The organism is Vibrio coralliilyticus ATCC BAA-450, from assembly GCF_000176135.1.
GTDB lineage: Bacteria > Pseudomonadota > Gammaproteobacteria > Enterobacterales > Vibrionaceae > Vibrio > Vibrio coralliilyticus.
The window spans coordinates 634387-863238 of the sequence record NZ_ACZN01000015.1 but is presented as its reverse complement, the minus strand read 5'-3'; the positions used below and the strand labels follow the sequence as shown (position 1 = coordinate 863238).

Annotated in this window: 181 protein-coding genes, 6 tRNA genes, 5 rRNA genes, 1 other RNA gene and 3 pseudogenes (1 of these 196 only partly in view); 130 read left to right on the top strand and 66 right to left on the bottom strand. The window is 45.6% G+C overall.

Annotation, left to right across the window (positions count from 1 at the left end):
• From VIC_RS11200 to VIC_RS11155, 10 genes are all read left to right on the top strand, one after another.
• Positions 1-755 (top strand): 23S ribosomal RNA (locus VIC_RS11200); the annotation flags it as partial.
• 163 nt (positions 756-918) lie between these two features.
• Positions 919-1034, top strand: a 5S ribosomal RNA gene (rrf, locus tag VIC_RS11195).
• A gap of 317 nt (positions 1035-1351) precedes the next feature.
• A 16S ribosomal RNA gene (locus VIC_RS11190) occupies positions 1352-2904 on the top strand.
• Positions 2905-2993: 89 nt separating this feature from the next.
• Positions 2994-3069: transfer RNA gene (locus tag VIC_RS11185), tRNA-Glu, on the top strand.
• A 2-nt stretch (positions 3070-3071) separates the two neighbouring features.
• Positions 3072-3147: transfer RNA gene (locus VIC_RS11180), tRNA-Lys, on the top strand.
• Between the two features lie 30 nt (positions 3148-3177).
• A tRNA-Val gene (locus VIC_RS11175) sits at positions 3178-3253 on the top strand.
• 350 nt (positions 3254-3603) lie between these two features.
• A 23S ribosomal RNA gene (locus tag VIC_RS11170) occupies positions 3604-6492 on the top strand.
• 94 nt (positions 6493-6586) lie between these two features.
• Positions 6587-6702, top strand: a 5S ribosomal RNA gene (rrf, locus tag VIC_RS11165).
• A 31-nt stretch (positions 6703-6733) separates the two neighbouring features.
• A tRNA-Asp gene (locus VIC_RS11160) sits at positions 6734-6810 on the top strand.
• 35 nt (positions 6811-6845) lie between these two features.
• Positions 6846-6922, top strand: a tRNA-Trp gene (locus VIC_RS11155).
• A 561-nt stretch (positions 6923-7483) separates the two neighbouring features.
• Here VIC_RS11155 and suhB read toward each other — a convergent pair.
• Positions 7484-8287, bottom strand: coding sequence for an inositol-1-monophosphatase (gene suhB / locus VIC_RS11150; RefSeq protein ID WP_006959833.1), 804 nt, complete (start codon positions 8285-8287; stop codon positions 7484-7486).
• A gap of 178 nt (positions 8288-8465) precedes the next feature.
• Here suhB and trmJ point away from each other — a divergent pair, with 178 nt between their 5' ends.
• The 12 genes from trmJ (at position 8466) to fusA (ending at position 19162) form a co-directional block, all read left to right on the top strand.
• Positions 8466-9191: a tRNA (cytosine(32)/uridine(32)-2'-O)-methyltransferase TrmJ gene (gene trmJ / locus VIC_RS11145; protein WP_006959832.1), complete on the top strand. Its 726-nt coding sequence runs from the start codon at positions 8466-8468 to the stop codon at positions 9189-9191.
• Between the two features lie 118 nt (positions 9192-9309).
• Positions 9310-9816, top strand: coding sequence for a Fe-S cluster assembly transcriptional regulator IscR (iscR, locus tag VIC_RS11140; RefSeq protein WP_038513385.1), 507 nt, complete (start codon positions 9310-9312; stop codon positions 9814-9816).
• A gap of 29 nt (positions 9817-9845) precedes the next feature.
• The gene (locus VIC_RS11135) at positions 9846-11060 is read left to right on the top strand and encodes an IscS subfamily cysteine desulfurase (RefSeq protein WP_006959830.1); all 1215 of its coding nucleotides are present in this window, start codon (positions 9846-9848) and stop codon (positions 11058-11060) included.
• A gap of 50 nt (positions 11061-11110) precedes the next feature.
• Positions 11111-11494 carry a Fe-S cluster assembly scaffold IscU gene (iscU, locus tag VIC_RS11130; protein ID WP_004412993.1) on the top strand — a complete coding sequence of 128 codons (384 nt, stop codon included), beginning with the start codon at positions 11111-11113 and terminating at the stop codon, positions 11492-11494.
• A 67-nt stretch (positions 11495-11561) separates the two neighbouring features.
• Positions 11562-11885 (top strand): iron-sulfur cluster assembly protein IscA, encoded by a 324-nt coding sequence (gene iscA / locus VIC_RS11125; RefSeq protein ID WP_006959829.1) that lies wholly within the window; start codon positions 11562-11564, stop codon positions 11883-11885.
• A gap of 55 nt (positions 11886-11940) precedes the next feature.
• Complete coding sequence (gene hscB, locus VIC_RS11120; RefSeq protein WP_006959828.1) at positions 11941-12456, top strand: co-chaperone HscB; 516 nt, start codon at positions 11941-11943, stop codon at positions 12454-12456.
• Between the two features lie 19 nt (positions 12457-12475).
• Complete coding sequence (hscA, locus tag VIC_RS11115) at positions 12476-14329, top strand: Fe-S protein assembly chaperone HscA (RefSeq protein ID WP_006959827.1); 1854 nt, start codon at positions 12476-12478, stop codon at positions 14327-14329.
• A gap of 13 nt (positions 14330-14342) precedes the next feature.
• Entirely contained in the window at positions 14343-14681 is a 339-nt protein-coding gene (gene fdx, locus VIC_RS11110) for an ISC system 2Fe-2S type ferredoxin (protein WP_006959826.1), read from the top strand.
• 23 nt (positions 14682-14704) lie between these two features.
• The gene (gene iscX, locus VIC_RS11105; RefSeq protein ID WP_006959825.1) at positions 14705-14899 is read left to right on the top strand and encodes a Fe-S cluster assembly protein IscX; all 195 of its coding nucleotides are present in this window, start codon (positions 14705-14707) and stop codon (positions 14897-14899) included.
• Positions 14900-15061: 162 nt separating this feature from the next.
• Positions 15062-16360 (top strand): aminopeptidase PepB, encoded by a 1299-nt coding sequence (gene pepB, locus VIC_RS11100; RefSeq protein WP_006959824.1) that lies wholly within the window; start codon positions 15062-15064, stop codon positions 16358-16360.
• A gap of 58 nt (positions 16361-16418) precedes the next feature.
• A complete protein-coding gene (gene ndk, locus VIC_RS11095; protein ID WP_006959823.1) occupies positions 16419-16847 on the top strand; it encodes a nucleoside-diphosphate kinase in 429 nt (142 codons plus the stop codon).
• A 227-nt stretch (positions 16848-17074) separates the two neighbouring features.
• A complete protein-coding gene (fusA, locus tag VIC_RS11090; RefSeq protein ID WP_006959822.1) occupies positions 17075-19162 on the top strand; it encodes an elongation factor G in 2088 nt (695 codons plus the stop codon).
• Positions 19163-19247: 85 nt separating this feature from the next.
• On the opposite strand, the pseudogene VIC_RS11085 reads toward fusA, so the two are convergent.
• Positions 19248-20179 (bottom strand): annotated as a pseudogene (locus VIC_RS11085) (LysR substrate-binding domain-containing protein).
• 98 nt (positions 20180-20277) lie between these two features.
• Between VIC_RS11085 and VIC_RS11080 the strand changes: the two are divergent.
• On the top strand, positions 20278-20484 hold the full coding sequence (locus tag VIC_RS11080) for a DUF1127 domain-containing protein (protein WP_019274081.1): 207 nt from the start codon (positions 20278-20280) through the stop codon (positions 20482-20484).
• Here the strand turns inward: VIC_RS11080 and VIC_RS11075 are convergent.
• From VIC_RS11075 to VIC_RS11065, 3 genes and pseudogenes are all read right to left on the bottom strand, one after another.
• Positions 20481-21389 carry a LysR substrate-binding domain-containing protein gene (locus VIC_RS11075; protein WP_006959821.1) on the bottom strand — a complete coding sequence of 303 codons (909 nt, stop codon included), beginning with the start codon at positions 21387-21389 and terminating at the stop codon, positions 20481-20483. The two genes, VIC_RS11080 and VIC_RS11075, sit on opposite strands and share 4 nt — an antisense overlap.
• 101 nt (positions 21390-21490) lie before the next feature.
• Positions 21491-23175 (bottom strand): annotated as a pseudogene (locus tag VIC_RS11070) (AMP-binding protein).
• Between the two features lie 136 nt (positions 23176-23311).
• Positions 23312-24049 carry a helix-turn-helix domain-containing protein gene (locus tag VIC_RS11065; protein WP_006959820.1) on the bottom strand — a complete coding sequence of 246 codons (738 nt, stop codon included), beginning with the start codon at positions 24047-24049 and terminating at the stop codon, positions 23312-23314.
• A 484-nt stretch (positions 24050-24533) separates the two neighbouring features.
• Between VIC_RS11065 and VIC_RS11060 the strand changes: the two genes are divergently transcribed.
• The 13 genes from VIC_RS11060 to tnpA (VIC_RS11000) all read left to right on the top strand — a co-directional run bounded on the left by VIC_RS11060 (position 24534) and on the right by tnpA (VIC_RS11000) (position 35838).
• On the top strand, positions 24534-24698 hold the full coding sequence (locus VIC_RS11060; RefSeq protein WP_006959819.1) for a Flp family type IVb pilin: 165 nt from the start codon (positions 24534-24536) through the stop codon (positions 24696-24698).
• A 99-nt stretch (positions 24699-24797) separates the two neighbouring features.
• Positions 24798-24947, top strand: a complete 150-nt coding sequence (locus tag VIC_RS26860) for a Flp family type IVb pilin (protein WP_006959818.1) — start codon at positions 24798-24800, stop codon at positions 24945-24947.
• A 24-nt stretch (positions 24948-24971) separates the two neighbouring features.
• Complete coding sequence (locus VIC_RS11050; protein ID WP_039951756.1) at positions 24972-25493, top strand: prepilin peptidase; 522 nt, start codon at positions 24972-24974, stop codon at positions 25491-25493.
• Positions 25494-25508: 15 nt separating this feature from the next.
• Positions 25509-26855, top strand: a complete 1347-nt coding sequence (locus VIC_RS11045) for a P-loop NTPase family protein (protein WP_006959816.1) — start codon at positions 25509-25511, stop codon at positions 26853-26855.
• A complete protein-coding gene (cpaB, locus tag VIC_RS11040; RefSeq protein ID WP_006959815.1) occupies positions 26852-27595 on the top strand; it encodes a Flp pilus assembly protein CpaB in 744 nt (247 codons plus the stop codon). Before VIC_RS11045 ends, cpaB begins: the two co-directional genes overlap by 4 nt.
• 8 nt (positions 27596-27603) lie before the next feature.
• A complete protein-coding gene (locus tag VIC_RS11035) occupies positions 27604-29067 on the top strand; it encodes a type II and III secretion system protein family protein (RefSeq protein ID WP_038513361.1) in 1464 nt (487 codons plus the stop codon).
• An 8-nt stretch (positions 29068-29075) separates the two neighbouring features.
• Positions 29076-29357: a hypothetical protein gene (locus VIC_RS11030; protein WP_006959813.1), complete on the top strand. Its 282-nt coding sequence runs from the start codon at positions 29076-29078 to the stop codon at positions 29355-29357.
• Positions 29358-29543: 186 nt separating this feature from the next.
• A complete protein-coding gene (locus VIC_RS11025) occupies positions 29544-30767 on the top strand; it encodes an AAA family ATPase (RefSeq protein ID WP_006959812.1) in 1224 nt (407 codons plus the stop codon).
• Between the two features lie 26 nt (positions 30768-30793).
• The gene (locus VIC_RS11020; protein ID WP_006959811.1) at positions 30794-32284 is read left to right on the top strand and encodes an ATPase, T2SS/T4P/T4SS family; all 1491 of its coding nucleotides are present in this window, start codon (positions 30794-30796) and stop codon (positions 32282-32284) included.
• An 11-nt stretch (positions 32285-32295) separates the two neighbouring features.
• Complete coding sequence (locus tag VIC_RS11015; RefSeq protein WP_006959810.1) at positions 32296-33264, top strand: type II secretion system F family protein; 969 nt, start codon at positions 32296-32298, stop codon at positions 33262-33264.
• A 2-nt stretch (positions 33265-33266) separates the two neighbouring features.
• Positions 33267-34211, top strand: coding sequence for a type II secretion system F family protein (locus VIC_RS11010; RefSeq protein ID WP_006959808.1), 945 nt, complete (start codon positions 33267-33269; stop codon positions 34209-34211).
• A gap of 13 nt (positions 34212-34224) precedes the next feature.
• Positions 34225-35241, top strand: a complete 1017-nt coding sequence (locus tag VIC_RS11005) for a tetratricopeptide repeat protein (RefSeq protein ID WP_006959805.1) — start codon at positions 34225-34227, stop codon at positions 35239-35241.
• A gap of 150 nt (positions 35242-35391) precedes the next feature.
• Complete coding sequence (tnpA, locus tag VIC_RS11000) at positions 35392-35838, top strand: IS200/IS605 family transposase (protein WP_039951144.1); 447 nt, start codon at positions 35392-35394, stop codon at positions 35836-35838.
• 71 nt (positions 35839-35909) lie between these two features.
• On the opposite strand, the gene chrA is transcribed toward tnpA (VIC_RS11000), so the two are convergent.
• Positions 35910-37055 carry a chromate efflux transporter gene (gene chrA, locus VIC_RS10995; RefSeq protein WP_006959803.1) on the bottom strand — a complete coding sequence of 382 codons (1146 nt, stop codon included), beginning with the start codon at positions 37053-37055 and terminating at the stop codon, positions 35910-35912.
• Positions 37056-37159: 104 nt separating this feature from the next.
• Here chrA and VIC_RS10990 point away from each other — a divergent pair, with 104 nt between their 5' ends.
• Positions 37160-38068 (top strand): LysR family transcriptional regulator, encoded by a 909-nt coding sequence (locus VIC_RS10990; protein WP_006959801.1) that lies wholly within the window; start codon positions 37160-37162, stop codon positions 38066-38068.
• Here the strand turns inward: VIC_RS10990 and VIC_RS10985 are convergent.
• Complete coding sequence (locus VIC_RS10985) at positions 38065-39147, bottom strand: phosphatase PAP2 family protein (RefSeq protein WP_006959799.1); 1083 nt, start codon at positions 39145-39147, stop codon at positions 38065-38067. The two genes, VIC_RS10990 and VIC_RS10985, sit on opposite strands and share 4 nt — an antisense overlap.
• Positions 39148-39225: 78 nt before the next feature.
• On the bottom strand, positions 39226-40227 hold the full coding sequence (gene melR, locus VIC_RS10980; RefSeq protein WP_006959797.1) for a transcriptional regulator MelR: 1002 nt from the start codon (positions 40225-40227) through the stop codon (positions 39226-39228).
• A 332-nt stretch (positions 40228-40559) separates the two neighbouring features.
• Here melR and melA point away from each other — a divergent pair, with 332 nt between their 5' ends.
• The 3 genes from melA to VIC_RS10965 all read left to right on the top strand — a co-directional run bounded on the left by melA (position 40560) and on the right by VIC_RS10965 (position 45732).
• The gene (melA, locus tag VIC_RS10975) at positions 40560-41912 is read left to right on the top strand and encodes an alpha-glucosidase/alpha-galactosidase (protein WP_006959795.1); all 1353 of its coding nucleotides are present in this window, start codon (positions 40560-40562) and stop codon (positions 41910-41912) included.
• 70 nt (positions 41913-41982) lie between these two features.
• A complete protein-coding gene (melB, locus tag VIC_RS10970; protein ID WP_006959793.1) occupies positions 41983-43413 on the top strand; it encodes a melibiose:sodium transporter MelB in 1431 nt (476 codons plus the stop codon).
• A 75-nt stretch (positions 43414-43488) separates the two neighbouring features.
• Positions 43489-45732 carry a glucosidase family protein gene (locus VIC_RS10965; protein ID WP_006959791.1) on the top strand — a complete coding sequence of 748 codons (2244 nt, stop codon included), beginning with the start codon at positions 43489-43491 and terminating at the stop codon, positions 45730-45732.
• Positions 45733-45783: 51 nt separating this feature from the next.
• Here the strand turns inward: VIC_RS10965 and ygjK are convergent, their stop codons facing one another.
• The 3 genes from ygjK to VIC_RS10950 all read right to left on the bottom strand — a co-directional run bounded on the left by ygjK (position 45784) and on the right by VIC_RS10950 (position 49862).
• A complete protein-coding gene (gene ygjK / locus VIC_RS10960) occupies positions 45784-48159 on the bottom strand; it encodes an alpha-glucosidase (protein ID WP_006959789.1) in 2376 nt (791 codons plus the stop codon).
• Between the two features lie 335 nt (positions 48160-48494).
• Positions 48495-48833, bottom strand: a complete 339-nt coding sequence (locus tag VIC_RS10955) for a DUF5329 family protein (protein WP_039951752.1) — start codon at positions 48831-48833, stop codon at positions 48495-48497.
• 12 nt (positions 48834-48845) lie between these two features.
• On the bottom strand, positions 48846-49862 hold the full coding sequence (locus VIC_RS10950) for an MBL fold metallo-hydrolase (RefSeq protein WP_006959787.1): 1017 nt from the start codon (positions 49860-49862) through the stop codon (positions 48846-48848).
• A gap of 149 nt (positions 49863-50011) precedes the next feature.
• Between VIC_RS10950 and VIC_RS10945 the strand changes: the two genes are divergently transcribed.
• Complete coding sequence (locus tag VIC_RS10945) at positions 50012-50623, top strand: TetR/AcrR family transcriptional regulator (protein ID WP_006959786.1); 612 nt, start codon at positions 50012-50014, stop codon at positions 50621-50623.
• Positions 50624-50691: 68 nt separating this feature from the next.
• Here VIC_RS10945 and VIC_RS10940 read toward each other — a convergent pair whose 3' ends face one another.
• The 4 genes from VIC_RS10940 to ebgR form a co-directional block, all read right to left on the bottom strand.
• The gene (locus VIC_RS10940) at positions 50692-52119 is read right to left on the bottom strand and encodes an amino acid permease (RefSeq protein ID WP_006959785.1); all 1428 of its coding nucleotides are present in this window, start codon (positions 52117-52119) and stop codon (positions 50692-50694) included.
• A 101-nt stretch (positions 52120-52220) separates the two neighbouring features.
• Positions 52221-52673 carry a beta-galactosidase subunit beta gene (locus VIC_RS10935; RefSeq protein ID WP_006959784.1) on the bottom strand — a complete coding sequence of 151 codons (453 nt, stop codon included), beginning with the start codon at positions 52671-52673 and terminating at the stop codon, positions 52221-52223.
• 2 nt (positions 52674-52675) lie between these two features.
• Entirely contained in the window at positions 52676-55765 is a 3090-nt protein-coding gene (gene ebgA / locus VIC_RS10930; RefSeq protein ID WP_006959783.1) for a beta-galactosidase subunit alpha, read from the bottom strand.
• 362 nt (positions 55766-56127) lie between these two features.
• Complete coding sequence (gene ebgR / locus VIC_RS10925) at positions 56128-57114, bottom strand: transcriptional regulator EbgR (protein WP_006959782.1); 987 nt, start codon at positions 57112-57114, stop codon at positions 56128-56130.
• A 340-nt stretch (positions 57115-57454) separates the two neighbouring features.
• Between ebgR and galE the strand changes: the two genes are divergently transcribed.
• The 4 genes from galE to galM all read left to right on the top strand — a co-directional run bounded on the left by galE (position 57455) and on the right by galM (position 61928).
• Positions 57455-58474 carry a UDP-glucose 4-epimerase GalE gene (gene galE / locus VIC_RS10920; RefSeq protein ID WP_039951750.1) on the top strand — a complete coding sequence of 340 codons (1020 nt, stop codon included), beginning with the start codon at positions 57455-57457 and terminating at the stop codon, positions 58472-58474.
• A gap of 61 nt (positions 58475-58535) precedes the next feature.
• The gene (locus VIC_RS10915; protein ID WP_006959780.1) at positions 58536-59588 is read left to right on the top strand and encodes a UDP-glucose--hexose-1-phosphate uridylyltransferase; all 1053 of its coding nucleotides are present in this window, start codon (positions 58536-58538) and stop codon (positions 59586-59588) included.
• Positions 59589-59699: 111 nt separating this feature from the next.
• A complete protein-coding gene (galK, locus tag VIC_RS10910; RefSeq protein ID WP_006959779.1) occupies positions 59700-60860 on the top strand; it encodes a galactokinase in 1161 nt (386 codons plus the stop codon).
• A 9-nt stretch (positions 60861-60869) separates the two neighbouring features.
• Positions 60870-61928, top strand: coding sequence for a galactose-1-epimerase (galM, locus tag VIC_RS10905; RefSeq protein WP_006959778.1), 1059 nt, complete (start codon positions 60870-60872; stop codon positions 61926-61928).
• A gap of 55 nt (positions 61929-61983) precedes the next feature.
• Here the strand turns inward: galM and VIC_RS10900 are convergent, their stop codons facing one another.
• Positions 61984-62982: a substrate-binding domain-containing protein gene (locus tag VIC_RS10900; RefSeq protein WP_006959777.1), complete on the bottom strand. Its 999-nt coding sequence runs from the start codon at positions 62980-62982 to the stop codon at positions 61984-61986.
• A gap of 164 nt (positions 62983-63146) precedes the next feature.
• Between VIC_RS10900 and VIC_RS10895 the strand changes: the two genes are divergently transcribed.
• Positions 63147-63479 carry a tRNA-binding protein gene (locus tag VIC_RS10895; RefSeq protein WP_006959776.1) on the top strand — a complete coding sequence of 111 codons (333 nt, stop codon included), beginning with the start codon at positions 63147-63149 and terminating at the stop codon, positions 63477-63479.
• Positions 63480-63644: 165 nt separating this feature from the next.
• Positions 63645-64223 carry a porin family protein gene (locus VIC_RS10890; RefSeq protein WP_006959775.1) on the top strand — a complete coding sequence of 193 codons (579 nt, stop codon included), beginning with the start codon at positions 63645-63647 and terminating at the stop codon, positions 64221-64223.
• A 70-nt stretch (positions 64224-64293) separates the two neighbouring features.
• Here the strand turns inward: VIC_RS10890 and VIC_RS10885 are convergent, their stop codons facing one another.
• Both VIC_RS10885 and VIC_RS10880 read right to left on the bottom strand, forming a co-directional pair.
• Positions 64294-64848 carry a gamma-glutamylcyclotransferase family protein gene (locus VIC_RS10885; protein ID WP_006959774.1) on the bottom strand — a complete coding sequence of 185 codons (555 nt, stop codon included), beginning with the start codon at positions 64846-64848 and terminating at the stop codon, positions 64294-64296.
• Positions 64849-64970: 122 nt separating this feature from the next.
• Complete coding sequence (locus VIC_RS10880; RefSeq protein ID WP_006959773.1) at positions 64971-66866, bottom strand: PTS fructose transporter subunit IIABC; 1896 nt, start codon at positions 66864-66866, stop codon at positions 64971-64973.
• 342 nt (positions 66867-67208) lie between these two features.
• On the opposite strand from VIC_RS10880, the gene VIC_RS10875 reads away from it, so the two are divergent.
• The gene (locus VIC_RS10875; RefSeq protein WP_019274123.1) at positions 67209-68051 is read left to right on the top strand and encodes a helix-turn-helix transcriptional regulator; all 843 of its coding nucleotides are present in this window, start codon (positions 67209-67211) and stop codon (positions 68049-68051) included.
• Here VIC_RS10875 and VIC_RS10870 read toward each other — a convergent pair.
• Together VIC_RS10870 and VIC_RS10865 are read right to left on the bottom strand one after the other, a co-directional pair.
• Positions 68048-68824 (bottom strand): PTS sugar transporter subunit IIA, encoded by a 777-nt coding sequence (locus VIC_RS10870; RefSeq protein ID WP_006959771.1) that lies wholly within the window; start codon positions 68822-68824, stop codon positions 68048-68050. The genes VIC_RS10875 and VIC_RS10870 overlap by 4 nt on opposite strands.
• Positions 68821-69123 (bottom strand): PTS fructose transporter subunit IIB, encoded by a 303-nt coding sequence (locus VIC_RS10865; RefSeq protein ID WP_006959770.1) that lies wholly within the window; start codon positions 69121-69123, stop codon positions 68821-68823. The genes VIC_RS10870 and VIC_RS10865 overlap by 4 nt, the downstream gene beginning before the upstream one ends.
• A gap of 227 nt (positions 69124-69350) precedes the next feature.
• On the opposite strand from VIC_RS10865, the gene VIC_RS10860 reads away from it, so the two are divergent.
• On the top strand, positions 69351-70535 hold the full coding sequence (locus VIC_RS10860; protein ID WP_006959769.1) for an NnrS family protein: 1185 nt from the start codon (positions 69351-69353) through the stop codon (positions 70533-70535).
• A gap of 100 nt (positions 70536-70635) precedes the next feature.
• On the opposite strand, the gene dapD is transcribed toward VIC_RS10860, so the two are convergent.
• Together dapD and VIC_RS10850 are read right to left on the bottom strand one after the other, a co-directional pair.
• Entirely contained in the window at positions 70636-71667 is a 1032-nt protein-coding gene (gene dapD, locus VIC_RS10855) for a 2,3,4,5-tetrahydropyridine-2,6-dicarboxylate N-succinyltransferase (protein ID WP_006959768.1), read from the bottom strand.
• A 347-nt stretch (positions 71668-72014) separates the two neighbouring features.
• Positions 72015-72623: a peroxiredoxin gene (locus VIC_RS10850; protein ID WP_006959767.1), complete on the bottom strand. Its 609-nt coding sequence runs from the start codon at positions 72621-72623 to the stop codon at positions 72015-72017.
• A 198-nt stretch (positions 72624-72821) separates the two neighbouring features.
• On the opposite strand from VIC_RS10850, the gene VIC_RS10845 reads away from it, so the two are divergent.
• From VIC_RS10845 to VIC_RS10820, 6 genes are all read left to right on the top strand, one after another.
• Positions 72822-73727, top strand: a complete 906-nt coding sequence (locus tag VIC_RS10845) for a hydrogen peroxide-inducible genes activator (RefSeq protein ID WP_029235947.1) — start codon at positions 72822-72824, stop codon at positions 73725-73727.
• 641 nt (positions 73728-74368) lie between these two features.
• Entirely contained in the window at positions 74369-76015 is a 1647-nt protein-coding gene (aceB, locus tag VIC_RS10840; RefSeq protein ID WP_006959765.1) for a malate synthase A, read from the top strand.
• Between the two features lie 127 nt (positions 76016-76142).
• Positions 76143-77456: an isocitrate lyase gene (gene aceA, locus VIC_RS10835; protein ID WP_006959764.1), complete on the top strand. Its 1314-nt coding sequence runs from the start codon at positions 76143-76145 to the stop codon at positions 77454-77456.
• A 259-nt stretch (positions 77457-77715) separates the two neighbouring features.
• Entirely contained in the window at positions 77716-83646 is a 5931-nt protein-coding gene (locus VIC_RS10830) for a SpvB/TcaC N-terminal domain-containing protein (RefSeq protein ID WP_006959763.1), read from the top strand.
• A gap of 2 nt (positions 83647-83648) precedes the next feature.
• Entirely contained in the window at positions 83649-84173 is a 525-nt protein-coding gene (locus VIC_RS10825) for a hypothetical protein (RefSeq protein WP_039951746.1), read from the top strand.
• 38 nt (positions 84174-84211) lie between these two features.
• Positions 84212-87745, top strand: a complete 3534-nt coding sequence (locus tag VIC_RS10820; protein WP_006959762.1) for a hypothetical protein — start codon at positions 84212-84214, stop codon at positions 87743-87745.
• 50 nt (positions 87746-87795) lie between these two features.
• On the opposite strand, the gene VIC_RS10815 is transcribed toward VIC_RS10820, so the two are convergent.
• Entirely contained in the window at positions 87796-88236 is a 441-nt protein-coding gene (locus tag VIC_RS10815) for a CBS domain-containing protein (protein WP_006959761.1), read from the bottom strand.
• A gap of 326 nt (positions 88237-88562) precedes the next feature.
• Between VIC_RS10815 and queA the strand changes: the two genes are divergently transcribed.
• The 5 genes from queA (at position 88563) to secF (ending at position 94267) form a co-directional block, all read left to right on the top strand.
• Positions 88563-89615 carry a tRNA preQ1(34) S-adenosylmethionine ribosyltransferase-isomerase QueA gene (gene queA / locus VIC_RS10810; protein WP_006959760.1) on the top strand — a complete coding sequence of 351 codons (1053 nt, stop codon included), beginning with the start codon at positions 88563-88565 and terminating at the stop codon, positions 89613-89615.
• A gap of 172 nt (positions 89616-89787) precedes the next feature.
• Positions 89788-90924 (top strand): tRNA guanosine(34) transglycosylase Tgt, encoded by a 1137-nt coding sequence (gene tgt, locus VIC_RS10805; protein ID WP_006959759.1) that lies wholly within the window; start codon positions 89788-89790, stop codon positions 90922-90924.
• Between the two features lie 176 nt (positions 90925-91100).
• Positions 91101-91427: a preprotein translocase subunit YajC gene (gene yajC / locus VIC_RS10800; RefSeq protein ID WP_006959758.1), complete on the top strand. Its 327-nt coding sequence runs from the start codon at positions 91101-91103 to the stop codon at positions 91425-91427.
• A 21-nt stretch (positions 91428-91448) separates the two neighbouring features.
• Complete coding sequence (gene secD / locus VIC_RS10795; RefSeq protein ID WP_080555930.1) at positions 91449-93305, top strand: protein translocase subunit SecD; 1857 nt, start codon at positions 91449-91451, stop codon at positions 93303-93305.
• Between the two features lie 14 nt (positions 93306-93319).
• A complete protein-coding gene (secF, locus tag VIC_RS10790) occupies positions 93320-94267 on the top strand; it encodes a protein translocase subunit SecF (protein ID WP_006959756.1) in 948 nt (315 codons plus the stop codon).
• Between the two features lie 81 nt (positions 94268-94348).
• Here secF and VIC_RS10785 read toward each other — a convergent pair whose 3' ends face one another.
• Positions 94349-95278: an ABC transporter substrate-binding protein gene (locus tag VIC_RS10785; RefSeq protein ID WP_039951744.1), complete on the bottom strand. Its 930-nt coding sequence runs from the start codon at positions 95276-95278 to the stop codon at positions 94349-94351.
• 160 nt (positions 95279-95438) lie between these two features.
• On the opposite strand from VIC_RS10785, the gene VIC_RS10780 reads away from it, so the two are divergent.
• Positions 95439-95771, top strand: coding sequence for a DUF1904 domain-containing protein (locus VIC_RS10780; protein WP_006959754.1), 333 nt, complete (start codon positions 95439-95441; stop codon positions 95769-95771).
• Positions 95772-95794: 23 nt separating this feature from the next.
• Complete coding sequence (mepA, locus tag VIC_RS10775; RefSeq protein ID WP_006959753.1) at positions 95795-96649, top strand: penicillin-insensitive murein endopeptidase; 855 nt, start codon at positions 95795-95797, stop codon at positions 96647-96649.
• Between the two features lie 53 nt (positions 96650-96702).
• On the opposite strand, the gene VIC_RS10770 is transcribed toward mepA, so the two are convergent.
• From VIC_RS10770 to rdgC, 3 genes are all read right to left on the bottom strand, one after another.
• Entirely contained in the window at positions 96703-96957 is a 255-nt protein-coding gene (locus tag VIC_RS10770) for a YfhL family 4Fe-4S dicluster ferredoxin (RefSeq protein ID WP_006959752.1), read from the bottom strand.
• 2 nt (positions 96958-96959) lie between these two features.
• Positions 96960-98360 (bottom strand): prephenate-dependent tRNA uridine(34) hydroxylase TrhP, encoded by a 1401-nt coding sequence (trhP, locus tag VIC_RS10765; protein ID WP_006959751.1) that lies wholly within the window; start codon positions 98358-98360, stop codon positions 96960-96962.
• A 163-nt stretch (positions 98361-98523) separates the two neighbouring features.
• A complete protein-coding gene (gene rdgC / locus VIC_RS10760) occupies positions 98524-99438 on the bottom strand; it encodes a recombination-associated protein RdgC (protein ID WP_006959750.1) in 915 nt (304 codons plus the stop codon).
• 207 nt (positions 99439-99645) lie between these two features.
• On the opposite strand from rdgC, the gene phoB reads away from it, so the two are divergent.
• The 3 genes from phoB to VIC_RS10745 are packed head-to-tail and all read left to right on the top strand — an operon-like array spanning position 99646 to position 102619.
• Complete coding sequence (gene phoB / locus VIC_RS10755) at positions 99646-100335, top strand: phosphate regulon transcriptional regulator PhoB (RefSeq protein ID WP_006959748.1); 690 nt, start codon at positions 99646-99648, stop codon at positions 100333-100335.
• A 26-nt stretch (positions 100336-100361) separates the two neighbouring features.
• Complete coding sequence (gene phoR, locus VIC_RS10750; protein ID WP_006959747.1) at positions 100362-101660, top strand: phosphate regulon sensor histidine kinase PhoR; 1299 nt, start codon at positions 100362-100364, stop codon at positions 101658-101660.
• On the top strand, positions 101660-102619 hold the full coding sequence (locus VIC_RS10745) for a PstS family phosphate ABC transporter substrate-binding protein (RefSeq protein ID WP_006959745.1): 960 nt from the start codon (positions 101660-101662) through the stop codon (positions 102617-102619). Before phoR ends, VIC_RS10745 begins: the two co-directional genes overlap by 1 nt.
• A gap of 100 nt (positions 102620-102719) precedes the next feature.
• On the opposite strand, the gene ppx is transcribed toward VIC_RS10745, so the two are convergent.
• The gene (ppx, locus tag VIC_RS10740; RefSeq protein WP_006959743.1) at positions 102720-104219 is read right to left on the bottom strand and encodes an exopolyphosphatase; all 1500 of its coding nucleotides are present in this window, start codon (positions 104217-104219) and stop codon (positions 102720-102722) included.
• Positions 104194-106305 carry a polyphosphate kinase 1 gene (gene ppk1 / locus VIC_RS10735; RefSeq protein ID WP_006959741.1) on the bottom strand — a complete coding sequence of 704 codons (2112 nt, stop codon included), beginning with the start codon at positions 106303-106305 and terminating at the stop codon, positions 104194-104196. The genes ppx and ppk1 overlap by 26 nt, the downstream gene beginning before the upstream one ends.
• Positions 106306-106500: 195 nt before the next feature.
• Here ppk1 and VIC_RS10730 point away from each other — a divergent pair.
• The 4 genes and pseudogenes from VIC_RS10730 (at position 106501) to phoU (ending at position 111904) form a co-directional block, all read left to right on the top strand.
• Positions 106501-108689 (top strand): annotated as a pseudogene (locus VIC_RS10730) (ABC transporter permease subunit).
• 26 nt (positions 108690-108715) lie between these two features.
• Positions 108716-110362, top strand: a complete 1647-nt coding sequence (pstA, locus tag VIC_RS10725) for a phosphate ABC transporter permease PstA (RefSeq protein ID WP_006959737.1) — start codon at positions 108716-108718, stop codon at positions 110360-110362.
• A gap of 3 nt (positions 110363-110365) precedes the next feature.
• Entirely contained in the window at positions 110366-111184 is an 819-nt protein-coding gene (gene pstB, locus VIC_RS10720; protein ID WP_006959735.1) for a phosphate ABC transporter ATP-binding protein PstB, read from the top strand.
• Between the two features lie 21 nt (positions 111185-111205).
• On the top strand, positions 111206-111904 hold the full coding sequence (gene phoU / locus VIC_RS10715; protein ID WP_019274141.1) for a phosphate signaling complex protein PhoU: 699 nt from the start codon (positions 111206-111208) through the stop codon (positions 111902-111904).
• A 42-nt stretch (positions 111905-111946) separates the two neighbouring features.
• Here phoU and ppk2 read toward each other — a convergent pair whose 3' ends face one another.
• The 4 genes from ppk2 to VIC_RS10695 all read right to left on the bottom strand — a co-directional run bounded on the left by ppk2 (position 111947) and on the right by VIC_RS10695 (position 114811).
• Complete coding sequence (gene ppk2 / locus VIC_RS10710; protein WP_006959733.1) at positions 111947-112729, bottom strand: polyphosphate kinase 2; 783 nt, start codon at positions 112727-112729, stop codon at positions 111947-111949.
• A gap of 58 nt (positions 112730-112787) precedes the next feature.
• The gene (locus tag VIC_RS10705) at positions 112788-113537 is read right to left on the bottom strand and encodes a copper homeostasis protein CutC (protein WP_006959732.1); all 750 of its coding nucleotides are present in this window, start codon (positions 113535-113537) and stop codon (positions 112788-112790) included.
• A gap of 144 nt (positions 113538-113681) precedes the next feature.
• Positions 113682-113987 (bottom strand): YebG family protein, encoded by a 306-nt coding sequence (locus VIC_RS10700; RefSeq protein ID WP_006959731.1) that lies wholly within the window; start codon positions 113985-113987, stop codon positions 113682-113684.
• A 194-nt stretch (positions 113988-114181) separates the two neighbouring features.
• A complete protein-coding gene (locus VIC_RS10695; protein WP_236612173.1) occupies positions 114182-114811 on the bottom strand; it encodes a TetR/AcrR family transcriptional regulator in 630 nt (209 codons plus the stop codon).
• A gap of 147 nt (positions 114812-114958) precedes the next feature.
• On the opposite strand from VIC_RS10695, the gene VIC_RS10690 reads away from it, so the two are divergent.
• Both VIC_RS10690 and VIC_RS10685 read left to right on the top strand, forming a co-directional pair.
• On the top strand, positions 114959-116182 hold the full coding sequence (locus VIC_RS10690; RefSeq protein WP_006959729.1) for an efflux RND transporter periplasmic adaptor subunit: 1224 nt from the start codon (positions 114959-114961) through the stop codon (positions 116180-116182).
• A 15-nt stretch (positions 116183-116197) separates the two neighbouring features.
• Positions 116198-119380 carry an efflux RND transporter permease subunit gene (locus VIC_RS10685; protein WP_006959728.1) on the top strand — a complete coding sequence of 1061 codons (3183 nt, stop codon included), beginning with the start codon at positions 116198-116200 and terminating at the stop codon, positions 119378-119380.
• A gap of 55 nt (positions 119381-119435) precedes the next feature.
• Here the strand turns inward: VIC_RS10685 and VIC_RS10680 are convergent, their stop codons facing one another.
• The gene (locus VIC_RS10680) at positions 119436-120323 is read right to left on the bottom strand and encodes a LysR substrate-binding domain-containing protein (protein WP_006959727.1); all 888 of its coding nucleotides are present in this window, start codon (positions 120321-120323) and stop codon (positions 119436-119438) included.
• 107 nt (positions 120324-120430) lie between these two features.
• Between VIC_RS10680 and VIC_RS10675 the strand changes: the two genes are divergently transcribed.
• From VIC_RS10675 to recD, 4 genes are all read left to right on the top strand, one after another.
• Positions 120431-121399: a TDT family transporter gene (locus VIC_RS10675; RefSeq protein WP_039951792.1), complete on the top strand. Its 969-nt coding sequence runs from the start codon at positions 120431-120433 to the stop codon at positions 121397-121399.
• A gap of 94 nt (positions 121400-121493) precedes the next feature.
• Positions 121494-124955, top strand: a complete 3462-nt coding sequence (gene recC / locus VIC_RS10670; protein WP_006959725.1) for an exodeoxyribonuclease V subunit gamma — start codon at positions 121494-121496, stop codon at positions 124953-124955.
• Between the two features lie 255 nt (positions 124956-125210).
• Positions 125211-128831: an exodeoxyribonuclease V subunit beta gene (gene recB, locus VIC_RS10665; RefSeq protein WP_006959724.1), complete on the top strand. Its 3621-nt coding sequence runs from the start codon at positions 125211-125213 to the stop codon at positions 128829-128831.
• A gap of 2 nt (positions 128832-128833) precedes the next feature.
• Positions 128834-130933: an exodeoxyribonuclease V subunit alpha gene (recD, locus tag VIC_RS10660; RefSeq protein WP_006959722.1), complete on the top strand. Its 2100-nt coding sequence runs from the start codon at positions 128834-128836 to the stop codon at positions 130931-130933.
• 29 nt (positions 130934-130962) lie between these two features.
• Here the strand turns inward: recD and VIC_RS10655 are convergent, their stop codons facing one another.
• Together VIC_RS10655 and argA are read right to left on the bottom strand one after the other, a co-directional pair.
• Entirely contained in the window at positions 130963-131142 is a 180-nt protein-coding gene (locus tag VIC_RS10655; RefSeq protein WP_006959721.1) for a hypothetical protein, read from the bottom strand.
• A gap of 254 nt (positions 131143-131396) precedes the next feature.
• The gene (gene argA / locus VIC_RS10650; RefSeq protein ID WP_006959719.1) at positions 131397-132734 is read right to left on the bottom strand and encodes an amino-acid N-acetyltransferase; all 1338 of its coding nucleotides are present in this window, start codon (positions 132732-132734) and stop codon (positions 131397-131399) included.
• A gap of 245 nt (positions 132735-132979) precedes the next feature.
• Here argA and VIC_RS10645 point away from each other — a divergent pair, with 245 nt between their 5' ends.
• The 14 genes from VIC_RS10645 (at position 132980) to VIC_RS10580 (ending at position 146926) form a co-directional block, all read left to right on the top strand.
• Positions 132980-133369, top strand: a complete 390-nt coding sequence (locus tag VIC_RS10645; RefSeq protein ID WP_006959717.1) for a DUF2850 domain-containing protein — start codon at positions 132980-132982, stop codon at positions 133367-133369.
• Between the two features lie 68 nt (positions 133370-133437).
• Complete coding sequence (mltA, locus tag VIC_RS10640) at positions 133438-134541, top strand: murein transglycosylase A (RefSeq protein ID WP_006959715.1); 1104 nt, start codon at positions 133438-133440, stop codon at positions 134539-134541.
• An 86-nt stretch (positions 134542-134627) separates the two neighbouring features.
• Positions 134628-135437: a tRNA cyclic N6-threonylcarbamoyladenosine(37) synthase TcdA gene (tcdA, locus tag VIC_RS10635; RefSeq protein ID WP_006959714.1), complete on the top strand. Its 810-nt coding sequence runs from the start codon at positions 134628-134630 to the stop codon at positions 135435-135437.
• Positions 135438-135454: 17 nt separating this feature from the next.
• Positions 135455-135883, top strand: coding sequence for a cysteine desulfurase sulfur acceptor subunit CsdE (gene csdE, locus VIC_RS10630; RefSeq protein WP_006959712.1), 429 nt, complete (start codon positions 135455-135457; stop codon positions 135881-135883).
• Positions 135884-136045: 162 nt separating this feature from the next.
• A complete protein-coding gene (gene rlmN / locus VIC_RS10625; protein ID WP_006959710.1) occupies positions 136046-137170 on the top strand; it encodes a dual-specificity RNA methyltransferase RlmN in 1125 nt (374 codons plus the stop codon).
• A 323-nt stretch (positions 137171-137493) separates the two neighbouring features.
• Positions 137494-138486 carry a cytoskeleton protein RodZ gene (gene rodZ / locus VIC_RS10620; RefSeq protein WP_006959708.1) on the top strand — a complete coding sequence of 331 codons (993 nt, stop codon included), beginning with the start codon at positions 137494-137496 and terminating at the stop codon, positions 138484-138486.
• A gap of 8 nt (positions 138487-138494) precedes the next feature.
• Complete coding sequence (ispG, locus tag VIC_RS10615) at positions 138495-139613, top strand: flavodoxin-dependent (E)-4-hydroxy-3-methylbut-2-enyl-diphosphate synthase (RefSeq protein ID WP_006959706.1); 1119 nt, start codon at positions 138495-138497, stop codon at positions 139611-139613.
• Positions 139614-139644: 31 nt separating this feature from the next.
• Positions 139645-140913: a histidine--tRNA ligase gene (hisS, locus tag VIC_RS10610; RefSeq protein ID WP_006959704.1), complete on the top strand. Its 1269-nt coding sequence runs from the start codon at positions 139645-139647 to the stop codon at positions 140911-140913.
• 61 nt (positions 140914-140974) lie between these two features.
• Entirely contained in the window at positions 140975-141589 is a 615-nt protein-coding gene (locus VIC_RS10605; protein ID WP_006959702.1) for a YfgM family protein, read from the top strand.
• An 11-nt stretch (positions 141590-141600) separates the two neighbouring features.
• Positions 141601-142761: an outer membrane protein assembly factor BamB gene (gene bamB, locus VIC_RS10600; RefSeq protein WP_006959700.1), complete on the top strand. Its 1161-nt coding sequence runs from the start codon at positions 141601-141603 to the stop codon at positions 142759-142761.
• 155 nt (positions 142762-142916) lie between these two features.
• A complete protein-coding gene (der, locus tag VIC_RS10595; protein ID WP_006959698.1) occupies positions 142917-144404 on the top strand; it encodes a ribosome biogenesis GTPase Der in 1488 nt (495 codons plus the stop codon).
• A gap of 58 nt (positions 144405-144462) precedes the next feature.
• Positions 144463-145329: a hypothetical protein gene (locus tag VIC_RS10590; RefSeq protein WP_006959696.1), complete on the top strand. Its 867-nt coding sequence runs from the start codon at positions 144463-144465 to the stop codon at positions 145327-145329.
• A 311-nt stretch (positions 145330-145640) separates the two neighbouring features.
• Positions 145641-146630 (top strand): GGDEF domain-containing protein, encoded by a 990-nt coding sequence (locus tag VIC_RS10585; protein WP_006959694.1) that lies wholly within the window; start codon positions 145641-145643, stop codon positions 146628-146630.
• A gap of 77 nt (positions 146631-146707) precedes the next feature.
• Positions 146708-146926 (top strand): zinc ribbon domain-containing protein, encoded by a 219-nt coding sequence (locus VIC_RS10580; protein ID WP_006959692.1) that lies wholly within the window; start codon positions 146708-146710, stop codon positions 146924-146926.
• On the opposite strand, the gene xseA is transcribed toward VIC_RS10580, so the two are convergent.
• Positions 146923-148254 (bottom strand): exodeoxyribonuclease VII large subunit, encoded by a 1332-nt coding sequence (gene xseA, locus VIC_RS10575; RefSeq protein WP_006959690.1) that lies wholly within the window; start codon positions 148252-148254, stop codon positions 146923-146925. The genes VIC_RS10580 and xseA overlap by 4 nt on opposite strands.
• Before the next feature lie 231 nt (positions 148255-148485).
• On the opposite strand from xseA, the gene guaB reads away from it, so the two are divergent.
• The 4 genes from guaB to VIC_RS10555 all read left to right on the top strand — a co-directional run bounded on the left by guaB (position 148486) and on the right by VIC_RS10555 (position 154438).
• Entirely contained in the window at positions 148486-149949 is a 1464-nt protein-coding gene (guaB, locus tag VIC_RS10570; RefSeq protein ID WP_006959688.1) for an IMP dehydrogenase, read from the top strand.
• 126 nt (positions 149950-150075) lie between these two features.
• On the top strand, positions 150076-151629 hold the full coding sequence (gene guaA / locus VIC_RS10565; RefSeq protein WP_006959686.1) for a glutamine-hydrolyzing GMP synthase: 1554 nt from the start codon (positions 150076-150078) through the stop codon (positions 151627-151629).
• 312 nt (positions 151630-151941) lie between these two features.
• Entirely contained in the window at positions 151942-153597 is a 1656-nt protein-coding gene (locus VIC_RS10560; RefSeq protein ID WP_006959683.1) for a chitinase, read from the top strand.
• A 250-nt stretch (positions 153598-153847) separates the two neighbouring features.
• Positions 153848-154438, top strand: coding sequence for an acetate uptake transporter (locus tag VIC_RS10555; RefSeq protein WP_006959681.1), 591 nt, complete (start codon positions 153848-153850; stop codon positions 154436-154438).
• 120 nt (positions 154439-154558) lie between these two features.
• Here the strand turns inward: VIC_RS10555 and VIC_RS10550 are convergent, their stop codons facing one another.
• Complete coding sequence (locus VIC_RS10550; RefSeq protein WP_006959678.1) at positions 154559-156097, bottom strand: alanine/glycine:cation symporter family protein; 1539 nt, start codon at positions 156095-156097, stop codon at positions 154559-154561.
• Between the two features lie 282 nt (positions 156098-156379).
• The gene (locus VIC_RS10545) at positions 156380-157633 is read right to left on the bottom strand and encodes a D-amino acid dehydrogenase (RefSeq protein WP_006959677.1); all 1254 of its coding nucleotides are present in this window, start codon (positions 157631-157633) and stop codon (positions 156380-156382) included.
• Between the two features lie 103 nt (positions 157634-157736).
• Here VIC_RS10545 and VIC_RS10540 point away from each other — a divergent pair, with 103 nt between their 5' ends.
• Positions 157737-158633: a LysR substrate-binding domain-containing protein gene (locus VIC_RS10540; RefSeq protein WP_006959675.1), complete on the top strand. Its 897-nt coding sequence runs from the start codon at positions 157737-157739 to the stop codon at positions 158631-158633.
• Between the two features lie 93 nt (positions 158634-158726).
• Entirely contained in the window at positions 158727-159704 is a 978-nt protein-coding gene (locus tag VIC_RS10535; protein ID WP_006959673.1) for an ion channel, read from the top strand.
• Here VIC_RS10535 and VIC_RS10530 read toward each other — a convergent pair.
• Complete coding sequence (locus VIC_RS10530; RefSeq protein WP_039951736.1) at positions 159701-160252, bottom strand: hypothetical protein; 552 nt, start codon at positions 160250-160252, stop codon at positions 159701-159703. The genes VIC_RS10535 and VIC_RS10530 overlap by 4 nt on opposite strands.
• A gap of 116 nt (positions 160253-160368) precedes the next feature.
• Between VIC_RS10530 and VIC_RS10525 the strand changes: the two genes are divergently transcribed.
• Both VIC_RS10525 and VIC_RS10520 read left to right on the top strand, forming a co-directional pair.
• Entirely contained in the window at positions 160369-161637 is a 1269-nt protein-coding gene (locus tag VIC_RS10525) for an O-acetylhomoserine aminocarboxypropyltransferase/cysteine synthase family protein (RefSeq protein ID WP_006959669.1), read from the top strand.
• A 460-nt stretch (positions 161638-162097) separates the two neighbouring features.
• Complete coding sequence (locus VIC_RS10520; RefSeq protein ID WP_006959667.1) at positions 162098-163069, top strand: chemotaxis protein; 972 nt, start codon at positions 162098-162100, stop codon at positions 163067-163069.
• Here the strand turns inward: VIC_RS10520 and VIC_RS10515 are convergent.
• Complete coding sequence (locus VIC_RS10515; protein ID WP_006959665.1) at positions 163066-163830, bottom strand: 1-acylglycerol-3-phosphate O-acyltransferase; 765 nt, start codon at positions 163828-163830, stop codon at positions 163066-163068. The two genes, VIC_RS10520 and VIC_RS10515, sit on opposite strands and share 4 nt — an antisense overlap.
• A gap of 684 nt (positions 163831-164514) precedes the next feature.
• Here VIC_RS10515 and VIC_RS10510 point away from each other — a divergent pair.
• A complete protein-coding gene (locus tag VIC_RS10510) occupies positions 164515-166881 on the top strand; it encodes a S8 family serine peptidase (protein WP_006959663.1) in 2367 nt (788 codons plus the stop codon).
• A gap of 9 nt (positions 166882-166890) precedes the next feature.
• Positions 166891-167238 carry an ATPase AAA gene (locus VIC_RS10505; protein WP_006959662.1) on the top strand — a complete coding sequence of 116 codons (348 nt, stop codon included), beginning with the start codon at positions 166891-166893 and terminating at the stop codon, positions 167236-167238.
• Positions 167239-167265: 27 nt separating this feature from the next.
• Here the strand turns inward: VIC_RS10505 and VIC_RS10500 are convergent, their stop codons facing one another.
• Entirely contained in the window at positions 167266-167898 is a 633-nt protein-coding gene (locus tag VIC_RS10500; RefSeq protein WP_006959660.1) for a lysozyme family protein, read from the bottom strand.
• Between the two features lie 353 nt (positions 167899-168251).
• Between VIC_RS10500 and VIC_RS10495 the strand changes: the two genes are divergently transcribed.
• The gene (locus tag VIC_RS10495; protein WP_006959658.1) at positions 168252-169724 is read left to right on the top strand and encodes a BCCT family transporter; all 1473 of its coding nucleotides are present in this window, start codon (positions 168252-168254) and stop codon (positions 169722-169724) included.
• Positions 169725-169787: 63 nt separating this feature from the next.
• Here the strand turns inward: VIC_RS10495 and VIC_RS10490 are convergent, their stop codons facing one another.
• Positions 169788-171428 carry a mechanosensitive ion channel family protein gene (locus VIC_RS10490; RefSeq protein ID WP_039951734.1) on the bottom strand — a complete coding sequence of 547 codons (1641 nt, stop codon included), beginning with the start codon at positions 171426-171428 and terminating at the stop codon, positions 169788-169790.
• 222 nt (positions 171429-171650) lie between these two features.
• Here VIC_RS10490 and VIC_RS27205 point away from each other — a divergent pair, with 222 nt between their 5' ends.
• Together VIC_RS27205 and VIC_RS10480 are read left to right on the top strand one after the other, a co-directional pair.
• Positions 171651-172961 (top strand): methyl-accepting chemotaxis protein, encoded by a 1311-nt coding sequence (locus VIC_RS27205; protein ID WP_006959654.1) that lies wholly within the window; start codon positions 171651-171653, stop codon positions 172959-172961.
• 228 nt (positions 172962-173189) lie between these two features.
• Positions 173190-173999, top strand: coding sequence for a M15 family metallopeptidase (locus VIC_RS10480; RefSeq protein ID WP_006959652.1), 810 nt, complete (start codon positions 173190-173192; stop codon positions 173997-173999).
• A gap of 280 nt (positions 174000-174279) precedes the next feature.
• Here VIC_RS10480 and VIC_RS10475 read toward each other — a convergent pair whose 3' ends face one another.
• The gene (locus tag VIC_RS10475) at positions 174280-174537 is read right to left on the bottom strand and encodes a HigA family addiction module antitoxin (protein ID WP_006959650.1); all 258 of its coding nucleotides are present in this window, start codon (positions 174535-174537) and stop codon (positions 174280-174282) included.
• 421 nt (positions 174538-174958) lie between these two features.
• Here VIC_RS10475 and VIC_RS10470 point away from each other — a divergent pair, with 421 nt between their 5' ends.
• The 10 genes from VIC_RS10470 to VIC_RS10430 all read left to right on the top strand — a co-directional run bounded on the left by VIC_RS10470 (position 174959) and on the right by VIC_RS10430 (position 186123).
• Positions 174959-176167, top strand: a complete 1209-nt coding sequence (locus VIC_RS10470) for a hypothetical protein (protein ID WP_006959648.1) — start codon at positions 174959-174961, stop codon at positions 176165-176167.
• Positions 176168-176364: 197 nt separating this feature from the next.
• On the top strand, positions 176365-177177 hold the full coding sequence (locus tag VIC_RS10465; protein WP_006959646.1) for a hypothetical protein: 813 nt from the start codon (positions 176365-176367) through the stop codon (positions 177175-177177).
• Between the two features lie 127 nt (positions 177178-177304).
• Complete coding sequence (locus tag VIC_RS10460; RefSeq protein ID WP_006959644.1) at positions 177305-177511, top strand: helix-turn-helix transcriptional regulator; 207 nt, start codon at positions 177305-177307, stop codon at positions 177509-177511.
• Positions 177512-177600: 89 nt separating this feature from the next.
• Entirely contained in the window at positions 177601-178044 is a 444-nt protein-coding gene (locus VIC_RS26295; protein ID WP_080555929.1) for a helix-turn-helix domain-containing protein, read from the top strand.
• A 40-nt stretch (positions 178045-178084) separates the two neighbouring features.
• Positions 178085-179185 carry a tyrosine-type recombinase/integrase gene (locus tag VIC_RS10455; protein WP_006959642.1) on the top strand — a complete coding sequence of 367 codons (1101 nt, stop codon included), beginning with the start codon at positions 178085-178087 and terminating at the stop codon, positions 179183-179185.
• Between the two features lie 165 nt (positions 179186-179350).
• Positions 179351-179944 carry a recombinase family protein gene (locus VIC_RS10450; protein WP_006959640.1) on the top strand — a complete coding sequence of 198 codons (594 nt, stop codon included), beginning with the start codon at positions 179351-179353 and terminating at the stop codon, positions 179942-179944.
• Between the two features lie 339 nt (positions 179945-180283).
• Positions 180284-181816 (top strand): class I SAM-dependent DNA methyltransferase, encoded by a 1533-nt coding sequence (locus VIC_RS10445; protein WP_006959638.1) that lies wholly within the window; start codon positions 180284-180286, stop codon positions 181814-181816.
• Positions 181813-183504 carry a restriction endonuclease subunit S gene (locus VIC_RS10440; RefSeq protein ID WP_006959636.1) on the top strand — a complete coding sequence of 564 codons (1692 nt, stop codon included), beginning with the start codon at positions 181813-181815 and terminating at the stop codon, positions 183502-183504. Before VIC_RS10445 ends, VIC_RS10440 begins: the two co-directional genes overlap by 4 nt.
• A complete protein-coding gene (locus VIC_RS10435) occupies positions 183501-185012 on the top strand; it encodes an AAA family ATPase (RefSeq protein ID WP_006959635.1) in 1512 nt (503 codons plus the stop codon). Before VIC_RS10440 ends, VIC_RS10435 begins: the two co-directional genes overlap by 4 nt.
• Positions 184987-186123 carry an HNH endonuclease family protein gene (locus VIC_RS10430; RefSeq protein ID WP_006959634.1) on the top strand — a complete coding sequence of 379 codons (1137 nt, stop codon included), beginning with the start codon at positions 184987-184989 and terminating at the stop codon, positions 186121-186123. The genes VIC_RS10435 and VIC_RS10430 overlap by 26 nt, the downstream gene beginning before the upstream one ends.
• A 64-nt stretch (positions 186124-186187) precedes the next feature.
• Here VIC_RS10430 and VIC_RS10425 read toward each other — a convergent pair whose 3' ends face one another.
• The 3 genes from VIC_RS10425 to smpB form a co-directional block, all read right to left on the bottom strand.
• The gene (locus VIC_RS10425) at positions 186188-187435 is read right to left on the bottom strand and encodes an integrase domain-containing protein (protein WP_006959633.1); all 1248 of its coding nucleotides are present in this window, start codon (positions 187433-187435) and stop codon (positions 186188-186190) included.
• Positions 187436-187600: 165 nt separating this feature from the next.
• Positions 187601-187967: a transfer-messenger RNA gene (ssrA, locus tag VIC_RS26290) on the bottom strand.
• Positions 187968-188034: 67 nt separating this feature from the next.
• Complete coding sequence (smpB, locus tag VIC_RS10420; protein ID WP_006959632.1) at positions 188035-188520, bottom strand: SsrA-binding protein SmpB; 486 nt, start codon at positions 188518-188520, stop codon at positions 188035-188037.
• A gap of 118 nt (positions 188521-188638) precedes the next feature.
• Between smpB and VIC_RS10415 the strand changes: the two genes are divergently transcribed.
• A complete protein-coding gene (locus tag VIC_RS10415) occupies positions 188639-189082 on the top strand; it encodes an SRPBCC family protein (RefSeq protein WP_006959631.1) in 444 nt (147 codons plus the stop codon).
• Positions 189072-189425 (top strand): RnfH family protein, encoded by a 354-nt coding sequence (locus VIC_RS10410; RefSeq protein WP_006959630.1) that lies wholly within the window; start codon positions 189072-189074, stop codon positions 189423-189425. The genes VIC_RS10415 and VIC_RS10410 overlap by 11 nt, the downstream gene beginning before the upstream one ends.
• 203 nt (positions 189426-189628) lie before the next feature.
• Here the strand turns inward: VIC_RS10410 and bamE are convergent, their stop codons facing one another.
• The 3 genes from bamE to nadK form a co-directional block, all read right to left on the bottom strand.
• Entirely contained in the window at positions 189629-189988 is a 360-nt protein-coding gene (bamE, locus tag VIC_RS10405; RefSeq protein WP_006959629.1) for an outer membrane protein assembly factor BamE, read from the bottom strand.
• 189 nt (positions 189989-190177) lie between these two features.
• Positions 190178-191842 (bottom strand): DNA repair protein RecN, encoded by a 1665-nt coding sequence (recN, locus tag VIC_RS10400; protein WP_006959628.1) that lies wholly within the window; start codon positions 191840-191842, stop codon positions 190178-190180.
• 207 nt (positions 191843-192049) lie between these two features.
• On the bottom strand, positions 192050-192934 hold the full coding sequence (nadK, locus tag VIC_RS10395) for an NAD(+) kinase (RefSeq protein WP_006959627.1): 885 nt from the start codon (positions 192932-192934) through the stop codon (positions 192050-192052).
• A 144-nt stretch (positions 192935-193078) separates the two neighbouring features.
• On the opposite strand from nadK, the gene grpE reads away from it, so the two are divergent.
• The 5 genes from grpE to tnpA (VIC_RS10370) all read left to right on the top strand — a co-directional run bounded on the left by grpE (position 193079) and on the right by tnpA (VIC_RS10370) (position 199465).
• Positions 193079-193693: a nucleotide exchange factor GrpE gene (gene grpE / locus VIC_RS10390; protein ID WP_006959626.1), complete on the top strand. Its 615-nt coding sequence runs from the start codon at positions 193079-193081 to the stop codon at positions 193691-193693.
• A 287-nt stretch (positions 193694-193980) separates the two neighbouring features.
• On the top strand, positions 193981-195258 hold the full coding sequence (locus VIC_RS10385) for a dicarboxylate/amino acid:cation symporter (RefSeq protein ID WP_039951732.1): 1278 nt from the start codon (positions 193981-193983) through the stop codon (positions 195256-195258).
• A 357-nt stretch (positions 195259-195615) separates the two neighbouring features.
• Positions 195616-197529, top strand: a complete 1914-nt coding sequence (gene dnaK, locus VIC_RS10380) for a molecular chaperone DnaK (RefSeq protein WP_006959624.1) — start codon at positions 195616-195618, stop codon at positions 197527-197529.
• Between the two features lie 179 nt (positions 197530-197708).
• Positions 197709-198854, top strand: a complete 1146-nt coding sequence (gene dnaJ / locus VIC_RS10375) for a molecular chaperone DnaJ (protein ID WP_006959623.1) — start codon at positions 197709-197711, stop codon at positions 198852-198854.
• Positions 198855-199018: 164 nt separating this feature from the next.
• Complete coding sequence (gene tnpA / locus VIC_RS10370; protein ID WP_039951144.1) at positions 199019-199465, top strand: IS200/IS605 family transposase; 447 nt, start codon at positions 199019-199021, stop codon at positions 199463-199465.
• A gap of 55 nt (positions 199466-199520) precedes the next feature.
• Here tnpA (VIC_RS10370) and VIC_RS10365 read toward each other — a convergent pair whose 3' ends face one another.
• On the bottom strand, positions 199521-199958 hold the full coding sequence (locus tag VIC_RS10365) for a type IV pilin protein (RefSeq protein WP_006959622.1): 438 nt from the start codon (positions 199956-199958) through the stop codon (positions 199521-199523).
• A gap of 103 nt (positions 199959-200061) precedes the next feature.
• Here VIC_RS10365 and VIC_RS10360 point away from each other — a divergent pair, with 103 nt between their 5' ends.
• From VIC_RS10360 to tadA, 6 genes are all read left to right on the top strand, one after another.
• A complete protein-coding gene (locus VIC_RS10360) occupies positions 200062-200553 on the top strand; it encodes a GspH/FimT family pseudopilin (protein WP_039951730.1) in 492 nt (163 codons plus the stop codon).
• A complete protein-coding gene (locus tag VIC_RS10355; RefSeq protein ID WP_006959621.1) occupies positions 200547-201182 on the top strand; it encodes a PilW family protein in 636 nt (211 codons plus the stop codon). The genes VIC_RS10360 and VIC_RS10355 overlap by 7 nt, the downstream gene beginning before the upstream one ends.
• A 1-nt stretch (position 201183) precedes the next feature.
• Entirely contained in the window at positions 201184-202476 is a 1293-nt protein-coding gene (locus VIC_RS10350; protein ID WP_006959620.1) for a hypothetical protein, read from the top strand.
• Positions 202466-202897 (top strand): type IV pilus modification PilV family protein, encoded by a 432-nt coding sequence (locus tag VIC_RS10345; protein ID WP_039951788.1) that lies wholly within the window; start codon positions 202466-202468, stop codon positions 202895-202897. The genes VIC_RS10350 and VIC_RS10345 overlap by 11 nt, the downstream gene beginning before the upstream one ends.
• Before the next feature lie 276 nt (positions 202898-203173).
• A complete protein-coding gene (locus VIC_RS10340) occupies positions 203174-204733 on the top strand; it encodes an AbgT family transporter (RefSeq protein WP_006959618.1) in 1560 nt (519 codons plus the stop codon).
• Between the two features lie 215 nt (positions 204734-204948).
• On the top strand, positions 204949-205458 hold the full coding sequence (gene tadA, locus VIC_RS10335; RefSeq protein ID WP_006959617.1) for a tRNA adenosine(34) deaminase TadA: 510 nt from the start codon (positions 204949-204951) through the stop codon (positions 205456-205458).
• 42 nt (positions 205459-205500) lie between these two features.
• On the opposite strand, the gene VIC_RS27135 is transcribed toward tadA, so the two are convergent.
• Both VIC_RS27135 and mltF read right to left on the bottom strand, forming a co-directional pair.
• Positions 205501-205635, bottom strand: a complete 135-nt coding sequence (locus tag VIC_RS27135) for a hypothetical protein (RefSeq protein ID WP_006959616.1) — start codon at positions 205633-205635, stop codon at positions 205501-205503.
• Between the two features lie 212 nt (positions 205636-205847).
• On the bottom strand, positions 205848-207374 hold the full coding sequence (mltF, locus tag VIC_RS10330) for a membrane-bound lytic murein transglycosylase MltF (RefSeq protein ID WP_039951728.1): 1527 nt from the start codon (positions 207372-207374) through the stop codon (positions 205848-205850).
• Between the two features lie 314 nt (positions 207375-207688).
• On the opposite strand from mltF, the gene purL reads away from it, so the two are divergent.
• Both purL and VIC_RS10320 read left to right on the top strand, forming a co-directional pair.
• Positions 207689-211585, top strand: a complete 3897-nt coding sequence (gene purL, locus VIC_RS10325; protein ID WP_006959613.1) for a phosphoribosylformylglycinamidine synthase — start codon at positions 207689-207691, stop codon at positions 211583-211585.
• A gap of 167 nt (positions 211586-211752) precedes the next feature.
• The gene (locus VIC_RS10320; RefSeq protein WP_006959612.1) at positions 211753-212103 is read left to right on the top strand and encodes a DUF3622 domain-containing protein; all 351 of its coding nucleotides are present in this window, start codon (positions 211753-211755) and stop codon (positions 212101-212103) included.
• Between the two features lie 58 nt (positions 212104-212161).
• Here VIC_RS10320 and VIC_RS10315 read toward each other — a convergent pair whose 3' ends face one another.
• The 5 genes from VIC_RS10315 to purM form a co-directional block, all read right to left on the bottom strand.
• A complete protein-coding gene (locus tag VIC_RS10315; RefSeq protein WP_006959611.1) occupies positions 212162-212353 on the bottom strand; it encodes a DUF4250 domain-containing protein in 192 nt (63 codons plus the stop codon).
• On the bottom strand, positions 212353-212559 hold the full coding sequence (locus VIC_RS10310) for a YaeP family protein (RefSeq protein WP_006959610.1): 207 nt from the start codon (positions 212557-212559) through the stop codon (positions 212353-212355). The genes VIC_RS10315 and VIC_RS10310 overlap by 1 nt, the downstream gene beginning before the upstream one ends.
• A 126-nt stretch (positions 212560-212685) precedes the next feature.
• A complete protein-coding gene (locus VIC_RS10305) occupies positions 212686-213336 on the bottom strand; it encodes a tellurite resistance TerB family protein (RefSeq protein WP_006959609.1) in 651 nt (216 codons plus the stop codon).
• Between the two features lie 116 nt (positions 213337-213452).
• Positions 213453-214094 carry a phosphoribosylglycinamide formyltransferase gene (gene purN, locus VIC_RS10300; RefSeq protein WP_006959608.1) on the bottom strand — a complete coding sequence of 214 codons (642 nt, stop codon included), beginning with the start codon at positions 214092-214094 and terminating at the stop codon, positions 213453-213455.
• A 3-nt stretch (positions 214095-214097) separates the two neighbouring features.
• Positions 214098-215138: a phosphoribosylformylglycinamidine cyclo-ligase gene (gene purM, locus VIC_RS10295; RefSeq protein ID WP_006959607.1), complete on the bottom strand. Its 1041-nt coding sequence runs from the start codon at positions 215136-215138 to the stop codon at positions 214098-214100.
• Positions 215139-215316: 178 nt separating this feature from the next.
• Between purM and upp the strand changes: the two genes are divergently transcribed.
• A complete protein-coding gene (upp, locus tag VIC_RS10290) occupies positions 215317-215943 on the top strand; it encodes a uracil phosphoribosyltransferase (protein WP_019275559.1) in 627 nt (208 codons plus the stop codon).
• Positions 215944-216013: 70 nt separating this feature from the next.
• On the opposite strand, the gene rluF is transcribed toward upp, so the two are convergent.
• The 3 genes from rluF to VIC_RS26280 form a co-directional block, all read right to left on the bottom strand.
• Positions 216014-217048: a 23S rRNA pseudouridine(2604) synthase RluF gene (gene rluF, locus VIC_RS10285; protein ID WP_006959605.1), complete on the bottom strand. Its 1035-nt coding sequence runs from the start codon at positions 217046-217048 to the stop codon at positions 216014-216016.
• Between the two features lie 128 nt (positions 217049-217176).
• The gene (gene smrA, locus VIC_RS10280; RefSeq protein WP_006959604.1) at positions 217177-217758 is read right to left on the bottom strand and encodes a DNA endonuclease SmrA; all 582 of its coding nucleotides are present in this window, start codon (positions 217756-217758) and stop codon (positions 217177-217179) included.
• Positions 217759-217914: 156 nt separating this feature from the next.
• The gene (locus VIC_RS26280) at positions 217915-218055 is read right to left on the bottom strand and encodes a DUF3149 domain-containing protein (RefSeq protein WP_006959603.1); all 141 of its coding nucleotides are present in this window, start codon (positions 218053-218055) and stop codon (positions 217915-217917) included.
• A gap of 262 nt (positions 218056-218317) precedes the next feature.
• Here VIC_RS26280 and VIC_RS10270 point away from each other — a divergent pair.
• Positions 218318-218394: transfer RNA gene (locus tag VIC_RS10270), tRNA-Pro, on the top strand.
• A gap of 178 nt (positions 218395-218572) precedes the next feature.
• On the opposite strand, the gene VIC_RS10265 is transcribed toward VIC_RS10270, so the two are convergent.
• Positions 218573-219442 carry a TraB/GumN family protein gene (locus VIC_RS10265; protein WP_039951726.1) on the bottom strand — a complete coding sequence of 290 codons (870 nt, stop codon included), beginning with the start codon at positions 219440-219442 and terminating at the stop codon, positions 218573-218575.
• Between the two features lie 402 nt (positions 219443-219844).
• Between VIC_RS10265 and VIC_RS10260 the strand changes: the two genes are divergently transcribed.
• Positions 219845-222496: a beta-N-acetylhexosaminidase gene (locus tag VIC_RS10260; protein ID WP_006959600.1), complete on the top strand. Its 2652-nt coding sequence runs from the start codon at positions 219845-219847 to the stop codon at positions 222494-222496.
• 73 nt (positions 222497-222569) lie between these two features.
• Here the strand turns inward: VIC_RS10260 and VIC_RS10255 are convergent, their stop codons facing one another.
• The 4 genes from VIC_RS10255 to nagC form a co-directional block, all read right to left on the bottom strand.
• Positions 222570-223961, bottom strand: a complete 1392-nt coding sequence (locus VIC_RS10255) for a peptide MFS transporter (protein ID WP_006959599.1) — start codon at positions 223959-223961, stop codon at positions 222570-222572.
• 354 nt (positions 223962-224315) lie between these two features.
• The gene (gene asnB, locus VIC_RS10250; protein WP_006959598.1) at positions 224316-225980 is read right to left on the bottom strand and encodes an asparagine synthase B; all 1665 of its coding nucleotides are present in this window, start codon (positions 225978-225980) and stop codon (positions 224316-224318) included.
• A 228-nt stretch (positions 225981-226208) separates the two neighbouring features.
• Positions 226209-227795 carry a cation:proton antiporter family protein gene (locus VIC_RS10245; protein WP_006959597.1) on the bottom strand — a complete coding sequence of 529 codons (1587 nt, stop codon included), beginning with the start codon at positions 227793-227795 and terminating at the stop codon, positions 226209-226211.
• An 80-nt stretch (positions 227796-227875) separates the two neighbouring features.
• A protein-coding gene (gene nagC / locus VIC_RS10240) for a DNA-binding transcriptional regulator NagC (protein ID WP_006959596.1) crosses the window boundary here: on the bottom strand, positions 227876-228852 show its 3' portion. 238 nt of this gene lie beyond the right edge of the window; the window shows 977 of its 1215 coding nt (coding positions 239-1215); its start codon lies off the right edge, out of view; the stop codon is at positions 227876-227878.

The window sequence follows — 228852 nt, the reverse complement described above, 5'->3', positions numbered from 1 at the left end:
ATCGGTGGAGCCGTCCTTGAAATACCACCCTTGTAGTGTTGATGTTCTAACTTAGACCCGTTATCCGGGTTGAGGACAGTGCCTGGTGGGTAGTTTGACTGGGGCGGTCTCCTCCCAAAGAGTAACGGAGGAGCACGAAGGTGGGCTAATCACGGTTGGACATCGTGAGGTTAGTGCAATGGCATAAGCCCGCTTGACTGCGAGAATGACAATTCGAGCAGGTGCGAAAGCAGGTCATAGTGATCCGGTGGTTCTGTATGGAAGGGCCATCGCTCAACGGATAAAAGGTACTCCGGGGATAACAGGCTGATACCGCCCAAGAGTTCATATCGACGGCGGTGTTTGGCACCTCGATGTCGGCTCATCACATCCTGGGGCTGAAGTCGGTCCCAAGGGTATGGCTGTTCGCCATTTAAAGTGGTACGCGAGCTGGGTTTAGAACGTCGTGAGACAGTTCGGTCCCTATCTGCCGTGGGCGTTGGAAGATTGAAGGGGGCTGCTCCTAGTACGAGAGGACCGGAGTGGACGAACCTCTGGTGTTCGGGTTGTCATGCCAATGGCATTGCCCGGTAGCTAAGTTCGGAATCGATAACCGCTGAAAGCATCTAAGCGGGAAGCGAGCCCTGAGATGAGTCTTCCCTGACCCCTTGAGGGTCCTAAAGGGTTGTTCGAGACTAGAACGTTGATAGGCAGGGTGTGTAAGCGTTGTGAGGCGTTGAGCTAACCTGTACTAATTGCCCGTGAGGCTTAACCATACAACACCCAAAGGGTTTTGATGGACTCAAAGCAAGAACTTTGAATGTGTAAATACAGAACTTAAAAACAGCTTTCCGAATTATTCGATTTGCAAGCAAATCTCACCCTAAAGGGCCGCACTAAAGTGCGTTTGAATTTGCGAGCAAATTGATAAAGAATTTGCTTGGCGACCATAGCGTTGTGGACCCACCTGATTCCATGCCGAACTCAGAAGTGAAACGCAATAGCGCCGATGGTAGTGTGGGGCTTCCCCATGTGAGAGTAGGACATCGCCAGGCTTTAATTTCGACTTTGTCTATATGTTAGACAAGTCACCATAAGATTCTAAAAAAGTTTAGAGTTTTATGTTGACTTCAACAGTCAGTCGCGTAACATACGCGTCCTGCTTAGGTGCTAAGGCACTGAAAGCACAGCTCTTTAACAATATAAACCTATCAATCTGTGTGGGCACTCGTTGATGATAATCCAAATAGATACTTCGGTATCAAATTAGGTTTCAATGAAACGAAGTGACCATTGAATCTTCGGATTCAGCACAGTCAATTCAAACATTACTTATGTAATGTTCAGTATTCATTGAGCCGAACAAAATCTTAAATTGAAGAGTTTGATCATGGCTCAGATTGAACGCTGGCGGCAGGCCTAACACATGCAAGTCGAGCGGAAACGAGTTATCTGAACCTTCGGGGAACGATAACGGCGTCGAGCGGCGGACGGGTGAGTAATGCCTGGGAAATTGCCCTGATGTGGGGGATAACCATTGGAAACGATGGCTAATACCGCATAATAGCTTCGGCTCAAAGAGGGGGACCTTCGGGCCTCTCGCGTCAGGATATGCCCAGGTGGGATTAGCTAGTTGGTGAGGTAATGGCTCACCAAGGCGACGATCCCTAGCTGGTCTGAGAGGATGATCAGCCACACTGGAACTGAGACACGGTCCAGACTCCTACGGGAGGCAGCAGTGGGGAATATTGCACAATGGGCGCAAGCCTGATGCAGCCATGCCGCGTGTATGAAGAAGGCCTTCGGGTTGTAAAGTACTTTCAGCAGTGAGGAAGGTGGATGTGTTAATAGCGCATTCATTTGACGTTAGCTGCAGAAGAAGCACCGGCTAACTCCGTGCCAGCAGCCGCGGTAATACGGAGGGTGCGAGCGTTAATCGGAATTACTGGGCGTAAAGCGCATGCAGGTGGTTTGTTAAGTCAGATGTGAAAGCCCGGGGCTCAACCTCGGAATTGCATTTGAAACTGGCAGACTAGAGTACTGTAGAGGGGGGTAGAATTTCAGGTGTAGCGGTGAAATGCGTAGAGATCTGAAGGAATACCGGTGGCGAAGGCGGCCCCCTGGACAGATACTGACACTCAGATGCGAAAGCGTGGGGAGCAAACAGGATTAGATACCCTGGTAGTCCACGCCGTAAACGATGTCTACTTGGAGGTTGTGGCCTTGAGCCGTGGCTTTCGGAGCTAACGCGTTAAGTAGACCGCCTGGGGAGTACGGTCGCAAGATTAAAACTCAAATGAATTGACGGGGGCCCGCACAAGCGGTGGAGCATGTGGTTTAATTCGATGCAACGCGAAGAACCTTACCTACTCTTGACATCCTCAGAAGAGACTGGAGACAGTCTTGTGCCTTCGGGAACTGAGAGACAGGTGCTGCATGGCTGTCGTCAGCTCGTGTTGTGAAATGTTGGGTTAAGTCCCGCAACGAGCGCAACCCTTATCCTTGTTTGCCAGCGAGTCATGTCGGGAACTCCAGGGAGACTGCCGGTGATAAACCGGAGGAAGGTGGGGACGACGTCAAGTCATCATGGCCCTTACGAGTAGGGCTACACACGTGCTACAATGGCGCATACAGAGGGCGGCCAACTTGCGAAAGTGAGCGAATCCCAAAAAGTGCGTCGTAGTCCGGATTGGAGTCTGCAACTCGACTCCATGAAGTCGGAATCGCTAGTAATCGTAGATCAGAATGCTACGGTGAATACGTTCCCGGGCCTTGTACACACCGCCCGTCACACCATGGGAGTGGGCTGCAAAAGAAGTGGGTAGTTTAACCTTCGGGGGGACGCTCACCACTTTGTGGTTCATGACTGGGGTGAAGTCGTAACAAGGTAGCGCTAGGGGAACCTGGCGCTGGATCACCTCCTTATACGATGATTACTCACGATGAGTGTCCACACAGATTGATGGTTTATGTAGTTTAAGAGAATGAACATCCCCCAAGATGTTCAACTTAGTGTCCCGTTCGTCTAGAGGCCTAGGACACCGCCCTTTCACGGCGGTAACAGGGGTTCGACTCCCCTACGGGATACCATTGGGTCGTTAGCTCAGTTGGTAGAGCAGTTGACTTTTAATCAATTGGTCGCAGGTTCGAATCCTGCACGACCCACCATTCTTCTCCACGAAGAATTAAAACTTATGTGGGCGATTAGCTCAGTTGGGAGAGCACCTGCCTTACAAGCAGGGGGTCACTGGTTCGAGCCCGGTATCGCCCACCATTCTCTAAGTATTTTTGGATTCAAATTTCCAAACCACTTCAGTAATACGTACGTGGTTGGATTTTTGCCGCTGAAAGTCTTTAGAAAATGTAACTTCCTTGTGAAGAAACATGCTCTTTAACAATTTGGAAAGCTGACGAATAACAACAATCCCCATCTCTATGAGATGCGTTGTTATTCATTTAAAGTTCTCAAATCCTAATTCTTAGCTATTTGTTACTAAGAACTAGGTACCAACACACATTCAAGTGTTCTTGGAAATTTGAGTCCGGCAAAATCGAGTCTGCATCATGTTTAAATAATGGCAGACAACTTTGGTTGTTTGATTGTAAGACCCTTTGGGGTTGTATGGTTAAGTGACTAAGCGTACACGGTGGATGCCTTGGCAGTCAGAGGCGATGAAGGACGTATTAACTTGCGATAAGCCCAGATTAGGCAGTAAAAGCCATTTGAGTCTGGGATTTCCGAATGGGGAAACCCACCTGCATAAGCAGGTATCATTATCTGAATACATAGGGTAATGAGGCGAACCGGGGGAACTGAAACATCTAAGTACCCCGAGGAAAAGAAATCAACCGAGATTCCGAAAGTAGCGGCGAGCGAAATTGGACTAGCCCTTAAGCCTTTAATGCGTCAGGTGAAAGTTCTGGAAAGTTCTGCGATACAGGGTGATAGCCCCGTAACCGACAGCGCATTTTAGGTGAAATCGAGTAGGGCGGGACACGTGATATCCTGTCTGAATATGGGGGGACCATCCTCCAAGGCTAAATACTACTGACTGACCGATAGTGAACCAGTACCGTGAGGGAAAGGCGAAAAGAACCCCTGTGAGGGGAGTGAAATAGAACCTGAAACCGTGTACGTACAAGCAGTAGGAGCACCTTCGTGGTGTGACTGCGTACCTTTTGTATAATGGGTCAGCGACTTATATTCAGTAGCAAGGTTAACCATCTAGGGGAGCCGTAGAGAAATCGAGTCTTAACTGGGCGTCGAGTTGCTGGATATAGACCCGAAACCAGGTGATCTAGCCATGGGCAGGTTGAAGGTTGAGTAACATCAACTGGAGGACCGAACCGACTAATGTTGAAAAATTAGCGGATGACTTGTGGCTAGGGGTGAAAGGCCAATCAAACCTGGAGATAGCTGGTTCTCCCCGAAATCTATTTAGGTAGAGCCTCGGACGAATACTACTGGGGGTAGAGCACTGTTAAGGCTAGGGGGTCATCCCGACTTACCAACCCTTTGCAAACTCCGAATACCAGTAAGTACTATCCGGGAGACACACGGCGGGTGCTAACGTCCGTCGTGGAGAGGGAAACAACCCAGACCGCCAGCTAAGGTCCCAAATTACAGCTAAGTGGGAAACGATGTGGGAAGGCTTAGACAGCTAGGATGTTGGCTTAGAAGCAGCCATCATTTAAAGAAAGCGTAATAGCTCACTAGTCGAGTCGGCCTGCGCGGAAGATGTAACGGGGCTAAGCTGTAAACCGAAGCTGCGGCAATGCATTTTATGTATTGGGTAGGGGAGCGTTCTGTAAGCCGTTGAAGGTGAGTTGTAAAGCTTGCTGGAGGTATCAGAAGTGCGAATGCTGACATGAGTAACGATAAAGGGGGTGAAAAACCTCCTCGCCGGAAGACCAAGGGTTCCTGTCCAACGTTAATCGGGGCAGGGTAAGTCGACCCCTAAGGCGAGGCCGAAAGGCGTAGTCGATGGGAAACGGGTTAATATTCCCGTACTTCTTACAATTGCGATGGGGGGACGGAGAAGGCTAGGTGGGCCTGGCGACGGTTGTCCAGGTTCAAGTGCGTAGGCTTGAGAGTTAGGTAAATCCGGCTCTCTCTAAGGCTGAGACACGACGTCGAGCACCTACGGGTGTGAAGTCATTGATGCCATGCTTCCAGGAAAAGCCTCTAAGCTTCAGATTGTAAGGAATCGTACCCCAAACCGACACAGGTGGTCGGGTAGAGAATACCAAGGCGCTTGAGAGAACTCGGGTGAAGGAACTAGGCAAAATGGTACCGTAACTTCGGGAGAAGGTACGCTCCTGTCGGTGAAGTCCCTTGCGGATGGAGCTAACGGGAGTCGCAGATACCAGGTGGCTGCAACTGTTTATTAAAAACACAGCACTGTGCAAAATCGTAAGATGACGTATACGGTGTGACGCCTGCCCGGTGCCGGAAGGTTAATTGATGGGGTTAGACGTAAGTCGAAGCTCTTGATCGAAGCCCCGGTAAACGGCGGCCGTAACTATAACGGTCCTAAGGTAGCGAAATTCCTTGTCGGGTAAGTTCCGACCTGCACGAATGGCGTAATGATGGCCACGCTGTCTCCACCCGAGACTCAGTGAAATTGAAATCGCTGTGAAGATGCAGTGTACCCGCGGCTAGACGGAAAGACCCCGTGAACCTTTACTACAGCTTGGCACTGAACATTGACCCTACATGTGTAGGATAGGTGGGAGGCTTTGAAACCGGTACGCCAGTATCGGTGGAGCCGTCCTTGAAATACCACCCTTGTAGTGTTGATGTTCTAACTTAGACCCGTTATCTGGGTTGAGGACAGTGCCTGGTGGGTAGTTTGACTGGGGCGGTCTCCTCCCAAAGAGTAACGGAGGAGCACGAAGGTGGGCTAATCACGGTTGGACATCGTGAGGTTAGTGCAATGGCATAAGCCCGCTTGACTGCGAGAATGACAATTCGAGCAGGTGCGAAAGCAGGTCATAGTGATCCGGTGGTTCTGAATGGAAGGGCCATCGCTCAACGGATAAAAGGTACTCCGGGGATAACAGGCTGATACCGCCCAAGAGTTCATATCGACGGCGGTGTTTGGCACCTCGATGTCGGCTCATCACATCCTGGGGCTGAAGTCGGTCCCAAGGGTATGGCTGTTCGCCATTTAAAGTGGTACGCGAGCTGGGTTTAGAACGTCGTGAGACAGTTCGGTCCCTATCTGCCGTGGGCGTTGGAAGATTGAAGGGGGCTGCTCCTAGTACGAGAGGACCGGAGTGGACGAACCTCTGGTGTTCGGGTTGTCATGCCAATGGCATTGCCCGGTAGCTAAGTTCGGAATCGATAACCGCTGAAAGCATCTAAGCGGGAAGCGAGCCCTGAGATGAGTCTTCCCTGACCCCTTGAGGGTCCTAAAGGGTTGTTCGAGACTAGAACGTTGATAGGCAGGGTGTGTAAGCGTTGTGAGGCGTTGAGCTAACCTGTACTAATTGCCCGTGAGGCTTAACCATACAACACCCAAAGGGTTTTGATGGACTCAAAGCAAGAACAGATTGAATGTGTAAATACAGAACTTAAAAACAGCTTTCCAGATTAAAGAATTTGCTTGGCGACCATAGCGTTGTGGACCCACCTGATTCCATGCCGAACTCAGAAGTGAAACGCAATAGCGCCGATGGTAGTGTGGGGCTTCCCCATGTGAGAGTAGGACATCGCCAGGCTTTAAATTTAGACTTAGTGTCTAACCAGTGCGGAGCGGTAGTTCAGTTGGTTAGAATACCGGCCTGTCACGCCGGGGGTCGCGGGTTCGAGTCCCGTCCGCTCCGCCACTTATTCGAGAGTCGTCTCTTTAAACACGAATTTTAGGGGTGTAGCTCCAATTGGCAGAGCAGCGGATTCCAAATCCGCGTGTTGGGAGTTCGAATCTCTCCACCCCTGCCATTTTCAAGGCTCTAGTCGAAAGACTGGAGCCTTTTTCATTTCTCAGAGCATCATTACTTCAACTGGTAGATTGCGAAGTTCCCATAATTATCAATAGCGTGGGCCAGTTGTAAGAATTTTTGCAGCGTAAGTTCAACCATCTTCAAAGCTCAAACTAGGTTCCTCCGACGAAAAGACCACATTGGTGGGAGTAGCAGTCTTCCAAGTTCAAGAGAATTGAGCTCTCCTCGCTTATGGGGTGCTCTTAGTACAGCTCTTTAGTCCAACATGCTTATTAAGACTGACTTCATAGTCGGGACTAAGCCATTACTGATATGCCAGCATTCATTTCAGTTAAGGTAGGCTTCTTGATTCGAAAATCACACCGTTAATCTGACCTCAAGCTCCTTGTTTTCTAAGTCTTGCTTAAAACAAGCGATGTCTAAAAAGATGCTATATCACGATATCGAAGACGGGGTAATGCACTGAAAACTGTTCATATTGATTATTCTCATAACGAAGAAATAAAAAAGCCCGCTCAACAGAGCGGGCTTGATGATTCAGCTGTGACGGAGCTTAATATTATTTTAGCAATGCTTCATTGCCATTTTCGCGAATGTGCTTAAGGATACCTTTTACACCACGAGCGCTTGAAGCTACAACATTACCTGATTTTACGTAGTCAGTGCCGCCAGCAAAATCAGTAACAATAGCCCCGGCTTCACGAGCAATAAGCTCACCAGCGGCAATATCCCACGGTTTAAGGCCAAGCTCAAAGAAACCATCTACACGGCTTGCTGCAAGGTAACATAGGTCTAGAGCAGCAGAGCCAGTGCGACGGAAATCAGAACAGTCAACGAATAGTGCTGACATAATCTTAAAGTAGGACTCTGAATGCTGTTTCTGTTTGAAGGGGAAGCCCGTTGCTAAAACAGTTCCTTGTAGGTCTTTTACTTGCTTGACGCGGATACGAGCATTATTAAGTTGCGCGCCAGAACCTCGTTGAGCGGTGAAAAGCTCATTCAGCATTGGGTCGTAAACACAAGCAACTTCTGTTTTGCCTTTGATGCGTACAGCGATAGAAACAGAGAAGTGAGGTAAACCTTTTACAAAGTTTGTAGTGCCATCCAGTGGGTCGATGATCCATTGTACTTCATCATCTTTACCTTGAAGAAGGCCTGACTCTTCACCAATTACAGTGTGATCAGGGTAAGAGGCTTTGATCGTATCGATGATGATAGCTTCTGCTTCTTTGTCTACGTTAGTAACGAAGTCATTGACGCCTTTTTGAGTCGATTCAATCTTCTCAGCATTTTCTAAAGATTTAGCAATATGGTTGCCTGCTTTTCGTGCAGCACGAATAGCAATATTAAGCATTGGATGCATACTAATTTCCCAACGGATGTTAAAGAACAGAAAAACGGGCGGCAGTATATCAGATAAACACCGAAATGGAAGTGGTTATTTTTTGAACTTTTGGTTTTATTACCGCAAAGGGTCTGACCATTTTACTCATGTGTATGGTAATATCGCGCAGTTCGAAATTACGTCTTGGAAAACACCAATGCTAAACAATGTCAAAGTTGTACTTGTCGGAACCTCTCACTCTGGAAACATTGGCTCGGCCGCACGAGCAATGAAAGTTATGGGGCTGACTAACTTAGTACTTGTTGACCCACAGTGTGAGATAGATGAACAGGCAATAGCACTTGCTGCTGGCGCAGCAGATATCGTCCAAGCGGCACTGATCGTCAATACATTAAATGACGCTGTGGCTGATTGTAGCCTTGTTGTAGGTTCAAGTGCGCGTTCACGTACTTTAGAGTGGCCAATGTTAGAGCCCCGTGAATGCGGTAAGAAATTTGTTGAGCAAGGAGCAATGTCTCAGGTTGCATTAGTGTTTGGCCGTGAGCGTACCGGATTAACAAACGAAGAGCTTCAGACGTGTCACTATCATGTTTGTATTCCTGCTAATCCAGAGTACAGCTCTCTCAATCTGGCGATGGCTGTTCAGACACTCAGCTACGAAGTTCGCATGGCTTATTTAGAAAAGCAGCAGAGTCAGTATCAGCCTAATGAAGTGGCGGAATACCCAAGACATAAAGAGTTGGAAATGTTCTTTTCGCACCTTGAAAAAGTGGCCACCAAGACCCAATTTATTAGCGATGAGCAACCGGGGAAAGTAATGAACAAGCTGCGTCGGCTATTTAATAGAGCTCGACCTGAAGCGCAAGAACTGAATATTCTGCGTGGTGTACTGACCTCAATTGAGAAAAAAATCAATCAGTAAATTGGCCATAATATCTGTATGGTTAAATACCTGACTAAAATAGTCAATTATATACTTGACCATTTTAGTCAGGTATGTAAAAATCGCCATCACATAAACAGTGTGGATATGGTGTTATATGAGACTTACATCTAAAGGAAGATACGCAGTTACAGCCATGTTAGATGTGGCTCTGCATTCGCAACAAAACCCAGTGCCTTTGGCTGACATTTCAGAGCGACAAGGGATCTCGTTGTCTTACTTAGAGCAGCTATTTTCAAAGCTACGCAAAGCGGGCCTTGTGGCTAGTGTTCGTGGCCCAGGCGGTGGTTACCGTTTAGGTGAAGACGCTCACTCTATTGCTATTGGTACAGTGATTGCTGCAGTAGACGAGTCGGTTGATGCGACCAAATGCAACGGTAGAGCAGACTGTCAAGGTGGAACTCGTTGCCTTACTCACACTCTTTGGCGTGATTTAAGTTCACGCATCAGTGACTTCTTAAACAACATCACTCTCGGTGAGTTGATGACGGATAACGAAGTCCTAGAAATTTCAGACCGACAAGATCTTGGTCTTGCGGTAAATCATGGGTTTTCTAACAAGAATTCTAACACCGCGCCCATCGGTGTAAATGTCCGCTCTTAAGCGGTTTGCCTGTTACATTGGAGTAGAGAATGAAACTGCCTATTTATCTAGATTACTCAGCGACTTGTCCTGTTGACCCTCGTGTGGCTGAAAAAATGGTTCAGTACATGACAATGGACGGTACGTTTGGCAACCCAGCATCGCGTTCACATCGATATGGCTGGCAGGCAGAAGAAGCAGTAGACACTGCTCGTGAACAAATTGCTGATCTACTGAACGCAGACCCTCGCGAAATCGTCTTCACCTCTGGCGCGACAGAATCAGATAACCTAGCTATTAAAGGCGCAGCTCATTTCTATTCTAAGAAAGGTAAACACGTAATTACGTGTAAAACTGAGCACAAAGCGGTTCTTGATCCATGTCGCCAACTAGAGCGTGAAGGTTTTGAGGTAACTTACCTTGAGCCTGAGTCTAACGGTTTGATTGATCTTAAGAAGCTTGAAGCCGCAATGCGTGAAGACACTGTATTGGTTTCGATCATGCACGTGAACAACGAAATTGGTGTGATTCAGGATATCTCTTCTATTGGTGAACTTTGTCGCGAACGTAAAGTCGTTTTCCATGTTGATGCTGCGCAGTCAGCGGGTAAGTTACCAATCGATGTGAAGGAAATGAAAGTAGACCTTATCTCACTGTCTGCTCATAAAGCGTATGGCCCTAAAGGTATCGGTGCACTATACGTTCGTCGTAAGCCACGTATTCGCCTAGAAGCACAAATGCACGGTGGTGGTCACGAGCGTGGTTTCCGTTCAGGCACACTAGCTACTCACCAAATTGTTGGTATGGGTGAAGCGTTCCGTATTGCTAAAGAAGATATGCAAAAAGATTTCGACCATGCTCTTGCACTTCGCAACCGACTATTTGACGGTGTTAAAGATTTAGAAGCTGTAACAGTTAACGGTGACTTTGAGCAACGTGTTCCTCACAACTTGAATGTTAGCTTTGCCTTTGTGGAAGGTGAATCTCTACTGATGTCGCTTAAAGATTTAGCGGTTTCTTCAGGTAGTGCATGTACATCGGCAAGTTTAGAACCTTCATACGTACTGCGTGCTCTTGGTCTAAACGATGAATTAGCACATAGCTCTGTTCGTTTCTCTTTCGGTCGCTTTACGACTGAAGAAGAAATTGATTACGCAATTGAACAAATTCGTACCGCAGTAACTAAACTGCGTGACATGTCTCCTCTATGGGATATGTACAAGGAAGGAATTGACCTAGATACAGTTGAGTGGGCTCACCACTAATTTCATCAGGTTATTCCAAGTCAGTTAATAGAGGATTCGAGGTAAATATCATGGCATATAGCGAAAAAGTAATTGATCACTACGAGAACCCACGTAACGTTGGTTCATTTGATAAAGAAGACCCAGCGGTAGGTAGCGGCATGGTTGGCGCACCAGCTTGTGGTGACGTAATGAAGCTTCAAATTAAAGTAACACCTGAAGGTATTATTGAAGATGCGAAGTTCAAAACATACGGTTGTGGTAGTGCAATCGCATCTAGCTCACTGGTTACTGAGTGGGTAAAAGGCAAGAGCATTGATGAAGCAGCGGCAATCAAGAATGCTGAGATTGCTGAAGAGCTTGAGCTGCCTCCAGTTAAAGTACACTGCTCAATTCTTGCTGAAGATGCAATCAAAGCAGCGGTTGCTGACTACAAGAAAAAACACCAAGAATAAGTAATCTGTATATAATGGGAGCCTAAAGCTCCCATTCCGTTCGCCAATCAATAAACTAAGGTGCAGTATGGCCATCACAATGACAGAAACCGCGGCAAGTCGCGTTAGAACATTCCTAGAAAACCGAGGTAAAGGGATCGGTTTGCGTTTGGGTGTGAAAACGACAGGCTGTTCTGGAATGGCTTATGTTCTTGAGTTTGTTGACGAGCTTAACGAAGAAGATTCAGTATTCGAGCATTCTGGCGTTAAGGTCATTATTGACCAAAAGAGCCTAGCGTATTTAGATGGTACTGAGCTTGACTACGTTAAAGAAGGGTTGAATGAAGGCTTCGAATTCAACAACCCGAATGCTAAAAGTGAATGTGGTTGCGGTGAAAGCTTCAACGTATAATTGATAGCGCCTGCAGGTATTGCTTGCAGGTAGATTACCAAGGACCGAATTCTCCATGAATTACTTTGAATTATTTGGGCTACCAAGTCAGTTTCAGCTGGATGGTAGCCTTCTTTCTTCACAATTCCGTGAACTTCAAAAACGCTTCCATCCAGATAACTTTGCCAGTGCTTCAGAGCGAGACCGTCTTATGGCGGTTCAGAAAGCATCGGAAATCAACGATGCCTATCAAGTATTAAAGAGCCCTCTGTCTCGTGCAGAGTATCTTCTGGCAGAAAACGGTGTTGATATTCGTGGTGAGCAACAAACCATGAGTGATCCTATGTTCCTAATGGAACAGATGGAATTACGTGAAGAGCTTGAGGATATTCCATCTAGTTCAGAACCAGAAGACGCACTATTCGATTTTGACAACAAGGTGAGCAAAATGTACAAGCAGCACCTGAAATCGGTAGAGCAGGAACTGAATGATGGCCTTTGGCAACAAGCCGCTGAGCGTGTACGTAAACTCAAATTTATCGCCAAATTAAAAAATGAAATCGAGCTAGTGGAAGAGAAACTCCTCGGCTAGTTAAAGATAAGGACCAACCATGGCACTACTTCAAATTGCAGAACCGGGTCAAAGCTCGGCACCCCATGAGCATAAACTGGCAGCTGGTATCGATCTCGGTACGACGAACTCATTGGTAGCTTCTGTTCGCAGCGGAGATGCAGCGACATTGAAAGACGATCAAGGACGCAGTATCTTGCCATCGATAGTCAATTATGCCGGTGAACAACCTGAAGTAGGTTATGAAGCTAAAGCACTGGCGGAAACTGATCCGCAAAACACCATTATTTCAGTGAAACGACTAATTGGCCGTTCATTGAGTGACATTCAGACTCGTTACCCAAATCTACCTTATCAATTTAAAGCGAGCGATAATGGTTTGCCGGTACTTCAAACAGCAGCTGGTGACAAAAACCCGATTGAAGTATCAGCAGAGATTCTCAAATCATTAGGTAAGCGTGCTGAACAAACGCTTGGCGGAGAGTTAGCTGGTGTTGTGATTACCGTGCCTGCTTACTTTGATGATGCTCAGCGAGCTGGTACAAAAGATGCGGCTAAACTGGCAGGTCTTCATGTTCTGCGCTTATTAAATGAGCCAACTGCAGCAGCGATTGCTTACGGCCTAGACTCAGGCCAAGAAGGCACTATCGCGGTTTACGATCTGGGTGGTGGTACATTCGACATCTCTATTCTGCGATTATCCAAAGGTGTCTTCGAAGTTCTGGCGACTGGTGGTGATTCCGCATTAGGCGGAGATGACTTTGACCACCTTCTTGCTGAGTTCTTGATTGAAAAAGCAGGGCTCCAAACGGAGCTAACTGCGGAGCAGAACCGCATTGTTTTAAATGTTGCTACAGAGACCAAAATTGCATTTTCACAGCAAGAGAATGTAGATGTTGAGGTGCTTGGTTGGACTGGTTCTGTATCCCGTGATGAATTTGAATCTTTGATTCGTCCACTAGTGAAAAAGACGCTGATGTCTTGTCGCCGCGCACTAAAAGATGCTGAAGTAGACACAGATGATGTACTAGAAGTAGTGATGGTTGGAGGCTCGACTCGTACACTGCTGGTACGTGAAATGGTCGGTGAATTTTTTGGTCGTACGCCACTAACAAGCATTAACCCTGATGAGGTTGTTGCGATCGGTGCGGGCATTCAGGCTGATATTCTCGCTGGTAACAAGCCAGACTCTGAAATGTTGCTTCTTGATGTGATTCCACTGTCTCTAGGTATTGAAACCATGGGTGGACTGGTCGAGAAAATTGTTCCACGCAATACCACGATTCCGGTTGCCCGAGCGCAAGAATTTACGACATTTAAAGATGGTCAGACTGCAATGAGTGTTCACGTTGTTCAAGGCGAGCGTGAAATGGTCGATGACTGCCGTTCGTTGGCGCGTTTCTCATTGAAAGGCATTCCTCCAATGGCCGCTGGTGCTGCTCATATTCGAGTGACTTACCAAGTTGACGCTGATGGCCTTCTTTCGGTCACCGCAATGGAAAAGAGCACAGGGGTTCAGTCCGAAATACAAGTTAAACCGTCTTATGGTTTGAGTGACGACGAAGTGGCAAATATGCTGCGTGACTCAATGACGTATGCGAAAGACGACATGATGGCTCGTGCACTGGCTGAGCAGCGAGTGGAAGCTGATCGTGTCATTGAAGGGTTACTTGCTGCAATGCAAGCAGACGGTGATGACTTACTGTCTGAAGCGGAAAGAGAAGCCCTGATTAAATCGATTGAATCATTGATTGAACTGCGCAATGGCGACAGTGCGGATGCCATTGAACAGGGAATCAAAGACACTGATAAAGCGAGCCAGGATTTTGCTTCGCGCCGTATGGATAAATCGATTCGAGCTGCACTGTCAGGTCAATCGGTAGATGATATTTAAGAGATAAGAAGTTATGCCTAAGATTATAGTATTACCACACGAAGATTTATGCCCAGAAGGTGCGGTACTAGAAGCAGATACTGGTGAAACTGTACTGGACGTGGCGCTGAAAAATGGTATCGGTATCGAGCATGCGTGTGAAAAATCATGTGCGTGTACTACCTGTCACATTGTGGTTCGTGAAGGCTTTGACTCTTTGGAAGAGAGTGACGAGTTGGAAGACGACATGCTGGATAAAGCATGGGGCTTAGAGCCTGAATCACGATTGGGTTGTCAGGCTAAAGTTACCGACGAAGACTTGGTGGTTGAGATTCCTAAGTATACATTGAATCACGCATCAGAAGATCACTAATCTCTCATATAGGAAGTGTAATCATGAAATGGACAGACTCACGAGACATTGCGATTGAGCTTTGTGACAAATTCCCAGAAGTGGATCCAAAGACAGTACGTTTCACCGATCTTCATCAATGGATTCTAGAGCTGGAAGATTTTGAAGATGAACCTAACCGTTCGAATGAAAAAATTCTTGAGGCCGTGATTCTGTGCTGGATGGATGAAATGGATTAGAACTGACCGGAAAAGTCTTTCTAGTTAACAAATTTTACTAAAAATAACGGGCCTTAGTGCCCGTTTTTTTATCAAATTGACATTTTAACCCTACAAAATGCTAACATCCGAACGTTAAGCTAAATGGCGTAGACAGCGCTAATTAAAAGACAAGGAGAAACCATGTCTACACAGATGTCAGTATTTTTGAGCCAAGAAGCCGCCGCTCCGCATTGGGGTGAAAAAGCCATTCTTTCATTTTCTGAAAGCAGCGCAACGATCCACCTTGGAGAAGGTCATGATCTTGGCGCCGTTCAGCGTGCGGCTCGTAAGCTGGATTCTCAAGGTGTCGCGTCTGTTTCTCTTGAAGGTGCAGGCTGGGATTTAGAAAGTGTTTGGGCATTCCACCAAGGTTACCGTGGACCTAAAAAGAAAAACACTTTAGCGTTACCAGAATTAGTTGAAGCTGCTCAGGCTGAGCTAGAAGCACGCATTAAAGCGACTGAATTTACCCGCGATATTATTAATAAACCTGCCGAAGAAGTAGCGCCTCGACAACTGGCGACAATGGCCGCTGAGTTTATCAAGTCGGTTGCTCCAGAAGGCACAGTAAAAGCACGCATTGTGAAAGATAAAGACCTGCTAGCCGAAGGCTGGGAAGGCATTTTTGCGGTAGGACGTGGTTCTGAGCGCACTTCAGCGATGCTGCAACTTGATTACAACCCAACAGGTGATGAGAACGCACCGGTTTGGGCGTGTCTTGTAGGTAAGGGTATCACATTTGATTCTGGTGGTTATAGCATCAAACCTTCAGGTTTTATGGCAGCAATGAAAGCCGATATGGGCGGTTCAGGTACGATCACTGGTGGTTTAGGTCTGGCAATTATGCGTGGCTTGAACAAACGTGTGAAACTGATTCTTTGCTGTGCTGAAAACATGATTTCAGGCCGAGCGCTGAAGCTGGGGGATGTTATTACCTATAAGAACGGTAAAACGGTCGAGATCTTGAATACTGACGCAGAAGGTCGCCTAGTTCTAGCTGATGGTTTACTTTATGCCAGTGAGCAAAACCCTGAGTTGATCATTGATTGTGCAACACTGACTGGCGCTGCGAAAAACGCACTGGGCAATGACTACCACGCATTGATGAGTTTTGACGAAGAGCTTTCTCAGCAGGCGCTATCCGTAGCAAAAGAAGAGAAAGAAGGCCTATGGCCTCTGCCGTTGGCAGACTTCCACCGTGGTATGTTGCCATCGAATTTTGCTGACCTATCTAACATCAGCAGTGGTGACTATTCTCCAGGTGCCAGCACGGCAGCTGCTTTCTTGTCTTACTTTGTTGAAGACTACAAAAAAGGTTGGTTGCATTTCGACTGTGCTGCCACGTACCGTAAATCAGCAACGGATAAATGGGCTGCAGGCGCAACTGGCGTTGGTGTGCGTACCCTAGCTGGTTTATTGATTCAGCAAGCAAACAAATAATTCTAAGAGGTCTTGAATGACCTCTCGAAACAAAACAAAGAAAATAAAAGGATACCTTATGGCTCTAGAAAGAACTTTTTCTATCATCAAGCCCGATGCAGTAGAACGTAATCTGATTGGTGAAATCTATCACCGTATTGAAAAAGCGGGCCTTCAGATTATCGCTGCGAAAATGGTGCAGTTAACTGAAGAGCAGGCGAGTGGTTTCTACGCAGAGCATGAAGGCAAGCCTTTCTTCCCAGCTCTGAAAGAATTCATGACTTCCGGACCTATCATGGTTCAGGTACTTGAAGGTGAGGATGCTATCTCGCGTTACCGTGAGTTAATGGGTAAAACCAACCCTGAAGAAGCGGCATGTGGTACGATTCGCGCAGATTACGCATTGAGCATGCGCCACAACTCAGTACATGGTTCAGACAGTCCTGAATCAGCGGCTCGTGAGATTGAGTTCTTTTTCCCACAGGCAGAGATTTGCCCACGTACCTAATTGAAATCTAGCCCTAACCTGAGGTGCTGCGTAAGGTTATATACGCAGCACTTTTTGTTCTAAAGAAGGCTAGGTACGCGGGTTGAATTGACCAAGAAAGCTCACCATTTACTGCTAGTATTGGTGAGAAAAGTTTTTTTTATTCACATATGCACGCAAAGCTATCAGTCTTGACAGATTGTGATATACTCTGCGCGCAATTTATACCTTATAAACAGAGTAAGACAATGGCAGATTTATCAAAGTACAGAAACATTGGTATTTTCGCGCACGTTGATGCGGGTAAAACTACCACCACTGAGCGTATTCTAAAGCTTACTGGTAAAATCCACAAAACTGGTGAAGTACACGACGGTGAGTCTACAACTGACTTCATGGATCAGGAAGCTGAGCGCGGTATTACTATCCAGTCAGCAGCTGTAACTTGTGAGTGGAATGGCCACCGCCTAAACGTTATCGATACTCCGGGACACGTTGACTTTACAGTAGAAGTATACCGTTCACTTAAAGTTCTTGACGGTGGTATCGGTGTATTCTGTGGTTCTGGTGGTGTTGAGCCTCAGTCAGAAACAAACTGGCGTTACGCGAACGATTCAGAAGTATCTCGTCTGATTTTCGTTAACAAACTAGACCGTATGGGTGCAGACTTCTTCAATGTTGTTGACCAAGTAAAGAACGTTCTAGGTGCCAACCCACTAGTAATGACTCTGCCTATCGGTCGTGAAGACGATTTCGTTGGTGTTGTAGACGTACTAACTCGTAAAGCGTACGTATGGGATGACTCTGGTCTTCCAGAAAACTACGAAGTTCAAGACGTTCCAGCTGATATGGTTGATGATGTAGAACAGTACCGCGAAGAGCTAGTTGAAACTGCTGTAGAGCAAGACGACGACCTAATGGAAGCTTACATGGAAGGTGAAGAGCCTTCTATCGAAGACATTAAGCGTTGTATCCGTAAAGGTACTCGTGACCTAGCATTCTTCCCAACATTCTGTGGTTCTGCGTTCAAGAACAAGGGTGTTCAGCTAGTACTAGACGCTGTTGTAGATTACCTACCAGCGCCAACTGAAGTTGATCCTCAGCCTCTAACAGATCCAGAAACTGGTGAGCCTACTGGTGAAGTTGCAACTGTTGATGCAGACGAGCCACTAAAAGCACTAGCATTTAAGATCATGGACGACCGTTTCGGTGCACTAACGTTCATTCGTATCTACTCTGGTCGCATGAAGAAGGGTGATACTATCCTTAACTCTGCAACTGGTAAGACTGAGCGTATCGGTCGTATGTGTGAGATGCAGGCAGACGAGCGTAACGAACTTACTGAAGCACAAGCTGGTGATATCATCGCTGTAGTAGGTATGAAGAACGTTCAAACTGGTCACACTCTATGTGATCCTAAGCACGAATGTACTCTAGAAGCGATGATCTTCCCAGAACCAGTAATCTCTATCGCTGTTTCTCCGAAGGACAAAGGTTCAACTGAGAAGATGGGTATCGCGATCGGTAAGATGGTTGCAGAAGATCCATCATTCCAAGTTGAGACTGACGAAGACTCAGGCGAAACTATCCTGAAAGGTATGGGTGAACTTCACCTAGACATCAAGGTAGATATCCTTAAGCGTACTTACGGCGTTGAGCTAGAAGTAGGTGCTCCACAGGTAGCTTACCGTGAAACTATCACTCAACCAGTTGAAGATAGCTACACGCACAAGAAGCAGTCTGGTGGTTCTGGTCAGTTCGCGAAAATCGACTACCGCATCAAACCAGGTGAGCCAAACTCTGGCTTCACGTTCTCTTCAACAGTTGTTGGTGGTAACGTACCTAAAGAATTCTGGCCTGCAGTAGAGAAAGGCTTTGAAGGCATGATGGAAACTGGTGTTCTAGCTGGCTTCCCAACTCTAGACGTAGAAGTTGAACTATTCGACGGTGGTTTCCACGCAGTTGACTCTTCAGCTATTGCTTACGAAATCGCTGCTAAAGGTGCATTCCGTCAGTCTATGCCAAAAGCTGGTGCACAGCTTCTAGAGCCAATCATGAACGTTGACGTATTCACTCCAGAAGACAACGTTGGTGACGTAATCGGTGACCTTAACCGTCGTCGTGGTATGATCAAAGACCAACAAGCTGGTACTACAGGCGTTCGTATTAAAGCTGACGTTCCTCTATCAGAAATGTTTGGCTACATCGGTCACCTACGTACTATCACTTCTGGTCGTGGTCAGTTCTCTATGGAGTTCGCACACTACGCAGCTTGTCCGGCAAACGTTGCTGAGCAAGTAATCGCAGAAGTTAAAGAGCGTAACGAGAAGAAGTAATTCTTTACGTTAGCTAGATAGCTTAAAAGCCCCTGAAGTGAAAGCTTCAGGGGCTTTCTTTATTGGGGCTCCTTTTTCTGTTTTCTCACCTAGGGCTGCGAGAATCAATGATCTCCAAGTCACTAGGGTGCTCTTTCTGACATTCTTCGACTTGGCTGAAAATCCAGTCACAGAACTGACGGATTTTCTCACGCTTAAAATAGGCGCTAGGGGCACAAAGGAAATAGTTGTAGTCCGTTCTCTGAGCGAGGTTCCCTATGCGGACTAATTTGCCTTCTTCAATGTATCTCTGAGCCAGGGTATGCTTGGCTAAAGCCACTCCTTGTACGGCCAGTGCTCCTTCCAGAACAAAATGCGAACCGTTGTATTTTAACGTCGGTTTCGAGGTCTTATGACCAACGTTTTGTAGCCATATTCCCCAATCGAGATCTCGCCAATAATCTTCGATCAGATCCGCGCCCGTTAAGTCACTAAGATCATAAATACCATGCCTTTCTTGGTAGATTGGGTGGCATACAGGATAGAGCAGCTCTTCAAGCATGAGCTTGGATGTTAGATTCGGGTAGTTTCCCGGCCCATAACGAATGCATAGATCAAGGTTAGATCGTTGAAAGTCCACTAGTTCGCTGGTGGGTTCATCATGAGTTCTTGTTCTGGGTGTAGAGCTCTGAAATGACCGATTCTCGGTACAAGCCAGTGTTGAGCAAAAGAAGGCAGTGTCGAAATAGACAATAAGTTTGGGTTAGGATCCGAATTGATTTGACGAACTCCATCCTGAATGTGCTCAAAGCCTTTTCGAGCTTGCTGATAAAGAATTTCGCCTTCCGCAGTAAGCTGAACTTTTCGGTGCTGGCGCACAAAGAGTTCTACGCCCAGAAACTCTTCTAGCTGACGTATTTGTTGGCTGATTGCAGCGGCAGTGACAAACAAATGTTCAGCGGCTTTCTTAAAGCTACCTAATTGTGCTGCTGTGTAAAAGTAATACAGTCCTTGTAAAGGAGGGAGGCGATCTTTCACTTAAGTTTTCCTTAACTAAAGGTCAAATTCCATCGTTTGAGAGTGATGCGATATTGTCCGATTATTAAGTCGAATCTTAATAAAGGCAAGGTGAAGTTATGGAAACTACTGCTAAATCTCCAACGTGCTCAATTGATGAACGTCTTTCCTTAAGACAGAAATTCTTAACTAAAATCAAAAGATGGCGACGAAATTACCGTACTCGACGCCAGCTCAATCACTTGTCTGGGCACATGCTACGTGACATTGGTGTTGAGCATGAAGAGGCGGCACGTGAATCTCGCCGGCCATTTTGGGATGACTAGCTCTGTTGATCACTGATTTCACCCTGGAGCCAGTTAACAAACGCTTGGATACGTTTTTTACGCGGAGAATCTTCACTATAGAAAAGGTTGAACTGGATACCCGGTGTCATGCCTATATCAAAAGGTTTGACTAACAGGCCTCGTTCAACGTAATCACTGGCGAGAGAGTCAGAAGCAAGACAGGCTCCATGGCCAGACATCACGGCTTTCATCGCATGGTCAAAGGTACTAACTTCCATCCAACGAACGGAGTTTTTGCTCATGCTGACACCTGCTTGAGCGAACCATGACTCCCATGGATAGCCTCCTGATTCATAGTGAATTAGCCAGCATGCTTGTAGTTGAGATGGCTTTTTTAAATTAATAGACTTAGCAAGGTGAGGAGAGCAAAACGGATAAATCGTTTCTTCGAATAAAAACTCTTTGTGGAAGGATTTGTTGCTTTCTATGTCGAGTTGTTCGCCTTGCCAGATAGCGAGATCCGCATCACCTTGCTTTAAATTTGGTGCATCACAGCTAGTAAGGATGCGAATCGGAATGTTCGGGTGCTGAGTGGAAAACTTCCACAGCCTAGGTAGTAACCATCGGGAAGCAAACGAAGGCGTTGAATTAACGCACAGTAGGCCTTCTATGGGTTCACTTTGGATCTGATTTAACCCTGTGATGATATGTTCGAAACCATGAGATACGTGCTTGAAGAGTATTTTGCCCTGTTCAGTCAAGCGCATTTCTCGTCCGTCACGGACAAAGAGTTTGCAGCCTAGTCCATCTTCCAATTGACGTATTTTTTGGCTAACCGCAGCTTGACTGATGAACAGCTCTTCTGCTGCGCGGCTATAGCTATTAAGTCTAGCGGCCACTTCGAAATAACGTAGACCTGGTAGATGATGCAACCTTGCATCCATAATAATTCCTTGCGTTGAGCTCCCTTATGGCTAAGCATCATAATCTCAATTGATAAAAAAGCAAAAAGGAGAGCTCTCGCTCTCCTTTTACCTATAGATTTTTAGTCTTCCCAGACGACGAGTTGACCCTTCGGCCAGTTATGACCCACGTCGTGGTATTTTTGCTCAAGGACATGACGTTTGATTTTCAAAGTTGGAGTGAGGATGCCATTTTCAATACTCCAAGGGTCTTTGATCATCAGAACCCCTTTAATCTGTTCATGAGACTCTAACTCTGCATTCATTCTTTCCACTACCTTCTTTGTGGTTCTTTCATATCGCGCACGATCGAAGTTAGGGAAATCGTGAGGGACTACCAATAGGATAGGAGCCGGGAGACCTAGTCCGATCAAACACATCATCTCCACACGGCTGTATTCAAATAGTTTTTTCTCAATTGGTACAGGTGCAACGAATTTACCTTTGGCTGTTTTGAAGGTGTCCTTTTTACGGCCCTGAATGGTTAAGTAGCCATCTGCGTCGATAAAGCCGATATCCCCAGTGTGTAACCAGCCCTCGGAATCAAATGACTCTTGAGTAGCAATATCGTTTTTGTAGTATCCAGAAAACAGACCTTTGCCACGAACCATGATCTCTTCATCTTCTGCGATCTTAAGCTCGATCCCTGGGCCTGCATTACCGACTGAGCCAATTTTATCTGCTCTGAATGGGTAGTTGAGGGTACTGTATGCGAATGACTCGGTCATTCCCCAAGCTTCGGTGATGTTGAGGCCAACGCTATGGTACCAGTTAAGCAAGGCTGGAGAGACGGGAGCAGAACCACAGCCCAAAACACGAGCCTGATCCAGTCCAAGACCGTCAGCGAGTTTCTTCTTAATCAAGGAGTTAACAAAAGGAATCTTGAGCAGGATATTGAGTTTCTTCTGCGGTAGTTTGTCTTGAATGCGTTGCTGGAATAAGGTCCAAAGGCGCGGCACCGAGATAAATAGTGTAGGGCGGTGCATTTTGACGTCTTCGATGAAAGTATCAAGGGATTCAGGGAATGCAGTCGGGACTCCACCCATGATGGAAGAACCAAAGATGTACACGCGCTCAGTGATATGCGCCAGCGGCAAATAAGAGAACAAACGGTCATTTTCCTGAATGCCGATATGATCGATCAGTTGCTGTACTGACCAGCTAAATGCGCCATAGGTGAGCATCGCGCCTTTTGGTAAGCCGGATGTACCTGATGTGTACACCAGCGACATTAACTTATCATCGTAGTGTTCAGGACGAGCATTGCTTGGCTGAGATTTAGCAATTAAGTCGTTAAAGCTGTGCTGACATTTCGGTGCTGTATCGTATGGAAGCGAAATGCTGATTAGATTTGGCATTGCATCCAGTACTTGCTGAGTTGCAGCAGCATCGTCAAGCTTACCGCCAATTAGCGCTTTACTTTCACTATGAGTGACGCAGTACTCAATGGTGTCGGCCCCCGCTGTTGGGAAGATGGGGACGCTGACAAAATCGCCCAGCATCATTGCCAAGTCGCAAATGAACCATTCAGCACAGTTTTTCGAGACCAGAGCCACTTTATCGCGAGGCTGTATACCTAACTCTTCTAAGGCAGACACCAGCTTTAGTGCTTTGTCAGCAACTTCTGCATAGGTGACTCGACGAATTGACGGTTAATAATTTGTTTTAGATACACTTCATTTGGGCGTTCCTCTGCCCAGCGAAGGATCATTTCATTTGGTGGTGGGAGAGCACAAGTCGTTTTGCTTAACTCGTTAGGCTGAATCATTTTCTAACTCCATGTTATTGGCAAAGTTATGGTATTTTTTATATTGTTAACAGCTTGTTAACTTTAGCACGCGGGGTGAAAAAGAGGGAAGTATTAGAGGGTAGTTCAACAGGAACTTGTGACCGTGATGTGAAAACTAATGTAGCTGGCGGTAGATGGCCGGACTGAAGCCCGTTTTTTTCTTAAAGATGCGTGAGAAGTAAGACACATCGTTGTAGCCACATTGAAAAGCTATAAATGAAATCTTCTCTTTTCTCTTGTCACTAAGTAATTGTTTAGCAAGACTAATTCTTTTAAGGGTGAGGTAGTCTCTGAAACTGACTCCAATCGATTTATGGAAGAATTTTGAGAAGTATGTAACAGAGTAATGGCAATACTCTGCAATATCTTCCTCTCTGATGGTTCTAGATAAATTTTTATCTATGTATCTTAGGATTTCGACCAGATCTTTGCTGATGTGTTTTTGTTCAACAATCGCTGATACTTTGTGTATCTCAAGAATTTCCTGATGTTGATTGAATTGGTGATACACTTGGTTGCTGAGTTTTTCAGCCCAAGACTTCATCTCGCCTTGATTGAGGTTGAATGTGGAGAAAACGACATCGAGCTCTTCCACATCATGATTGAGTTGGTCTTTATAGATGACAACTAAGTGTTTGTTGAGGTTTTGACATAGCTTAGCTGCGGTAAGAAATAGCGAATGGAAATTTTCTTCATAAAAGAAGAAGCAGAAGTGGATATCATTTTCGCTTAGGACCGAAACATCATAGCCGTAATCGAGAAGGAGGAAACGTCTTTCTAAATCTCGAACGACGTCCTTGGTGACGTAACTTATTGATTGGCCTAGCCAGTATCCTTTATGTAAAACATCCACTATGCGCTGTTTCCTGTCTTACTATCCTCACTATCACTAGTAATGGTAGGTGAGTGGTAGTCGAACTCAACCAGAACGATACAATTCACTAGTGTTAGTAATGCTCATATTGATTTAATTATAATTATGGCTACTCATAAATATGATGAAGGTCTTACTTTTGTGCTCTGGCGGTTTTGTCAAGTTTCAGAAGTGAGACTGGGTTAAACAAAGGCACCATCTAATAAACCATTAGATATTCAATATAAAATAAGTAAATAAAAACAATATATTGTGCTGAATATGGTTAATTAAAATATCATGAGTATTTATTCTAAATTAAAACATCATCGATGTTTTTCTTTTAATAATTCGCTGAGTGATGAATTAAATATGGCAAAAAAGTGCAAAAGATAGTTAAAAAAATCCTAACTCTTATTTCCTGTAAAACCTAAATTAACTTTAAGCGTGACAGCTTGGTGTACTTTTAGAAAGGAGACAGGTCATGAATAAAGTACTAGTTAATATCAAAGCATTTCTTAAGGATGAAGAAGGGTTGACTGTTGTTGAGTATGTTGTTGGTGCAGGGCTAATAGTTGCAGGTCTTACTGGGATATTTACAACCTTTAGTAGTACGTTAGAAACTCAGCTAACAGGCGTATTTGGCTAAATCACAGTCGTGTATGACTTAACCACGACTGAGGAACAAATGTACAGGCCCATGATGTATATTATGGGTCCTTTGTACGTTTGTGAGGAGGGTGTGGTGATGAGTGTTGTTGAATTTTGTCGTGATGAAGAGGGGCTTACAGTCGTAGAGTATGTAGTGGGAGCTGGCTTGATTGTCGCTGGGTTTGCAGGATTGTTTATTGCCATCAGAGGTATTTTATCTGCGGAGTTTGCGACTATATTTAGCTAAAACTTATACGCAAGGGACGGTTAAATGAACTTATTTATTTGGATAGTCTTGTTTGCTGTAGCCGTCTCAGACGCAAAAGAGCATCGAATTCCTAATACCTTATTATTAATAATTTTGTTTTTAGATTTAATAAATAAACTTTTTATTATTCAAGATTATCCACTTTTATTATGGTCGGTTGGTACTGGTATTACTTGCTTTATTTGTGCACTGATTCTTTACTTTTTGAAGGTGATGGCACCAGGTGATGTAAAACTTTTGGGTGTTGTCGGGTTTTGGCTAGGTCCAGAACATATAACACAAGCGGTGTTTTGGATTGCAATTTCCAGTGTTGTTGTTGGTATATTTTTCGCACTATTGCGTTTAGCTGAATCCCCTGAGAAAGCCAAAGTACTTTTTTCAAAATATTCGCTATTTGCTTTGTATGGTGCTTCGGGAACCAAAATGCTTGGGCCACCTAAACAGAAAATGAGTGACCACTATCAAATGCCATTTGCCCCCGTAGTTGTAATTGGAATTGCGATTTATTTTTATTTTCTGAATTGATGACAAGGAGTCATTATGGTTCAGGCGACGACTCAAGTTCGACACAGGACCGAGCTCACTCCACAAGCTAAAGAGCCTCCTGTTCCAACCACCTTTGACGATCTGGGTGTGCCCCAAGCTGTGGTGGAAAATCTAGTCGTAAAACACTTGGCTGCCTACCCTAAATCAGACATCTTACAACTCACCAAATTACTGTGTATCAACAGCCATTTAATCGAAGACATTATTGCCGGACTCAGAGCTAAGTCGTTAGTCGAAGTTTTTCAGGCGACGCCAGCGAGCTTCACAGCTCAATCGAGCGGTCATGTTCGTTATGGTTTATCAGAATCTGGGATTCAAGAAGCAGACATTGCATTTGTAAAAGATGCCTACTTAGGGCCTGTACCTGTCTCACTCCGTCAATACAGCCAAATGGTCGAAGCGCAAGACGTTCGAGCACAAATGGTAAATCGGGCCGACGTAGAATACGCATTGTCAGATGTTCTTGGTGCTCAACGCATGGTGGGTGTGCTTGGGCCTGCTATCAACTCAGGCAGGGCATTACTTTTGTATGGCAGCGCAGGTTCAGGGAAGACGTTTGTTGCAACCAAGATCCTTAACTCACTTAATACATCGATTTACGTGCCATATTCTGTTTTCGCGGCGGGCAACATCATCAAAGTTTTTTCACCCCAGCATCATAAGCGAGTGCGGAGTGAAGAAATACATTCCATTTCGTTTAAAGAGCACTTCGATCGCAGGTGGGCGCTGTGTGAACGTCCTAGTATTCAGGTTGGTGGTGAGCTCACCATGGACATGCTTGAAGTCAATCACAGTGAACACAACAAAGTGTGGTTAGCTCCGCTGCAAATGATGGCCAATAACGGTATTTTCATCATTGACGATTTGGGCCGACAACCCATGCCCGTCGATACTCTACTCAATCGTTGGATTGTGCCGATGGAGTATTTTTACGATTACCTCAATTTACCTAATGGTCAGCAAATTTCCATTCCATTTATTCTGACGCTCGCCTTTTCTACGAATCTCGATCCAGAAAAGATCAGTGATCCTGCGTTTTTGCGTCGGTTAGGCTACAAAATTCAATTTGGACCACTTCTAGAGCATGAATACCGAGAGCTCTGGGACATCATTTCCAGTTCGAAAGATTTGTCTCTCGCAGAGGGATGTTTTGACACTTTGTTTGAATTACACCGTCAGCACGACGTGGGCTTTTATCCCTGTCTACCCAAAGACATCGTAGGGATCAGCCGAGATATCATTGTATTTGAAGAAATTGACCCCGTTATCTCCCCTGAAATCATAAATCGCGCCTGGGAAGTCTATTTTACTGCTGATGGTAAAGGAGGAGGCGCTCGATGAGTCGAAATCAAGTTATTTTGCTTTTTTTGCTGTCTATCGCATTTGGCTTAGGGGCAGTATTTTTTGCTAAGCAGTGGATGGACAGACAACTTCAGCCACAAACCGAAGTAGAAGTGGTAGAGAGAGAACCGGTTGTCGTCGCTGCTCAGGAAATCCCAGCAGGGAGTGTTATTGGTGAGCAGCATCTGACGAGCAAGCTGTTGGAGAAAGATTGGCGTGACGAGTTTCAGTTCACCAGCTCAGAAGAGTTAATTGGTCAAGTCGTTGCAACCAGTATTTTTCCCGGCGAAATCATTAACCAAAATCGTCTTACCGTGCCTGGTGAAGGCTCTACTCTGGCTGCATTAATTCCTGAAAATAAACGAGCTGTGACGATCAGGGTGAATGACGTCATTGGTGTGGCAGGGTTTCTTCTTCCGGGAAATAAGGTCGATATTTTAAGTACTGTAAAATACAGCGAAACATCAGCGTCAACGTCGACCGTTTTGAAAGACATTAAGGTACTTGCGGTAGATCAAACTGCTCGAACCAAAGACAACAAACCCATCATCGTGCGAGCTGTGACGCTGGAAGTTACACCAAGACAAGCGGAAAAATTACTCACGGCACGCAGTAAAGGGGAAATTCAGCTGACGCTGAGAAATCCTCATGAAGAAGAAAAAGCGGTCAAACGCTATGTAGCGCCAAGTGTCACCATCATTAAAGGCACACAGTCTAGCAATATCCGAGTCAAGGATTGAGGTGAGCTATGAAAAACATAATTACTCTAATGATTATATTAGTGCTGAGTTCGTTCCAATCACACGCTGCAACTCAGTCGAGCAAAGTGGTTAAAGTCCCTCATCATAAATCGACCCATGTCACTTTAGTTGGAAAAGCAAAACGGGTATCACTTGGTGATCCAGAAGTGTTGGATATTGTGATGCTTAAATCCAATGAAGTCTTCTTGATCGGTAAAAAATTGGGTTCGACTAACCTGATGGCTTGGGATAGTCGAGGCCGATTAATTGAGTCCATCAATATCGAAGTGACGCATGACCTCAACAGTTTAAAAGCCAAGCTATTCGAATTCCTTCCCGATGAAGAAATTGGTGTGCACAGCGCGCAAAATAGACTGATACTCAGTGGCCTAGTCAGCTCTCAATCGGCGATGAACATTGCTTTAAGAGTGGCAGAAACTTATGCCGCTGGCCAAGAAGTCGACAAAGAAACGGAATCTCTGAGTGAGCAAGTTTCAAAAACAGGGGTCATCAATCTGCTTACTATTGGCGGAGCACAACAGGTGATGTTGGAAGTTACGGTTGCGGAAGTGCAGCGTACGTTAGTCAGAAAATTTGACTCTAATTTTCATTTCTTTCAGTCGAGTGGTGACTTCAATTGGGGGGGCACATCGGCAGGGGGATCCATTGACGATGTGAACAATGTTGTCGCGCCGATTTTTAATGCACCGACTATTGAAAATACGGGGTTGCTAGGAACACTGATAGACAGCAATACCTTCTTTACATTCGCCTTGGATATTGCCAAGCAGAACGGTACGGCCAAAGTCCTTGCTGAACCTAATCTTACAGCGCTGAGTGGTGCGAAAGCTGAATTTTTAGCTGGTGGGGAATTTCCTATCCCTGTACCTGATGAGGACGGTATTACAATCGAATACAAAGAGTACGGAGTAGGTTTAAAATTCATTCCTACGATACTCACAGATCAGAAAATCAACCTTAATCTTGCGGTGGACGTGAGTGAAATCGCCAATTCTGCCACATTAACCCTTGCCCCTGGTGGTACGAACGCCACCTATGTCATCCCCCCGATTACACGTCGTAGCGCATCGTCGACACTGGAGTTAGCGGATGGGCAGACTATTGGGATAGCTGGTTTGTTGAGTGAGAATGTAAGGGACTCTGTTGCTGAAATGCCGGGTTTCAGCGATATCCCAATTCTTGGACAGATGTTTAATAGTCAGGAATATATCTCAGGTGAGACTGAGTTGGTGATTCTGGTGACTCCACGCTTGGCTAAACCTATTGATCGCAACCGGGTGACGTTGCCGACAGACTCGTTCGTTGAGCCAAATGATTTTGAATACTATTTGCTTGGTCGAGGTGCCTATCTTGAACCTGCTGATGCATCGAAACCAAAAGCAGAGCGTAGTGCGCCCATGGTGGATTATTCCAAAGGTGGCACTGAAGGTACCTTCGGACACAGTTTATAGGAGGCAATATGATTTATCGATATTTACAGATTTGTATTTTATGCCTGCCTTTCACGCTACTAGGTTGCGTTAACAATGCAGACCGCCTCGGCGAGCATGTTGCAAAAATAGCATCTGAGCAGACTTATAACCCGAATGCGAGCAGAGATAATCTTGAGGTGATCCCGACAGGTAGTGGTGAGCGGATGGAAGGGGCTTATCAAATTTATACTGGTAAGCAGGACTCTGAGTTGTCAGGCACAGATAGCCAAGTTATTGAGAATTTTGGCCAAGGCTCAGGGAAAAAATAGTGTCCTAGAGAAATAGCTTCGATAACTTATGGTCGAAACTATGACATAAGTCACGCTGTTTTCTACAATTAGACTAATAAAAGAGAATGCAGTCAAAGTTAATCCAGTAGATATGAAGGGTTATAGAGACTGGAATGCTTTGAAGTATGTTAATACTTCATCTAGCGGGCTGCTAGGAGAAAGGGTATGGGAGAAGCGGTTAAGCTTACACCAAATGGAGATTGTCCTATCAGATTGAAAACCAATTTAACAATTTGGGTATTTTACTCGTCTGATGCTTTTCACCTGCACATTAGCCATGAATTGTCTAAATGCCAGAGCGTGAGTTTTGAAATGATCTCATTCCATGGCTTAGTTGTGAGTAATCTATCTCACTTCTCTCCTCCTGATTTGATTTTCGTTGAAACTGGGCCGAATTGGGCACAGAAAATTGTCGAACTGCAGCAATATGAAGCCCCTGATTCTGCCGAAAGTGGTCATGAAGCTTCCTTAATTGTCTTTGGTAATGAAAATGATAACGGTGCATTGAAAATAGCGCTGAGAATTGGAGCGGCTGATTTCATTTCCGATAAAGCGATGCTCGACGAACTGGTACCTCTGCTGAAAAATGTTGCTGAAGATAAAGTTGCTAACCGTCATCTTGGCGAGCTGATGGTGTTTATGAACACTAAAGGTGGCGCAGGTGCCTCTATGATTGCTTTGAACACTGCAATAACCATTGCCAAACAGAACCCTGAGCATGTCTTATTGCTCGATCTGGACATGCAATTTGGCGTCATCGAAGACTATCTAAATATCCACAGTACCTATGGTTTGGCTGATGCAATCGCCAATGTAGCCGACCTTGATGACGTCTCACTGGGCAGCTTGGTTACTAAACATGAATCGGGCCTGCATGTTATCGGTTTTAAACGTGAAAGTAGCCATGAAAATTTTGAAAAAGCGAACCAACTGAATAAGCTGATTCCGGTGTTAAGAGAACAGTACCCGTATGTGATTGTTGATTTATCACGTGGGCTCGACCGAACATTTACTTCCGTGATTTCACCTGCCACCAAGGTGTTCATGATCACACAGCAAAACTTAGTAGCGATTAAAAATACAACTCAACTTCTCAAGTTACTCACCTTTGAACTAGGCGTATCCAAAGAGCAAATGGAAGTGGTCGTGAATCGCTTCGAAAAGCGTCAATCGATCAAGTTAAAGGATATCCAGGACACGGTAGGTAATATCCCTATTCATACCATACCCAATGAATTCAAAGTCGCGATTGAAAGTGCCAACTTAGGGCGCCCTTATATTCAAGCTAGAAAGGGGAGTGCGATTGCTAAGTCTGTTAGGAAGTTAGCGGCTACCTTGATGCCAGATAATGAAGTGAAAAAAGGTTGGTTCAAAAAGTTGTTTTCTTAGCGAGCATATTTTAAGAGGGAACTTTTATGTTCTTTAAAAGAAAAAACATCAATCCAGAATTGCAGCAGAGGGTCGCTGAAGCAGAGGCCGAAGAAAATCAACAGCAAGCTATGGTCGATGACAAGCCAAAAGAAAGCGTCTCGCTAGAGCTGCATCAGTCTCATGAACCTGTCGATTCTTATCGAGAAAGAAAAAAGCTCGAAGCGGAAGCAAAAGAGCACGCTGTTGAGGAAGCGCGTAAGCAGTTAGAGCAAGAGTTAGCGGTTAAGCATTATTACCACCAGCGACTGTTAGAAACATTGGACTTAGGACTTTTGGCGAGTCTGGAAAATGACAGAGCGCGAAAAGAACTGCACGACGCGATTGTTCAACTGATGGCGGACGATCAGACCCATGCATTAAGTGCGGAAGGTCGTAAGCGTGTGATTCAACAAATTGAAGATGAAGTCTTCGGCTTAGGGCCCCTAGAGCCTTTGCTTAACGATGCAACTGTCTCTGATATTCTGGTCAATGGCCCGAAAAAAGTGTTTGTTGAACGTCGTGGTAAGTTAGAACTGACTCCTTATACGTTTCTCGACGAGCGTCACTTACGTAACATTATCGATCGAATTGTGAGTCAAGTTGGGCGTCGTATTGATGAAGCTTCGCCTATGGTGGATGCACGATTGGTGGATGGTTCACGTGTTAACGCCATCATTCCCCCTTTAGCCCTCGATGGTGCCTCGGTGTCAATCCGTCGTTTCGCAGTCGAAAAACTTAATATGGAAAACCTATTAAGCTTCAATTCTTTGTCACCAGAAATGGCCAAGTTTGTTGAAGCCGCGGTTAATGGTGCTCTCAATGTACTGATTTCGGGTGGTACAGGTTCGGGTAAAACCACCACATTAAACATTTTCTCTGGCTTCATTCCCTCTGATGATCGAATTGTGACCATCGAAGACTCCGCTGAACTGCAGTTGCAGCAACCTCATGTTGTTCGCCTTGAGACTCGCCCTGCCAATCTTGAAGGCAAAGGGGAAATCACTCAGCGTGACTTGGTTAAAAACTCCCTTCGGATGCGACCTGATCGCATTGTGCTGGGGGAGGTCCGTGGCGCTGAAGCTGTTGATATGCTAGCGGCCATGAATACCGGGCATGACGGTTCTTTAGCTACGATTCACGCCAATACGCCGCGCGATGCTTTGTCTCGTGTCGAGAATATGTTTGCGATGGCAGGTTGGAACATGTCGGCTAAAAACTTACGGGCTCAGATCGCTTCTGCAATTCATTTGGTTGTGCAGATGGAGCGTCAGGAGGACGGTAAGCGTCGTATGGTCAGCATTTGTGAAATCAACGGTATGGAAGGTGAGATTATTACCATGTCGGAGATTTTTAAATTTCACCGTAAAGGCTTAGATGAAGATGGCAATGTGCTAGGGTACTTCACGGCGACTGGTGTGGTACCTCAGTGCCATGATCAGTTGTCGAAAAAAGGGCTCCATCTGTCTTTCGATATCTTCAATGAGTCATACTCATAAGGAGAAGAATTATGCATCAGGACGCAACATTCTTTTTCATACTCTTGTTTTTTGCTGTGGTGTTTATTTCACAAGCGTTGATTTTGCCTGCAGCGGGGAGCAAAGCTAAGCACAAAGAGTTGTCCGAACGTCTTAAAGAATCCCAATCGAAGCTCGATGAAGAAGCCTTGTCTTTGCTCCAAGAGCACTATCTTAAAAGTTTAACGCCGTTAGACAGAAAGCTGGTTCGGTTTGAGGTGTTCTCTTCACTCAAAAAAATGATTGAGCTTTCCGGTTATGATTGGAGTTTGACACAGACTTTGACAGTGACATCGATTCTATCAGTGTGTGGCTTCTTTATTGTTCTATTGATAAGCCAACCTGTCTATGTGGCTCTAGCAGTAGTAGTTGCCATCTGGGCATTTCTTTATTTCTGGCTCAGCAAGAAAATATCGGACCGCCTTTCCGCGTTTGAAGGACAGCTACCGGAGGCATTAGATATTATGCGCCGTATGCTGCAAGCGGGACAGCCCGTTACTCAAGCCTTCAGTGAGGTTGGGGAAGAGATGCCAGCTCCAATTGGTGTTGAGTTCAAAAATACCTTTAATCTTTTGAATTATGGCTATGACATGCGTATGGCGATCATGCAGATGGCAGAACGAACGCCGACCGTTTCCATGCTGGCGTTTTCCAGTGCAGTGCTGCTGCAAAAGGAGACCGGGGGTAATTTATCTGAGAATCTGGAAAAAGTGTCTAGGGTATTGAGAGCTCGTTTTAAGTTGCAGCGAAAAATTAAGACATTATCAGCAGAAAGCCGTTTATCTGCATGGATTTTGGTGTTGTCACCATTTGTGCTGTTTCTTTTCCTCAGTTTTGTTAACCCTGGTTATGTTGAACCCCTGTATACCGACCCCAGAGGCATGAAGCTGATCAGTGGTGGTGTCGTTAGCTTATTTATCGGTTCTCTGTGGATACGGAAAATCATTAATTTCGAGGTGTAGACATGGAAACGATTCTGGAACAGTTTGCAGTTTACAACTTAGACGAGCAGACAGTCTTTTTGAGCCTAATCCTCTTGGCGACGGTGTTGGTGGTGTTCACCCTGTCGCTGTTGCTGGTCGGGCCTAAATCGCCTCTAAAATTAAAGCTTGAACAACTCAGGCAGTCTACTCGTTCAGACAAACTGAAAAAAAGTCGCAGGCTGGATCATACCTTAGAGTCACTGGCTCCTGTGATGAAGCCTTCTAACTCAAAAGAGAGCGAGAGTATACGGCAAAAACTCATGCATGCTGGCTATCATGATGCGAATGCATTGACGGTTTTCTATGCGTTTAAAGGCATGACAGTCGCGGTCGGTTTAGGGTTAGCGGCAGGCTTTTACTTTCTTACCCCAGACATGGCGATGCTGAATTTAGTCATGGTAGCGAGTGTTGGGGGCGGGCTTTATGTGCCCAATATACTTCTCGGACATTTGGTCAAAAAGCGTCAATCAAGAATTCGTGGTGGTATCCCGGATGCATTAGATTTAATGGTGGTGTGTACGGAGTCGGGTTTGGGATTTAATTCAGCACTTCGCCGCGTCGCTGACGAGGTTGCAATCTCTCATCCAGATTTTGCTGATGAGCTGGATACCGTATGTGTCAAAATTAATGCAGGTGTGGAAATGTCAGATGCATTTAATGATTTGATTGAGCGTACTGGGCTTATTGAGATTGCGGGTCTGGTCACCATGCTGGCACATGCCTCGCGCATTGGTGGTAGTTTGGCACAAACATTACGTGAATATACCGATGATTATCGGGACAAGAGAAATCAAGAAGTCGAAGAAATAGCAGCGAAGATACCGACTAAAATGATATTTCCTCTGCTGCTCTTTATCTGGCCGTGCTTTTTCATTGTAGCGATCGGCCCTTCTATGCTGCTATTCACATCGACCCTAGGAAACTAAAAGGAGTGGAGCAATGAAAGGATTTCATCTGATAGTGCTCACCCTATCTGGAGCGCTGCTAACGGCTTGCGCATCGAATGAGCCGAGTATTGATACGTCGCTTTATGAAGGTAAACCCATTGACTCTTTGACTTCAGACGAGCCACCGAAAACAGAAAAAGAAGCCATTACTCGGGGCGATGATGCTCTGAATGCTGGCAATGTTGATTTGGCTTTGTATGAATACATTCGCTCGTTGGCATTTGAAAATGGCCAATTTCACGACCGTTCGCTGTACAACATTGGTCGAATTCACCAATCTCGCAACAATATACCGATGGCGCAAAAAGCGTATCAGCTGGCGCTGAAAGAAAATCCGAATAATGTGAAGGTGCTTGAACAGCTCGGTACCATTTACAGCCGCTCGGGCGATGTGGAATCTGGTGGTAGTTATTTCCTCAAAGCGATTAATGCCGACCAAATTCGATTGGGGAGCAAAAAAACACTCAGCGAGGAAGATTTAGCGACTTCGAAAGAGATAGCTATGTTGAAAACAGATAACTATTCTCCAGAGTTTGCCTACATGGGGCTAGGAGTCATTGCCGATATTGATACTGATCATAAGCGAGCTCAGGCGTTCTATAAAAAAGCGCTAAGTATCAAACCAAATTCGGTAAAAACCTTAACCAACGTAGGTTACTCATTTTATATGGAAGGAGATTACCGCAAAGCACAGAGGTTTACTTTAGAGGCTCTGGATAAAGATCCGACCAATGATAAAGCATTGAATAACCTTGCTCTGATTTACTTAGGCAAAGGCGAAATTACCCGAGCGATCAACGTTTTTTCACAGCATATGGGTAAGCCGGAAGCGTTGAACAATGTCGGGTATTTTTTAATCCTACAAGGCAAGCCAGACAAGGCGATCCCATACTTGCAGCAAGCTATCGACACAAAAACGTCTTACTATAAAGTCGCCAACGAAAATCTTGAACGCGCGTTAGCTATGGTGCGGGAAGAAAAAAACAAAACTGCTGCGGTAGCGGAATAGAAAAGGGAGAGCCAATGCTCTCCCTTTTTGTTTTCTGGCCCTAAACCACCTTCTTTAGAAGGTGGTGATCGTTCTTTTGGGCTTTGCCCGAAGAACGCTCATGTTCAAGATGTCCTCGTTTGCAACCAACAAATGAAGGAAATAACGAACATGAGCAGATATGAATCCGCTTCACACGTTTATCATCGGTGCCAATATCATATTGTTTGGACACCTAAATATCGACTAAAGATTCTGAAAGGAAATTTAGGCAAAGAGCTGTATCGAAGTATCTACGTTTACAGCAATATGAAGAAATGCAAGGTTGTCGAGCTTAACGTCCAAATTGATCATGTCCATTTAGTCGTGAGGCTTCCGCCGAGCATGAGTATCTCAAATTACATGGGGTTTGTTAAAGGTCGTACAGCGATTAGGTTGTTTAACAAATTTCCGTATTTGAGAAAGAAAAAGCTCTGGGGTAATAAGTTCTGGCAACGAGGTTACTTTGTTGATTCGGTAGGGATGAACGAGGAAATTATACGTAGATACGTCAGGCACCAAGATCGTGTGGGGAAAGAAGAAGAGGAGCGACAAATGCTTCTAGGGTTAGATAAATAGCAGTGAGCCCCCTTATAGGGGGCCAACCAAAGCCACCTGCTATGCAGGTGGATTTTTACCTCTCAGTGATTTCAGTTGAGATAGCCACCTGCGATACCTGCGGCCATAAAGAATATCACCATCCAGACAATAGGCAGTTTGAGCTGTTTAAGCAGATAGAAGCCCACCAAAACAAAAGAGATATCAATTGGGCTCATGACCGCGCTGGCAAATACGGGCTGATAAAGTGCAGCTACCAAGAGGCCAACAACGGCTGCATTCACGCCGTTTACGGCGCCAGACACTTTGGGCATTTTAGCCAGCGACTGCCAATTTTTCAGTACCCCTAAAAGTAGTAAGAACCCCGGCAAAAAGACACCCATAGTAGCAATCAGTGCGCCGGCGATTGGTGCTTGAGGTAGTAACTCATAACCAATGTAAGTGGCAAAGGTAAACATCGGCCCAGGCACGGCCTGAGCGGCGGCATATCCTGTTAGGAAAGCGTCTTGGCTAAGTTGGTCACCGACAATATTTTGCAGTAATGGCAGCACCACATGGCCGCCACCGAATACTAGGCTACCTGCTTGGAAAAAGTCATTGAATAGTCCCAGAGCGGGCACATTGGAAGCGACAAAAGGCAAGCCCACAATAAGAACAACGAAGAGAGTCAAGGGGAGAATTGAAGGCTCAAAGCGTGTCTGGACAGACTCTTCCTGATTACCCAAATACTTCATGCCGATAAGTGCTGCGATCACTAAAACCAGCATTTGGGTCGCGATACCGGGAAGAACTAACAGTGAAATTGCGGTTAATAAACAAAGCGATACTGAAAGTTTTTCCTTGCAGAAGTTTTTGTACATTCCCCAAGTGGCGTCTGCAACCACAACAACGGCCAACAGTTTCAAACCATGCACAATATTCTGAAACAGAGAAGTTTCTGTCAGTTGGCTACTAAGTACCGCCAGCGCCAGCATGATAAGAACGGAAGGCAGGGTAAAGCCCAAAAATGCCATACAGGCACCCGGTAAACCGCCACGTTTGTAACCGAGAGCAAAACCTACCTGACTTGAACCAGGGCCCGGAAGGAATTGACTGAGTGCGACGATTTGCGCGTACTCTTTATCGTCTAACCAGTTTAGTTTTTCGACAAAATTGTTACGAAAATAGCCGATATGGGCAGCTGGGCCGCCGAAGCTTATCCAACCAAGCCAAAAAAAGGTTTTAAAAATAGACAACATGGTCTGGTAACTCTTAGAACAAATACTGCGCATACTTTAAGAAATGTACTAAAATGATTCCAATTAATAGTTTTAATACAATGTATGAATAATATGGGATTGCTGTGAAAGAGTTCAACTGGAAAGGGATCGACCTCAATTTACTTGTGGCGTTTCAGGCTTTGTACAATACCCAAAGCGTTAGCCTTGCAGCGCAGCAGTGTTATGTGAGTCAGTCTGCTATGAGTCATACCTTGCAGCGTCTTCGAGCATTGTTTGATGACCCTTTGTTTGAACGTATTGGCACACGCATGGAACCGACACAGCGCTCTCATGATATGGCTCCGGTAGTTCATAATTTGTTGGCAAGCATTAAAAATGATCTGCTGACAAAGCAGCATTTTGTTCCACAAGAGTACAGTGGTGCGTGGAAAATTGGTCTGACGGATTATGCCGAACAGTTGTTTGCTGCACCGCTTTATGATGCGATTAAACGTCATTCCCCTCTCTCTCAAATTAGTTTTTACAACGTTAATCGCAGTAATTACCAAGACATCGCTGACAGTGAACATCTCGATATGGTTATTGGCAGTATTACCAATCATGGCAGTCGGTATTTGTCACAACGCCTATATACGGAGCAGCACCTCTGTTTATACGATCCTCAATGTTTCGAAGTAGAGCTGCCGATGACGCTGGAGCAATTTGTGTCAGTCGAGCATGCCTTAGTCAGTCCCGATGGCAACTTGCAAACCCAAGTTGATGAGCGATTGGCAAAGCTAGGACTTCAGCGCCGTGTTGGGGTCGCCTCTCGCAACTTCTTAACCATCAGGCGGTTGCTGATTGGTCGGAAGCTGATATGTATTGTCCCGAAGCGTTTTGCTGAGATGGAGATGTATAGTCACAGTCTACAAGCGGTCGAACCTCCCATTGAAGTGCCGGATTTTGAAATTAAAATGTTGTTTCTAAAAGCGCTCAATAGTGACGAAAAGAATACCTGGGTTCGACATGTTGTTGCCGAAACCATTTGTTAGGAAAGGTGGGAGGATTTGAGTGTGTGGAGTGAGCCGACTGATTTCCAAATCACTAGTGTAAGAATAGCACTCAGATAACCGTCAATGGCATAGTGCCAAGCGAGATGGACCGAACCAATCTGTATGACCAAAACATAACCCCACATCAAATAACCTAACTTCTTGTGCAATTTTTGGAATGCGAGTGCCATTGTTACTGCGACTGAAACATGCATGCTCGGCATGGCTGATATACCACCGCCAATACCAGAATTCTGGTTTGAATACATTTGCCATAGCATTTCCTGAACATCCAAGGCCCAAAGAGGAAACCAGTGGTTGTCGACCAATAATTGGCTCTGTGTTTCCAGCCGCTCGATTAAAGGTAAATAGTATTGATGCTCTGGGTTGAGTAAGTGCATGTAACATGGGCCCGCGGAGGACATCAGTACTGCTGCAACACCGCCTATTAACAACCAACTAGTAAGAAACGTAATAAGAAACTGGTCTCTCAATTTTTCGAGGTCACGGCGAATGATGAAAAACAGCACGCTCCCCCACATTAGAAGAAACCATAAGTGGTATAAAAAATTAATCACGCTACTCGCTAACGCATTGCCAAACACTTGATGCGTGATTTGCCACGGTGAAATGCCGAAATGTAGCCATTTGTCCAGTTGGTAAAAAAGCTCATCAAACTGAAATGGATTGAGTTCAGGGATCAAGGGTTTTAGAAACGTGTAGCTGGAAAAGGTCAGGTTCAGTGCCAATACAAGTAACGCAAAGCTAATGGCTTTCGACAAAGGTTGAAAAAATGAACGCATCGCTCTGAAAAAGTAGAGTGTTGGGTGAGGTTTTCGATGGTAAAGCAAATACACATAGTAGACGCAGCTCCACACTAGAAAGGTGACATAACAGACTTGGACTAGCGTCGCCAAGTAGATGATAGGATCAAATTCAAATCTTGGGTCATCCAGATAAAGTAGTGATAAAACATACAAACAAAGAGTGGTCGCAAACACATACCCATAAAGCACCCGATCCCGGTACAGGTCTGATTGTATCTGTTGCCACTGAGTGATTACCTGTGCTTTGTCCACTGCTGCCTATATCTATGATACGAATGAGCCTGACTTTAAGTGTAGAGCAACTTGTGGGGCTTCGAGGCGGTAGCGCAGCTACTTATGACTCACCACCAGTGGCCGTTTACCATCACAGGCGCCCTTCTCTAATTGATTAAGTGGGTTGGCGTCTTTCCAGCCCCAGCGATGATCTTCTCGACTTAGCTTACGATACTGGGTAGGTGTGACTTCCATACAACGACGGAAGGTGTCGTAAAAGCGGCTGATGGAGTTAAATCCTACCGTAAGGGAAATGTCGAGTATGGTTCGTTCCGTATCACTCAGCAGCGCACGGGCGTGATTAATTCGCATCGCAGTGATGTATTGCTTGATGGTCATTTGCATGGTGCGCTGAAAAATAGTCATGGCGTAATTGACGTGCAACCCTGCATAGTCAGCGACCTTTTGTGCTGTGAGCGGAGTGTTGTGGTGGGTCGCAATGTACTCCAGCATCTGGCTGACATAAAACTGCGAGTGCTTTGAAGTATTGCTTTTCGCGGCCTTATCTGTGCGACCTGTTGAAAGCTGCTGCCAACCATCGAGACAGACGCGTTTGAGCATCAATCCAATTTCATCGGTGACTAACTGCTGGCGACTTTCCGACGGGTGTTGACTCTCTTTTGTCCAGCGAGCAATTTCAAATTCGCTGATTAAATTACAGGACTTAGATTGCAGCACAGCGCCATGGGTAAGTTGGCTCACCAGATCGCGGTTAAGCGGCCAAGACATAAAATGATGAATTGGAATATTGATGATGCCCATGTTGTGGCTTGCGCCAGGGTCAGTGAGACGGTGCGGCACCGAAGCCCAAAAGAGTCCAATACTGCCATTTTTGAGGTGAATTGGGCTGCCATTCATCATGTACTCTACGTCGTCACCAAACGGAATATTAACTTCGATTTGCCCATGCCAGTGATAACCGGGCATCGCGTGTGGCGCACGCATCTCCACATCAATTTTTTCGTAAGAGGAATAGAGTGACAATGGACTGACCGAGACACATTCTGAGGAGTACTGCTCTTGAGCAGTCACAGAGAGTAGATCGTTAGGCGAGGGCATGTCGGCTCCTTACGAAATGGTAGTTACAGGGTTGTAACAGACCTTTGTTTGGTAAAAAGAGAGATAGTTCAAAAGCTGAATAAGTCGCCCATTTTGTGGCTGAGAACGTAGCACGGCTAACATTTTGCCGTTATTGACGGTGGTTTTTCGATTTAAATGCTCAATCAATCCCGAATATCTCTTAAAGACTCCTAAAAACACTTTTTCTGTTACATGAGGCATTAAATCTTAGTAAATGAGAGAGTGATGAGTTGAACCGAGACGACTTAATCATAATCAAGTCAGTAATGTGGATGCATGACCTAGACCTATCAATAAAGGATCACATGAGCATGAACAGTCCAAAAATTACGTTTATCGGTGCCGGCTCGACCATCTTTGTTAAAAACATTCTTGGTGATGTATTTCATAAGCCAGCGTTAAAAAGTGCGCATGTAGCGCTAATGGATATCGACGAGATTCGTCTTGAAGAGTCGCATCTTGTCGTCAGTAAGTTGATGAATTCTGCAGGCGCCACAGGCACCATTTCTTGCCACCTTGATCAGAAAGAAGCGTTGCAGGACGCGGACTTTGTTGTCATCGCATTTCAGATTGGGGGCTATGAGCCTTGCACCGTGACCGACTTCGAAGTGTGTAAGCGCCACGGGTTAGAGCAAACCATTGCTGATACCTTAGGCCCGGGCGGTATTATGCGTTCGTTACGCACCATTCCGCACCTGTGGAGTGTGTGTGAAGACATGAAACAAGTCTGCCCGGATGCCACCATGCTGAACTACGTGAACCCAATGGCGATGAATACCTGGGCCATGTACGAAAAGTATCCAGAGATTAAACAGGTTGGCTTGTGTCACTCCGTGCAGGGGACGGCAGAAGAGTTAGCACGCGATCTGGATTTGGATTACGCCGACTTGCGTTATACCTGTGCGGGCATCAACCACATGGCTTACTACCTGACGTTTGAGAAGAAGGACGAGCAGGGCAATTACGTTGATATCTATCCAGATTTGCTCGATGCGTTTGAGCGTGGCGAGGCTCCTAAACCAGGTTTGCATCACGATGGCCGTTGTACCAATTTAGTTCGCTACGAGATGTTCAAGAAGCTGGGCTACTTTGTCACGGAATCTTCCGAGCATTTTGCTGAATACACGCCTTACTTTATCAAGCCAAATCGACCGGATCTGATTGAGCGCTATAAAGTGCCAATTGATGAGTATCCAAAACGTTGTGTTGAACAGATTGCTGCATGGAAACAAGATTTAGAAGACTACAAGCAAGCTGACCAAATCACAGTGAAAGAGTCTCAGGAGTACGCCAGTACGATCATGAACTCGATCTGGACAGGTACGCCAAGTGTTATCTACGGCAACGTCAAGAATGAGGGTTTAATCGACAACTTACCGCAAGGCTGCTGCGTTGAAGTCGCTTGTCTGGTTGACGCCAATGGCATTCAGCCGACCAAAGCAGGACGCTTGCCGAGCCATTTAGCGGCATTGATGCAGACTAACGTTAATGTTCAAACGCTGCTAACCGAGGCCATCTTGACAGAAAACCGTGAGCGTATTTATCACGCTGCGATGTTGGATCCACATACCGCGGCTGTTCTCGGTATCGATGAAATCTATGCGTTGGTGGATGACTTAATCGAAGCACATCAGGGATGGCTTCCTGAATGGGTTTATCAATAAAAATAATAATATCCCTTTCAATAACGTGAATCATATACGCTTCCAGTGATGGGAGCGTTAAGGAGCAAACATGAGTATTTCGATGAGCACCAAACTCAGCTATGGGTTTGGTGCCTACGGCAAGGATTTCGCCATCACAATCGTCTACATGTATCTGATGTTTTACTATACGGATGTAGTCGGTATTTCAGCGGGCATTGTTGGCACCATCTTTTTGGTGGCGAGAATCTGGGATGCAGTCAATGACCCACTCATGGGCTGGGTGGTAAACAATACCCGAACCCGTTGGGGGAAATTCAAACCCTGGATTCTGATTGGTACCCTAACGAATTCTGTCGTCTTGTACATGGTGTTCAGTGCCCACCTGATTGAAGGCCCATGGCTTATCGCCTACGCAGCCATTACCTACATTCTATGGGGTATGACTTACACCCTGATGGACATCCCTTTCTGGTCTTTGGTACCAACGCTGACGATTGATAAGCGAGAGCGTGAAGAGCTGGTCCCTTTCCCGAGGTTCTTTGCTAGCTTAGCGTGGACGGTAACCGCTGCGATTGCGATGCCATTCATTAACTATGTTGGTGGTGAAGACAACAAAGGCTTTGGTTTTCAGATGTTCACCCTGTTACTGATCGTTTGCTTCCTGATCTCCACTTTTGTCACTCTACGCAACGTAAAAGAGCGTTACTCAACCACCAAACTCAATAAAGCTCAGCCTGAAGAGAAGGTATCTCTGAAGAAAATGCTGTCGTTGATCTACAAGAACGATCAGCTTAGCAGCCTGCTGTGTATGGCTCTATCTTACAACCTAGCGACCAACATTATTACCGCCTTTGCCGTGTACTACTTCACCTATGTTGTAGGGGACGAGAGCCTGTTCCCTTACTACATGGCGTACGCTAGCATCGCTAACCTCATTACGCTGGTCCTATTCCCTAAACTGGCTCAGTGGTTCTCTCGCCGAGTTCTTTGGGCCTGTGCGTCTGGCTTCCCGATTATCGGTAGTGCAGTGTTGATCTACATTGGCATGAACGATACCCAAAGTGTGCTGCTTATCTCTACTGCAGGTGTGTTCCTGCAAATAGGTACCGCACTGTTCTGGGTGCTTAACGTAATTATGGTTGCCGATACGGTTGATTACGGTGAAGTGAAGCTTGGTGTGCGTTGTGAAAGCATTGCCTACTCAGTACAGACTCTGGTAGTAAAAGCGGGCTCAGCGTTTGCGGCTTTCTTTATAGGTATTGCCTTAACCGCTGTGCACTACGTGCCTAATGTAGAGCAAACGCCGGAAACCATCTTTGGCATGCAGTGTATCATGATTGGCTTACCAAGTTTGTTCTTTGCTATCGCGCTGTTTATGTACTTCCGTTACTACAAATTGAATGGCGCGTATCATCAACAGATCCAGCAACAGTTGATGGAAAAATATGAGCTAGTCGACAACGATGAGCATAATGAAGACATCGTTTCTTCCGACAAACCTCAGCCTGCTCAGGCGTAATCTGTTCAGCCCTTTTATCCAAAGGGCTGCTTTTCTAATTTCTGAACATCCCCATGGAATAGGGAGCTAAACAAGATGAAACACTCATTGATTGCCAGCATGATCCTAGGAGCTCTGCTGAGTGGAGCGGTGTCTGCTAACACTTTACCTGAGACAGTACTTGCAGCTGGAGAAAACCACAGCGTTCTGGCTAACCCAGGGTTTGAAGACAGTGGCCTAGGTTGGCATTACTGGTTTGCCAATATCAAAGACGATAAAGCGTTTGAAGGCCAATATCGCGGCAGAATTGCCATTGGTGCGGGACACAGCATCAGCCAGGTAGTCACTATACCTGAAACGGGCTTTTATCAGCTGTCGGTTCAGGCGATCAGTCCAGGCAAAGATGCCCGCGTTGAATTGACTAACCTTGGCGATGAGGCTTTCCTGAGTAAAAAACTCAAAAAGAGTCACGACTACAAGCACAATAAAATTAAACAGATTCCGTTGGAGAGGGGGGAGCAGATAAAGCTACGTTTCACAGGGTCAGATGTGGGCAGTGTCAGTATCGATCAGGTTGAATTGGTAAAAAGCACTAAATCCAAGTCGCCACGTTTTAATCAAATCATAGGGTTTAAGGCTAAAGGGCAATCCGGCGAGAGCATCATCGATAAAGAACGCAGAACCATCGAGTTTGAACTGCCGTATGCGAGCGACGTCTCTGAAGTAGCGATTGCTAAACTGCTTGTGTCTAAAGGCTCTCGAGCGTCTGTCGAGCAGGGGGAAGTCCTCGATTTCAGTCAGCCAGTTCACATCAAACTTAAGGATGAAAAAGGGCGGGTTGAGAAGTGGGAAGTGCGTGCTCGGATTAAAGCGAAGCAAGTCACCGTTTCGTCTTCCAATGATAAATTGCAGGACTCGTTTGACTGGGCGAAAGAGAAGACACGTCAGTTTGTGATGACGGGGCAGCACGACTTGATCAACCGTGATGAAAACAACAATGATGGTACGGGCAGCGCGGATTACTTACCTTCCTATTGGGCGGGTTACTTTGATCGTACGGCTTTCTACTCTCGGGACTTTCTTCACCAGTCGGCTGGCGCTAAGTTAGCGGGCTTAGATCGTGAAAACTTCTCTATGTTCAAAACCTTCGCTAAGCATTCTACTGAGTCGAGAAAGTGGTACACCCTATGGGCGATCAACTTTGATGGCAGCCCGCACCTGATCGACTACGAAGACGATGACTGGTTTGTGCGTGAGGTCCCGGCGCAGTTTGAATTTCTTGAGAAGGCTTGGGAGCAATACCAATGGACGGGCGATAAGCGCTACATTGAAGACAAAGACCTATGGCGTTTTTACACCAAAGTGATGACCGATTATATCGCACTGCATGACGATCAGGATCCAAACGGCATCGCTGAAGGTTATGGTGGTATTTTTGAAGGCTCGGCGACCTATAACGAACGGGGTGAATTCCCGATTGAAGCGGGTGACGGGATTGGCTCTCAGTATCAAGCAACGGTGGCTTATGCGGCCATGCTTAACGCCAGAGATGAGTACAGTGAATCTCGACAATGGCAACAAAAAGCCCAGCAACTGAAAGACTACTTTAATCAGGAGTGGAGTATCGCTGACCCAGAAAAGCCTTTGGATAACTACGTCAACATAGTGCAGAAGGATGGCTTGAGGTTGAACGACTTTGGTAAAGAAAACAGCTGGTTTATGCCGATGAAGTTGATCACTGAGCCGGGTGAGCGCAATGACCGATACCTAGACTTTATCTCGCAAAGTCTCGGTGATGGCATTGGCTCGACGCCGGATGCTCCGAACAATATTGAGGCGTACAGCTACATCCCAGAGACCTATTTTCCATACAACCGCAATGAGGAAGCTTGGAAGTGGATGCAGTACATCATGGATATGAAAGACTTACCTCATGAGCGTCCGACACAAGGCACCAATGGCGATTATCCAGAGATCTCGTTTACCTTTATCGCCAATACCATTGAAGGGCTGATGGGGGTGAAACCAAACGCGGCAGACAGTCATCTGATTACGGCATCGCATCTGACGGCGGATATTGACTGGCTCGCGGTTGATTACTTACCAATGGGCGAGCATGAAGTCGCGCTGCGCCATGAGGGTACTGAAAAGTCGACACTAACCAATAACAACAATAAGCCGCTCACGTGGGAAGCTTGGTTCTATGGGGATTATCCAACGTTGGTGGTCAATGGAAAGACCGTTGAAGCGAAACACAAAGTGGTTAATGGTCAGAAGGTGAGCTACGTACTGGTTAATGTGCTAGGGAAAGAGTCACATACGGTGTCGAAAAGCCGCTAACTTACTTAAACTCTAATTGAAAGGGCGCGATTAAGCGCCCTTTGTTGTTTGTTACTTTTCCGAGGTAAAGAAATCGTTGTAAAGCATATACAGGTGAGCCGCACTCCAAGAAAAGTTGGGTGCACCTTGTTGAGCGCCGGTAAGCGGGTTGTAGTTTTCTCTGATTGGGCCGTCTTGAATCAAGCCGTCGGCATTGTCGAAGAAAGCCGTGGCCATCTCGACTGCATCATCACGGTAACCGTATTTCTCCATACCTTTAAGGCCAAAGTAGAATTGGTCGACCCACACGCGCCCACGCCAGTAGATATCAGCCCCAAAGGCAGGGTTAGACAGCGCTGCGGTACCCAGAGGCACGTAAGTGTTGAACTCTTCGGTATCTTTCATCACTTTCACCACCGCATCGGCGTGTGCTTGAGTTGCTGCGCCATTAAACAGTGGTGACCAGCCCTCTGGCCCTTTGCCACGTTCAACAATCGGTTTGCCTGCACAACCATTGGCAAGTGGCTTGTCTTCGATGCGAATGTCGTAGAAATAGCCACTTTCTTCATCGAACATGCAGGTATTGATGTAATCAGCCAAGTGTTCGGCTTTTTCTCGGAAAACTTTTCCTTCTTCTTGCTTGCCTATGATGTCCGCCATTTCAGCAAGGAACTGATTATCGCTGTACATATAGCTGGCTTGGTCGACCGACTCTTGCCGTAATGAGTAACCTAGTAGGGTGCCATCTTGTGCTCGGTTCTGAGCGAATTGCACATCCCAATCACTACGTTTTCCACCCTTCTCGACATACTTGTCCAGTTGCTCTTTGTCGATAAAGCCAAATACTGCCGCATCATCGCGGCCAGACTCCCATGACGCCGCGGTTTGGGCCGGGATTTCAATATGGTCGTATTGGCCATTGGCAATGATTGCTTGATATTGATCTAGCCCGCTAAAGGTTTGTTCTTTGTCGCCACGAGTGACGGTAAACAGCATCTGACCGTCAGGGGTGTTATGGGCCTTGTCACGAGCCGCGCCATACTCAGGTACACCATTACCATTGTTGTCGCGATTACGTAACCACCAGTTGTGGTAAGCGACCAATTTAGGGTACATCTCTTCTAACCACGCTTTATCACCGGTTGTTTTGTACACTTCCATGACTGCCCATGCGGCTAAGCTCGGCTTAGTGTTACGCTCATTCCAGTTACCACCATCACCGCCACGCTCAGGGCTTAAATTGTAAGCCAGTAAGTCAGGTACATAACCTTCATCCCACGGGCGAACAGGATCATCGGCCTGAATCTGGTAGGCGAACATGGCGCGAATATTGTCTTTCGCTACTTCTGGGTTGAAATGTGCCATTGCGTAGGCTTGCTTCCATGTATCCCACGGCCAAGTCTGATTACCAGAGAACCAACGTGCGGTCACCGATGGAGTGACAGAATCAAATTTCATCGCACCAGCTACGCCACGCCAGTTACCATTCAGCGTCTCCATCGCTTTCACTGCCACTCGCTCTTGTTCTGGAGTAGCATTCGGGTTGGTCAGCCCTTTCTCAAGGTAGTGTTCCCAGCGTTGAACGGAGGCTTTTTGATATTTGTCTGGGTGGGTGAGTATGTCTTGTATTTTGCTCTGCTCTGCTCGGTTTTCTTTTGCTGTCAGAACATGCGTGTATGTGGTGTAGAGGGTTGTAGAACCAGAAACATGCGCTTTAGAAACAAACTGATGACCCTCGATTTCGGTCTTCATCGGGATGGATTTGTGGATCTGATATTCAGATTCACCTGAAGTCAGCAATGTCCATGTTTCACGAACTTTACCAAACGTCACTTTGAGGCCGTCATCGGTAGCGACAATCTGGCGGTCATAATCTGGATAAGCCTGATCGATGGTTTTATCGGATTGAGGCTTGCCTTCTTTAGCGTGGTATTTTTCCAGCAGTTCACCATCCCACACCAGATCAAGTGGCTGCTCTGAAGTGATCTTAGTTTCAAGCAGCGAAGTGCGGTTGCTAGCAAAGCGCAGCGTCATCTCGATTTGTACATCGTCAGAATGCTGCTTTTGAACCAAGGCGCCGGGCAGGCTGTACGCTTCCATCTCAAAATTCACTTTCTGGCCATTTTTGTACACGGTTAAGCGGTCAAAGTCGTTGGCCATAAAGTTGATGTATTCTTCAGTCAGTAATGCGGTCCCCGGAAATCCCCCCATACCGTCTTTAGTGTCTGGTAACAGGTGACCATGCCACGCGCCCAAATCGAAGAAAGGGTTAAAACGCTGGTGGTCATCAAAATCATAATCACGCATATATTCTGGAGAACCAGTGCGATCAATGACGTTCTTGAACTCCAGTGCCTGTGGCGTTGGCTCACTGGTGACTGAAGCGCAGCCAGAAATGGCCACAGCGGAACTTACAGCAAGGGCGATAAAAGTTTTACTAAGGGTCATGTCATTTTCCTTGGTCAAAGGTCTGAACGTTGTTTGACAAGATTTTATCTGCCACAAATACAAGGGTTAACCGACCTTTAGTTAATGTGTGATCTTAATTTAGTAAAATTTTACTTGATGAGTGATTACATCGAACCTGTTAATGATGGGCAGAGAGAGCATTATCGAGCTGGGTGCAATTGATTGATTCATCTGCAAGATGAAGTGCGGGCAAGTATGTGCGAGTGCTTATACAGGGGGCGGGAAAGGTAGTGGGTCGTTATTGTGAAACCTAGCGCTATAAGCACCAATGAATCCAAAACAAAAAAGCACCTCGCGGTGCTTTTTAGAGATTGTTAGGGCTGCTCGGCTTGCTGCCATAATTGATTGAGCCAGGCTTCGCTGGTGATCTGCGTGTCTCTGCATTTGACCATATATGGCTTGCCGCTAAACCAACTTTTAGACGCCACTTCGCTAATAAACACCTGAATATCCGTAACATCATCTTTAGCATAGTGCCATTTTTTACGAATATGTTCCGCAGCCTGCTGCTGATCGTATGATTCGCCGTTACGGATAAAGGTGCAAGATGATTGCGCAATTTGCCCTATCAAAATGTCGACATCCTGCTCGACATTCGCCTTTACGGGAAGAGTCCATACGCTCACGAGTAAGAGAAGGTATTTAAGCTTCATTGCAGCCTCTTTTTACAAATTCCACCAAGGTTTGATTGGCAATGGCTGGGAAAGCTCGACCCGTTGACCAAACTCAGGGCTCACCATGGTTACACCGCGTTGTTCACTGATCTCCATCGCTTGCTGCATTGGCTCATTCCAATCGTGCATGGCGAGATCAAAGGTGCCGTTGTGAATTGGCATCATGACCTTACCCTTTAGGTCGATGTGTGCCTGAACGCTTTGTTCTGGGAACATATGGATGTCTGCCCACAGAGTGTTGTATGCCCCTGTCTCTATCATGGTGAAATCAAACGGACCATATTTATCGCCAATCTCTTTAAAGCCAGAGAAGTAGCCAGAATCACCACTAAAGAACACTTTATGTTGCTGTCCATTGATGACCCAACTGCCCCACAGGGTGCCGTCGCGATCGGTTAAGCCGCGGCCAGAGAAGTGTTGTGTTGGTGTCAGTACATATTCGACGCCATTGTGAACATGTGATTCCCACCAGTTAAGCTCAATGATCTTTTCTTCTGGGACATTCCACTCTCTCAGTGTTTGACCAATTTTAAGCGGGACAAGAAATACGTCGACTTTATCTGTCAGTGTTTTGATCGACGCTTTATCCAAGTGATCGTAATGGTCATGGCTGATCAGAACGGCATCAATGTTTGGTAGCTCTTGCAATGAAATCGGCGGTTGATGGAAACGCTTTGGTCCTGCCCACTGCACGGGGGATGCGCGCTCACTAAATACAGGATCGGTCAGGATTAACTGTTGGTCGATCTTCATTGCAATACTCGAATGACCCAAACGATATAGCACGTCTTGCTGTTCATTGGTTAACTGATCAGTGCTGATCGCGTGGACTGGCAGCTCAAACGTTGGCGTTGGGTTAAGGCGTTCAGTGGTGAAATAAGCTTTCGTGATCTTAAGAATGTCACCAAATCCGCTTTTGTACTCTAGCTCCGTATTAGCAAATTTCTCAGGATATTGCTTACCAGAAGCCTTGTCAGAACTGGTACAAGAAATGATTGAGGTAGTCATAATTATCGCTCCTACAGTGGCTAACAATGCGCGTTTCATATGGTTTATCCTAAAGTAAACTATACGGTGTAGTTTACATGCTTTGCTTTTAAAGTAAACTGCTTGGTGTAAAATAGATCGCAGCGGAATGAAGTAGGATCGTTAACTCTATGAAAGTGAGAAAAAAAGGTCGTAGCGAAATTAAACGTGAAGCGATATTAGTTGCGGCAAAACAGGCTTTTCAGGAATTTGGTGTGCAAAATACCAGCATGGATAAGCTGTCTGCTATGGCAGAGGTCTCTAAGAGAACGGTTTACAATCATTTTGAATCGAAAGAAGCGATTGTCATGGAATTGCTGTCAGAGCTGTGGCGAACTTCGATGGCAGATCATGAAGTTGCAGGTCTTGTTGAATTGGATTTAGAGCAGCAGCTTGTTGCTCTGCTTGAAAGTGAAATCAACGTGGTGACTGACCCTCACTATGTTGATTTGGCGAAAGTCGCTCTGGGGTATTTTTTCTATAAGCCTGATGAGCTTAAAGAACAAGAAGAGAAGATGTCGAAGCAAGAGACAGCGTTGTTTCGTTGGCTGAATGAGCAAGCAGAGAAGCAAACCCTTGCGATGGACGATATCGTTGTCGCGAGTACCCAATTGCATAGTTTGGTCAAAGGCAGTGCGTTTTGGCCTCAGGTTCTCGGTATGAAAGCGTCTCTGAGTAAGCAAGAGTCGAGGGTGCTGGCTGAGCAAACCGCAAGATTGTTTATGAGTCAGTATCGCGTTTAAACAAAATTAGAAAAGCCCTTACCATTTTAGGTAAGGGCTTTTTTATGAGTCACGTTTAAGCCTAAGTATTAAGGCTGTTTAGCGGCTTCTAACTTGACCTCTTTACTCGCTTGCTTTTTTTCAAAGCGAGAAATCCACCACCAAGCAATACCTGAGAATACCGCTGTCATAAATACGTTGATGAAGAAAGCGCGAACCAAGTCAACGCCAGTTGGGAAGGCGGAAGCCGTCATACTGATTACAAAGATGGCAATCAGAATGGAAACCACACCCATACCAAACTTGCGGGAACCCATGCGGAAATCACGCGGCGTATCGTCGTGTTTCCAGCGGAAGATGAAGTAAGCCACCATGATAAAGATAGGCGGTAACATGGCGGTGCCCGCTGTCAGGTTGATGGCTTGATTCATCATGTCCTGCACGGACTCAGAGCCAAAGCCGTTCACCACTAGCATTACGACAACGAAAGCAAACTGCCACCAAGCGGCACGAACAGGAACCCCATGTTCATTCAGCTCGGTTGTTTTCTCACCGTATACGCCCTGCGGAATTTCAGAGAAGTGAATTTTTACTGGTGCCGCTGTCCACATCATCATTGAACCAAACATGGCAATGAACAGTACGATACCCACGAAGCGGCCAACCATGGTTTCGGAGACGTTGAAGTAGTTCGCCATACCGGTAAAGATTTCGACCATACCGCCCGCATACGTGAGGTCTTCACGAGGAACAAACACGTTAACCAATAGAGAGCCAACAGCGTACATGGCACCAATCAGTACACCGGCGATAATGATGACTCTGATAAAGGCTTTTTGACCGCCTTTGACATCTTTCAGGTACGCTGCTGCTGTTTCTGCACCGCCCGCCGCTTGGAAGATCCAACACATGATACCTATGGTTGCCCAGTTGATGGTCGGGGTCATGGCTTCCAGCGTTATTGGCTCTGCAGGTGTGTAATCGCCGCCGCCAAGCGCCATTAATGCACCCAGCACGTAAATACCAAACAAGGCAAATACCCCGTAAGCGACGATTTCTGAAATCTTGCCCAGCCAGCTCGCGCCTTTGGTTGAGATATGTGTCGCCGCTGCAAACAGGACGATAGAAATCAGTGATGTCACCATAGGTGAGAAGGTGTATTCATAGCCGAGCATCGCATACGATGCGTAGGCAATCACGTTGGGCAGTAATGAGACGAACCAGAACAGGTTTACGAACCAGTAGAGGAACGAACCCAAATAGGCATTTTTGGTGCCCAAAGGTTGCTTGAGCCAGTCGTACATCCCCGATTCAGAGTTTTTGTTCGCCGAGACAAATTCCGCGATGATGAACACGAAAGGGATAAAGTAAATGATGGTCGCCAGCAAGAATACGGGGGCAGAACTTAACCCCAGTTCAATGTTGTTGTTTACGATGTTACGGACGTTAAATACCGCCGCAAAGGTCATCGACAGCAAGGCAAATTTTCCAATTGTGCCGCGTAGAGATTCAGACATAATGTCCTCCAATGAATCACGTCAATTATACGCCCAATTGCTCGTGAGCGTGATAGTTGCTGTGGGCCAGATTCAGTGTCTGGCCCGATTATTATTCAGGGTTATTTGTTGAGGAAGTAGCCGTCTTCAACGGTGACTTTAAGTACCACTTTCCTTACGGCGTGATCGCCGTGAAAGCGGTAAGCGTTGTGGTTATCGAAGATGGCGACTTGGCCTTCCAGCAGCTCGCGAGTATCACCTTGGCCGGAAAAGTATTCTCGGTCTGTCTCGTCGCGATAGTTGTCGACAAGCTCAAGCTGAGATTTTTCAGCAAACTCAACCGTCTCTTTACCTTCTAGGTAGTAATGAATGTCGAAGTAGCGACGGTTACCTTCAAAGGTATCAGTGTGACGAGCCACTCCATCTTCAATCATGTAAACCAGAGAGTCGCCAATTGAATGCATCACGCCATCTTTGATGTTGGCGATGTTTTCAATCGCTTCAATGCAGCGGTTCCATTTACGACCATCGCGGTAAACGACTTTGAATTGCGCTAAGTTTTCTAACACGATCATGGTTATGCCTCGTTTCGCTGAGTGGGAGTAAAGAAGTCGTGACCAAAGTTATGGGCGGCTAGGTCTTGCGCACTGCAATCTCCGGCCTGCAATGGCATCAGGGTGAGGCCATAGCGGAAGGTATCCATATACACTCGGTATGAATCGAGGACTTCGCTGCCCCAAGAGTTAGAACCAAGTCCCATCAATTTATGGTCGAGGTTGAGGGTGATGTAACCGCTTTTTTCTAGCTCCGTCGTGTGTTGCGCCTGATGCAAGTTTTGGTTGGTGTAGAACCAAGCGCTGAAGTTGATCTCTTGTTGCGGTTTTACCAGTAATCCCATGCCGTCACGGTTGGTTAGTGCTGCCCAGCGAACATGTTGGCGGTTGCCATTGTTTTGTGGGTACGGGTAGTTTTCGAACATGTCAGTGACTGTGCTTTGGTAAACATCGATCAGGTTGGCTTGTTTGCTGTCTTGGTAGTTCTCTTCAGGGCCGCGACCGTAGTATTTCACTTGGTCGAAGTGACCGTTGATGCCAAGGTCCAAGCCAATGACAGGTATCACATGCGGGTAATCACCGTAACGTTCGCCGCTTAGTTCAAGATTCAGCTGACCTTCGGCATTGATTTGGTAGCGGTACTCGCAGCGCATACCAAAATCAAACACGGGCGGCGCAATAATGCTGGTGGTCGTGATTTCTATTTTGCCGTTCACTTGCTCAACATTTAATGTGCGGAAGTGCTCTTGCATGATTTGCAGGTGTGCTGGCTCCCATAGACCGTCATGCTCTTGTTTATGGTTATCGATCATTGGTTTAAAGAAGTTGAGCTTAGGCTCTGACTTGACCAGCTCTTCACCATTAACCAACCAAGAGATCAGTTTACCGTTCACTTTCGAGAAGTTGAGAGCGAAGTTGTGGCCTAAAATCAAATAGTTAAGTCGACTCTCTTCTACGTGAAGTGGTGTCGCGTTGTGATTGGTAAAGATCTCTTCGACATTAGTGCTTTGCTTGAGCTGGTATTGGTAAACAGCAACCTCATGATTGGCTTCGCTGTAAAGTGTGCGAGAGTCTTTGCGTACTGTGAAGTTGATGAAGGCTTCACGCTCATCCAACTGTGGAATGGCAATGTCGATTTCACGCTCAGAATTAGCGGCAAGATCGTCTACCTTGAACTGAACGCTGCGCAGCGTTTCACCTTCAGCACGGATATCTGCGGTGATGGTGTAGTCATTGAGATCGCTAAACCACAATTTGTTTTCAACCTTGAACTTGCCAGCTCGTTCATCAACCGCACGGATTTTCACTGGTGCAATGACTTGCTTGTACTCTTTCAGGCCCGGACCAGGTGTTTGGTCTGGGTAGACAAGGCCGTCCATACAGAAGTTGTAGTTGTTCGGGTAATCACCGTAGTCTCCACCATACTTGTAGAATTCCGTCCCGGCTTCATCACGAGCGAGAATGCCGTGGTCACACCATTCCCAAACATAGTGACCTTGAATGTGGTCATGTTGGTAGAACACATTCTGGTATTCGGTTAAACCGCCCGGACCATTGCCCATTGCATGTGCGTATTCACAGATGATGCGCGGTTTCTCGTGTGGGAATTCACCAAAGTAATTCATCAGCTGCGCTCGGGAGTACATGGTGGAAATGACATCGACCACTTCCGCATCGCGGTCTTCTTCGTAATGGACTAGGCGAGTGTCATCAATGGCTTTGGTCGCCTCGTACATCGCACGAATATTGCAGCCGTAGCCTGATTCATTACCCAGCGACCACATGATGATAGAAGGATGGTTTTTCTGAGCGTGGACGTGGCGTTCTGCGCGGTCTACGAATACCGCTTCCCACGCAGCATCGTTAGTGATGCGGCTTAAATCCCCGACGTTGGCAAAACCATGAGTCTCAACATCGGTTTCGGCCATCACAAACAGACCATAAATGTCACATAGCTCGTAGAAGCGAGGGTCGTTCGGGTAGTGCGCGGTGCGGACGGAGTTGATGTTGTGCTGCTTCATCAACACCAAATCTTTCTCTACGCGATCCATTCCGACAGCACGACCTTTTAGGTGATCGTTGTCGTGGCGGTTAACACCATGCAGCATCACATATTGGTTGTTGATGTAGAACAGCCCATCGCGTACTTTGATGTCGCGGAAACCAACACGTTGAGGGATGACTTCAAGGGTTTTACCTAGCTGATCTTTTAAGGTTAAAACCAGTTGGTAAAGGTATGGGTTTTCTACTGTCCAATGGATGGGAGCGTCGATCTCAAGCGTAAAACTCGCCTGCGTTTTGTTGTCGATGGTCAGGTTGCTGCATGAATCTTGCGCAACGAGCTGGCCTTTATCCATCAGTGCATAGTCAAGGGCGTAGCCTGAGGCTTGCAGGGCTGATAGGTTTTCTATTTCGACTTGGCAAGAAAGTGTCGCCGCGACGTAATCGTCGTCGAAATCAGTGCGAACCGTTATGTCTTGGACGTGAACTTGCTCTTTTCCGAGCAAATAGACGTCGCGAAAGATACCTGCTGTCCACCACATGTCTTGGTCTTCAATATAGGTGGAGTCAGCCCACTGCATCACTCGTACTGAAAGCAGGTTTTCACCTTGTTGAACATAGTTAGAAATATCGAATTCAGCGGTTAAGCGGCTGCCTTTACTAAAGCCTACGTATTCGCCGTTTACATACACTTCAAAGTAAGTTTCAACCCCATCAAATTTGATGATGGTTTGCTTGTTTTTCCAGTTCTCACCGAGTGTGAATGTGCGTTGGTAAGCGCCAGTTGGGTTGTCACTTGGAACAAAAGGCACATCAATTGGGAATGGGAAACCTTCGTCTGTGTACTGAAGGTCGCCGTGGCCTTCCATTTGCCACATATTAGGAACCGTAATCTGGCCCCACTGTTCCATCTTTTGTGAGTAGAACTCTTCGGGTACCAACAGTGGGTTAGTAAAGAAGTTAAAGTTCCATTGACCACTTAGCAGCATAAAGTGGCGGCTTAGTTCACGCTGGAATGTTTGAGCGGTTTTTACTGAGTCGTACGAGAAGAAGTAAGCACGTGGTGCCATACGGTTCTCATGCAAATGTAGGAAGTTTTCCCAGTTGTTCACGTTCGTTCTCCCTCGGCTAAGGCAGCTTGTTTACGCTTTGAAAAAGTCTGGTGGTGAATACACTCACACTGATTCAAAGTGAATTGGCTATGCCGACGTAATAGTGAGTAAAAGTCTTTTTTTGACTATCTGGAAAATATGTTAGTAAAAATTTTACTAAAAAAATGTGTGAAAACGTTTTACTTTAACTTGATCACTAATTATTGAGCGATCTATCTGAAAGCTGTGATCTGGGTAAAGGAGTGATTACCGAGAGGGTAAAAATCAGTAAAACAGTGACGTAGTGTGGATGGCTATTTGTTGCTGATAATAAAAAAGCGCTGAAAATCAGCGCTTTATATAACGGAAAAGGGGAGTGGCGATCAAGATTTGGTCGTGTCGCGAAGCTTGAGTTTACTTGGAACATAGACCTGAAGTGGTAATGCTCGACCATCGCGAACTTTTTCTACCAGCAGGTTAACGCCCTGAATCCCCATCATCTCAGAATGAATCCGCACGGTAGACAAAGACGGGAAGGTAAACTTAGCCGTCGGAATGTCATTCACACTGATTAGAGCTATGTCCTGAGGAATGCTTAGGCCTTGCTCATGAATAGCACGCAATACGCCGATGGCAATCGAGTCAGAGGCAATAAATAGAGCGCTCGGGTGGTCATTCTTTGCCAGTATTTGTTTCGCTAAATCGTAACCAGAAGAGCTGGTGAAATCACCACGATAGATATCGTCTAGAGAGACTACACCCTTCAGCTGACCGTATTCGGCAAAGGCTACCTCACGAATGTCTGGTGTGTCAGTGGTATCTTGACCGCCGATAAAGCCGATACGCTGATAGCCTTGGTCGATAAAGAAATCGGTAATCTCTTTGCTGATGCGCACTAGGTCAATATCGACGGAATCGAAGGGTGACTCGCTATCACTGAAATCCACATAGCAAATATTGTCGGTGAGTTTTTCAACGTCCTTTAGCACTTCGGCGCTACTACGGCCGACTAGGAGAACACCTGTGATCTTATTGCTCTCTACTGATACTTCGCTGTCGTAACAATTGGTCAATTCGATGCCCAGTTTGTCACATTGGGTTTCTATACCATGGCGAATCGAGAGGTAGTAAGGGTCGTTAACTTCCGCTTCCTGCTTGTAATTGTATACCGCCAGAAAGTGGTGCTGCTGTTTTCTGGCCAGAATCGACTTTTTTGAGCTGCTGGTTTTGTATTCCAGCTTTTCGGCAATTTCCAGAATCCGGTGTTTGGTTTCTTCTTTGACGCTCAATGTCGGATCGTCATTGAGAACTCTGGAGACGGTCGCTAATGAAACGCCCGCTTCTGTTGCAATATCTTTTAATGTAGCCATGTGTTTTTTCCGTTGGCGAGCCCAACTCCTTTGGGCAAGTCACTGTTTCCGCCATTGTAAACAATCCTCATACGCTTGTAATAATTTTTAGTAAAAATTTCTGACCAGGAATGTGTAAGGCAACAGAGTGTCACTGTGAGCAAGTATTCCACTAATTAAACTTAACAATATTGCATTTACCTATTCGCTTTTACTTGATTGGCTATACTTGAGTCTAAATGATAATTTGTGGAAACGTTTACACAATGAGAGTTTGATCACGGAAAGTGATCCTTGTTGATTGCTAGACTTTTCAGCGAACCGAAGATCACACACTAGGCGTTTAGACAGAGAGGCAAGAGTGAAAGTACTAGTCACAGGTGGAATGGGTTACATCGGCAGTCATACCTGCGTGCAGATGATTGATGCGGGCATGGAACCGATCATCATTGATAACTTATGTAATGCGAAACAGGCGGTGTTAGATCGAATCGAAGCGCTTACAGGCCAGCGACCGTGCTTTCATCAGGGCGACATTCGTGACGAAGCTTTTCTGGATAGCGTTTTTGAGCAGCATCAGATTGGCGCGGTCATTCACTTCGCTGGTCTGAAAGCGGTGGGGGAGTCAGTCCAAAAACCACTTGAGTACTACGACAACAATGTGAATGGCTCTTTGGTGCTGGCGCGTGCGATGCGCAAAGCTGGTGTAAAGAGCATAGTCTTCAGTTCTTCCGCGACCGTTTATGGCGACCCTGAGGTAGTTCCGATTACGGAAGACTCGCCAACCGGCGCCACGACCAACCCTTATGGCCGTAGCAAATACATGGTGGAGCAATGCTTAAGTGATCTTTTCGCAGCCGATGATAGCTGGAGTATTACCTTATTGCGTTACTTCAACCCGGTCGGGGCTCATCCGTCCGGCACTATGGGCGAAGACCCGCAAGGCATCCCAAACAATTTGATGCCATTCATTGCTCAAGTGGCCGTTGGGCGCCGAGAAAAGTTATCGGTGTTTGGTGATGATTATCCAACCCCAGATGGCACTGGAGTACGTGATTATATTCATGTTATGGATTTAGCCGATGGTCATATTGCGGCCTTAAAGTCAGTCGGTGAACAAGCTGGGCTACACATCTATAACCTAGGTACGGGCCGAGGTTCCAGCGTACTTGAGATGGTGGATGCGTTTGGCGCTGCTTGTGGAAAGCCAGTGCCTTACGAGTTGTGTCCGCGTCGACCGGGTGACATTGCGGAGTGTTGGGCAAGTACTGAAAAGGCCGAGCAGGAACTGGGCTGGAAAGCGACGCGCAGTGTGGCGGAGATGAGCGCGGATACTTGGCGCTGGCAATCGGACAACCCGTCCGGGTATCCCGATGTTTAGGTGCGACTGATCCTGATTGAAATGCAGCACAAGATTGAATTTTTTAAGTTGAGTAATTGAGATGTCGAAGATTGAGTTTAACCCTGTGGATCACCCACATCGCCGCTACAACCCACTGACAGGTCAGTGGATATTGGTCTCACCACACAGAGCGAAACGCCCTTGGAGTGGTGCTGATGAAAGTCCAGCGGTTGATGAGCTTCCGCGCTATGACGAGAAATGTTTTCTGTGTCCGACAAACGAGAGAATCTCTGGTGATGTAAACCCGGATTATCAGGGGACGTATGTGTTTACCAATGATTTTGCCGCTTTGATGACGGATTCGCCTGAGGCACCGCAATCTAACAGCCCATTGTTTAAAACTCAGGGTGCTCGCGGATTAAGTCGAGTGATCTGTTTTTCTCCAGACCACAGCAAAACATTGCCAGAGCTGCCAGTGGAAAAGATCCGCGGTGTTATTGATACCTGGAATGAGCAAATTGAAGAGCTGGGTCAAGAGTACGTGTGGGTACAAGCGTTTGAGAACAAGGGCGAAACCATGGGTTGTTCACAGCCTCACCCGCACGGACAAATCTGGGCCAATAGCTTTTTACCCAACGAAATTGAACGTAAAGAGCATCACTTAAAAGCGTATCACGACGAACATGGCTCCAATCTTTTGGTCGATTACGTAGACGCTGAGCTAAAAGATGGTTCACGTATTGTGGTCGAAACCGAGCATTGGGTGGCATTGGTGCCGTACTGGGCGGCTTGGCCGTTTGAGACCATGTTATTACCGAAAACTCATATCCGCCGCATGAATGAGCTGAGCGAAGCGCAGCGTGATGATCTTGCCGTAGCAATCAAAAAGCTCACGAGCCGTTATGACAACCTGTTCCAGTGCTCTTTTCCATATTCCATGGGCTGGCATTACGCGCCTTTCTTTGAACAAGGAACGGATATTGAACATTGGCAATTGCATGCGTTGTTCTACCCGCCACTACTGCGCAGTGCCTCAGTGCGTAAGTTTATGGTCGGGTACGAGATGCTCGCGGAGAGTCAACGTGACTTGACTGCTGAACAAGCGGCGCAGCGCCTGCGTGACGTCAGTGATGTGCACTACAAAGAAGGATAATTCCGCTCTATTTTGAGCGGTAACCTTTACCCAATAGAGATGTGACGAATCAAATTTTCGGTGGTGACTATTGATCACTGAAAACTAACAACTTAAGGCTAGGAATCTAATATGTCAGAACTCACTCAAGCAGTAAAAGCATCGTTTACACAGGTGCTGAATTACCAACCCAGCCACATTATTCAGGCGCCAGGGCGAGTCAACCTGATTGGAGAGCACACCGATTACAATGATGGTTTTGTCCTACCATGTGCCATTAACTATCAGACGGTAGTGGCGGCTGCAAAACGAGATGACAGTCGAGTCCGTGTCATTGCGGTTGATTATGATGATCAGGTGGATGAGTTTGACATCACTGAAGAAATCACTTTCCAACAAGACAAGATGTGGGCGAATTACATCCGGGGTGTGGTGAAGTTTTTACTGCAGCGCGGTTATGACATCCAAGGTGCTGATCTTGCCGTTAGTGGTAATGTCCCTCAGGGGGCTGGGCTGAGTTCCTCGGCTGCACTTGAAGTCGTGATTGGTCAGACGTTTAAGGTACTCTACAACCTTGAAATGACTCAGGCAGAAGTTGCACTTAATGGCCAACAGGCAGAAAACGAATTCGTCGGCTGCAACTGCGGGATTATGGATCAGATGATTTCGGCTGAGGCAATGGAAAACCACGCTATGCTGCTGGATTGCCGTTCTCTGGAAACACAGCCCGTTTCTATGCCAGAAGACGTGGCCGTGATGATCATTAACAGTAATAAACAGCGCGGTTTAGTGGGGAGTGAATACAACACCCGACGTGAGCAGTGTGAGACTGCTGCACAGCGTTTCGGTGTTAAAGCGTTACGTGATGTCACCATTGAGCAATTTAATGCACAGTCTGACATACTTGATGACGTTGTTGCCAAACGCGCTCGCCATGTCATTACTGAAAATGACCGTACGCTTGAAGCCGCTGATGCATTAAGAGCCAATGACCTTACACGTATGGGAGAGTTGATGGCTCAGTCTCATGCTTCGATGCGCGATGATTTTGAGATTACTGTGTTTGAGGTCGACACTTTAGTTGAGATTGTTAAGTCCGTGATTGGTGAGCAAGGCGGTGTACGTATGACAGGTGGTGGCTTCGGCGGTTGTATTGTGGCTTTAGTACCGCCCGCACTAGTAGATAAAGTGACGGAAGCGGTTGAGAGCCAGTACCACGCGGCGACAGGGCTAAAAGAATCTATCTATGTTTGTCAGGCTAAAAGTGGTGCTGGCTTAGTCGAAGTCTTATAAGGACCAACCATGAAATCATCCTTATTTGTGACAATGACTGAGCAGCCAGCTTTTGACGGTCAGCCTGCTCAGCTTGTGGAATTGACCAATGCTGCAGGGGGTAGCATTGTGTTGATGGACATCGGAGCCACCTGGCTCAGTTGTCAGCTACCTTTGGCGTGCGGCGAGCAACGCGAAGTCTTACTTGGTGTTGGGGCCATGTCTGACTTTCAAGCTCAACAAAGTTACTTGGGGGTAACAGTAGGGCGCTACGCAAACCGCATTGCCAAAGGTTGTTTTGAGTTGGAAGGGGAGACCTATCAAGTCACAACCAATCAGGCTGGTAACTGCTTACATGGTGGTACAGTCGGAATGGATAAAGTGCGCTGGAAAATTGTCGAGCAAAGTCAAAGTAAGGTGGTGTTCAGCTATCAGTCTAAGGATGGCGAGCAGGGCTTTCCTGGCAACTTAGATGCGTCCGTTTGCTATTCGCTGAGCGAAGACAATCAGGTCGAAATTCGTTATCTGGCAACGACAGATAAAGCAACGCCGGTCAACTTAACCAATCATGCCTACTTTAACCTTCATGGTGCTGAATCCGGTATTGACGGACGTGAGCATCTTCTGCAAGTCGACGCCGACTATTACTTGCCGACATCTGAAGTTGGCATTCCACATGGTTCATTGTCTTTAGTCGATGGTACTGGGTTTGACTTTAGATGGCAGAAAGTCATTCGTCAGGACTTTTTACTTGATGGGCAGCAGCAAATCTCTAAGGGGTATGATCACAGCTTCTACTTCGATCCTAAACGCAATAAACGTCAGCCTATCGCCCGTTTATCGAGTCAGGATGGCAAAGTGAAGATGAGTGTAATCACCGATAAACCCGCGCTTCAACTGTATACGGGAAACTGGTTAGAAGGTACACCTAGCCGCAGTGGTAGCACGTATTCAGACTACGCTGGGGTGGCGCTAGAAACTCAATTTTTGCCTGACTCACCGAACCACCCAGAGTGGCCTCAACCGAGCTGTATTCTCAAACCGAATCAAGAGTACTGTTACTCGACGGTTTACGCGTTTGAGTGTTAAAAATAGAAGGCTAAATATCAAGAAGGCGCTGAGACAGCGCCTTCTTTGTTAATTGCTATAGTCGCTCAACGGAATTTCGTCGTACCACCGTTGGCGAGAAGATAATGGTGTCATTATCGGCAGGCTCTTGACGAGCATACGACAACGCAAGGCGTGCGGCCTTATCTGCCATCATTTGAATTGGGTAGCGCACGGTACTCAGACGAGGGTGGACGTAGCGAGCGATCAGTCCATCATCAAAACCCATCATCGATACCTGCTGCGGTACCTGAATCCCATTTTCATCCAGAACGGACAAAGCGCCAGCGGCCATGTAGTCGTTGTATGCGACAACGCCAGTGATCTCTAACGATTTGGTTAGCAGATTGGTCATTGCAATTTCACCACCATCGTTATTCGGTTCACCGTATTCGATATAGCTACTCGGCAACTCAATATTATGATCTCGCAGTGCGGCAAGATAGCCTTCAACCCGTTGTTGTGAATCTTCAATTCCGTGGTTAGAAGCGACACAGGCAATCTTGGTATGACCGTGACGAATCAAGTACTCCGTTGCTAGGTAAGCCCCTTTATGGTTATCGAGCGAGATACAACGTTCCGCCAATTGAGGAATATGACGATTGATGATGACCATACCTTTGACTTCTTTGGCGTAGCCAATCAGTTCTTCATCGGAAAGACCTTTAGCGTGGATGACGAGGGCATCACAGCGATTGTTGATCAGAAGTTCGATCGCTTTTCGCTCTTGTTCAGCATCGTGATAACCATTGCCAATCAAAATATGTTTACCGTGCTCATGAGCAACAGTGTCGACAGCTTTGACTAAAGTGCCGAAAAACGGATCGGAAACATCACTAACCAGCACACCCATGGTATTGGTACTTTGACTGACCAGTGAACGCGCCGCAGCGTTGGGGCGATAGCCAAGCTTATCCATTGCTTTGGTGACTGAGTCAACGGACGACTGGCTGGCTTTAGGGGATTTATTAATAACGCGTGAAACCGTTGCGATAGAGACTCCCGCTTCTTTTGCCACATCCTTTATCGTTGCCATGTTTTACCTCATAAGTTGAACCTGAACATTAAACACTGTTTGTGAAAATGAAGCAATTTGAGACACTTTTTACTGCGATAAATGCGATCTTTACCACTTGTTATGTAAGAGTTAAGTGTTAATGTAAACGTTATCTTTTAGTAAAATTTACTTGGAGTTTTATCATGGATACGATCGCTTACACTGACTTTTCAAAACTGGAGATGCGAACAGGCAAGATCATTGAAGTTGCCCGTCATCAAAACGCCGACAAACTGTACATTGTTCAAATTGATGTTGGGGAAAGGCGACTGCAGACCGTCACAAGTTTAGTGCCTTATTACACGGAACAAGAGTTGATGGGCAAAGAAGTGGTGGTGCTATGTAACCTTGCTAAAGCCAAGATGCGTGGCGAAACTTCTGAGTGTATGTTGCTGTGCGCTGAAACCGATGATGAGTCAGAAAGTGTTTTGCTGACCCCAGAACGATCAATGCCGATGGGGACGCGTATTGTTTAGCTTAGAGATTGTATCGCTAGCCTGACTGTACAATTAGCATTCATATTTAAAGTAATAATGAGATATCGATTATTATATGAAATATTAATGATTTTATTTATTGGTGGGATTCCTATATTCGCACGCGAACTTTTATGAAGTAGTTCAAGATATATAGGAGTTATAATGAATAAAAAATTATTAGCGGCTCTAGTCGCGGCAGTTTCATTTCAGGCAGTTGGTGCGAAAAACGTAGATGTACAACAGGCTGAACGCGGTTACCTTGAAAATGGCTGGTATCTAGGTGCAGATATCATTAGTACTGATCTAGACAGTGAATTCCGTGGTCAGTCACTTCAAGAAGTATCGAGTACTAGCCTTGCTTTATCCGTTGGTTACAACTTTAAGTTAACCGAGGCGTTGGTAGTAGGGTTAGAAGGTGAATACTCTAACTATGGTAAGTTCGATCTAGTGGACGTTCCTCTGCAAGCTGTAGCTGGCCTTACAGTTAGAAGTACTGATATTTCAGCATTTGCAATTAATCTGAAGCCAAAGTACTTTGTTTCAGGCTCTGATTTTTACCTAGGTGGTACACTAGGTTTTGGCACATACCATGCTGAAATTGAGACTGATCAGGTTAACGATTCAGCGTCTGATACTGGATTTACTTATGGTGTAGAAGCGGGTTATGCTTTAAATAACAACTGGCTTCTAAGTGCTGGATACCGCTCTTCTTCTACCGATATCGATGGTTTCGATATTTAAATGAGCACGCTTTACGCTGGTATTGATTACAAGTTCTAACCGCTTGTACTACCGAATTGAAAAGGGAGCATTACGCTCCCTTTATTAGTTTATCAATCACCGGATAATGGTGTTCTTCTACACCGGCGAGGTTGCCATACTTAGGCGCATGTCGGTCATCTTCTCTTGGGAAGTGCCAGCCGATGGTGTGCTCAATAAATTGTTTGGCAAACTGTTCGGAAATTTCCAGACAACCTGCTAATACGGTATCGACATAGGTTTGCATGATAGGACTCAGGCTACATGGTGGCTCAGGGTTGTCTTTGATATACACCCAAACCTGATCATTGGCACGAAACGGGTTATCGCACTCAAGCTGTGAATGGGGCACTTCCACTCGATGGTAGCCTCGCTCGCGAACATCAAATTCACTCAGCTCATCTTCGCTGATTTCAAGTAGTACTCCATTGACTAAGCCTTCGCCTTTATTTACGACTAGTGGCGAAAGGATATAACTGTCATCCACTTTACCCCAGTAGCGTTTGAAGCCATGAGCAATGGCAGGCAGAGCTTGCGCTGTTTTCCCTGTCAGTTGTCTCGATGCGGAGTTCATTAAACTGCCGTAGCCAAAGATGTAAATTGCCATGTATTTTCCCTCTGTGTTCAACAAACAACCTAAAGGTTTTTACCACAAAAGAAAAGACCCCGTAAAAACGGGGTCTGAATAGCGCGCAAAATAGGGGGATGGCGCTTAAGGTGCTTAAATGATTAAGCGGTTGCTAGCTGTGCTTTCGCTTTACGCATCTTCTTAAGTGAAATACAGGTTAGGGCGGTCACGACTGTACCTGCCGCCATACAAACGAGTGCCATCAGTGGTAGGTTCATTGCGCCAAGTAATGCGACGACTGGGCCACCGTGCGCGACGCTGTTGGTGATACCAAATGAGAATGCCATTACGGCCGCGACCATAGAGCCAAGCACGTTAGCAGGAATCACAGACATTGGGTCTTGCGCGGCAAATGGAATTGCGCCCTCTGAGATACCGACTAAGCCCATGGCACCAGCCGCTTTACCGGCTTCGATTTCTGATTCTTCAAAGAGATTGAATTTACGACCAAGGAAAGTGGCTAGGCCCATACCAAGAGGCGCTACAGGAATCGCACATGCCATGGCACCCATAAATTGTGTCTGACCACTGGCGATCATACCCACGGAGAACAAGAACGCGACTTTGTTGAACGGCCCACCCATATCAAAACCAGCCATACCACCTAAGACAATACCCAGCAGAATCACACTGCCAGTACTCATGCTGACTAACATCGCATTCAGGCCGTCCATCAAGCTTGCAATGGGTGCACCAATGACGAAGATGAACAGGCTGGAGATAAACAAAGAGCCTAGGATTGGTGCAATCATAATAGGCACCAATGGCTGAATAAATTTATGGTAGTTGATGCTCGTCAGCCATTTGACAAAATAGCCAACCAGTAAGCCTGCAACGATGGCGCCGATAAAACCTGTGCCAGCTTCCGCACCATAGAAAGAACCATTGTTTGCAATCCAGCCACCGATTAATCCTGGTGCGAGACCAGGACGGTCTGCAATCGCATAGGCTATGTAGCCCGCCAAGATAGGGATCATCAAGGTAAACGACACCACACCGACATCCAGTACTTTTTGCCACATGCTGCCTTCAGGAATTGCCATTCCCGCTGACGTTGGCTCGCCACCAATGGCCAGCGCGAGAGCGATCAGTAGGCCACCTGTAACCACAAATGGAATCATGTGTGAAACACCGTTCATCAGGTAGCGGTATAAATCGCTACGTGCATTCGAAGAGGCTGTTTCAGTCGTTTGGCTTTCTTCACTCGCTGTATAGAGTGGTGCTTGTAGCGCTTTTTCTATCAAACCCTTAGCATCGCTGATAGGGGCTTTGACGCCTGTGGTGATGACCTTTTTTCCCGCGAAACGATTCATATCAACCTGTTTGTCACAGGCGACAATGATAGCGTCAGCTTTAGCTATCTCTTCTGAACTCGGTGTGTTTTTGACCCCGATAGAGCCATTGGTTTCGACCTTGATTTGATAGCCAAGTTCAGCGGCACCTTTTTCTAAGGCTTCGGCGGCTAGGTATGTGTGCGCAACGCCTGCTGGGCAGCCGGTAACACCGATTAAAAAGCCTTGATCGGCTTCTGGGTTGTCTTGCTGATCTTGTGGTTTGGCGAGCAGTAATTCTAACGCTTCTTCAGAAGAACTGGCCTGCATAAAACGTTCAATAAAACCTTCTTCGATCAGTTTGGAAGAGAGTTCAGCCAGCACCTCGATGTGATGATCTGCACCGCCATCAGGAGAGGCAATCATAAAAAATAGTTTACTCGGCTGACCGTCTTCTGCGCCGTATTCTATCCCTTGGCGGCTAATACCAATCGCGACAGCAGGTTGGGAAACCGCGGCACTTTTGGCATGAGGCAGCGCGACGCCATCTTCAAAGCCTGTGTTGCCAATCTCTTCTCGAGCCTGAATGTCATTGAGGAATTGTGTTTTGTCGCTGATGCGGTGGTTGTTGCTCAGCAGTTCGATCAGTTCTTCGAATACTTCTTGCTTGGTTGTTGCTTGGAGATCTAAGCAAATCAACTCTTGATTGATTAAGTCTGTGATCATCTCGTTTACCCCGATTGGTTCCGATCTATGCGGAACTTGTTTTTTTATCTGAGGGTAATTGTGGGGGATTAAGTCAAGGATTTTTAGTGTACCAGAAATGCATTTACTGGATTATTGTAACTATGGATTTGGAGTGTGATCGAACTCAATTATTGATTTAAGTGTAATTAGTTTATTTTGTTTGGTATTAATCTTTAAATATCATGAATTTAATTGTTTTTATTGAGTGTTTCTATCTTTGAAAGGAAAAATACAAATCGTAAAAACTAGAGTATAGTAACCTCAATCTTTACTGCTTTTTTGTTGATGGAAGTCACGAAAAGTGATTGTTTGAGAGGGACTATGAGTCATATATTCCATGAGTTACTCGATAATGTTATTCATGAACGGGAGCATTTTAGTCGTATCTGGTTTGCTGCAGACAAACTCACGCCCCCGGCTTTTAGCTATCAGGTGAACTTTCCGCGGCTTGAGCTCGTTTTAAGTGGCGAGTACCTCAATCAACTTGAAGATCCTGAACAAGGGATTGCGGACATTAGCGTATTGAGTGGAGATGCACTCTATATACCTCCTAACTGTTGGAATAAACCGAACTGGGAAAACGAATGCTCGGTACTGAGTTTGCTGTTTGGCCGGCGCCAGTTAGGTTTTAGCTTGGTGAGCAAGCGTGCGGGGGAAAGCGGTTTCTATGACATCCAGAAATATTCTGTACCGACCCGAACTGGGCACGCGGTTGATCATATTTTGCAGGCATTGAACGCACTAGCTCAGGAACCTCAAAAAGCTCCGATGGATGAACATTTGCTGGTGGCTCTGCTCAGCTACTGCCAGTCAATGCTACAAAAGCCTGATGGCAGTTCGAAAAGCCACAGTGAAGATCTTTACCAAGGGATTTGTATCTATATTCAAGAGAATTTTCATCGGGCGATTACCCGGACGTCGATTGCTTCGCGGTTTAACATTTCCCCCAATCACTTGTCGCGCTTGTTTCGCCAACAAGGGCATATGACACTGGCCGACTACATCACCTGGGTTCGAATTGACCGTGCTAAGTTTATGCTCAAGCGCTATGACTTCCGCCTACAGGAAGTGGCAAACCGTTGTGGCTACGCAGATGCCAACTATTTTTTTCGAGTGTTTAAGAACAAAGTGGGTATGACGCCGAGCGAATATCGGGCGAGTTAGGCTTGTGCCAGCTTATGGGTAAAAAGAGCTTTTAACGCTTGTGGTTCGTGGCTGGTACGCAGCAATTGGCAATAGTCTGGATCCAGCAATGAGCGAGTCAGGCGCGTAAAGGCTAGCAAGACATCACGTGAAGCGTTATGTGGTAAAGCGATAGCAATGATCATACTGACGCCACCCTGAGCTGGAGAGTTCCAGTCTAATTCTTCTGTCAGCGACACAATGCTGACACTTGGGATATCAATCGCTTCACTCATGATGTGAGGAAGGGCGATACCATGCCCAATAGCGGTTGAAGAGGTTTGCTCTCGCTGAGCAAACTGTTCGCATATCAAAGCAGGGTTTGAGCTGGTAATACATTTTGTTGCGATGCTGAATGCCGCTGACTTAGTGTCAACATCACTGTGGTGGTGTAAGTAGCTAAGTGGAAAATCGAGATGAAAAGTGGGCAGATTGCTGAGCAGCGCAATATTGGTTAATTGGTTACTCTTATGCGCAGTATTGACCAAGGTGAACTGATCGCTGATGAAATTGGTAAACACCATGCAGGCCAACTCTGCATCGGAGCCTTCAATGTGTATCTGACATAAATCGAACTCCTGACTGCCCAACGACATGATCTGCAAAGGGTGCTCGATATTGGCTCTTTCCCACTTGGTGACGTTAAGTAACACGACCACCGAGCGAAACATCCCGCTCAAGGCCTTGAGGCGATTGATTTTCCAACTGGCAAATCCATCCTCAGGGAGAACGAACGTAATGCGACGCTCAATCACAGTGATTTGCACCTGTCGAGCACGGCATCAACATTGGTCAGCACTTCTTCAATGGTAACAACATGGATTTTACAACCCGTGAAGCGCGCCCGCTGTTCTATTTCTATATCTGAAGCAATCAGAACCAAATCTGCGCGCATGATATCTTGAGCGGAGAGAGGGTTTTCAATCCCCATTGCACCCTGAGTTTCGACCTTGATCTGCAAGCCTTTTTTAGGTGCAGCTTTACTCAATGCATCGGCAGCCATGTAGGTATGAGCAATACCGGTAGGGCAGGCGGTTACAGCAACAATTTTCATCTAAAACCTCACAATGTCCAGGTGGGTTATTGTCAACTTCTGACGACTTGGGTCAATGATTCAGATCTTCAAAACTTGTATTTTTATTACTCTCTCGTGTCTTTATGACCTGATTTTATGGGGTCATAAAGACACAAATTTTTCTTAACATATTGAATTACGGTTGATTTAACACTGGAATGAATATTGCTCTTAGATAGTTAGATTCAATATTTGGAGTGACCATTGTGCTCAATATTACTGACAAAAAAGTCGAAGAAGTCATTCCGCCGATTTTACGTCTGGGGTTCCGGCCCTTCTTTTTACTTGGCGCCGTTTATGCTGTTATTGCTGTCGCCTTGTGGGTATGGATGTTTCAAAACGGCCAGCCTGCGGCGTTAAGGGTACCTGCTTTGTGGTGGCATGTGCATGAGATGTTGTTTGGTTTCTCGATGGCGATTGTGGTGGGGTTCGTTTTGACCGCAGTTCAAAACTGGACGGGAATCAATGGCACCAAGCATTATAGATTGGCGCTACTGGTTGGCTTGTGGCTACTTCCGCGTGTGCTGTTTTGGACACCTGCACCTTTGTGGTTGATTTCATCGATTGAGGCTCTGTTTATCGCTTTTGCCGCGTATGAAGTTGGCCGTCGAGTGATCAAAGCCAAAGGGTGGAAAAATCTGTTCTTTGTACCTTTATTTGTTTTGGCGATTGCGGCGAACTTTGCTAGCTACGCGACCATTAAGGGGATGCCGCCGTTTCCTTCTTCAGCGGTCTGGCAGGCAATGTTGTGGTGGTTTACGATTTTACTGTCGGTAATGGGTGGGCGAGTGATTCCATTCTTCACTGCACGGCGATTTAATTTTGAGAAACCACAGCCGATGACTTGGCTAGAATGGACGGCAAACCTCCCGCTGATCAGTTTATTTATTCTGAGCTTTTTCCCTGTCACTTTTGCTCAGCTCGGGCCTTCTCTTATGGTCATTTCCGGTATAGCACATTTAGTTCGTGTGATGAGGTGGCAGCCGTGGCGCACCGTCAAAGAGCCGTTAGTGTGGGCGCTGCACTTAGCTTACTTGTGTATTCCGGTCAGCCTATTATTAAGAGGGTTACTCGATAACCCATTTGCGGGCCACAATATGTTACATTTGTTTGCGATTGGAGCGCTCGGCGGCTTGATTCTGGCGATGATCGCTCGTGTAACCATGGGGCATACTGGGCGAGCAATTTATCAGGGCCCAAATATGGCGTTAGCGTTCGCTATGCTGACGGCTGCTGCGTTAGTTCGTAGTGTTGGTGTGGTTCTGTGGCCAGCCCAAATGATGTTGATGATCGATATCAGCGGGTTGTTGTGGGTGCTGGCGTTTACTCTGTATGTGATTAAGTTCGGCCCTATGTTGCTAAAAGCGAGAGTTGACGGTCATCCAGGTTAAGTAGGTAACGGCTGCCTTCGCGCGCAGATCGATTCACTTAGCAGAAAAAGAAAAAGGGTTGATGCATACACATCAACCCTTTTTCTATTCGGCTACCAGCTTAGTTATTGCTGTGTAGCTCAGAGTTCAGCTCTACTGCAGTTTTGTTCGCCAGACATTCAATCTGACCAGTCACTGAATTGCGACGGAACAGCAAGTCAGACACGCCAGCTAGGTCGCGTGCTTTCACCACTTCCACTTCGTTGCCTTCTGAATCCAGCATACGAACTTTAGCACCCGCAGTGACATACAGACCAGACTCAACAGTACAACGATCGCCCAGTGGGAAACCAAGGCCTGCGTTTGCGCCTAGCAGTGAACTTTCACCGATAGAAACGACAACTGAACCACCACCAGACAGTGTACCCATGATTGAAGCACCGCCACCGATATCAGAGCCGTTACCAACCACAACGCCAGCAGAGATACGGCCTTCAACCATGCTCACACCCGTTGTACCCGCGTTAAAGTTGATGAAACCTTCATGCATAACGGTTGTGCCTTCACCAACGTGAGCGCCAAGGCGAACGCGTGAAGTATCAGCGATACGCACACCAGCAGGTACCACGTAATCAACCATTTTAGGGAATTTGTCGACACAATCGACAGATAGGTTGCGGCCTGCTAGGCGTGCTTCAATTTGGCGATCAGCCAGTTCTGGCAGATCGATAGGGCCTTCGTTGGTCCACGCAATGTTGTGCAGTAGACCAAAGATACCGTCAAGCACAGTACCATGAGGTTGAACTAGGCGGTTAGAGATAAGCTGAAGCTTCAGGAAGCCTTCAGCAACAGAAGCTGGCTTCTCATCTGCTGCAAGAACAACAAGTACTAGCGGTTGTGAAGACTCCGCTGCTTTAGCTGCGAATGAGGCGTTTACAGCATCACCGTTTGCTTCGAATGCGCTAGCAAGTTCTGCACTTTGTGCCGCAGAGATTTCGATTGCTTGGTTGCCTTGCTCGTAACCTGCTACTTTTGCGACTGAGTCTACCAGTGTGTCAGACGGGTTAAGAACTGGGTTCGGGAAAAATGCTTCAATGATTTTTCCATCGCGGTTTTTGGTTGCCGTACCGAAGGCTAGAGAAAAGTAAGCCATGTTGAATCTCCGTGTAGTAATCGTCAGTCAGGAAGAGTGAACTTGAACTCTTCCTCCAAATCAGTTGAGTTCATCATAAAGAGAGCTTTTTCGACTTTAAAGAGCAGAAACAGATAAAGTCTGTAGGTCGATACGTTTTGTCTCTTTAGCGATATCTTGTCTTTTTATCTATATAGGTAAGTTGTGAGAGCGATAATGGTTATTGAGTGTGAAAGCAAAATAAAAAGAGCCCGAAACTGAGTTTCGGGCTCTTTAAATAAGACTTTACTTTTAACTGATTGGCGTTTGCTTTTTAGCTTTATATTGTCCAACCAAGACACCCGTTGAGCTTGGGTGCGAAAGCAAAATTACTTGCTTAGGTCTTCTGCGTGCTCAGATAGGAACGCTGCAACACCTTTTGGAGATGCGTCCATACCTGCTTTACCTTCTTCCCACTGTGCAGGACATACTTCACCGTTCTTCTGGTGGAAGTTTAGAGCGTCAACCATGCGTAGCATTTCGTCGATGTTACGGCCTAGTGGTAGGTCGTTAACAACTTGGTGACGTACAACGCCTTCTTTGTCGATTAGGAAAGAACCACGGAAAGCAACGCCTGCTTCTGGGTGCTCAACGTCGTATGCTTTACAGATTTCGTGCTTAACGTCAGCAACTAGTGGGTACTTAACTTGACCGATACCGCCATCTTCGATAGCAGTGTTACGCCATGCGTTGTGAGAGAACTGAGAATCGATAGAAACACCGATTACTTCAACACCTTTAGCTTGGAAATCAGCTAGACGGTTGTCGAAAGCGATTAGCTCAGATGGGCAAACGAAAGTGAAATCTAGTGGGTAGAAGAAAACAACCGCTTTCTTACCTTTAGTGAACTCTGCAAAGTTGAAGTTATCAACGATCTCACCGTTACCTAGAACAGCTGCAGCAGTAAAATCTGGGGCTTGACGACCTACTAGTACCATTTTTTTGCTCCTAAAATATATGGTTAGTTCCAAACCAATTGATTCGTTTTTGGTTTGGTCCGTGTTTGTACGCGACAAACTATAGTACAGATTGTAGTATGGAAAAAAGCGAAATAAATAGATTGAGTTAATCGAAAAAAGCGATAATGCTAAACCATTATCTTGATCACTGGATGAGCAGTAGTTACATATAGAATTATGAATAAGTGGCCTAGCCTCAAGCAATTACATTATTTGATAACCCTTCACGAAACACGCCACTTTAGTGAGGCGGCGGAACGGTGCTTCGTGAGTCAGTCAACGCTCAGTAAAGGTATTCAAAACCTCGAGGAGCTGATTGGTTGTCCTCTTTATGAGAAGAAAGATAAGAAAAGCCCGTTAGTGTTTACACTGGCGGGGGAACAAGTTGTCCAACAAGGGCGTGAACTTCTGGCAAAAGGGCAAGATCTGGTGGAACTTGGTCGTCTTTGTCAGGGAGATGAAATGGAAGGGCAATTGCGTGTTGGCTGTATTCCAACCATTGCGCCTTTTTTACTCTGTGATTTGGTGCAGGAAGTGAACCAGCGCTTCCCTTTACTGAATTTACTGCTAAGAGAAGACACCACAACCAATTTACTGGCGGCGCTGCGCCACGGTGAATTAGATGTACTTATCTTAGCTTTGCCAGTTGATATAGACGGCATGGAAAGCAAAATCGTCGGTAATGATCCATTTCGGATGATCATCAGCCGTAATCAGGCCGACGCGATTCAGACCCCGATTAAGTACGATGACTTACCTGATGAGTTTGTGTTCTTACTGGAAAAAGAACACTGCCTAACAGAACATGCCGTTTCTGCCTGCCAGCTGACTAAGAAAGAGAAGATTAACCCATTCTCGGCAACCAGTTTACATACCTTGGTTCAGATGGTTGCCAATGGGTTAGGAACCACCTTTATCCCCCAGATGGCAATCGATCACGGGTTGATTGATAACCAGAACTTAGTGGTTGTTGATGCTCCTGGGCAGCAAGCACATCGCCATATTGGGCTAGTTTGGCGCCCTAGTTCTTCAAGAGTGAATACTTTTAATCAACTGGCACAAGTCGTGTCAGAGCTGCTTTAGCGATAAGTATTAGACCAAATCTCGATGATACCTTCCAAAAGCACACTAGTTTTAGTGTGCTTTTTAGCATTTTATTCTGTTGGTGAACTTTAACTTGTAAAATTTTACAAAGAAATCTTGATGAAGCTTTCATTAAATTGTGAAATTTCACAGTGTCAATTTTACAGCTCACTAAAAACACTCTGTTTGACCCGCCTCCGTAATAGCCACGAAATCCCCTGTCTGATAAAGCGATGCCTGATTTACTCGTAAGTTAAACGCGTGTTTGAAACGGTTTTACAGCTCTAATTTCACTGTAATTAAATTACGTAACTAGTTACATTTTGGTGATCAAAATCAACAACTTATGGGCAGCGGAATAAAACTTTGAATTTAGTCGATAGGCTACTTTAGGACTTTTGCTCTACTGCATGTTGGTGTAGTTTAAATGAAGGCTCTGTAAGACTTATGTCTAGATTGAAAAGGCAAACCAAGTTAGCCAAGGTAGAGCTCACAAGACAAAATAAACGAAGAAAGCAGTGATCAATTAGGATGTTTGATTGTTGTTTTATAGTTACAAATGTAACTCTTCGAAAATTAGAGCAACCACTGATACAACCCATAACAGTCATCGTTGTATCGGAGCGTTAAAGGAAGAGAATATGCTTGCCAACACACCAGATAGAGAAAAAACAACAGCCGAAGCCCAAGAAACCTTACACCAAGAAGGCATGCTTGAAGTGACTGGTACCCTTTCACCAGAACATCAGGCGATTTTCCCTGTTGAAGCCCAAACCTTTTTATCTCTTCTGTGTGCTCAGTTTGCCAGCCAGACCGATACACTGCTTGCTCAACGTGAAGAAAAGCAAGCACGTATCGATGCTGGGGAACTGCCAGACTTTCTCGAAGATACACAAGATATCAGAGAAGGTAGCTGGAAAATTCTCGGGATCCCTCAAGATCTGCAAGACCGCCGCGTAGAAATCACTGGTCCTACTGACCGTAAAATGGTGATTAATGCGCTGAATGCAAACGTGAAAGTGTTCATGGCGGACTTTGAAGACTCGATGTCCCCCGCTTGGGGTAAGGTGTTAGATGGTCAAATCAACCTGCGTGACGCAGTAGATGGTGAGATCAGCTACACCAATCCGGTTAATGGTAAGCAATATGAGTTGAAGGATGATCCAGCGGTTTTGATATGCCGAGTACGTGGTTTACACCTAAAAGAAAAACATGTGACGTTTAATGGTGAGATCATTCCGGGAGCTTTATTCGACTTTGCGCTTTATTTTTACAATAACTACAAAGCGCTAATGAAAAAGGGCAGTGGCCCTTATTTCTACCTACCAAAACTGCAATCGCATAAAGAAGCTCAGTGGTGGAGCAAAGTGTTCCATTTTACTGAGGATTACTTTGGTCTAGACACAGGTACTATCAAAGCCACCGTGCTGATTGAGACACTGCCAGCCGTGTTTGAAATGGATGAAATCCTATTTTCGCTTAAAGAACATATTGTTGGTCTTAACTGCGGTCGCTGGGATTACATCTTTAGCTACATCAAAACACTGAAAAAGCACCCAGATCGTGTCCTTCCGGACCGTCAGGTTGTGACCATGGATAAGCCGTTCCTAAATGCCTATTCGCGTTTACTTATCCGTACCTGTCATCGTCGTGGTGCATTTGCAATGGGAGGAATGGCAGCATTCATTCCAGCAAAAGATCCACAGGAGAATCAAAAGGTTCTCGACAAAATTCAAAACGATAAATCACTGGAAGCAAATAACGGCCATGACGGTACTTGGGTAGCTCACCCTGGATTGGCCAATACTGCAATGGAAGTGTTTGGCAGCGTGCTAGGCGAGAGAACCAATCAACTTGATGTTTCTCGTTCGGATGACGCGCCGATTACTGCCGATGATCTGCTCGCGCCTTGTCAGGGTGAACGAACAGAGCAGGGCATGCGCCACAACATTCGAGTGGCACTCCAATACATTGAAGCTTGGATCTCTGGCAATGGCTGTGTCCCTATCTACGGCTTGATGGAAGACGCCGCAACGGCAGAAATTTCCCGAGCGTCGATCTGGCAATGGATTCAGCATGGAAAAGCGCTCGACAATGGCCAGGTGGTAACCAAAGCCTTGTTTGAGCAGTACCTCAGTGAAGAAATTGACGTCGTGAAAACTGAAGTTGGAGATGAACGTTATCAGGCGGGTCGTTTTGAAGAAGCGGCTGAACTGATGGCCAGATTGACCACCAGCGACGAACTAACGAACTTTTTAACCATTCCAGGTTATGACTACTTGGACTAATGAATCAATAACAACATCAGTAACGTGAACATTCCGAGGCGGAGATGGATGTACCGCCAGAGAAAAAATAAAAACAGCGCCCGTATTGTCAATAAATAGCAGCGCACATCAATAGAGGGATAGACCGATGACTAATTTAACTCGCCGCCAACAAATCGAAGCTCTTGAAAAAGACTGGGCAACTAACCCACGCTGGAAAAATGTAAAGCGTCCATATACAGCAGAAGAAGTCGTAGAACTGCGCGGTTCGATGGTGCCAGCCAACACAATTGCGCAGCGCGGTGCAGACAAACTGTGGTCTTTGGTCAACGGTGATGCTAAGAAAGGCTACGTAAACTGTTTGGGTGCACTGACAGGTGGTCAAGCGGTGCAGCAAGCGAAAGCGGGTATTGAAGCGATTTACCTATCAGGTTGGCAAGTAGCGGCAGATAACAATACTGCATCGACTATGTACCCTGACCAATCACTTTACCCGGTTGACTCAGTGCCTTCAGTGGTTAAACGCATTAACAACTCATTCCGTCGTGCGGACCAAATCCAATGGTCTGGCGGTAAGTCTCCTGCTGATGAAGGTGGTATCGACTATTTCCTACCAATCGTTGCAGATGCAGAAGCCGGCTTTGGTGGCGTACTCAATGCATACGAGCTAATGAAATCGATGATTGACGCTGGCGCGGCAGGTGTTCACTTTGAAGATCAGCTAGCATCCGTGAAGAAGTGTGGTCACATGGGCGGTAAAGTTCTTGTTCCGACTCAAGAAGCGGTTCAGAAGCTGGTTGCAGCTCGTCTGGCAGCTGACGTAGCTGGCACTACTACGTTGGTTATCGCTCGTACGGATGCAAACGCAGCAGACCTACTGACTTCCGATTGCGACCCATACGATAAAGACTTCATTCAAGGCGACCGTACTCAAGAAGGTTTCTACCGTGTACGTGCAGGTATTGACCAAGCGATTGCTCGCGGCCTAGCTTACGCACCATACGCTGACCTTATCTGGTGTGAAACGGCAACACCGTGTCTGGAAGAAGCGCGTAAGTTTGCAGAAGCGATTCACGCTGAATACCCAGATCAGCTGCTTGCGTACAACTGTTCTCCTTCATTCAACTGGGAGAAAAACTTGGATGCAGAAACCATTGCTAAATTCCAGCAAGAGCTCTCTGACATGGGCTACAAGTACCAGTTCATCACACTAGCGGGCATTCACAATATGTGGTTCAACATGTTCGAACTTGCGCATGACTACGCACAAGGTGAGGGTATGCGCCACTACGTTGAAAAAGTACAGCGCCCTGAATTCCAAGCAGCAGAGAAAGGTTACACCTTCGTTGCACACCAGCAAGAGGTGGGTACAGGCTACTTCGACAAGATGACCAACACCATCCAAGGTGGCAACTCGTCAGTCACGGCTCTGACTGGCTCAACAGAAGAGGACCAGTTCTAAAGTATCCCTGTCATGATGACCAAGGCTCTCACTTGCTAGCCTTCGGTCATCGATATTCTGTTTAGGCATAAACTTTGACATGCTTTGAGCGACATTAAGTCGCTCTTTTTTTATTCAGATATTATTATTTGTATCATTATAATTTATATAAATTCCTTACAAGCTTCAAAATGGGCATTCGTTCTGTAAATATTTTGTTGTCTGGTTATTGTTATTATTGATAATTCACGGCCTTGATGATGACTAATAACCTTATATTATGCGCCGTTTTGCTGTTTTTATTTGTACTCTGTTCTACTCCATCACCGTTTTTTCTTCTGAGTCCGGAGTGTCATCAAATGTTATTTCCTTACCGAGTGGTCCGGGGACAATACAAGGGTTAGGTGAAGGGTTTAAAACTAGACTAAATACAGGTTCATCAACGGATACATTATCTATTCAACTACCTAAAGGTAGGAATGATTACTCGCCAAAGCTATCTATACAGTACGATAGTGGATATGGGAATGGTATTTTAGGTGTTGGAAGGAAATTATCTCTTCCATTTATTCAAAGAAAAACAACAGACGGCTTACCTTCTTATATTGATGGTAATGATTATTTTGTAAATAATGATGGTGAAGACTTAGTCGCGATTTCTAAGGACGAGTATAGAGCAGAGATCGAAGGGAAATTTCTTCGCTATGTAAAGTTCGGGAATGAATGGAATGTATATCTACCAGATGGTTCTTTGTGGAAGTTTGGTAAAGAGCTAGACTCCACTATCTCTAGTGGGGAAAAAACTTTTCGTTGGTATATTGAAAGCATGCGTGATGCAAATGGAAATCTCGTAGAGTTTAAATATACAAAGCTTGACGAAACGACGGCCGTTTACTTAGAGAGCATTAGCTATAACGATGGAATCAGCAAAGTGCTTTTTGAGTATGAAATTAGGCCTGATATTTTACTTTCTTATAGATCAACATTCTCTGTAGAAACAAGGTTTAGAATTGAAAACATATCAACTTTTAATTACGGGGAGAAGGTTTTTAGTTATGAGTTTAAATACGATAGCATAACTGATTGGAACTCTCTTTCACGTTTAGTAAAAGTTAGAAAAAACGCAGGTGATGGCTCTATTTATGGCCCTCCTACTAGTTATACTTATACCAGCTTTTCTATAGATAATCCTGTAACAAAGTATGTACCATCAGCAAAAACAATCCCATTATCTAGCCCTGATACTGACTTTATTGATATTAATGCTGATGGTTTACCTGATGTAATAAATACTGGCGCATCGAAACATACATATTGGTTAAATCAAGGTCTCGGCGACAATCAAGACGTTTCTTTTTCTCCGATGGAGAGAATGGGAACCTACACACGTTTAAAGCTGTCAGATAAACGTGTTAAGTGGGCTGATGTTGATGGTAATGGTCGAGTCGATATCCTAACGCTAACTTCAGTTAGCGGACAGTCCTATTCACTTAACACATCTCATAGCTGGGAGGTATCTGCGCGCTACGGCAGAACTGGGATTAATGCAGACTCAGATTCAGCAAAAATTGTTGATTTAAATAATGATCGACTCCCGGACATTTTTTCGACCAACTCTAGTTCATCGGGCACCGTTCATTCCCATACCATTTCGGTTAACAATGGTAATGGTTGGGATATAGCAACTACGATGCAGATGCCTTTCGGAAGTGAAGGCGTCAAATTAGGTAGCCCAGATACTTTTCTCGCAGATATCAATGGGGACAATCTTTCTGATCTTATTCATATAGGTAGAACCAAAATGACTTACTTCCCTGGCAAAGGAGTGAATGGTTTTGGAGAAGCTATTAATGTCGCTGACTTTAGTGCCATAGGAAAGCAATTGTTTGATACCCGGAGCTTACGACTCTCCGATGTTAACCATGATGGTATGGTAGATCTCATTTACCTAAATGGAAAGACAGTGACATTGTGGCCTAACACTGGATATTCGGATGATTCGTCCGAGTGGACATATGGAAAAGGTCAAACTATCGAGCATGACGGAGGATTTGCTCCAACTGTCGTTAAATTTGCTGATATTGATGGTGATTCTGTTTCCGATATTGTTTGGTATCGTCCGGGAAAACGTGACAGGTCATTTTCTTATATTTCACTTGCAAATGGAGTTCAAGCCAACTTATTAGCTAGTATAGATAATGGTATAGGTTTAATAACGAATATTTCTTATGAGCCTAGCTCGAGTCAAATGAAAAAAGAAGAAATGAGGGGAAGCCCATGGAAGGTGGTATCTCCAATTTCCATTCCTGTTGTTAATAGCACTATAACTATTGATAAAAGCCGCCCGAAAAAACATCAAGCTAATACACTTTATAGATATTACGATAGTTTTTATTCCCCAGGTGAAAGGCGTTTTACGGGGTTTCTCAAAACTAAAGTGATAGAGCCATCTACTCCAAATACTCAAGGTTTAATTACTAAATACGAATTTCTTTCAGGTAAAGAGAAAAAATCCTTGAGAGGAAAAGCTGTTTCAATAACTGTTTCTTCACCAGATAACAAAGTCTATTCACAAGAGAAATTTGACTGGGATACGAAAACTCTATTCAGTGATACATTTGATGGACGTCAGGTTACTTACTCACATTTATCTAAGTTAGAAAAGCAAGTTATTGAGAAAGGCACGAAAGAGCCCGTTACTCTCGTATGGGATTACGAATATGACAATTATGGAAATCAGACTAGGGAGATGTTTTGGGGAAGATTAGATAACAAGTTTGTTGATGAAAAAGAAACCTTACGTACATTCAGCTCCAGCAATTCAGAATCAGTAGACAATTGGCAACTAAATCGCCTAACTGAAGAAATTGTGCAAGATGGCTCTAAAAAGGTGCTTTCTAAACAACAATGGCTATTTGACGATGAAACGCATGCTTTAAGCAATTTAGGACGAGTTACAAATGGTAACCTGACATCCCATGTTCAATGGGTTAATCCCGCTTATTCTAGTGAACGGATTTATACCTCGCGTTATAAGCACGACCAGTATGGAAATACCATTCAGATATTAGACCCGTTATATGGAATTGAGCCGGGCCACTATAGGAGCATTCGTTTTAAAGATGGCCTCTATCCAGTGTCTGAGGTTATTCAGTTAGGGGGTATTGGACTGTCTGTTTCCGCTGGTTTCGATATGACGCACGGAGTAGTGAGTCGTTATACAGATTTTAATCAGAATACAACGTTTTACGAGTATGATGGTTTAGGGCGGCTTATTTCTGTTGTTAAACCGAATGATAGCACCTCCATGCCAACGCGATCCTTTAAATACGGATACCAATCAGAGTTTGAAGACTCACATGTCAACTGGATTGAAACAGAGCAGCGAATTGAAGCTGGAGGAGTTGCGAAGAGAAGTCGATCATACTTCGGAGGCTCTGGTGAACTGCTGATGAAGGTCGAAGAGTCAGAAGACGGATTTAGGGTAAACAAGCGTAATGTTTACGATGCGAGAGGAAATGTTGTTCAAGAATACCTCCCTTATTTCTCATCAAGCCTTAGCTTTCATACTTGGGAGCATCAAGATCCTATCGAAAGCAGCTTTGATGGGCTTAACCGTTTACTAACGCAAAGCTTCCCGGCAACAGCGACACAAAGTTCTACTTATACGTCTAGGACATACTACCCCTTGGCACTTTGGGTGCAAGACACAGCGCAAACATTATCTGGAGGAAAACACTCAGGGGCTGGAAAGCATATGTATTTTGATGGGTTAGGGAAGCTGCGCTTGATTTCTGAAATAGTTGGTGTCGATGAGTCGGGGGAGAGAGGAGGTCTTCAAGAGTGGAACACTCAATATGATTTTGATGGGCTAGGCAACTTTACTCGTTTGATTGATGCTTATGGCAATGAACGACACATGGTGTATGACGGGTTAAACCGAGAGGTGTACGCTAGTGACCCTAACCGAGGAGAGATTTGGCGTCGTTATAATTCCGCTAGCAAGTTGATTACTGAAGTCGATTCGAGAGGAGTTAAAAGGCTTTATCAATATGATGGTGCAAACAGAATAAGTGCTAAATATTACCGTGCGAGTGAGGTTGTACCAAGTAGCCCTTACGAAGAGCTGTCTTTTGATTTAATGGGAGCTAAAGAAATTGCTCAGTATCGTTATGATAGTGATGGTGGCCGAAAGGCCAACTTACTTGGACGTTTATCTTCGGTAAGCAATGAGTCAGGCTCAGTTGCTTACGGTTACGACACCAATGGTAATAGGAATTATATCGCTAAGGAGGTAAAAGCTTTTGGGACAACTTCTAATATTCATGTAATGCAAAAAGAGTTCAATAGTGCAGGTCAAATAGTTAAAGAAATTTTCCCTGATGATACTTTTCTTAGCTACGTCTTTGGTAAAGGGGGGGAGCTCATAAAGTTAGGCGGTGTTGCTTCTCAATTGACGTATTCAGCTTCCGGAAAAATAACGTCGATGAAGTTAGATAATGGGACAACAAGAAGCTTTGCTTATGACAATTTAGATCGGTTGATTGAAACTGAAACGTGGAGAGATGAAGACTCCGTTTATCTTCAATCATTACATTATGAATACGATGAAGCGTCTAACATCACGTTTATTGAGGACCAAAGAACTCAGTCCGAAAAGTCGATTATTGCAAAAGAGTTAGGGGAAGCATCTCGCTGGAAGATGCTGGATCAGACACAGTCGATTGAGTATGACGATTGGTATCGAATTTATAGCAACCGAAATGTAACTTCTAGCAGACAGTATCGCTTTGACCCTATTGGAAACTTAATCCAGTTATCTGAATCCAAACAGGCTACAGGTTCAAATGTTGTTCGCAATATGCTTTATGGAGGAGAGGCATCAGAGATTCCGGGTGTTCACTCAGATTCTAATAAGAGGTCAGGCCCCAACGCTCTGACTCAAGCAGGTAACCAAAAGTATAGCTATGATGCGATCGGGAACCGAATCAGTTCCGGAGATCATACTCTGGAATGGGATCATTCTAGCCGTATGATCTCTGCGACTAGCTCGAGTATGAGCGCCAAGTATGCCTATGATCACCATAATCAGCGTACTGCCAAAAAGTTTACCGATTCGTCGGGAAAAGAACACATTGTGTTTTATCTATTTCCCAATGTCGAAATTCGAGATGGACGTATATATAAGTACGCTCGTATTGAGAATCAAAGAATTGCTGTGTCAACTCAGGCTTCAGGAACATTTTCGGCGGATAAATATTTTATTAAGCAACATCAACATTCGACTGAACTGACATTGGACCAAAATGGTGGCGTGCTAAGCGCCTTAAGTTATCAGCCTTTCGGTAAAGTCAGTGCTGAATTGGGACGTGGTAGTGAGGTTCATTATCGGTACTCAGACAAAGAAAGGGATTCTGAGACTGGCCTCGGCTATTTTGAGCAAAGGTATTTGAATACGTCTCACGGGCAATTTATTACTCCCGATCCTGTTTTTTATCACTCAGACCGGTTCACCGATCCTCAGCAATGGTCACCATATGCTTACGCTCGCGGCAACCCTATCATGTACCATGACCCTGAAGGTGAGTTTATTGTTCACCTTGGAGCTGTCGCTCTGGGGGCCGCTATTGGGGGAACCGTTAACGTGGCTATGGATATGCTCGCGGGTAAGGAATTTAGCTGGAATAGTTTTGCAACAGGAGCCATAGCGGGTGGTGTTGGAGCGATAGGTTTTGGGAGTGGTGCTGCGGCTAAAGCACTTTCAGGTTGTGTATCTGGGATCGCGGCAGATTCAGTGATAAATAAAGGTTTTGAGCCAGACTCGGCAGCAACAGCTTGTTTAATCGGGGCGACCGTTGGCCCTTCTAGTAATACAGCGGTAAAAAAGATGTGGAATGACGCTAAGCCTTATGGGCAATTTTTACAAGGCTCTGTGCCTAATAACCTACAAGGACGTGTAGCGACAGGAATGGTACCTAAACAGGACCCTCATACTGTTGCAAAAGAAGTAGCAATGAGCACGACACTTTCTACAACATTATCTGCAGTGGTAGCCAGTGGTAATAATGAAACTAGTGACAACAATGGCACAGGCTCTGGTGGAGACAAAAATGATAATAGAGCCAGAGGACATAGTACCTCAAATTCTAATGGTGTTGAAAATGTGCAAAGTGATGCGACAGAGTCGTCAGTAAATAAGTCGGAAGAGTAGTGATGAGATTGATTGTACAGAGAATTCTATGGCTTGGTGCGCTAATGTTTTTATTGTTTTTATTGTGGCACCTATTTTATTTTGACGTAGATGGATACTGTCAGGCAATAAAATATGAGATGTATTTTAGTGCTAGTGTTGAAAATTATTTATGTCAATCGATAGAAAAAATACATGTGACAGTTTTTATTTCTAGTTTTATTGTATTCCCACTTTGTCTAGTCATAGGCTGGTATGACAATTGCTTTTTAACCAAGGATATCAGCAAGTCAAAAATAATAATGGTTTTCATATCTGCTTTGGTGTTTTTATCTCTTAGTCTTATTTTATTATCATTTTATGACTCATTTATTTACCTAAGAGAGGTCAACAGTATTTGGCATTCTAAAAATAGCGAGGATGCTGATTACTTTGACTTGCTAATTTCGTCTTGTGCATTGAATTTGGTTTTTGGTATCGGGATTATTAAGTCTCTAAAAGATGAATATGAATATAAGAAATATAACAGAATGAATGATTGGCTATAATGCCAATTTGTCTATAACTCAAAAGTAAAAGATAAAAAATGAATTATACTAAACAAAGTTTGGTAGGGCTTTTTATGCTCTTAATAATGTTATCTGCTAGGACATATGCTTCTGATACTATCGAGGAGTCGTATCCATATGGTGACGAGTTTATTTATTATACGTGCCCTGATGGGTTTAATAAAAAAGGAAATAACTGTGAGAAAGAGGTATTTGAACCTATATCACTAAAGTGTGAAGATGGTTTTTCATTGAGTGCTGATAAGCAAAAATGTACCAAAACAGTGACACAAACTCTAAGTTATTCTTGCCCTTCTGGCTACCAAATGAACGGAAATTCTTGCCGTAAAACTTTGACGGAAAGGTATTACTCACCAGCTAAAATTGCTCCAAATGGTAGTAGGTATTACCCTAATTCCTCTTTGGTATATAGGAATAGCTCTGGTAAGCAAGTAATTTATTGGAAAGGGAGTAAGGTTTATGAAGGAGGTTATCTTTCATCCTATAGACATGCAGATGGGTGGGTATATGGGATTAGTCGAGTTGTCAAAAGTGGTAGCTGGTATTCTGATAGTGAGGTTATACGGAAAAAAGTTGTGGATAGACCTCGTCTAGAGCACTGTTCTAATGGTTATACTCAAAACGGGAGCTTATGTTCAAAAGTGCTGCTTGAACCATCTATTCATTTTTGTAAAAAAGGTGTGAACGTTGATGGTCAGTGTACGATAAATCTGTCTCAAATAGCTCAAAAGCACTCACCCATACAAGATGTTATGTCATCATTGTACTCTAGGTATTCTAGTAACCCAGAGGTTAAAGATACGGCAGCTTTTCGTTATTTAGAACGAATGTACACTTTAGACCCTGAAACTGGGGATATTATTTCTGCTATATCAAATAATGAAAAGGTATCAAGTTATAGTGATTTGTGGGGCGCTGTAGAGAAAGACAAAGCTGATAATGCTATTGAAGTTCTAGAAGGCTTCTTATCACTTAGGCCAGATCTCGCTTACCTAGAATCAGCGCTAATAGATGTTTACTATGATAGAGCAGCGGCTGATTATATTCTCGCGAATCGCTCAATCGATGAATCTAGAATACGTTGGATTGAGCAATCAAGTCTTTCTGATATTGAGTTGAGCCGCCAAGAAGCGGTCGATATTCTTCAGCGAACATTAGTCGAATACTGGAATCTGGTTGAGAATCATACACAAGCATTTATCACCGCAGTTCCCAAGCGCGATTTGCAAAGTGCGATTTATTTAAATGGGGAAGGTCAACACTCGCCAGTTTATGAGGGAGAGCCCTTAGTTGTTGGCTATAAAGATGTAGTTCTTGTGTATCAAGTGATGAATAAGCTGGTAGAGCAACAATCTTATTTGAGTAAGGTTAAAGCTATATATGCGGATTCTAGTGAGCAAAAAGTCCAATTAGCGAACGAAGCGCAAACTGTACTCGAACTGGTTTTAAATAAGGAGTCTCAGTTAAGTGCACTATTGGAGAGTCATAGTGAAACACATTTCATGCTGTCGTCAGAAAAGGCTAAGCTTGAAAGTTATTCTCAGCAGCTTAAAGCAATAATTCAATGGTTAAGAGGTAATGGCAACTATTTGGGGCTTCCTGATGATTTTGTCTTACTGTTACAGGGGTACAAGCCACAAGGTAGCGTTGTTCATGATTCATTTGACGCGATAGAAATTATGCTTGAGGGACAATATGGACTAGTCACAACAGCTCAGCAAGCACTCATTAAAGCACAGGAAGCACGTGCTAATTACAAATATCAGAGAGATATATTCAGACAAACATTTTCTAAAGAACAACGTGTATTGAATGATAGATTGTTTGCGCTTCTCGGATGTACTCTAGAAAAAGGTGATTCTCGTTCGTGTGACTCTCAATCTCAGTCGAGCCGAAAAGGTAGCTTGATTGTTCAGCAACAGGTGAGCATAGAGGCAGCAAAGCTAGCTGTGCAGAGAGCCGAAACGGCGCATCAATCCATCTCTGAGAATATTTCAATTGAATTAGAAAGAATTGAAAAAGAAAAGCAGGTTAGTAATGCAGTAGAAAAAATTGCAGTTTTGTTTGGTAGGAATGAACTTCTTCTTAGTAAATTAATTAAAGACAGTCAAACTTCTGCAACCAATATGCATGCGGTTATTAATTCTGAGAGTACAAAGCAATCTTTAGAGACTCTAAAAGGATTCGTGAATAGCTCAGGTCAAATTGACATGCCTGTTTTGCTGGCGGCGCTAGAAGATTTAAAATCAAACCTAAAAAACATGCCAGCTGATCAATCAGATCATTATACTCAGACTTTAGCTGTTCTTGAGCGTGCTGCGATTAGGGGCTTAGAACGTGGGCTTTTAGATATAAACTCTGAAGCTAGAATCAAAGCACTCACCTTGGAGTTAGAAACGACAAAAGTCGATATTGCTAAATCTCTTGTTTATCTGGAACAAGAAGTAGAAAGATTGATAGGTTTTAGCTCTGAAGCTCGTCGCTTAATTGCTCAGTTGAATCAGAATGAGGTACGCCAAGCTGAGAGGTATTATGCAGATCCACTTCACTATAGTGAGTTGACTGCTGAGACACTGCGAGCTGAGTTGTACTTTGTAGAGCTACAGGAGTGGCTTTTCTATGCCGTTCAGGCATTGGAATATAAATGGCAAGAACCTTTTTACGATCGAACTAGGGGGTTCGATAAAAACTCGGTGTTTGAGATTCAGGATATTCAGCAACTTGTCGATTACTTTGCTTCTCTCAAGCGCTTCGATGATGTGAGGAACTTTAGAGCAACTCAAGAAGCGACTGATACCGTATCGTTGAAAAAGCATATCTTTGGGTACGTTGATACTCTGAGAGGAAAAACAATGTGGTACCCATCGCCTGACGGAACAGGAGAAATGCTTACTGCTGACGAAGCTTTTAAAGCTAAACTACAGCAGCTTTCTAGACGAGTCGGGACCGATTATTGGTTCACAGCTGAGTTTAGTACAGTTAAAGAGCTACCTAGGACCAATTTCTTCCAAGGGCCAGTTGTTGCAGATGAAGGAGATCTGACTTGCTTGTTAGATGCTGGTACATATTTGGATAAGATTGATGCAGTCTCCCTTAACCTAGTTGTAAGCCATGATGTTTCTGGAGAAGTATCGACACCTGCCTATTTAACCTACGGCGGGAATAACTATATGCGTAGTCGTATACCAGGTGCTCTTACAGACAACGAAGATGGTGTTAAGGACGAGCTAATTGCTTATTCTGCTCGTTTCTGGGATGTATCCAATGGTGGCTTTTTCGCAAAAGATAGTTACCGCCAGCAGATGAAAGCAAATATCATGCTTAGCTATGACAAGAATTCAGAATTGCTAAACCCTACATATTCGTTTAAAGAAAGAAGTGTAGCAGCTTCAGGGTGGAGGCTTTCCGTAAAGCTAAGTGATAGATATGGTGATATTGTTGACCTAGAAAGTATTGATGATATTGAAATGCGCGTTAAGCACCGCTTCCAGTCACGCAATGCTGAAACTTGTGGCGGTGGTGACCTAGGGCCACTCCTATTACTTAAATAATTTGGTAAAGCACAGAGCCTCATAATAACTTATGAGGCTCTTTTTTATTATCACTCAACTTCTTCAGGCTCGGCTTCTTCTTGCAGTTCTAGCAAATTGATAGCGATGGCAACAAAGTCACTGTCAGTGATAATACCGACTAACTGACCCTTTTCGACCACAGGTAGACAGCCAACCTTGTGCTTCTGCATGTAGATGGCGCTTTCTTTCAATCCTGCTTGAGGAGAAACCGTCATGACACCTGTTTTCATCACTTCATAAAGTGGTGTATTGAGAGTGAAGGACTGGTTTTCTGGGATTTGCTGTAAGCTCGATTCTTGTGCGGCCAACACGTCACGTTGAGAAACCACGCCAAGTAGCTGCTTATTAGCGTCGACAATTGGAACGTGGCGAATATCTAGTGCTTCCATGGTATGTTTTGCGTCGGCAAGTAGGTGTGAACGCAGCAGGGTATGGGGGGTGCGCGTCATCATGTCTTCGACTTTTATCATGGCTGCCTCCTGAGTGATAGAGTTATTGTTTTGTTCTCTTTTAATATAGTAATTTTCCACTCGGGAGTATGAGAGCTGGATAGATTTTTATTCCGATAACCTTGAAAAAAATGTGGCGAATTATGTACAGAATATCCAGCAAATTTTACAGCCTTCCTCGATACACCTGTTAATTCAATATTGATTACAATAATTCACATCTCAATCCTTGCTATTGCGCTTGTGCGGCATATACTAGTCGGCTGCGAAAAACTCGTCGTCTGTTTGTGACAGAATCAGTTCGACTTCCATCACGACGTAAGAATCCACGACAAAAGATTAGTAACATGCAAGTATCAGATTTCCACTTTGATTTACCCGATGAGCTGATAGCTCGTTATCCTCAGCCTGAGCGCACCGCGAGCCGTTTGCTTCAACTTGATGGCAACAGTGGTGAGCTAAGCGATGGCACGTTTACGGATGTACTTGAGCAAGTGCAGCCGGGCGATCTTGTGGTTTTCAATAATACTCGTGTGATTCCAGCGCGTATGTTTGGCCGTAAAGAGTCTGGCGGTAAGCTGGAAGTGTTGGTTGAACGTGTGCTGGATGAAAAAAGCATTCTGGCTCATGTGCGCTGTTCTAAATCGCCTAAACCGGGTTCAACCATCTTAATTGGTGAGAACGACGAGTATTCTGCACAAATGGTTGCCCGCCATGACGCCTTGTTTGAATTGAAATTCAATGCTGAGAAGAACGTGTTGGCGGTTTTGGAAGAGATCGGCCACATGCCGCTTCCACCTTATATTGATCGCCCAGATGAAGATTCAGATAAAGAGCGCTACCAAACGGTTTATAACGAAAAACCGGGGGCAGTGGCTGCGCCGACAGCTGGTCTGCACTTTGATGAGGCGCTGCTTGAGAAAATCAAGGCGAAAGGTGCTGAGTTTGCTTATGTGACTCTTCACGTAGGTGCCGGTACATTCCAACCGGTTAAGGTCGAAAATATCAACGATCACCACATGCACGCAGAGTATGTGGAAGTACCCCAAGAAGTGGTGGATGCGATTAACGCTGCGAAAGCGCGCAATAGTCGAGTCATTGCAGTGGGTACAACATCGGTACGTTCCCTAGAAAGTGCTGCTCAGGATGCATTGAAGAAAGGCACTGCGCTTGCGCCCTTCTTTGGTGATACTGAAATCTTTATCTACCCAGGTTACGAATATCAGTTAGTGGATTGTTTAATCACTAACTTCCATCTGCCAGAGTCGACACTGATCATGTTGGTCAGTGCATTTGCAGGTTATGAAAATACGATGAACGCGTACAAACATGCGGTAGAAAACAAGTATCGTTTCTTCTCGTATGGTGATTCGATGTTCATCAAGAAAAAAACGGACTAGCTGCCTCTTACGCTAGTCAGCTTTTTTGAAATTTAGTTATTTACGAGTGCTAGCAGTAAGCTAGGACGCAAATCAATAGGTTGATTTGTATCTCGCATGGAAGGCGACCGCTCCCTAATGGGGATAACCCCGAAAATATCGTCAGACTGTTTCTCTGACAATTGGAGGCTTCGTGAAGTTAAAATTTGATCTTAAGAAGAAAGATGGTGTGGCACGTCGTGGTCAACTGACCTTTGAACGTGGCACTGTTCAGACACCTGCGTTTATGCCTGTTGGTACCTACGGTACTGTTAAAGGTATGACGCCTGAAGAAGTTAAAGGCACAGGTGCTGAGATTCTTCTTGGTAACACTTTCCACCTTTGGTTACGTCCGGGGCAGGAAATCATGAAAATGCATGGCGACTTGCACGATTTCATGAACTGGCACGGTCCTATCCTGACAGACTCAGGCGGTTTTCAGGTATTCAGCCTAGGTGACATCCGTAAGATCACTGAAGAGGGTGTACACTTCCGTAACCCTGTAAACGGTGACAAGATTTTCATGGACGCAGAAAAGTCGATGGAAATCCAAAAAGACCTTGGGTCTGACATCGTGATGATCTTCGATGAGTGCACGCCATACCCAGCGACGCACGCAGAGGCGAAGAAGTCGATGGAAATGTCGCTGCGTTGGGCTCAGCGCTCACGTGATCATTTCGATAAGCTAGAAAACCAGAACAACCTATTTGGTATCGTTCAAGGTGGTGTTTACGAAGACCTACGTGATGTATCGGTGAAAGGCCTGACGGAAATCGGTTTCGACGGCTACGCAGTCGGTGGTTTGGCTGTTGGCGAACCAAAAGAAGACATGCACCGTATTCTTGAGCACACTTGTCCACAGCTTCCGGAAGACAAACCTCGTTACTTAATGGGTGTTGGCAAACCAGAAGATTTAGTAGAAGGTGTACGTCGCGGTATTGATATGTTTGACTGCGTAATGCCAACGCGTAATGCCCGTAATGGTCACCTATTTGTGACTGGTGGTGTGATCAAGATCCGTAATGCGAAACATAAAACGGATACAACACCATTGGATCCAGAGTGTGACTGTTACACTTGCCAGAATTACTCTAAGTCGTACCTACACCACTTAGATCGCTGTAATGAAATTCTAGGTGCTCGCCTGAATACCATTCACAACTTGCGTTACTACCAACGTGTGATGGAAAGTATCCGTAAGGCGATTGATGAAGATTGCTTTGATGAGTTCGTCAAAGAGTTCTATGAGCGTCGTGGTCGCGAAGTGCCACCACTGGCGAAAGAGCAGTAATTGACTAGATAAAAGAATTAAAGCCTTTGGCATTTCGCCAGAGGCTTTTGCTAATAAAGTAGGCAGACGCAGTGAATTTTTGAGAGAGTGATCTCTAATAGTCACTCTTTCTCTTGAAACTCAAAAGCGTAGGCCCAACTTGGAATATTAATAAAAAATAATAGAGGATTGTTTTAATGATTATTTCTCCAGCTTACGCAGCAGAAAGTGCACCAGCAGGCGGCGGTTTCGAAATGCTAATCATGCTTGGTATGTTCGCGGTAATTTTCTACTTCATGATTTACCGTCCACAAGCTAAACGCGTGAAAGAGCACAAGAGCCTGATGTCTTCTATGGGCAAAGGTGATGAAGTTCTGACTAGCGGTGGCCTAGTGGGTAAAATCACTAAGATTGCAGAAGACAACGACTACATCTCAATCGAGCTAAACACGAATAACGAAGTTGTGATCAAGAAAGATTTCGTTACTGCAGTGCTACCAAAAGGTACGCTGAAGTCTCTATAAAACAGCTAAAGGATCCTCGCTGTGCTTAACCGCTATCCGTTATGGAAGTACTTGATGGTGGTGTTTACCATCGCTATCGCCGCATTGTATGCACTTCCAAATATCTACGGTGAAGATCCGGCAATTCAAGTTACAGGGGCGCGTGGCGCCTCTGTAGATATGTCAACGCTGGATTCTGTCACTGAAGCTCTTGATGAAAAGGGCTTATCTCATAAATCCATTGCTCTCGAAAATGGATCCATTCTTGTACGCTTCAACGATACCGACACTCAGATCAGTGCGCGCGATGTCATCAATGAAGCTCTGGGTAAAGACAATATTGTTGCTCTTAACCTAGCTCCTGCAACTCCAGACTGGTTAGAAGCAATTGGCGCAGCGCCAATGAAGCTCGGTCTTGACCTTCGAGGTGGTGTTCACTTCCTGATGGAAGTAGATATGGACGCTGCGATGGAGAAACTGGTCAGCCAGCAGGAAGAAGCTTTCCGTAGTGAACTGCGTGAAGAAAAGATTCGCTACCGTGCGATTCGCCCTTCAGGCAAAGAGGCGGTTGAAGTCTTGCTGCGCAATGAAGAGCAGCTTGCGGATGCCAAACGCTTACTGCAGCAAAATCATCCTGATATGACCTTTGTTGACTCAGACTCTGATGGTCGTTTCACTCTGACTGCCACTTTTACTGAGCAACGTCTGACCGAAATTCGTAACTACGCTGTTGAGCAGAACATTACTATTCTGCGTAACCGTGTTAACGAACTGGGTGTTGCTGAACCACTTGTACAGCGTCAGGGCGCAAGCCGCATTGTTGTTGAACTACCAGGTGTTCAGGATACCGCTCGTGCGAAGGAAATTCTGGGTGCGACGGCAACGCTTGAATTCCGCGAAGTCGACGACAAAGCAGACCTCGCTGCTGCAGCCAGTGGCCGAGCGCCAGCGGGCAGTGAAATCAAACAAGACCGTGATGGTCGTCCGGTTGTGCTTAAGAAACGCGTTATCCTAGGTGGTTCTAGCATCACTGACGCGAGCTCAAGCGTGGATGAGTATGGCCGCCCGCAAGTTAACATCTCGCTAGATAGCGAAGGTGGTAACAAGATGTCAGCGTTCTCTAAGAAGAACATTGGCAAGCTGATGGCAACCGTGTTTGCAGAATACAAAGACAGTGGACGTAAGACGGCAGATGGTCGCGTTATCCTGACTAAGCATGAAGAAGTGATCAACCAAGCAACGATTCAATCAGCGCTTGGCCGTAACTTCCGCATCACAGGTATCGACTCGGCGGCTGAAGCGCACAACCTAGCGCTACTGCTTCGTGCAGGTGCTCTGATTGCACCAATTTCTATTGTTGAAGAACGTACGATTGGTCCATCGATGGGTCAGCAGAACATCGACATGGGTATCATGGCGTGTATCTGGGGTATGGCGGCAGTTATGCTATTCACGCTGCTTTACTACCGTAAGTTTGGTCTGATTGCCAATACTGCTCTTATGGTAAACCTCGTACTGATTATTGGTGTGATGTCGATGATTCCTGGAGCAACGATGACGTTGCCTGGTATTGCCGGTATTGTTCTTACAGTCGGTATGGCGGTTGATGCTAACGTCTTGATTTTCGAACGGATACGTGAAGAGTTACGTGACGGAAGAAACCCTCAGCAGGCGATCCATCAAGGCTATGCGAACGCATTCAGTACCATTGCCGATGCCAACATCACCACTTTGATTACCGCAATAATCCTGTTTGCTGTAGGTACAGGCGCAATCAAAGGCTTCGCGGTGACACTGTCTATCGGTATCTTAACGTCTATGTTTACTGCCATCATTGGTACACGTTGTATCGTGAACCTGATGTACGGTGGTAAGCGCATCAACAAACTGTCGATCTAAGGCTAGGAATTATTATGTTTCAGATTCTAAAAGCAGACAAATTGATCGACTTTATGCGTTGGTCGAAATTCGCCTTCGTGCTGTCGATCCTGATGATTGGCGCGTCGATTTTTACTCTTTCTACTAAGTGGTTGAACTGGGGCCTAGACTTCACTGGCGGTACGCTGATTGAAGTTGGCTTTGAGCAGCCTGCTGATTTGGAAGAGATTCGTACTGCGCTGGAAGCAAAAGGTTTTGGTGACGCAACGGTTCAAAACTTTGGTAGTGCTCGTGATGTGATGGTTCGTTTGCGCCCTCGTGATGGTGTCGCAGGTGAGACTTTGGGTAACCAAATTCTTTCTGCCATCAAGGAAGGCACTGGTGAAAGCGTTGAAATGCGCCGTATCGAGTTTGTAGGGCCAAACGTAGGTGATGAGCTAACAGAAGCAGGTGGTCTGGCGATCATCGTTTCTCTTATCTGTATCCTGATTTACGTTTCGGTGCGATTCGAATGGCGTTTAGCGGCTGGTGCGGTACTTGCTCTGGCACACGACGTTATCATTACGCTTGGCGTGTTCTCCTTGATGCAAATCGAGGTTGACCTGACAATCGTTGCAGCCTTGCTGACGGTAGTGGGGTACTCGCTCAACGATACCATTGTTGTATTTGACCGTATTCGAGAAAACTTCCGCAAGATGCGTAAAGGCGAACCAGCTGAAATCATGAACAGCTCAATCACACAAACATTGAGCCGTACCTTGATTACATCCGGTACCACCTTATTCGTAGTCATTGCTCTGTTCACGCAAGGCGGCGCTATGATTCATGGCTTCGCCACTGCACTTCTACTGGGTATCACTGTAGGTACATACTCCTCAATCTATGTGGCTTCGGCACTGGCATTGAAACTGGGTATTACTAAAGAGCATCTGATGCCGCCTCAAGTTGAGAAAGAAGGCGCAGAGTTTGACGAAATGCCATAAGGCAAAATGTGTTGTATGAAAAAGGCCGCTGACTTGTCAGCGGCCTTTTGTTTTTATCGGCGTAATTAACCACAGTCTGAGTTAATCGTATTTCATTAACAGTGCCTGATTGACGCTAGGCAAAAGCATGTTTTCTTTAGTGACGAAAATGGTCTCGGTAGCGATGTTTTTGGAATACTCTTGGCCCAGAAAGGCTTGGTATACGGTATAGACACTTTTGTAGCCCATTTCGAAAGGTTGCTGGATGATAAGCCCATAAATAGAACCGTCTTCGAGTGCATTCACCAGAGAGTCATTGGAGTCAAAGCCGATGTGGATCAGTCCCTCTGGGGCAGAGACGGTGTCCAGAGCCATAAGTACACCTAACGTAGTGGATTCATTAGGTGTAAATATGCCGTCCAATTCAGCAATCTGACTTTGAAGAATTCGCTCCGCATTTTTACGAGCTTCTCCAATTTTAGTATCAAGATAACCATCGACAGCCACGACGAGCCCAGATGAAGTTGCGCCATCGACAAAGCCCTTTTCACGAGCATCGGTAGAAATCACGCCTTTCTTCATTCTGAGTAACGCGACCCTTCCTTTGTTACCTAGCTTTTTAGCCATTTCTTTTCCCGCGAGGACGCCTGCTTGATAATTGTTAGTGGCAATCACGCTGACCACATCAGGAGAGCCAGTATCTCGATCAAAGTAGACTGTGGGTACACCCGCTTCTTTCAAGCGGGCGACATCATAGGCTCTATCTCTGGTATTCGGTGCTAAGACTAAGCCAATACAGGCATTCTCCATGACTTGATCGATGATGAAGCGCTGAGCACTGACATCAGATTCATCGTGGGGACCACGAAAGTAAATTTTAATGCCTAGTTCCTGGCCTGCTTTTTCACTACCTGCTTTGACCGACTTCCAGAAATCATGCACTGAGCCTGCTGGGACCACGCCAATGCAATCCTGAGCAAACGAAAAAGAGCTGTATGTGAGGACAAGCAAGTACATCAATCTTCGTGTCATAGTGTTTCTCCTTCTACCCATCTGGCACTCAAGAGTTGATGCGATAGGGGTTAACATTAACCCTAGTTGATGTGCGTTAAGATCATCAAGGAGTCCAATCGACAAGACATTATTGTTGGAGTTGATATGATGGAGAAAAGACTAAAAAGGGAAGTAAGTTATGCCACATTTACGTTTTCGTGCTGTCGAGCCGCAAACGGTTCAAACCTTATCGAAATCTCTGATTGATGAGTTGCAGCCGCACATGGATTGCCCTCGTGAAGATTTCACATTCGAGTACATCTACACTACGTTTTATCATGAAGGTGAGGTGAGTCAGGCGTATCCGTTTGTTGAGGTATTGTGGTTTTATCGTGGACAGCAAACTCAGGATGCCGTTGCAGAGATCATTACTCAGCAAGTGCGTGGGATGATTGGTGAAGATGTGGATGTCGCGGTGATTTTTACCGCTCTGGATGCTAAAGCTTACTACGACAACGGTGAGCATTACTAAACAGAAACGTTAGGAGATAGTACATGGGATTGGCAATCAAAGGATGGTTGAAGCAAGCTGGATTCATTGTACTTCTCCTTTTTACATCTTCGCTTCAAGCCAGCCCTTGGGAGAGGATTCAATCACCTTCGACGCAATCTCCTCAAGCGATTGGTAGCTATGCCAACGGTTGTCTCACAGGCGCGGCGGCACTGCCTCTTCAAGGGGAAGGCTATCAAGTATTACGCAGCCAGCGACAACGTTACTATGCTCACCCGCAGGCTGTTAGTTTTGTTCAGCGTTTAGCCGCTCTGGCTGCGAAGCGCCTTAACACTCGTATTCTGATTGGTGATATCTCCTTACCTCAGGGAGGGCGCTTCTCCTCTGGGCATTCAAGCCATCAGACGGGGTTGGATATCGATATTTGGCTCAAGCTGGCTGATGATAAGCTTTCTTCGCAGCAGCTTAGCAAGCCCGAACCAATGAGCGTGGTCAACCTCCAGCAGTATCAGTTAGTCAAACGAAACTGGGACCAACGCCATTTTGAGCTGATAAAAATGGCGGCGAGTGATGAGGAAGTTGCACGCATCTTTGTTCACCCTGTCATCAAAGAAAAACTGTGCACACAAGAAGTATCGGCTGAACGGAGCTGGTTGAGAAAAGTACGGCCGTGGTGGGGGCATCATTATCATATGCACGTCAGGCTAAAATGCCCTGAAGGGAACATCACCTGCAAACCACAGGCTGCGCCTCCGAAAGGCGATGGATGTGGCGCTGAGTTGGCCAGTTGGAAACCACAGCCTAAACCTGCCGCTCCAAAAGTCGCAGTAAGTAAACCGAAGAAGAAAAAAATGAAAGTGATGCCGATGGAATGCCAGCAACTGCTGGAAAGTATTTGATCAGGGTTACTCAATAGAATAAAAATGCCGCTCAATGGAGCGGCATTTTCTGTTTAGGCTAACCCTTGGATGATGACGAACTTTTCTAACAACTCTTCTTCAGTCTCGACATGATTTGGGTCAGTGATGATGCACTTAGTGATCGGGCACACCGACTGACAGGTCGGCTTCTCATAGTGGCCTTTACACTCAGTGCAAAGATCGGGGTCGATCTCAAAGATAGTATCACCCATGGTAATCGCGCCGTTTGGGCACTCTGGGTCACACATATCACAGTTAATGCACTTATCCGTGATCAACAACGCCATGGTTATTTACCTGTTGGGTTACGGGTATCCTGACCATTATTAAGATTGCGCATTAACAGACCGTATTCTAAGTCCATGTCCTGAGGTACAGGAATAAAAACAAAGTGGCCGTTTCCTTTTGCGTCATCAACGGGTTGTGATTTACGGTTTTCCATCGCTTCGAGGGTAAAGACAACGTTGCCTTTCGGTGTCATAAGCTCAAGGCTGTCACCAATAACGAATTTGTTCTTTACTTCAACTTCAGCTAGATCACCACGACGTTTACCCGTGAACTCACCGACAAATTGCTGAGCATCAGATACGGAATAACCGTAGTCGTAATTTTGGTAAGTGTCGTGCGTATGACGACGTAGGAAACCCTCTGTATAGCCACGGTGAGCTAGGCTCTCAAGTGTGGTCATCAGGCTTTCATCGAATGGCTTGCCCGCGACAGCATCGTCGATCGCTTTACGATAAACCTGAGCGGTACGTGCACAGTAGTAGAATGATTTAGTACGACCTTCAATCTTTAGTGAGTGGACACCCATTTTAGTCAGACGCTCAACATGCTGAATGGCACGCAGGTCTTTCGAGTTCATGATGTAAGTGCCGTGCTCATCTTCAAACGCCGCCATCTTTTCTTCTGGGCGGTGGCTTTCAGAAAGCAGTACCACTTCGTCGGTTGGTTTACCTAGACCAAGTGTTGCCTCAGGGCGTTCATCTTGCACTTCAACGGCTTGCGCTTCGTTAGGGTCGAAGGCTTCAACGATATCGCCAGAGTCGTTCTCTTTGCCTTTTTCGACGTTGTATTCCCAACGACATGCATTGGTGCATGTACCTTGGTTAGGGTCACGCTTGTTGATGTAACCAGATAGGAGACAACGACCAGAGTAAGCCATACAAAGCGCACCGTGAACGAACACTTCAAGTTCGGTTTCAGGACAGTGCTCGCGAATTTCTTCGATCTCTTCCAGAGAAAGCTCACGAGAAACAATCACACGTTCAACGCCATTGGCTGCCCAGAATTTAACCGTTGCCCAGTTGACGGCGTTGGCTTGAACTGACAGGTGAATTGGCATCTCTGGGAATGCTTCACGAACCATCATAATCAGCCCCGGATCCGACATGATGAGCGCATCAGGACCCATTTCAACCACAGGCTTAAGGTCACGGATGAAGGTCTTTAGCTTGGAGTTGTGTGGCTGGATGTTACATACCACGTAAAGCTTTTTGCCTTGAGCGTGCGCTTCGTCGATACCAATTTTTAGGTTTTCGTGGTTGAACTCGTTGTTACGTACGCGAAGGCTGTAACGAGGCTGGCCTGCGTATACCGCGTCTGCACCATAGGCAAAGGCGTAACGCATATTTTTCAGGCTACCCGCTGGTGACAGTAGCTCAGGTACGAATGCTTTCTCAGTAGTCATGTGTAATTCTCTTAGTCTGATCTCAAGTCAGGTCCATTCCACCTTATGGAATTGGGGCGCAAATTTTACGCCAAAACGTGACCTGTGACTAGAAAAAAGTCCATAACTTAGGTGAGGAGATTACAGATAGGCGCTCGAACACGTCGAGCACCTAGAGAGGAGGTTAAGCGTTAGGGTGAGGTAATCCGCCTAAACACTCGTATAAGTTCGGCAGGAAGGCGCTTAACTCGCCGCACATGAGTGAGAAGTCAGCGTCAAATCGTGCAGCCTGATCTTCACGAGGAATATCATCATTCTGATCTTTCAGTTCATCAGAGAATTTAAGGCGCTTGATACTGCCATCTTCTGCCAGAATGAACTCAATACGCTCTTGCCACCAAAGAGCCAGTTTAGTGACTACCTTATCGGCATCGATGTGACTGCGAATTTCGTCTGCCGTCAGTTCTTGTTTCTTACAGCGGATCACACCGCCTTCTTCGAGAACCGACTTAAGTTCAGCTTCGTCCAACATTTGCATTCCAACTGGAGTTTCGCCCGTTTTCACCCATTCAGTTAATGTGGTTTCAACGGCTTTCTCTGGAATGGCTGGCACGACAGGTAGGCTACCCATGGTCTTACGCAGAAGGGCGAGCACATCTTCCGCTTTCTTATAGCTGCTGGCATCTACCAAAATAAAGCCTTCTTTAGGCAGAATAAGAACAAAGGTATGGTTGCTGCGGCTGAATGCGCGCGGTAGCAAATCCATGACAATGTCATCTTTGAGATTATCTTTCTCTTTTTTCTTCAGAGGTCGGCCTTCTTGTGCTTCCATCGCCTCAACTTTTGCATTGAGTGATTCTTTGATCACAGACGCTGGCAGCATTTTCTCTTCTTTCTTCGCGCAGATCAGAATGCGGTTTTCAGATACGTGAGTCATCATGTCGCCATGTTTACCCATAGCAGTGACCCAGCCAAACTTTTGCTTGTCCTGACTACCACACGGTGTAAAACGAAACTCTTCAAGCTGCTTTTCCAGCTCGTCTGCTTTGAATTCAATATCTCGGTTAAAACGGTAAACCAGACAGTTTTTAAACCACATACACTTTCTCTATACCTGAAGTTTGGTCGCTCATCATAAAGACTTTTGCTGCGCTTGTCCTAATGCAAGCGCGCAATAGTGGGATGAAAGTTATATGAAAATTTGTTTTCAAAGGTCACAAAAGTGTCATAATTGATGGTAATAATGCCTATCGTTGCAAAGGGTAAATACCCGATTAAATTCAACTAACTCAAAGGTTATTCAATTATGTCTAGAAGGATTCTGGTTGTTGAAGACGAAGCACCAATTCGTGAAATGCTTTGCTTTGTTCTTGAGCAAAAAGGTTACCAAGCGGTCGAAGCTGAAGACTACGATAGTGCGGTGACTAAGCTAGCTGAACCCTTCCCAGATCTAGTATTGCTAGACTGGATGCTACCTGGTGGCAGCGGCATCAACTTCATCAAACATATGAAACGTGAAGAGCTGACGCGCAACATTCCAGTTGTGATGTTAACAGCACGTGGTGAAGAAGAAGACAAGGTTCGTGGTCTGGAAGTCGGCGCAGATGACTACATCACTAAGCCATTCTCGCCAAAAGAGCTGGTGGCGCGTCTTAAAGCGGTGATTCGCCGTGTGACGCCAACGGCACTTGAAGATGTGATTGATGTGCAGGGCTTGAAACTGGATCCAGTCTCGCACCGTGTAACCGCGAACGATCAGCCACTGGATATGGGCCCAACTGAGTTCAAGATGCTGCACTTTTTTATGACGCACCAAGAGCGTGTTTACAGCCGCGAGCAACTGTTGAACAACGTATGGGGAACCAACGTGTATGTTGAAGACCGTACTGTTGATGTACACATTCGTCGTCTGCGCAAGGCGTTAGAAGCGGCAGGCCATGACAAGTTGATTCAGACGGTACGTGGTGCAGGCTACCGTTTCTCAACCAAGGCATAATTTAAATTTACCATCTGGAGAGGTAAGTGGTAGAGCGGTTAACTTGGAAAAAGCTAGCCTGGGAGCTGGCTTTTTTTTACACCCCTTGGGTGATTGTCGGATGGATTTTCGGTCATATGCCGTGGTTGCTTCTAGCTGCCACGGTTTTGCAGCTTGTATGGCATCTGCATAATCAGATGCGCCTGTCGGCGTGGTTGTGGGATGAAAAGCGCCTGACACCACCATCGGGAAGCGGCAACTGGGAGTCGTTATTTAACGGTATCTACCGCTTGCAGCAGCGCCAGCGTAAAAAGCGCAAAGAGCTGACCAATCTGATTCGCCGATTCCGCAATGGTGCTGAATCCTTACCGGATGCGGTTGTTGTGTTCCGTAGTGAAGGCAACATTGTTTGGTGCAACAAGCTCGCCCAACACTTACTCGGCTTCCGTTGGCCGGACGATTCAGGTCAGCCGATTTCCAACCTTATCCGCACGCCAGATTTCATTAAGTATCTTAATAAACAAGATTTCTCTGAGCCGCTTGAAATGCGTTCGCCACTTAATGTCGAGCGTATGCTTGAGCTGCGTATTGTACCGTACACCGAAGGTGAGCACCTGATGGTGGTACGTGATGTGTCTCAGCTTAAGCAGTTAGAAGGCATGCGTCGTAACTTCTTTGCCAATGTCTCTCATGAGCTGCGTACGCCAATGACGGTGTTGCAAGGCTATCTTGAAATGACTGAAGACCCGGATATGGTTGTCGGCCCGATGTGGACCAAAGCCCATGGCGTAATGACCGAGCAGCTCAATCGTATGAACAGCTTGGTTAATCAATTACTCACATTATCTAAGATTGAAGCGGCACCAATGCATGAACTGGAAGATGTAGTGAACGTCCCAGCAATGCTAGATGTGTTGGAGAAAGAAGCGGCGAGCCTGAGTGGCGATCAGCAGCATAAGCTGAACTTTGATATTGATAACAGCCTGCGTGTACTTGGTGATGAAGACCAATTACGTAGTGCCATTTCAAACTTGGTTTATAACGCGGTGAAATACACGCCAGCAGGAGCGGATGTTCGAGTGCGTTGGTATCAGACTGCGCAGGGTGCATGTTTAGAGGTGGAAGATGGAGGCGAAGGCATTGAACCTCAACACCTACACCGACTCACTGAGCGCTTCTATCGAGTGGACAAAGCACGATCTAGAGATACCGGAGGAAGCGGCCTTGGTCTGGCGATCGTGAAACACGCTTTGACGCATCACGACTCGCATCTAGAAATACAGTCCGAAGTGGGTGTCGGCAGTAAATTCTCATTCGTTCTACCGCCGCGCTTGGTGGTGAATTAATGAAGTTAGCGCTCACTACTCTTATTGTTTCTGCCTGCTTTTCCTTTGGTGTTCAAGCGGCTTCAACGAGCCTATCTGAATATCAAAAAGTGCCCGGTATTACCGGGAGTTTAACCAGTGTTGGTTCTGACACATTAGCAGGCATGACAACCTTGTGGGTAGAAGAGTTTAAGCAACTTTACCCGAGCGTGAATGGTCAGGTGCAAGCCTCTGGTTCTTCAACGGCTCCGCCAGCGTTAACCGAAGGGACTGCTCAATTCGGGCCAATGAGCCGACCGATGCGAAATCGGGAAATTGAAGCCTTTGAGCGTGAACACGGCTACAAGCCAACAGAACTCAGAATTGCCATTGATGCGATTGGAATCTTCGTTCACCGAGACAACCCGCTGAAAGGGCTCAACTTTACACAGCTAGACAATATTTTTTCTGCAACGCTGCGTTGTGGCGGGACTCAATCTATTTCTACTTGGGCTGAGTTAGGGCTCGATTATCATTGGGCTAAACGCAGTATGCAGTTGTTCGGTCGTAACTCGGTCTCTGGTACTTACGGATACTTTAAGAATAATGCGCTGTGTGGCGGAGACTTTAAAAGTAATGTCAATGAACAGCCAGGCTCAGCGTCCGTTGTTCAATCCGTTGCCTCTGCGATCAATACTATTGGGTACTCTGGGGTAGGTTACCAAGTCTCTGGAGTGAAACTGCTTCCCATTGCTAAGCAGGGTGAGGATTACATTGAGGCGAGTCAGGAAAACATCCTGACAGGTAAGTACCCACTATCACGCTATCTCTATGTCTACGTAAACAAGAACCCGTTTAAACCGCTACCGCCGATTGAGCGAGAATTCATTCGCTTTATGTACTCACAGCAAGGGCAAAAACTGGTCGAAAAAGATGGCTATGTGCCGATCTCCGAAGAGATTGCACGCAGTGAGCTGGCAAAAGTAGGTATTGTCGATTAAGCGTCTGATTTGATGCTCACCGCTGTAAGCGTATCTAACTTACTTTGTTAAGCAACCCGATAACACTACCAATGGTTATCGAGCATCTCAGGCTATACAGTTAGAAATTCAGCGCCCAACCCGCGTTGTGCCAGTATTCTTGTTCAGTCATCAAATCAGCATGCAGCAGTTTGTTGTGCTCTAGCCACTCGTCATCGTCTGAAATCAATGTCCATGTATCACCGTCTATGCTCAACATCAGTTTTGGCAAAGCGTCTTCGTTACGTTGACCGTTGAGTAAGATCGCGAGGCGTAAGATACGAATCACACCAATGATGTGTTTTTTCTTGAATAACGTGAACTCTTCCATTTCATGTAGCTTAAGCGCCTTACGCTGAAAGCGGACTAGCATGGCCAGCACCGTTTGTTGTTCGCGGTTAAACCCTGGCATGTAGGTGTGACGAAGAATATAAGCGGAATGACGATGGAAGGCTTGTAAACTGATGCTGAGGCCGACTTCATGAAGCAGGGCGCTCCAGTCGAGCAAATCAAATAGCTCTGAGCTCTTTTTGATACCGAGATCCTGATGCACCTGTTGCAGGAAAGATTGCGCCTGATGTTTAATTCTTGCCGCATGGTCAAGGTCAACCAAATGCTTGCTGGCTAGGTTTTCCGTGGTTCTCATCCGAATATCTGATCGTTTAAAACCATCTTCCATTTCGAACAGCAAACCTTCACGTAACGCACCTTCTGAAAAGTGTATTTCGTCTATTTTGAGGTCTTTAAAGATCGCCATCAGAATGGCCACGCCGGCGGCAAAAACAGGCTTTCTGTCTGGTGTTAACCCACTGAGATCAATATCCTCAATCGTGGGCCATTCACACAGCTTTTCGACTAACTTGTCGAGACGCTTAGCGGTGATGATGCCATCATCGTAGCCCATGCCAATCAAGACTTCTCGAATCGCTTTAATCGTACCCGACGAGCCAAACGCAATCTCCCAACCTTTCTTACAGTAACGATGAGCAATGGATTCTAATCTTTGTTCGGCTGCGAGTATTGCTTTAGCAAAATTTTTGCGCGAGAGCTTGCCGTTAGCGAAGTAAAGCTTGGTATAGCTGACGCAACCCATTTGTTTACTGTTGATCAGCTCCGGGTCAAACCCCCTGCCAATGATCATCTCAGTACTGCCGCCACCAATATCAACCACGAGTTTTGAGTCTGACTCTGGCTGGGTGTGTGCTACCCCAAGGTAGATTAAACGTGCTTCTTCGACGCCGGGGATAATTTCAATAGGGAATGGCAGCACTTCTCTCGCACGTTGGAGGAAAATGTGGGCATTGTTGGCTTGACGAAGAGTATGTGTAGCCGCAATACGTACATTGCATTCCTCGAAGCCTTGTAGGCGTTCCGCAAACATAGCAAGGCATTCAAGGCCTCGCTCAATCGAAGCATTATCTAGATTTTTTTGAGCATCTAAGCCAGCAGCGAGGCGAACTCGCTGCTTATGTCGGCTGACCAGTTGCAGATCTTGGTCTACGACACGAGCCACCACCATGTGGAAGCTGTTAGAGCCAAGGTCAATTGCGGCAACATCACGAATTTCCGGAGATTGAGTCATGAGTAAGGGACTGTTCTTTACGTTTCTTTGTTTGTTTTTCTACATTTTTAAGATAGTCATAAATAGCAATCTGCGAGCGAACTTTCTTACGGTTACCTCTCGGAACATAGGTATTGCTCATTTCTTTGTCTATCCAGCGGGCCTTTACTGTATCGGTAAAGTGGATGTTAATGATATCAATAATTCGCTGTTTAAGACGTTGGTCACGCACTGGAGCAGCAACTTCGATGCGGTAGTCGATATTGCGTGTCATCCAGTCAGCGGAGGAAATGTAAACCTGTGGATCTCCATCATTGTGCGTGATGATGACCCGCGGATGCTCAAGAAAACGATCAACGATGCTGATGATCTTAATGTTTTCACTGACTCCTTCGACCCCAGGTACCAATGAACACATCCCGCGGATAATCATCTTGATTTCTACCCCAGAAGCACTGGCACCGTAGAGCTTATTGACCAGACCTTTGTCGACCAGATTATTCACTTTCAGTGTAATGGCGGCCTTTTTTCCAGCTTTAGCATTGGCGATTTCACCATCGATTAGACGATAGAGTTGTTTGCGTGAGTTACGTGGTGAAACTATCAGGTGTTCAAACCTTACTGGACGGTATGGATTTTCGATATAACCGAAGACATTGCGTACTTCATTAGTGATTTCTGGGTCAGCAGTCAGTAATGAGAAATCGGTATAAATACGGGCCGTTTTTTCATGAAAGTTACCAGTTCCGATATGGGCATAGCGGATGATTTCATCGTTTTCTCGTCGGCTAATGAGTAGGAGTTTGGAGTGGATTTTCAGACCCGGAGCACCAAAAATGACTTGCACGCCAGCTTCAGTGAGGACTTTTGACCATTCAATATTGGCTTCTTCGTCGAATCGAGCTTGCAGTTCTACAACGACCGTTACCTGCTTGCCATTGTGTACTGCATCGATCAACGAGTTCATCAGACGAGAGTCTTTGGCGACACGGTAAATATTGATCTTAACGCTGAGCACTTTAGGGTCGAATGAAGCTTGGCGGACTAACTCAGAAATGTGCTCAAAGCTGTGGTATGGGTAGTAAAGCAGGATGTCCTGATTTTTGATCGCATCAAATTTGTTGGCATAGCCGTCGAAATCGGCGCACTTCATCGGTGGCAATGGCTTGTTTTCCAAATACTCGCGTCCGACATTGGGAAAGCCGATGAAGTCTTTGAAATTGTGGTAACGCCCACCGGGAATCAAGCTATCGTAGTTGGATATTTGCAGTTTGTGGCACAGAAACTCCAGCATTTCTTCCGGCATGTCACGTTCGTAAACGAAGCGGACCGGCATTGCCGTCAGACGCTGACTGACCCCTTCTGACATCTGCTCAAGTAGGCTATGTTCCACCTCATGGCTAAGGTCATATTCCGCGTCGCGAGTCATTTTCATCGCGTAACCGTTTAGCTCGTCATAATCAAAAAAGCCGCTAAACAACTCATCAAGGCAGTAACGAATTATATTGTCGAGTAAGATAATGGTTTTGCGTCGTTTGCCTTTCTGCTCGGGAACCATCACAAAGCGGGGCAGGTGATCGGTCGGGATCTCGATCAACGCATATTGATTCTGCTCTTCTTTACGCAGTTCAACCGCGATGTAAGCGTACTCATCTTTAAGAAACTGCAGGACATCAATATCGTCTCGCATCAGAAGAGGGGTGATATGTGGGAGAACCTGATTGCGGAAATACTTTTTGACCCACTTTTCTTGCGACTCGTTGAGCTGAGTTTCATTGACGAGAAAGATACGTCGGCGCGCCATGTCGCGGATCAGCTCAGCGTATAACTCATCGAAGCGTTCGTTGAGTTTGAGAGCCTTGGTCTGCATTTTAGTCAGCAAGTGTTTGGAATTGTCGTTACCACCACGTTCCTGATTAATTAGGATTCGACGTTTCACATCGGCAAATCGGACTTTATAGAATTCATCTAAATTATTGGAAAATATACCTAAAAAACGAATTCTTTCGATGAGAGGCACCGTTTTATCTGCGGCTTCTTGGAGCACACGTTCATTGAAAGACAACCAACTCAATTCTTTTTCAATGTAAAGCTTTTCTGCACTCATAACCTGACCTTTACTGACGAGCCTAACCAAATTTAGGTGGTAAAAATGGAACTGGCTTAGAAATTAAGGGGTTTGTATGACACTTTTATTGCATGATCTTATTGCATTATTTTCAGTTGTTTATTGCGATCTGTAATATAATTGTCACCTAATCGAAATATTATACCCATGGGCAAATGCAGGTAAGTGAGAGAAATGGCCAAAGCCGAATTTTCATTGCGAGAACGTGATCGAAAGCGACTAATCAAAGATCGTTTAGTTCGGTTAGCGGTATCGACAGGTGGTGTCGGTGTTTTGGCTGCGCTGGTTTTGATCTTCGTTTATCTGGCAATGATGGTCCTGCCTCTTTTCTCTGACGCAAAATTCACTCCAAATGTTGCTATCCAGTCTATTACCACTAAAGCGCCAGTGGCTGCTGGAATTGATGATTATGGCGAGCATGCCTATGTGGTATCTGAGGCCGGTTATGTTGATTTCTGGTCGCTGACGAGCTGGTCACAACAGCCCAGTTTATCGGTTGAACTAGGCGCTCAGTATTCACTGTACAGCTCGGGCAACCCAGCACAGGGTTGGTTGGGTGCGGCAATGGCTAACGGCCAAGTGTTATTATATCGACCTGAGATGACCAGTCTTCTGCAGGGTGAGCAGCGTATATTTTCTCCCGAAGTTGATAACTTTTCTTTAGATTTTGATTTGCAGACAGAGTCAGGCTCAGCTCTAAGGTCGTTTGCTTTTGCTGTGGATAACAATGTCACCCTAGCTGGTTATTACCAAGATAACCGTGTTCGAATTCGTTGGCGTGATGCTAATCAGCAGATTCAGAATTTCGAGTTTCCTAAGCCATTTGTTGCTCTCGACCAGTTGCTTCTTACGCCTGATGGCAACACGCTTTACCTGAGAACCGGCTCTGAAGTCGTGATTGCCAAAAAAGGTATTGAAAGCTTCGTAGTGCGCGAAGTGGTCGATTTGAGTCAGGGCGAGGGCAAACACGCGGTGACGGATATTAAACTGCTGTCAGGCGCATATTCTTTGTTGGTCAGTCATCAGGATGGGTTAGTCTCTCAATGGTTTGATGTGTTGAGTGACGGGCAAAGACACCTCACTCAGATTCGTGATTTTAAACTGGCGTCGCAGCTGCAATTCTTGCTGCCTGATACGTACCGCAAGGGTTTTTACAGCTTTTATATCAATGGCACGGTGCAGAGCCATTACACCACCAGCGAAAAACTGGTGATTTTTAAACGAGCTTACGATAAAGCGCCGCAATTGGCGGCAATGTCTAACAATGAAAAGCACCTGCTAACCCTGTCCGACTCACAGCTCAATGTGGCTTACGTTGATAATCCATTCCCGGAAATCTCTTTATCTTCGCTGTGGCAGAAAGTCTGGTATGAAAGTTATCCAAAGCCGGAATTTGTTTGGCAAACCACATCGGCGAACGATGAGTTCGAAGCCAAATTCAGCCTAGTGCCCATCGCATTTGGTACGTTAAAAGCAGCAGCATTTGCCATGATGTTTGCTGTGCCGATTGCTGTATTAGGCGCAATTTACACAGCTTATTTTATGACGCCATCCATGCGCCGAGTGGTGAAGCCTTCGATTGAACTGATGGAAGCGCTACCGACCGTGATCATTGGCTTTTTAGCCGGGCTATGGTTCGCACCGATTGTAGAGAGCCATCTGGCGGCTGTGGTGTCGCTGATGTTGTTCTTACCCATTTCAACCGTTGCCATCGGGGCGATTTGGCACAAGCTGCCACGCACCTGGAGCAGTCGGTTCCCCAATGGTTTGCATGCGCTGATTCTGATGCCTGCGATGATGTTGTTTACTGTCGTGATTTTGGGTCAGAGTGGCAATATTGAACAGTGGTTGTTTAATGGTGATGTCCGTGCGTATCTTGCCGAGCAGGGAATTGGCTTTGATCAGCGTAACGCGCTGGTGGTCGGTTTTGCAATGGGCTTTGCCGTCATTCCTACCATTTTCACCATTGCAGAAGATGCGATTTTCTCGGTGCCAAAACATCTATCAGACGGCTCTCTGGCGTTAGGTGCTACGCCTTGGCAAACCCTGATTCATGTCGTGCTACTCACCGCAAGCCCAGGTATCTTTTCTGCCATCATGATGGGGCTGGGGCGTGCCGTCGGCGAGACCATGATTGTGCTCATGGCTACAGGTAATACGCCAATCATGGATTGGAATATTCTAGAAGGTATGCGCACCCTGTCAGCCACTATCGCAGTTGAAATGCCTGAGTCTGAAGTGGGCAGCTCTCACTATCGTATTCTGTTTTGGCGGCGCTGATTTTGCTGGTGTTTACTTTCGCGGTTAACTCGCTCGCGGAATGGGTTCGTCAAAGGTTAAGGGATAAATATCGTGCGCTGTAATCGAAGTTATCCGAGGGGCATTGATCGTGTTTAAGTGGCTAAAGTCCGGTTCACCTTGGGTCTGGCTAACAGGCGGAGCAGTCAGCATTAGTTTGCTGTCAGTGCTTGGTTTGCTGCTGCTTATCGGTTGGAAAGGTTTGTCCTATTTCTGGCCTGCTCCCCTTTATCAGTGGAAAACTGAACAGGGTGACGTCTTGATTGGTCAGCTTTACGCTGAAGAATATGTGCCGATTAGCCACTTACGCGAAATGGACATTGCGCTCACTCCTGAAGTCGAGGAGAAAGGCTTAGTTCAAAGACTGAGTATTAAGATTGCCAATCGGGATATTTACCCTGCTGACTTTGTTTCTATTCTGGAAGTCGACTTACTTGAACGTTCAAAGCCTGAAGGTTGGGCGGTGATTGAACGGACCCGAGGTGGGGACTTTTACGGTCAACCGAAAGGATATTTTACTGCTGATGGCAAGGTAAGCGAGCAGGCTAAAACCGATGTTGAAAGCGCGCTGGTATTTGCCGATAAGCAACGTACTAAAATTGATCGCTTGGTAGAGAAGCAGATCAAAGTGATCAGTGCTCAGGCTGACAGGTTGCGCTTAGAGAAGAAAAGACGTGAACTGAATGGTCGCTTAGATGCTGAATTCATCAAACGTTACGACGCTCAATCGAGCATGTTTAGCCTGCAGCTCGCGGAAATGGAATCTCAGCTGGATGCACTGAGATTAGAATTAGAGCAGCAAGGCCTGATTGTCGAAGATATGAAGGGCAATCAGTACCGAATCCCACTTAGTCGGATTTTGGATGTTTGGTATCCAAACCAAATGACGATAGTTGAAAAAGTGGCTCAGTGGGCACATCAGGCATGGAAATTCTTATCCGATGATCCTAGAGAGTCGAACTCTGAAGGTGGCGTATTTCCGGCCATGTTCGGTACGGTTCTGCTGGTATTGATCATGTCGATTATCGTTATGCCATTGGGCGTGATTGCTGCTATTTATCTCCACGAATACGCGAAAAATAATGCTTTTACTCGTTTGATTCGTGTCGCGGTTATAAACCTCGCTGGTGTCCCATCAATTGTTTATGGGGTATTTGGACTCGGCTTTTTTGTCTATACCTTAGGCGGCTCAATCGATTCCCTGTTTTATGCTGAGAAATTGCCAACGCCGACATTTGGTACGCCGGGTCTCCTTTGGTCAGCGTTAACATTGGCGGTACTGACGCTCCCTGTTGTGATCGTGGCTACCGAAGAAGGTTTGACCCGCATCCCGAGCTCCGTCCGTCATGGTTCTTTGGCGCTCGGTGCAACTCAGTTTGAGACGATGTGGCGAATTGTATTACCAATGGCAAGTCCTGCGATCATTACTGGACTGATTCTGGCCGTTGCCCGTGCTGCAGGCGAGGTAGCGCCCTTGATGCTGGTGGGGGCGGTAAAATTGGCGTCTAGCTTGCCAGTTGATAGCCAATTCCCATTTTTGCATCTGGATAGAAAATTCATGCATTTAGGTTTCCACATCTATGATGTTGGTTTCCAAACCACTAATATTGAAAGTGCAAGGCCGTTGGTTTACGCGACGTCGTTCTTGCTGGTGAGTGTCATCGTCGGACTGAACCTGACGGCGATCAGTATTCGCAATAACCTACGCGAGAAATATCGAACTCTGGGGCAAGATTAAGAGATGTTTTCAGTCAATCAGACATTGGGCTATCAGGCACCATTAGACGTGAACAACCTGAGTGATGAACAGACGGCGATTGCAATCGAAGACCTAAACCTGTTCTATCAGAACACTCAGGCACTGAGCGATATCTCCATGCGCATTCCTAAAGGTCAGGTGACGGCGTTTATCGGGCCTTCAGGGTGTGGTAAGTCGACGCTCCTACGTTGCATCAACCGAATGAATGATCTGGTTGAAGGGTGCCGCGTGGAAGGGAAAGTGAAACTGCATAGCAAAAATATTTATCACCCACAGGTTGATGTGGCGACACTACGCCGCCGTGTTGGAATGGTGTTTCAGCGCCCGAACCCATTTCCAAAATCGATATATGAAAATGTGGTGTATGGCTTACGCTTGCAGGGTATTCGCAACAGTCGAGTTCTCGATGACGCTGTTGAGCGCTCTCTGCGTGCTGCGGCGTTATGGGAAGAGGTGAAAGACAGGCTGCATGAAAATGCGTTTGGTTTGTCTGGTGGTCAGCAGCAGCGTTTGGTGATTGCCCGTGCAATTGCGATTGAACCTGAAGTATTACTTCTTGATGAACCGACCTCTGCGCTGGACCCAATTTCCACTCTGACGATAGAAGAACTGATCAATGATCTTAAAACCAAATATACTGTAGTTATTGTTACTCATAACATGCAGCAGGCTGCACGGGTCAGCGATCACACGGCGTTTATCCATATGGGTAAGTTGATCGAGTACTCAGATACAGATTCAATTTTCACGTCACCATTGAAAAAGCAAACGGAAGACTACATCACAGGTAGATACGGTTAATAAGGGAGATACAGATATTTCATGAACTTTGGACGTCACATATCAGGACAGTTTAATGTCGAATTAGAATCCATCCGAACCCACGTTCTGACGATGGGAGGGCTGGTTGAGCAGCAGTTATCTTTTGCTATGCAGGCACTGCACAAAGAGGACATTGAGCTAGCGCGTAAAGTCGTGCGTGACGATCACAAAGTGAATGCGATGGAAGTCTCTATCGATGAAGCCTGCACACGAATTATTGCCAAACGTCAGCCAACGGCCAAAGACCTACGCTTGATCATGGCTATCATCAAAACCATCACCGATCTTGAACGTATTGGGGACGTGGCAACCAAAATGGCGTATGTGGCGATTGAAAGTCCGTCATCTCAAGAGCAGATGTTTCAGGTGTCCCTTGAACCACTTTGTCGTCAAGCGATAGGCATGCTGCATCAGGTTTTAGATGCATTTGCTCGTATGGATGTCGATTCGGCTGCGGAAGTGTATAAGCTGGATGATAAAATTGATGCGGAGTATGAAGCCGTTATCCGCCAGTTGATGACCTATATGATGGAAGATCCGAAGAACATTCCCCATATTCTACAGGTTATGTGGTCTGCACGCGCGATTGAGCGAGTAGGGGACCGCTGCCAAAACATCTGCGAATACATCATCTACTTTGTTAAAGGCAAAGATGTGCGCCACCTGGGTGAACAAAGCATTGATGATGCGCTGCGCTAAACACGCAGCGAAATACTGTTTCTTCTAATGGCTTAGCGAGCTTCAGTATTTTTCAGGAACAAAAGTTTGTTCTTCAATGGGAGCGCGGATGTAACCCTCTTTACTGAGCTCAGGCAGTGAGATTTCTGGATAGGTAAGTTCCTGATAATCAATTTGCTCCAGTAAGTGACTGATACAGTTTAAGCGAGCGCGCTTTTTGTCATCAGAGGGCACAACCCACCATGGGCACTGTTTGGTGTCTGTGTAGGCAAACATTTTGTCTTTGGCTGCAGAATACTCCGCCCAGCGATTGCGTGACTCCAAATCCATTGGGCTAAATTTCCAGCGTTTTACCGGTGTATTAATCCGTTCAAGGAAGCGCTTCTCCTGCTCTTCATCTGAAACTGAAAACCAATATTTGAGTAAAATAATCCCAGAACGCTGCAACATACGTTCAAATTCGGGGCATGATCGCAGAAATTCGTCATATTGTTCTTGGGTACAGAAGTTCATGACTTTTTCGACGCCTGCGCGGTTGTACCAGCTACGGTCAAATAAAACCATTTCACCAGCAGCAGGAAGGTGCGCCACATAGCGCTGGAAATACCATTGGGTCTTTTCTTTCTCGGTTGGAGCAGGTAGGGCTGCAATGCGACAGATACGAGGGTTGAGCTTTTCAGTGATACGTTTGATGACGCCGCCTTTGCCTGCCGCGTCTCGGCCTTCAAAAATCACAACGACTTTGAGACCCTCTTGCTTGACCCATTCTTGCAGCTTAACCAATTCAACTTGAAGCCGAGCCAGTTCCTTTTCGTAAAACTTTTTATCCAGTTTGCCTTTACTCATAAGACTCTCCTTTTGCTATCAAAAGGTTAGCATTTCAAAGTCAGGCGGGAGAGAAGAATTACGAAGAAGTGAGAGCTTTTACTACCTTTTCAATCGCTTGTGGATCCGTGACCGGGACAACAAGGTCATCAATATTCTGATTGCCCATTTTGGCTTGATCCGCGATGAGCTTCATTTTGCTTGGCCGTGTGGATTTACCCGATAAATGCACTTCCTGAACAGCAGATTCAGAAACGATCTTGCAGACATTTTCTGCGTTTAGGCCTGCGCCTGCCATAATTGAGAAGCGATTGTCAGCAAGCTCTACCATATGACGAAGAACATCAAGGCCTTGTTCGACGTTAGTAGCAAGTCCCGATGTAAGAACACGTTCGCAACCAAGTTCGGCAATATCTTCAATAGATCTCTGATAATCGGCGCATTGGTCAATCGCGCGATGGAAAGTGACGCCTAGATTGAGGGATTTGGCTTGGTTGATCAGACGTTTAGCGGCGTTCATATCAATATGACCATCCGCACTCAAAGTGCCAAGAACCACACCATGTAAACCAGCATCGGCAGCCGCTTCGATATCAATCAACATGCTTTTAATCTCTTCCTCGGTGTAGAGAAAGTCGCCCTGACGAGGACGAATCATGGCATACACAGGCACGGATGAGAGTTTGCCCGCTTGTTTCATCAAACCAAAGCTTGGTGTGAGGCCACCTAGTGCCAGTGATGAACAAAGTTCAATACGGCCTGCACCACCTTCAATTGCACGGTGAAGGGATTCAATGTTATCGATACAGACTTCGACAATATAACTCATCTCAATTTTCTCATGACGACTAGACGGTAGAAATAGTAACTCAGAGATGAGTAGGGAATTAGGGTAAACGTGAGGCGATTAGTTTCCCCTAAAACAAAAAACCTCAGCAATTGCTGAGGTTTTATACATTTGTTTAGCGTGATGTTATGCTGCGTCTTCTTGAGCTGAATCTTCTTCAGCGTCTTCAACCGCTTCAATTTTCTTTTTCTTTGGCGCAGGTTTACGTTTAGCTCCAAGTGCGAAAAGTACTTCTTCTTTGTTTTGTGCCAGGAACATAGCCAAGTCTTCTTGCTTGCCTTCATCTTCCAGCAACTCACTTTTACCTAGTAGCTCAAAAAGCTCATCAGCCATATCAAGCATTTTGTCATAGGCGTCAGCTTCCGCTTTAGAGGTAAAAGTCATTTTCTCTTCTCCGTTGCGTTCTACCACGTACTTGACGATTACAGCCATGGTTGGTCCTCTAACTCAAAATTAATGGAATTCATTACTGTCTGTTTATACAGTTTTTAACCAATTAAGTCCAGATAGCGAGCTCAACTCTGAGAGCTGAGCAATGTGTTTGCTGATAGTATGAGCAATTGGTTGATTATCTAAACAAACTTAGGGCAGAAAAAGCGTGAACTCTTGTGCGATTGGGAGAGTGTTCAGTCTGGCTGAATGCAGCATGAAAGCAAATTGCTCATCGCCATGTTAGCCACGGCATGGATCATTTCTTCTGAAATATCATCCACCGAGTGGACGGATAAACCGTTAAGAACAGTCGCAAGGTAGTGGCTCATTACTCTCGGGTTGGCGCCTTCGATCAATTGACCTTCTTGTTGCGCTTTTTCAAACCTTTGGTGGAGAGTCTCTCCCATCTCATTGCGGCTAGCCATCAGGGTTTGCTTGATGGTGCTGGCTTCTGAGCTGCAAGCCAGTGCGCCCTGTATCATTAGGCAGCCTTTTGGTTTTTCATCGCAGCAGTGTGCTTGAGCAGAGCCAGACAGAATACCAGTAATGACGTCGCGGATGTTTTTCTGTTCAAGCGCCTGATAGAAGAACTCGCTTTCACGTCGCTTGTACATATCAACGGCCTGCAGGAAGAGCTGTTCTTTGTTGCCGAAAGTCGCATACATGCTGGGTTTATTAATCCCCATAGCTTTCGTTAGGTCTGTGAGTGATGCACCCTCATACCCTTGATTCCAAAAAACTTTTAATGCCTCTTCTAACGCTGTCTCTTGGTCAAAACAGCGTGGTCGGCCAGAAGTTCCGCCTGTCATAAATCTATCTGTCACTTATTCCTGAACTCCCTTAAATGGTAATGCGGCTGTCATACGTTGTCTATATGCAGTAATTATTCATTTTATAAATTTATCTTGATCTAACTCAAAACTTGAGATTATTATACCGATCGGTACAAAAATAACGGTAAGGATAGCGAGATGGTAGGTAAACACCTTAGAAATCCTCTTCTACTAATCTCAATTGCAGCACCTTTGGTGTTGTCGGGATGTCAGGATTCACACGCAGAATCAGCTGCGACAGCGCCACCACCGCCTGGGGTTGAAGTGGCTCAGGTATTAATTGAAAAAGTCACTGAGTTAGATGAGTACTCAGGTCGTCTGGAGTCACCTCAGACAGTTACTGTGATGCCTCGCGTTTCGGGTTATGTCGATAAAGTTCACTTCCAAGAAGGCAGTGTGGTTGAAGCGGGAGATGTACTGTTTTCCATCGACAATCGTCTGTTCGCGGCTGAAGTGACACGCCTTAAAGCGGAGCTCAGCAGCGCTCAAACTAGCCTTAATCAGGCGATCAAAGACTATGAACGTGCTCAGCGTCTGAGCAAAACCAAAGCGATTTCTCAGGAAACTGTGGATGCCCGATTTGCGGATAAGCAGCGCAGTATTGCCAGTGTATCTGCATTAAAAGCCGCGTTAGCTCAAGCTGAGTTGGATCTGGAATTCACTCTGGTTCGCGCCCCTATCGACGGTAAAGTTTCTAACGCTGAAATCACCAAAGGTAACTATGTGACGACTGGCCAAACTGTGCTGACCTCGTTAGTTTCGACTTCTCATATGTACGCCTATTTTGATGTTGATGAGCGTAGCTACCTGAAATATCAACAGCTTAATAACCTTCTACCTGAAAATGGTGAAGCGGAAAATGTAGTGCAGATGGCGCTAGCGAATGACACCGGTTATCCGCATGTGGGTTACATCGACTTCGTTGATAACGCGATTGACGAAACTACGGGTACGATTCGAGTCCGCGCTGTGTTTGATAACGAAAAGCAAAACTTACTTCCGGGTATGTTTGCCAAGTTACGTATTGCAGGCTCAGCGAGCTACCAGGGCGTTCTGATCGATAACAAAGCGATTGGTACTGATTTGAATAACAAGTATGTATTGGTGCTTGGCGACGACAACGTAGTTCAGTATCGCGCTATCTCACTTGGTGAAGGTGTTAACGGCTTGCGTATTATCGCTTCTGGTTTGAACGCGGGCGATAAGATTGTCGTCAATGGCCTGCAGCGTGTACGTGCCAATATGCCAGTGACGCCAAATGAAGTCTCTATGGTGGATGAAAACACTCTCGCGAGCATTCGCCAGCAACAGGCGCTACTTGATCAGCAGCGCAATGAGCTTCTGACTTTGCAAGTGAACTAAGAAGGAATCATTGCAATGTTTTCTCAGTTTTTTATACGTCGGCCGATTTTCGCTTCCGTATTGTCGATATTGATTTTTATCGGCGGTGCGATCTCAGTGTGGCAGTTGCCTATCACTGAGTATCCGGAAGTGGTGCCGCCGACCGTTGTCGTGACGGCGACCTACCCGGGAGCAAACCCTAAAGTTATTGCCGATACCGTTGCCTCTCCACTCGAAGAAGAGATTAATGGTGTGGAAGACATGTTGTACATGTCTTCGCAGGCGACATCAGATGGTGTAATGACCTTAACCGTGACTTTTGCCATCGGTACCGATGTGGACAAGGCACAAACACTGGTTCAAAGCCGAGTGGATCGCGCTTTACCTCGCTTGCCAGAAACTGTGCAGCGCTTGGGTGTGGTGACAGAAAAGTCCTCACCGGATCTGACGATGGTGGTTCACCTAATTTCACCTGATGAGCGTTATGACCTGCTATACCTAGCGAACTATGCGGCACTGAATGTCAAAGATGAGTTGGCTCGTATCGAAGGTGTTGGTGCGGTTCGATTGTTTGGTGGCGGTGAGTACAGTATGCGTATCTGGCTGGACCCAAACAAAGTAGCCGCTCTCGACATGAATCCAAGCGAAGTGATTGCCGCGATTCAGGAACAAAACCAACAAGCTGCGGCAGGTAGTTTGGGTGCGCAACCAAGTGGCGACTCTGACTTCCAGCTATTGATCAATGTGAAAGGTCGTCTAAGCGAAGTTGAAGAGTTTGAAAACATCATCATCAAAGTGGGTGAAGATGGTCAGGTTAACCGACTCAGAGACGTAGCGCGTATTGAGTTAGGCGCAGAGACATATTCTCTTCGCTCAATGTTGGATAATCAGGATGCGGTTGCTATTCCTATTTTCCAAGCTTCTGGCTCTAACGCGATTCAGATTTCTGATGATGTACGAGCGAAGATGGAGGAGTTGTCGCAAACCTTCCCACAAGGTGTGAGTTACGAGATCGTTTATGACCCAACAGTGTTCGTGCGTGGCTCAATTGAAGCAGTCGTTCAGACATTGCTCGAAGCTGTCTTGCTGGTGGTACTGGTTGTCGTTCTATTCTTGCAGACTTGGCGCGCTTCGATCATTCCATTGGTAGCAGTACCTGTATCACTGGTTGGTACGTTTGCCTTTATGTATCTGATGGGGTTCTCGCTCAATGCCTTGTCCCTGTTTGGTCTGGTATTGGCGATTGGTATTGTCGTCGATGACGCCATTGTTGTCGTCGAAAACGTTGAGCGGAATATTGAAGAAGGTTTAGCACCGATTGCCGCGACTGAAAAAGCGATGCGAGAAGTAACGGGGCCAATCGTTGCAACGACCTTAGTCTTGGCGGCGGTATTTATCCCGACGGCGTTTATGTCTGGTCTAACCGGGCAATTCTATAAACAGTTCGCTTTGACGATTACTATCTCAACCTTTATTTCAGCGATTAACTCGCTGACCTTAAGTCCTGCGTTATCAGCGCTATTGCTACGTGGTCACGATCAGCCGAAAGACTGGTTAACCCGCGCTATGGACAGATTGTTTGGCCGCTTTATCTTTGCACCGTTCAATAAGCTATTTAATCGTGGTGCTATGGTATACGGCTACGCGGTGACCAAGACCATCCGTTTAGGGGCCTTGATTGGCTTGATGTATGTTGGCTTGCTTGGCTTGACAGCTTATCAGTTTGATCAGACTCCTACGGGCTACGTACCGGGGCAGGATAAGCAATATCTGGTGGCGTTTGCACAATTACCAGATGCAGCATCACTGGATCGAACTGAAGCGGTGATTCGTGAAATGTCGGAAATCGCACTGGCGCAGCCGGGGGTCGAACACTCTGTAGCTTTCCCAGGACTGAGCATCAATGGCTTCACCAATAGCCCGAATAGCGGCATTGTGTTTACACCATTGGCCGACTTTGATGAGCGTCAAGATCCAAGCTTGAGTGCCAACGCGATTGCGATGCAGCTTAACCAGAAGTTCGCTTCGATTCCAGATGCCTTTATCGCTATTTTCCCACCACCGCCTGTACAGGGGCTGGGTACTATTGGTGGCTTCCGTCTCCAAATTCAGGACAGAGCAAACCATGGCTATGAAGCTTTGTATGGTGTCACTCAACAAGTGATCATGAAAGCTTGGGCGCATCCAGCATTGACTGGCGTATTCTCAAGCTATCAGGTTAATGTGCCTCAGCTTGATCTGGACGTCGATCGTACCAAAGCACTCAAGCAGGATCTGTCTCTTGACGATGTGTTCTCTACACTTCAATCCTACATGGGTAGTACCTATGTCAACGACATCAACCGTTTTGGCCGAACTTATCAGGTCAATGTTCAGGCTGATGAAGAGTTCCGTCAGACACCAGAGCAAATCCGTCAGCTTAAGGTTCGCAATGCCGATGGCGATATGATTCCTCTGGGGGCTTTTGTTGATGTTAACTACAGCGCAGGCCCAGATCGTGTGATGCATTACAACGCGTATACGACGGCTGAAGTGAACGGTAGCCCAATGCCAGGCTTTAGCTCAGGTGAGGCGCAGGCAGCGATTGAGCAGATCCTTGCTGAGACTTTACCTATTGGCATGACGTATGAGTGGACAGAGCTGACCTACCAGCAGAAGTTGGCTGGTGATACTGCTACGCTGATTTACCCTCTGGTAATCTTGTTGGTGTTTCTTGTGCTGGCGGCTCAATATGAAAGTGTTCGTTTACCTATGGCGATCATATTGATTATCCCGATGACATTATTGTCGGCGATCAGTGGTGTGATCATGTGGGGTAGCGATAACAACATCTTTACCCAGATTGGTCTGATTGTACTGGTTGGTCTGGCGACGAAGAACGCTATCCTGATCGTTGAATTTGCTAAGGAGTTGCAGGACAAAGGTCGTACTGTCATGGAGGCGGTTCTAGAGGCATCGCGTCTGCGTTTACGCCCGATTCTGATGACATCGATCGCTTTCATTATGGGGGTCGTACCTATGGTGTTCTCTACCGGTGCGGGTGCTGAAATGCGACAAGCCATGGGGATCGCAGTGTTCTCTGGCATGATTGGTGTCACGGTATTTGGTCTGTTACTCACGCCACTGTTCTATTACGTGCTGGCAAAACGTAGCCCAGCTAAGCAGAAGCAAGAGGAACAAAAATTGGCGCTTGAGCCTGCAAATGAATCCACTGTCTGATCTCTCTGATTTGAGTGATTAGAAGGGCAGCCCTGGTGATTGGGGCTGCCTTTTTTTATTGCCAGTTATGACAGAAGTCGATGAAGGATTTGAGTAGCGGGCTTTGATACTTTTCTTTGTGTACCAGCAACCAGAAGCGCCTTTTCATATCCAGCGGTAACGTCAGTTCGACCACTCGACCACTACGAATCGCGGGTTCCGCCGACAAGCGCGATAAACAGCCCAGGCCGAGGCCAGCAGAAACGCTGTTGATCAGTGCTTCAGTGGTGTTGAGCTGAAACGCTTCTTGCCAGTGTTCAAGGCGTGGTGCAATCACGCGTAAGAAAAACTCCCGTGAACCCGAACCGGGCTCGCGCAGAATCCATTCGCTGTTTTCCAGCTCTCCGATTGGGTGTTGAGGAGATTTAGCAAAGGGAGAATCTGGCGCACAAATGACACACATTTCATCTTGACCAAACTGAGTGGAAATTAGTTGAGGATGTAAGGTTTTGCCTTCTATTAATGCCAGATCCAGCTCATAGTCGACCAGTTTTTCGCAGATCAAAGCAGAGTTTGAAATAAATAAGCTCTGCGATTTGTGGCCTGTCTGCTGGCGAAATTGGTTGAGCATATAAGGGGCGACTTGATTACCAATCGTATCACTGGCGCCAATTCTGAGCAGCCCGCTTAGGGTTTGGTCACCGTCAAACAGCTGGTCGATATCCTGAGCGCGATGCAATAGCTCGTCTGCCAGTGGCAGTAGTTTTTGCCCCTCCTGATTGAGAACAAGGCGATTATTGACCCGATCAAATAATGAGTGACCGAGCTGTTTCTCCAGTTCTGATAACGCCATACTGACGGCGGCTTTGGATAAAAACAGCGCTTCCGAGGCGGCAGTCAATGTGTCGTGCTGAGTAATGGCAATGAACACTTTCAACTGTTTAAGGGAGATATTGGCAGCCATAATAATAACGTTAAACTATTCTGAACGAGTGTTTTAAATAATTAGATATATTCGAACATTTAGCAAGCGTATTATTGTCTCTGTAGAAGAAAGAATGTGAGGCAATGATGATTCAAGCGACAAAAGCAAAAGTGATGGGTGCACCGACACCTATGGCAGGATTAGCGCTAGGGATTGCCAGTTTAGGTTGGTGCTGGGAGAACTTTGCGCCTTTAAATGGTTATGGCCAGTTGGGCGGGGCAGCGATAGCAAGTGTGTTACTCGTGGTTCTGGCGGTCAAATTTCTGTTTCATAGACATCTGCTGAATCAGGACTTGGCGCATCCTGTTGTTGGTAGTGTCGTCCCTACATTCGCTATGGGCACTATGGTGGTGTCGAATTCACTCGGCCATTTTTCCCCAGTGATGGGTGATGTGCTTTGGCTAGGAGCGGTTGGCCTGCATATTGTTTTCCTTGTCAGCTTTATCTACCACCGAATTCAGGAGTTTGAACTGCATCACATGGTGCCAAGCTGGTTTGTACCACCTGTGGGCATTATTGTCGCGGATGTTTCGTTTTCGGGGAACCCTGACTTGGCTGTGATTGCGCATGGTGCATTGATATTCGGCATGTTGGCGTATTCTGTGATGCTACCAATGATGATTTATCGCTTTATGTTTACCCATCAGGTGCCTGATGCAGCCAAGCCAACCTTAGCCATTATGGCTGCACCCGCGAGCTTATCGCTGGCAGGATACCTGACAGTTTCAGCACAGCCATCGCCTGTGATTGTTGGTTTGTTGTTTGGCATTGGTGTATTGATGACAGCGATTATCTACCTCGCATTTTTCAGATTGCTGAGGTTACCATTTAGCCCTGGTTATGCCGCGTTTACTTTCCCGATGGTTATAGGCTCAACTGCGTTATTTAAGCTAGCAGGGTGGATGCAGCAGACAGGTATTGACGCTCGGTATGTTGAGCAGGTGCATACTCTAGCGAGTCTGGAGCTGTTAGTGGCGACTGGAGTTGTAGGGTATGTAGCATGGCGTTACTTCAGCTTCTATCAGCCTCATAAGGTCATAGTGCGTAATGCGTAACCTTTTGATGCACTGACAAGCGTATAATTATCAAGAAAGCTATGCACTTATGCTAATCTCAACCCAATTGCGGCAAGAATAGTGTGAGTGCATTTTGTTTACTGTCTACCATTCCAACCAAGTTGACGTTTTAAAATCCTTACTCGTCGAGTTGGTTCGGCTCAATCCATTAGAAAACCCATTCGAACAAGAGCAAATTCTGGTTCAGAGTCCGGGTATGTCGCAATGGCTGAAAATGGAGCTCGCTAAAGAGTTTGGTGTTGCCGCAAACATTGAATTCCCGCTGCCTGCCACCTTCATCTGGAATATGTTCACTCAGGTGTTGCCTGATGTGCCACAGCGAAGCGCCTTCAACAAAGAAGCCATGACCTGGAAGTTAATGTTTATTCTTCCCAGCCTTCTTGAACAGGTGGAGTTTGAGGCACTTAAGCGCTACCTAGTGGATGACGATGATCAGAGTAAGCTCTATCAACTTGCCGAAAAAATCGCTGATATTTTCGACGGCTATCTGGTTTATCGCCCTGAGTGGATTGCCAGTTGGGAAGCAGGCCAAGTTGTAGCTGAGTTGGAAGAAGAACATAGCTGGCAGCCTATTCTGTGGCAGGCACTGTACGATCACACTATTGAGCTAGGGCAGTCGCCCTATCATCGTGCCAACCTTTACGAACACTTCATCGATACGCTGGAAAACTACAGCGGTAAGTTTGATCATCTGCCGAAGCGATTGTTTGTGTTTGGCATCACTTCGCTACCTCCTCGCTACATGGATGCGCTGAAAGCCATCGGTGAGCATATTGATGTCCATCTGATGTTTACTAACCCCTGTCGTTACTACTGGGGCGAGGTACGCGATCGTAAATACCTCGCGCGCTTGGCTGCTCGGCATCGACAACATCTGGTATGGAAGCAAGACCATTCCGAGCTCGAAGGTGAAACACAGCAGCTGAAAGGCGATATTGAGCAAAACCTTGATGACGAACTGCACACCAATGTGGTGGGCAACAGCTTACTCGCGTCAATGGGCAAGTTGGGCAGGGACAACATGTATTTACTGTCTCAACTGGAGTCTCATGAAATTGAAGCTTTCGTTGATATTGAGCGTGACTCTCTGTTACACCATTTACAGGCCGATATCCTTAATCTTGAAGAGCATCAGGATGACAATACCCTCGATGACAGCCATCACAAGCAAGTGATTGATGAGTGGGATCGCTCGGTCTCATTGCATGCTTGCCACAGTCCAATGCGTGAAGTGGAAGTACTGCATGATCAGTTGCTGGCGATGTTTGATGCCGATCCAAGCCTAAAACCACGCGATATCATTGTTATGGTGGCGGATATTAATGCCTACAGTCCGGCCATTCAGGCGGTGTTTGGTAATGCGCCGGGTGAACGATTTATCCCTTATTCCATCTCCGACCGAACGGCTGATCAGGAAAGCCCGATCTTGCATGCGTTTATGCAGGTTGTGAACTTGCCAAATACTCGCTGCCTTGCTTCTGAGTTACTCGAATTGCTCGAAACGCCTGCTATTTTGGCGCGATTTGGTTTGAATGAAGATGAATTCATTCAAGCGAAACAATGGGTCGAAGAGTCGGGCATTCGCTGGGGGCTCAATCACCATACTGGAGAAGAATTTGATTTGCCCGAAACCTCGCAAAACACTTGGCAATTTGGCATTCAGCGCATGTTGCTCGGTTACGCTATGCCTGAATCTGCTGGGTTGCTGGAAACCGAAAGCGGGCTGTTGTCCCCCTATAATCAGGTCCAGGGGATGGGAGCAGAGTTAGCGGGGAAACTGGCTCATTTCATCGAAACCGTCAGCCATTACCGTAGCCAATTGGCTCAGACTCAGTCCATTGAACACTGGCGTGAAACCTTGACGGTTGCGCTGGATGACTTCTTTAGCGTCGATCTGGAAGGAGAAGCGGCGCTTAAGTCTATTCGGGATACGTTGACGTCATTGAAAGATCAACTTCAAGAAGCGGCGTATGAGCAGGATCTGACGCCAAATATTGTCTCTCAATACTTGCACAACAAACTCTCCGGAACCCGAGTCAGTCAGCGCTTCTTAGCAGGCCAAGTGAATTTCTGTACTCTGATGCCAATGCGCTCGATCCCATTCCGCACTGTCTGCCTGCTTGGAATGAACGATGGGATTTATCCGCGAACGGTTCCGCCTGAAGGGTTTGATTTGATGAATGGCCGGGCGAAGCCCGGCGACCGCTCTCGTCGGGATGATGACCGATATCTATTTTTGGAAGCCTTGTTGTCAGCGCAACACACGCTCTATATCAGCTATGTGGGTCGCTCGATTCAGGACAATACGGAGCGCGTACCGTCAGTATTGGTGTCTGAGTTGATGGAATATTGCCAACAAAACTACTGTCTGGCAGGAGATGAAGCGTTAGCAGTGGACGAATCGGGTCAACGCCTGTTGAACTGTATTAGTGCCAGTCACTCTATGGTGCCGTTTAGCCCGAGTGCTTTTGTTGAACATAATGCCAGTTACGCTAAAGAGTGGTTGCCTGCGGCGAATCGACAAGGACAGGTTGGTGGCCAGTTCAATCGCCAGTTAAGTGATTACCTATTGGATGCAGTCTATCCGCTTGAGCTGGATTTGGTTGAGTTACAACGCTTCTGGCGTTTACCTGTGCAGTATTTCTTCAATCGCCGTCTCAAGGTGGTGTTTGAGCCTCCGTTACCTGTAATGGAAGATGATGAGCCATTCGTTCTCAATGGCTTAGAAAGCTACCAAATGCGCGATAGCCTGTTGGAATTATTGCTTGAACATCAGCTCAGTGGTGCAGGAGATCAGCAAGCTATCATTAACGATTTCATCGCACATCAACGTGCTCAAGGTAAGCTACCAGTAGGCGCATTTGGTGATATCGAATTTGAAACCAATCGAGTACAGGCTGAAGAGCTGGTAGAAAAGCTCACTTGGTTATGTGGCTCACCGAGCGACGATCTTGAAGTGAAACTGACCTTTGATGTGCTGGGAGAAGGAAAGCCTGTTCAGCTGACAGGTTGGCTAACTCAAAGCTATCAATCGGGCTTAGTTCGTTTTCGCAGTGGGCGAATACGTGCTCAGGATTATCTTGCTGTCTGGATCGATCATTTGGCTATGAACGCGATGGGGCATCAGCAATGCTCGCATATGGTGGGTTATGACCGCAAAGAAGGAGCCGTGCACCTCACGTTTCCGCCTCTCGAGAGTGCGGCTGCTGCTCACTCGACGCTGGGAGAGTTGGTTCGCTTGTTCTATCAGGGAATGACAACGCCTTTAACGTACTTCCCGAATACCGCTTTAGCTTGTGTAGAAGCGGGCTTTAGCCGTGGTAATTGGGCTGATGATGAAGAAAAGTCACTCAAGAAAATGGCAGACACATTTAACGATGGTTACCTTAGTCATGGGGAAGGCGCGAACGCTTACATTGCTCGTATCTGGCCTGAATGGAGCGATGAGTTGGCGATGCAAGTCAGGACGTTGACGGCATTAGTGTTACAAGCGCCGAGACTGGCAGTGAAAGATAATCAAGAGATAGAGAAGTAGGTGGCCGCCAGGAAATCATTATTGGTGTAGGGCGTTTTCTGTACGGCCACAGGTCAGAGGGACCATGATTCGGTTGCTTAGCGTCAGGTATTGCCTGCGTAAGTCGTGCAGCGAATACTATCGGTAAGACTCGCCGCTTGCCGTGAGAGAGGTCTCATAAAATCCTATCTTGAATGGGATTTTTATTGATAAATATCATTTTAAAGTCTGGATCACATTTGGATCTGGAATAAATGCATCAAGGGCACGAATTTTATGACATCCACGTCAATGGTAACGTCACTGGATACCATGACTTTTCCGCTTCATGGCGCGCGTTTAATTGAGGCGTCAGCCGGAACCGGAAAAACCTTCACTATTGCTGGCCTGTACCTCAGGTTGTTGCTTGGTCATGGCTGTGCGGAAAGTAAACACCAGCAGCCGCTAACGGTGGACCAAATTCTGGTGGTGACCTTTACTGAGGCTGCGACCGCCGAACTGAGAGACCGGATTCGAGCCCGAATTCATGATGCGCGGCTGGCCTTTTCTCGTGGTCAAAGCGGTGATCCCGTGATTCAACCTTTGCTTGAAGCCATTGACGATCATTCTCAAGCGGCTGAAATTCTCCTTCAAGCGGAAAGGCAGATGGACGAAGCGGCGGTCTATACGATTCACGGTTTTTGTCAGCGCATGTTGACTCAAAATGCGTTTGAATCCGGTAGTCGCTTTAATAACGAATTCATTACTGATGAGAGTCACCTTAAAGCTCAGGTTGTGGCAGACTACTGGCGACGTAATTTCTACCCACTACCGCTTAATCTCGCCGGTGAAGTGCGCCGAATTTGGGGGGCGCCTGCCGAACTGTTGAAAAAGATCAGCCCTTATTTAACCGGGGCACCTTTGCAGCTCTCAGTGCCAGCAATGCAAGGCAGTATGGCTGACCTGTATAGCCAAAACCTCAAACAGATTGATGAACTCAAAACAATTTGGCGCGAAGGGCAACAAGACTACCTTGCTCTAATCAGCGACTCGGATGTCAACAAGCGTAGCTACACCAAGAAATCATTGCCTGCTTGGCTTGAAGCGGTGGACATGTGGGCAGCGAGTGAAACCACGGGCTATGAGTACCCGGATAAACTAGAAAAGTTTGCGCAGAATATCCTGCAAGAGAAGACCCCTAAAGGGCAAGCGCCAAGCCATCCCGCTTTTGTTGCTATCGAGCAGTTTCTCGCCAAACCTATTAGTCTTGAAGCACCACTGCTGGCACACGCCATAGAACAGTGCCGCGAGATGTTGGCGAAGGCCAAGCAGCAGAAACAGTGGCTGTCGTTTGATGATCTGCTGACTCAGTTGTCCGCAGCGATTGATGAAGATGATAGTGAGCTGCTTACGCAGCGAATCCGCTCTCTCTATCCGGTCGCCATGATCGATGAATTTCAGGATACCGACCCGCTTCAATACAGCATATTCAGCCGTATCTATCTTGAGCACCCTCAGTGCGGTTTGTTCATGATTGGTGATCCCAAACAGGCGATTTACGGTTTTCGTGGTGCGGATATATTTACCTACATCAAGGCACGTAATCAGGTCTCCTCTCACTTCACTCTTGGCACCAACTGGCGGTCGAGCTCAGACATGGTCGCGGCGGTGAACCAGGTGTTCGAAACGCCGAGCAGCCCGTTTGTTTATGACGATGACATTCCGTTTATTCCGGTTAAATCGAGCCCGAATGCAGACAAACGCCAGTGGATGATAGATGGACAGCGCCAACCGGCAATGACTTACTGGTTACAAGAAGCTGAAGAGAAGCCATTGGCGAAAGGTGAATATCATCAAGCCATGGCGCAGGCCTGTGCCGATGAAATCCATCGTATTTTGTCGGCGGCTCAGAGCGAGCGTGCGTTTTTTGATGATGGAAAGTCTCAACACGCAATTCAGGCCGGAGACATTGCTGTGTTGGTTCGAACCGGCAGTGAAGGTCGAATGATCAAACAGGCCTTGGCAGAGCAGGGGATTGCCAGCGTGTATCTGTCTAACCGAGATAGTGTATTTGTCTCACAGGTGGCAGAAGACTTACAACGATTACTCCAAGCGGTGCTCACTCCGGAAAATGATCGTGCTTTAAGAGCCAGCCTTGCTTCTGAGCTGTTTGCTCTTGATGCCGGAACCCTCGACAAACTCAATAATGATGAAAATGAATGGGAAAATGCCATCAATGAGTTTAAGGAGTATCGCCGCTTATGGAGTCAACGTGGCGTATTGCCGATGCTGCGTAGCGTGATGAGTAAAAGACACATCGCAGAACGATTGCTTGAAGAAGATAATGGCGAGCGATCTCTGACGGACTTTATGCACATAGGAGAGCTGCTTCAGCAAGCCAGCCAAGAGCTCGACAGTGACCACGGTTTGCTGCGCTGGTTAGCTCAGGCCATTAGTGATGCCCGCAATGGTCTCGGGGGAAGTGAGGAGCAGATCCAGCGTTTGGAATCGGAGCGCAATTTGGTGCAGATCGTCACCATCCACAAATCAAAAGGGTTGGAATACGATCTGGTGTTTTTGCCGTTTGTGTTCAGCTATCGAGAGGCGAGTGAAGCCAAGTATTACGATAGTGCTTCAGACAAAACCATTCTGGATATCACCAAACAGGACGCCTCATTACAGCAAGCTGACAAGGAGAGGCTGGCGGAAGATCTGCGCTTGATCTACGTGGCGCTCACTCGCGCGGTTTATGGCTGCTTTGTCGGTGCGGCGCCGCTACGTAATGGTCGCTCGACGAAAGAGCCTACTGGCGTGCACCACAGTGCGATGGGGTACTTATTACAAAATGGTGAGCCAGGTGGCATCGCCGATTTAACCGCTGCGTTGCAACAGCACGCTCAGGAGCTGAGTTGTGTCCAGTTGGCGGATTTACCAGAGAGTGTGAATGAAAAGCTCGTTACTCGCGAAGCAGAGAAGCAAGCGCTGCATGCCAATGAATTGCAAAATGAAATCGATCGTAACTGGCGCATCACCAGTTATTCCGGTCTGGTTAAGCAGGGAGCCAGCCACCATTTTGACGATGCTGTGACGGACATATTGTTATTGGATGTCGACTCTTCTGATGAACAGCAGGAGGAAGAGCAGCTTGAGCCTGAGAAAAATATTTTTACTTTCCCGAAAGGCGCCAGACCAGGAACCTTCCTTCACACCTTATTTGAAGAGGTTGAGTTTACCGAATCTGCAACCTCAGACAGCAATAGCGAAATCATTGTTAATTTGATGGAAAGTGAGCAGCTTGACCCTGCTTGGTTGCCGATACTTCAACAACTCGTCGATACTGTATTGGCAACGCCGTTAGATGGTAAGCAACTGAAACTCAATCAAAAACAGCCTGCCCAACGTTTAGTTGAAATGGAGTTCTTGTTGCCGATTGAAATACTGACTGCACCCGCATTGAATCGCGTCATTCAGCGTCACGACCCTCTGTCTGCCAAAGCAGGCGATCTGGGCTTTCATTCCACACAGGGTATGCTGAAAGGTTTTATTGACTTGGTGTTTGAACATCAGGGCAAGTATTACGTACTTGACTGGAAATCCAATTACCTTGGAGATAATGTCGCTGACTATCATGGCGAGGCCCTGAAAACGGCCATGGTGGATCACCGCTATGATCTCCAATATCAAATCTATGCGCTGGCTTTACACCGATTCCTGCGAACTCGCGTACCAAATTACGATTACCAGACTCACTTCGGCGGAGTCTATTACCTGTTTTTGCGCGGTATGGACGGAGCAAGTGAACACGGCATTTTCTCTGCACGGCCGACACTTGAGTTTCTCGAAGACATGGACAGTCTGATTGATGGCCGTCCTATCGAACCGAAACAGTCCAGCTCTGGTCAGATGGAGTTACTCTAATCATGCAAGATCTCTTTTCGCGTCTTCAGCCTCTGGCGAGCAAAGGTTCAATCCGACAGATTGATTATCAGTTTGCTCGATTTATTCTTGCTCAAAGTAAAGATGAATACGTTGCTTTTGTTGCGGCAATCCTCAGCTGCGAGCTAGGTAAGGGGCATATTTGCTTGCCACTGTTTGACTGTTACGGACAGCCTGTGGATTTGGCAGCCAAATTGGGGCTGTTTGGTGATGCGGCTGTTGAGCTTAATCAAATGCTACAAAAGGTAGATTGGCCATCACTACTTCAAGCTTCATCTTTGGTCGGAGATCAAGGGCAGACATCGCCAATGATTTTTGACGGTGAACGACTTTACCTGCATCGTTATTGGCATTACGAAGTTGTACTGGCAAATCGCTTGAACAGCTTTGGGTCACCTATGATCCTAAAGCCTACTGATGCTCAAAAACTGGCAGAGTTGTTGAATCACCTGTTTGCCAGAAACTATCGTTACCTCTTTACTGATCTGGCCTCCGCGCAATCTGATGGGAGTTCTACACAGGTACTGAGACAGCAGTTAGTCTGCGATCATCTTGATGTAGTGAGCAGCGAACAGCTCGATTGGCCTACCATAGACCAAAAGCTCCTTAGTGCGACCAAAATAGAGCATTTGAACGTGCTGGATCAGTTGGTACCCGTGTCGGTCTGTGTTAACTGGCAAAAGGTAGCGGCAGCTGTGGCATTGACGCGACGCTTTGCGGTGATTTCTGGTGGTCCGGGTACCGGAAAAACCACCACCGTGACGAAATTGCTTGCCGCTTTGATCACTCAGGCTCAGCAAGCTGGCGATGCTCCGGTGATTAAGCTCGTCGCTCCGACAGGTAAAGCGGCTGCGCGATTGACGGAATCTATCGGTAAGGCGGTAGCAGAATTGCCTGTTGAACCTGCGCTTAAAGAGCAAATCCCAACCGACGCCAGCACTTTGCATCGCTTGCTAGGAGCTGTGCCAAACAGTGTTGAATTTCGTCACAACCAGCACAATCCACTTCACCTCGATATCTTAGTGGTGGATGAAGCCTCTATGGTGGATCTGCCTATGATGTACAAGCTGGTGGATGCACTGCCTAAACATGCTCGTTTGATACTGCTCGGTGATAAAGATCAGCTTGCGTCGGTGGAAGCTGGGGCGGTGTTGGGAGATATTTGTTCCTTTTACCAACAAGGCTACAGTGCCCCTCACGCTGGTGTGATTGCTCAGCTTACTGGCTACCAGACACTAGCCCAATCCTCCAATACTACGGCGACTATTGCTGATAGTTTGTGCATGCTGCAAAAGAGCTACCGATTTGATGCCCGTTCAGGTATCGGACAATTAGCGAAAGCGATCAATTCCGGCTCAATGCAAAAAGTCGATTGGGTCTGGCAGCGAGATTTCGAAGACATAGCGAGATTTCCTATCGATGGTCAGCACTACAGTCAGATGATTCAAACATTGGCACAGGAATACAGCCATTACTTAAAGAGAATCGGACAAGTGGTGGTGGATCCCAACACTGAACAACCAGAAACCACTCATCAGCGCGCAAAAGATGCGCTGCAGCTGTTCGCAAAATGTCGTTTGCTGTGTGCCGTTCGGGAAGGAGATTTTGGCATCTCAGGACTTAATCAACGCATAGAGCGAGCATTAAACGCACGTAAAATGATTCAGGTTCAGGACGAGATTTGGTATCACGGAAGGCCCGTTATGGTGGTACGTAACGATCACGCATTGGGTTTGTACAATGGTGATATTGGCCTTTGTTTACGTGATAACTCGGACGGAGTTGAGCGACTGAAGGTGTTTTTCGAACTCCCTGATGGCTCGGTTAAAGCTGTGCTTCCAAGCCGAGTACCTGAGCATGAAACGGCCTACGCGATGACGATTCATAAATCACAGGGCAGCGAATTTGAGCACACCTTGATGATATTACCACCGGAATTTACACCAATTCTGACTCGTGAGCTTATCTACACGGGCATTACGCGTGCAAAACAAAAATTGAGTTTATATGTGGATGACAGAGTTTTGGCGCGAGGGGTGAAGATCAGGACTGAGAGAGCAAGTGGCTTGGTAAACCGTTTATAACAATTACCATCCATGGCTATTGAGAGGAGTTATTGAATTGCCTGGCTGAAAGAGATACTGCGGATGCCGTACTTCTGCTGGTAGTTCAATATAAATGCTTTTAAACCCTTACTGACAGGAAAGACGCAGTGGACGTCCAGCCCTTCCAGAAGTTCGTTATCAGCCATATCCCAGAAACTCTGGATCGAGTTACAGATGATGGTTTTCATCGGTCATTTGCTCTTAGTGACGTTGTTATCTACCTCAAGCAATCCGTGCGACTTATCAGGCTTAGGTGCCTGTAAGTTGAAGACGAGTCCAATCGGGCTCCCCTTTTTCCCGTAGCGGGTTATTAGGGAGCTCGAATTTTAACCAGTTAATGCGACAAAATAAAGCGGAAAAATTGATCTAAATAGTGACAACAGCGTTTCAGTGATGAGACAAGACAAAGAAACTGCCTAACTCTTTGTCTTATCACTATGCATTACAGTTCAATCGCTAGAATCTTCGATTTTCTTTGGTAGTTGTAGAGGTTTTGCTTTTGCGAAGGAAGAAAATCAACAGACATTTCATAGAAGCCTTGTTCGCGGAACCAATGTAGGCTGCGTGTCGTCAGAACGAAAATATGCTTAATCCCCTGAGCCTTCGATTGTAATTTGATATGGTTGAGCAGCAAGACGCCACGATTACCATCACGGTATTCTGGATGAATGGCGACGCACGCCATCTCAGCCATTTTTTCCTGAGTGTATGGGTAAAGCGCTGCACAGCCGATGATCAGGCCATCTTTTTCGATGATGGTGAACTGATGAATCTCTTGTTCAAGCTGCTCGCGAGATCGCCTCACCAGTACGCGCTGTTCTTCGAGAGGACGAATTAAATCTAGTATCCCGCCAATATCGTCGATGTCAGCCTGGCGAACTTGCTCGGCACTCGCTCTTACGATTTGAGTACCGATACCATCTAAGGAGAACAACTCCTGAATTAAGGCACCATCAACTTTGTAGCTCACCAAATGGCTGCGTGGGACGCCAGCTCGACAGGCGGTAGTGGCTGCACGCAGAAAGCGGATAGTACCTGAGGCACTGTCTTCGCTATTGCCGCTGTCTTGTTCAAGTTTTTCGAGAAACTGCTCTGCTTCACGCGGGAAGAGCTCAGCAACAGCATTTCCATTCTCATCAATGACCCCTTGTTCCGAACAAAAGCCAATTAACTTGTCAGCATGTAATTTGAGTGCAACTTGAGTTGCAACTTCTTCGGATAAAAGGTTGAAGGATTCACCGGTTACTGAGCTGGCAATTGGGCCAAGTAGCACTATAGAGCCTTGATCGAGTGTACGGTTGATGCCTTCGACATCAATTCGACGAATTCGACCACTGTGACAGTAATCAACCCCATCATCAATACCAAGTGGTTGTGCAATGACAAAGTTACCGCTCACGACGTTAAGCTGAGTACCGGCCATAGGCGTATTGCCCAAACTCATCGACAGCTGGGCGGTAATGGCTAACTGAAGTTGTCCTGCGGCTTGCATGACGATATCTAGGCTAGTTTCATCAGTAATACGAACGCCTTTGTGATAGGGCGTATCATGTTGGAATCGGTCTAGAATTCGATTGATTTGCGGGCGCGCGCCATGGACGAGGACGATCTTGACCCCCAAGCTATGAAGCAGAGCCAGATCGCTGATAATATTAGCAAAATTGTTATCAGCAACCGCTTCGCCACCTAGCATGATGACCATGGTTTTGCCACGGTGGGCATTCACGTAAGGGGCCGATTGGCGGAAGCCTTTGACTAAAGCGGTATTACGAATCTTCACTATTTATCCAATAAAGATGAATTTATATGTGATTATATTGCAATTTTATTCCCTTGGCGGCAAGGGCTTTTTGGGAGAGAGCGCCAAAAAACGTATCAACTCAATAGCTGGAGATATTTTTGAATGTTATAGGTGTGGTGAGAACCATACTTATTTCTAGCAAAGTTAAGTAATTAGGCTAACACTTAACGTAATAAATAAACTTGTCATTAGCTGGTTAATGAAGTTCAAAGTAGGCGTCAAATTTGAAGAAAAAGAAATTGTTAGAGCGTGGAGTATTGATTGCTGCTGTTGTGCTGGCCGTAGCTGCCATCTTTGTATCCAAAGTGCTCTACGACCGATATCAGGATATTACACATCCTAATTCAATGGTTTATGGAACATGGGTCGAACAGGGTGTGGCGCCTTACTCTGCAGACCGCTTCGTGCTCAATGAAACCGGTGTGGTGATTGACGGTGGTGTGGTTAACACGCGTTACCGCTTTAACGGGAGCTATGTTGAATTTCAGGTGGGCGAAGAAAAGCGTCGTTACCAAATCCTTAATCAGAGCTTCAGCCAGATGAGACTGATTTCTGAACCGCATTATCAGCCTATTTATCAATTGTCAGAAAAGTCCAAAAATAACATTCGTTAACGTCTATCTGATTGCGCTAACCGTTTGAGTTTGTCATCCTTTGTTACAGGCTTGAAAGGAATAAACCTGTGTTCAAAAAATATCTTCCAATTGTGGCAGCCAGTGTTCTCTTTGGCTGTGCACAACCGCACGATCGTGCTCAACAATATCTTGATGGTGAATTTAATTCGATTCTGAATAAAACCGCAGTTGTAGAATCGGACAAACCACGGGATTTCACTGAATTTACCAAACAGTCTCAACAAGTCGTTGAAAACTCACCTTCTATGGCTCGGGTTTATCAGCCTTTGTATGAAAAGCTCAATGAATGGGTATTACAGAGTGGTGATCCTGCGCAGTTAGCTGACTTTGGCATTCAAACTGCCCAGCTAGGCGGCGGTGATAAGCAAGGTAACGTCTTGTTCACCGGCTATTTCTCACCAGTAATGGAATTGCGCCACGAACCGAATGAAACCTACAAATACCCAGTCTATGGCAAACCAGAGTGTGACGCTGATTGCCCGACGCGCGCTCAAATTTATGACGGTGCATTAGAAGGACAAGGACTGGAATTAGGTTATGCAGCGAATATGATCGACCCATTCCTGATGGAAGTGCAGGGCAGCGGCTTTGTTCATTTTGAAGATGACGATACGCTGGAGTATTTTGCCTACGGTGGGAAAAACAACAAAGCTTACGTCAGCATTGGTAAGGTGTTGATAGAGCGAGACCAAGTCCCGCGCGAAAAAATGTCGCTGAAAGCTATCAAAGAGTGGGTGATGGCAAATGATGAAGCGACCGTTCGTGAGTTACTTGAACAAAATCCATCTTATGTGTTCTTTGAGCCCCGAGCGGACGCTCCGGTGACAGGTACAGCTGGGATCCCATTACTGCCAATGGCATCTGTGGCGGGTGACCGTTCGATTTTCCCTATGGGAACACCTATTCTTGCTGAAGTGCCATTGCTCAATGCCGATGGCACTTGGAGTGGTGCCCATCAGTTACGCCTACTAATTGTTCTCGATACTGGTGGTGCGGTGAAGCAGAATCACCTCGATTTATACCATGGTATGGGGCCGAGAGCAGGAACTGAGGCGGGTCACTATAAGCACTTTGGGCGAGTGTGGAAGCTGGGGCTGGAAAACTCGTCAACTCAAGCGCCTTGGGCATTGCCTCCCGAGAAGTTACAATAGCTTTTCTCATCTAGACTTTTTAATAAAGAGTGCGTATAAATCGCACTCTTTATTTTTGTACCATCACTCGGCGGAAGAACAGCACCATGCGCGAACTTGATACTCCGGCTTCAGACAACTACAACCAACGCTTCGGCGGCACTCGTCGTCTTTATGGCAATAGCGAAGTGGAGATCCTTCGTGCCGCGCACGTTTGTGTGATCGGCATTGGCGGCGTAGGCTCTTGGGCGGTTGAAGCATTGGCTCGTACAGGCATCGGTGAGTTGACCTTGATTGATATGGATGATGTCTGTGTTACTAACATCAACCGTCAGATCCATGCCATGAGCGGTACGGTGGGACAGAGTAAAATTGAAGTGATGGCCGAACGCGTCAATCTTATCAATCCAGAGTGCAAAGTTAATCTGATTGATGACTTTATTACGCCAGACAACCAGCATGAATATCTGTCAAAAGAGTTTGATTACGTGCTTGATGCGATCGACAGCGTGAAAGCGAAAGCTTCACTGCTGGCGTATTGTCGTAGCAACAAGATTAAAGTGATCACTACCGGCGGTGCAGGTGGGCAAGTCGATCCAACCCAGATTCAAGTTGCTGACCTGACCAAAACCATCCAAGACCCATTGGCGAAAAAAATTAAAGATACTTTGCGTCGTCACCATAATTTCCCCAAGAATCCGCAGCGTAAATTTGGCATTGAGTGCGTATTTTCAACGGAACAACTGAAGTACCCTCAGCCAGACGGCAGTGTGTGCGGTGTTAAATCTACAGCGGAAGGGCCAAAGCGTATGGACTGCGCCAGTGGATTTGGGGCGGCGACGGTCGTTACCGCAACATTCGGCTTTGTGGCGGTTTCGCGCATTGTCGAGAAGCTGATTCAGAAATACCGTAAATAGTTCGTTTGGAGATTCTTATGTCCTCATTCCCACAGTCACCTTTTGGCACTGATATTCAAGCAGAAGACATCGTTACGACTATGCAAGGCTTTAAAGGCTGGGAGGATCGTTACCGTCAGGTCATTCAGTGGGGGAAGAAACTTCCTGCGATGCCTGATGAGCTGAAATCTGAGCAAGTCACGGTTTCAGGCTGTGAAAGCCAGGTTTGGCTGGTGAGTGAAAATCTTGATGGTGTGTGGCATTTTTGCGCTGACTCCGACGCACGTATTGTGCGAGGCCTTATTGCGCTCGTTATGGCGGCTTATAATGGCAAAACCAGCGCAGAAATTCAGGCATTCAATATTGATGAGTACTTTGAAAAATTGGGTCTCATTGCCCATCTCAGCCCATCGCGAGGCAATGGTTTAAAAGCGATTGTTGAACAGATAAAACAAGTCTCCCGCTAACCGCAACCCGCCGATTTGGCGGGTTGATTGTTTCTGTATGAAATTTAATCACTGAGATATTAATGCCTTAAAAAATACAGGGTGTTAGACCTCTTGTTGTCGCTGAATAAAGGCTGTACAATTCGCGCCCTTAATTAATGTTACGTCGTTTCGTGAGGCCACATGACCACTGAAAAAATCAATCTACTCGACTTTGATCGCCAAGGAATGCGCAAGTTTTTTGCTGAAGAGCTAGGTGAAAAAGCATTTCGTGCCGAGCAGGTGATGAAGTGGATCTACCATTTTGGTGTCGATGACTTCGAGAAGATGACCAACATTAACAAGAAGCTGCGTGAGAAATTGATCCATCGGTGTGAGATTAAAGCCCCTGTGGTGGCGGAAGCTCAACACTCTTCAGACGGGACAATTAAGTGGGCGATGAAGGTTGGCGACCAGGACGTAGAAACGGTTTATATTCCTGAAGATGATCGTGCGACTTTGTGTGTGTCGTCTCAGGTTGGTTGTGCATTGGAATGTAAGTTCTGTTCAACCGCTCAGCAAGGCTTTAACCGTAATCTGAAAGTCTCTGAGATTATTGGTCAGGTATGGCGTGCAGCACGTGAAATTGGTTTGGAAAAAGAGACAGGCCGTCGTCCTATCACTAACGTTGTGATGATGGGGATGGGTGAGCCACTGCTAAACATGAAAAACCTGATCCCAGCATTGGAATTGATGTTGGATGATCTAGGTTTTGGTCTATCTAAACGTCGCGTTACGGTATCGACTTCTGGTGTGGTATCGGGTCTGGATCAAATGACAGGTCAAATTGATGTCGCGCTAGCGATTTCACTTCATGCACCAAACGATAAGTTGCGCAGTGAAATCATGCCAATCAACGACCGTTGGGATATTCAAGACTTCCTAGCATCTGTGCGTCGTTACATCGCTTCTTCCAATGCGAACCGCGGTAAAGTGACTGTGGAATACGTGCTACTGGACCATGTAAACGATGATATGGACCATGCGCGTGAATTGGCTGAGCTGATGAAAGATACGCCGTGTAAGATTAACCTGATTCCGTTTAACCCTTATCCGGGTTCTCCTTACAAAAAACCAAGCAACTCACGCATTGACCGTTTCCAGAAAACATTAATGCAATATGAGCATACAGTGACGGTTCGTAAAACGCGTGGTGATGATATTGATGCCGCATGTGGTCAGTTGGTTGGTGATGTGATTGACCGTACTAAACGCACCGCAATGATTCGTGCCGCTAAAGGTGACACCATCGCAGTAAAAGCAGTTTAATTGAGTGTTTTGACGACAAAGCCAGGGCTCAGCTCTGGCTTTTTTGTAAATTGGTGTTGCTAAATAATGTCAAAATCAGGAAAAACCTTGAGCTGCTTGTAATTTATGCGCCTTTTCTATGTTGTTTCATCTCTGATATCTATTAGAATTAAACTTTAGTGCTTTAGAGGTAATACCTCTGCGATTGAGTGAAGTACTTTTATGCAATTTGGTGAGGCAATATCCTCAAAAATTTTGGATTTTGAACAAAACCAGCACAACTAACGAAAAACGATAAACGTGCGATTGGCTCAGAATCCCCTGAAAAGAGACGTTAAAACATTATGAGTGTTGAACAGCAAACACCAGTACAAGAAGAGAATAAAGTCGAAGCGGGTACGATTTTAAAACAAAAACGTGAAGAGCTCGGCCTGACGCAGCAACAAGTGGCGGATCGACTACGTTTGCGTCGCTCCATCATTGAAAACATCGAATTGAATCAATTTGAAAGTGAACAGGTGGCGACCTTTACTCGTGGTTACCTCCGTTCTTATGCACGTGTCGTGGGCATTAAAGAATCTGTGGTGTTGTGCGCATTAGATGATTGTGGTGAAGCGCAGCACGAAGAGCATGAGATGCAAAGCTTTTCGCAGAAGACCAATAAAGAAAAACACGATAGCCGCATTATGACTCTGACATGGGGCATTTTTGCCATTATTGTCGGTATCTCTTCCGTTTGGTGGTGGCAAAATCAAGAAAACAGCGCAGTTGAGCTGACCACTGCAACGGAACAAGAAATGAAAATCGAGCAAGAGCTGGCTGAAAACGATGAGCTAGATTTTGCTGCGGTTGAGCCAAGCCTGATTAATGAATCACCAGAGGGCCAGCAAGTGGTTGAACAGCCACTTGAAGAGGTCACTACTCCGGTTGAAACAGCAACGGCTGAGCCTGAAATCGTTGAGCAGCCAACTGAAGTTGTCCAAGCAATTACTGAGCCTGCTGAACCTGAAGTCGTCACGGAGCCAGTCACTGAACCGGTTGTTGCCGCTGAGCCGAACCAACCAGAGAAAGAAACCGAAAATTCTTCTGAACCCGTTGTCGCCAACCTCTTAGAAATGTCTTTCAGCGATGACTGTTGGATTCAGGTGAAAGATGCGACAGGTAAAACACTGGCGACAGGTATTAAGAAAGCCGGTCAGGATTTACAAGTGAGCGGTGAAAGGCCTTATAACGTGATTTTGGGTGCCCCAGAAAACGTTTCAATGACATTATCAAGTGAACCTGTCGACCTTTCTGGGTATACTTCAGGCAAAGTAGCAAGATTCACCTTACCTTAGAAATAAATATGCAACACGAATCTCCTATCAAACGTCGCCCATCGACTCGTATTTACGTGGGCGATGTGCCTATTGGTGACGGTGCTCCGATTGCAGTGCAGTCAATGACTAACACCAGAACAACAGACGTCGAAGCGACTGTTGCACAAATAAAATCACTGGAAAATGTCGGTGCTGATATCGTTCGAGTGTCAGTTCCTACTATGGATGCGGCTGAAGCCTTTAAGCTAATTAAGCAGCAGGTCAACATTCCGCTGGTGGCTGATATTCACTTTGACTACCGTATAGCGCTGAAAGTTGCTGAGTACGGTGTTGACTGTCTACGTATCAACCCGGGTAATATCGGTAACGAAGATCGTATCCGTTCAGTCGTTGATTGCGCGCGCGATAAGAATATTCCTATCCGTATTGGTGTGAATGGCGGCTCTCTGGAAAAAGATATCCAGATGAAGTACGGCGAACCAACGCCTGAGGCGCTGGTAGAGTCTGCAATGCGTCATGTTGATATTCTGGATCGTCTAAACTTTGACCAGTTTAAGGTCAGTGTAAAGGCGTCAGATGTTTTCCTTGCTGTGGATTCGTATCGCTTGTTGGCGAAGAAAATCGATCAGCCACTTCACTTAGGTATTACAGAAGCGGGCGGTGCTCGTGCGGGTTCTGTGAAGTCTGCAGTTGGTCTGGGTATGCTATTGGCAGAAGGTATCGGTGATACGCTGCGTATTTCTCTGGCAGCTAACCCGGTTGAAGAGATCAAAGTTGGCTTTGATATTCTTAAATCTCTGCGTATTCGCTCCCGTGGTATCAACTTCATTGCTTGCCCAAGCTGTTCACGTCAGGAGTTTGATGTGATTAGCACGGTTAACGCGTTAGAAGAGCGTCTTGAAGACATCATTACTCCGATGGACGTGTCTATCATTGGTTGTGTCGTCAATGGCCCGGGTGAAGCAGAAGTCTCTCACCTTGGTCTTGCTGGCAGCAACAAGAAGAGCGCATTCTACGAAGACGGTAAACGTCAGAAAGAGCGTTTCGACAATAATGACCTTGTTGACCAGCTAGAAGCTAAAATTCGTGCAAAAGCTTCAACATTAGACGAAGCAAACCGCATCGACGTAAAAGTAAAAGATTAATCTCAACGTAACCAAAATTACGGTAAATATTGTGGCAAAGAAAATCCAAGCAATTCGAGGCATGAACGACTGCCTTCCAACTCAATCACCACTGTGGCAAAAACTTGAAAACGCAGTGAAGAATGTAATCAGCGCATACGGTTACAGCGAAGTGCGCATGCCAATCGTTGAGATGACTCATCTATTTAGCCGTGCTATCGGTGAAGTCACGGATGTGGTTGAAAAGGAGATGTACACCTTTGACGATCGCAATGGTGACAGCCTGACTCTTCGTCCGGAAGGGACTGCTGGTTGTGTGCGCTCTTGTATTGAGAACAGTCTGATTGACCGCTCTGAGCAGCGTCTATGGTACATGGGGCCAATGTTCCGTCATGAACGTCCACAGAAAGGCCGCTACCGTCAATTCCACCAGTGTGGTGTAGAAGTATTTGGTCTGGATGGTCCAGATGTCGATGCTGAACTTATCATGATGACAGCACGTTTGTGGCGTGAGTTGGGTATTGATAAACACGTTCGTCTTGAGCTGAACTCTATCGGTTCTCTAGAAGACCGTGCTAACTACCGCACAGCTTTGATTGCCTTCCTTGAGCAACACATCGATGTTCTGGATGATGACTGCAAACGTCGTATGCACACAAACCCGCTGCGCGTTTTGGATACTAAGAACCCTGACGTTCAGGCGATTCTTGGTGATGCGCCACGTCTTTCAGATTATCTTGGTGAAGAGTCCAAACAACATTTTGCTGGTCTTTGTGAACTTCTTGACGCTGCAGGTATCGAATACACAGTAAATGAGCGTCTGGTTCGTGGTCTTGATTACTACAACCGCACGGTATTTGAGTGGATCACGGAAAGCTTAGGGGCTCAAGGCACGGTATGTGGCGGTGGCCGTTATGATGGTCTAGTCGAACAGTTGGGCGGTAAAGCAACGCCAGCTGTCGGTTTTGCAATGGGTCTTGAGCGTCTGGTTCTCATGCTAGAAACACTAGAACTGACAGACGTTCGCCGCTCTGTTGATGTCTACATGGTTACTGCGGGCGAAGGCACTATGATGGCGGGCATGAAGCTGGCTGAGTTACTACGTGAGCAAGTTCCAGGCATTCGTGTGATGAACCATTTCGGTGGTGGTAACTTTAAGAAACAATTTAAGCGTGCCGACAAGGTAGGTGCAGCAGTGGCGCTGGTTCTTGGTGAAAACGAAGTAGCAGATAACACTGTGGTACTGAAAGACCTGATTGGCGGCACTCAAGAAACTTACGGCCAAGCAGACGTTGCAGCTAAGCTGGCAGAGTTGGTTTAAACGCATTCAAATTTGAAGTGGTGATTCTAGTCACCACTTTTTAGATTCAAGAGGACAGGAAGTGGAACTCTACGATACTGAAGAACAACAAGTAGAAGCGATCAAAGATTGGTGGAAAGAAAACGGTAAAGCGGTCATTTTCGGCGCGGTTATCGGTCTGGGTGGCCTATTTGGTTGGCGCTACTACCAAGATTCAGTGACAGCAGCTCAGGAAGCTGCGTCTGAAAGTTATACCAAGGCTGTTCAGGAACTGGCGGCCAAAGGTGCTGAAGGCGAAGGTGCGGTTCAGAGCTTTATTGATGCTAACAAAGAGACTCAGTATGCAGTCCTTGCAGCTCTTCAACTAGCGAAAGTGCAGGTTGAAGCGGGCAGCTTAGATGAAGCACTTGCGCAGCTTGAATGGGCAAAAACAGCGACTGAAGACCAAGCACTAATTTCTGTTATTTCTTTCCGTCTTGCTCGCTTGAAAGCAGAACAGGGTGAATTTGATGCGGCTGTTTCTGAACTAGCTGCAATTAATGATGAAAGCTGGGCTGGACGTGTTGCTGAGCTGAAGGGGGATATCCTTCTTCGTAAAGGTGATGCGGAAGGTGCGTACGCAGCTTATACCGAAGCACAGCAAGCGGATGATGCAAGTCAGACTATACAAATGAAACTGGACGACCTGGCGAAGTAATGGTGCTGTGCATGAATAAAATGCTGAAAAAAGCCCTCACTGCGGCGGCCATTTTGGGTGTTCTTGCTGGCTGTGCCAGTGAAGAAGATACCATTATCATGGCGCCAGTGCCTCAGGTTGACAGTGAATTCACTCCGAAGAGTGAATGGAGTGCCAGTGTTGGTGATGGCGTATCAAACTACTTCTCTAAATTGTCTCCTGAATATGCTTATGACAAAGTCTTTGTTGCAAGCCGTGAAGGTATTGTGAAGGCACTGAGCCCTGAAAATGGCAGTACCTTGTGGCAACAAGATCTTGAACAGAATGTTCCCGCTCGCTTATCTGGTGGCATCACTGCAGGTTACAGCCAAATTTTTATTGGTAGTGAAAACGGTCAGGTGATTGCCCTGAACGAAGAAACCGGTGAAGTGAACTGGCGTGTAGATGTTGAAGGTGAAGTGCTAGCGGCACCTGCGACGGAAAGCAACTTAGTTATTGTTCACACTGCAACGGGTATGTTGATTGCTCTGGATCAGGCAACCGGTGATATCAAGTGGACCATCAGCACAGAAGTGCCAAGTCTGACTCTGCGCGGTAACAGCGCTCCTGTGACGGTATCTGGCGGTGTATTCTGGGGAACAGCGAATGGTCGTCTAGCGGCTGCGATTGCAGAGCGTGGTCAGCTGATTTGGCAACAGCCTATCGGTACGCCACAAGGAGCAACAGAAATCGATCGTCTAGTCGACGTTGATGCTTCTCCACTGGTTCTTGGTAGCACACTGTATATTGTTGGTTATAACGGTCAGTTGACCGCTATTGATCTGCGCTCGGGTAAGTCAGTCTGGAAGCGTAAATACTCGTCATCTACTGATCTTGCCAGCGATGGTGGTCGTCTGTTTGTTGTGACAGATAAAGATTATCTGGTTGCCGTTGATGCACGCAGTGGCACAGAGCTTTGGAGTAACGAGCAACTTGAACACCGTCTATTGACCGCACCGGCACTCATTAATGGCTATGTGGTTGTGGGCGATAGCGAAGGTTATCTGCATTGGCTTGACCGAGATACTGGCGAATTTGTTGCACAGCAGCAAATCAACAGCAGCGGTTTCGCAGTTGCGCCAATTAATGTGCCAGATGGCTACATTGCAGTAACACGTAATGGCGATGTAAAGAAACTGAGCATTACCAAGTAATCGTGTGATATAATTCACATTCGGCTCCTGGCTGGTAACAGTTGGGAGCCGTTTTATTGGATAGAACAAAATAAAATCTGTAGTTATAGGTAAACACTGGTATTGGGATTAGTCATTACCTATAACTACATAGAAAGTATATTGTAGAGGTTGTTATGGTACCTGTTGTTGCTCTGGTAGGGCGTCCAAACGTTGGTAAATCAACGTTGTTTAATCGACTGACTCGCACGCGTGACGCATTAGTCGCGGACTTCCCTGGCTTAACTCGTGACCGTAAATATGGCCAAGCTAAGCTTGGTGAACACGAATTTATTGTTATTGACACTGGTGGTATCGACGGTACTGAAGAAGGTGTTGAAACTAAAATGGCTGAACAGTCGCTTGCGGCGATTGATGAAGCTGATGTTGTACTGTTTATGGTGGATGGCCGTGCCGGTCTAACTCCATCGGACATCGCGATTTCTAATCACCTGCGTAAGATTGAAAAGCCTTCAATGCTTGTCGTTAACAAAGTTGATGGCATTGATGCGGATGCAGCCTCGGCTGACTTCTGGCAGCTAGGCGTTGAAAGCATGTACCAGATTGCTGCGGCACATGGCCGTGGTGTGGGTGCATTGATTGACCGCGCACTAAACCCATTTGCTGAGAAAATGGCGGAAGAAGCACGAGGTGAAATCGAAGATCTTACAGACTTCATTGACGAAGATGAAGAGAAGCTTGATTACACTGAAGAAGAAGCAGAAGCGGAATTTAAGCGTCTTCAAGATCAACCAATCAAATTGGCGATTATCGGTCGTCCAAATGTTGGTAAATCGACGCTCACTAACCGCATCCTTGGTGAAGAGCGTGTAGTTGTGTATGACATGCCGGGCACGACTCGTGACTCTATCTACATTCCGATGGAGCGAGACGGTCGAGAGTATGTTCTTATCGATACTGCGGGTGTCCGTCGTCGTAAGCGTATCAACGAAACAGTAGAGAAGTTCTCCGTTGTTAAGACTTTGAAAGCGGTAGAAGATGCTAACGTTGTACTGCTTGTTATCGATGCACGCGAAAACATCTCAGACCAAGATCTTAGCCTGCTTGGCTTTGCATTGAACGCAGGTCGTTCGATTGTCATTGCCGTTAACAAGTGGGACGGCTTGGATATGGACGTTAAAGAGCACGTTAAAAAAGAGCTCGATCGTCGTCTTGGTTTTGTTGACTTCGCTCGTATTCACTTTATTTCTGCTCTTCACGGCACTGGTGTTGGCCATTTATTCGAGTCTGTTCAAGAAGCGTATAAGTCAGCGACCACTCGTGTGGGCACTTCGGTTCTGACTCGTATCATGAAAATGGCGACCGAAGATCACCAGCCACCATTGGTTCGTGGTCGTCGCGTGAAGCTGAAATATGCACACGCAGGCGGTTATAACCCACCAATCGTGGTGATTCACGGTAATCAGGTTAATGAACTGCCGGATTCTTACAAGCGCTATCTGATGAACTATTACCGTAAGTCATTAGAGATCATGGGCACGCCAATTCGAATTCAATTCCAAAACAGCGATAACCCATTTGAAGGCAAGTCAAATAAGATGACCTTGTCTCAAGAGCGTAAACGTAAGCGCTTGATGAGCATGATGAAAAACCGCAAGAAATAATATAGAACAACAAAAAGCGCCTTTAAATAAGGGCGCTTTTTTTATACAGGATAGCTAGATGTCTGTTACACCTACAATTACACGCTTTTGTCACGATACGTGGCAGCTTGCTTCTCAGGTTCAACGCGTTGAATTGGGACAAGATTACCTTTACCTCATCACCGAAATGACCCCATTCCACCCCGTAAGTCATATCTGGCCTGATCATCCAGCGGATAAAGGAACCATTGACGGTCACGTGGTGATTGATTGTTTGGTTGGCGCTGTTGAACTCAGCAGTGATGAGCTCTACGTTGGCAGTGCAATCCCAGTCAAACGCGATGAAGAAGGATGGGCATTTGTTGTTGTGCATTGCCTAGATAAATCGGTCACAGGCCTTGTGGCTCAGCAGGAGGTCACACTCGTTGTAGACAAACCGTATCAGCAAGCACTGAGTCGGGGACACAGCGCTGGGCATATCGCCTATTTGGCGCTTAACAAAGTGTTAGTGGAAAATGGTTACTGGCGCAAAGAGGCAGATCGTAAAGACCCACACGGCTACTACGACTTTAACAGCTATGCCCAAGAGGCAAGCTTTGTGAGTGAAGATAAGTGTATCGATACATACCGTCTTGGCAAAACACTGCGCAAGCGAGGGCTAAACAGTGCAGACATGCTGGCTGATTTAGAAAAGATACAATCCTGGGTTAACCAGCAGATAGCACAATGGTTAACTGTCGATTCTGATATCGAGATAAAATGCTGTGGCAATGCGTTAACAGATTCACGTTATTGGCGATGTGATCTTGGAGAACAGAACCTTGCTGAAATCCCTTGCGGTGGTACACATGCTAAAAACCTCAATGAATACAAAGACATTGTGGTTAATTTGATTCAAATTGATGCGCAAAATATTGAAATGCACACTAATGTAATCGCGGCATAATTATAATGCGATCATTTTATTAAATTCTAAATGCCTGGGTTTTTGCGCTTTATTTGGGTTTTAATATTGTTTTAAATTCAAAAACAGCACATGTAACTTATGCTTTCGGTGTGTGGTTATATAAATATTCTTTTGAGGGGTGATCGCTGATCAAAATGGATTTAGCCGATGATCTCATGAAGATCTTTACCCCATAATATAGATGTCAACTCGATAATCAATTATTCAGTATGCTAGTGTGGCTAAGGTCTGATTATAAAATGACCTTATATGTTACTTTGTTCTGTTAATAATAAAAACGAGTCAGCCTTATGAGTTATAACCGACTTCTGAATGCCCACAGAGAGGTCAATAAGTTGCTCACCAAGCTTGCATTAGGAATGGGGAAAGCAGAACTCAATCGCAGAGTGGTTGATCTGTCCGAGCATTGGTTTGGTGAACGCCGTGCGTCCATTTTGCGTCTTGATGAGCCGACACAACAATTGCATTTGGAATATGCGCCTAGTTTGCCTGATTTCTACAATCAGGCGATAGAAGGGGTTGAGATTGGGGAAAACGTCGGCTCTTGTGGTGCAGCGGCTTTTCTCAAGCGAACGGTTGTGGTGGAAGACATCAATCACCACCCTAACTGGGCGCCTTTTCTCTCTATTACTGAAAAAGCTAACCTTCGCGCTTGCTGGTCGGTACCTATATTAGCGAATGATCAGACTGTGATGGGTACATTTGCGATATACAGCTCGCAACCTTCTAAGCCAAGCGAAGAAGAGCTGGAAGTTCTAGAAATGTTGGCTTCTCTTTACGCTGTCGCGTGGGAAAAATATCAGCTTGAACAGCAGCTTCACTATCACGCTAGTTATGATTGCTTAACAGGTTGTCTGAATCGACGAGCGTTGCTTCAGCGAGCTTCTGATTGTCTCAACACCAATTTAACTTACGTCGCATGCTTCTTTGCCGATATTGATAAGTTCAAGCAGATCAATGACAAGAATGGACATGAAGCAGGGGATGTTGTGTTAACAGCAGTTGGCCACGCCTTCAAACACTGTTTTTCAGAGTCAGGCATTAGTGGACGCTATGGTGGCGATGAGTTTGTCGCGTTTGCGTTTTCAGATGATGAAGAAGCTCTCCGGACCCTGCATACCGAGCTCAGAGAAAGTTTGGCAGAGATTACTCCACTGCATACGATTGAAGTCAATGTGAGTGTCGGGTTGTCTATTGTGAATATTGAACGCCTAGACTCTATTGAGTGCTTGATTAAACAAGCGGATAAGCAGATGTATCAGGTTAAGCATCACCACTGAGAGTGACTTAGATCATAGTATCTGGAGTGCCTCAGAATATAAGCTCTCAGTAGAAGCATCGATTAAGAGAATTCAATATGAACCCGTGTCCAGTATGTCAGAAAGAGCTAGAGTGGCAAGGTCATTACCACTGCAATGACTGTGCAAGTGATTACATCAAGGTTGGCTACTGCCCTGAGTGTGAAGACAAGCTAGAAAAATTACAGGCTTGTGGTTCCGCCAGCTATTTTTGTCACACTTGTAACGAACTTAAGTCGAAGTCCAGAGTTGGCTTTCAGTTCATTAAACAGGCTTAAACGACGGTAGAATGTATCTCTCCGTCAGATAAACGGGTGACCAGAGTATCACCCGTTTTTGTCTCGGCCGCTTTGGTCAGCACTTTACCTGATGCATCTTGAGTAATGGAGTAGCCACGTTTTAACGTCGCGAGCGGGCTGACAGTATCCAGTTTTTCAGTAGCCAGTGCGAGTTGGTGGCGAGAGTTAAGTAGCTTTCTGTCCATCGCGTCCATCAGAGTTTGCTCAAGTCTTTGTAACGACAGCTTCTGTTCATTAAGTCGCGCCACTGGAGAGTGGAGTTGTAGCTTATATTGCTGGCGTTCTACGTTCTGACTGCGGGTAGTCAGATAGCGTTCCATTGAGCGTTGCAGACGAACAGACAACTCGTCGAGCTGTTGGCTCTGTCTCTGAAGTTGATGAGACGGGTGTTGACGTTCCAGTCGGTGCTGTAGCGCCGACGTGTTTTGTTTATGCTTGGTCAGATAATGACGAATAGCACTATGAAGTTTGTGCTGACGAGTATTGATGGCTTGCGCTTTATGGCTGTTATCTCGGCTGACTAATTCCGCTGCGGCTGACGGCGTAGGTGCACGCATATCGGCAACAAAGTCGGCGATAGTCACATCAATTTCATGTCCAACAGCACTGATAATAGGTATCTGACTGGCTGCAATTGTACGTGCAACAACTTCGTTGTTGAAACACCAAAGATCTTCCAAAGAGCCGCCACCACGGCCAACAATCAACACGTCACATTCGTTGCGACTATTCGCACAACCTATCGCCTGTGCGATCTGAATGGCCGCATCTTCTCCTTGAACCAATGTAGGGTAAATCACGACAGGTAACGAAGGATCACGCCTCTTAAGGACATCAAGAATATCGAAGAGGGCAGCGCCGGTTTTGGAGGTCACTACGCCAACGCGTTTTGGGTGCTCCGGCAATGTTTGTTTACTGGTTTGGGCAAACAAACCTTCACCGGCCAGCTTCATTTTCAGTTCTTCAAACTGCTGCTGAAGTCGGCCATCACCCTCAGGCTGCATACTTTCGATAATAAGTTGGTAGTCACCACGAGGCTCATACAATGACAGACGAGCTTTGACTAAAACCTGATTGCCATTCTGAGGTTTAAAAGTCACTCGGCGATTGTTGCCACGGAACATGGCGCACTTAACCTGAGCACGGGAGTCTTTGAGGGTAAAATACCAGTGGCCTGAAACGGGCGCAGAGAAGTTTGAGATTTCGCCGACCAACCACACAATACCCATTTCATTTTCTAGTAATAGGCGAACTTCAGAATTAAGACGAGATACAGTGAAGATGTTTTGATTAGTCAGAGATGACACAGCTAATCTCATAGGCGTGAGTATGGAAATTAGCGGCAATATAATACATAGCAAGGGGGTAATTGCAAGAAAAAAATTAAAAAAACTTGTGGTCAAGCGATTGCGTTAGCCGTATAATCCGTCCGCAATATCTAATCCAAATGCAGCCTAGCTTCTCCGCTAACTGCCCTCATTATGCGAAACGATGAGACCGGATTGTTCTTTTACTCCTCTAATTGTGAGATATTGCAAATGCTAAGAATTGCCAAAGAAGCGCTGACATTCGACGATGTTCTACTAGTGCCAGCACACTCCACCGTTCTCCCAAACACAGCTGATCTTCGCACTCAGCTGACGAAAAATATTACCCTTAACATTCCGATGATTTCTGCCTCTATGGATACCGTGACGGAAGCTCGTCTGGCTATCGCTCTAGCGCAGGAAGGTGGCATTGGCTTTATCCACAAAAACATGTCGATTGAGCAGCAAGCTGAAATGGTTCATCAGGTTAAGATTTACGAAGCTGGCGTGGTTTCACATCCGGTTACTGTAAACCCTGATGCAACAATTGCAGACGTTGTGGCTCTAACAGAAAAGCATGGTTTTGCAGGTTTCCCTGTCGTAACTGACAACAATGAGTTAGTTGGTATCATCACTGGCCGTGACGTTCGTTTCGTAACTGACCTTTCTAAGAAAGTTGAAGTCGTTATGACACCTAAGGAGCGTCTGGCGGCAGTAAAAGAAGGTGCAACTCGTGAAGAAGTGCAAGAGAAAATGCATGAAGCACGTGTTGAGAAAGTACTGGTTGTGAACGATGAGTTCCAACTAACTGGTATGATTACAGCAAAAGATTTCCATAAAGCAGAACGTAAACCAAACGCATGTAAAGATGCGCAAGGTCGTCTACGCGTTGGTGCAGCAGTTGGTGCTGGTGCAGGTAACGAAGAGCGTGTTGCAGCCTTGGTTGAAGCGGGTGTTGACGTTCTACTTATCGACTCTTCTCATGGCCATTCAGAAGGCGTCCTAAACCGTATTCGTGAAACTCGTGCGGCTTACCCAGATCTCGACATCATTGGCGGTAACGTTGCAACGAGTGCAGGCGCTAAAGCGCTGATTGAAGCGGGTGTCAGTGCTGTGAAGGTTGGTATCGGCCCAGGCTCTATCTGTACCACTCGTATCGTAACTGGCGTAGGTGTTCCTCAGGTTACTGCTATTGCAGATGCGGCAGAAGTTGCGAACGAATACGGCATTCCAGTTATTGCAGATGGCGGTATCCGTTTCTCCGGTGATATCTGTAAAGCTATCGTTGCTGGCGCATCATGTGTGATGGTTGGCTCAATGTTCGCTGGTACCGAAGAAGCACCAGGTGAAGTAATTCTATACAACGGCCGTTCTTACAAAGCTTACCGTGGTATGGGTTCTTTAGGCGCGATGTCTCAAGGCTCATCTGACCGTTACTTCCAGTCTGATAACGCTGCCGACAAACTTGTTCCTGAAGGTATCGAAGGCCGTATCGCATACAAAGGTCGTCTAAAAGAGATCGTTCACCAACAAATGGGTGGTCTACGTTCAAGCATGGGTCTTACTGGCAGTGCAACCGTTGAAGATATGCGTACTAAAGCTGAATTTGTACGTATTTCGGGCGCTGGCATGAAAGAATCTCATGTACACGACGTTCAAATTACCAAGGAAGCACCAAACTACCGTCTAGGTTAATTTCTTACTGTTGTAAAAATAAAACCTACACACCTGACGTAAACGTTTGCTTTTTCCTTGAAGCATTAATAAGAGGCGAGTACACTCGCCTCCGTTTTAATAACTTAGCTTATAAGACTGCTCAAAATGACTAAAAATATTCATGACCAACGTATTCTGATCTTGGACTTCGGTTCTCAGTACACTCAGCTAGTAGCACGCCGTGTACGTGAAATCGGTGTTTACTGTGAACTGTGGAGTTGGGACGTTGAAGAAGCGGATATTCGTGAATTCAATCCAGACGGTATCATCCTATCTGGTGGTCCAGAAAGCGTAACGGAAGATAACTCTCCACGCGCGCCTCAATATGTATTTGACTCTGGTGTGCCAGTACTAGGTGTATGTTACGGCATGCAGACTATGGCTGAGCAGCTAGGTGGTAAAGTTGCCGGTTCAACCGAGCGTGAATTCGGCTACGCACAAGTCAAAGTTTCTGGTGAATCGGCACTGTTTAAAGATCTTGAAGCAACTCAAGACGTGTGGATGAGCCACGGTGACAAAGTTGTAGAAATTCCAGCGGACTTCGTAAAAGTCGGTGAGACAGACACTTGTCCTTATGCGGCAATGGCCAATGAAGAGAAGAAATACTACGGTGTTCAGTTCCACCCTGAAGTAACGCACACTAAGCAAGGCAAGCAAATGCTTGAGAACTTTGTTCTTGGCGTATGTGGTTGTGAAGGGCTTTGGACTTCAGAATCGATCATTGAAGATGCCGTTGCGCGTATCAAAGAGCAGGTAGGTGACGATGAAGTTATCCTAGGCCTATCGGGCGGTGTGGATTCATCTGTCGTTGCAATGCTGGTTCACCGCGCTATTGGTAACAAGCTAACCTGTGTATTCGTCGATAACGGTCTGCTTCGTCTAAATGAAGGTCAGCAAGTGATGGATATGTTTGGCGACCAATTCGGCCTGAACATCATCAAAGTTGATGCGGAAGAGCGTTTCCTTGCGGCTCTTGAAGGCAAGTCGGATCCAGAAGAGAAGCGTAAGACTATCGGTCACGTATTTGTCGACGTATTCGATGAAGAGTCTAAGAAGCTGAAAAATGCGAAATGGCTTGCTCAGGGTACTATCTACCCAGACGTCATCGAGTCAGCGGCATCTAAGACAGGTAAAGCACACGTAATCAAGTCTCACCATAACGTTGGCGGTCTGCCAGACGATATGGAAATGGGTCTCGTTGAGCCTCTGCGTGAGCTGTTCAAAGATGAAGTTCGTAAGATTGGCCTAGAGCTTGGTCTTCCATACAACATGCTTTACCGCCACCCGTTCCCAGGTCCTGGTCTAGGTGTTCGTGTTCTTGGCGAAATAAAGAAAGAGTACTGTGACTTGCTACGTCGCGCAGACGCTATCTTCATTGAAGAGCTACATGCAGCGGATCTTTACAACAAAGTATCGCAAGCCTTCACGGTGTTCCTACCAGTACGCTCTGTTGGTGTAATGGGCGATGGCCGTAAATACGATTGGGTGGTTTCTCTACGTGCAGTTGAAACGATCGACTTCATGACGGCACATTGGGCGCACCTACCATACGATTTCCTTGGTAAAGTATCTAACCGTATTATCAACGAAGTTGACGGTATTTCACGTGTGGTTTACGACATTTCGGGTAAACCACCAGCGACGATTGAGTGGGAATAATCCTGTTCGTTGATGCAAAACGTTAAGAGCCAGCCTTCGGGCTGGCTTTTTTAATGGCTTAATAATTATATAGTGTAATGTTCTGATAAATTAACATTGCTCGCTGATGATGACAGTGTTATTGGATTCTATATCGGTGAATTATTTGGTGTTTTTGAAGCCAAAAGACATTTTTATTGGCCTAGACCGTTTCTTATTTCGTTGTAACTACAAAGTGACTCGCAACTTAACATCAGGTGAGTTCATTCACCGTGATTCTTGATCTGACTTTTTCTAATCTCTTTTCAGTTTTATAAAACAAGGAAAAGTGAGATGAAGAAAGTAAGTTACTTGGCCGCCGCCGTATCTTTGGCTGCTATGTCGTCCAGTTGGGCGATGACCAATATTCAACCTGACCCGCAGAATCCGAATGGTTATGTGGTTGCCCGCGCTGACATTCAGGCGGCAGAACAAGCACAAACTTCCGATCCTATGTACCAGATATGGTCTCAGGCACTTACTACAGCACCGAATAGCGTTGTTGAGGCGATTGAGCCCAACCTTGCCACTAATCCGGATAACGTTAAGCGCGCTGAACGTGTGTTCCCTCAGGCTGAGTGGGATTTTCTGACTAATATGGCTGCGCCTGAATATACTTATACCCGCTTCCTACGTGCGATTGGTAAGTTCCCTGCGTTTTGTGCTGAGTATACGGATGGGCGAGATTCCGATGCGATCTGTAAACGTTCTATCGTGACGGCATTTGCCCACTTCGCGCAGGAAACAGGGGGGCATATTGCCAAAGATAATGTGTCGGATAACCCATTAGGTCTTGAAGAGTGGCAACAGGCACTTGTACATGTGCGTGAAATGGGCTGGTCAGAAGGTCAGGAAGGCTATACCACTGGTTGTGGACAGAACGATTGGCAAAACAAAAAATGGCCGTGTGCAGCTGGACAGGGTTATTTTGGACGTGGTGCTAAGCAGCTTTCTTACCACTTTAATTACGGCGCGTTTTCCGAAGCAATGTTTGATGGTGATGCGTCTGTTTTGCTCAACAACCCAGGCTTAGTTGCCGACTCTTGGTTGAACTTAGCATCTGCGATCTGGTTCTTTTTAACGCCACAAGCACCGAAACCAGCGATGTTGCATGTGATTGATAAAACGTGGTCGCCTTCTCAACGTGAAATTGAAGCGGGGATTGGTTATGGCTTTGGCACCACCATTAACATCATAAATGGGGGCATTGAGTGTGGAGAACAGAATAAGAATAAAGGGCAACCCGTTAACCGCATAAGATATTGGGAAGGACTGTCGTCTTATTATCAGATTCCAATCGAAGCCGATGAAAGGAATACCTGCTGGCAACAAACTCCATACGGCAGCCTTAACCTAAATGGTGCGACTGATGTGTTGTACACCAACTGGGACGGCAACTGGAAGTACTATGCTGATCGTCCGGGTGGTTATTCATTTGAGTGTGAATTAGTTGGATTCCAGACTGCTTACTCTGCGCTGGTACCGGGTGACTACGAAAAATGTGTGACTAATTTGTACGGCTCTCACGCGAGTTGGCCTGAAGTGCGTGTTGTTGACCAGTTAGACCCGGTTGACCCTGATCCTGGCACAGGAAAGGCTTGGAGTGCTACTAAGGTGTACAACACAGGTGATGAAGTCATCCATGAAGGGGCGACGTATAAAGCGAAATGGTGGACACAGGGGGATAATCCGAGTGCTGGTGGGCCATGGGAATTAGTTTCCGGAACGCCAACGGAACCAACACCGGAGCCTACGCCAGATCCAACTCCGAATCCTGACCCAACGCCAGTGCCTGATACCTTTATTCAGTGGCAAGCTGGTGTAACTCAGGTTGCCAACGGCGATAAAGTTACCCATGAAGGTAAATGTTTTGTCGCTAAAAACGGCCCGGGCGTTTGGGACACGCCAACCCAATCGAACTGGTTCTGGGATGAAATCTCTTGCCAGTAATGTAAAAGGTTCATGACTCATTAGCTAAGCTCCTGCAATAAGCAGGAGCTTTTTATTTGCGACTACTAAGAGTAATGAACAGTGGCTTCAAGCAACTGTTCATTCTATTGATGGCGTAGCCTGCCATTGCTTCTAGCTTTATGGGACGGTTTTCGGAATCTTAGATTGCACATTCCAGATCTATCTTTTTTATCGAACGGAATTAAACTTCGCGCGTAAATTTTATTAATTTTTTTGAAAGGTGTGCAAAATGTCAACAAAACTGGCTAACCCAGCTCCACTTGGTCTGATGGGTTTCGGTATGACAACCATCCTGCTAAACATTCATAACGCAGGCTTCTTCCCAATTGATTCAATGATTTTGGCAATGGGTATTTTCTATGGTGGTCTGAGCCAAGTGATTGTCGGCATGATGTGCTTTAAACGTGGTGATACGTTTGGTACTACCGCGTTTACTTCTTATGGCTTGTTCTGGCTAACATTGGTTGGCTTGATTGTTATGCCTTACATGGGTTTACCAGCAAGCCCTGCACACTTTATGGGTTGGTACCTAGCTCTGTGGGGCATCTTCACGGGTTTCATGTTTATCGGCTCTCTTTGCTATCCAACAGCGAAGCAAGTGGTTTTCGGCTCGCTAACTATTCTGTTTTTCCTACTTGCCGCACGTGATTTCACGGGGAGTGAGCTGATTAGCACAATTGCAGGTTTTGAAGGTATTTTCTGTGGCGCAAGTGCAATCTATTTCGCGATGGCTCAAGTACTGAACAACGAATATGGCCGTACTATTCTGCCTATTGGTGAGAAAAATGCATCGATTGCAACAGAAGCTGTTGCAGCGTAAAGAATATTGCTTGCATGGCTAATGGCCGTGTTAGAAATATATTTGGGAACATAAGATGAAAGGGGTTAGCCATAGGCTAACCCCTTTTTTTACCACTGCTTTTTATCTTAGATATCCAAATTAGGTTGAAGGTTGCTCAACAGGTTTGGACTCTTCTTCTGCTGTAGGCTCTTTGCCTGTCTTACGACGGTATTTATCTTCCCAGTAATCTGCACCTTTGATGCCTAGTTTTACAGGGTTGAACGTGTACTCTTTCACGCCTTGTTTCTGCTGCTCTTCATAATCATTTAGAGCTTTAAGTGCAGGCTTCGCCATGAAGAAGATAATCAGAATACCGACGATGTTTAGCCATGCCATCAGGCCAACACCCACGTCACCCATTGCCCACGCAAGGTTTGCAGTCTTAACTGTACCGTAGAACACAACGGCAATAAGTGCCAATTTCAGTACGAACATCAAGCCGTTAACTTTGATGTGGCGACGGATATAGGCCACATTTGTTTCCGCAATGTAGTAGTACGCAAGGATGGTTGTGAAAGCAAAGAAGAACAATGCAATCGCAATGAACGGCTTACCAATACCCGGTAATGCACTTTCAATTGCCATCTGAGTGAAGACAGGGCCATTCGCCGCAATGTCCGCTGCTACGTTCTGAACTAGGAAGCCTTCTGCACCGTGTACGTTGTAAGCACCCGTGATGATAATCATAAATGCTGTCGCCGAACATACTAGTAGTGTATCGATGTAGATAGAGAACGACTGTACCAGACCTTGCTGAGCTGGGTGGTCAACGCTTGCTGCTGCAGCCGCGTGAGGACCTGTACCTTGACCCGCTTCGTTTGAGTAAACACCACGTTTAACACCCCAACCGATAGCCGCACCAACACCTGCCATAGGTGTGAACGCATCACCAATGATCATTGAGAATACGCGTGGTACTTCGCCGATGTTTAGAAGGATGATGATGAAGGCCGTTACGATGTAAGCCAGTGCCATGAAAGGAACCACGATCTGAGTGAAGTTCGCGATACGCTTAACACCACCGAAGATGATGAAGGCTAGGATGACAGAGATAATAGTACCTGTCAGGATTTTCGCAAAGCTGAATGTGCCGATCGCTGTCTCGATCATTGCACCTGAGCCAAACGCTGCCTCAACAGCATTACCAATACTGTTTGACTGAACACCCGGTAGTAGGAAACCACAAGCGAAAATGGTCGCGATAGCGAAGATCCACGCGTACCACGTCTGACCCATTGCTTTCTCAATGTAGTAAGCAGGACCACCACGAAATTCGCCGTTGTCTTCTTCTTTATAAATCTGCGCTAGTGTTGATTCTGCGTATGCTGTTGCTGCACCAAAGAATGCAACAACCCACATCCAGAAGACTGCACCAGGACCACCGAAACCGATAGCCGCTGCAACACCTGCAATGTTACCTGTACCTACACGTCCAGAAAGTGAGACGGCGAGTGCCTGGAAAGAAGAAATGCCCTTGGACGAGCTTTTACCTGAAAGAAGCAGACGCCACATTTCACCGAAGTGACGAACTTGCACGAATCGCGTCATGATTGAGTAGAACAAACCAGCGCCAAGACACAAATAAATCAGTGCCGGACTCCAGATGATTCCATTCAGAAAATCAACTAATGACTGCATAAGTATTTTCCCTGTTTAGTTTTATAGTGGTGGTTTTCTGAACAGGATATTAACCTTTTTGTAACTCCGATGTTAACCAATTTATACTTTAAAGTTTGTTTGCGTGAGCTCAGGCACAAAATGCTAAATAAATGTTAACGAGTGGTGTTATTGTAGTGTGGAATTTCAATTTGCTTGAGAATTGAATTGATATGACTAAATCCACAGCGCACTTAGGAATATGCGCCGTGTTTGGTAGCTCGTTTTTTGTACTGTTAGTGTTGGTTCTTGCAGATATTTATACTATTTACCGTACCGATATGTACTTAGCTCTTTATATTGAAGGTTATTCGACCTTGTGATGACCTCAGTTAGAATGTCGGCTGACCCACAGGCCATCGTCCAACCTAAGGTGCCATGACCCGTATTCGTGAACAGATTCTCGATCTTTGTCTCCCCAATAATGGGTGTCCCATCTGGTGTCATTGGGCGAAAGCCTGTCCAGTATTCTGCTTGAGTTAAGTCCGTGCCCTGAGGAAATAGGTTAGCAACGACATGATTTAAGGTCGCCAGTCGTTTGTCTGGTAGAGCTGGGTCAAATCCGGCTAACTCGGCTGTACCCGCGACGCGTATCCGGTTTTCAAATCGTGTGACCGCTACTTTGTACGTTTCATCCATAATGGTTGATTGCGGAGCAAAGTCTCGATTGATCACAGGTAAAGTCAACGAGTAACCTTTTACTGGGTAGAGTGGGATGTCTATCCCGACTTGTTCAAGAAGGCTTTTTGAGTAACTGCCCATTGCCACGACAAATTTGTCAGCTTCGATTTCCCCCTGTGATGTCACAACAGAGGTGACCTGATTACCTTGAATGTTCAAACGCTGAATCTCAGTGTTAAACAGAAACTCGACGCCAGCGTGTTCTGCCATTGCCTGAAGTTGCTGGCAAAACAGATAGCAATCTCCTGTTTCGTCATCTGGCAGATAAAGCCCGCCAGTCAAAGTACCTTGAATATTGGCTAGCCCCGGCTCCTGAAGCAGACACTCCTTGGCATCTAGCAATTGATAGCGAGTACCACTCTCTTCCAGTAAAGCAATGTCCTTCTCTACGGCTTCCAATTGTTTATGGTTGCGGAAAATTTGCAGTGTCCCTTGAGTGCGCCCTTGATAGTTGAGGTCGTGTTGCTGGTTTAACTGCGCTAAACACTCTCGGCTACGATTGGCAATCGCCAACATACGGGCTTTGTTAATCCGGTACCTGTCCAGCTGGCAATTTTTCAGCATTTGGCTGGCCCAATGGAGGAGTTCGGGGTTGAGGCTAGGTTTGATTTTTAGCGGAGCGTGTTCTTCTAATAGCCATTTCATTGCCTTGAGTGGCACACCAGGTGCAGCCCAAGGGGATGAATAGCCATAAGAGATCTGCCCGGCGTTAGCAAAACTGGTTTCTTCCGCGGCGCGGGGCTGACGATCAACGACAGTGACCTGGCAACCAGCTTGAGATAAATACCAAGCGCTGGTTAATCCCACCACACCACTGCCTAAGATAACGACTTTCACACTCGACTCCACAAATTAACGATTTTGCTAAGCGTGGTGGATTTACATCTGATTAACAATCGATAAGAATTAACAGTACTGTTTAGAAAAACTAAAAGCTTTTATGAAATCTGTTCTGCTTAATGGCATCAATCTGGTGTGCATCGTCGCTAAACACAGCAGTCTGACCAGCGCTGCCCGTGAGCTCAATCTCACTACGGGAGCGGTCAGTCAGCAACTGCAGGCGGTGGAAGAGCGCTTAGGCTTTAGTGTGTTTGAGCGTCACGCAAGAGGTATCCGCCTGACCGAAAAAGGGGATAAGCTGGTTCAGTCAGTGACGCCACATTTGGCGGCAATTGAGGACAATGTCTACAAATTGACGCATGTTACCGACAGTAAACAGATACGGCTTAAGCTCACTCCTTCTCTGGCCTTCAAATGGTTGGTGCCGCGTTTAGACGATTTTCAGAAGCGTCATCCAGAGATCCAGATCCACACTTTTGCCGAAGGAGCGTTGGTGGACAGTGAGAGTCGAGACTTTGACATAGCCATTGATTATGGGCCTTTGCCTTACAAGTTGGCTCAAGCAGAACTATTGATGGAAGAATCTCTTTTACCTGTGATGAGCCCGGGGTATTTTCATCACTTTTCACACCTCTGTGCGTCGGGCACGGCCGAAGACTGGCAGCAAGTGACTTTGCTTCATGATGCCATGCCTTGGAGCGATTCCGCGAAAGATCAGGAGTGGAAATACTGGGCCGCACAGCACAGTCTTGACTTCGACACTCATCAGGGCCACTTCTTTAATCGCACCGACATGGCAATGTCTGCGGCGGAAGCTGGGTTGGGAATTGCGTTAGCTCGAATGGCTCTTTTGGGAGATGAGCTCAATCAAGAAAGGCTAGTCGCACCGTTTCCTGCTATTCGTGCCAATGCGGGCTATTTCATTATTACCCACCTTGATAATCCTCATACCCGATTGTTTAAAAGTTGGCTGAAACAACAAAGTCTTATTGATTAAGTTGTAAATTGCGTTTGCGAGTGCATATGCACCCACTACACTTAAAAGAGTCAGTGAGCGTCAGTTTGCTGACGTGCTTACGGGGCAGCGCATATGAAATCTACACAAGGCCAATGCAGCTATCAAAATCCTGATGGCTGGTGCTGCGATCAACCGTGTGGAGAGTCAGGACTATGTTACTGGCATGATCCCAAAGTCGATAAAAGCAAAGATGATATAAAAGACAAGGTTGAACAATGGGCCGCAGCGGGTAAACCTTTAGACGGATTTCAGTTGGCAAAAACGAACTTGGTTGATATCAATTTGGTCAATCGAGGTTGTAAAGAAGGCTATTCATGTCGCAACGTGGATTTTTACCGCGCGGATCTGACCGATGCACACTTTTTCGGTCTGGATTTGCGTGGCTCCTCCTTAATGAAATCAAAGATGTTGGGAGCAAATCTTCATTGTGCAAAGTTAGATAACTGCAACTTATTGGGAGCCGATCTCGGCCGGGCGAAGCTGGAAAATGTTGAGTGGGGGAGATTCCTCAAGCAAGAGCAGCAAGCCAGGCAGGCACGTAAAAAGCGAAAGTACAAAGAAGCTGCCTCTCTTTATCAAGAAGCGGAAGAAGTATGTCGCAATATACGTAAACAGTGCGAAAAGCAGGGGCTGTTTGAGATGGCTGGCGATTTCTTTAAGCGGGAGATGCGTTTTCGTCGCTATCAGATGCCTAAGTTCAGCATAAAACGGATCGTTTCTAAGGTCGTTGATCTGTTTTGTGGTTATGGCGAGGATCCAATGCGAGTTGTGGGTTTTTCCATTTTTCTGATATTAGTTTGTGCGATGGCGTATTTCTTTTTGGATACCACAGGTGCACACCCAATATACGAAGACCTTAGCGGATGGCAGTTCTACCTGTTTGAATTCCTTAACTCGCTTTACTTTAGTGTCGTTACGTTTACCACTCTGGGTTACGGGGATATCTCCCCCGTGGGGTTCGCGAGGTTTATCGCTGCCTTTGAAGCGTTTCTCGGCAGCTTTACCATGGCGTTGTTTGTGGTGGTGTTCGTGAAGAAAATGACGCGTTAGAGACTGCGATAATGTTGTGCCAACCAGTTTTCAGCATCGATCTCATCCGCTTTAAACTGGTTGGAAAAGTGCTCGATCAGCGCAGATAAATACTCGCCAGAGTCACACATGGTATCAAACAATAAATCTTGGGAAGCTGCCAATGCTCCAGCTTGAGGCTTTGCTTTTGCTGCCAGTAGCACAGGAACCATATACAGCTCTTTATTGAGAGGCGTGAGATCTTTCAACTGTCGGGTTGTCTGATAAACTCGGGCTATAGACCCTGCCTTATAGTCACTGCTCTCAAGCTCAAGTTGAATAACAAATACGATCCCACGATAAAGCACCACAGCGTCAATCTCTTCTCTCTCTAGACCCATTGGTAAGCGTAATATCACTTGTCCGGCTAAATGTGGCAGCGCAGTTAGTTTCTTTCGCAGCAGGGTAATTTTGTCTTGCCACACTTGTTTCGTATATGGCGTAAACAACGAGAGGTCCGTTATGTTGGCTGTATCCAGTTGACGACAAAAGGTATAAAGAGGCGTATTTAGCAGAATCTTCTCAGTCATGGTTTTCAAGGGTTTAGTGTGAATGCATTCACAGTATGATTAGGTTTTGAACACAATGTGGGTATTTATTGATAAGACATTAATTCCACATTTATTCGCTTGCCCAAGGAAGGTATATGAAAGACGAAACCTTATCAATTCACTTTGGTTATGAAACTGACCCAACCACTAAATCGGTTGCTACGCCTATCTATCAGACGGTTGCCTACGAGTTTGACAATGCTCAGCATGGTGCTGATTTGTTTAACCTTGAAGTGCCGGGGAACATCTACACTCGGATTATGAACCCGACCAATGATGTGCTGGAAAAACGTATGGCAGCGCTGGAAGGGGGGATTGCAGGCCTGGTTGTTAGTGCGGGGAGTGCGGCAATCAACTACGCGATTCTGACACTGGCTCAGGCAGGAGATAACATTATTTCGACACCTCAGCTTTATGGTGGTACCTACACGCTGTTCGCCCATATGTTGCCAAACCAAGGTATTGAGGTGAAATTTGCGAAAGACGATAAACCAGAAAGTCTTGCTGAACTGATCGATGACAACACTAAGGCGATTTACTGTGAAAGTATCGGTAACCCGGCAGGTAATATTATTGATTTAGAGCGGGTTGCGGAGCTGGCACATGCCAAAGGTGTTCCTGTGATTGTCGATAATACGGTTGCGACTCCTGCCCTGTGTAAGCCGATTGAATTTGGTGCTGATATCGTCGTTCACTCCTTAACGAAATACGTCGGCGGGCATGGAACGACATTGGGTGGGATCATCATCGATTCCGGTAAATTCCCTTGGGCGCACCATAAAGCCCGTTTCCCTGTTTTTAATCAGCCAGAACCGTCTTACCACGGCGTGGTGTACACCGAAGCGTTTGGTGAGGCGGCCTTTATTGGTAGGGCTAGGACAGTACCACTACGTAACACTGGGGCTGCGTTATCACCAATGAATGCATTTATGCTGATCCAAGGGTTGGAAACACTGTCGCTACGTATGGAGCGCCATACAGAAAATGCGCTCAAGGTTGCAGAGTTCCTCAACCAGCACGATAAAGTCAGTTGGGTGAGCTATGCGGGCTTGCCAACTTCAGATCATTACCCGCTGGCTGAGAAGTACATGAAAGGTAAACCTTCGGCGATTCTGTCTTTTGGTCTTAAAGATGGCTACGACGCTGGGGTACGTTTCTATGATGCACTGAAAATCTTTAAGCGACTGGTCAACATCGGTGATGCCAAATCCCTGGCTTGCCATCCCGCTTCCACTACCCACCGCCAGTTAAGTGAAGCAGAGCAACAGCAAGCTGGTGTTTCGCCGGAAATGATTCGACTTTCTGTGGGCATTGAGCATATCGACGATATTCTTGCCGACTTGGAACAAGCGTTGAGTGCATAACGGCTAAAGCACTGGGAAATCCCAGTGCTTTCAATCAAACCTTATTTTCCTTTCACTCTTTGATATTGGTTTCGTGATATTTAGTTCAACTATTTCGCAACATTGCCGTTATAGTAAAGTAGACATTGAGTTCACCTTTCTATACAGATACTTACCAGTGTCTTTGATTCTACAACTGCAGCTTTAAGAGAGCATTTCTTTCTGGTTTAAGGAAAGTTCACCACTCGGGGCTTATACTAGGAGAGGTAACCAATGCTTCATCATAGTGTGAGCGACACAAGAGCTTGCAATGAGATTGATGAATTCTTCTGGCATTTATATTGATAAATGAGATAGTTTTACTTGCGCCTCAAGCATTAACTAAAAATACAAATCCCGAGGCGGCAGATTAAAGGTAGTTACGCAGGCGAGAAACACTCTGCGTAAGTGTGAATGATACCGGGAATGAGTAAAATCAACTATGAGCGTTTCAAGCAGTACAATTCTTACAGAAAGCGGCACCAATGAACTTGAGATTATTGAGTTTCATTTAGTTAAACAGATGCCCGATGGCTCTAAAAAGACCTGTTATTACGGCATTAACGTTGCCAAAGTGCGTGAAGTCATACAGGTACCGGAAACGACCGATTACCCGAATGCTCAGCCACATATGGTTGGTGTATTCTCTTCCCGAGATATTCTTACTCCTCTGGTCGACCTTGCTGGCTGGTTAGGTGTTCCAACGAGCAAAGATTTAGAGAAGAAGTTTGTCATTGTGACGGATTTCAACCGCATGACTAACGGCTTTCTGATTGACAGCATTAGCCGCATTCATCGTATTTCCTGGAATGATGTTGAGTCACCAAGCCAATTCCTTGAAGCTGGTGAACAGGATTGTGTGGTCGCTGTTGTGCGTAAAGATGGCAACCTGATTATGATTCTTGATTTCGAGAAGATTATCGCAGACATCAACCCAGAACTGAGTATGGAAAAATACGATGTTAAGGTGGATAAAAGTGTCGATCTTAATCAGAAAATGGTGGCGAAGCGTAATGCGAAGACTGTTATGGTGGTCGATGACTCTGCCTTCATTCGCAGCTTGATTCAGGACACATTAAGCTCGGCGGGTTATAACATCATTGCATGTAAAGATGGTGGTGAGGCGCATGAGAAGTTAATGGAAATTGCGGAAGTCGCTAAGAAAGAAGAGATACCTGTTACTGAGTTGGTTGACGCTGTGGTGACGGACGTTGAAATGCCTCGTATGGATGGAATGCACTTAGTCAAACGCTTACGTGACTCTGAAGCTTACAAAGAGCTACCGATTGTGATGTTCTCGTCACTGATGAGCGATGACAACCGGGCCAAAGCTCTGGCATTAGGTGCAAATGATACTATCACCAAACCAGAGATTGGCCGTATGGTCGCAATGATGGACCAATATATTTTCTAAAGACTGTGTTGCTCTCCTGAGTGCGATTTACTGTTTTGTCTTTCGAGCTGGGCAACTTCGTTGTCCAGCTCTTTTATTTTCGATGCCATTAATGTGTGACAATGCTCCGCCAGCTTTCGTGCGTCTTCGATTTTATACCCAGAGACATCAATGGGTTCGAGCATTTCGGAAATCACCACACCATTGTCACGACGATTTAAGTCAATCTTGTTATGGGTAGTGCTGACACACATGGGAGTAATCGGAACCCCAGCTTCAATCGCCATACGGAATGCGCCAGTTTTAAACGGTAACAACCCTCGACCTTTGCTGCGTGTTCCCTCGGGGTAAACCCAAACGGACAGATCTCGTTGATGAATGGCTTCTGCTACTTGTTTGATAGTATCGCGTGCCTGTGACTTGTTTTCTCTGTTAATCAGTATATTGCCAGTAATCCAGTAAAGTTGACCGAAGAAAGGAATCCAGAGTAGATCTTTTTTCCCCAAGGAGACGGTTCTAGGGCGCAGCATCCCCGGCGCTGTGACAAAGTCGTACACACTTTGATGATTAGAGATATAAACGCTATTGGCTGGCGTTGGGGCTCTATCTAATCCACGTTGTATCAATTTGAGGCCGATGAGCTTGTGTAGCTGATTAAACCAACGACAGAAAAAGTAGACATGCTTTGGATTTCTTGGGCTGAACAAGCAATAAATCAAAGCAAACAGAGTAGTGAAGACAACAAAAATCGCAGCCAAAATCAGGCGAATAATACCAAGCAAAACACTTTTCCTCTTTAATACGAGTACGTCATGAGACCGATGGAAACCATTCGGTTTGAGCTAGAGTTTTCAATCTATTTAACTAAATTGCAACAGAAATTGAGTTCAGTTGGGGGAAACTTCATCGAGATTTCAATATTAATATGCAATTAACTTTATATTGAGGTGGGTATGGTAGCACGTCTCTGATCCAATATAAGAGGATATCAGCAAAGAGCCGCTATCAAGCTGACGAGAGTGGGGGACGGTTGTGCCCATTGTTTTACAATCATTGTGTTTGCAAAGCCGGAAAAGATCGACTTCTTGCTGTAATAGTAATATCCCTTTATTCATTTTAATGACTAAATTGTCATTTTGTCATGTCCTGTAAAGTCAGAGCTTCCATAAGCTCTAATTGTTAATAATGTCACCTTATATATCATTGGAATAAAAACTCAAATAAAATAGCTATAAATGCATATTTTGTTATTAACTAATTGCTTTTTAAGGTTTTTTATTAATCATTTAATGTTAACTAGTCCTGTTGTTTAGTTGATTTCTTGCCTGTTTGTGAATGTTTTATTTTATAAATTATTGGATGTTTTATAAGCATACTTTATAGCTAATGCTCTCTTGAGTAGTTATGAAGAATGACTGTTCATGAGGATAAAGTGAATAATAATAGCTCAAAAAGGATCAGAGCAAATGCACAACATGATAAATAAAACCAAAGGGATATTCGTCCTATCATCAATGACAGTGGCTATAGCTGGTGCAACGTCTGCTTTCGCAGCGTCACCAATGGGCTTTAATGAAGCGGATCTCCCGACTAAATATATAGTCAAGTTCAAAGAAGATGCACCTGCACCATTCTCAATGGCTAGTTCAGCAGTCGCTCCATCGAAAGCGCGCGAAGCGGTGTTAGATGAAGTGAAAGCTCGCAAAGTAGAGAAATTGGGTAACCAAGCACTTTACAGTGTGGAAGTGGATGACAGCGAGCTGTCGGCACTGCGTGAGAATAGCCAGGTTGAATATGTTGAGGTCGATCCTCCACGCTACCTACTGAGCGAAACCACGCCTTGGGGCTTCAGTGCCGTTAACGCTCAATTGTTAAGTGACTCCAATGCGGGCAACCGTACTGTGTGTATTATTGATTCAGGTTACGACATCAGTCATAACGACCTGAGCGGTAACCGTGTCCAAGGTACCAACGACAGTGGTACAGGCTCATGGAGTTCTCCGGGTAATAATAACGCTCACGGTACTCACGTTGCAGGTACCATCGCTGCGATTGCTAACAACGAAGGCGTTAAAGGCGTGATGCCAAACCAGAACGTCAATCTGCATATCGTGAAGGTGTTTAATGAAGCGGGTTGGGGCTACTCTTCAAGCTTAGTGAAGGCGATCCAGACCTGTGCGGATAATGGCGCCGATGTAGTCAACATGAGCCTCGGTGGTAGCCAATCGAGCCGAACAGAACGCAACGCACTTCAGTCGATATACGATGATGGCGTACTGCTGATTGCTGCGGCAGGTAACTCAGGTAACACAGCGCACAGCTACCCAGCTTCTTATGATTCTGTGATGTCAGTGGCGGCAGTGGACAACAAAAACCAGCATGCGGCCTTCTCTCAAGCAACCGATCAGGTAGAGATTGCAGCGCCAGGTGTGGCGGTACTGTCAACCGTAACTGTCGGTGAAGGTGTGCTTTCAGATATTACGATTAACGGAGTGAGCAACTTCGACCGTGGCGTCGTTCCACATAACCGTAAGATCCTAAAAGTCCCAGCTGACTTTGATAACCCATACAAGTCAGCTCCAATTGCAGGCACTTTTACCGCGCCTCTTGCGGCTTGTGATATCTCGTCAGGCAGCTACAACTGTGGCGACATGTCAGACAAGATCTGTCTGACTGAGCGTATTGATAATCAGGCGACGGGCGTTCGTCCAGAAATCAATCCGGTGAAGGCATGTTACAACGCAGGTGCTAAAGCTGCGATCGTATACAGTAACCAAGAATTGTCAGGTTTACAGAACCCATTCGTACTGGATGACAACGACGACTATCGTATGGTATCTGTCACAGTTGACCGCGAATTCGGTCTAGAGCTGGCGAATCAGCTTGGTCAAACGGTCACAGTTAAAACCACTATGGGCGAAGACTACGAGTACTACAATGGTACATCTATGGCGACGCCACACGTAGCAGGTGTTGCCGGTCTAGTATGGAGCTATCACCCAACGTGTACAGCGCAACAAGTACGTAAAGCACTGACAGCATCGGCAACGGACATCGATTCTGAAGGTCGTGACAACCGTACAGGTTATGGTTTGGTGAATGCGGATGCCGCGAAGACTTACTTGGATTCTGGCTGTAATGGCCCACTCGATCTAAGTAAAGTACTTGAGAATGGTGTTGCGAAAACTTCACTATCTGCAGGAAGCAAATCAAGCACAATTTACACGTTCGACGTTCCTTCTGATGCGACTCAAGCGACCTTTAACCTGAGTGGAGGTACGGGTGATGCGGATATGTACGTGCGTTTTAATGGTACGCCTAGTACCAGTACCTATGACTGCCGTTCATGGGAACAAGGTAACGGTGAAAGCTGTTCACTGAACGTAAGCTCTGCGGGTACTTATGAAGTATTGGTGTACGGCTACTCGGCGTACAGCGGTGCCTCTCTGGTTGCAACGCATAACGGTGCAGATTCTGGGAACCAAACGCCATCAAGCTTTACTAACTCAGATACCATCGCGATTCCAGATAACAACAGCGCAGGTGCGACTAGTTCATTGGATGTATCACGCTCTGGTGATGCGGGTACGGTATCTGTTGAACTGGACATTAGTCACACATACATCGGTGACTTACGTGTTACGTTAACGTCACCGACAGGTGGTCAAGTGACACTGCATGACAATACTGGCAGTTCGGCAAACAACATCAAGGAGACTTACCAAGCTGACTTTAGTGGCTTTGAGTCTAAAGGAACTTGGAAGTTGAATGCGGTAGACAGCGCTAACCAAGATACGGGTAGCATCAATAGCTGGACACTATCATTTCAATAAGGAGTGAGTATGAAGAAGCAAATACTAACGTCATTGCCATGTGTTGGCGCTCTCAGCCTACTGGCCGCGACTTTCTCCGCCAATGCAATGGCAGGAAATCCGGCGTTTCCCCCAGTGGATAAGAGACCTGCTCAGGCAGCGGCAGAGCAACCGCGGTTCTTTGTGAAGTATCACGAAGGCAAAGAGCAGCAAGCTAGAGAGCTTCTTCATTCTAATGACATTGAAGTCGTCGACGCACTGGATAATCAGCATGTGCTGGTGGTGTCGGCCACTCAGGATCAAATCGATAAGCTGAGCAATGAGGAGCTGATTGATTATGTTGAGCCTGAGCCTATTCGACGTCTTTACTCACAATAACCAGAGCGCCCCTAATGGGGCGCTTTTTTATGCCCTTTCCAGTAGTGATCTCACATACTGATTACGGTTGTCTGAAATGCCTCGACGGCGACACTCCTGCGCCGCTTTACGGAAGTTGCCTGCGTGAATATGCTGATTAAATTTCACAAACGTATTTTTAAGTTTGGGCATGCCTAAGTTAAAGATCATATCAAACAGCGCCAGCTTAACGTTGTCTGGTAAACGCTCAAAGTTTGTCTTGCCATAAATAGCCCACAGTTCGTTCTCAAAGCTCTCGATGTGCTGCTCCATCATGGTAAACATAGCTTGGTCACTCAGAATCAAGCCTGTGTGTTTTTTGTAAAACCCCGCACCGTATTTTTGCCCGTAGGGAAGCTTCCGTATCCGTGTGAACTCTTTAATGATCTCTGATTTTGTAGCTCGTTTTCCCGAAGATAGATGGAGAAACTCCAATTCTGCGGCCTGATGAGTATTGGCAATCAAGTGCCCAATACCGGTTGTCACGTGGCCTCGGGTGTCGAGGTACATGTGAGGCACCTTACCTTCATATTGTTCAAGGTTGTGGCAGAGGGTGTGTTTCAATTGGCAGCTACCAGCCGGGCGGGATGATCCTAACCGTTGTTGTGGATTTTTTTGTCCCGGTACGCATCCTAGCAGCATGGCTTTGACTTTATCTTTGGCCTGTTGCTTCCAGCGTTTCTTGAGCGATTTGAAATATGATTTTCCCGGTATCAAGGTGATGACTTCTACTAATGACAATGATTAGCGATTATAAACAGCGATATGAGAGACGGCGTCGAGAAAAGTGTTAACGAGTGTGTTGAATATCATGAAGATAACAGATCGTCTAATCGGCATTTATCTCAGTTAGATTGCGGGGGGATAAACAAATTTTTCTGTCTGTGATTGGTTGCGCATTCCTGATGAGGAGAAGCGATTGTTAATAGACAGTAAACAGGCGTGGCGGCACAGTAGTTCTATACCTATCTTCGCCTCTAAAGGCTTCTCAAATTATGAATTCAAATCACCTTCAATCTCGCGTGATTATGGGGTTTGCTATTGCTACGGCTGCTATCGTAACCCTGTTCCCTCAGTTTAGTGTGTACAAAATTGCAGAGCTGACCAACTTGGTTATTGCTCAACTTGATGATGAAGTGATCTTACTCTCTACGTTAGCATTTGTTACCTGCGCGGTATTGTGTCTGTCGCCTTTAGGAAAGGTGAAACTGGGCAACCAACAACCAGAGTTTAGCTTCATCTCTTGGCTCGTTATGCTCTTTACGACAGGCATGGGCTCAGGGCTGATTTTCTGGGGTGTCGCCGAGCCTATTTTCCACTTTGCCAACATGCCGCCTGTAGGGCTGGTCAATGATGTGCAAGATACGGCGCTTGCCCTGACGTATTTTCATTGGGGGGTACATGCATGGAGCCTCTATGCGCTGGCAGGGTTATTGATGGGATGGTTAGCTTACGTTAAACAGCGGCCAATGCGTGTGAGTGCCTCGTTTTCTCGTCGCCGAACGGGTTGGCTAGGTATTGTTGACCTGATCGCTGTGCTGGCGATTTTGTTTGGTATCGCTGGCGTGCTGGCCAACACCATGGCGCTTGTCGAGCAGGGTGTGAGAAGTTTGACGGGCACGACGGCTGACCTGACTAACCTGCGTATTGGGCTAACCATAGTCATTGGCGTGCTGTTTACTTTTTCTAGTGTGCTTGGGCTTGAACGTGGGATTAAGCGGCTGAGTAGCTTCAATATTTGGCTGATGGTCGCGTTGCTAGGTTTCGTACTTGCGAATGTTGATATGGCGGGTGTGATTGGTCGTCTTGCCAGTTCGCTGAAAGCGTACATCGCGATACTGCCACAGGTTTCGTTGTCAGCCATTGAAGGTGGGGAGAAGTGGAGTCAAGGATGGACGGTGATCTACTTAATTTGGTGGATTTCCTGGGCACCATTCGTAGGGCCTTTTATTGCGCGTATCAGCCGTGGTCGAACCGTTCGACAGTTTTTGTTTTGTACAATCATGGTGCCTACTTTGGCGTCGATTGTGTGGTTCTCAAGTTTTGCCGGAGCGGTGTTTGAAAGCAGTTACCTCAATGAGGTGGTTTCAGCGGTGCAGCAGGATTATACGAAAGGTCTATTTAGTTTCTTTGAACACTTACCATTAAGTGGTGTTCTTTCTATTACGGCGTTAGTGCTGTTGCTGACGTTTGTTATTTCCAGCTCGGATTCAGCTATTTATGCCGCAGGCATGCTGACGGGAGATGAGCGTATCAGCAGTAAAGTTAGTTGGTCTGTCATTGTTGTTGTGATGGGCCTAGCGCTGGTCACCATTAACGATGTCGACTTGAATAAACAGGTGGCGATTGCTGGAGCAATCCCATTTACCTTAGTCATGGTGTGTCAAGCCATTGCCGTGTTGATTGAAAAGTGGTTACCGGACAAGTTTGCTACACGAAGTGGTTCAGGCTCCCAGCCACAAATATGAGCCGATTGCCGTAAAGTGAAATGGAGCAATCACGGGTTTAGCCATTGTTCCATTTCAATCATTTTAAGTGAGCGCTTCTGACTTGGAGCGGCCTTGTTCTGCTGTGTTTGCTGACATGTGCAGGTAGGTTGTTTGGGCAGGCAGAGCAAATTCTGCATGATTCGCTTTAACAATTTGCTCGATACGCATCAATAGATCTTGTTGCAACTGCAAGAACTCATTTCTGTCTTTGGTATCAATATGAGCCAGTACATCAATGTTTAGGCTGTATTCACCAAAGGAAGAAAAGTGGACACGTAGCGGGGACTCGAGAACATCGGGGTGGGCGAGAAGTGCTGTTTTTATTTCATACGCAATTTGCTCAACCTGAGGCATAGTTGTCTCATAACGCAGACCGATCTGAGTGGAAAATGGGTAGCGATCACGGCGAGTGAAGTTGACGATTTCCATCTTAACCAGATCGCCATTGGCAATAGTTATTTGGGTACGATCTTTCGCTCGGATTCGTGTCGACCGAACACCGATACGTTCAACAACACCAGAGACTTGGCCAATTTGGCAGTAATCACCAACGGATAATGATTTGTCCATAAATAGAATTACGCCACCGATCAGGTTTTCCATTGTCGGACGAATCGCTAGAGCGATGGCCATACCGCCAAGGCTCAGCCCGGTGACGATACCGTAAACCGGAACGCCGATACGACTTAAGCCATAGCCAAAGATTGACACTGCCAGAGCGGAGCCGACTAAAGTGCCGACAATTTGTGTCACGCTTTGACGCAGATTAGAGGCATGTTCACCTCGGTTAGGCAAAACCGTGCAGGCTTTATAGCCAATCAGGTAGGCTGACTGAGTCACTAAAAGCCAGCTCAACAATTCACCAGAGACGTTTAATGTCGACATCAGCTTGCCCGTCATATTGATTTCATGACTGATCAGGTACAGAAAGCCACCAATCCCCAAAGCCATAAAAATAGGCGTCATTATGGTGTTGCCAATATAGCGATAAACCGCATAACCGTAAGCGAATAACACTACACTCACTATCGCTAGTGCGAGCCATTGCCATATTGCTTGATCGGAAAATTCTTCCATGAATACATCGGGGAGGGCTTCAATGTAACCAAACCAAGCGGGAGGAATCAGCTTCCCGGCACTCAAAGAGTAGTACTGGTAAAAGTCTTCTACCGTACCGTTACGATTAGGTAAGTGTTTGACGAGCTGATAGCTAGAGTAGAGTTTATCGACGGTTTGAGCGGAAAAAAGGTATTTGCCATCGGCTTGCTTTTCAATGATCAACTGAGTATGAGGCAATCGCCAGTAGCTCAGCTTGCTTTGATCCGGAATCGATGCAGCTTCAAATTCAGGTAGACGGTCGAGGATTTCTTTCATCAACATGACGGACTCGAGTGCGACTCGTTGCTGGCTCGACTTGGGTACTTCAGACAAGTCAAAGCATTGCATTGCTTTGTTGAACAGGGCGTACACCGATTGTCTGGCCGCCTCTTTCTCTGTTGCTGGTAAAGAGGGTAGTTCAAGCAGCGTTTGATTCGCCTGCTCGACTAAATGTGTGAAGCTGAGATAGGTTGCTTGTGGGCTACTGGTGTCAGGTGGCGCCAATGGAAATCGCTCTGCAGCAAATGTATAAAAAGAGGAAAAACATAGGCTAAAAACACATAAAACTCTGAATACAAAAGTCATCACTGAGGCGCACCTTAGTTATTGGTCTATTGGTTCTCATTAATCTATTTAATGTGTGGTTTGTTGCATAGCTAAACCAATGTTCTCACTCCACTTTCATGAAAAAGTGCGTTCTAAGTCTTTGAGAGCGACAGATATTGCTACCCCTTTAGAGGTGTGTGCATAATTTGAACCAGCAACCATACTTAAAGCAATTCATTGAGCATGAAGAGTGTGTAAGTTATGTGGCCATTTGACAAAAATAATGAAGAATCTGAACAAAAGCTTAGCCTTCAGCATCACAATCATCTGATTGTTGCCTCTATGAGCAAGTCGTTAGTGACCATTGAGTTCGATACTGAGGGGCACATCCAAAATGCCAGTCCACTGTTTTTACAGGCAATGGGTTACCAACCTGAAGAGCTAATGGGTAAGCATCATCGAATATTCTGCGATAAGAGTTATACCCAGAGCGCTGATTACACTCAGTTCTGGCAATCTTTGGCGAGAGGTGAAGTGAAATCAGGTACTTTTGAACGCTACAGTAAAACGGGGGATTTGGTCATTATTGAAGCGACTTACTTTCCCATTTTTGATGACACTGGTAGTGTGAAAAGTGTGATGAAAATTGCCAGTGACGTCACTGAGAAAGTTAAGAAAGCTCAGGCGGATAAAGATCTTATTACGGCGCTTCATCAAAACTTTGCCGTGATTGAGTTTCAGCCCGACGGTACCATTCTTGACGCGAATAAGAACTTCCTCTCTGGTTTGGGTTACGCAATTGAGCAGGTTCAGGGGCAGCATCACCGCATGTTTTGTTTTGATGATTTTTATCATGAAAACCCAAACTTCTGGCGCGAACTGGCTCAAGGTCGTGCTTTCTCGGGCCGATTCTTACGTAAGACCAGCTACGGGGAGGAGTTGTGGATTCAGGCATCTTACAGCCCAGTGCGCAACGAGAAAGGAGAAGTGTATAAAGTGGTGAAATTTGCTTCAGACATCACCGATGATGTGAATCGCGAAATGGCGATCTCGGAAGCGGCAAACATCGCTTATTCAACCGCACTACAAACTTCGCAAGTGGCTCAGGAAGGCAATCAGGTCTTGCAAGATACTGTGGGAATTTCGCAAAGAATGATGGATAACCTTACGGTATCGATCAGTCAGGTTGAGGAGCTAGCATCGCTTTCGGATGATGTCTCTGAAATTGTAAAAACCATAGGCAGCATTGCAGAGCAAACCAACTTGTTAGCACTGAATGCTGCTATCGAGGCGGCACGCGCTGGTGACCAAGGCCGAGGGTTTGCTGTGGTGGCCGACGAAGTGCGTAAGTTGGCTTCAAGGACATCAGAGTCTACGGAAGAAATCACGCAGGTGGTCAACAAAAATATGTCACTGACCAAAGAAGTCACGCAGGCGATGAATGATGTCAATTATGTCGCTCAGGAAGCCAGCGGCAAAATTCAAACCGTCTCAGAGACGATGGATGAGATATATACAGGTGCCGAAAGTGTTGCCTCCGCGGTGAACAGTTTCAAAGGCAACGAAAGTTAATGAAATCAACATTGCAAAAACTCAGTAGGAAGTGGTTGGCTTTCTATTGAGTTTTTCTATCCGTTTTTCAACTGATTCCCAGCGTTACTTTCATTCCTAACACGCACTTGAAAGCTTCTCGGAGTCAGAATCACAATTTGACGTAAATTCAGTGCTTTAAATATCTCGCCTAATCAGTCAATTCGCTAGAATAAGTCCACCTTCAGGGAATCCGTTGAGATAAGTGAAATGAAAAAACATTGGCTGGGCTTGCTCGCTGTCTTATTGAGTTCGACGGGGTACGCTAAAGTCGCTCCTGTTTCGGAATGGCAATGTGACATGATGAAGAAGCAGGGAGTATTGAGTGAAGGTGCTCCGGTAGGCTGTGATAGGCTTTCTAAAGTGGATTTCGACTTCGTCACTTTTGATGGTCAAACGAAGCAAGGCAGCATGATCGTGTTCGATGTTGTAGCGCCTTCCGTTGAGCGGATTTTTACAGAACTGCATAAACGTCAGTTTCCTCTTCATTCTGCTCGTTTGATGCGTGAATTCAAAGGTGATGATAATGCTTCGATGGCCGCGAACAATAGTAGCGCTTTCAATGCGCGCCCCATCACTGGAGGGTCTAGTTGGTCGAAACATGCTTATGGTGTCGCCATTGATATCAACCCGGTACAAAACCCATTTCTAGAGTTTGGGCCAGATGGAAAAATTACGGTAAAACCGACTCAATCAGTAGATAACTACATCAACCGAACTCGTTTTCGAGCTAGAAATGAGATCGAACGTCAGGGCATGGCCGAAGACGTCACAGCACTTTTCGCACACCATGGATTTCTTATCTGGGGCGGTGATTGGAATACGCCGATAGACACCCAGCATTTTGAAATCGGATCGCGTCAATTTATTGAGACGTTATTAAATCAACCTAAACCCGCTGCAATGGAAGCATTCAACCAATACATTGCGTCATATCGCCATTGTTTCGAGCAAAATAAAACTGAGGGAAGTGAGAAAGCGCGAGCAATGTGTGCGTACAAAACAGTACAAGCGTTTTAATCATCGCTGATGCTGAATACAAAAAGCCCCAACTCACTAGAGTTGGGGCTTTCCAAACGTTTGGTGGGCTGGCGTAAGTTGATCTGGTTTATTAAGTCTTTGTTATAATTATAATTTGGTTGGTTTGATTTTTATTGATGTACCTTGTGGTGTACCTATCAATGTACGCTACTCGAAAAATAGGGACAAAAATGTGACGCTTGACTGGTATCAACGGGCGTTAACCCTAAAAAGTCGTAAGGTTCATTCTGTGAACTGCATAGCGTCTAGGCTCTTTGTGTTAGTTAACTTCTTTAGTTCGCCACTGGTCTACCGCTAATTGTAATTTGCTCCAAAACTCAGGAGTATTCCCAAACGCAGACGCAAGGCGTGTAGCCATTTCTTCTGATATTGGATGACCATTCAAGAGCTCTTGTGCCTGAGAATCTTGAATGTCTAGCAAGCGTGCTAGCTCTAAGACCGTTAGCCCCATTGGTTGCATAAATTCTAAATGAAGTACTTCACCAACGTGAAGAGGACGTCTCTTTGTTATTCGCATGGCTATTTCCTCGATAGTCTTATGTATTCATAGTACCTAACTTTTTTTCTCTCTAGCAATAGAGTGAGTAGCTATTGCGAATGATTATATAAATTTTTGAACTATGAGTTGTAATAAGCTGCAGAGCAAGTAACGCCGTGAAGTATGTGAGGCGCTCAATAAAGCCGTGATGTTAGTCGACTTCTTTCATCATTTCACTTGTTGTTGGGTATGTCATTGTTTGTTAGTCTTTAAAACGGATGACATACATGGGTTGCTGGCGTTACCTGCCTCTGTCGTAAAACGCAATAAAATGTGTATCTAGTCTTATTGTCCTAGATATTCTCTTTACAGGCTGTTAGCTATAGGTACAGAAGACCACTATTAAATTTAAGCCAGCTATAGATAGTAGTTTTCAGTACAATAGTACGGATTATCAGCTATGTATCTACGCAACAAAAAAACATATCAAGCTATGCAAGGGGCATTCGAATCATATCTTAGTGAGATCGATAAACCCTTGAAGTTCAAAGAGCGAGACAGTCTTCTTGCTCGAATCTTCTTTGATTTAACTCCGAATGAAATCCACCAGTTTCTATCAAGAGGCTTGATAATCGCACTTAAGTGGGAAGAGGTTTCGTCGGGTTGCATATCAATATGGCCCCGTTTGCAAAGTGAAATGAAGGCTTTAGGTCTACAAGAAACTCAGCTCCGCCAACTATGTGCTAGGGTTCTGTCCTCTGTGTTTCCAGAACTCGAGTTGTCAGTTAATAGCGCTGTGTTTCAAACACTACTTTCCATGCAAATTCTAACCTTTGAGAGTGATGAACTCTGTTTTTCTGCAAGCTCGCGGACACGGGTGCTCAAGGTAGATCGCTTTTCAAGTTCGAGAGAGGCCTATGTTAAGCCTTTGTTTAACGACTCATATTATGTTCCCAGTTCCGCCAATAAACCTTTTGATATATTTGATGAGAAAACCTATAAGATTGTTCGGGAAGCTTACGATATTGCGGTAGGAAACGCTCAAAGGTGTGCCGTTTTATCTGCCGAAGAAGTTGCCTTGCTCAAGTCTGAACTCAGCTCAATACGTAATTCCCATCGCTTGCTGCTTATTTTTCAAACTGAAGATGAAATTATCACTTTCCTAGTAAATGAAATAGTCAAAGAAGTGGAAGGCAGTATTACGTATCGTACTATTCCTGAGTATTGTGACGACTCAATTTCCCACTGGTATGAGACTATTGATATCCGCACTGACTATAGGTGGTATTCCGCTCTTAATGCTATGGGGGTTGAGGCTCCTGATGTATTCAGTTTTAGTGATTACCAGAAACATTTGGCAGGTAAGAACAACATGTACTGCGAAGAAAAAGGGGCTTTAGAGTTTGCTTCTTTATTTAGTGCTAACTTAGCTAGCATTGGCAGGTGTAATGAGCTTGATATTGATGAGTCTTTCAATACAAGTTTTTCTCGCAATGGAGAGAGGTTAATTTCGTTTCCAGAAGCAATTGAACAGGCGTATAAAAAAACTTGTTATGATGTGCGTGAACAGTTGGTCAAGGAACTGAAGTTATTGACAAAAAAATGCCATTCGCATCAGATTTTTGATTTAATCCCGATAGTTAAATACACAAATGTTGAGATGTTTTAGTTGTTCATGATTTAGATGGCAGCACACTTATCTTTTGTTACCTGTAGCTAAATTTAGCTCTCTTAAATGGAATCGGATCTCAAAAAGCACCAGCCACAAAAAGGCTGGTGTTTTTCGTAGTTATACATCTCAGTTCGTGAATCCACTCAGTCTTATTGGTAAGCTACGCTGCACTAAGTAGAAAAATGAGAAAATAGATGAGTAAGTTATTGAATATTAAAAAGTACTTATCTTTAGAGGAAGCAAGCTTATATCTTAGCTCAGCCTTCGAAGAGAAGGTTACAGTAGCTGACATATGTAAGTTTGCATTAGATAGATACCTTACGTTGTCAGTGAAATTTAACAGTTATATAGAAATATCCCCAGGCCATGAAGTCGAAGAATCATGCCTGCCATATAGTGCAAATGAGAACAATACGGTTGCCCTTGGGCTTCATCGAAGACTCTTCTTTGAGGATGGCATTATGGTTTCGGAAGGAATTTGGGACCTTAGTATGCTTGGTCGAGAAGTCATGATTGTTGATGAGCTTTTGAGTTTTGAGGAGGGAACCCCAGCGTGGAGGAGCGCTGCACTGGACGTCGTAATTCTAAAGAAAAACTCAGTATTTGGTAAGTTGAAGGGGCTTAAATCACGAATCGAAACTAGCTCTAATGTTATTGATGGAAGTGATAGTTTGGCCTCTAAGGAAGTAAGGGCAGACTGTCGAACGCTAGATTATTACGATCATGAGCTAGTTGTTAGAAAAGATGAGGTTGATAGGCTTATTCGTTCGTTAAGTGAAGAAAAAGTGCTTAATACAGCCCCAATACAAGAGGACAAACCGCTCGGAACAACTGAGCGAAATAAGCTCCTTGCTCTTATTAGTGCTTTGCTAGGGGAGTTAAAAATCGACCCTTCTGAAAGAGGCGTTGTTTCATCTATACAATTAATAACAGAGAAAGCAGGAACGCCAATATCAGAAAATACCCTTCGTAAAATTCTGAAGCAGATCAGAGAAAGTTCAAGCTAATTGAATTCGCCTACTTTTAACAAAACCTAATAACGCAATTGAGTGTTTGCTTTCCGCAATTGCGTTTTTGAGCATCCCTTTCCCAATAACCTTTTGGTCATTCAATAAGTAACCAAGAGGTTTTTTTATGTCTATTCAAATCATTCGATTGCCAGAAGTAATGAAAGGTACTGGCTTGTCACGTAGCACTATTTATTTACGTATGTCGAAAGGTGATTTCCCTCAATCTATCTCATTGGGAGATAGAGCTGTTGGTTGGCTCAAGCAAGAAGTTGACCAGTGGTTAGAGGAAAGGGTTTCCGTTAGCAGAAATAGCGGAGTTGAACATGCGTAACGATCACGAGTTTCTAGATCTGTGCTTGTTGTATGTCAGATGTGTGCAGCTTTCTATTTGTATTTCACAACTGATTATTTGGAGAGTTTATGGCTACTAAAAAACTGAACCCAAATTTAGTGAAGATCCATCGTAGCTATACAGTAGAAGAGGCTGCTAATACCTTCAGCGTCCACAAAAGAACAGTTCGAAATTGGATAAAAAGCGGTTTACCAATCATTGATGATAGACGTCCACTTTTAATCTTAGGGACTGACTTGAAGATATATATTCGCCAGCAGCGTAAGCGGAATAGGAGTCAATGCAAACCTTCAGAGATCTATTGTTTGAGGTGCCGAGAGCCAAATCGACCTAGTTCTAGCACGGTGATGTTTGTGCAGGAGTCGGGGGGCGTTGGGAGAGTATTTGCTCGTTGCAGCAAGTGCAACTCAAAGGTCAATAAGTACTTCAGTTGGCGGAGCTTAAATGTGATACGTCATGAATTGCTGGGGGAAAGTACCGTCAGCACAAAAACACATAAGTATGAGAGTTAGACCTCTCCTGAATTGTACCTAGCATTAGGAACTGAAGAATATGCAAAAGCATAATGTAAATAACGTTCGTTCAACCAAAATGTACAGCCTATTTTTGAAGGAAGCCAAACAGCTAGATGATAAGACTGTTGATGGTGTTATGAAGGCGATTAATCGTTTTGAGGAGTACACGAAATTTAAAGATTTTAAACTGTTTAACTTCCAGCAAGCAGTAGGATTCAAGAAGCATTTATTGGCTCGAAAAAGTGTGACAACAAATGAGCCTCTTAGTAAGGCAACCGTGCATACAACATTGCGTCATCTCAAAGTGTTCTTCCAATGGCTTGCTTTGCAGAATGGGTATCGTTCTCGCATCACTTATAGTGATACTGAGTATTTTAACTTGTCGGAGAAAGATGCTCGTATCGCTATTACTAAACGTAAAAAACCAGTCCCTACCGTTGAACAAGTTTGCAAAGTTCTTGAAGCGATGCCGTGTGTTACGAGCGTTGAGATGAGAGATCGAGCTTTGGTTGCTTTTACTTTACTGACAGGGGCGAGAGATAGTGCAATAGCATCATTGAAGTTAAAACATATCGACCTTGCTGATCAAAGTCTGTATCAAGATGCTCGAGAGGTTAATACCAAGTTCAGTAAAACCTTCACGACTTATTTCTTTCCGGTGGGCGAGTTGCCTTTGGCAATTTTCACAGACTGGGTCCAGTACTTGACCAAAGAGCTTTCATTTGGCCCAGACGACCCTTTATTCCCAAAAACAAAAGTTAGGAACACACCCAGTAGACAGTTTGAAGTTATGGGGTTACAGCGAGAGCATTGGTCTACTGCAGGGCCTATTCGTCGTATTTTCAAGCAGTCGTTTCAACTGGCTGATTTACCATATTACAACCCGCACAGTTTTAGGAACACATTAGTCAGACTGGGGGAGCAGCTATGTAGCAAAGCGGAAGAGTTTAAGGCTTGGAGTCAGAACTTGGGGCATGAAGGGGTATTGACGACTTTTTATAGCTATGGCGATGTTCCTGACTACAAACAAGCAGAACTTTTAAGGAAGTTAGCTAAACCTGCAAAGGGGACACCTCCGGATATGGAAGAGCAGTTCAAGCAATTTATGCAGTTTCAACAAATGATGGGAAACAAGTAATCTTCACCAAATTGTTCTAGCTGAGCTGGTATCAAAAAACATTCGTATGTTGATACCAGCTTTTATTTTATTCTGTGGGTATCATCAAATTAGGGCATTTTGTTTATGATGCTAAAAGTTTATGATACCCCTATACTTGATACCAAAACTAGATAAGAGTGATTAATGCGTACATTTGCATACTGCCGTGTTTCTACGACTGAGCAGTCTACTGAGAACCAAATAATTGCTATCCGCCAGAAAGGCTATGAAGTGACAGATTCGCGTGTCGTAAGTGAAACTGTCTCTGGTTCGGTTGAAGCGATGAAACGAGAGAAGTTTAAACTGCTAATCAACCACCAGATGGAAAGCGGAGATATGCTGGTGGTCCTGAAACTCGATCGTTTAGGGCGAGACAACATTGACGTACAAAACACCATCAATCTACTCACTGATAAAGGAGTGAAGGTTGTTTGCTTAGATTTACCTGTGGCTGACCTATCGAGTGCGGAAGGTAAATTGATGCTGCAAATGTTTTCGGCTTTTGCTGAGTTTGAGCGCAACCGGATTCGGGAGCGAACGAAAGAAGGGCTAGATCGAGCTAAGGCTCAAGGGAAAAAGTTAGGCCGACCAGAAGCTCATGCTACGACCCTCTCAGTTCAAGCTAAGAAAGCGGAGGGTTTATCTCAATCTAAAACAGCAGAGGCATTGGGGGTGGGAATAGCTACAGTCAAAAGGCATTGGAATAAGTCTAATCACAGTAAGACTATTGACCGGTAGCATGCACTGTGTTTTGTACTATGACTTTACAGCATTGACACGATTACTTCATTGGTATCTCGATAGGTTCGGAGAATGGCAAAACATGGAGGTGCTTACATTGCTATAGCAGTTTGGGCCCATGTTAGCTAATCCGTTAAAGCTTTAAATAATGGGCATTAGTGCTTGAAGAAATCAAGTTTAGAGAGCAAGATCCACCTATCGCCTAGCGTGAGGTGAAAAGGAAGGTATTGTCGCTCGTATCACTAGCTCTATCCGACATGCAGCTATCAACAAGTCAATGAGACAATATTTGCATTACAATTTATTCATAAAAAATGAGCAACATTAGGTAAAAACATGAGCACTCAAGATCTTGTAGCTAAACTGTGGAATCTGTGTAATTTACTCCGTGATGATGGCGTTTCCTATCACGAATATATGAACGAACTTACTTTCCTTGTATTCCTTAAAATGGCTCAAGAGACAGAAACTGAGGTAGATACCAAATCGGGCACGGTGAACATACCTGAAGGTTATCGTTGGAGCGATTTAAAAGCTGTAGATGAAGAAATCAAATTAGAAGAATACAAGAAACTACTCATTCACTTAGGTTCTCATGGCTCGTTAATTGCTCAAAGAATTTACTCTAATGCCAATACTATTATTCGTAACACAGCTACTTTACACAGCTTGGTTGACCAAATAGACAAATTAGATTGGTATCAGGTTAAAAACGAAGGGCTTGGTGACATGTATGAGGGATTACTTGAAATTAATGCCCAAGAAGTTAAATCAGGAGCAGGTCAATACTTTACGCCTAGGGTATTAATTAACGCAATGGTTGAATTAATGAAACCCACTCTAAAGGACGTTATTGTGGACCCTGCGGCAGGTACTGGTGGTTTCTTAGTTAGTGCTAACCATTATATGTACCCTGATAAGAAGAAGATTAAAGAGTTATCGAGTAAAGATTATAAAAAATATCAAAGCGGTACTTATTTTGGTATGGAATTTGTGCCAATGACTCGACGTTTGGCCATGATGAATATGATGTTGCACGACATCGCGGTGAACGATGACAAATCGGGTGTTTTATTTGGTGATACTTTATCAAATGAAGGTAAAGACTTGCCTGATGCGACTTTGATATTAGCCAATCCTCCTTTTGGTAACAAAATGGGAGGTGGTGTTCCTACACGTGATGATTTAGAACATTACACTGGCAATAAGCAACTCGCTTTTTTGCATTTGATGTATCACAAAATACTTAAGCCGGGTGGTCGGGCCGCGGTCATATTGCCTGATAATGCATTATTTGAAAGTGGTATCGGGAAAACTATACGTAGCGATTTAATGGACAAGTGTAATCTACACACCATTCTTCGCTTACCAACCGGTATTTTTTATGCCGCAGGGGTCAAAACTAATATTCTTTTTTTCTCAAAGCCAAGCGATGTAAAAAAAGACAAAGGGCAAACTAAAAATGTTTGGGTGTACGACTTACGCGCAAATATGCCTAAATTTGGTAAACGTACCACATTAATACCATCTCATTTTGATGAATTTTACAAAGCCGTTGGCAGTGACCTTACTCAAGTTGACGAAGTTGCTCGTCACGCTTTTATTGAAAAGCATAAGGGTGGCAGTGAAATTGGCAATGCTGATACTTGCCGTTTGCGTTGCTTTAGCCGTGAAGAAATTGCCAAAAAAGATGACTCACTCAATTTAGAATGGATCCGTGACCAAAACTCAGAAGACAGTGTTAACTTACCAGAGCCTGATGTTCTGATTAACGAAGCCATAGAAGAAATGGCAGGAGCAATGCAAGAGTTGCAAGCGATTTTAATTGAACTAGGTTCAATTGAAGAATCGGATGAGGTGGCGCTGTGAATAAGTTGCCATTTAACTGGGTTGAAACTGAAATTGGAAATTTGGCACTGGTAGTTTCTGGTGGTACGCCTAAAGCTGGAGATGAATTAAATTTTGCTGAACCTGGTGCCGGAATAGCTTGGGTAACTCCCGCTGATTTGAGTGGTTATAAGCAAAAAGAAATTGCAAATGGAAGACGTGATTTAAGCCCAAAAGGGCTTGATAGTAGCTCTGCCAAATTGATGCCTAAGGGGACTCTTCTTTTTAGTAGTCGAGCCCCGATAGGTTATGTTGCTATCGCAGAAAATGAAATTAGTACGAACCAGGGATTCAAAAGCTTTATTTTCACAGACCACGTTAATTCAACCTATGCTTATTACTATTTAAAAAGTATTAAGGACCTTGCAGAAAGCTGGGGTTCAGGGACTACTTTTAAGGAGTTATCCGGAGCCGTTGCAAAGAAGCTACCTTTTAGGTTAGCACCATTAAATGAGCAGATCCGCATTGCGGATAAACTTGATTCGATTTTGGCCAAAGTCGATCATGCACAAGAGCGCCTTGATAAAATTCCCGATATCCTAAAACGCTTCCGTCAATCAGTCCTCGCCGCAGCCACATCTGGTGAGTTAACAAGAGAGTGGCGTGAAGGTAAAGAGCATCAGTGGCCAAGAGTGCAATTAAAAAGTGTGGGTAGAGGCTTCAATTACGGTTCATCTGCAAAGTCAAAACCTGAGGGGGAAGTACCTGTACTACGTATGGGGAATTTGCAGGGTGGGCAGCTTCATTGGGATAACTTGGTCTATACGTCCGATAAAGAGGAGATAGACAAATACTTACTGGAAAAAGGCGATGTACTTTTCAACCGTACAAATAGTCCTGAGCTAGTTGGTAAGACATCCATTTATCGTGGAGAACAAAAAGCGATTTATGCAGGTTACTTGATTCGAATAAAAGGAAGCGAACATCTCGATACTGAATTTCTAAATATTCAGTTAAATAGCCCTCATGCACGAGATTATTGCTGGCAAGTTAAAACTGATGGTGTAAGCCAATCAAATATAAATGCTAAAAAACTTCAAGCTTATGAATTTGATTTGCCTGAAATAGATGAGCAGTTAGAAATAGTAAGAAGAGTGAGCGAGTTGTTTTCTCGGGCTGATTTATTCGAATATCAATATTTGGCCTCAAAAAAGTATTTAAATCGTTTAACTCAGTCGATTTTAGTTAAAGCCTTTAATGGCCAATTGGTGCCGCAAGAACCTACGGATGAATCAGCTAGTGAGTTATTAAAGCTCATTGAGTCTGAAATGGTTGCTAATAAGTTAAAGAAAAAAACAGTATTAAAAAAGCACCGAAAACCGATAACTTCAGAAGCTAAATTTACGCACAGAGTTTCTAAAAACTCTCTGGAACAACTGGAAAAAAACGATCAAATTAACTTAGATGCGAGAGAGGGTGCAGAAAGGGATAGTTTAAGGCTACAGTATCAAGCTGAGATTAATAAAGCAAAAAGTGCTTTAAAGGATGCGAAATTCACGGTTGAACAATTTCGCTCTGTGACTAATTTTCAAGACGAGTATAACTCACTAAAAATATTGGTTATGAATTTATTAAAAGGTATTCCTAATTTAAGCGATCCTTTATTGGAGGTCGATAGCTGGGATGCTAAAACTGGTGATTATTTATTACGGCTTTTGGAGGGGAAATGAAGTTAATTAGTCTGCATTATAGTGACCCTAACAACTCACTACAAGCCTATGAGTTCAACTTTGATAATGATCGCCATGAGTCTAATGCGTTAGAGCCGTTGTGTTTCGTGGGTCTAAATGGTTCTGGTAAATCTAAGTTGCTGGAGATTTTAGCAAAGATTTTTTTTGAGTTAGACAGGTTATGGCGTAATACCAATAAAGCGAAGCCAGCGGTCAGTGCTAACTTTCGTTTTGAATACCATTTGTTGCCATCTCGAACGCATAAAAATGTAGTCGTAACTGGTGAAACTGGCAAACCACTGGAGATTATGGCTGATGGTCAGGCCTTATTACCAGAAGAGTTACCATTGATAATGCCTTCGAATATTGTTGGTTATTCATCAGGACATAATGAAACGATTAGTGCTCTTTTTCATGAGTTACGTGAGCAAGAGTTTGAGCGTATTCGAAAGGAAGTCAGAGAAGGAGAACAAGGTAGTCGTGCTCTTTCTCGTACCATGTTTTTAGATAGAGATTCGACTAAGTTGTCGCTTTTAACTGCATTCATTTTTGGTGGGAAAAGTGGACGAAATGGTTTTCCAAGTGCTGATTCATCACAACGACTATTGAGTAAGTTTAGTGAGTTTATTCATTTAAGGCAGTTGTTATCTTTTCAAATAGTGATTGATACAGATGCTGGAAGAATTGTCCTTTCGCAGCGTATGGAGCGAGTTTTAGAAAAATTAAAGCGTTGTGCTTTAATAGTGAATAGTAATGAGCAAGGTAATAGCCGTAGTTATGAGATGGATTTCTTTCTTTGTGAACAAAGTAAGGATGCTTTTTTTAAAGAGTTTGGGACAGCACAGGATTTCTTTGAGGAGCTTTACGAGCTGTATAGTTTAAATCTAATTTCCAGTAGTAAAAACAAGATCCACCAAGTATTTAGTATTCCTGAAACCGAGTTAAAAGTGCTAGTCCAAGATCCGTTAGCGGAAACCCACTATTTGAACCTGAGTGACGGAGAACATCAATTTATCCAAGTGTTTACCTCTTTAGTTTATTTTGCAAAACAAGATTCAATTTTTTTACTTGATGAACCGGAAAGTCATTTCAATCCAGCGTGGAGAGCTAAGTTCGTGCTGGTAATTGATGAACTGCTAGAGACGTCGCAAAAAAGCTCTGAGTTTTTGATTTCAACTCATTCGCCTTATCTAGTTTCAGCCTGTAAAAAACGGAATGTATTTAAGTTTTCACGTAATGCTGAAGGAAAAGGTGTCGATTATCAGCCTTTGATAGATGAAACTTTTGGTGCATCTTTTGACGTGTTGTTAAAAGAGTTATTTGATATGCAAGGGTTAGTGGCTGAGATTGCGCGAGCCGCATTACAAGAAGTGATTGAAAGCTCTTCCACAACTCAAGAAAAAGTGGATATTCTCAAAAAGGATTTTGGTGATTCATTTGAGAAAAGGTTATTGATAAATATGCTCGAAAAAGGATTATTTAATGCTGTTTCCGATAGAGTACGTTGAGACCAATATGGTTTATCTGAATGAGGTATTTAAACACTTCATTCAAAAGGCTTCTGTTATGACTCAGTATCGTAAAGCTAGCCTTTTTCCTACTGAATTCATAGATGTTCACGATGATTCCAGGAATGACATCGATAAAAAATTTAAAGCTGTCTTTGAACAAATAAAAAGTTTAAACCCGAGTCAAAAGAAACAGCTGAAAAGAATGTACATCAATCATCAACGTACCAAGAGACTATGCCAAGATCGAGTTGCTATTGTTGACTTTTCGGCATACCCGGAACAGTTTAAAAAGTCGCTAAAGTCGTTGGGTGAATATCTATATTCTAGTGGATTGAAAAACACTCGAATACAACAATTAGCTATTGCTAAATATGGTGATAATAACAGTACGCTCTATGACCATTGGCTGGCATTCAAAGAAGTTAATGGTTCAGTGTGTTGTTTCTGCGGTATTCAAGACTATGAAGAGCAATTACCTGATACTTCCATAAAAAAATGGCGGCCTGCATATGATCATTACTTACCGAAAGAAAAATATCCTTTTTCTGCTGTAAATTTTAGAAACCTCATACCATGTTGTTATCAATGTAATTCAAAATCAAAAGGCGCATTTGATCCTTGTAACTGCAAAAAAACAGGGCGAAAAAAAGCTAAGTATCCTTTTTCTAACGATATTGTCGTGGGGTTGAAGTTTAAATTTGTAGCAGAAAATGTTGCAATGAAAACACCTTGGGTAGTTGAGTTGAATGATGAGAATGACGAAGTTCATCAAACTTGGAATCGGGTGTATCAAATTAAGGATAGAGTGGCGTCTCGATTGAATTCAAACTATGTTACTTGGCTCAGAATAATTTGTCCTGATTGTATAGGGGCTACCGATATTGCAGCGAAAAAAGTGACTTTGACCGAAAAAGCAATAGAGCTAGCGAGTAATGCCAAAGAACAGAGAGAGTCTATTCATCAAGCTAATTTGATGGCTACTTTGGCACTTACTCAGGATGAGCTACTTGGAAGTATTCTACAAACAATTGAACCGGATCCTCAACCTGAGTCTACTCAGGCTGGAGTTGCATTATTAAATTCAATGGGATTCTCATTAGCTAGTTGATGTTGTGTCAAATAGCACCTTTAGACAATAAAGTAAGTACTTGATTTCGGATTAAATTCTCTACTTAGTCAACATTAATTACTTTGAGTTGCTTCATTCCTGTCACAGAGAGGCTGCCTTTGGCGGCTTCTTCTATATGCCCACTCCACCAGCACATCATTGGGCGGCGACGTTCTAGGTAGTCTGTTCGGTTATATGCGCTACGAACTTGGTTGTCATCAGCATGAGCCAAGGCAGCTTCAATCAAATCAGGTTCAAAACCTTGCTCATTGAGTGTAGTACTTGCAAGAGAGCGCAGACCATGGCTAACGAGTCTACCAGCGAAACCCATACGCTTGAGAGCCATATTCGCTGTTTGGCTATTACATGGCTTTTTAGGATCTCGGTCAGAAGGGAAGATAAACTCTCTGTGTCCACTGATTGGTTTTATCACCTCAAGTAACTCAAGCATCTGCTCTGTGAGCGGAATACGATGCTCTCTGCGCTTTTTCATTCGTTCAGGAGGGATTGTCCATACCTTTTCATCCCAATCAATTTCTTCCCAGCGAGCTCCAGAGGCTTCACTTGGTCTAGTCATGGTGTGAAGCTGCCATTCGATTAAACAGCGGGTTGTACGCTTTATGCTAGCATTAGCAATTGCTCCCATTAGTTCAGGTAACTCGGCCGGTGTTAGTGCTGCCATGTTTTCCTTTTTGGGCTTCTTGAAAGCAGCCTTGATACCGGTAAGCGGATTAGCCTGAACCAAACCACAGTTAGTCGCATAGTTCATTACTTCATTGAGGCGCTGTGCAAGGCGTTTTACAGTTTCTAGGCTACCCTTCGCTTCAATTGGTTTGAGAAGCTCAATTACCTGCGGTGCAGTAATGTCTCTTACCGGGACATCAGATAGCTGGGGGAATATATGCAGTTCAAGAGAACGCCAGATATCCACGGCATAATCAGGTGTGACATCATCCTTTTTAATCTCAAACCATTTAGTCGTCACATTGATAAACGTGTGCTCATGGTTTGCCTTCTGCTCTAGCTGGTGGCGTTTTCTCTCTTCTTGAGGGTCAATGCCTTGTGCTAGTAGCTCTTTGGCCTCGAGAGTCATCTTACGGGCGTTAGCCAGAGAGAGGTCTGGATACTTACCTAAGCTGAGGTTGGCCCGCTTACGATTTGATGGTCTGTAGTAGTTTAATATCCAGTGTTTTGAACCATTGGGCTTAATGCGTAGACGTAGACCATCGCCATCAAATAGGTTGTATTCCTTATCTTTGGGTTTAGATGATTTGATTTTCGTAGGAGTCAGTTTAACAGTTGTTTTTGCCATTATGGGTACACCGAATTGCCTTGCTAGAATCAGTGTACCTTGCCGTGTACCTAAAATGCAAAGATGTAGTAGGACACTAAAAAACCTTAATGAACGCTAAGTTGTTGATTTTTCGTTGTTGCGGGCACAAAAAAAGACGCCCTAGGACGTCTTTAGATGTTGAATTGGTGGAGCTGGCGGGAGTTGAACCCGCGTCCAAAAACCATTCATCATTGGTACTACATGCTTAGTCGATCTTTAAATTCACCAAGTACCTGCGAACCGACACGCCAGTAAATGACTATCCTGAATTAAATTTCGCCGTTCATCTCTCAGGCGGGAGAATCCGGGCTAGCGCGTTTGGGTTTGATCTCTCGTTGGTCCCCGTCTTACGTGCGGAAGCTAGGGCGAGAGAGCTCTGAGCAGGTTATTAAGCTGCTAGTGCGTAGTTTTCGTCGTTTGCGACTATTTTTTTGCGGCTTTTTACGTGGCCAACCGCCCCACGGCATGCACCTCAGACTGCAAAATTCCTGTCGAATCCTAAATCAGCCCCAAAGTGTTCTTCGCATAGTACCAGAAAAGCGTAACCTGTCTAGACTTGTGCGTTTAAGTGCTCAATATTAGCGCAGCGAACTCTTCATTACGCGCGCTTTTTCTCTCGCCCAATCTTTTTCTTTCAGATCAGTACGTTTATCGTGCAGCTTCTTACCTTTTGCTACACCGATTTTCATCTTCACCCAAGAGCGAGACCAGTAGAGCGAGAGTGCAGCAAGCGTCATACCTTCACGGTTAATTCGACCAAAAAGGTTATCAAGCTCACGACGGCTCATCAGTAGTTTACGAACACGTGTAGGGTTCGCCACAACGTGTGTCGATGCTTGGTTAAGAGGAGTAATAGTCATACCACTCACAAAGGCTTCACCATCTCGCATAAATACGTAACTTTCTGCGATGTTTGCTTTGCCTTCACGAAGTGCTTTAACTTCCCAGCCTTGAAGCTCCATGCCAGCTTCGATTTCATCATCAATGAAATATTCGTGGCGAGCTTTCTTATTGACAGCGATGGTATTGCTACCCGCTTTTTGTTTCGATTTTTTCTTTGCCATAATGGCTGCATTATACGGTCAGGAACTTAGTTAGGAAATCCCTTTATTTGCGCTGAGTGCAAATAAAAGTAAAATTGGTACATGCCTGCTGTTTAGGTGTGCGCTATGAGGAGTCTATATGAAGCAAGTCAGCCGTTCTGCGCTGGTATCGTTCAGTGCTGAACAGATGTTTAAGCTGGTAAATGATGTAGCCAGTTATCCTGAATTTTTACCCGGTTGTTCAGGCTCCCGAGTGATTGAATCCAGTGGTTCTGCCATGGTTGCTTCCGTTGACGTTTCGAAAGCGGGGATCAGTAAAACGTTTACCACTTCAAATGAGCTCGTCAGTGGTGAAGCGATCTTAATGAATTTGGTTGACGGCCCTTTTAAGACATTGAAAGGGGGGTGGTTTTTTACTGCCTTAGACGATAAAGCCTGCAAAGTTGAGCTTAAGTTAGAGTTTGAATTTTCCAGCAAAATGATCGAAATGGCTTTTGGTAAGATTTTTAACGAGCTTACCAGCAATATGGTGAATGCGTTTACTCAACGCGCTAAACAGGTTTATCCGTGCTATGAGTATTGAGTCTGATATGATCCACGTTGAAGTGGTTTACGCTCTCCCATTAGAGCAACGGGTATATACCTTAGTGGTCAATAAGTCGATGACGGTTGAGGAGATCATTAAAGAATCTGGTGTTTTAGAGCAATACCCAGAAATTGATCTGACCAAGAACAAAGTGGGAGTCTTCAGCCGCAACGTGAAGCTCAATGCTACGATTCGTGATAAAGACCGTATTGAAATTTATCGCCCACTGCTTGCAGACCCGAAGGAAATTCGCCGTAAACGCGCTGAACAAGCCAAAGAATCAGGGGCAGCAGATCCAGTCACTGGCGGTAAAAAGAATCCACTTAGGAAGGAAGATTGAGCGTATTTAGCTTGTAAGATAACCACCTTTCTTCTGGTTGAATTGCTTTATGCCAAAATAAAAGGGTTGACGCTATGCGCCAACCCTTAAAAACTTCTCGCTTCTCGCTTCTCGCTTCTCGCTTCTCGCTTCTCGCTTCTCGCTTCTCGCTTCTCGCTTCTCGCTTCTCGCTTCTCGCTTCTCGCTTCTCGCTTCTCGCTTCCTTAATTGATTCCTTCAAAGAAATCAGAGCTAGGTGGGAAGTCACCAGTCACATCGACCAATTGGCCTTTATCGTTGAAATTGACAATCAAGTCCTTCTGCACCGAATCTTTGTGCCCTTCGGTATGGTGGTAAATGTAGTACCAAGTATCTGGGTAACCGTTTTCAATTAGCATTGGTGAGCCCATCACGAAGCGTACCTGCTCTTTGGTCATACCAAACTTCAGTTGATCAACGGCTTGTTGCTCAACGTAGTTACCTTGGTTGATGTCAATTCGGTATACCAGCTTTTCTACCAGAGAGCAGCCAGTCAACAGTGTCATAGAGAGTGGTACAGCGATTAGCCACTTTTTCAATTGCATACGGATAAATTCTTGTAACGGATATTTCTCAAATTGGGCTGATAATAAACAAGCTGAGCGCTAATGTAAAAAGCTCATCTTGTTTTGAACTGTTTCAGACCACGATTTTTGAATTTAGTTGCAAACTCGTACCAAAATTTCCCTAAGTCGGAACTTTGGCTCTAAGTTGAGAATCAGCCGTAGAGTCTATCAAGCCGCAATTAGTAACTCTTTTGCATTCGCCAAGGTTGACTCGGTAATTTCACTGCCGCCAAGTAATCTGGCCAACTCGGATACACGCTGTTCGTTGTCTAATGAATGCATCTGAGTTTCTGTTTTTCCGGCTTTGGTTTGCTTAGCAACAAAGAGCTGTTGATGGCCGCACCCCGCAACCTGAGGCAGGTGAGTGACACACAGAACTTGAGTCGATTCACCAAGCTTACGCAGCATTTTCCCGACGACAGCGGCAGTTGGCCCACTGATGCCCACGTCGACTTCATCGAAGATCAAACTTGGGGTATCGACTTTCTGTGCTGTAATGACTTGAATCGCTAGAGAGATTCGAGACAGCTCACCACCAGACGCTACTTTTGCGATAGGCTGCATCGGCTGACCTGGGTTGGTTGAGACCACAAAACAGACATTATCCATTCCGAGTGGAGAAGGGTGAGTACACTGCTTATCCACTTCAATACAGAATTGCGCTTTTTCCATGCTGAGCTCGTGCATGCTGGCTGTGATTAGCTTGTTGAGCTCTTTAGCGTAGCGACAGCGAGATTTGTGAAGCTTCTCCGCTGAGGTCAGGAAAGCCTGATATTTGGCTTCGACTGCTTGTTCAAGTTCTTCCAGCTTTTCATCGGAGCAATCTAAAGCCTCAATTTGTGACAACAAATCTTGGTGATGCTGATACAGCTCATCTGGAAGTACATGATGTTTACGTGCCATCGACATGACTTTTGAGAATCGTTCTTCAACAAAGGCCATACGAGCAGGATCAACATCTATGTTATCGAGATAGCCACGCAATTCACTGTTGGCTTCTTCGATCTGTATGATGGCTTCTGAGAGCATGTTTGGCAGTTCTGCAAGCGCTTCATCCAATTCAGCAAGCTGGATCAGGGAGCTACTGGCTGATTGGAGAATACCAAGCGCATTAACTTCTTCACCTTCGTAAATAAGCTCGATGGCTTGTTGGCAGGTGGCGGCGAGTTCTCCGCTGTTAGACAATCTTTTGTGTTCCTGTTCGAGTTCTTCATATTCATCCTCGCCAAGAGAGAGCTCGTTAAGCTCTTTGATTTGGTATTCAAGCAGTTGTTTTTGTGCAAGGTTAGCTGCACTATTTTCTTTTAACTGCTTAAGGTTGTTATCGGCCTGGCGCCAATTTTGGTAGGCGTTACGAGTACCTTTTAAAAGGTTTGTATGGCCTGCATATTGGTCCAGCATAGCCATCTGGTAGTCACTTTTCATTAGTTGATGGTGCGCATGCTGACCATGGATATTGATCAGTAATTGCCCAAGAGTTTTTAGTTGTGAAAGTGGTACCGGGCTGCCATTAATAAAGGCTCTTGAACGGCCTTCTTTATTGATGATGCGACGCAAGATACAGTCACCACCTTCCAGCAGATCGTTATCTTCTAGCCAACGCGTTGCGTGAATGTTGTTCTCAAGGGAAAAGGCCGCACTGACTTCGGTTTTCTCTTCCCCCTGACGTACCATGCCGGCTTCCGCCCGACCTCCTAAGCAAAGACCTAAAGCGTCAATTGCAATAGATTTACCCGCACCAGTTTCTCCGGTGATGGTGGTCATGCCGTGAGATAGCTCCAGCTGTAGAGATTTAACAATAGCGAAATTATTAACACTTAGATGAGCCAGCATTTTGTTGTACCTGTTTAAATGAACAATACTGTATAAGAAAACAGTATATACTGTTTCTTTATACAGTAAAGGTGGTGATGAAAATTTTTGTGAGCGGGATCAGGAGTGTGCTTTGCTGGTGTGATTGTTGAGTGGGAGTCGTTGCGTTACGAAGGCTTTAAACAAAAAGGGCTGACGCTTTTCGTCAACCCTTAAAACTTTTCTCAATTAGAACAATTTGCTCGACCAGCCTAGTTTGTTCCGCAATACATGGTAGTAGCTGTAGTCTTTAGGATGAATGAGCTTAAGAACATTAGGGCTCTGGTAGATGTGGATTTCGTCACCCGGTGAGACAGGTAAAGAAACTTGTCCATCACAACCCACTTCTTGGGTGCCACGGTTATCCGGTGAAACAACCAATTTGATACGACGCTTACTGTCAACAACCAACGGGCGGCTTGATAACGTATGGGGGAACATAGGAACTAGCGAAATTGCATTAAGGCTCGGTGACAGAATCGGGCCGCCACCAGACAATGAATAGGCCGTTGAGCCTGTTGGGGTAGAGACGATCAGCCCATCCGCCCGTAGCGAAAAGGCAAAACTCTCATCTATATACACCTCAAATTCGATCATATGGGCAACTTGGCCTGGGTGTAGCACCGCTTCATTCAATGCGGCGTTGTGGCTTTTTATCTGACCGTGGCGATGGACTTCCGCTTCCAGTAAAAAGCGCTCTTCTTCGATGAACTCACCTGCGAGGACTTTCTTCAGCGCCGACTGAAAATCTTCTGGATTGAGATCAGTGAGAAAGCCAAGGTTGCCTCGGTTGACACCGATAACCGAAATATTAAATCGAGACAGGACTCTTGCGGCACCAAGCATATTGCCATCCCCGCCAACCACAATGGCGAGATCGGCGGCTTTGCCTAACTGAATCAGGCTCGCAAAATGTTCACTTGGTACGTCGTCTAGAATTTCAGCCAGTCTGTCGTCAATAAAAACCTGATACCCTTCCGATTGAAGCCAGGTATAAAGCTCTCTATGAGTCTGAATGGCTTGCTGATCTCGGGGTTTACCAATGATGGCGATCACTTCAAAAGGCTTTTTCATAGGTTTTCCGCACTAAATAGGCTTGATTCGACAATCTTCATCCCCATAATAATGGCAAGTTAGCTATTTATGCGAATTTTTATGTATCTAAACGCGATAAACGTGACGGTTTAGATACAGATGGAATTGAATTCTGGAGATATCATGAGCAACGAAGAAAACAAGATCAAAGAAGAAGAGCTACAGCAGCAAGACACTGCGCAAGAAGTTGAAGCAGAAGTTGTAGGTACTGACGCTGATATCGAATGGAACGAAGCAACTGAACAAGACGAACAAGACGAACAAGAGTCTAAAATTGCTCAGCTTGAAGCAGCACTTCTTTCAAGTGAAGCGAAAGTTAAAGAGCAGCAAGATTCTGTTCTGCGTGCTAAGGCGGAAGTTGAAAACATGCGCCGTCGTACCGAGACGGAAATTGACAAGGCTCGTAAATACGCATTGAACAAGTTTGCGGAAGAGCTACTACCTGTTATCGACAACCTAGAGCGAGCGATCCAGGCTGCGGATACAGACAACGAAGCGGTGAAGCCAATTGTTGAAGGTGTAGAGCTGACACATAAAACGTTTGTTGATGCTGTTGCGAAATTTGGCCTGAAGGAAATTAACCCAGAAGGTGAAGCGTTTAACCCTGAAATGCATCAGGCGATGTCTATTCAAGAAAGCCCAGATCATGAGTCAAACACAGTAATGTTTGTTATGCAGAAAGGCTACGAGCTAAATGGTCGTGTCATTCGCCCCGCGATGGTGATGGTAGCGAAGTAATCGCTTAATCCAAACTGATTAAACTTAAAAAAGAGAGGCTTTAGCCTCTCTTTTTTTAATCTCGTCAGAGCTCTCAGAACGACCAAATTAACACATTGATATAGTGAATTATTCTTGGGTTAAAGTTTGTACGAAAATTAATTTCCGATTAGAAATATGTAACATTATCGTAAACAAACACTTTATTTTGTAACTTTTGTGTGTATTATGTGCGAACTCTGCCGTAAAACTCGGCGGAATAAACTATAAAATCATAAAATATAAACACAACATTCTGGAGATGAATGATGGATAAATCGCTTTCAAGCAAGATATTTGTAGGCTTGTTCGCTGGCCTACTGATTGGTACTGCGATTCAGTACCTGTTTAGCGGAATTGCTATCTTTGACACTTACCTACTTGGTGCCGCAGAAGGCGCTGGTGGTATGTTCGTATCCCTGATCAAACTTCTTGTTGTTCCACTAGTATACGTTTCTATCGTGTGCGGTATTGTGGACCTGAAAGACATCACTGCGTTTGGTCGTCTTGGTGGTAAAACTTTTGCCCTTTACATCTTTAACACCATCATCGCGATTACTGCGGCGTTGACTGTTGGCCTTATTTTCCAGCCGGGTGCTGACGCGAATCTAGCGGGTACGATTTCAGAAACTGTTAAGCTGACGACGACTGAAACACCTGACATTTTCTCACTGGTCGTTAACATCGTACCGAGCAACCCTGTTCAGGCATTCGCTAACGGTGACATGCTGCAAATCATCTTTATGGCAATCCTGACTGGTCTTGCTATCCAAGCTCTTGATTCACGCGGTGGCCCTGCGATCCGCACGTTCAAGATGGCTAACGAAATCATGATGAAGCTAGTTGGTCTGGTTATGAGCCTAGCGCCATACGGTGTATTCGCTCTAATGATTCAATTAGGTGCAACGCTAGACGCGAACACGCTAATGTCTGTAGCAGGTTACGTAGCGCTTGTTGTTGCAATGCTAGTATTCTGGATCTTCATCTTCTACCCAATGGCAGTAGGTATCGCGACAGGTACTTCACCAAAGACGTTCCTGCGTGCAACTCGTGAACAGATCCTGTTCTCTCTATCTACAGCGAGCTCTAACGCGACTATTCCTGTAACTATGCGCACTCTGACTGAGAAACTTCAAGTTTCTAAATCGGTGGCAGGTTTCGGTGTACCACTTGGTGCAACAATGAACATGTCTGGTGTTTCTATCTACATCGCACTAGCAACTATCTTTGTTGCGAACGCGTTTGGTCAGCCAATCAACACTGCTGACGTGTTCACGCTAGGTCTAACTATCTTGCTTCTGTCTATCGGCGCTGGTGGTGTTCCTGGTGGCGGTGTTGTAATGGTAGGTGTTCTTCTTCACCAACTAGGTCTACCACCTGAAGGTCTTGCAATCATCGCAGCAGTTGACCGTATCAACGATATGTTCTGTACATCTTCTAACGTAGTAGGCGACACAGCTGTAAATACTATCGTTGCTAAATCAGAAGGCGAAATCGGCAAAGAAGAAACAGAAGTGGAAGCACAACCTGCACAAGCGAATGCTTAATCTATAAAGTGTCGGAATTTGAAAGCGAGGCCAAGTGCCTCGCTTTTTGTTTTTAGCATGTAGTAATGACATTAATTGGGCTTTGAGCATTACCACTCGAGAGAACGAAGATGTAAGTGTTGGAGCACCACTTATTGAAATTATGACTTCGGAATCCGGTCTATTCGCTTATCCTCAAATCTTTTTTCACTTTTTTTCACTTCTTCCCTTGAAAAGCTATTTACAGCCCTTATCTATTGGGCATAAGTGAAGCAAACAAAATTATTTTAGTTTGTGAGTAAGGGTTGAAACCCTATTCTCCATCCCCACATAGGGGATATAGCAAAACGAAAATAGAATTTATTCGGAGATAGCCTGATGGGTAAAATCATTGGTATTGACTTAGGTACTACTAACTCTTGTGTTGCTGTTCTAGACGGTGACAAGCCACGCGTAATCGAAAACGCGGAAGGCGAGCGTACAACAGCATCAGTTATTGCATACACAGATGGTGAGACGCTAGTAGGTCAGCCAGCTAAACGTCAAGCGGTTACAAACCCAACTAACACGCTATTTGCAATTAAGCGTCTAATCGGTCGTCGTTTCGAAGACGAAGAAGTTCAGCGTGACATCGAAATCATGCCTTTCAACATTGTTAAGGCTGACAACGGTGATGCATGGGTTGAGGCACAAGGCCAGAAAATGGCGGCTCCTCAGGTTTCTGCTGAAGTACTGAAGAAAATGAAGAAAACTGCAGAAGACTTCCTAGGTGAGGAAGTAACTGGCGCAGTTATCACAGTACCTGCTTACTTTAACGATGCTCAGCGTCAAGCAACTAAAGATGCTGGCCGTATCGCAGGTCTAGAAGTTAAGCGTATCATCAACGAACCAACAGCTGCTGCTCTAGCATACGGTCTAGACAAGCAAGGCGGTGACCGCACTATCGCTGTATACGACCTTGGTGGTGGTACATTTGATATCTCTATCATCGAGATTGATGAAGTTGAAGGCGAGAAAACGTTCGAAGTACTAGCAACTAACGGTGACACTCACTTAGGTGGTGAAGACTTCGATAACCGCATGATCAACTACCTAGTTGAAGAGTTCAAGAAAGAGCAAGGTATCGATCTTAAGAATGATCCTCTAGCAATGCAGCGTGTTAAAGAAGCAGCAGAAAAAGCGAAGATCGAGCTTTCTTCTACTTCTCAAACTGACGTAAACCTACCTTACGTAACTGCAGATGCGACTGGTCCTAAGCACATGAACGTTAAAGTAACGCGTGCGAAACTAGAATCTCTAGTTGAAGACCTAGTACAACGCTCTCTTGAGCCACTAAAAGTTGCTCTAGCTGACGCAGACCTTTCTGTAGGCGACATCACTGACGTAATCCTAGTAGGTGGTCAGACTCGTATGCCTATGGTTCAAGAGAAAGTGGCTGAGTTCTTCGGTAAAGAAGCTCGTAAAGACGTGAACCCTGACGAAGCAGTAGCAATGGGTGCTGCAGTTCAAGGTGGTGTACTTGCTGGTGATGTGAAAGACGTACTTCTACTAGACGTTACTCCTCTGTCTCTAGGTATCGAGACTATGGGCGGCGTAATGACTAAGCTAGTTGAGAAGAACACAACTATCCCAACGAAAGCGAACCAAGTTTTCTCTACAGCAGAAGACAACCAGAACGCGGTAACTATTCACGTTCTTCAAGGTGAGCGTAAGCAAGCGATGTACAACAAGTCTCTAGGTCAATTTAACCTAGAAGGCATTCAGCCAGCACCTCGTGGTATGCCTCAAATCGAAGTAACTTTCGACCTTGATGCGGATGGTATCCTGCACGTATCTGCGAAAGACAAACAGACAGGTAAAGAGCAGAAGATCACTATCCAAGCTTCAGGCGGTCTAAGCGACGACGAAATCGAGAAAATGGTTCAAGAAGCAGAAGCTAACAAAGAAGCGGACAAGAAGTTCGAAGAGCTAGCAGCTGCACGTAACCAAGCTGACCAAATGATCCACGGTACTCGCAAGCAAGTTGAAGAAGCGGGTGACGCACTTCCAGCTGACGAAAAAGAGAAGATTGAAGCAGCGATCACTGAACTTGAAGAAGCAAAAGGTGGCGACGATAAAGAAGCTATCGATGCGAAAGTTCAAGCGCTTATGACGGCAGCTCAGAAGCTGATGGAAATTGCTCAGCAGCAAGCTCAAGCACAACAAGCTGATGCAGAAGCTGGTGAGCAGCCTAAGCAAGAAGAAGACGTTGTAGACGCTGAGTTTGAAGAAGTTAAAGACGAGAAGAAATAATTCTCGACACTGAATTAACTTAAAGTAATATGCGGGCGTTTGGGGCAACTCATACGCCCGCCTGTTTGTAAATATGATGTCTTTCCAGATAAGCTCTTTTGCACAAAGCTTTTATCTAGAACGATACAAACACCAAGCGACAATCGGTCGTTTGCAGTAATAAATTGGTGACGAAGAACATGTCAAAACGTGATTTTTACGAAGTATTAGGCGTAAGCCGTGATGCATCAGAACGTGATATTAAAAAGGCGTATAAGCGCCTTGCGATGAAATTCCACCCAGACCGAAACCAGGGTGATGAGTCTGCTGCTGAGAAGTTTAAAGAAGTAAAAGAAGCGTACGAAATTCTGCTAGACCCACAGAAGAAAGCGGCATATGACCAATATGGTCATGCAGCCTTCGAACAGGGTGGCATGGGCGGAGGCGGCTTTGGCGGCGGCGCTGGTGCTGATTTCGGTGATATTTTTGGTGACGTGTTTGGTGATATCTTTGGCGGTGGCCGACGTGGTGGTGGCCAGCAGCGCGCGCAACGCGGTGCAGACCTGCGCTACAACATGGAACTATCACTAGAAGAAGCGGTTCGCGGTGTTTCAAAAGAAATTGAAGTTCCAACGCTAGTTAACTGTGACGTTTGTGATGGCAGTGGCGCGAAGAAAGGCTCGTCCCCTGAAACGTGTGGAACCTGTCACGGTCATGGTCAGGTTCAGATGCGTCAGGGCTTCTTTGCGGTTCAGCAAACCTGTCCTACCTGTCATGGTAAGGGCAAGATCATCAAAGATCCTTGTAACTCATGTCATGGTCAAGGCCGCAAGCAGAAGACTAAAACGCTTAACGTTAAGATTCCTGCTGGTGTTGATACTGGTGATCGTATTCGTCTTTCTGGTGAAGGTGAAGCAGGAGAAATGGGCGCTCCAGCGGGTGACCTATACGTACAGGTTCATGTCAAAGAGCACCAAATCTTTGAGCGTGATGGCAACAACCTTTATTGTGAAGTGCCTGTCAGCTTTGCAATGGCTGCACTGGGTGGTGAAGTCGAAGTACCAACACTGGATGGTCGTGTGAACCTGAAAGTACCAACCGAAACTCAAACGGGTCGCATGTTCCGTATGCGCGGTAAAGGCGTGAAGGGTGTTCGCGGCGGTGGCGTTGGCGACCTTATCGTTAAGCTGGTTGTAGAAACTCCGGTAAATCTAAGTACTCGTCAGAAAGATCTATTGAAAGAGTTTGAAGAGTCTTGTGGTGGTGAAGCGGCAACGAAGCACAAGCCAAAAGCGGAAGGCTTTTTCAATGGCGTGAAGAAGTTCTTCGATGACCTGACTAGCTAAAAAAAACAAATTCTACATAAAGCCTGCAACTGCAGGCTTTTTTATTTTCTGGCCCTAAACCACCTTCTTTAGAAGGTGGTGATCGTTCTTTTGGGCTTTGCCCGAAGAACGCTCATGTTCAAGATGTCCTCGTTTGCAACCAACAAATGAAGGAAATAACGAACATGAGCAGATATGAATCCGCTTCACACGTTTATCATCGGTGCCAATATCATATTGTTTGGACACCTAAATATCGACTAAAGATTCTGAAAGGAAATTTAGGCAAAGAGCTGTATCGAAGTATCTACGTTTACAGCAATATGAAGAAATGCAAGGTTGTCGAGCTTAACGTCCAAATTGATCATGTCCATTTAGTCGTGAGGCTTCCGCCGAGCATGAGTATCTCAAATTACATGGGGTTTGTTAAAGGTCGTACAGCGATTAGGTTGTTTAACAAATTTCCGTATTTGAGAAAGAAAAAGCTCTGGGGTAATAAGTTCTGGCAACGAGGTTACTTTGTTGATTCGGTAGGGATGAACGAGGAAATTATACGTAGATACGTCAGGCACCAAGATCGTGTGGGGAAAGAAGAAGAGGAGCGACAAATGCTTCTAGGGTTAGATAAATAGCAGTGAGCCCCCTTATAGGGGGCCAACCAAAGCCACCTGCTATGCAGGTGGATTTTTACTGCCAGCAGCTAAGAGGAAACGCTTTATTGCTAGCATCAAGGCTGAGGTAATCAACGTTGTATTCTTGTAAGCAAGAGTCTAAATTTTGTTGGCTGTTTGCTTGCGCTGTCGCTTTGATAATGTACGCCGCATTGGCGCTACTGGTCACGCTAAACACAAAGCGACTTTGCTCGGAAAGGCACACCGTACATTTCCCACTCGATATTACCTTATGCCAATCATATTGGCCGTTATAGCTTGATTCTAATTCGAGTTGGATACGGGCGAGATCCGCAATAGCGGTGATGCGGTGAGACTTCCGTACCTGATCCAAATGGCTTGGATAGGCGAACATCGCCAAGATACCAATCAGAGTAACCACGATCAGTAATTCGAGTAACGTCATCCCAATTAAACTTTGTTTACTCTGTTTGCAGTTATTTACGCCAATCACTTCGAGCTCTCCTAGTACCCACCTCTGACCTATTGTTATGCGCTGTTAATATCAAGCCAAGTATGGTTCTCGACACTTTTAAATTTACATAGGGATTTGGGAAATGCCTCGTGGCTTTACGCTACTGGAGTCCGTTGTCACTCTGTCTGTGATGAGTTTGTTACTGGTATGGGCGGTTCCTAATTTTAGCTCAGTTTCTGATACCACTAAGATGATGAGGCTCGCTAAAGAATTGAATGGCTTCGTCTTAATGGCAAAATCTCACGCGATCTTGCGCCGACAGCCTCTATGGATACATCTCACAAGGTCAGGTGATTCTTGGACGTTGAATTTGACGGACAGCGAAGATGAGGACAATGGTTTAGTTCTTATGCGTTTATCTGGCGAGCCGTTTACTGGCATCGAACTGGCGACGACTTACAGCTCAAATCAAATCAGTTTTGATGCCACACATGGGCGACCCAAGAGCGGGCGGTTTACATTTTACCCTAAGTTATCTTCTGAAACGGTTCTCGAGCTCAGAACTCACTTTCGCTCAGCTATCGTAAGAGTGTGTGCACCTTCGGGCATTACTCTTGGTTATCAGCCATGTTGAGAGGAGGTCAATCGGGTCATAGCTTAATTGAGCTTCTCGTTTCTACTTCGATTTCTCTCATAGTCATCGCTATAGCCGTAACTATGCTTCTCCACAGTCAACGGCTCTCTGCTGCTCACGCCAAAGAGCTGATGTTGCTACAAAGCACGAATAGTGTTCTGCAAATGATGAAGTTAGATTTGTACCGAGCGGGTCATGGTGGAGTACTGGGTGAAAGCGTCCGTTTATCTGGCGCAGCACAAACGTACTACGTCAAACATAGTGAGCATCACACTCTGCTCGCGTTCGCTTACCTGTCAGGCAGCTTAGGATCTGAGACAGCATACACGAATGTGGTATATCAGCGGCAGAGCGAATCAAAAGAGGTTTTGAGAGTCTGCGCGAAGAAGCTACCAAGAGCTATGTCTGCTTTAGAAGCAGAAAACTTCACCACACATTTTGGTAATACCTGTAACACAGTGTTCGATAGTAATCGTATTGTTGTGACCGAGTTTGAACTGGATTCCGAGCCTTTAGCCGGTGCTACCCATACTTCTTCATTACTCAATGCTCAACTCAGTACCCATTTACGCTTTGCCCCAGAGGTATCGAAGACGCTCACCTTTTCCATTAAACAGAGGAACTGGTGACATGACATTTCAGCGAGGTACTGCAACCCTTTTAATCACAAGCCTTTTGCTAGCTGGCGTGCTCATGATTGTCATGGGCAGTTATAAAGCCTTATTCTACCAAATTAAACGCAGTCAAAATGAAGTGGAAAGTCGCCATGCACATTGGCGCGCAGAGGGCGGGTTAGAGTGTGCGATTTCCTCTGTTGTTGGAAAACAAGCCATACCAGAAGAGCTGAGTGACTGTCAGCAGCAACTGAGTTTGGATGCGCTTGAGATTGAAACTGGAACACCACATATTGTTCGTGCAACCAGTGGCTTCTTAACCATAAGCAAAGCTTTTCTTCTGCCTGAACTTCAAATAAAAAGCCCAATCACAGCAATCTCTCACTTATTGGTCAATGGTGGGCTCAACATAGCGCCGCACGTGAATCAACGCGTTAGCGAGTTCCGCTGGGCGTGCATCTCGGCTCGCTATCAGAATATTTTCTATGCGCATAGCTACGACACCACGCATCCGTATCAAGCAACCGATATCTCTCGTTATTTTCCTGAGAGTCAGGGAACCAACTCACATCAATGTAACCAAACTCACTACACTGATTTCAGTTGGCGGCTCTCTTTAACTCACAAAGACTTCGAGCATGTGGAGCAACTTGATGTATTTCAGGAAGTTTTTAATGTGCCACGTAGCCAGTGGTTTGAGGTCATGTCGGACACCAGCTTGTTCGGTTATGTACCAGAAGAGCTTAAAAGTGTCATGCCACGTTTACCGAGTGAGTTACCCAGTGCGCAGTACATAGAAAATTGCGGCCAGCAGATTACAGAACTTATCAAAGCATATCATGAGCTTATTTGGGTATACGGTAGCTGTGAACTTAACGCAGATGACCTGCAATCCATAAACCTTGCCATTGATACTCATTTGAATGGTGGTCTGATACTGGTGCTCCACAATGGCATAGCTTCTATTTCAGGAAACCAAGCATTGAAGGCCATGATTTATCACTTTGTTTCTGAGAGTCCGTCTGCTGGGTTTGTTGATTGGGGACAATCAAACAACAATCCATTGCTTTCGGCACTGATTGCATCTTTGAACGAGCATGCTTTGCTGAACACAGTAGAGCAACAAAAAGTGAGTTATTTTCAGAGTGGTAATGTTTATCCGTTAGGTGGTTTAGTGTTGGATGCTCCTGATAGCTATGCCTTGATCAACAATGATCTATACATGCAGTTCAATAAAGATGTCACGGCCTCGGCTGCTCGACATTTTCATAAGGTCAAATGGAGCAATGGTAGTTGGCATGATTTCTAACCAGAAAGGTGTCAGCTTGTTTGAGGTGCTATTGGCTCTCTTGCTTGTCAGCGGTAGTGCTGTCGGTTTAGTCAAATTACATACCTATATCGAAATGAAATCCGATTGGGCTGAACGGGCTATTGAAGCGCTCTATTTGGCAGAATCTCAGCTTGAGCAGTTCACCACGCATGGATCAACGGCGAAGGAGGAAAGTTATCAATTCGGCGATATAGAACAAGAAGCCTGTTATTCGCAAACTCAGTGTCAGCCGTCAACCTCTGAATATTTCCAGATACGATGCGAGGCTCGCACCTCGTTACAAAATGGGGTTGAAGTTAAGTACATTACCGTGGAGGTGTGTTGGCTCGATCGTCATGGAAAACATCAATCCATTGAGCTAATGACATCAGTTTCTAAATTCAATGAATTTAGTATGTAGACTATTTTATATTCAAAATAAATTATTGATATTTTACTTAAAAGCGTTCTCTATATTTTTCAAAATGGTTTCAAATCTGTTTCATTATATGGGTGGCTAGTGTTTTTACTTTGTTGCGTAGTAATGGCAATTTTGCAAAATATGTCTCCAAATATGGAAAAACCTCTGGAATCTTGTGCTTTTGAGGGGGCAATTTAATAAAATGTGTAGCTGAAAAATAGGTCGTCACAACAATTATTACAGGCCTAAGGCAACAACATCACATATGGAGTTACCATGAGTAACCAAGCAGTAAATAAAGCACCATCGTCCAAGCCGAATGGCATGGATCGCTTTCTTAATTTTATAGAACGAGCTGGTAATAAAATCCCGGATCCGGCCATTCTGTTCTTCTGGGCACTGATCATTACTTGGGCTGCGTCTGCACTTTTGTCGAATGTTTCTTTCGACCTTCTAAACCCTCGAACTGGCGAAGCTCTTACCATCACTAACCTTCTGACAGGTGAAGCACTAGCAAGTTTCCTTGCTAACATGGTGACAACGTTCACTGGCTTTGCACCACTTGGTATCGTTCTAGTAGCGATGTTGGGTGTAGGTGTTGCCGATTCTTCTGGCTTCATCACCACTGGCCTTAAGAAGATGCTGAACTTCACGCCAGCAAAACTTCTTACTCCAATGCTAATTCTTGTAGCAATCGTATCGCACACTGCTGCTGATGCGGGCTACGTTCTGGTTATTCCTCTTGGTGGTATCATCTTCCACGCTGCAGGTCGTCACCCTCTAGCGGGTATCGCGGCAGCGTTCGCAGGTGTATCAGGTGGTTTCTCTGCAAACTTCATCCCTTCAGGTATTGACCCTCTATTGGCTGGCTTTACTCAAACAGCCGCGCAGGTTCTCGATCCTGAGTACGTGGTTAACCCTCTAGCGAATATCTTTTTTACTGGTCTATCTTCAGTAATCATTGTGGCTATCGGTTGGTATGTAACTGAAAGAATCATCGAGCCACGTCTAAAGAACACTCCAATCGACGAAGACGCAGAGAAAGCACCAGATCTAGGTTCTTTCACTGAGCTTGAGTCTAAAGCGTTTCGTTACGCGGGTTGGGCTATGATGGCGGGCATCGCACTTCTTGTTGTGGCGCTTATCCCAGAAAATTCTGCACTGCGTTCACCGGAAGGTGAGATCACAGCGTTCTCTGCGCCAATCATGAAGTCTATCGTTCCGTTGATCTTCATCCTGTTTATCATTCCGGGTTACGTTTACGGTCGCGTTTCTGGCACGTTCAAGACAAGTAATGACATCATCAAAGCGATGGCGGACACCATGTCTACGATGGGCGCATACATCGTAATGTCGTTCTTCTGTGCACAATTCCTATCTGCATTCGCGCAATCAAACATCGGTACTATGCTAGCGCTATACGGTGCAGAAGGTCTGAAAGCGATGAACCTACCAGGTGAAGCAACAATCATTGGTATGATTCTTCTAACGGCTTCTGTAAACCTTCTAATCGGTTCTGCATCAGCGAAATGGGCACTGATTGGTCCAATTCTGGTGCCTATGCTAATGGCTGTTGGTATTTCTCCAGAACTATCACAAGCGGCATACCGTGTGGGTGACTCTGTTTCGAACATCATCTCACCTCTGATGGTATTCTTCCCTCTAGTGGTTGTTTACTGCCAGCGCTACGTGAAGTCGACTGGTATTGGTACGCTAGCGTCATTAATGATGCCATTCTCGATTGCTATGCTAATCGGTTGGTCAATCTTCCTAGTGGCTTACTGGATGTTAGGCATTCCGCTAGGTATTCAAGCACCATACACTTACACAATGTAAATACGGTCAGATTTGGCGCTGTAGCAGTTATTAACTGCGCAACACCAACTATTTAGGTATTAGGATTTTAAAAGCGCTGGTCGAAAGACTGGCGCTTCTTTTTAGTGCTAAGAAGTAGTTTATGTGAGGTGCTCTGCGTCCTGCTTTCACTTCCGCGTTCATACGGGTAGAATTTGCTACCCCTAGCCGTTTACTTATACAACCGGAGCTTCCTTTTGTCAGATTCACAGTTTTCCCCTCAAGACGAGTTTTTCATGCGCCGTGCTATGGAGTTGGCGGCTCAGGCCGAAGCTGAGGGAGAGGTTCCAGTTGGGGCCGTACTAGTGAAAGGTGGTGAGATCGTTGCTGAAGGATGGAATCAGTCAATTGGTCATCATGATGCGACGGCTCATGCTGAAATGCAGGTGCTGCGTAAAGCCGGCCAAGTACTGGAAAATTACCGACTGTTGGATACAACATTATACGTTACGCTAGAGCCATGCCCTATGTGCGCGGGGGCCTTACTCCATAGCCGAGTGAAACGCATTGTTTATGGTGCTCCGGACTTAAAAGCGGGGGCTGCAGGAACAGTACTCAATCTGTTTGAACATCAAGCGGCGTATCACTATGCCGATATTGAACAAGGACTGATGGAAGAAGAGTGTCGAGGCCAGCTTCAGGCGTTCTTTAAGCGTCGTCGTAAAGAGAAAAAAGCGCAAAAACAAATGAAGCGTTCAGAAGGGTAGGGTTTTCAGCAAACACCTGATTCAAGGTGTTTGCCAACTGGTTTATGCACAAATTAGCTGCATAAAAGCTCGATGACGGGCAATGACTTTCTTCTTGTTATTGCTGAGCATTCTTTTACGGCGGTTTGCCGCAACGGTTTTATTAAGGCGTTTTGACTGCATTTTACGTCTACGCATAAAACAACCTCCTACTGTGGGTTAGAACTCTATGATTGCTTTCTGTATCGAAGGCATTGATTACGTTATGTAACTCGTCTTTTACCAGCCAATTGTTACCATTTAAATAATGCTACCGAAAAGGCTGGCTCACGATACTATGTTTGGGTCAGGCAAGTAAAATTCAAGTGCCCAACCATTAATCAATGGCTGGGCACTTTAACGGTTTGTTTCTATTCTTGTATTTCTTCAACTGGCGCCGCTGAAGATACCGCTGAAGCTGCTGAGATAGGGCTGTCTGGCACTTCAATCACGGCGAGATCATCAATGTTGACATCACTGTTGTCCGTGGTCTGCTGTTCGACATGGCCGATGATACTCTGGTAATAGCGGCGAATATTCTCGACGTAGTTTCTCGCTTCATCACCGCGTGCATAGCCATAGCGGGTTTGGCTGTAGTACTTTTTCTGGCGCAGCAACGGCAGGCGATCTTTCACATCAGCCCACGCATCTGGGTTACCGCCTTGCTTCTTCGTGAGTCTTCGGGCATCCATCATGTGACCATAGCCGACGTTATACGATGCAAGGGCAAACCAAATTTTTTCATGCTCATCAATGGAGTCGGGGATGCGAGACACCATTCGTCGCAGGTAATCAACACCTCCACGAACTGACTGCTTAGGATCGAGACGATTGGTGACGCCAACACTTTTAGCGGTTGGCAGTGTCAACATCATCATGCCTCGTACACCTGTCGGAGATTTAGCAAGCGGGTTCCAGTGCGATTCCTGATAAGCCAGTGCCGCCACGAGTCGCCAGTCAAACTCATCTGAGTATTCTTTAAACAGAGGTGACCATTGTGGAAGCTTAGAGTCGAGCGCACGAATAAAAGCTCGGGTATCAACGTAATCGAAGCTGCCAATATGACCGATATACTTTTCTTCTAAAGAGGCTAGGTGACCAGATTGTTTGGTGTAGCCGAAGAATTCGATCATAAGCGCATAAAGGCTTTCATCTTCAGAACGACGAACAAACCAAGAGATTGGCTGATCTTCTGTCAGCTCGAATGCGAGCGCAATATCGGGATAGATACGTTGTGATAAAGAGACTTCGACTGAATCGGCAACAGTGAACATCAGCTCTCCATCAGATACTTGTTTTAGTAGATCACTCACTTCAGCATCTGGGTCAACTTCAAAGGCAAAGTCAGGGTGCTCTTCTTGTTTGATGGCGCTCAGAGTTTGTTTAACGTGAGAGTCACTGATGATTTTAAGGATAGGAAGCTCTTCACCATCATCTGTTGGTACGGGGTGGATATTGAGGAGTTGCTCTAGGTTGCGTGGTCGTTTCTTACCTTTTTTATACACAACTTGCTGGCTGACGTAGTAGTAAGCGGGGCCAGGTCGGAATCGCTCCATACGTTCAGGTGACTGAGTCAAACCTGCAGCAATAATGTCGATTTCACCTTTGGCTAGCGCAGGATATAACGACGAGATACGGTAGGCTGGTTTCATTTCCAACTGCACACCAAGCTCATTGGCGAATTCGCGGGCCAGTTCGTAATCCAAACCTGCTGGGCCATCAGGACCGATATAGTAAGACAGCTGGTTATTCAGAGTGCCGACACGTAACACACCACGCTCACGTATCTGGTCTAAATCACTTTTGGGCTCTGACTCAATTTGACAGCCGGATAACATCAATACAGAAAACAGCAAGGCGCTGATTGATGTCCAACGGTTCAAGTAATGCTTCTTCATTCACATCATTCTCATACTTCCAGTAGGGCATTTATATCAAAGTGTCATAACAAGGCAAGACAATCAGAGTCACTTCGGGTTAAAGATTTAAAATTGGGATTTTTGCTGTAATTCAAATTTGACGAAAAAAATGACGCAAACGGTTGCTTTTGGTGTTACATCACAAAAATAATTCCTTTATAATGCGCCCGCAAAGGAGAGGTGAAATCGGCATAGGTTTTTAATCCTTAGGGAATAGCTTCGAAGTAAAACAGTCTAACCCACTGAATTTATTCCAATATCACCTTAATCAATTGCATAAGAGACCTAAGCACATGAGAATTTTGCGTGGCTCCCCAGCTCTTTCTGAGTTTCGTGTTAACAAGCTTCTAGAGCTTTGTCGTGAATTAAGCTTACCTGTAACAGGTATTTACGCTGAGTTTGCTCACTTTGCTGAATTATCAGCAGATCTTGATTCTCAAGAAGTTGAGAAGTTGGAAAAGCTCCTAACTTACGGTCCTACAATTGAAGAGCACGAGCCTGCAGGTCTTCTTCTACTTGCTACTCCTCGCCCTGGCACTATCTCGCCTTGGTCTTCAAAATCGACTGACATTGCTAATAACTGTGGTCTAGATAAAGTCGTTCGTCTAGAGCGTGGTACGGCTTACTACATCGAAACACCAGCAGAACTTTCTGAGCTTCAACTCGTTGAGCTAAAGGCGATCCTTCACGATCGTATGATGGAAGTAGTTTTCACAGATTTTGACTCTGCCGCTGCACTTTTCCAAGTTGCGGAACCAGCACCAGTTGCTGATGTTGATCTACTTAATGGCGGCCGCGCTGCGCTTGAAAACGCAAACGTTACCCTAGGTCTTGCACTTGCTGATGACGAAATTGAATACCTTTACGATGCGTTCGTAAACAAGCTAGACCGTAACCCAACTGACATCGAGCTCATGATGTTTGCACAAGCGAACTCAGAGCACTGTCGTCACAAGATCTTCAATGCAGACTGGACTATCGACGGTGTTAAGCAAGAAAAGTCTCTGTTCAAGATGATCAAGAATACCTTCGAAACCACACCAGAAAATGTACTGTCTGCTTACAAAGATAACGCAGCGGTAATGGTAGGTTCAGATGTAGGTCGTTTCTTCCCGAACCCAGAAACTCGCCAGTACGGTTACAATCAAGAGAAAGCGCACATCCTAATGAAGGTGGAAACGCACAACCACCCAACGGCTATCTCTCCTTGGCCGGGCGCATCTACTGGCTCTGGTGGTGAAATCCGCGACGAAGGCGCAACAGGTATTGGCGGTAAGCCAAAAGCCGGTCTAGTTGGTTTCACGACATCTAACCTACGTATTCCTGGTTTTGAACAGCCATGGGAAACAGACTTCGGTAAGCCGGGTCGCATCGTTAACGCACTAGATATCATGCTCGAAGGCCCACTTGGTGGCGCGGCGTTCAACAACGAATTTGGTCGTCCAAACTTACTGGGTTACTTCCGTACTTACGAAGAAAAAGTGAACTCTCACGCCGGTGAAGAGGTTCGTGGTTACCACAAGCCAATCATGATTGCTGGTGGTATGGGTAACATCCGTGACGAGCACGTGCAGAAGAAAGAGATCCCAGTCGGTGCAAGCCTAATCGTTCTTGGTGGTCCTGCAATGAACATCGGCCTTGGTGGCGGTGCAGCATCTTCAATGGCGTCTGGTCAATCCGCAGAAGATTTAGACTTTGCTTCAGTACAGCGTGAGAACCCAGAGATGGAGCGTCGCTGTCAGGAAGTGATCGACCGTTGTTGGCAACTTGGCGATGCTAACCCAATTGCGTTCATCCATGATGTGGGCGCGGGCGGTATCTCTAACGCACTTCCAGAGCTTGTAGACGATGGCGAACGTGGTGGTATCTTCCAACTGCGTGACGTACCAAACGACGAACCAGGCATGAGCCCACTTGAGATCTGGTGTAACGAATCTCAAGAGCGTTACGTAATGGCAGTTGCGCCAGAGAACATGGAAGTATTCGACGCAATCTGTAAGCGTGAGCGTGCACCATACGCAGTAGTCGGTGTTGCAACAGAAGAGCGCGATCTGAAACTAGAAGATTCACACTTCGACAACACGCCAATCGACATGCCAATGGACGTACTTCTAGGCAAGACGCCTAAGATGCACCGTGATGCAAAAACGCTAAAAGCGAACAACCCAGCAGTAAACCGTGACGGCATTGAGCTCAACGAAGCAGCAGATCGCGTTCTACGTCTTCCAACGGTTGCAGAAAAAACATTCCTAATCACGATCGGTGACCGCACGGTGACTGGTCTTGTTGCGCGTGACCAAATGGTTGGCCCGTGGCAGGTTCCAGTAGCAAACTGCGCAGTAACCGCAGCAAGCTACGACACTTATCACGGTGAAGCGATGTCGATGGGTGAGCGTACACCAGTTGCCCTACTAGACTTTGGTGCTTCAGCTCGTCTGGCTGTTGGTGAGGCAATCACGAACATCGCTGCGACAAACATCGGTGATATCAAACACATTAAACTGTCTGCAAACTGGATGTCTCCAGCAGGTCACCCAGGTGAAGATGCAGGTCTTTACGAAGCGGTTAAAGCGGTGGGTGAAGAGCTATGTCCAGCACTTGGCCTAACGATCCCTGTGGGTAAAGACTCAATGTCGATGAAGACCAAGTGGGAAGAGAATGGCGAGCAGAAAGAAGTTACTTCGCCACTATCTCTGATCATCACTGCGTTTGCTCGTGTTGAAGATGTTCGTAAGACAATCACTCCGCAATTACGCACAGACAAAGGTGACACGTCACTGGTTCTTATCGATCTAGGTAACGGTCAAAACCGTCTAGGCGCAACAGCACTAGCACAGGTTTACAAGCAGCTTGGTGACAAGCCAGCAGACGTAGACAACGCAGCACAACTAAAAGGTTTCTACGAAGGCGTTCAAGCACTTGTTGCGAACGACCAAGTAGTGGCATACCACGATAAGGGTGATGGCGGTCTATTCGCTACGCTTGCTGAGATGGCATTCGCAGGTCACTGTGGTGTTAAAGCGGACATCGCTGACCTAGGTGATGACGCACTAGCAGCGCTATTTAACGAAGAGCTAGGAGCAGTACTTCAGGTTAAGAATGATGATCTAGACGCTGTATTTTCAACGCTAGCTGCGAACGGCCTTGAAGCATGTTCACACGTTATCGGTTCTGTTGAAGCGTCAGACGAGCTAGTCATCACTTCTGGTGACACAGTGGTTCTAGAGCGTAACCGTACTGAACTACGTACTATCTGGGCTGAGACAACGCACAAGATGCAAGGTCTACGTGATAACCCAGCATGTGCTGACCAAGAGCACGAAGCGAAGAAAGACAACTCAGATCCAGGTCTGAACGTGAAACTAAGCTTTGATGTGAACGAAGATATTGCAGCGCCATATATCGCGAAAGGCGCTAAGCCTAAGATGGCAATCCTACGTGAGCAGGGCGTTAACTCTCACGTTGAGATGGCAGCAGCGTTCGACCGTGCAGGCTTTGAAGCGACTGATATCCATATGAGCGATATCCTAACGGGTCAAGCTGTTCTTGAAGAGTACCAAGGCCTAGTGGCTTGTGGCGGTTTCTCTTACGGTGACGTACTAGGTGCGGGTGAAGGTTGGGCGAAGTCTATCTTGTTCAACGAGCAAGCTCGTAACCAGTTCGAAGGCTTCTTCCTGCGCGAAGATACGTTCTCTCTAGGTGTGTGTAACGGCTGTCAGATGCTATCGAACCTGAAAGAGCTAATCCCGGGTGCAGACCTATGGCCACGCTTCGTTCGTAACGAATCTGAGCGTTTTGAAGCTCGGTTCAGCCTAGTGGAAGTGCAGAAGTCTGATTCTGTCTTCTTTGACGGTATGGAAGGTTCTCGTATGCCAATCGCAGTGTCTCACGGTGAAGGCCGCGTAGAAGTACGCGATGCAGACCACCTAGCGGCGATTGAAGCATCAGGAACGGTTGCAGTGCGTTACGTGGACAACCACGGTAATGCAACTCAACAATACCCGAACAACCCGAACGGTTCACCAAACGCAATCACAGGTCTAACGACTCAAGATGGCCGCGTGACTATCATGATGCCGCACCCAGAGCGTGTATTCCGCACAGTGGCGAACTCTTGGTCTCCAGAAGGCTGGGGCGAGAATGGCGCTTGGATGCGCATGTTCCAAAACGCACGTAAGAACATCGGTTAATCGACTTTAATCGTCACTACAAAGTAAACGCGCAGATCGTAAGGTCTGCGCTTTTTTATTTGTTGAAAAATCTATAGCCAAGGGCTCTTTTTTGCGCTCTAATACCGCGCTTGCCAAGGGATGGCTAAATCCCTCAATACTCCATTAGAATCCCTTAGGAAATGAATATGTCGAACAACAAAAAATTTGCCATTCGTGTGACTGAAAAGCGTAACGGTTGGTGTGCAGAAATTACTCGCCAAGTGACTTCACGTAAAACATCTGTATCTAAGCGAGAAGCAGGCTTTGAAACAGAAGCTCTAGCGCAAGAATGGGCGGACAAAGAGCTAGCTGGTTTTATTCAAAACCAAGCGGCACGTAACGAACGAAAAGGCGAAGCACGTAAAGTTCGTGTTGAACGTGAAGAGCGCCTAGCGCAAGAAGCCGCTGAAAAGAAAGCACGTTACGAAGAAGCGAAGCGCGCAGCCGCAGCGCAAGCTGAATTAGATGATGAAGATGACTTTTTCGACGAAGAGTAATCACTTCTAATAAAAAACCGCCTGCTTAGGCGGTTTTTTGTATCCGATAACGCTTTGATTAGCGAAATTGTCCTGCTTCTGGTAGGAAATCAAAACCTGCGGAAGCGAGTTTAGTCTCCAGTGCTGACTTATCGATATCAAAATACGTCGCCAGCTTATCTAAATCACCACCAAAGTCATCTCGTAGTTTCATGTTGACGATGCTCATCAGCATTATTGGATCCATCGTCTCAAAGTTCGCCAAGTTCATTATTTATCCTCGAAATCTGAAATCAGCAGATTCGCTGCGGCAAACGCCGCTTTGTCTCTTACATGTTGCGGTAGACTAGTATCCGCCGCAATATCGTTTAACGCTCGTAGTGAACAAGTAATCGCTTTAGGCACATAGGCTTGGTCGCCACTGCCGATTTGCGCGTAGAGCTCGCGGACTAAGTCGCAGCAATCATATACTTTCATGTTGTTAACCTAATAATTAAATGAGAACTGCTCTCAAATATACACAGGCTGTCAATGAAACTCAAAGCAGCTGTTTGTTCTGGCTCAAACTCTAGGCTGAGCTGCTGGATCTTTATTCGCTTTGGCTTAGTTTTGCAGTTGTTGTTCAAGCTGCAAAGTCACTTCTGGTGCTAGTTGTAACTGCTTGGCTAACTCCTGCAAATAGGTTTTCTCCATGAAATTCTGTTCATCGACAACAATTAGAGACGCGAGATAAATCTCTGAAGCTTGTTGTGGTGATTGAGCGAGCCGAGCAATTTCGCTTGGATCGAGAGGTTTGTTTAGCTCATTGTGTAGCATGGTCTGTAACCCAGCATCCGCACCTGCTTTTTTCAGCGTGGATTCTATGCGCTGCATTTCTTCTGCATCGACATGACCATCAGCTTTTGCAGCAGCAATCATAGCTTTGATGATGAGCTCGTTATGAATAGCATCGTGGGCATTAAAATCTTCTTGTGATGAAGCGGTACTTTGTTTGCCCTGCCAGTTATTGTAAACGGTATAAGCCAGTGCCCCTAAAGCCGCCGCACCACCAATTTTGAGTGCATTTTTGCCGACCTTTTTGCCAAGTTTTTTACTTTTTTTAGACCCCATGAGTAGGTTGACTAAGCCACCACCCACAGCGCCTGCTCCAAGGGACTTTAGCGTGTTCGAACCGGACTGTTGCTGCACTTTTTGTTGACCCTGACGAACAAGGTCTGAGTTTAACGCTTGATTTAATAAACCTTTCAAATCCATTCCGGACCTCCTTAGTTTTGTTCAGACTAAATCAGGTGAGATGAATAGAAGATTAATACGTGATAACAAAAAGGCGAGCATTCAGCTCGCCTTTTCATATATTGTTTTCCGAAATGTTATTCTTGGGCGTACCCATGAGTTCCCAGTAGCTTGCCATCAAGATAAGCTTCCTTCTCATCTTTCATTACCAAACGTTCTTCAACTAGCCACTGTACGACCAGAGGATAAATCTTATGTTCTTGCGTTTGAACACGTTCGGTTAATGTCTCAACTGTATCTTCATCGAAGATAGGCACTTTAGCCTGTAGGATTACCGGCCCACCATCCAGTTGTTCAGTAACAAAGTGAACACTGGTGCCGTGTTCTTCATCTCCGGCATGAATGGCTCGCTGGTATGTGTTCAGGCCTGGGTATTTCGGTAGTAGAGAAGGGTGGATATTGATCATTCGACCTCTGTAGTGGCGAACGAATTCGCCACTTAAGATGCGCATGTAACCCGCGAGTACAATGACATCTGGCTTGTATTCATCAATCTGCTTCATCAATTCATGATCAAACGCGTCGCGTGTATCGAATGATTTCGGATCCAAAGAGTGTGCGGCTGCACCTGCTTTCTTAGCACGCTCTAAGCCATAAGCTGTTGCTTTGTTTGAAAAAACAGCGGTCACTCGGCCAGTACTGATCTTGGTTTCACAAGCATCAATAATCGCCTGTAAGTTCGAACCATTTCCTGAAACTAAAACAACAATACTCTTCATAATTTATTTGATCTCTACTTGTTCTTCATCTGCACTTGCATTGGCGATTTCACCAATAATCCATGCTTTCTCGCCTTCTGCTTCAAGCAACGCCACTGCCGCGTTTGCTTGTTCTTTTGGCAGCGCAATCACTAGACCAACACCACAGTTGAATGTGCGGTACATTTCATGAGTGGTCACATTGCCTTTTTCTTGCAGCCAGTTGAAGATCACCGGCCATTCCCAGCTATTGCCATCGATAACGGCTTTGGTGCCTTCAGGCAGGACACGAGGAATATTTTCCCAGAAACCACCGCCAGTGATGTGAGAAATGGCATGGATATCATGCGCTTCAATCATTTTAAGCGCAGATTTAATGTAAATTTTTGTTGGCTCTAGTAAGTGCTCACCAATAGTACGACCCGCTAACTCTTCGTTTTTATCCGCGCCTGATATTTCGAGAATCTTACGAATGAGTGAATAGCCATTTGAGTGAGGACCACTTGAACCTACCGCGATAAGCGCATCACCTGCCGCGACTTTGCTGCCATCGATAACGTCTTCTTTTTCAACTACGCCGACACAGAATCCCGCGACGTCATAATCTTCGCCTTCGTACATGCCAGGCATTTCAGCGGTTTCACCACCAATTAGAGCACAGCCAGCTTGAATACAACCATCTGCAATGCCAGTAACGACGTCGGCAGCAGTGTCTACATCCAGCTTGCCAGTTGCGTAATAATCTAGGAAGAATAGCGGCTCAGCACCTTGAACAATCAAGTCATTAACGCACATAGCGACAAGATCGACGCCGATGGTGTCATGTTTGTTCATATCCAGTGCAAGGCGTAGTTTTGTACCAACACCATCAGTACCTGAGACAAGTACCGGCTGCTTATATTTTGTTGGTAGCTCGCACAAAGCACCAAAACCACCAATACCACCCATTACTTCTGGGCGACGAGTACGTTTAACGGCACCTTTGATGCGGTCTACTAGTGCGTTACCTGCATCGATATCTACGCCAGCGTCTTTATAGCTAAGAGAAGTGTTATCAGCACTCACAAGGAAGTCCTCAGTTTGAAAGTTGGATATGAAATCGGCGCTATTCTAACAGCGGACAAACCAATATAGCAAACGTTTGCGCTGGTTTTTTCTTTTGTTCTATCGCAAGAAATTGAGAACGAAATCGTTTATAATCTGAAGGTTTGTTTAAAAATCACCTATGTATCCGGAGATGGAAATGAAAGTTGTTGAAGTAAAACACCCTCTTGTTAAACACAAACTTGGTCTAATGAGAGAAGGTGAGATCAGCACTAAGCGCTTTCGTGAGCTAGCAACTGAAGTTGGTAGCCTACTGACTTACGAAGCAACTGCAGACTTTGAAACTGAGAAAGTAACCATTGAAGGTTGGAATGGTCCAGTAGAAGTAGACCAGATTAAAGGCAAGAAAGTAACGGTTGTGCCAATCCTGCGTGCAGGTCTTGGTATGATGGATGGTGTTCTTGAGCATATGCCAAGCGCTCGTATTAGTGTTGTTGGTATCTACCGCGATGAAGAAACACTAGAGCCAGTACCATACTTTAACAAGCTTGCTTCAAACATGGATGAGCGTATTGCTCTGGTTGTTGACCCAATGCTAGCTACTGGTGGTTCGATGATCGCTACGATCGATTTGCTGAAAGAGAAAGGCTGTAAGTCTATCAAGGTTCTTGTGCTTGTTGCTGCTCCAGAAGGTATTGAAGCGCTAGAAAAAGCACACCCAGATGTTGAACTGTTCACTGCGGCTATCGATGAGAAGCTAAACGACAAAGGCTACATCGTTCCTGGTCTTGGTGATGCAGGCGATAAGATCTTCGGTACAGTATAAATCGAAGATTGAAAGAAAATTATAAAGGGAGCCATTGGCTCCCTTTTTATGATCATGTTGCGCTAAACGACTATTTCTTCAAACTTAATGTACCGCCTGTACGAGGCTTGTTTGATGGTCGCTGAGCGGGCTTATCTGACTTTGGCTTGTAGACGCTTTTGCCTTTATTGGTGCTCGGTTTAGATTTGGAATCGGATTTTCCTCCCCGCCCTTTTTTAGAATTAGGAGCATGGCGAAATTCTTCGGCATTTTTGCCCTTGAAGGTGCGCTGCTTTTGATTACGGCGAGCTTTCGACTCCTGATTTTCTTCACGACTGTCGAATAGTTTGGCGTCAGTTGCTTTGCGAATGTTGCGACCACGTGCATCCACTTTTGAGGCGTCTTCCGTTCCACTCGATGACTCACACATAGCGAGAATTTCTCCGATCTCGTCGTCGCTTAGGTAGCGCCACTGACCGTTCGGGATTCCATCGAGGGTGATATTCATAATGCGAACGCGACGAAGCTTGAATACTTCGTAACCCAGAGCTTCACACATACGACGAATTTGTCGGTTCAGGCCCTGAGTGAGGACAATGCGGAAAGAGAACTTTGTTTCTTTACTGACTTTACACGGAAGCGTTGTGGTATCGAGGATATCCACACCCGAGCTCATTTTTTTGATGAACTGTTCAGTAATGGGTTTATCGACACGGACAACATACTCTTTTTCGTGATTGTTGCCGGCACGGAGAATCTTGTTGACGATATCACCGTCATTGGTCAGAAAGATCAAGCCATCAGATGGTTTGTCTAGACGACCGATAGGAAAGATACGCTTCTTGTGGCCAATGAAATCAACAATGTTGCCGGGAATATCACGTTCAGTGGTACAGGTGATGCCAGTCGGCTTATTCAAAGCGATATAAACAGGCTTGTCTGTTACGGCGCTGATCGGCTTATCATCAACGCAAACATCGTCGCCCGGTAGAACTTTAGTCCCCATTTCAGGGACTTTGCCATTAATCGTGACACGACCCTGTTCAATCAGGCGGTCGGCTTCGCGGCGTGAGCAAAAGCCCGTCTCACTAATGAATTTGTTTAAGCGTTTGGCATCTTGTGACATGTTGTTCTCTCTAACGTTTCACAACGGCATTAATCTAAAAATGAAAAAGCAGCCCGTTAGGCTGCCTGAACATTCTAGCACTGTTATGCCATCTGAGTAAGTTTAATATTACTTAGAAGATATCTTGGTTAACCAAGACGCTTTTGATGACGTTCTCGGTTTTCGAGTTTCTTATCTGAACTTTTGCGCAGCATGACATAAACGGCGCCGCTGCCACCATGAAAGCGCTGTGCACTATGAACGCATTGTACGTCGCGAATTTGTTCTAACCATTGTGCTACATAGCTTTTCATTAGGGCTGGTGGATTAGATTTCTCACCACGGCCGTGAACGATGACGACCGTTCTGATATCCATTTTTATGCACTGTTTGAGGAATTTAACCACTTCATCCCGAGCTTCCTTCAAGGTGCGGCGGTGCAAATCAAGACGGGCTTGGATGGGGTATTTGCCCAAGCGTAACTTTCGGTAGACGCCTTCCTGAACACCATCTCGCTTAAACTCGATGAGGTCTTCAGGCTTCAGCATGGGAGCATGGTCTACTGACAAATATTCTGGGTCATCTTCGGTTAACCAGATAGCAGCTTCGCGTTTAGCAAGCTGTGCTTCAGTGACCTTATGGTGTTTTTTATGTTCGGTTGTATCTTGTTTGATTGGTGTTACGTCACCCATCATTTCTTGGAACAAAGCGAAATCATCATCGTGAGACATAACTGCATCTCAGAGTAGGGAATCGGTAAACTTATTATACCTATGACAGCCAATAATGGTGCAGAGATTTAGGTTACTGGAAATAAAAAACCGAAGTAGACAGAGAATCTACTTCGGTGCATAGCGATACTCTATTCGAAAATAGGGCTAAGCGATCTAGTGAGGAGATTTGTCGTTCATTACTTTGTATATGAAGTAACCGCCATAAAAAAGCATAAGACCTAAAGCCCCAAAGATGACTAGCATTGAAGATAGTCCAACTGCATTACCAAACAGGAGATTCAGCCAAAAGTCCATGTTTCCTCCAAATCCAAAATAGTGATGACATGGATTAAATTAATAGACGGTTACAATACCGGCACTGATCTGGATCAATTGTATGGTTTTGGTTGCGTATTTGTTTCTTGTGCTGTGTTTGTGCTCACATTTTATCACCCATTGGTGGTGTTTTAGTCAAACAAGCCTAAATGTAAAAAAACTTAGTAAAATGGCTTGCGTTAACGATCAGAATCCGTAATATACGCCTTCGTTGACGGGCAATCAGCTCGAAGAAACATCTCGGTGAATAGCGCAGCTTGGTAGCGCATCTGGTTTGGGACCAGAGGGTCGGGGGTTCGAATCCCTCTTCACCGACCACATTAAGAAAGCCTGCTTCTAAAGCAGGCTTTCGTCATTTTAGAGCATGGATAACAGGATTAGAACCCGAGTGAGGTTCGTCTGATGTTAGAGCCTGGCTCTTCACGAGCATATATAAGAAAGCCCGCTATTTGAGCGGGCTTTTCTCTTTTCAACAGCAAACTTATTGCTACAACGACTAATACTCAAATTCACAGTTCGCGGCCTTACTCTGCGAAAGCTGTGAGATCTTAAAACCGCTGTCTTTGAGCAAGTTCAAAACACTTTGCTCACCAATCAGATGTAATGCACCGACAACCATCACGTAAGAGCCCTTGCGTTTGGGGGACCAACTTGGTTCTGACATTTGTTTCGCCCAGTCGATATTTCTCTGGGTCATAAAACTCTGTTGAAACTCTGGAGACACTTCTGTCAGGCTGGCGAATTCATTCAACTTATCCAAATCACCCGCTTTCCAACTTTCTATCAGGCAGTGAGTGGCATCTTCTGAGTGGTCAAACTCTTCAATAGCGCTAACCAATAGCTCTTTACCCGCTTCTTTTTGTCCTGTAAGTAAATCAATCTGAAACTGAATCGACTCCAAACTAATAACGGGAATGTCTTGGAGAGTAGCTTTGTACATCAAATGAGTATCGATGCCATAAGCTGCCTGGTAGCCGAGGTACTCGATTTGTTTCATCTGTAATGCGAGCGCGGTTGCCCATGGCGGGGACAGCATCAACTGTTGTTGGTCCATGTTAAGTAGATTAGCTATCCCTTTAAGCTCGCTTTGCTGTGCAGGGCTCAGGACATCTTTGGTCTGTAATGTTACAGGCGGGTAGCTGACCCCTTGTGTTTTGCGTATGTCTGTTTCCATGATTAACCCGTCACTGGACTTAAGCCGTTCAGTGATAGTTTGAGGCAGTGGGTACATGCTTTCATCTCCGACATGCACTGAACCCAGAATTAAATAGTTGAGTTTCCCCTTCTGAGCCTGCCAGTAGAGAGGTTCTGCTACAGAGGAGGTTGAGATGGCCAGAGTCAGAAACAGTAGACAAAATTTATACATAGGGTCTGTCGCCTTACGGAAAATTTGTTGAAATGGTTAGGTTTTGACGTGGTTTAACGAGAGCAAACTGCGTCTAAAATCACACTTTTCTATTTTACATCCTAGCTTAGCGTAATCGGATGATTGCTGTCTTGTGATCTAAGTCCTAATTCATTTGTTGTTGTTATGAATAGGTGCGATCAAATTCTCAGTAATACCGTCAAATGATTTGTGTTGATTTTAACGTAGATTGTAAGTTTTTGTTTTTAAATATCATTTTGTTTTTATAAATCTTGAGTTTTGAACACGATCACTTTCACTAGAGTTTAATTTTACGACTAAAAATAAATCGAGATATGTTGTTTCTATTCTTAGTTTTCGAGCTGACTTTTTCGGCTCTATTTACGTATTGGGGTAAGTAAGATGTTTAAACAAAGTCTGATCGCGGTATCGGTTGTCGCATCACTAGCAGGTTGCTCTGCATTTCAATCTAATGAGCAAAGTGTTGTTAATTCGCTCGCCAGTAATCTTGATATTCAATATGAAGTGTTGACTAACCACGGCGCAAATGAAGGTCTTGCATGTCAAGACATGGGCGCTGAGTGGGCGTCTTGTAACAAAGTAAACATGACGCTAGTTAACCAAGGTGAAGCGGTTGACTCTAAAGATTGGGCTATTTACTTCCACAGCATTCGTCTGATTTTGGATGTTGAAAACGATCAGTTCAAAATCTCTCGCGTAACGGGTGACCTACACAAATTAGAACCAACAGATAAGTTTGATGGTTTTGCTGCGGGTGAAGAGGTTGTGCTTCCTCTTGTTGCTGAATACTGGCAGCTATTTGAAACTGACTTCATGCCAGGCGCGTTCGTTGCAGCACCAAATGCAGAGCCTAAGATGATCGCTTCTCTTAACACAGAAGATGTTGCATCTTTCGTGACGGGCCTTGAGGGTAACAACCTAAAACGTACGCCAGATGACAACAACGTATTTGCAAACGCGGTGTCTCGTTTCGAGAAGAACGAAGACCTAGCAAAACAAGACGTATCAACCACGTTACTACCAACGCCAATGTCTGTTGAAGCAGGTAAAGGTACGGTAGATATCGCGGCGGGTATTGCGCTGCCTAAAGACGCATTCGATGCGACTCAATACGCAGCAATTCAAGATCGTGCAGAAGTGGTAGGTGTGGATGTTCAAGGCTCCCTTCCTGTAAGCATCACTGTTGTTCCTGCAGACTTCACCGGTGAATTAGCAAAATCTGGTGCTTACGAAATGAGCATCAAAGGCGACGGTATTGCGATTAAAGCGTTTGACCAAGCAGGTGCTTTCTACGCAGTACAATCTATCTTTGGCCTGGTAGATAGCCAAAATGCTGATTCTCTACCACAACTGTCTATTAAAGATGCACCGCGTTTTGATTACCGTGGCGTGATGGTAGACGTGGCTCGTAACTTCCACTCTAAAGACGCAATCCTTGCAACGCTTGACCAAATGGCAGCGTACAAGATGAACAAACTACACCTTCACCTAACAGATGATGAAGGCTGGCGTTTAGAAATCCCGGGTCTGCCTGAGCTGACTGAAGTGGGTGCTAACCGTTGTTTCGATTTGGAAGAGAAAAGCTGTTTACTGCCTCAGCTTGGCTCAGGTGCAACATCAGACAACTTTGGTTCTGGCTTCTTCAGCAAAGCAGACTACGTGGACATCTTGGAGTACGCGAAAGCGCGTAACATCGAAGTGATTCCTGAATTCGATATGCCAGCACACGCTCGTGCAGCAGTGGTATCAATGGAAGCACGTTACGACCGCCTAATGGAAGAAGGCAAAGAAGCAGAGGCAAACGAATACCGCCTGATGGATCCTCAAGATACATCGAACGTAACCACGGTTCAGTTCTATAACAAGCAAAGCTTCATCAACCCATGTATGGAATCTTCAACTCGCTTTGTTGATAAAGTGATTTCAGAAGTAGCAGCAATGCACCAAGAAGCGGGCACGCCACTAACAACATGGCATTTCGGGGGTGACGAAGCGAAAAACATCAAGCTAGGCGCTGGTTTCCAAGATGTGAACGGTGAAGACAAAGTAAGCTGGAAGGGTACGATTGACCTGTCTAAACAAGACAAGCCATTCGCACAATCTCCACAATGTCAGACGCTAATTGCAGACGGTACGGTAAGCGACTTTGCCCACCTACCAAGCCACTTCGCAGAAGAAGTGTCTAAGATTGTGGCAGAGAAGGGCATTGCAAACTTCCAAGCTTGGCAAGATGGTCTTAAATACAGCGAAGGTGAGAAAGCGTTCGCAACAGAAAACACACGTGTTAACTTCTGGGACGTTCTATACTGGGGTGGCACATCATCAGTGTACGAGTGGTCTAAGAAAGGTTACGAGGTGATTGTTTCTAACCCAGACTACGTGTACATGGACATGCCATACGAAGTTGACCCGAAAGAGCGTGGCTACTACTGGGCAACGCGTGCAACAGACACTCGTAAGATGTTTGGTTTTGCACCAGAGAACATGCCTCAGAACGCAGAAACTTCTGTAGACCGCGATGGCAACGGCTTTACTGGTAAAGGTGAAATCGAAGCGAAACCTTTCTACGGTCTATCAGCACAGCTTTGGTCTGAGACTGTACGTAACGATGAGCAGTACGAGTACATGGTATTCCCTCGCGTACTAGCGGCGGCTGAGCGTGCATGGCACCGTGCGGACTGGGAAAACGACTACAAAGTGGGTGTTGAATATTCGCAAAACTCTAACTTAGTGGACAAAGCGGCACTGAACCAAGACTACAATCGCTTTGCCAATGTACTTGGCCAACGTGAACTGGCTAAGCTAGAGAAAGCGGGTATCGACTACCGCCTACCTGTACCAGGTGCGAAAGTAGAAGATGGAACGCTTTCAATGAACGTTCAGTTCCCTGGTGTGAAGCTTCAATACTCTCTAGACGGCAAGAACTGGCTAACTTACGCAGACAGTGCTCGTCCAAGTGTGAAAGGTGAAGTGTTTATCCGCTCTGTATCTGCGACAGGCGAGAAAACCAGCCGTGTGACTAGTGTGAAGTAATTTTCGCGGGAAAAGGAAACAAAAAAACGCCCGACCACTGATTGGCCGGGCGTTTTTATATCTGAAGCGGCGATTAAGCGACTTGAGTTTGCTGCTCTTCTATTTGCTCAGCATTGCTGATTGGCGATTCTGCGCCGTGCATCCATCGAACCAGTGTGTTTGAGTACAAGAGCAAAATGATACCAGATATGATCGCGGTTACCGCGATGCCACTAAAGATAGCGAATGCGCCAAGTTCGCCAACATGTGAGCCAACATAGCCAGCAACATAGTTAGCAATCGCATTACAGCCGAACCACGCGCCCATCATCAGAGAGGCCAGACGGAGTGGGGCTAACTTAGTCACTAATGACAAACCGATTGGAGACAAGCAAAGCTCACCGAGGGTATGGAAGAAGAAAGCGCCAACTAGCCATAGCATGGAGGTTTTGACAGTGGTGTCGCCACCTTGCTCCATCACGGCTCCGACCATACATAGGAAGCCAAGTGCGAGGAAGAACATAGCGAGAGCGAATTTGACTGGTGAGTTAGGTTCACGTTTCCCCAGCTTAACCCAAAGCACTGCAAGCAAGGGAGCAAGCGTAATGATGAAAAATGGGTTGAGAGACTGGAACCAAGCAGCAGGCACTTCGAAACCGCCGATCATACGATCTGTGTACTGCTGAGTGTAGATGTTCATCAGGCCACCCGCTTGTTCAAAACCAGCCCAGAAGACAATCGTGAACAGACTCATCACTAAAATAACTTTGATGCGGTCAAATTCTTCTTTCGTCAGAGGCTCTTTCTTAGAGGATTTTTTGATTGCCAAATCTCTCTTAGCTGCAGGCTCGCGGCCAATGTCACCAAGCCATGACTGCGCAAGACTCATCTGCATAACCAGGCTAATAAGCATACCGATACCCGCGACAATAAAGCCAGATTTCCAACCAAATTCATCGGTAACAGAACCTGCAATGACGCCCGCTAGCAGCGCACCTAAGTTGATGCCCATGTAGAAAATGGTAAACGCACCATCGCGACGATTGTCACCTTCCTGATACAGGTCACCCACCATCGTTGAGATGTTTGGCTTAAATAGGCCATTACCCGCAATTAAAAGCGCAAGGCCGAGGTAAAAGGTGTGTACAGTACCTAGCCCCAACATATCTGCTGGCATGGCTAAGGTGAATTGGCCGACGGCCATTAAAGCGCCACCAATAAGAATAGAACGGCGTTGTCCGAGGTAGTTATCGGCTAGCCATCCGCCAATAAGTGGAGTGATGTAAACGAGTCCAGTATAGATGCCGTAGAGATCCAAAGCATCTTTAGTCGACCAGCCTAAACCACCGTCAAGTGTTGCATCGGTAAGGTAAAGAACAAGGATTGCACGCATTGCATAGTAGGAAAAACGCTCCCAAAGCTCGGTACCGAACAAAAGGAACAAGCCACGAGGGTGGCCAAAAAATTGTTGATGTTGGTTTGTCATAAGTATTACTAATAATTGTTATTAAAGAATTTTATTTGTTGTTACGTATACTCCTTAGTGGATATATCTGCAATGACTTGAGTTATAAGTTTTATTTATGGTTTGAGTTTAAGTTGCTGATATAAAAGAGATATTTTTCTGGATTGTTTAAAAAATAACGTGCTACAAACTTAGTTTCCAAAATCGAGGTTATTATTTTTACAATACGCTGTCACATTAGAAAGCAAACAGAAGTAGGTGGTGCTTAGAGAGGGCGGCTGGTAAGTGAGCAAACTGGTTGTGTTTCAGTAATTGAAGAAGTTTGTAGTGCAATAAAAAAAGAGGCTCAATGAGCCTCTCTTGAATTTATCTTGATTAATATGAGTCGTTATGAACACTTTGTACAGCACGACCTGATGGGTCAGCCATGTTCTTGAATGACTCGTCCCATTCAATCGCCTTCGCTGAAGAACAAGCTACTGATGGGCCACCAGGGACACATTCTGCCGCTGATGGAAGCGGGAACAGCTCTTCAAAGATTTCACGGTACACGTAGCCTTCTTTTGTGGTCGGCGTGTTGTAAGGGAAGCGGTAAGCCGCCGTCTCCATTTGCTGGTCAGAGACTTTTGCTTCAGCCACTTCTTTGAGTGTATCGATCCAGCTGTATCCGACACCATCAGAGAACTGCTCTTTCTGACGCCATGCGATTGAATCTGGTAGGTAGTGTTCGAAACACTCACGCAGGATGTGTTTCTCCATCTTACCGTTACCACACATCTTATCTTCTGGGTTTAGGCGCATTGCCACATCGATAAATTCTTTATCTAGGAAAGGCACTCGACCTTCAACGCCCCATGCCGCAAGTGATTTGTTCGCACGTGCACAGTCGAACATGTTGAGAGCAAGCAGCTTACGAACCGTCTCTTCGTGGAACTCTTTTGCGTTTGGCGCTTTGTGGAAGTACAAGTAACCACCGAAGATTTCATCGGCACCTTCACCAGACAGTACCATCTTGATGCCCATCGCTTTTATCTTACGACCCATTAGGAACATTGGCGTTGAAGCACGGATGGTTGTTACGTCATAGGTTTCAATATGATAAATAACGTCACGGATGGCATCGAGACCTTCTTGAATCGTGTAGGTCATCTCGTGGTGAACCGTGCCGATCTTGTCAGCCACTTCTCGTGCTGCTTTTAGATCTGGAGCGCCTTCAAGGCCTACCGCAAACGAGTGAAGTTGCGGCCACCATGCTTCTGATTTTTCATCGTCTTCAATACGCATTGCAGCAAAGCGCTTTGCAACCGCAGAAGTGATCGATGAATCTAGACCGCCTGAAAGTAGCACACCATAAGGCACGTCAGTCATAAGCTGGCGTTTAACCGCCGCTTCTAGCGCTTCAGTCAGTTCTTCTTTGCTGGTGGAGTTACCTTGGACTGCAGCGTACTCATTCCAGTCACGGATGTAGTAGCGTTGAGGCTCTGCATCACCACTGCCGAAGTAACAACCAGGAGGGAACTCGCTGACGGTTTTACAAACTGGCACCAGTGCTTTCATTTCAGAAGCCACATAGTAGTTACCGTGCTCATCGTAACCTTGGTAAAGAGGAATGATACCAATGTGGTCGCGACCAACGAGATACGTGTCTTTCTCCTCATCGTACAGAACGAATGCGAAAATACCGTTGAGCTCTTCTAGAAGATCGGCGCCCATCTCTTGGTAAAGCGCTAGAATGACTTCACAGTCAGAGTCGGTTTGAAAATCGTACTTACCTTCATAGCGCGCACGGATTTCTTTGTGGTTGTAGATTTCACCGTTTACAGCAAGGATGTGTTTCTTATCGGCACTGTACAGCGGCTGTGCACCACTGTTCAAGCCGACAATGGCTAAACGTTCGTGAGCTAGAATTGCTTTTTCTGAAGAGTAGATACCTGACCAGTCAGGGCCACGATGACGAAGTTTCTTAGACATTTCTAGCGCTACAGGGCGAAGAGCTTGAGCGTCACTTTTGATGTCTAGAATACCGAAGATAGAACACATACAACTTCCTTATAAACCTTATTTAATCTGCTGACTTCAATTTGCCATTTTGATTAAAAAAATCAACAGTCACTAATGAAAAAGTTTAACTAATAAGGTTGTTGTTAAATTTTATCTAATATTAACCTTTATTTGGTGAATGAAATTCATGTTTGGTTCGTTTTTTGAACGATTTGAGATGTCAGTAAAGAAAAAGGCAGCGTGAGCGCTGCCTTTATAAAAGAGAAATTAGGGGGTATTGAAGGTTGGTTTAAGCTGTTCACACACATGTCGAGCAAAACCGCTGCCCGCTTCACTGTAGATGTTGAACGCAGCGTCAACGCCTCCCTCATTCAGGCTTTCGAGTTGGTCAGGGTAGGCGGCAATAGCAGCAATTTGTCCTTTAAACTCTTTTTTCTGTAGCTGCTCTAGTGCAATTTGGTTCCCTTGGTGATGAGGCATAGCGAGAAGAACCAATTTTACGTTGGCCGTATCGAGAATGCGCTCCCAAAAGTCTGGGTCGGTCGCATCACCTGCAATGACGTTACGACCCTCCGCTTGATGCTGGAGCGCCGCATCGTCTCTCACCTCGATACCTAAGCTAATTTTACCGTAGCGTGCACGCAGCTCATCGTAGGCACCTGTGCCAATGCGTCCCATGCCGAGAATAAGCACTTGCGCATTCCCCGGATTGATAAGCTGATCTCGTGTGTGGAGCTTTTCTGCTGCATGCTCTTTTAACCAACGGCCAGAGCGGCGGTATAACTCGTGACCTTTACGATTAAGTGGTGATGCCAGAACAAAGGAAATCGACACTGCCAGTGCTAAAGCGACCAGTATATCACCTCCCATCCAGCCCATTTTAAAGGCCAGTCCCCCTACGATCAGACCAAATTCACTAAAGTTAAATAGGCTTAAAGTGGTCAAAAGTGAGGTCCTGACGCGGAACTTAAACGCGTTGAGTACCACAAAATACAGGATGCCTTTCAATGGCAGTAATAGCAGGAACAAGATTGCTAGGGCAAAGCCTGACATGGTTGGTTGTTCTGCGAGTCCGATATTAAGGAAGAAACAGACTAGGAACAGCTCTTTCAAGTTAAATAGCGATTTGGACAGCTCAGAGGCCTTATGGTGTCCAGCGAGAAGCATACCTAGAATCAGAGCACCCAAATCAGGTTTCATGCCTACAAGCTCGAATAACCCAGCCCCTACGACAAGCGCAAAGAAAATACCGAATAGGACCAACATTTCACCGTGGCCAACCCAGTCGAGCATCTTATAAAAGGCAGGGCGCAATAAAGGTAAAGCAAAGAGAGCAATGGCATACCACTCAGGTAGTTTGCCAGTTGACGCTGTTAGGAAGACTACAGCGAAGATGTCCTGCATGACCAGAATGCCAATGGCCATCGTACCGTAGGTTGAGTTCATTTCGCCTTTTTCTTGCAGTGACTTAACGGCAAATACGGTACTGGAGAAAGAGAGAGCGAAACCAAGCAACAATAATTGCTCAATTGACATGCTGGCTAGGGAGCTGACACCGAGAAACTTAAAACAGAATAGGGCAGCGCAAAATAGTAGGGTAGATAAAAGGTTATGTAGCGTTGCACCTGCCCAAATTTCTTTAGACAACAGGGTTTTGATATCGAGCTTTAAACCAATAGTGAATAGCAGCAAAGTGACGCCAAGATCGGCCAATGTCACTATAGTGTCATTACTCTCAAAGCCGAAAGCATGCAAACCAAAACCAGCTAGCAAGAAGCCAACCAAAGGCGGCAAGTTGCATTTGAGCGTTATGAATCCGGCCAGAAATGCGGCAGAGATTAAGATGAGTTCCATATGATTCTTATTCTTGTCCTAATAAAAAACGGGCTACATATTGTAACCCGCTATTGTAGCTCAACTGATTGCTTACTAGATCAATCTTCGAGCAATTTTTGTAACAAAACGCCGTTAAGCATCGCACGTTTTATCATTGCAAACGCGCCAATGGTAGGCTGTTTGTCAATTTCTGAAGCCACAATAGGCAGGCCGCTGTGGAAGGTGGTCAGTGATTGGTTTTCCACGTTGCGACGAATGGCTGGAAAGATAATCTCTTCGCAGCGAGTGATGTCCCCTGCGATAACAATTTTCTGTGGGTTGAACAAGTTGATCGTGATAGCAATCGCCTTACCAAGCTGATTGCCAACACGAACTAAGCTTTGCTTAGATAACTCATCACCCATATTGGCATGGTCACAAACGTCTTGGATGGTGATGGTTTCGAGTTCGGTCAAACTTGATTCATAACCCTGCTTGATCAATTTATTCACTCGATCAACGATCGCCGGGTTAGCTGCAACAGTTTCTAAACATCCAAAGTTGCCGCATTGACATTGTTCACCAAGTGGGTCTATTTGAATATGACCAATCTCTCCGACGTTGCGATTGAAGCCAAGGAAAACCTGACCATTAACGATGATACCAGCACCAGTACCGCGGTGAACGCTGACTAGGATAGAGTCTTGGCAATCTTTGCTGGCACCAAAGTAATGCTCAGCCAGTGCCATTCCGCGCACATCGTTACCGACGAAACATTGAACATGGAAGGTGTTTTCGATCAGCTCTGCTAACGCAAGGTTATCGATGCTGATATTCGGCATGTATTCGACAACCCCAGTTTCTGGGTTGACTAGGCCAGGCAAGGCAACACCAATCGCAATCAACTGATTGATCACGGTTTGGTTAGATTGAATAAAACTTTTTAGGTGAGAAGTCAGACCGTCGACTAAGTCTTCTTGAGTGGTGTAGAAGAACTCTTGATATTCGGATACAAGTTCTTTGCCACCAAGGTTATACAAACTGAACTGAATATAATCGCGACCTAGACGCACTGCGACAGAATGAAAGGGTTCGA

Coding starts and splice junctions, on each gene's coding strand:
- suhB (WP_006959833.1), bottom strand. CDS start 8,287: ATGCATCCAATGCTTAATATTGCTATTCGTGCTGCACGAAAAGCAGGC.
- trmJ (WP_006959832.1), top strand. CDS start 8,466: ATGCTAAACAATGTCAAAGTTGTACTTGTCGGAACCTCTCACTCTGGA.
- iscR (WP_038513385.1), top strand. CDS start 9,310: ATGAGACTTACATCTAAAGGAAGATACGCAGTTACAGCCATGTTAGAT.
- VIC_RS11135 (WP_006959830.1), top strand. CDS start 9,846: ATGAAACTGCCTATTTATCTAGATTACTCAGCGACTTGTCCTGTTGAC.
- iscU (WP_004412993.1), top strand. CDS start 11,111: ATGGCATATAGCGAAAAAGTAATTGATCACTACGAGAACCCACGTAAC.
- iscA (WP_006959829.1), top strand. CDS start 11,562: ATGGCCATCACAATGACAGAAACCGCGGCAAGTCGCGTTAGAACATTC.
- hscB (WP_006959828.1), top strand. CDS start 11,941: ATGAATTACTTTGAATTATTTGGGCTACCAAGTCAGTTTCAGCTGGAT.
- hscA (WP_006959827.1), top strand. CDS start 12,476: ATGGCACTACTTCAAATTGCAGAACCGGGTCAAAGCTCGGCACCCCAT.
- fdx (WP_006959826.1), top strand. CDS start 14,343: ATGCCTAAGATTATAGTATTACCACACGAAGATTTATGCCCAGAAGGT.
- iscX (WP_006959825.1), top strand. CDS start 14,705: ATGAAATGGACAGACTCACGAGACATTGCGATTGAGCTTTGTGACAAA.
- pepB (WP_006959824.1), top strand. CDS start 15,062: ATGTCTACACAGATGTCAGTATTTTTGAGCCAAGAAGCCGCCGCTCCG.
- ndk (WP_006959823.1), top strand. CDS start 16,419: ATGGCTCTAGAAAGAACTTTTTCTATCATCAAGCCCGATGCAGTAGAA.
- fusA (WP_006959822.1), top strand. CDS start 17,075: ATGGCAGATTTATCAAAGTACAGAAACATTGGTATTTTCGCGCACGTT.
- VIC_RS11080 (WP_019274081.1), top strand. CDS start 20,278: ATGGAAACTACTGCTAAATCTCCAACGTGCTCAATTGATGAACGTCTT.
- VIC_RS11075 (WP_006959821.1), bottom strand. CDS start 21,389: ATGGATGCAAGGTTGCATCATCTACCAGGTCTACGTTATTTCGAAGTG.
- VIC_RS11060 (WP_006959819.1), top strand. CDS start 24,534: ATGAATAAAGTACTAGTTAATATCAAAGCATTTCTTAAGGATGAAGAA.
- VIC_RS26860 (WP_006959818.1), top strand. CDS start 24,798: ATGAGTGTTGTTGAATTTTGTCGTGATGAAGAGGGGCTTACAGTCGTA.
- VIC_RS11050 (WP_039951756.1), top strand. CDS start 24,972: ATGAACTTATTTATTTGGATAGTCTTGTTTGCTGTAGCCGTCTCAGAC.
- VIC_RS11045 (WP_006959816.1), top strand. CDS start 25,509: ATGGTTCAGGCGACGACTCAAGTTCGACACAGGACCGAGCTCACTCCA.
- cpaB (WP_006959815.1), top strand. CDS start 26,852: ATGAGTCGAAATCAAGTTATTTTGCTTTTTTTGCTGTCTATCGCATTT.
- VIC_RS11035 (WP_038513361.1), top strand. CDS start 27,604: ATGAAAAACATAATTACTCTAATGATTATATTAGTGCTGAGTTCGTTC.
- VIC_RS11030 (WP_006959813.1), top strand. CDS start 29,076: ATGATTTATCGATATTTACAGATTTGTATTTTATGCCTGCCTTTCACG.
- VIC_RS11025 (WP_006959812.1), top strand. CDS start 29,544: ATGGGAGAAGCGGTTAAGCTTACACCAAATGGAGATTGTCCTATCAGA.
- VIC_RS11020 (WP_006959811.1), top strand. CDS start 30,794: ATGTTCTTTAAAAGAAAAAACATCAATCCAGAATTGCAGCAGAGGGTC.
- VIC_RS11015 (WP_006959810.1), top strand. CDS start 32,296: ATGCATCAGGACGCAACATTCTTTTTCATACTCTTGTTTTTTGCTGTG.
- VIC_RS11010 (WP_006959808.1), top strand. CDS start 33,267: ATGGAAACGATTCTGGAACAGTTTGCAGTTTACAACTTAGACGAGCAG.
- VIC_RS11005 (WP_006959805.1), top strand. CDS start 34,225: ATGAAAGGATTTCATCTGATAGTGCTCACCCTATCTGGAGCGCTGCTA.
- tnpA (WP_039951144.1), top strand. CDS start 35,392: ATGAGCAGATATGAATCCGCTTCACACGTTTATCATCGGTGCCAATAT.
- chrA (WP_006959803.1), bottom strand. CDS start 37,055: ATGTTGTCTATTTTTAAAACCTTTTTTTGGCTTGGTTGGATAAGCTTC.
- melR (WP_006959797.1), bottom strand. CDS start 40,227: ATGCCCTCGCCTAACGATCTACTCTCTGTGACTGCTCAAGAGCAGTAC.
- melA (WP_006959795.1), top strand. CDS start 40,560: ATGAACAGTCCAAAAATTACGTTTATCGGTGCCGGCTCGACCATCTTT.
- melB (WP_006959793.1), top strand. CDS start 41,983: ATGAGTATTTCGATGAGCACCAAACTCAGCTATGGGTTTGGTGCCTAC.
- VIC_RS10965 (WP_006959791.1), top strand. CDS start 43,489: ATGAAACACTCATTGATTGCCAGCATGATCCTAGGAGCTCTGCTGAGT.
- ygjK (WP_006959789.1), bottom strand. CDS start 48,159: ATGACCCTTAGTAAAACTTTTATCGCCCTTGCTGTAAGTTCCGCTGTG.
- VIC_RS10955 (WP_039951752.1), bottom strand. CDS start 48,833: ATGAAGCTTAAATACCTTCTCTTACTCGTGAGCGTATGGACTCTTCCC.
- VIC_RS10950 (WP_006959787.1), bottom strand. CDS start 49,862: ATGACTACCTCAATCATTTCTTGTACCAGTTCTGACAAGGCTTCTGGT.
- VIC_RS10945 (WP_006959786.1), top strand. CDS start 50,012: ATGAAAGTGAGAAAAAAAGGTCGTAGCGAAATTAAACGTGAAGCGATA.
- VIC_RS10940 (WP_006959785.1), bottom strand. CDS start 52,119: ATGTCTGAATCTCTACGCGGCACAATTGGAAAATTTGCCTTGCTGTCG.
- VIC_RS10935 (WP_006959784.1), bottom strand. CDS start 52,673: ATGATCGTGTTAGAAAACTTAGCGCAATTCAAAGTCGTTTACCGCGAT.
- ebgR (WP_006959782.1), bottom strand. CDS start 57,114: ATGGCTACATTAAAAGATATTGCAACAGAAGCGGGCGTTTCATTAGCG.
- VIC_RS10915 (WP_006959780.1), top strand. CDS start 58,536: ATGTCGAAGATTGAGTTTAACCCTGTGGATCACCCACATCGCCGCTAC.
- galK (WP_006959779.1), top strand. CDS start 59,700: ATGTCAGAACTCACTCAAGCAGTAAAAGCATCGTTTACACAGGTGCTG.
- galM (WP_006959778.1), top strand. CDS start 60,870: ATGAAATCATCCTTATTTGTGACAATGACTGAGCAGCCAGCTTTTGAC.
- VIC_RS10900 (WP_006959777.1), bottom strand. CDS start 62,982: ATGGCAACGATAAAGGATGTGGCAAAAGAAGCGGGAGTCTCTATCGCA.
- VIC_RS10895 (WP_006959776.1), top strand. CDS start 63,147: ATGGATACGATCGCTTACACTGACTTTTCAAAACTGGAGATGCGAACA.
- VIC_RS10890 (WP_006959775.1), top strand. CDS start 63,645: ATGAATAAAAAATTATTAGCGGCTCTAGTCGCGGCAGTTTCATTTCAG.
- VIC_RS10885 (WP_006959774.1), bottom strand. CDS start 64,848: ATGGCAATTTACATCTTTGGCTACGGCAGTTTAATGAACTCCGCATCG.
- VIC_RS10880 (WP_006959773.1), bottom strand. CDS start 66,866: ATGATCACAGACTTAATCAATCAAGAGTTGATTTGCTTAGATCTCCAA.
- VIC_RS10875 (WP_019274123.1), top strand. CDS start 67,209: ATGAGTCATATATTCCATGAGTTACTCGATAATGTTATTCATGAACGG.
- VIC_RS10865 (WP_006959770.1), bottom strand. CDS start 69,123: ATGAAAATTGTTGCTGTAACCGCCTGCCCTACCGGTATTGCTCATACC.
- dapD (WP_006959768.1), bottom strand. CDS start 71,667: ATGGCTTACTTTTCTCTAGCCTTCGGTACGGCAACCAAAAACCGCGAT.
- VIC_RS10850 (WP_006959767.1), bottom strand. CDS start 72,623: ATGGTACTAGTAGGTCGTCAAGCCCCAGATTTTACTGCTGCAGCTGTT.
- VIC_RS10845 (WP_029235947.1), top strand. CDS start 72,822: ATGAATAAGTGGCCTAGCCTCAAGCAATTACATTATTTGATAACCCTT.
- aceB (WP_006959765.1), top strand. CDS start 74,369: ATGCTTGCCAACACACCAGATAGAGAAAAAACAACAGCCGAAGCCCAA.
- aceA (WP_006959764.1), top strand. CDS start 76,143: ATGACTAATTTAACTCGCCGCCAACAAATCGAAGCTCTTGAAAAAGAC.
- VIC_RS10830 (WP_006959763.1), top strand. CDS start 77,716: ATGCGCCGTTTTGCTGTTTTTATTTGTACTCTGTTCTACTCCATCACC.
- VIC_RS10825 (WP_039951746.1), top strand. CDS start 83,649: ATGAGATTGATTGTACAGAGAATTCTATGGCTTGGTGCGCTAATGTTT.
- VIC_RS10820 (WP_006959762.1), top strand. CDS start 84,212: ATGAATTATACTAAACAAAGTTTGGTAGGGCTTTTTATGCTCTTAATA.
- VIC_RS10815 (WP_006959761.1), bottom strand. CDS start 88,236: ATGATAAAAGTCGAAGACATGATGACGCGCACCCCCCATACCCTGCTG.
- queA (WP_006959760.1), top strand. CDS start 88,563: ATGCAAGTATCAGATTTCCACTTTGATTTACCCGATGAGCTGATAGCT.
- yajC (WP_006959758.1), top strand. CDS start 91,101: ATGATTATTTCTCCAGCTTACGCAGCAGAAAGTGCACCAGCAGGCGGC.
- secF (WP_006959756.1), top strand. CDS start 93,320: ATGTTTCAGATTCTAAAAGCAGACAAATTGATCGACTTTATGCGTTGG.
- VIC_RS10785 (WP_039951744.1), bottom strand. CDS start 95,278: ATGACACGAAGATTGATGTACTTGCTTGTCCTCACATACAGCTCTTTT.
- VIC_RS10780 (WP_006959754.1), top strand. CDS start 95,439: ATGCCACATTTACGTTTTCGTGCTGTCGAGCCGCAAACGGTTCAAACC.
- mepA (WP_006959753.1), top strand. CDS start 95,795: ATGGGATTGGCAATCAAAGGATGGTTGAAGCAAGCTGGATTCATTGTA.
- VIC_RS10770 (WP_006959752.1), bottom strand. CDS start 96,957: ATGGCGTTGTTGATCACGGATAAGTGCATTAACTGTGATATGTGTGAC.
- trhP (WP_006959751.1), bottom strand. CDS start 98,360: ATGACTACTGAGAAAGCATTCGTACCTGAGCTACTGTCACCAGCGGGT.
- rdgC (WP_006959750.1), bottom strand. CDS start 99,438: ATGTGGTTTAAAAACTGTCTGGTTTACCGTTTTAACCGAGATATTGAA.
- phoB (WP_006959748.1), top strand. CDS start 99,646: ATGTCTAGAAGGATTCTGGTTGTTGAAGACGAAGCACCAATTCGTGAA.
- VIC_RS10745 (WP_006959745.1), top strand. CDS start 101,660: ATGAAGTTAGCGCTCACTACTCTTATTGTTTCTGCCTGCTTTTCCTTT.
- ppx (WP_006959743.1), bottom strand. CDS start 104,219: ATGACTCAATCTCCGGAAATTCGTGATGTTGCCGCAATTGACCTTGGC.
- ppk1 (WP_006959741.1), bottom strand. CDS start 106,305: ATGAGTGCAGAAAAGCTTTACATTGAAAAAGAATTGAGTTGGTTGTCT.
- pstB (WP_006959735.1), top strand. CDS start 110,366: ATGTTTTCAGTCAATCAGACATTGGGCTATCAGGCACCATTAGACGTG.
- phoU (WP_019274141.1), top strand. CDS start 111,206: ATGAACTTTGGACGTCACATATCAGGACAGTTTAATGTCGAATTAGAA.
- ppk2 (WP_006959733.1), bottom strand. CDS start 112,729: ATGAGTAAAGGCAAACTGGATAAAAAGTTTTACGAAAAGGAACTGGCT.
- VIC_RS10705 (WP_006959732.1), bottom strand. CDS start 113,537: ATGAGTTATATTGTCGAAGTCTGTATCGATAACATTGAATCCCTTCAC.
- VIC_RS10700 (WP_006959731.1), bottom strand. CDS start 113,987: ATGGCTGTAATCGTCAAGTACGTGGTAGAACGCAACGGAGAAGAGAAA.
- VIC_RS10690 (WP_006959729.1), top strand. CDS start 114,959: ATGGTAGGTAAACACCTTAGAAATCCTCTTCTACTAATCTCAATTGCA.
- VIC_RS10685 (WP_006959728.1), top strand. CDS start 116,198: ATGTTTTCTCAGTTTTTTATACGTCGGCCGATTTTCGCTTCCGTATTG.
- VIC_RS10680 (WP_006959727.1), bottom strand. CDS start 120,323: ATGGCTGCCAATATCTCCCTTAAACAGTTGAAAGTGTTCATTGCCATT.
- VIC_RS10675 (WP_039951792.1), top strand. CDS start 120,431: ATGATTCAAGCGACAAAAGCAAAAGTGATGGGTGCACCGACACCTATG.
- recB (WP_006959724.1), top strand. CDS start 125,211: ATGACATCCACGTCAATGGTAACGTCACTGGATACCATGACTTTTCCG.
- recD (WP_006959722.1), top strand. CDS start 128,834: ATGCAAGATCTCTTTTCGCGTCTTCAGCCTCTGGCGAGCAAAGGTTCA.
- VIC_RS10655 (WP_006959721.1), bottom strand. CDS start 131,142: ATGAAAACCATCATCTGTAACTCGATCCAGAGTTTCTGGGATATGGCT.
- tcdA (WP_006959714.1), top strand. CDS start 134,628: ATGCGCGAACTTGATACTCCGGCTTCAGACAACTACAACCAACGCTTC.
- csdE (WP_006959712.1), top strand. CDS start 135,455: ATGTCCTCATTCCCACAGTCACCTTTTGGCACTGATATTCAAGCAGAA.
- rlmN (WP_006959710.1), top strand. CDS start 136,046: ATGACCACTGAAAAAATCAATCTACTCGACTTTGATCGCCAAGGAATG.
- rodZ (WP_006959708.1), top strand. CDS start 137,494: ATGAGTGTTGAACAGCAAACACCAGTACAAGAAGAGAATAAAGTCGAA.
- ispG (WP_006959706.1), top strand. CDS start 138,495: ATGCAACACGAATCTCCTATCAAACGTCGCCCATCGACTCGTATTTAC.
- bamB (WP_006959700.1), top strand. CDS start 141,601: ATGAATAAAATGCTGAAAAAAGCCCTCACTGCGGCGGCCATTTTGGGT.
- der (WP_006959698.1), top strand. CDS start 142,917: ATGGTACCTGTTGTTGCTCTGGTAGGGCGTCCAAACGTTGGTAAATCA.
- VIC_RS10590 (WP_006959696.1), top strand. CDS start 144,463: ATGTCTGTTACACCTACAATTACACGCTTTTGTCACGATACGTGGCAG.
- VIC_RS10585 (WP_006959694.1), top strand. CDS start 145,641: ATGAGTTATAACCGACTTCTGAATGCCCACAGAGAGGTCAATAAGTTG.
- VIC_RS10580 (WP_006959692.1), top strand. CDS start 146,708: ATGAACCCGTGTCCAGTATGTCAGAAAGAGCTAGAGTGGCAAGGTCAT.
- guaB (WP_006959688.1), top strand. CDS start 148,486: ATGCTAAGAATTGCCAAAGAAGCGCTGACATTCGACGATGTTCTACTA.
- guaA (WP_006959686.1), top strand. CDS start 150,076: ATGACTAAAAATATTCATGACCAACGTATTCTGATCTTGGACTTCGGT.
- VIC_RS10560 (WP_006959683.1), top strand. CDS start 151,942: ATGAAGAAAGTAAGTTACTTGGCCGCCGCCGTATCTTTGGCTGCTATG.
- VIC_RS10555 (WP_006959681.1), top strand. CDS start 153,848: ATGTCAACAAAACTGGCTAACCCAGCTCCACTTGGTCTGATGGGTTTC.
- VIC_RS10550 (WP_006959678.1), bottom strand. CDS start 156,097: ATGCAGTCATTAGTTGATTTTCTGAATGGAATCATCTGGAGTCCGGCA.
- VIC_RS10540 (WP_006959675.1), top strand. CDS start 157,737: ATGAAATCTGTTCTGCTTAATGGCATCAATCTGGTGTGCATCGTCGCT.
- VIC_RS10535 (WP_006959673.1), top strand. CDS start 158,727: ATGAAATCTACACAAGGCCAATGCAGCTATCAAAATCCTGATGGCTGG.
- VIC_RS10530 (WP_039951736.1), bottom strand. CDS start 160,252: ATGACTGAGAAGATTCTGCTAAATACGCCTCTTTATACCTTTTGTCGT.
- VIC_RS10525 (WP_006959669.1), top strand. CDS start 160,369: ATGAAAGACGAAACCTTATCAATTCACTTTGGTTATGAAACTGACCCA.
- VIC_RS10520 (WP_006959667.1), top strand. CDS start 162,098: ATGAGCGTTTCAAGCAGTACAATTCTTACAGAAAGCGGCACCAATGAA.
- VIC_RS10510 (WP_006959663.1), top strand. CDS start 164,515: ATGCACAACATGATAAATAAAACCAAAGGGATATTCGTCCTATCATCA.
- VIC_RS10505 (WP_006959662.1), top strand. CDS start 166,891: ATGAAGAAGCAAATACTAACGTCATTGCCATGTGTTGGCGCTCTCAGC.
- VIC_RS10500 (WP_006959660.1), bottom strand. CDS start 167,898: ATGCTGCTAGGATGCGTACCGGGACAAAAAAATCCACAACAACGGTTA.
- VIC_RS10495 (WP_006959658.1), top strand. CDS start 168,252: ATGAATTCAAATCACCTTCAATCTCGCGTGATTATGGGGTTTGCTATT.
- VIC_RS10490 (WP_039951734.1), bottom strand. CDS start 171,428: ATGACTTTTGTATTCAGAGTTTTATGTGTTTTTAGCCTATGTTTTTCC.
- VIC_RS27205 (WP_006959654.1), top strand. CDS start 171,651: ATGTGGCCATTTGACAAAAATAATGAAGAATCTGAACAAAAGCTTAGC.
- VIC_RS10480 (WP_006959652.1), top strand. CDS start 173,190: ATGAAAAAACATTGGCTGGGCTTGCTCGCTGTCTTATTGAGTTCGACG.
- VIC_RS10475 (WP_006959650.1), bottom strand. CDS start 174,537: ATGCGAATAACAAAGAGACGTCCTCTTCACGTTGGTGAAGTACTTCAT.
- VIC_RS10470 (WP_006959648.1), top strand. CDS start 174,959: ATGTATCTACGCAACAAAAAAACATATCAAGCTATGCAAGGGGCATTC.
- VIC_RS10465 (WP_006959646.1), top strand. CDS start 176,365: ATGAGTAAGTTATTGAATATTAAAAAGTACTTATCTTTAGAGGAAGCA.
- VIC_RS10460 (WP_006959644.1), top strand. CDS start 177,305: ATGTCTATTCAAATCATTCGATTGCCAGAAGTAATGAAAGGTACTGGC.
- VIC_RS26295 (WP_080555929.1), top strand. CDS start 177,601: ATGGCTACTAAAAAACTGAACCCAAATTTAGTGAAGATCCATCGTAGC.
- VIC_RS10455 (WP_006959642.1), top strand. CDS start 178,085: ATGCAAAAGCATAATGTAAATAACGTTCGTTCAACCAAAATGTACAGC.
- VIC_RS10450 (WP_006959640.1), top strand. CDS start 179,351: ATGCGTACATTTGCATACTGCCGTGTTTCTACGACTGAGCAGTCTACT.
- VIC_RS10445 (WP_006959638.1), top strand. CDS start 180,284: ATGAGCACTCAAGATCTTGTAGCTAAACTGTGGAATCTGTGTAATTTA.
- VIC_RS10435 (WP_006959635.1), top strand. CDS start 183,501: ATGAAGTTAATTAGTCTGCATTATAGTGACCCTAACAACTCACTACAA.
- VIC_RS10430 (WP_006959634.1), top strand. CDS start 184,987: ATGCTGTTTCCGATAGAGTACGTTGAGACCAATATGGTTTATCTGAAT.
- VIC_RS10425 (WP_006959633.1), bottom strand. CDS start 187,435: ATGGCAAAAACAACTGTTAAACTGACTCCTACGAAAATCAAATCATCT.
- smpB (WP_006959632.1), bottom strand. CDS start 188,520: ATGGCAAAGAAAAAATCGAAACAAAAAGCGGGTAGCAATACCATCGCT.
- VIC_RS10415 (WP_006959631.1), top strand. CDS start 188,639: ATGAAGCAAGTCAGCCGTTCTGCGCTGGTATCGTTCAGTGCTGAACAG.
- VIC_RS10410 (WP_006959630.1), top strand. CDS start 189,072: ATGAGTATTGAGTCTGATATGATCCACGTTGAAGTGGTTTACGCTCTC.
- bamE (WP_006959629.1), bottom strand. CDS start 189,988: ATGCAATTGAAAAAGTGGCTAATCGCTGTACCACTCTCTATGACACTG.
- recN (WP_006959628.1), bottom strand. CDS start 191,842: ATGCTGGCTCATCTAAGTGTTAATAATTTCGCTATTGTTAAATCTCTA.
- nadK (WP_006959627.1), bottom strand. CDS start 192,934: ATGAAAAAGCCTTTTGAAGTGATCGCCATCATTGGTAAACCCCGAGAT.
- grpE (WP_006959626.1), top strand. CDS start 193,079: ATGAGCAACGAAGAAAACAAGATCAAAGAAGAAGAGCTACAGCAGCAA.
- VIC_RS10385 (WP_039951732.1), top strand. CDS start 193,981: ATGGATAAATCGCTTTCAAGCAAGATATTTGTAGGCTTGTTCGCTGGC.
- dnaK (WP_006959624.1), top strand. CDS start 195,616: ATGGGTAAAATCATTGGTATTGACTTAGGTACTACTAACTCTTGTGTT.
- dnaJ (WP_006959623.1), top strand. CDS start 197,709: ATGTCAAAACGTGATTTTTACGAAGTATTAGGCGTAAGCCGTGATGCA.
- tnpA (WP_039951144.1), top strand. CDS start 199,019: ATGAGCAGATATGAATCCGCTTCACACGTTTATCATCGGTGCCAATAT.
- VIC_RS10360 (WP_039951730.1), top strand. CDS start 200,062: ATGCCTCGTGGCTTTACGCTACTGGAGTCCGTTGTCACTCTGTCTGTG.
- VIC_RS10355 (WP_006959621.1), top strand. CDS start 200,547: ATGTTGAGAGGAGGTCAATCGGGTCATAGCTTAATTGAGCTTCTCGTT.
- VIC_RS10350 (WP_006959620.1), top strand. CDS start 201,184: ATGACATTTCAGCGAGGTACTGCAACCCTTTTAATCACAAGCCTTTTG.
- VIC_RS10345 (WP_039951788.1), top strand. CDS start 202,466: ATGATTTCTAACCAGAAAGGTGTCAGCTTGTTTGAGGTGCTATTGGCT.
- VIC_RS10340 (WP_006959618.1), top strand. CDS start 203,174: ATGAGTAACCAAGCAGTAAATAAAGCACCATCGTCCAAGCCGAATGGC.
- VIC_RS27135 (WP_006959616.1), bottom strand. CDS start 205,635: ATGCGTAGACGTAAAATGCAGTCAAAACGCCTTAATAAAACCGTTGCG.
- mltF (WP_039951728.1), bottom strand. CDS start 207,374: ATGAAGAAGCATTACTTGAACCGTTGGACATCAATCAGCGCCTTGCTG.
- purL (WP_006959613.1), top strand. CDS start 207,689: ATGAGAATTTTGCGTGGCTCCCCAGCTCTTTCTGAGTTTCGTGTTAAC.
- VIC_RS10320 (WP_006959612.1), top strand. CDS start 211,753: ATGTCGAACAACAAAAAATTTGCCATTCGTGTGACTGAAAAGCGTAAC.
- VIC_RS10315 (WP_006959611.1), bottom strand. CDS start 212,353: ATGAACTTGGCGAACTTTGAGACGATGGATCCAATAATGCTGATGAGC.
- VIC_RS10310 (WP_006959610.1), bottom strand. CDS start 212,559: ATGAAAGTATATGATTGCTGCGACTTAGTCCGCGAGCTCTACGCGCAA.
- VIC_RS10305 (WP_006959609.1), bottom strand. CDS start 213,336: ATGGATTTGAAAGGTTTATTAAATCAAGCGTTAAACTCAGACCTTGTT.
- purN (WP_006959608.1), bottom strand. CDS start 214,094: ATGAAGAGTATTGTTGTTTTAGTTTCAGGAAATGGTTCGAACTTACAG.
- upp (WP_019275559.1), top strand. CDS start 215,317: ATGAAAGTTGTTGAAGTAAAACACCCTCTTGTTAAACACAAACTTGGT.
- rluF (WP_006959605.1), bottom strand. CDS start 217,048: ATGTCACAAGATGCCAAACGCTTAAACAAATTCATTAGTGAGACGGGC.
- smrA (WP_006959604.1), bottom strand. CDS start 217,758: ATGTCTCACGATGATGATTTCGCTTTGTTCCAAGAAATGATGGGTGAC.
- VIC_RS26280 (WP_006959603.1), bottom strand. CDS start 218,055: ATGGACTTTTGGCTGAATCTCCTGTTTGGTAATGCAGTTGGACTATCT.
- VIC_RS10265 (WP_039951726.1), bottom strand. CDS start 219,442: ATGTATAAATTTTGTCTACTGTTTCTGACTCTGGCCATCTCAACCTCC.
- VIC_RS10260 (WP_006959600.1), top strand. CDS start 219,845: ATGTTTAAACAAAGTCTGATCGCGGTATCGGTTGTCGCATCACTAGCA.
- VIC_RS10255 (WP_006959599.1), bottom strand. CDS start 223,961: ATGACAAACCAACATCAACAATTTTTTGGCCACCCTCGTGGCTTGTTC.
- asnB (WP_006959598.1), bottom strand. CDS start 225,980: ATGTGTTCTATCTTCGGTATTCTAGACATCAAAAGTGACGCTCAAGCT.
- VIC_RS10245 (WP_006959597.1), bottom strand. CDS start 227,795: ATGGAACTCATCTTAATCTCTGCCGCATTTCTGGCCGGATTCATAACG.